This is a genomic window from Streptomyces sp. WZ-12, from assembly GCF_028898845.1.
Lineage (GTDB): Bacteria > Actinomycetota > Actinomycetes > Streptomycetales > Streptomycetaceae > Streptomyces.
This window is the reverse complement of the sequence record NZ_CP118574.1, coordinates 4,065,001-4,289,452: the sequence shown is the minus strand read 5'-3', so window position 1 is coordinate 4,289,452 and position 224,452 is coordinate 4,065,001. Positions and strand designations below refer to the sequence as shown.

215 protein-coding genes, 1 tRNA gene and 2 pseudogenes (1 of these 218 cut by a window edge) are annotated in these 224,452 nt (G+C 72.4%); 111 read left to right on the top strand and 107 right to left on the bottom strand.

Going from position 1 to position 224,452, the window contains the following annotated elements:
• Nucleotides 1–358, bottom strand: partial view of a Crp/Fnr family transcriptional regulator gene (locus PV796_RS18250; protein WP_003981529.1) — the 5' portion only. It extends 317 nt beyond the left edge of the window; 358 of the gene's 675 nt are visible here — the first part of the coding sequence; the start codon lies at nt 356–358; its stop codon lies beyond the left edge, outside the window.
• 379 nt (nt 359–737) lie between these two features.
• Here PV796_RS18250 and nth point away from each other — a divergent pair, with 379 nt between their 5' ends.
• The 3 genes from nth to PV796_RS18235 are packed head-to-tail and all read left to right on the top strand — an operon-like array spanning nt 738 to nt 3,671.
• Nucleotides 738–1,673 carry an endonuclease III gene (gene nth, locus PV796_RS18245; protein WP_342456918.1) on the top strand — a complete coding sequence of 312 codons (936 nt, stop codon included), beginning with the start codon at nt 738–740 and terminating at the stop codon, nt 1,671–1,673.
• Between the two features lie 59 nt (nt 1,674–1,732).
• Nucleotides 1,733–2,458 (top strand): NUDIX hydrolase, encoded by a 726-nt coding sequence (locus PV796_RS18240; RefSeq protein ID WP_274914376.1) that lies wholly within the window; start codon nt 1,733–1,735, stop codon nt 2,456–2,458.
• Nucleotides 2,459–2,471: 13 nt separating this feature from the next.
• The gene (locus tag PV796_RS18235) at nt 2,472–3,671 is read left to right on the top strand and encodes a MarP family serine protease (RefSeq protein ID WP_274914375.1); all 1,200 of its coding nucleotides are present in this window, start codon (nt 2,472–2,474) and stop codon (nt 3,669–3,671) included.
• Between the two features lie 72 nt (nt 3,672–3,743).
• Here PV796_RS18235 and PV796_RS18230 read toward each other — a convergent pair whose 3' ends face one another.
• From PV796_RS18230 to PV796_RS18205, 6 genes are all read right to left on the bottom strand, one after another.
• On the bottom strand, nt 3,744–3,941 hold the full coding sequence (locus tag PV796_RS18230; protein ID WP_274914374.1) for a hypothetical protein: 198 nt from the start codon (nt 3,939–3,941) through the stop codon (nt 3,744–3,746).
• A gap of 175 nt (nt 3,942–4,116) precedes the next feature.
• Nucleotides 4,117–5,046: an alpha/beta fold hydrolase gene (locus PV796_RS18225; RefSeq protein WP_274914373.1), complete on the bottom strand. Its 930-nt coding sequence runs from the start codon at nt 5,044–5,046 to the stop codon at nt 4,117–4,119.
• Entirely contained in the window at nt 5,043–5,498 is a 456-nt protein-coding gene (locus tag PV796_RS18220) for a phage holin family protein (protein WP_274914372.1), read from the bottom strand. Before PV796_RS18220 ends, PV796_RS18225 begins: the two co-directional genes overlap by 4 nt.
• A 44-nt stretch (nt 5,499–5,542) precedes the next feature.
• Nucleotides 5,543–6,895, bottom strand: a complete 1,353-nt coding sequence (gene nhaA, locus PV796_RS18215) for a Na+/H+ antiporter NhaA (protein WP_274919102.1) — start codon at nt 6,893–6,895, stop codon at nt 5,543–5,545.
• A gap of 361 nt (nt 6,896–7,256) precedes the next feature.
• Complete coding sequence (acs, locus tag PV796_RS18210) at nt 7,257–9,221, bottom strand: acetate--CoA ligase (RefSeq protein ID WP_274914371.1); 1,965 nt, start codon at nt 9,219–9,221, stop codon at nt 7,257–7,259.
• Nucleotides 9,222–9,371: 150 nt separating this feature from the next.
• Nucleotides 9,372–11,690, bottom strand: a complete 2,319-nt coding sequence (locus tag PV796_RS18205; protein ID WP_274914370.1) for a SulP family inorganic anion transporter — start codon at nt 11,688–11,690, stop codon at nt 9,372–9,374.
• A gap of 324 nt (nt 11,691–12,014) precedes the next feature.
• Here PV796_RS18205 and PV796_RS18200 point away from each other — a divergent pair, with 324 nt between their 5' ends.
• On the top strand, nt 12,015–13,289 hold the full coding sequence (locus PV796_RS18200) for a hypothetical protein (protein WP_274914369.1): 1,275 nt from the start codon (nt 12,015–12,017) through the stop codon (nt 13,287–13,289).
• Here PV796_RS18200 and PV796_RS18195 read toward each other — a convergent pair.
• The gene (locus PV796_RS18195; RefSeq protein ID WP_274914368.1) at nt 13,270–14,256 is read right to left on the bottom strand and encodes an ATP-binding protein; all 987 of its coding nucleotides are present in this window, start codon (nt 14,254–14,256) and stop codon (nt 13,270–13,272) included. The two genes, PV796_RS18200 and PV796_RS18195, sit on opposite strands and share 20 nt — an antisense overlap.
• Nucleotides 14,257–14,357: 101 nt before the next feature.
• Between PV796_RS18195 and PV796_RS18190 the strand changes: the two genes are divergently transcribed.
• Nucleotides 14,358–15,215 carry an oxidoreductase gene (locus PV796_RS18190; RefSeq protein WP_274914367.1) on the top strand — a complete coding sequence of 286 codons (858 nt, stop codon included), beginning with the start codon at nt 14,358–14,360 and terminating at the stop codon, nt 15,213–15,215.
• A gap of 266 nt (nt 15,216–15,481) precedes the next feature.
• Here the strand turns inward: PV796_RS18190 and PV796_RS18185 are convergent, their stop codons facing one another.
• Complete coding sequence (locus tag PV796_RS18185) at nt 15,482–16,402, bottom strand: HAD family hydrolase (RefSeq protein WP_274914366.1); 921 nt, start codon at nt 16,400–16,402, stop codon at nt 15,482–15,484.
• Between the two features lie 472 nt (nt 16,403–16,874).
• Between PV796_RS18185 and ssd the strand changes: the two genes are divergently transcribed.
• From ssd to PV796_RS18150, 7 genes and pseudogenes are all read left to right on the top strand, one after another.
• Entirely contained in the window at nt 16,875–18,041 is a 1,167-nt protein-coding gene (gene ssd, locus PV796_RS18180) for a septum site-determining protein Ssd (protein WP_274914365.1), read from the top strand.
• Nucleotides 18,042–18,231: 190 nt separating this feature from the next.
• The gene (locus PV796_RS18175; RefSeq protein WP_274914364.1) at nt 18,232–19,389 is read left to right on the top strand and encodes a TadA family conjugal transfer-associated ATPase; all 1,158 of its coding nucleotides are present in this window, start codon (nt 18,232–18,234) and stop codon (nt 19,387–19,389) included.
• Nucleotides 19,383–20,318 (top strand): type II secretion system F family protein, encoded by a 936-nt coding sequence (locus PV796_RS18170; protein WP_274914363.1) that lies wholly within the window; start codon nt 19,383–19,385, stop codon nt 20,316–20,318. The genes PV796_RS18175 and PV796_RS18170 overlap by 7 nt, the downstream gene beginning before the upstream one ends.
• A 14-nt stretch (nt 20,319–20,332) precedes the next feature.
• Nucleotides 20,333–21,193 (top strand): type II secretion system F family protein, encoded by an 861-nt coding sequence (locus PV796_RS18165; RefSeq protein ID WP_274914362.1) that lies wholly within the window; start codon nt 20,333–20,335, stop codon nt 21,191–21,193.
• A 142-nt stretch (nt 21,194–21,335) separates the two neighbouring features.
• Complete coding sequence (locus PV796_RS18160) at nt 21,336–21,524, top strand: DUF4244 domain-containing protein (RefSeq protein WP_274914361.1); 189 nt, start codon at nt 21,336–21,338, stop codon at nt 21,522–21,524.
• On the top strand, nt 21,511–21,912 hold the full coding sequence (locus PV796_RS18155; protein ID WP_274914360.1) for a TadE family type IV pilus minor pilin: 402 nt from the start codon (nt 21,511–21,513) through the stop codon (nt 21,910–21,912). The genes PV796_RS18160 and PV796_RS18155 overlap by 14 nt, the downstream gene beginning before the upstream one ends.
• 16 nt (nt 21,913–21,928) lie before the next feature.
• Nucleotides 21,929–22,162 (top strand): annotated as a pseudogene (locus PV796_RS18150) (Rv3654c family TadE-like protein); the annotation flags it as partial.
• Here the strand turns inward: PV796_RS18150 and PV796_RS18145 are convergent.
• Nucleotides 22,057–22,320: a hypothetical protein gene (locus PV796_RS18145; RefSeq protein ID WP_274914359.1), complete on the bottom strand. Its 264-nt coding sequence runs from the start codon at nt 22,318–22,320 to the stop codon at nt 22,057–22,059. The pseudogene PV796_RS18150 and the gene PV796_RS18145 sit on opposite strands and share 106 nt — an antisense overlap.
• 412 nt (nt 22,321–22,732) lie before the next feature.
• Nucleotides 22,733–25,102 (bottom strand): DEAD/DEAH box helicase, encoded by a 2,370-nt coding sequence (locus PV796_RS18140; RefSeq protein ID WP_274914358.1) that lies wholly within the window; start codon nt 25,100–25,102, stop codon nt 22,733–22,735.
• 160 nt (nt 25,103–25,262) lie between these two features.
• On the opposite strand from PV796_RS18140, the gene bldG reads away from it, so the two are divergent.
• The 7 genes from bldG (at nt 25,263) to PV796_RS18105 (ending at nt 32,689) form a co-directional block, all read left to right on the top strand.
• The gene (gene bldG / locus PV796_RS18135) at nt 25,263–25,604 is read left to right on the top strand and encodes an anti-sigma factor antagonist BldG (RefSeq protein ID WP_004571875.1); all 342 of its coding nucleotides are present in this window, start codon (nt 25,263–25,265) and stop codon (nt 25,602–25,604) included.
• Between the two features lie 109 nt (nt 25,605–25,713).
• A complete protein-coding gene (locus tag PV796_RS18130) occupies nt 25,714–26,157 on the top strand; it encodes an ATP-binding protein (RefSeq protein ID WP_274914357.1) in 444 nt (147 codons plus the stop codon).
• 829 nt (nt 26,158–26,986) lie between these two features.
• Complete coding sequence (locus PV796_RS18125; RefSeq protein ID WP_274914356.1) at nt 26,987–29,395, top strand: sodium-translocating pyrophosphatase; 2,409 nt, start codon at nt 26,987–26,989, stop codon at nt 29,393–29,395.
• A gap of 216 nt (nt 29,396–29,611) precedes the next feature.
• On the top strand, nt 29,612–30,196 hold the full coding sequence (locus PV796_RS18120; protein ID WP_274914355.1) for a small secreted protein: 585 nt from the start codon (nt 29,612–29,614) through the stop codon (nt 30,194–30,196).
• A gap of 133 nt (nt 30,197–30,329) precedes the next feature.
• Nucleotides 30,330–31,853 (top strand): N5-glutamine methyltransferase family protein, encoded by a 1,524-nt coding sequence (locus tag PV796_RS18115; protein WP_274919100.1) that lies wholly within the window; start codon nt 30,330–30,332, stop codon nt 31,851–31,853.
• A gap of 76 nt (nt 31,854–31,929) precedes the next feature.
• Nucleotides 31,930–32,127 (top strand): hypothetical protein, encoded by a 198-nt coding sequence (locus PV796_RS18110; protein ID WP_274914354.1) that lies wholly within the window; start codon nt 31,930–31,932, stop codon nt 32,125–32,127.
• 157 nt (nt 32,128–32,284) lie between these two features.
• A complete protein-coding gene (locus PV796_RS18105) occupies nt 32,285–32,689 on the top strand; it encodes a hypothetical protein (protein ID WP_274914353.1) in 405 nt (134 codons plus the stop codon).
• An 18-nt stretch (nt 32,690–32,707) separates the two neighbouring features.
• On the opposite strand, the gene PV796_RS18100 is transcribed toward PV796_RS18105, so the two are convergent.
• Complete coding sequence (locus PV796_RS18100) at nt 32,708–33,169, bottom strand: DUF2752 domain-containing protein (protein WP_446750603.1); 462 nt, start codon at nt 33,167–33,169, stop codon at nt 32,708–32,710.
• Nucleotides 33,166–33,726 (bottom strand): hypothetical protein, encoded by a 561-nt coding sequence (locus PV796_RS18095; protein ID WP_274914352.1) that lies wholly within the window; start codon nt 33,724–33,726, stop codon nt 33,166–33,168. The genes PV796_RS18100 and PV796_RS18095 overlap by 4 nt, the downstream gene beginning before the upstream one ends.
• Before the next feature lie 441 nt (nt 33,727–34,167).
• On the opposite strand from PV796_RS18095, the gene topA reads away from it, so the two are divergent.
• From topA to PV796_RS18070, 5 genes are all read left to right on the top strand, one after another.
• Nucleotides 34,168–37,005: a type I DNA topoisomerase gene (gene topA / locus PV796_RS18090; RefSeq protein WP_274914351.1), complete on the top strand. Its 2,838-nt coding sequence runs from the start codon at nt 34,168–34,170 to the stop codon at nt 37,003–37,005.
• A gap of 150 nt (nt 37,006–37,155) precedes the next feature.
• A complete protein-coding gene (gene tmk / locus PV796_RS18085) occupies nt 37,156–40,419 on the top strand; it encodes a dTMP kinase (RefSeq protein ID WP_274914350.1) in 3,264 nt (1,087 codons plus the stop codon).
• 285 nt (nt 40,420–40,704) lie between these two features.
• On the top strand, nt 40,705–41,925 hold the full coding sequence (locus tag PV796_RS18080) for a DNA polymerase III subunit delta' (RefSeq protein ID WP_274914349.1): 1,221 nt from the start codon (nt 40,705–40,707) through the stop codon (nt 41,923–41,925).
• A 209-nt stretch (nt 41,926–42,134) separates the two neighbouring features.
• Nucleotides 42,135–43,739, top strand: a complete 1,605-nt coding sequence (locus PV796_RS18075; RefSeq protein ID WP_274914348.1) for an alpha/beta hydrolase — start codon at nt 42,135–42,137, stop codon at nt 43,737–43,739.
• 89 nt (nt 43,740–43,828) lie between these two features.
• Nucleotides 43,829–43,902 (top strand) — tRNA-Thr (locus PV796_RS18070).
• A gap of 47 nt (nt 43,903–43,949) precedes the next feature.
• Here the strand turns inward: PV796_RS18070 and PV796_RS18065 are convergent.
• The 24 genes from PV796_RS18065 to PV796_RS17950 form a co-directional block, all read right to left on the bottom strand.
• Nucleotides 43,950–45,347, bottom strand: a complete 1,398-nt coding sequence (locus PV796_RS18065; protein ID WP_274914347.1) for a tyrosine-type recombinase/integrase — start codon at nt 45,345–45,347, stop codon at nt 43,950–43,952.
• A 63-nt stretch (nt 45,348–45,410) separates the two neighbouring features.
• Nucleotides 45,411–45,614 carry a helix-turn-helix domain-containing protein gene (locus PV796_RS18060; RefSeq protein ID WP_274914346.1) on the bottom strand — a complete coding sequence of 68 codons (204 nt, stop codon included), beginning with the start codon at nt 45,612–45,614 and terminating at the stop codon, nt 45,411–45,413.
• 477 nt (nt 45,615–46,091) lie between these two features.
• Nucleotides 46,092–47,567, bottom strand: coding sequence for an ATP-binding protein (locus PV796_RS18055; protein WP_274914345.1), 1,476 nt, complete (start codon nt 47,565–47,567; stop codon nt 46,092–46,094).
• Between the two features lie 2 nt (nt 47,568–47,569).
• A complete protein-coding gene (locus PV796_RS18050) occupies nt 47,570–48,418 on the bottom strand; it encodes a bifunctional DNA primase/polymerase (protein WP_274914344.1) in 849 nt (282 codons plus the stop codon).
• Between the two features lie 84 nt (nt 48,419–48,502).
• Complete coding sequence (locus tag PV796_RS18045) at nt 48,503–48,790, bottom strand: hypothetical protein (RefSeq protein ID WP_274914343.1); 288 nt, start codon at nt 48,788–48,790, stop codon at nt 48,503–48,505.
• A 17-nt stretch (nt 48,791–48,807) separates the two neighbouring features.
• Nucleotides 48,808–49,092 (bottom strand): hypothetical protein, encoded by a 285-nt coding sequence (locus PV796_RS18040; protein ID WP_274914342.1) that lies wholly within the window; start codon nt 49,090–49,092, stop codon nt 48,808–48,810.
• Between the two features lie 9 nt (nt 49,093–49,101).
• Entirely contained in the window at nt 49,102–49,515 is a 414-nt protein-coding gene (locus PV796_RS18035; protein WP_274914341.1) for an NUDIX hydrolase, read from the bottom strand.
• Between the two features lie 8 nt (nt 49,516–49,523).
• Nucleotides 49,524–49,712 carry a hypothetical protein gene (locus tag PV796_RS18030; RefSeq protein WP_274914340.1) on the bottom strand — a complete coding sequence of 63 codons (189 nt, stop codon included), beginning with the start codon at nt 49,710–49,712 and terminating at the stop codon, nt 49,524–49,526.
• The gene (locus tag PV796_RS18025) at nt 49,703–49,987 is read right to left on the bottom strand and encodes a hypothetical protein (protein ID WP_274914339.1); all 285 of its coding nucleotides are present in this window, start codon (nt 49,985–49,987) and stop codon (nt 49,703–49,705) included. The genes PV796_RS18030 and PV796_RS18025 overlap by 10 nt, the downstream gene beginning before the upstream one ends.
• Before the next feature lie 151 nt (nt 49,988–50,138).
• Nucleotides 50,139–52,220, bottom strand: a complete 2,082-nt coding sequence (locus tag PV796_RS18020; protein ID WP_274914338.1) for an FtsK/SpoIIIE domain-containing protein — start codon at nt 52,218–52,220, stop codon at nt 50,139–50,141.
• Nucleotides 52,221–52,306: 86 nt separating this feature from the next.
• Nucleotides 52,307–52,486 carry a DUF6257 family protein gene (locus tag PV796_RS18015; protein WP_274914337.1) on the bottom strand — a complete coding sequence of 60 codons (180 nt, stop codon included), beginning with the start codon at nt 52,484–52,486 and terminating at the stop codon, nt 52,307–52,309.
• Nucleotides 52,487–52,564: 78 nt separating this feature from the next.
• Nucleotides 52,565–52,960, bottom strand: a complete 396-nt coding sequence (locus tag PV796_RS18010; RefSeq protein ID WP_274914336.1) for a DUF6251 family protein — start codon at nt 52,958–52,960, stop codon at nt 52,565–52,567.
• A gap of 1 nt (nt 52,961) precedes the next feature.
• Complete coding sequence (locus PV796_RS18005; protein WP_274914335.1) at nt 52,962–53,165, bottom strand: hypothetical protein; 204 nt, start codon at nt 53,163–53,165, stop codon at nt 52,962–52,964.
• A gap of 12 nt (nt 53,166–53,177) precedes the next feature.
• On the bottom strand, nt 53,178–53,366 hold the full coding sequence (locus PV796_RS18000; protein WP_274914334.1) for a hypothetical protein: 189 nt from the start codon (nt 53,364–53,366) through the stop codon (nt 53,178–53,180).
• Between the two features lie 63 nt (nt 53,367–53,429).
• Nucleotides 53,430–53,762 (bottom strand): hypothetical protein, encoded by a 333-nt coding sequence (locus PV796_RS17995; RefSeq protein ID WP_274914333.1) that lies wholly within the window; start codon nt 53,760–53,762, stop codon nt 53,430–53,432.
• Nucleotides 53,759–54,850, bottom strand: coding sequence for a DNA cytosine methyltransferase (locus PV796_RS17990; RefSeq protein WP_274914332.1), 1,092 nt, complete (start codon nt 54,848–54,850; stop codon nt 53,759–53,761). The genes PV796_RS17995 and PV796_RS17990 overlap by 4 nt, the downstream gene beginning before the upstream one ends.
• Nucleotides 54,847–56,277 carry a DUF2637 domain-containing protein gene (locus tag PV796_RS17985; protein ID WP_274914331.1) on the bottom strand — a complete coding sequence of 477 codons (1,431 nt, stop codon included), beginning with the start codon at nt 56,275–56,277 and terminating at the stop codon, nt 54,847–54,849. Before PV796_RS17985 ends, PV796_RS17990 begins: the two co-directional genes overlap by 4 nt.
• A 98-nt stretch (nt 56,278–56,375) precedes the next feature.
• Complete coding sequence (locus tag PV796_RS17980; RefSeq protein WP_274914330.1) at nt 56,376–56,888, bottom strand: hypothetical protein; 513 nt, start codon at nt 56,886–56,888, stop codon at nt 56,376–56,378.
• Nucleotides 56,885–57,163, bottom strand: a complete 279-nt coding sequence (locus PV796_RS17975; RefSeq protein ID WP_274914329.1) for a DUF6303 family protein — start codon at nt 57,161–57,163, stop codon at nt 56,885–56,887. The genes PV796_RS17980 and PV796_RS17975 overlap by 4 nt, the downstream gene beginning before the upstream one ends.
• Nucleotides 57,163–57,420 (bottom strand): DUF6284 family protein, encoded by a 258-nt coding sequence (locus tag PV796_RS17970; RefSeq protein ID WP_274914328.1) that lies wholly within the window; start codon nt 57,418–57,420, stop codon nt 57,163–57,165. The genes PV796_RS17975 and PV796_RS17970 overlap by 1 nt, the downstream gene beginning before the upstream one ends.
• A gap of 181 nt (nt 57,421–57,601) precedes the next feature.
• Nucleotides 57,602–57,805: a hypothetical protein gene (locus tag PV796_RS17965; RefSeq protein WP_274914327.1), complete on the bottom strand. Its 204-nt coding sequence runs from the start codon at nt 57,803–57,805 to the stop codon at nt 57,602–57,604.
• A 91-nt stretch (nt 57,806–57,896) separates the two neighbouring features.
• Nucleotides 57,897–58,076, bottom strand: a complete 180-nt coding sequence (locus tag PV796_RS17960; RefSeq protein ID WP_274914326.1) for a hypothetical protein — start codon at nt 58,074–58,076, stop codon at nt 57,897–57,899.
• Between the two features lie 84 nt (nt 58,077–58,160).
• Nucleotides 58,161–58,541: a RapZ C-terminal domain-containing protein gene (locus tag PV796_RS17955; protein ID WP_274914325.1), complete on the bottom strand. Its 381-nt coding sequence runs from the start codon at nt 58,539–58,541 to the stop codon at nt 58,161–58,163.
• Between the two features lie 63 nt (nt 58,542–58,604).
• The gene (locus PV796_RS17950; RefSeq protein WP_274914324.1) at nt 58,605–58,784 is read right to left on the bottom strand and encodes a hypothetical protein; all 180 of its coding nucleotides are present in this window, start codon (nt 58,782–58,784) and stop codon (nt 58,605–58,607) included.
• Between the two features lie 1,211 nt (nt 58,785–59,995).
• Here PV796_RS17950 and PV796_RS17945 point away from each other — a divergent pair.
• Together PV796_RS17945 and PV796_RS17940 are read left to right on the top strand one after the other, a co-directional pair.
• A complete protein-coding gene (locus tag PV796_RS17945; protein WP_274914323.1) occupies nt 59,996–60,766 on the top strand; it encodes an XRE family transcriptional regulator in 771 nt (256 codons plus the stop codon).
• Nucleotides 60,763–61,236 carry an NUDIX hydrolase gene (locus PV796_RS17940; RefSeq protein WP_274914322.1) on the top strand — a complete coding sequence of 158 codons (474 nt, stop codon included), beginning with the start codon at nt 60,763–60,765 and terminating at the stop codon, nt 61,234–61,236. The genes PV796_RS17945 and PV796_RS17940 overlap by 4 nt, the downstream gene beginning before the upstream one ends.
• Here the strand turns inward: PV796_RS17940 and PV796_RS17935 are convergent.
• From PV796_RS17935 to PV796_RS17880, 12 genes are all read right to left on the bottom strand, one after another.
• On the bottom strand, nt 61,224–61,793 hold the full coding sequence (locus tag PV796_RS17935) for an HD domain-containing protein (protein WP_274914321.1): 570 nt from the start codon (nt 61,791–61,793) through the stop codon (nt 61,224–61,226). The genes PV796_RS17940 and PV796_RS17935 overlap by 13 nt on opposite strands.
• Nucleotides 61,794–61,804: 11 nt before the next feature.
• The gene (locus tag PV796_RS17930; protein ID WP_274914320.1) at nt 61,805–62,248 is read right to left on the bottom strand and encodes a GntR family transcriptional regulator; all 444 of its coding nucleotides are present in this window, start codon (nt 62,246–62,248) and stop codon (nt 61,805–61,807) included.
• Between the two features lie 347 nt (nt 62,249–62,595).
• Complete coding sequence (locus PV796_RS17925; protein WP_274914319.1) at nt 62,596–63,681, bottom strand: nucleotide disphospho-sugar-binding domain-containing protein; 1,086 nt, start codon at nt 63,679–63,681, stop codon at nt 62,596–62,598.
• 34 nt (nt 63,682–63,715) lie between these two features.
• Complete coding sequence (locus PV796_RS17920; RefSeq protein WP_274914318.1) at nt 63,716–64,282, bottom strand: dTDP-4-dehydrorhamnose 3,5-epimerase family protein; 567 nt, start codon at nt 64,280–64,282, stop codon at nt 63,716–63,718.
• Nucleotides 64,264–65,184: a dTDP-4-dehydrorhamnose reductase gene (gene rfbD / locus PV796_RS17915; RefSeq protein WP_274914317.1), complete on the bottom strand. Its 921-nt coding sequence runs from the start codon at nt 65,182–65,184 to the stop codon at nt 64,264–64,266. The genes PV796_RS17920 and rfbD overlap by 19 nt, the downstream gene beginning before the upstream one ends.
• On the bottom strand, nt 65,181–66,167 hold the full coding sequence (gene rfbB / locus PV796_RS17910) for a dTDP-glucose 4,6-dehydratase (RefSeq protein WP_274914316.1): 987 nt from the start codon (nt 66,165–66,167) through the stop codon (nt 65,181–65,183). Before rfbB ends, rfbD begins: the two co-directional genes overlap by 4 nt.
• A gap of 75 nt (nt 66,168–66,242) precedes the next feature.
• Entirely contained in the window at nt 66,243–66,908 is a 666-nt protein-coding gene (locus tag PV796_RS17905; protein ID WP_274914315.1) for a 4'-phosphopantetheinyl transferase family protein, read from the bottom strand.
• Between the two features lie 4 nt (nt 66,909–66,912).
• On the bottom strand, nt 66,913–67,872 hold the full coding sequence (locus PV796_RS17900) for an LLM class F420-dependent oxidoreductase (protein ID WP_274914314.1): 960 nt from the start codon (nt 67,870–67,872) through the stop codon (nt 66,913–66,915).
• 82 nt (nt 67,873–67,954) lie between these two features.
• Complete coding sequence (locus PV796_RS17895) at nt 67,955–69,487, bottom strand: aromatic amino acid ammonia-lyase (protein ID WP_274914313.1); 1,533 nt, start codon at nt 69,485–69,487, stop codon at nt 67,955–67,957.
• A 4-nt stretch (nt 69,488–69,491) separates the two neighbouring features.
• The gene (locus PV796_RS17890) at nt 69,492–70,649 is read right to left on the bottom strand and encodes an AMP-binding protein (protein ID WP_274914312.1); all 1,158 of its coding nucleotides are present in this window, start codon (nt 70,647–70,649) and stop codon (nt 69,492–69,494) included.
• A gap of 44 nt (nt 70,650–70,693) precedes the next feature.
• Complete coding sequence (rfbA, locus tag PV796_RS17885; protein WP_274914311.1) at nt 70,694–71,566, bottom strand: glucose-1-phosphate thymidylyltransferase RfbA; 873 nt, start codon at nt 71,564–71,566, stop codon at nt 70,694–70,696.
• Between the two features lie 53 nt (nt 71,567–71,619).
• Nucleotides 71,620–72,849: a class I SAM-dependent methyltransferase gene (locus PV796_RS17880; protein ID WP_274914310.1), complete on the bottom strand. Its 1,230-nt coding sequence runs from the start codon at nt 72,847–72,849 to the stop codon at nt 71,620–71,622.
• Between the two features lie 396 nt (nt 72,850–73,245).
• Here PV796_RS17880 and PV796_RS17875 point away from each other — a divergent pair, with 396 nt between their 5' ends.
• Nucleotides 73,246–74,232, top strand: coding sequence for a TauD/TfdA family dioxygenase (locus PV796_RS17875; RefSeq protein WP_274914309.1), 987 nt, complete (start codon nt 73,246–73,248; stop codon nt 74,230–74,232).
• Between the two features lie 126 nt (nt 74,233–74,358).
• On the opposite strand, the gene PV796_RS17870 is transcribed toward PV796_RS17875, so the two are convergent.
• The 5 genes from PV796_RS17870 to PV796_RS17850 form a co-directional block, all read right to left on the bottom strand.
• Nucleotides 74,359–75,306, bottom strand: coding sequence for an ornithine carbamoyltransferase (locus tag PV796_RS17870; RefSeq protein WP_274914308.1), 948 nt, complete (start codon nt 75,304–75,306; stop codon nt 74,359–74,361).
• Nucleotides 75,306–81,815, bottom strand: coding sequence for a non-ribosomal peptide synthetase (locus PV796_RS17865; protein WP_274914307.1), 6,510 nt, complete (start codon nt 81,813–81,815; stop codon nt 75,306–75,308). The genes PV796_RS17870 and PV796_RS17865 overlap by 1 nt, the downstream gene beginning before the upstream one ends.
• Complete coding sequence (locus PV796_RS17860; protein WP_274914306.1) at nt 81,812–86,866, bottom strand: non-ribosomal peptide synthetase; 5,055 nt, start codon at nt 86,864–86,866, stop codon at nt 81,812–81,814. Before PV796_RS17860 ends, PV796_RS17865 begins: the two co-directional genes overlap by 4 nt.
• Nucleotides 86,867–87,014: 148 nt before the next feature.
• Nucleotides 87,015–87,230, bottom strand: a complete 216-nt coding sequence (locus PV796_RS17855; protein WP_274914305.1) for an MbtH family protein — start codon at nt 87,228–87,230, stop codon at nt 87,015–87,017.
• A gap of 47 nt (nt 87,231–87,277) precedes the next feature.
• Nucleotides 87,278–87,604, bottom strand: a complete 327-nt coding sequence (locus PV796_RS17850) for a hypothetical protein (RefSeq protein ID WP_274914304.1) — start codon at nt 87,602–87,604, stop codon at nt 87,278–87,280.
• A 386-nt stretch (nt 87,605–87,990) separates the two neighbouring features.
• On the opposite strand from PV796_RS17850, the gene PV796_RS17845 reads away from it, so the two are divergent.
• From PV796_RS17845 to PV796_RS17825, 5 genes are all read left to right on the top strand, one after another.
• The gene (locus PV796_RS17845) at nt 87,991–88,524 is read left to right on the top strand and encodes a GNAT family N-acetyltransferase (protein WP_274914303.1); all 534 of its coding nucleotides are present in this window, start codon (nt 87,991–87,993) and stop codon (nt 88,522–88,524) included.
• 78 nt (nt 88,525–88,602) lie between these two features.
• Nucleotides 88,603–89,712 (top strand): DegT/DnrJ/EryC1/StrS family aminotransferase, encoded by a 1,110-nt coding sequence (locus tag PV796_RS17840; RefSeq protein WP_274914302.1) that lies wholly within the window; start codon nt 88,603–88,605, stop codon nt 89,710–89,712.
• A gap of 5 nt (nt 89,713–89,717) precedes the next feature.
• The gene (locus PV796_RS17835; protein ID WP_274914301.1) at nt 89,718–91,079 is read left to right on the top strand and encodes an NDP-hexose 2,3-dehydratase family protein; all 1,362 of its coding nucleotides are present in this window, start codon (nt 89,718–89,720) and stop codon (nt 91,077–91,079) included.
• A gap of 91 nt (nt 91,080–91,170) precedes the next feature.
• A complete protein-coding gene (locus PV796_RS17830; RefSeq protein ID WP_274914300.1) occupies nt 91,171–91,770 on the top strand; it encodes a dTDP-4-dehydrorhamnose 3,5-epimerase family protein in 600 nt (199 codons plus the stop codon).
• Nucleotides 91,771–91,843: 73 nt separating this feature from the next.
• Nucleotides 91,844–92,836 (top strand): Gfo/Idh/MocA family protein, encoded by a 993-nt coding sequence (locus tag PV796_RS17825; protein WP_274914299.1) that lies wholly within the window; start codon nt 91,844–91,846, stop codon nt 92,834–92,836.
• A gap of 92 nt (nt 92,837–92,928) precedes the next feature.
• On the opposite strand, the gene sbnB is transcribed toward PV796_RS17825, so the two are convergent.
• Genes sbnB through PV796_RS17810 form a run of 3 tightly spaced genes read right to left on the bottom strand, consistent with a single transcriptional unit; the run spans nt 92,929 to nt 96,456 of the window.
• On the bottom strand, nt 92,929–93,918 hold the full coding sequence (sbnB, locus tag PV796_RS17820) for a 2,3-diaminopropionate biosynthesis protein SbnB (protein WP_274914298.1): 990 nt from the start codon (nt 93,916–93,918) through the stop codon (nt 92,929–92,931).
• On the bottom strand, nt 93,912–94,940 hold the full coding sequence (gene sbnA / locus PV796_RS17815; protein WP_274914297.1) for a 2,3-diaminopropionate biosynthesis protein SbnA: 1,029 nt from the start codon (nt 94,938–94,940) through the stop codon (nt 93,912–93,914). The genes sbnB and sbnA overlap by 7 nt, the downstream gene beginning before the upstream one ends.
• 4 nt (nt 94,941–94,944) lie before the next feature.
• A complete protein-coding gene (locus PV796_RS17810; protein WP_274914296.1) occupies nt 94,945–96,456 on the bottom strand; it encodes a 4-hydroxyphenylacetate 3-hydroxylase N-terminal domain-containing protein in 1,512 nt (503 codons plus the stop codon).
• Between the two features lie 420 nt (nt 96,457–96,876).
• On the opposite strand from PV796_RS17810, the gene PV796_RS17805 reads away from it, so the two are divergent.
• Both PV796_RS17805 and PV796_RS17800 read left to right on the top strand, forming a co-directional pair.
• The gene (locus tag PV796_RS17805) at nt 96,877–98,025 is read left to right on the top strand and encodes a sensor histidine kinase (protein WP_274914295.1); all 1,149 of its coding nucleotides are present in this window, start codon (nt 96,877–96,879) and stop codon (nt 98,023–98,025) included.
• A gap of 143 nt (nt 98,026–98,168) precedes the next feature.
• The gene (locus PV796_RS17800) at nt 98,169–98,873 is read left to right on the top strand and encodes a YqeB family protein (protein ID WP_274914294.1); all 705 of its coding nucleotides are present in this window, start codon (nt 98,169–98,171) and stop codon (nt 98,871–98,873) included.
• Between the two features lie 45 nt (nt 98,874–98,918).
• Here PV796_RS17800 and PV796_RS17795 read toward each other — a convergent pair whose 3' ends face one another.
• From PV796_RS17795 to PV796_RS17735, 13 genes are all read right to left on the bottom strand, one after another.
• Entirely contained in the window at nt 98,919–100,190 is a 1,272-nt protein-coding gene (locus PV796_RS17795) for an activator-dependent family glycosyltransferase (protein ID WP_274914293.1), read from the bottom strand.
• 41 nt (nt 100,191–100,231) lie between these two features.
• A complete protein-coding gene (locus tag PV796_RS17790; protein WP_274914291.1) occupies nt 100,232–101,521 on the bottom strand; it encodes an activator-dependent family glycosyltransferase in 1,290 nt (429 codons plus the stop codon).
• A gap of 20 nt (nt 101,522–101,541) precedes the next feature.
• Nucleotides 101,542–102,819, bottom strand: a complete 1,278-nt coding sequence (locus PV796_RS17785; RefSeq protein ID WP_274914289.1) for an activator-dependent family glycosyltransferase — start codon at nt 102,817–102,819, stop codon at nt 101,542–101,544.
• Nucleotides 102,820–102,829: 10 nt separating this feature from the next.
• Nucleotides 102,830–104,125 carry an activator-dependent family glycosyltransferase gene (locus PV796_RS17780; RefSeq protein WP_274914288.1) on the bottom strand — a complete coding sequence of 432 codons (1,296 nt, stop codon included), beginning with the start codon at nt 104,123–104,125 and terminating at the stop codon, nt 102,830–102,832.
• 4 nt (nt 104,126–104,129) lie between these two features.
• A complete protein-coding gene (locus PV796_RS17775) occupies nt 104,130–105,434 on the bottom strand; it encodes an activator-dependent family glycosyltransferase (protein ID WP_274914287.1) in 1,305 nt (434 codons plus the stop codon).
• 52 nt (nt 105,435–105,486) lie between these two features.
• Complete coding sequence (locus PV796_RS17770) at nt 105,487–106,764, bottom strand: activator-dependent family glycosyltransferase (RefSeq protein ID WP_274914285.1); 1,278 nt, start codon at nt 106,762–106,764, stop codon at nt 105,487–105,489.
• Nucleotides 106,765–106,774: 10 nt separating this feature from the next.
• Nucleotides 106,775–108,064: an activator-dependent family glycosyltransferase gene (locus PV796_RS17765; protein ID WP_274914283.1), complete on the bottom strand. Its 1,290-nt coding sequence runs from the start codon at nt 108,062–108,064 to the stop codon at nt 106,775–106,777.
• 21 nt (nt 108,065–108,085) lie between these two features.
• Entirely contained in the window at nt 108,086–109,093 is a 1,008-nt protein-coding gene (locus tag PV796_RS17760) for an NAD-dependent epimerase/dehydratase family protein (RefSeq protein ID WP_274914281.1), read from the bottom strand.
• Between the two features lie 74 nt (nt 109,094–109,167).
• On the bottom strand, nt 109,168–109,746 hold the full coding sequence (locus PV796_RS17755) for a GNAT family N-acetyltransferase (RefSeq protein WP_274914279.1): 579 nt from the start codon (nt 109,744–109,746) through the stop codon (nt 109,168–109,170).
• 30 nt (nt 109,747–109,776) lie between these two features.
• Nucleotides 109,777–110,796, bottom strand: a complete 1,020-nt coding sequence (locus PV796_RS17750) for an aldo/keto reductase (protein WP_274914277.1) — start codon at nt 110,794–110,796, stop codon at nt 109,777–109,779.
• Nucleotides 110,797–110,978: 182 nt separating this feature from the next.
• A complete protein-coding gene (locus PV796_RS17745) occupies nt 110,979–112,547 on the bottom strand; it encodes a PH domain-containing protein (RefSeq protein WP_274914275.1) in 1,569 nt (522 codons plus the stop codon).
• Nucleotides 112,544–113,077 carry a PH domain-containing protein gene (locus PV796_RS17740; protein WP_274914273.1) on the bottom strand — a complete coding sequence of 178 codons (534 nt, stop codon included), beginning with the start codon at nt 113,075–113,077 and terminating at the stop codon, nt 112,544–112,546. The genes PV796_RS17745 and PV796_RS17740 overlap by 4 nt, the downstream gene beginning before the upstream one ends.
• Before the next feature lie 61 nt (nt 113,078–113,138).
• Nucleotides 113,139–113,681 (bottom strand): LmbU family transcriptional regulator, encoded by a 543-nt coding sequence (locus PV796_RS17735; protein ID WP_274919096.1) that lies wholly within the window; start codon nt 113,679–113,681, stop codon nt 113,139–113,141.
• A gap of 409 nt (nt 113,682–114,090) precedes the next feature.
• Between PV796_RS17735 and PV796_RS17730 the strand changes: the two genes are divergently transcribed.
• Entirely contained in the window at nt 114,091–115,998 is a 1,908-nt protein-coding gene (locus tag PV796_RS17730) for an AfsR/SARP family transcriptional regulator (protein WP_274914271.1), read from the top strand.
• Here PV796_RS17730 and PV796_RS17725 read toward each other — a convergent pair.
• Entirely contained in the window at nt 115,911–116,147 is a 237-nt protein-coding gene (locus PV796_RS17725) for a hypothetical protein (protein WP_274914269.1), read from the bottom strand. The two genes, PV796_RS17730 and PV796_RS17725, sit on opposite strands and share 88 nt — an antisense overlap.
• Nucleotides 116,148–116,310: 163 nt before the next feature.
• Between PV796_RS17725 and PV796_RS17720 the strand changes: the two genes are divergently transcribed.
• From PV796_RS17720 to PV796_RS17700, 5 genes are all read left to right on the top strand, one after another.
• Nucleotides 116,311–117,012 (top strand): response regulator, encoded by a 702-nt coding sequence (locus PV796_RS17720; protein WP_274914268.1) that lies wholly within the window; start codon nt 116,311–116,313, stop codon nt 117,010–117,012.
• Nucleotides 117,013–117,213: 201 nt separating this feature from the next.
• Nucleotides 117,214–117,825, top strand: coding sequence for an LmbU family transcriptional regulator (locus tag PV796_RS17715; RefSeq protein WP_376564512.1), 612 nt, complete (start codon nt 117,214–117,216; stop codon nt 117,823–117,825).
• A 223-nt stretch (nt 117,826–118,048) separates the two neighbouring features.
• Entirely contained in the window at nt 118,049–118,954 is a 906-nt protein-coding gene (locus tag PV796_RS17710) for a glycerophosphodiester phosphodiesterase (RefSeq protein WP_376564522.1), read from the top strand.
• A 340-nt stretch (nt 118,955–119,294) separates the two neighbouring features.
• Nucleotides 119,295–120,542: an acyltransferase family protein gene (locus PV796_RS17705; RefSeq protein WP_274914266.1), complete on the top strand. Its 1,248-nt coding sequence runs from the start codon at nt 119,295–119,297 to the stop codon at nt 120,540–120,542.
• 169 nt (nt 120,543–120,711) lie between these two features.
• Nucleotides 120,712–121,539, top strand: coding sequence for an arylamine N-acetyltransferase family protein (locus PV796_RS17700; protein WP_274914265.1), 828 nt, complete (start codon nt 120,712–120,714; stop codon nt 121,537–121,539).
• Nucleotides 121,540–121,571: 32 nt separating this feature from the next.
• On the opposite strand, the gene PV796_RS17695 is transcribed toward PV796_RS17700, so the two are convergent.
• The 3 genes from PV796_RS17695 to PV796_RS17685 all read right to left on the bottom strand — a co-directional run bounded on the left by PV796_RS17695 (nt 121,572) and on the right by PV796_RS17685 (nt 125,216).
• On the bottom strand, nt 121,572–122,027 hold the full coding sequence (locus PV796_RS17695) for a RidA family protein (protein WP_274914264.1): 456 nt from the start codon (nt 122,025–122,027) through the stop codon (nt 121,572–121,574).
• Complete coding sequence (locus PV796_RS17690; RefSeq protein ID WP_274914262.1) at nt 122,024–122,860, bottom strand: DeoR/GlpR family DNA-binding transcription regulator; 837 nt, start codon at nt 122,858–122,860, stop codon at nt 122,024–122,026. Before PV796_RS17690 ends, PV796_RS17695 begins: the two co-directional genes overlap by 4 nt.
• 676 nt (nt 122,861–123,536) lie before the next feature.
• Nucleotides 123,537–125,216 (bottom strand): bifunctional 3'-5' exonuclease/DNA polymerase, encoded by a 1,680-nt coding sequence (locus PV796_RS17685; protein ID WP_274914259.1) that lies wholly within the window; start codon nt 125,214–125,216, stop codon nt 123,537–123,539.
• A gap of 209 nt (nt 125,217–125,425) precedes the next feature.
• On the opposite strand from PV796_RS17685, the gene PV796_RS17680 reads away from it, so the two are divergent.
• The 8 genes from PV796_RS17680 to PV796_RS17645 all read left to right on the top strand — a co-directional run bounded on the left by PV796_RS17680 (nt 125,426) and on the right by PV796_RS17645 (nt 130,916).
• Entirely contained in the window at nt 125,426–125,677 is a 252-nt protein-coding gene (locus tag PV796_RS17680; protein ID WP_274914258.1) for a chaplin, read from the top strand.
• Nucleotides 125,678–125,928: 251 nt separating this feature from the next.
• Nucleotides 125,929–126,342 (top strand): rodlin, encoded by a 414-nt coding sequence (locus PV796_RS17675; RefSeq protein ID WP_274914256.1) that lies wholly within the window; start codon nt 125,929–125,931, stop codon nt 126,340–126,342.
• A gap of 358 nt (nt 126,343–126,700) precedes the next feature.
• A complete protein-coding gene (locus PV796_RS17670) occupies nt 126,701–126,934 on the top strand; it encodes a chaplin (RefSeq protein ID WP_274914255.1) in 234 nt (77 codons plus the stop codon).
• Between the two features lie 382 nt (nt 126,935–127,316).
• Nucleotides 127,317–127,505, top strand: coding sequence for a hypothetical protein (locus PV796_RS17665; protein ID WP_274914253.1), 189 nt, complete (start codon nt 127,317–127,319; stop codon nt 127,503–127,505).
• Between the two features lie 290 nt (nt 127,506–127,795).
• Entirely contained in the window at nt 127,796–128,209 is a 414-nt protein-coding gene (locus PV796_RS17660) for a rodlin (RefSeq protein ID WP_274914251.1), read from the top strand.
• A 387-nt stretch (nt 128,210–128,596) separates the two neighbouring features.
• Nucleotides 128,597–129,004 carry a rodlin gene (locus PV796_RS17655; RefSeq protein ID WP_274914249.1) on the top strand — a complete coding sequence of 136 codons (408 nt, stop codon included), beginning with the start codon at nt 128,597–128,599 and terminating at the stop codon, nt 129,002–129,004.
• A 139-nt stretch (nt 129,005–129,143) separates the two neighbouring features.
• Nucleotides 129,144–129,698 carry a chaplin gene (locus PV796_RS17650; RefSeq protein WP_274914248.1) on the top strand — a complete coding sequence of 185 codons (555 nt, stop codon included), beginning with the start codon at nt 129,144–129,146 and terminating at the stop codon, nt 129,696–129,698.
• 372 nt (nt 129,699–130,070) lie between these two features.
• On the top strand, nt 130,071–130,916 hold the full coding sequence (locus PV796_RS17645; RefSeq protein WP_274914247.1) for a nitrilase-related carbon-nitrogen hydrolase: 846 nt from the start codon (nt 130,071–130,073) through the stop codon (nt 130,914–130,916).
• A 19-nt stretch (nt 130,917–130,935) separates the two neighbouring features.
• Here PV796_RS17645 and tatA read toward each other — a convergent pair whose 3' ends face one another.
• The 3 genes from tatA to rpmB form a co-directional block, all read right to left on the bottom strand.
• Nucleotides 130,936–131,148 (bottom strand): Sec-independent protein translocase subunit TatA, encoded by a 213-nt coding sequence (gene tatA / locus PV796_RS17640; RefSeq protein ID WP_274914246.1) that lies wholly within the window; start codon nt 131,146–131,148, stop codon nt 130,936–130,938.
• 111 nt (nt 131,149–131,259) lie between these two features.
• The gene (rpsN, locus tag PV796_RS17635) at nt 131,260–131,565 is read right to left on the bottom strand and encodes a 30S ribosomal protein S14 (protein ID WP_274914245.1); all 306 of its coding nucleotides are present in this window, start codon (nt 131,563–131,565) and stop codon (nt 131,260–131,262) included.
• Entirely contained in the window at nt 131,565–131,801 is a 237-nt protein-coding gene (rpmB, locus tag PV796_RS17630) for a 50S ribosomal protein L28 (protein WP_274914244.1), read from the bottom strand. The genes rpsN and rpmB overlap by 1 nt, the downstream gene beginning before the upstream one ends.
• Nucleotides 131,802–131,875: 74 nt before the next feature.
• Between rpmB and rpmG the strand changes: the two genes are divergently transcribed.
• The 7 genes from rpmG (at nt 131,876) to PV796_RS17595 (ending at nt 135,123) form a co-directional block, all read left to right on the top strand.
• Nucleotides 131,876–132,040, top strand: coding sequence for a 50S ribosomal protein L33 (gene rpmG / locus PV796_RS17625; RefSeq protein WP_274914243.1), 165 nt, complete (start codon nt 131,876–131,878; stop codon nt 132,038–132,040).
• Nucleotides 132,041–132,046: 6 nt separating this feature from the next.
• The gene (locus PV796_RS17620) at nt 132,047–132,301 is read left to right on the top strand and encodes a type B 50S ribosomal protein L31 (protein WP_274914241.1); all 255 of its coding nucleotides are present in this window, start codon (nt 132,047–132,049) and stop codon (nt 132,299–132,301) included.
• Entirely contained in the window at nt 132,301–133,449 is a 1,149-nt protein-coding gene (locus tag PV796_RS17615; RefSeq protein ID WP_274914239.1) for a GTP-binding protein, read from the top strand. The genes PV796_RS17620 and PV796_RS17615 overlap by 1 nt, the downstream gene beginning before the upstream one ends.
• A gap of 121 nt (nt 133,450–133,570) precedes the next feature.
• Entirely contained in the window at nt 133,571–133,807 is a 237-nt protein-coding gene (rpsR, locus tag PV796_RS17610) for a 30S ribosomal protein S18 (protein ID WP_274914237.1), read from the top strand.
• A 109-nt stretch (nt 133,808–133,916) separates the two neighbouring features.
• Nucleotides 133,917–134,288, top strand: coding sequence for a metalloregulator ArsR/SmtB family transcription factor (locus PV796_RS17605; RefSeq protein ID WP_274914236.1), 372 nt, complete (start codon nt 133,917–133,919; stop codon nt 134,286–134,288).
• A complete protein-coding gene (locus tag PV796_RS17600) occupies nt 134,285–134,767 on the top strand; it encodes an SRPBCC family protein (RefSeq protein ID WP_274914234.1) in 483 nt (160 codons plus the stop codon). The genes PV796_RS17605 and PV796_RS17600 overlap by 4 nt, the downstream gene beginning before the upstream one ends.
• 116 nt (nt 134,768–134,883) lie before the next feature.
• Nucleotides 134,884–135,123, top strand: a complete 240-nt coding sequence (locus tag PV796_RS17595) for a DUF397 domain-containing protein (RefSeq protein WP_274914233.1) — start codon at nt 134,884–134,886, stop codon at nt 135,121–135,123.
• 78 nt (nt 135,124–135,201) lie between these two features.
• Here the strand turns inward: PV796_RS17595 and PV796_RS17590 are convergent, their stop codons facing one another.
• A complete protein-coding gene (locus PV796_RS17590; RefSeq protein WP_274914232.1) occupies nt 135,202–135,711 on the bottom strand; it encodes an ATP-binding protein in 510 nt (169 codons plus the stop codon).
• Nucleotides 135,712–136,027: 316 nt separating this feature from the next.
• On the opposite strand from PV796_RS17590, the gene PV796_RS17585 reads away from it, so the two are divergent.
• From PV796_RS17585 to PV796_RS17570, 4 genes are all read left to right on the top strand, one after another.
• Nucleotides 136,028–136,891, top strand: a complete 864-nt coding sequence (locus tag PV796_RS17585; RefSeq protein ID WP_274914231.1) for a helix-turn-helix domain-containing protein — start codon at nt 136,028–136,030, stop codon at nt 136,889–136,891.
• A gap of 65 nt (nt 136,892–136,956) precedes the next feature.
• A complete protein-coding gene (locus tag PV796_RS17580; RefSeq protein ID WP_274914230.1) occupies nt 136,957–138,414 on the top strand; it encodes an aldehyde dehydrogenase family protein in 1,458 nt (485 codons plus the stop codon).
• A gap of 144 nt (nt 138,415–138,558) precedes the next feature.
• Nucleotides 138,559–139,107: a DinB family protein gene (locus tag PV796_RS17575; RefSeq protein WP_274914228.1), complete on the top strand. Its 549-nt coding sequence runs from the start codon at nt 138,559–138,561 to the stop codon at nt 139,105–139,107.
• A 75-nt stretch (nt 139,108–139,182) separates the two neighbouring features.
• Nucleotides 139,183–139,824: a PadR family transcriptional regulator gene (locus tag PV796_RS17570; protein WP_274914227.1), complete on the top strand. Its 642-nt coding sequence runs from the start codon at nt 139,183–139,185 to the stop codon at nt 139,822–139,824.
• Nucleotides 139,825–139,839: 15 nt separating this feature from the next.
• On the opposite strand, the gene PV796_RS17565 is transcribed toward PV796_RS17570, so the two are convergent.
• Nucleotides 139,840–141,252, bottom strand: coding sequence for a glutamate decarboxylase (locus PV796_RS17565; protein ID WP_274914226.1), 1,413 nt, complete (start codon nt 141,250–141,252; stop codon nt 139,840–139,842).
• Between the two features lie 16 nt (nt 141,253–141,268).
• Nucleotides 141,269–141,892, bottom strand: coding sequence for an NAD(P)H:quinone oxidoreductase (wrbA, locus tag PV796_RS17560; RefSeq protein WP_274914225.1), 624 nt, complete (start codon nt 141,890–141,892; stop codon nt 141,269–141,271).
• 365 nt (nt 141,893–142,257) lie between these two features.
• Between wrbA and PV796_RS17555 the strand changes: the two genes are divergently transcribed.
• Nucleotides 142,258–143,016, top strand: a complete 759-nt coding sequence (locus PV796_RS17555; protein WP_274914224.1) for a MerR family transcriptional regulator — start codon at nt 142,258–142,260, stop codon at nt 143,014–143,016.
• A 49-nt stretch (nt 143,017–143,065) separates the two neighbouring features.
• Here the strand turns inward: PV796_RS17555 and PV796_RS17550 are convergent, their stop codons facing one another.
• Entirely contained in the window at nt 143,066–143,434 is a 369-nt protein-coding gene (locus PV796_RS17550; RefSeq protein ID WP_274914223.1) for a YbjQ family protein, read from the bottom strand.
• 245 nt (nt 143,435–143,679) lie between these two features.
• Between PV796_RS17550 and PV796_RS17545 the strand changes: the two genes are divergently transcribed.
• Nucleotides 143,680–144,381: a DedA family protein gene (locus tag PV796_RS17545; RefSeq protein ID WP_274914222.1), complete on the top strand. Its 702-nt coding sequence runs from the start codon at nt 143,680–143,682 to the stop codon at nt 144,379–144,381.
• Nucleotides 144,382–144,908: 527 nt separating this feature from the next.
• Complete coding sequence (locus tag PV796_RS17540; protein ID WP_274914221.1) at nt 144,909–146,594, top strand: threonine/serine ThrE exporter family protein; 1,686 nt, start codon at nt 144,909–144,911, stop codon at nt 146,592–146,594.
• Between the two features lie 134 nt (nt 146,595–146,728).
• Here the strand turns inward: PV796_RS17540 and PV796_RS17535 are convergent, their stop codons facing one another.
• A complete protein-coding gene (locus PV796_RS17535) occupies nt 146,729–147,220 on the bottom strand; it encodes an inorganic diphosphatase (RefSeq protein ID WP_016570635.1) in 492 nt (163 codons plus the stop codon).
• A 101-nt stretch (nt 147,221–147,321) separates the two neighbouring features.
• Between PV796_RS17535 and dacB the strand changes: the two genes are divergently transcribed.
• The 6 genes from dacB (at nt 147,322) to folE (ending at nt 155,149) form a co-directional block, all read left to right on the top strand.
• Nucleotides 147,322–148,920, top strand: a complete 1,599-nt coding sequence (dacB, locus tag PV796_RS17530; protein ID WP_274919088.1) for a D-alanyl-D-alanine carboxypeptidase/D-alanyl-D-alanine endopeptidase — start codon at nt 147,322–147,324, stop codon at nt 148,918–148,920.
• Between the two features lie 181 nt (nt 148,921–149,101).
• Nucleotides 149,102–150,274 carry a zinc-dependent metalloprotease gene (locus PV796_RS17525; protein WP_274914220.1) on the top strand — a complete coding sequence of 391 codons (1,173 nt, stop codon included), beginning with the start codon at nt 149,102–149,104 and terminating at the stop codon, nt 150,272–150,274.
• A 196-nt stretch (nt 150,275–150,470) separates the two neighbouring features.
• A complete protein-coding gene (tilS, locus tag PV796_RS17520; RefSeq protein WP_274914219.1) occupies nt 150,471–151,478 on the top strand; it encodes a tRNA lysidine(34) synthetase TilS in 1,008 nt (335 codons plus the stop codon).
• 116 nt (nt 151,479–151,594) lie between these two features.
• A complete protein-coding gene (gene hpt / locus PV796_RS17515; RefSeq protein ID WP_274919086.1) occupies nt 151,595–152,134 on the top strand; it encodes a hypoxanthine phosphoribosyltransferase in 540 nt (179 codons plus the stop codon).
• 283 nt (nt 152,135–152,417) lie between these two features.
• Nucleotides 152,418–154,436, top strand: coding sequence for an ATP-dependent zinc metalloprotease FtsH (ftsH, locus tag PV796_RS17510; protein WP_274914218.1), 2,019 nt, complete (start codon nt 152,418–152,420; stop codon nt 154,434–154,436).
• A 107-nt stretch (nt 154,437–154,543) separates the two neighbouring features.
• A complete protein-coding gene (gene folE, locus PV796_RS17505) occupies nt 154,544–155,149 on the top strand; it encodes a GTP cyclohydrolase I FolE (RefSeq protein ID WP_274914217.1) in 606 nt (201 codons plus the stop codon).
• 123 nt (nt 155,150–155,272) lie between these two features.
• Here folE and PV796_RS17500 read toward each other — a convergent pair whose 3' ends face one another.
• A complete protein-coding gene (locus PV796_RS17500; RefSeq protein WP_274914216.1) occupies nt 155,273–156,388 on the bottom strand; it encodes an alpha/beta hydrolase in 1,116 nt (371 codons plus the stop codon).
• Nucleotides 156,389–156,529: 141 nt separating this feature from the next.
• Here PV796_RS17500 and PV796_RS17495 point away from each other — a divergent pair, with 141 nt between their 5' ends.
• The 6 genes from PV796_RS17495 (at nt 156,530) to PV796_RS17470 (ending at nt 162,004) form a co-directional block, all read left to right on the top strand.
• A complete protein-coding gene (locus tag PV796_RS17495; protein ID WP_376565406.1) occupies nt 156,530–158,371 on the top strand; it encodes a phosphatidylglycerol lysyltransferase domain-containing protein in 1,842 nt (613 codons plus the stop codon).
• 134 nt (nt 158,372–158,505) lie between these two features.
• The gene (gene folP, locus PV796_RS17490; RefSeq protein WP_274914214.1) at nt 158,506–159,402 is read left to right on the top strand and encodes a dihydropteroate synthase; all 897 of its coding nucleotides are present in this window, start codon (nt 158,506–158,508) and stop codon (nt 159,400–159,402) included.
• Between the two features lie 5 nt (nt 159,403–159,407).
• Complete coding sequence (locus PV796_RS17485; RefSeq protein WP_274919085.1) at nt 159,408–159,887, top strand: nuclear transport factor 2 family protein; 480 nt, start codon at nt 159,408–159,410, stop codon at nt 159,885–159,887.
• A gap of 415 nt (nt 159,888–160,302) precedes the next feature.
• On the top strand, nt 160,303–160,662 hold the full coding sequence (gene folB / locus PV796_RS17480) for a dihydroneopterin aldolase (RefSeq protein WP_016574864.1): 360 nt from the start codon (nt 160,303–160,305) through the stop codon (nt 160,660–160,662).
• Complete coding sequence (folK, locus tag PV796_RS17475; protein ID WP_274914211.1) at nt 160,659–161,300, top strand: 2-amino-4-hydroxy-6-hydroxymethyldihydropteridine diphosphokinase; 642 nt, start codon at nt 160,659–160,661, stop codon at nt 161,298–161,300. The genes folB and folK overlap by 4 nt, the downstream gene beginning before the upstream one ends.
• 215 nt (nt 161,301–161,515) lie before the next feature.
• Nucleotides 161,516–162,004: a DUF3180 domain-containing protein gene (locus PV796_RS17470; RefSeq protein WP_274914209.1), complete on the top strand. Its 489-nt coding sequence runs from the start codon at nt 161,516–161,518 to the stop codon at nt 162,002–162,004.
• Nucleotides 162,005–162,047: 43 nt separating this feature from the next.
• On the opposite strand, the gene PV796_RS17465 is transcribed toward PV796_RS17470, so the two are convergent.
• Nucleotides 162,048–163,226: an ABC transporter ATP-binding protein gene (locus PV796_RS17465; protein WP_274914207.1), complete on the bottom strand. Its 1,179-nt coding sequence runs from the start codon at nt 163,224–163,226 to the stop codon at nt 162,048–162,050.
• Between the two features lie 222 nt (nt 163,227–163,448).
• Here PV796_RS17465 and PV796_RS17460 point away from each other — a divergent pair, with 222 nt between their 5' ends.
• The 4 genes from PV796_RS17460 to PV796_RS17445 all read left to right on the top strand — a co-directional run bounded on the left by PV796_RS17460 (nt 163,449) and on the right by PV796_RS17445 (nt 167,219).
• Complete coding sequence (locus PV796_RS17460; protein WP_274919084.1) at nt 163,449–164,177, top strand: ABC transporter permease; 729 nt, start codon at nt 163,449–163,451, stop codon at nt 164,175–164,177.
• A 2-nt stretch (nt 164,178–164,179) separates the two neighbouring features.
• Complete coding sequence (locus tag PV796_RS17455) at nt 164,180–164,911, top strand: ABC transporter permease (protein WP_274919083.1); 732 nt, start codon at nt 164,180–164,182, stop codon at nt 164,909–164,911.
• Between the two features lie 24 nt (nt 164,912–164,935).
• Nucleotides 164,936–165,913: an ABC transporter substrate-binding protein gene (locus PV796_RS17450; RefSeq protein ID WP_274914206.1), complete on the top strand. Its 978-nt coding sequence runs from the start codon at nt 164,936–164,938 to the stop codon at nt 165,911–165,913.
• 64 nt (nt 165,914–165,977) lie between these two features.
• Nucleotides 165,978–167,219: a hypothetical protein gene (locus tag PV796_RS17445; RefSeq protein WP_274914204.1), complete on the top strand. Its 1,242-nt coding sequence runs from the start codon at nt 165,978–165,980 to the stop codon at nt 167,217–167,219.
• A 149-nt stretch (nt 167,220–167,368) separates the two neighbouring features.
• Here the strand turns inward: PV796_RS17445 and PV796_RS17440 are convergent, their stop codons facing one another.
• Entirely contained in the window at nt 167,369–168,511 is a 1,143-nt protein-coding gene (locus PV796_RS17440) for an NADH-quinone oxidoreductase subunit D (RefSeq protein WP_274914202.1), read from the bottom strand.
• A 125-nt stretch (nt 168,512–168,636) separates the two neighbouring features.
• Entirely contained in the window at nt 168,637–169,905 is a 1,269-nt protein-coding gene (locus PV796_RS17435; RefSeq protein WP_274914201.1) for an SAM-dependent methyltransferase, read from the bottom strand.
• A 288-nt stretch (nt 169,906–170,193) separates the two neighbouring features.
• Between PV796_RS17435 and PV796_RS17430 the strand changes: the two genes are divergently transcribed.
• The 3 genes from PV796_RS17430 to PV796_RS17420 all read left to right on the top strand — a co-directional run bounded on the left by PV796_RS17430 (nt 170,194) and on the right by PV796_RS17420 (nt 173,200).
• The gene (locus tag PV796_RS17430; RefSeq protein WP_274914200.1) at nt 170,194–171,399 is read left to right on the top strand and encodes a sensor histidine kinase; all 1,206 of its coding nucleotides are present in this window, start codon (nt 170,194–170,196) and stop codon (nt 171,397–171,399) included.
• Between the two features lie 313 nt (nt 171,400–171,712).
• The gene (locus PV796_RS17425) at nt 171,713–172,396 is read left to right on the top strand and encodes a response regulator (protein ID WP_274914199.1); all 684 of its coding nucleotides are present in this window, start codon (nt 171,713–171,715) and stop codon (nt 172,394–172,396) included.
• A gap of 93 nt (nt 172,397–172,489) precedes the next feature.
• The gene (locus PV796_RS17420; protein ID WP_274914197.1) at nt 172,490–173,200 is read left to right on the top strand and encodes a glycoside hydrolase family 75 protein; all 711 of its coding nucleotides are present in this window, start codon (nt 172,490–172,492) and stop codon (nt 173,198–173,200) included.
• Between the two features lie 59 nt (nt 173,201–173,259).
• On the opposite strand, the gene PV796_RS17415 is transcribed toward PV796_RS17420, so the two are convergent.
• On the bottom strand, nt 173,260–174,363 hold the full coding sequence (locus tag PV796_RS17415; RefSeq protein ID WP_274914196.1) for a DUF5937 family protein: 1,104 nt from the start codon (nt 174,361–174,363) through the stop codon (nt 173,260–173,262).
• Between the two features lie 99 nt (nt 174,364–174,462).
• On the opposite strand from PV796_RS17415, the gene PV796_RS17410 reads away from it, so the two are divergent.
• Nucleotides 174,463–174,990, top strand: a complete 528-nt coding sequence (locus PV796_RS17410) for a hypothetical protein (RefSeq protein ID WP_274914195.1) — start codon at nt 174,463–174,465, stop codon at nt 174,988–174,990.
• Between the two features lie 263 nt (nt 174,991–175,253).
• Here the strand turns inward: PV796_RS17410 and PV796_RS17405 are convergent, their stop codons facing one another.
• On the bottom strand, nt 175,254–176,492 hold the full coding sequence (locus PV796_RS17405) for a threonine aldolase family protein (RefSeq protein WP_274914193.1): 1,239 nt from the start codon (nt 176,490–176,492) through the stop codon (nt 175,254–175,256).
• A 294-nt stretch (nt 176,493–176,786) separates the two neighbouring features.
• On the opposite strand from PV796_RS17405, the pseudogene PV796_RS17400 reads away from it, so the two are divergent.
• The 10 genes and pseudogenes from PV796_RS17400 to PV796_RS17355 form a co-directional block, all read left to right on the top strand.
• Nucleotides 176,787–177,746: pseudogene (locus PV796_RS17400) on the top strand (Rossmann-like and DUF2520 domain-containing protein); the annotation flags it as partial.
• A 311-nt stretch (nt 177,747–178,057) separates the two neighbouring features.
• Complete coding sequence (gene panC, locus PV796_RS17395) at nt 178,058–179,224, top strand: pantoate--beta-alanine ligase (protein WP_274914189.1); 1,167 nt, start codon at nt 178,058–178,060, stop codon at nt 179,222–179,224.
• The gene (locus PV796_RS17390) at nt 179,221–180,987 is read left to right on the top strand and encodes an L-aspartate oxidase (RefSeq protein WP_274914188.1); all 1,767 of its coding nucleotides are present in this window, start codon (nt 179,221–179,223) and stop codon (nt 180,985–180,987) included. Before panC ends, PV796_RS17390 begins: the two co-directional genes overlap by 4 nt.
• 46 nt (nt 180,988–181,033) lie before the next feature.
• Nucleotides 181,034–182,101 carry a carboxylating nicotinate-nucleotide diphosphorylase gene (gene nadC, locus PV796_RS17385; RefSeq protein WP_274914187.1) on the top strand — a complete coding sequence of 356 codons (1,068 nt, stop codon included), beginning with the start codon at nt 181,034–181,036 and terminating at the stop codon, nt 182,099–182,101.
• Between the two features lie 5 nt (nt 182,102–182,106).
• Nucleotides 182,107–182,904 (top strand): type III pantothenate kinase, encoded by a 798-nt coding sequence (locus PV796_RS17380; RefSeq protein WP_274914186.1) that lies wholly within the window; start codon nt 182,107–182,109, stop codon nt 182,902–182,904.
• A gap of 156 nt (nt 182,905–183,060) precedes the next feature.
• Nucleotides 183,061–183,762: a hypothetical protein gene (locus PV796_RS17375; RefSeq protein WP_274919080.1), complete on the top strand. Its 702-nt coding sequence runs from the start codon at nt 183,061–183,063 to the stop codon at nt 183,760–183,762.
• A gap of 60 nt (nt 183,763–183,822) precedes the next feature.
• Nucleotides 183,823–184,002, top strand: a complete 180-nt coding sequence (locus tag PV796_RS17370) for a hypothetical protein (RefSeq protein WP_274914185.1) — start codon at nt 183,823–183,825, stop codon at nt 184,000–184,002.
• A gap of 145 nt (nt 184,003–184,147) precedes the next feature.
• A complete protein-coding gene (locus tag PV796_RS17365) occupies nt 184,148–184,642 on the top strand; it encodes a BlaI/MecI/CopY family transcriptional regulator (protein ID WP_274914183.1) in 495 nt (164 codons plus the stop codon).
• Nucleotides 184,643–184,651: 9 nt separating this feature from the next.
• Nucleotides 184,652–185,170, top strand: a complete 519-nt coding sequence (locus PV796_RS17360; protein WP_274914182.1) for an amino-acid N-acetyltransferase — start codon at nt 184,652–184,654, stop codon at nt 185,168–185,170.
• A 157-nt stretch (nt 185,171–185,327) separates the two neighbouring features.
• Entirely contained in the window at nt 185,328–185,660 is a 333-nt protein-coding gene (locus tag PV796_RS17355) for a histone-like nucleoid-structuring protein Lsr2 (RefSeq protein WP_067348362.1), read from the top strand.
• Here the strand turns inward: PV796_RS17355 and PV796_RS17350 are convergent.
• Nucleotides 185,591–186,271 (bottom strand): SCO3374 family protein, encoded by a 681-nt coding sequence (locus PV796_RS17350; RefSeq protein WP_274914180.1) that lies wholly within the window; start codon nt 186,269–186,271, stop codon nt 185,591–185,593. The genes PV796_RS17355 and PV796_RS17350 overlap by 70 nt on opposite strands.
• Before the next feature lie 497 nt (nt 186,272–186,768).
• Here PV796_RS17350 and PV796_RS17345 point away from each other — a divergent pair, with 497 nt between their 5' ends.
• Complete coding sequence (locus PV796_RS17345) at nt 186,769–189,294, top strand: ATP-dependent Clp protease ATP-binding subunit (RefSeq protein WP_016576565.1); 2,526 nt, start codon at nt 186,769–186,771, stop codon at nt 189,292–189,294.
• Nucleotides 189,295–189,372: 78 nt separating this feature from the next.
• Here PV796_RS17345 and PV796_RS17340 read toward each other — a convergent pair whose 3' ends face one another.
• Nucleotides 189,373–189,909 (bottom strand): hypothetical protein, encoded by a 537-nt coding sequence (locus tag PV796_RS17340; protein WP_274914178.1) that lies wholly within the window; start codon nt 189,907–189,909, stop codon nt 189,373–189,375.
• A 119-nt stretch (nt 189,910–190,028) separates the two neighbouring features.
• On the opposite strand from PV796_RS17340, the gene PV796_RS17335 reads away from it, so the two are divergent.
• Entirely contained in the window at nt 190,029–190,370 is a 342-nt protein-coding gene (locus tag PV796_RS17335; protein WP_274914177.1) for a hypothetical protein, read from the top strand.
• A 216-nt stretch (nt 190,371–190,586) separates the two neighbouring features.
• Here the strand turns inward: PV796_RS17335 and PV796_RS17330 are convergent, their stop codons facing one another.
• Nucleotides 190,587–190,766 (bottom strand): hypothetical protein, encoded by a 180-nt coding sequence (locus tag PV796_RS17330; RefSeq protein WP_274914175.1) that lies wholly within the window; start codon nt 190,764–190,766, stop codon nt 190,587–190,589.
• Nucleotides 190,767–191,119: 353 nt separating this feature from the next.
• On the opposite strand from PV796_RS17330, the gene PV796_RS17325 reads away from it, so the two are divergent.
• Nucleotides 191,120–191,800, top strand: coding sequence for a M23 family metallopeptidase (locus tag PV796_RS17325; protein WP_274914174.1), 681 nt, complete (start codon nt 191,120–191,122; stop codon nt 191,798–191,800).
• An 11-nt stretch (nt 191,801–191,811) separates the two neighbouring features.
• Here the strand turns inward: PV796_RS17325 and PV796_RS17320 are convergent, their stop codons facing one another.
• Complete coding sequence (locus PV796_RS17320) at nt 191,812–192,399, bottom strand: TetR/AcrR family transcriptional regulator (protein ID WP_274914173.1); 588 nt, start codon at nt 192,397–192,399, stop codon at nt 191,812–191,814.
• A gap of 206 nt (nt 192,400–192,605) precedes the next feature.
• Here PV796_RS17320 and PV796_RS17315 point away from each other — a divergent pair, with 206 nt between their 5' ends.
• The gene (locus PV796_RS17315; RefSeq protein WP_446750602.1) at nt 192,606–194,201 is read left to right on the top strand and encodes an MDR family MFS transporter; all 1,596 of its coding nucleotides are present in this window, start codon (nt 192,606–192,608) and stop codon (nt 194,199–194,201) included.
• A 66-nt stretch (nt 194,202–194,267) separates the two neighbouring features.
• Here the strand turns inward: PV796_RS17315 and PV796_RS17310 are convergent, their stop codons facing one another.
• Together PV796_RS17310 and PV796_RS17305 are read right to left on the bottom strand one after the other, a co-directional pair.
• Nucleotides 194,268–194,489, bottom strand: coding sequence for a DUF397 domain-containing protein (locus PV796_RS17310; protein ID WP_274914171.1), 222 nt, complete (start codon nt 194,487–194,489; stop codon nt 194,268–194,270).
• Nucleotides 194,467–195,324, bottom strand: coding sequence for a helix-turn-helix domain-containing protein (locus PV796_RS17305; RefSeq protein WP_274914168.1), 858 nt, complete (start codon nt 195,322–195,324; stop codon nt 194,467–194,469). The genes PV796_RS17310 and PV796_RS17305 overlap by 23 nt, the downstream gene beginning before the upstream one ends.
• Nucleotides 195,325–195,441: 117 nt before the next feature.
• Between PV796_RS17305 and PV796_RS17300 the strand changes: the two genes are divergently transcribed.
• Nucleotides 195,442–195,636: a hypothetical protein gene (locus PV796_RS17300; RefSeq protein ID WP_274914167.1), complete on the top strand. Its 195-nt coding sequence runs from the start codon at nt 195,442–195,444 to the stop codon at nt 195,634–195,636.
• Nucleotides 195,636–196,100, top strand: a complete 465-nt coding sequence (locus PV796_RS17295) for an ATP-binding protein (RefSeq protein ID WP_274914166.1) — start codon at nt 195,636–195,638, stop codon at nt 196,098–196,100. The genes PV796_RS17300 and PV796_RS17295 overlap by 1 nt, the downstream gene beginning before the upstream one ends.
• Here the strand turns inward: PV796_RS17295 and cseC are convergent.
• The 5 genes from cseC to PV796_RS17270 all read right to left on the bottom strand — a co-directional run bounded on the left by cseC (nt 196,060) and on the right by PV796_RS17270 (nt 201,105).
• Complete coding sequence (gene cseC, locus PV796_RS17290; protein ID WP_274914164.1) at nt 196,060–197,364, bottom strand: two-component system sensor histidine kinase CseC; 1,305 nt, start codon at nt 197,362–197,364, stop codon at nt 196,060–196,062. The genes PV796_RS17295 and cseC overlap by 41 nt on opposite strands.
• Nucleotides 197,365–197,372: 8 nt before the next feature.
• Nucleotides 197,373–198,083: a two-component system response regulator CseB gene (gene cseB / locus PV796_RS17285; protein ID WP_274914163.1), complete on the bottom strand. Its 711-nt coding sequence runs from the start codon at nt 198,081–198,083 to the stop codon at nt 197,373–197,375.
• A gap of 10 nt (nt 198,084–198,093) precedes the next feature.
• The gene (locus PV796_RS17280; protein WP_274914162.1) at nt 198,094–198,753 is read right to left on the bottom strand and encodes a hypothetical protein; all 660 of its coding nucleotides are present in this window, start codon (nt 198,751–198,753) and stop codon (nt 198,094–198,096) included.
• Between the two features lie 262 nt (nt 198,754–199,015).
• A complete protein-coding gene (locus PV796_RS17275) occupies nt 199,016–199,621 on the bottom strand; it encodes a SigE family RNA polymerase sigma factor (protein WP_376565411.1) in 606 nt (201 codons plus the stop codon).
• Between the two features lie 524 nt (nt 199,622–200,145).
• Nucleotides 200,146–201,105: an A/G-specific adenine glycosylase gene (locus tag PV796_RS17270; protein WP_274914161.1), complete on the bottom strand. Its 960-nt coding sequence runs from the start codon at nt 201,103–201,105 to the stop codon at nt 200,146–200,148.
• Nucleotides 201,106–201,246: 141 nt separating this feature from the next.
• Between PV796_RS17270 and PV796_RS17265 the strand changes: the two genes are divergently transcribed.
• The 3 genes from PV796_RS17265 to PV796_RS17255 all read left to right on the top strand — a co-directional run bounded on the left by PV796_RS17265 (nt 201,247) and on the right by PV796_RS17255 (nt 203,964).
• Nucleotides 201,247–201,789 (top strand): pyridoxamine 5'-phosphate oxidase family protein, encoded by a 543-nt coding sequence (locus tag PV796_RS17265; protein ID WP_274919076.1) that lies wholly within the window; start codon nt 201,247–201,249, stop codon nt 201,787–201,789.
• Between the two features lie 195 nt (nt 201,790–201,984).
• The gene (locus tag PV796_RS17260) at nt 201,985–202,812 is read left to right on the top strand and encodes a hypothetical protein (protein WP_274914160.1); all 828 of its coding nucleotides are present in this window, start codon (nt 201,985–201,987) and stop codon (nt 202,810–202,812) included.
• 165 nt (nt 202,813–202,977) lie between these two features.
• Nucleotides 202,978–203,964 carry an NAD-dependent epimerase/dehydratase family protein gene (locus PV796_RS17255; protein ID WP_274914159.1) on the top strand — a complete coding sequence of 329 codons (987 nt, stop codon included), beginning with the start codon at nt 202,978–202,980 and terminating at the stop codon, nt 203,962–203,964.
• A 210-nt stretch (nt 203,965–204,174) separates the two neighbouring features.
• Here the strand turns inward: PV796_RS17255 and disA are convergent, their stop codons facing one another.
• Both disA and radA read right to left on the bottom strand, forming a co-directional pair.
• A complete protein-coding gene (gene disA / locus PV796_RS17250; RefSeq protein ID WP_067348330.1) occupies nt 204,175–205,296 on the bottom strand; it encodes a DNA integrity scanning diadenylate cyclase DisA in 1,122 nt (373 codons plus the stop codon).
• Nucleotides 205,297–205,428: 132 nt separating this feature from the next.
• On the bottom strand, nt 205,429–206,841 hold the full coding sequence (gene radA / locus PV796_RS17245; RefSeq protein ID WP_274914158.1) for a DNA repair protein RadA: 1,413 nt from the start codon (nt 206,839–206,841) through the stop codon (nt 205,429–205,431).
• 198 nt (nt 206,842–207,039) lie between these two features.
• Here radA and PV796_RS17240 point away from each other — a divergent pair, with 198 nt between their 5' ends.
• Nucleotides 207,040–208,842, top strand: a complete 1,803-nt coding sequence (locus tag PV796_RS17240) for a BACON domain-containing protein (RefSeq protein WP_274914157.1) — start codon at nt 207,040–207,042, stop codon at nt 208,840–208,842.
• A gap of 99 nt (nt 208,843–208,941) precedes the next feature.
• Here the strand turns inward: PV796_RS17240 and PV796_RS17235 are convergent, their stop codons facing one another.
• Nucleotides 208,942–209,835, bottom strand: coding sequence for a hypothetical protein (locus PV796_RS17235; protein ID WP_274914155.1), 894 nt, complete (start codon nt 209,833–209,835; stop codon nt 208,942–208,944).
• A gap of 57 nt (nt 209,836–209,892) precedes the next feature.
• Between PV796_RS17235 and PV796_RS17230 the strand changes: the two genes are divergently transcribed.
• The 3 genes from PV796_RS17230 (at nt 209,893) to ilvD (ending at nt 214,026) form a co-directional block, all read left to right on the top strand.
• Nucleotides 209,893–210,819: a Ppx/GppA phosphatase family protein gene (locus PV796_RS17230; protein ID WP_274914154.1), complete on the top strand. Its 927-nt coding sequence runs from the start codon at nt 209,893–209,895 to the stop codon at nt 210,817–210,819.
• Between the two features lie 348 nt (nt 210,820–211,167).
• On the top strand, nt 211,168–211,992 hold the full coding sequence (locus PV796_RS17225; RefSeq protein ID WP_274914153.1) for a sugar phosphate isomerase/epimerase family protein: 825 nt from the start codon (nt 211,168–211,170) through the stop codon (nt 211,990–211,992).
• A gap of 183 nt (nt 211,993–212,175) precedes the next feature.
• Nucleotides 212,176–214,026 (top strand): dihydroxy-acid dehydratase, encoded by a 1,851-nt coding sequence (gene ilvD, locus PV796_RS17220; RefSeq protein WP_274914152.1) that lies wholly within the window; start codon nt 212,176–212,178, stop codon nt 214,024–214,026.
• 76 nt (nt 214,027–214,102) lie between these two features.
• On the opposite strand, the gene PV796_RS17215 is transcribed toward ilvD, so the two are convergent.
• Nucleotides 214,103–214,393 carry a DUF397 domain-containing protein gene (locus PV796_RS17215; RefSeq protein ID WP_274914151.1) on the bottom strand — a complete coding sequence of 97 codons (291 nt, stop codon included), beginning with the start codon at nt 214,391–214,393 and terminating at the stop codon, nt 214,103–214,105.
• Complete coding sequence (locus tag PV796_RS17210; protein ID WP_274914150.1) at nt 214,375–215,217, bottom strand: helix-turn-helix domain-containing protein; 843 nt, start codon at nt 215,215–215,217, stop codon at nt 214,375–214,377. Before PV796_RS17210 ends, PV796_RS17215 begins: the two co-directional genes overlap by 19 nt.
• Nucleotides 215,218–215,385: 168 nt before the next feature.
• On the opposite strand from PV796_RS17210, the gene PV796_RS17205 reads away from it, so the two are divergent.
• Both PV796_RS17205 and PV796_RS17200 read left to right on the top strand, forming a co-directional pair.
• Nucleotides 215,386–215,604 (top strand): hypothetical protein, encoded by a 219-nt coding sequence (locus PV796_RS17205; RefSeq protein ID WP_274914149.1) that lies wholly within the window; start codon nt 215,386–215,388, stop codon nt 215,602–215,604.
• Entirely contained in the window at nt 215,601–215,822 is a 222-nt protein-coding gene (locus tag PV796_RS17200; RefSeq protein ID WP_274914147.1) for a hypothetical protein, read from the top strand. Before PV796_RS17205 ends, PV796_RS17200 begins: the two co-directional genes overlap by 4 nt.
• A gap of 18 nt (nt 215,823–215,840) precedes the next feature.
• Here the strand turns inward: PV796_RS17200 and PV796_RS17195 are convergent, their stop codons facing one another.
• Entirely contained in the window at nt 215,841–218,138 is a 2,298-nt protein-coding gene (locus tag PV796_RS17195) for a protein kinase domain-containing protein (protein WP_274914145.1), read from the bottom strand.
• Between the two features lie 194 nt (nt 218,139–218,332).
• Here PV796_RS17195 and PV796_RS17190 point away from each other — a divergent pair, with 194 nt between their 5' ends.
• From PV796_RS17190 to sigJ, 3 genes are all read left to right on the top strand, one after another.
• Complete coding sequence (locus PV796_RS17190; protein ID WP_376565344.1) at nt 218,333–218,665, top strand: SH3 domain-containing protein; 333 nt, start codon at nt 218,333–218,335, stop codon at nt 218,663–218,665.
• A 100-nt stretch (nt 218,666–218,765) separates the two neighbouring features.
• On the top strand, nt 218,766–219,275 hold the full coding sequence (locus tag PV796_RS17185) for a hypothetical protein (RefSeq protein ID WP_274914144.1): 510 nt from the start codon (nt 218,766–218,768) through the stop codon (nt 219,273–219,275).
• A 144-nt stretch (nt 219,276–219,419) separates the two neighbouring features.
• Nucleotides 219,420–220,373, top strand: a complete 954-nt coding sequence (sigJ, locus tag PV796_RS17180) for an RNA polymerase sigma factor SigJ (protein WP_274914143.1) — start codon at nt 219,420–219,422, stop codon at nt 220,371–220,373.
• A gap of 79 nt (nt 220,374–220,452) precedes the next feature.
• On the opposite strand, the gene PV796_RS17175 is transcribed toward sigJ, so the two are convergent.
• Complete coding sequence (locus PV796_RS17175; protein WP_274914141.1) at nt 220,453–221,874, bottom strand: M1 family metallopeptidase; 1,422 nt, start codon at nt 221,872–221,874, stop codon at nt 220,453–220,455.
• Between the two features lie 240 nt (nt 221,875–222,114).
• Here PV796_RS17175 and proC point away from each other — a divergent pair, with 240 nt between their 5' ends.
• A complete protein-coding gene (gene proC, locus PV796_RS17170; RefSeq protein WP_274914139.1) occupies nt 222,115–222,927 on the top strand; it encodes a pyrroline-5-carboxylate reductase in 813 nt (270 codons plus the stop codon).
• Nucleotides 222,928–223,319: 392 nt separating this feature from the next.
• Here proC and trpS read toward each other — a convergent pair whose 3' ends face one another.
• Entirely contained in the window at nt 223,320–224,369 is a 1,050-nt protein-coding gene (gene trpS, locus PV796_RS17165) for a tryptophan--tRNA ligase (protein WP_274914137.1), read from the bottom strand.
• Between the last annotated feature and the right edge of the window lie 83 nt (nt 224,370–224,452).

The window sequence follows — 224,452 nt, the reverse complement described above, 5'->3', positions numbered from 1 at the left end:
CCACCTCCGGGCGGGCGTTCAGCCAGGGCTGAAGGTCACCGTGGCCCAGTCCCAGCAGCTTGACCTCGGTGAGCGCGGTGGCGGTGGCCGTGCGCGGTCCCGGGTCGAAGAGGGACAGCTCGCCGATGAGCTCGCCGGGCCCGAGGACGGCCAGCATGTTCTCGCGGCCGTCGGGTGAGGTGCGGTGGAGCTTCACTTTGCCCTCGGTGACCACGTACAGGCGGTCGCCTGGGTCCCCTTCGTGGAACAGGGCGTCGCCGCGTGCGAGCGTGACCTCTCCCATCGAGGCGCGAAGCTCGGCCGCCTGCTCGTCGTCGAGCGCCGCGAAGAGCGGGGCGCGCCGCAGAACGTCGTCCACGAGTTCTCTCCTTGTCGACATGCTCCGAGGGACTGTGGTCCCCATCATGCCGGAATGCAAAACAGTGCGATCAATCACAAGTTTGCCGGACCCGTGGCCCAAGCCATACGGCAGGGGGCCGATTGGGGTCACGAATCCCGGTGATCGGGTCGGATGTCAGTGGGTGGCCTTAGTCTGGCCGAGTGTCCAATACGCCGGTGAGAGCAGAGGACTGGGGGCCGACAGAGTGAGCGCCGGGCGCGATTCCGCTGTGGGCGAACAGCCGCTCGCGGGCGCCTCAAATACCGACAAAAGTAACAAATCGCTCTTCGGGGCGATGACCGGGCGGAATGCGACGGATGGGGCCGGCGCGTCGCCCACCGAGGCGAAGGAGGCGGCCGTGTCCGAGACCCCCGCGAAGCCGGCGGCGAAGAAGACCACGACCAAGAAGGCCCCGGCCGCGAAGAAGACGACCACCGCGAAGAAGGCCACCGCGGCGAAGAAGACGACGACCAAGAAGACGGCCGCCAAGGCGACGGCGCCCGCGAAGAAGGCCGTTCCCGCGCGCAAGCGCGAGTCCCGGGCCGCCATGGTGCGCCGGGCCCACGAGATCAACCGCGAGCTGGGCGAGCTCTACCCGTACGCCCACCCGGAGTTGGACTTCACCAACCCCTTCGAGCTGCTGGTCGCCACGGTCCTGTCCGCCCAGACCACCGACCTCCGGGTCAACCAGACCACCCCCCGGCTCTTCGCCGCCTGCCCCACGCCCGAGGACATGGCCGCGATCCCCCCGGAGCAGTTGGAGGAGCTGATCCGCCCCACCGGCTTCTTCCGCGCCAAGGCGAGGTCCCTGATCGGGCTGTCCACCGCGCTGCGCGACCGCTTCGACGGCGAGGTGCCCGGCCGCCTGGAGGACCTCGTCACGCTCCCCGGTGTCGGCCGCAAGACCGCCAATGTGGTGCTCGGCAACGCCTTCGGAGTCCCTGGCATCACCGTCGACACCCACTTCGGCCGGCTGGCACGCCGCTTCGGCTGGACGACCGAGCAGGACGCCGTGAAGGTCGAGGCCGACGTCGCCGCGATCTTCCCCGAGAGCGAGTGGACGATGCTCTCGCACCGCGTGGTCTTCCACGGCCGGCGCGTCTGCCACTCCCGCAAGCCCGCCTGCGGGGCCTGCCCGATCGCCGCGCTGTGCCCGTCGTACGGCGAGGGCGAGACCGACCCGGAGAAGGCGAAGAAGCTGCTCAAGTACGAGCTCGGCGGCCAGCCCGGGCAGCGGCTGAAGCCGCCGGCCGACTATCCGGGGCGGCCCGCGCCCCCGTTGGCCGTCTCGTAGGGCGACGACCACGACTCCACTGGGGGACCGATCAGCCACGTATGCCTGAGGGGGCGCGGATGACGAGTGCACGGGAGCAGTACGGCGAGACGAGGGACCCGGGCCCGGTGGCGGCCGGGCCGGAGGTGACGGTGACGACCGAGGACTTGCCCGAGTGGCTGGCCCCGGTGGCCCGCGCGGCCGCCAGCGTGGAGCCGCGCCAGCTCAGCCGCTTCCTGCCGCCGGAGCGCGGCGGGCGGCAGTCGGCGGTGCTGATCCTCTTCGGGCACGGCGTCCGAGGGCCCGAGCTGCTCCTGATGGAGCGCGCCGGCACCCTGCGCTCGCACGCCGGACAGCCCTCCTTCCCCGGGGGGTCGCTCGACCCGGAGGACGGCGATCCGGAGGGCGCCGGTCCGATCCGCGCGGCGCTGCGCGAGGCCCAGGAGGAGACCGGGCTCGACCCGTCGGGCGTCCAGGTCTTCGGCGTGCTGCCGCGGCTCTACATCCCCGTCAGCGGCTTCGTGGTGACGCCCGTGCTGGGCTGGTGGCGGGTGCCGAGCCCGGTGGCCGCGGTGGATCGCGCGGAGACCGCCCGGGTCTTCACGGTTCCCGTGGCGGATCTCACGAACCCCGCACATCGGGTCACCTCCCGTCACCCCAGCGGCCACATCGGCCCCGCCTTCCTCGTCAAGGACGCCCTGGTCTGGGGTTTTACCGCCGGGGTGATCGACCGGATCCTGCATTACGCGGGCTGGGAGATCCCATGGGACCGCGACAAGCAGGTCCCGCTCGACTGGCGCTCGTGAGACGGTGTCCGGCGTGAACGTCCTGGACATCCTGCTGCTGGTCGCGGCCGTATGGTTCGCGATCGTCGGTTACCGGCAAGGCTTCCTCGTCGGCATCCTGTCCGTGATCGGCTTCCTCGGGGGAGGTCTGATCGCGGTCTACGTGCTGCCGGTGATCTGGAACGAGATCACCGACGACGCCAAACCGGGCACCTTCGCGGTCATCGCGGCGGTCGCCATCGTGATCGTCTGTGCGTCGGTGGGCCAGGCGCTCACCACCCACCTCGGCAACAAGCTCCGCCGGCACATCACTTGGACACCCGCGCGGGCGCTGGACGCCACCGGCGGCGCGCTGGTCAACGTCCTGGCGATGCTGTTGGTCGCCTGGCTGATCGGCTCCGCGCTGGCCGGCACGTCCCTGCCGACGCTCAGCAAGGAGGTCCGCAACTCCAAGGTGCTGCTCGGGGTTTCCCAGGTCATGCCGCCGCAGGCCAGCACCTGGTTCGCCGACTTCTCCTCGGCGCTGGCGCAGAACGGCTTCCCGCAGGTCTTCACGCCGTTCGCCAACGAGCCGATCCGGCCGGTCCGGCCGCCGGACCCGGCGCTGGCCAACGGCCCCGTGGCGGCGGACGCCCGGCGCAGCATCGTCAAGATCGTCGGCCGGGCGCCCGGCTGCGGCAAGATCCTGGAGGGCACCGGCTTCGTCTTCGCCCCGCACCGCGTGATGACCAACGCGCACGTCGTCGGCGGCGTCAACGACCCGACGGTCCAGGTGGGCGGCGAGGGGCTCCCGGTCAACGCCAAGGTGGTGCTCTACGACTGGGAGCGCGACATCGCGGTGCTGGACGTCCCGCAACTGCGCGCCCCGGAACTGAAGTTCGCCGACAAGGACGCGGGCAGCGGCAAGAGCGCCATCGTCGCCGGCTTCCCGGAGAACGGCGGTTACGACGTCCGCCCGGCCCGCATCCGCGGCCGCATCCAGGCCAACGGCGCGGACATCTACCACCGGGGCACCGTCGGCCGGGACGTCTACTCGCTCTACGCGACGGTCCGGGAGGGCAACTCCGGCGGCCCGCTGCTCACGCCCCAGGGCGAGGTCTACGGCGTGGTCTTCGCCAAGTCGCGGGACGACGCGCACACCGGCTACGCGCTGACGGCCGACGAGGTCCGGCAGGACGCCGTCCGCGGACGGGTCGCCTCCCAGCAGGTCGACACCCAGGGTTGCGCGATCTGAGGCCGGGTGGGGCCGCGTACCGATCCTGCGGGACGGGGCGCGGCCCGGTGGCCGTTGGGGAGCGCGCCGGGGTCAGCTACGGGGATGGCGCAGGCGCGCGCTCATCCAGCGCGCTCTGCGGCGCAGGATGCGGGGGATGCCCATCGGGTGCGCCGCGTCCGGGGACCTGGAGGATTCGAGATCCGGGGTGCCCCTGTCCTGTGTGCCCACCGCAGCGGCGCTGCTGCGGCGGTTGCGTGCCACGTCACGGTAGTCGTGCGTCCAGCCCATACCCTCGACTCTGCCCGTGGCCCAAGGTCCGTAACCGCCTCGGGGAGGGCCAATTGGCCTATGCGGGAGGCAATTGGCTGTTCGTCAGACGAGCGTTCGTGCGAACGCGACGGGGCGGACCGGGCGCCGTGGGGAGACGCCGGGCGACGGGTGGTGCGCGCGGGACCGCGGACCGTCAGCGGTCCGGTTCCGGGTCCTTCAGCCAGTTGATCAGCTCGGTGGAGAAGGCCGCGGGGTCCTCCTCGTGCGGCCAGTGCCCCAGGCCGTCGAAGAGCCGCCAGCGGTAGGGGGCCTCGACGTACTCGCCGGAGCCGGCGGCGCTGCGGGTGCGCATGACCGGGTCCAGGGAGCCGTGCAGATGCAGGGTCGGGACCCGCACCGGCAGCTTCATCCGGCGGTTGAACTGGATGCCGTCGGGGCGCGCCATCGAGCGCACCATCCAGCGGTAGGGCTCGATCGAGCAGTGCGCCGTCGACGGGATGGCCATGGCCCGTTGGTAGACCTCGATGGTCTCGTCCTCCGGGAGCCGGGGGCCGGACCAGTCGCGGATCATCCGGCCCACCAGCGCCGCGTCGTCCGCGGTCAGCCGGCGCTCCGGCAGCCAGGGCCGCTGGAAGCTCCAGATGTGCGAGCTGCGCCGGACGTCGGCGAGCATCGCGGCCCGCCAGCGCCGCGGGTGCGGCATCGACGACACCACGAGCCGGCGGACCAGCTTGGGCCGCATCACCGCCGCCGTCCACGCGAGGTAGCCGCCCAGGTCGTGCCCGACCAGCGCGGCGTCCGGCTCGCCCAGGGAGCGGATGACGCCCGTGATGTCCAGGGCGAGGTTGGCCGGGTCGTAGCCGCGCGGGGTGCGGTCGCTGCCGCCGACGCCGCGCAGGTCCATGGCGACCGCGCGGAAGCCCGCGTCGGCCAGCGCCGGGAGTTGGTACCGCCAGGTCCACCAGAACTGCGGGAAGCCGTGCAGCAGCAGCACGAGGGGGCCGTCGCCCATCTCGGCGGTGTGGAAGCGCGCACCGTTGGCCGAGACGTCCCGGTGCGTCACCTCGTGGCCACCGGGGATGTCGAGCCGCACGACGGCGGCGGTGCTGTCGGGGGCCGTCATACCGAGGAGCGGGGCACAGAGGCGAGGGCCGGGTGCTCCTCGTCAACGCGCGGGTGCGGCTTGGCCTTCTGCAGCACGGCCGCGGTCTCCTTGGCGGAGGCGATCGACTTCTCCGGCTTCTTGATTTTCTTGATCTTGGCCATCGCGACCAGGATCAGCAGCGCGGCGATGATCAGGAAGGCGCCGCCCACGATCAGGAAGGACCAGGCGAGCCCGAGGCCGAGGTTGTGGATGCCGTAGGCCGCCGCAAAACTCAGCACCGGCAGCGCGAACAGCGCCAGCACCCCCGCCACGACGAACGCGGCACTGCCGATGCCCGCCCGCTTGGCGTCCTGCCGCAGTTCCGCCTTGGCCAGCGCGATCTCGTCGTGCACCAACGCGGACATCTCGGCGGTCGCCGTGGCCACCAGTTGCCCGAGGCTGCGGTCCGCACCGTCGTCGGCTGCGCTCATCGACGTCTCCCTCTTCTCTTCGCCTGGATGCAAAGCCTCTCAGATCATGCCGGACCATCGTCCCCGGACCGGGCGCCGGCGGCCATTTCGGCAAGCCTGCGATGCTCGGCGGCCTTCGCTTCGAGGATCGCGGCCATCCTCAGGTGGTACGCGGGCTGGTCCTTCTCGTAGACGTCGGGGATGCCGTCCTGGTCCTCGTCCCGCTCCTCCTCGTCGCAGAGCTGCCGGTACTTGTTGTTGCGGATCTTGAGGAGGATGCCCGCGAAGACAGCCGCGAGCAGCGAGCCGATCAGCACCGCCGCCTTGATCTCGTCGGTCAGGACCGGGTCGCCGGCGAAGGCCAGCTCGCCGATGAGCAGGGAGACGGTGAAGCCGATGCCGGCCAGGGCGGCGACGCCGAAGACGTCCGGCCACTTCAGATCGGGGTTGAGCTCGGCTCTGGTGAAGCGGGCGGTGCACCAGGTGCCGCCGAATATCCCCAGCGCCTTGCCCACTATCAGGCCGAGGACCACGCCGAGCGTCTCGGGCCGGGTGAAGACGTCGTGGACCGCGCCGCCCGAGATCGACACCCCCGCGGAGAACAGGGCGAACAGCGGCACCGCCAGCCCCGCCGACAACGGGCGGACCAGGTGCTCGATGTGCTCACCGGGGGACTGCCGCTCGCCCTCGTGGCGGTGGCAGCGCAGCATCAGGCCCATGGCGACGCCGGCGATGGTGGCGTGCACGCCGCTGTTCTCCATCAGCGCCCAGATCACCGCGGCGAGCGGGACGTAGACGTACCAGCCGCGGACGCCCTTGCGCAGCAGGACGTAGAAGAGCACCAGGCCGGCGACGGACAGGCCGAGGGCGACGAAGTTCAGCTTCGAGGTGAAGAAGATCGCGATGATCAGGATCGCGAAGAGGTCGTCGACGACGGCGAGGGTGAGCAGGAAGGCGCGCAGCGCGGACGGCAGGGAGGTGCCGATCACCGCGAGGACGGCGAGCGCGAAGGCGATGTCGGTGGCGGTGGGGACCGCCCAGCCCCGGAAGGAACCGCCGCCGGCGACGTTGACCAGGAAGTACACCACGGCGGGGGTCGCCATGCCGCAGATCGCGGCGATCACCGGGAGGGCGGCGGCCTTGGGGTCGCGCAGCTCGCCGGCGACCAGTTCGCGCTTGAGCTCGATACCGGCGACGAAGAAGAAGACCGCGAGCAGGCCGTTGGCGGCCCAGTGCTGGAGCGAGAGGTCCAGGCCCAGCGACGCCGGGCCGAGGTGCAGTCCGCGGAGCGCCTCGTAGCTGCCGCCGAAGGTATTGGCCCAGATCAGTGCGGCGATGGCGGCCACGAGGAGGAGAACGCCGCCGACGGTCTCGGTACGCAGTGCGTCGGCGATGAAGTTCCGCTCGGGCAACGGCATCCGGCCGAGGAATATGGAGCGGCGGTTGCTGGATGCAGTCACGCGTTGACCTCCGGCAGCTGAGAACGGCTGTAGCAGTTGCCGACCAGACTTCCCGGCGCACCCAGAGTTTCTTAGCGTCTCGTTGACGCCCCCTAACCCTAACGGGTGGGTGCAAGGGGTTAATGCGTGGGGTTAACTTTACGGGCAATTCGGGCTTCGGGCCGCCGGGCGCCGAGCCGGCCCGGGCCGGCGACGGTGTGGGAACGCCGGAGGCCCGAGAACGCAGCAGGGGACACCGGCCGCAGTGGCCCGGTGCCCCCTCCTGGAGCGCGTCGGCGCGGAGCGCCGCGGTCGCGGCGTCAGCCCTCGCCCGGCGCCGTCAGTCCTCGCTCGGTGCGCTCGGCAGCTTCGACTGGATCAGGTCCATGACGGAGGAGTCGGTGAGCGTGGTGACGTCGCCCAGGGCGCGGTTCTCGGCGACGTCGCGCAGCAGGCGGCGCATGATCTTGCCCGAGCGGGTCTTCGGCAGCTCCGCGACCGGCAGGATCCGCTTGGGCTTGGCGATCGGGCCGAGCTGCTGGGCCACGTGGGCGCGCAGCTCGTCGACCAACCCCTCGTCCTCTGCGGTGGCGCCGCCGCGCAGGATCACGAAGGCGCAGATGGCCTGGGTGGTCTGCGGGTCGGTGGCGCCGACCACCGCGGCCTCGGCCACCTTCGGGTGCGAGACCAGCGCGGACTCCACCTCGGTGGTGGCGATGTTGTGCCCGGAGACCAGCATCACGTCGTCGACCCGGCCGAGCAGCCAGATGTCGCCGTCCTCGTCCTTCTTGGCGCCGTCGCCGGCGAAGTACTTGCCAGCGAAGCGGGACCAGTAGGTGTCGAGGTAGCGCTGGTCGTCGCCCCAGATGGTGCGCAGCATCGACGGCCAGGGCTCGGTCAGCACCAGATAGCCGCCGGCGCCGTCGGGCACCTCGTGGCCGTCGTCGTCGACCACCGTGGCGGCGATGCCGGGCAGCGGCACCTGCGCCGAGCCGGGCTTGGTCTCCGTCACGCCCGGCAGCGGGCTGAGCATCATCGCGCCGGTCTCGGTCTGCCACCAGGTGTCGACGATCGGCGCCCGCTCGGCCCCGATGTGCTTGCGGTACCAGATCCACGCCTCGGGGTTGATCGGCTCGCCCACCGAGCCCAGCACCCGCAGCGACGACAGGTCGAACTTCGCCGGGATGTCGTCGCCCCACTTCATGCAGGCGCGGATCGCGGTCGGCGCGGTGTAGAGGATCGTCACGCCGTACTTCTGGACGATCTCCCACCAGCGGCCCTGGTGCGGGGTGTCCGGAGTGCCCTCGTAGAGCACCTGGGTCGCCCCGTTGGAGAGCGGGCCGTAGGTGATGTACGAGTGGCCCGTCACCCAGCCGACGTCGGCGGTGCACCAGTAGACGTCGGTCTCGGGCTTGAGGTCGAAGACCGCGTGGTGGGTGTACGAGACCTGGGTGAGGTACCCGCCGGTGGTGTGCAGGATGCCCTTGGGCTTACCCGTCGTCCCGGAGGTGTACAGGATGAACAGCGGGTGCTCGGCGTCGAACGCCTCGGGGGTGTGCTCCGGGCTCTGCCGCTCGACGAGGTCGTGCCACCACACGTCGCGGCCCTCGGTCCAGCCGACCTCCTGGTCGGTGCGGCGGACGACCAGCACGCTGCGGACGTGCTCGGTGCCGGGCTTGGTCAGGGCCTCGTCCACGGCGGGCTTGAGGGCGGACGGCTTGCCGCGGCGGTAACCGCCGTCGGCGGTGATCACCAGGCGGGCGTCGGCGTCGTTGATCCGCGTCGCCAGGGCGTCCGCGGAGAAGCCGCCGAAGACCAGGGAGTGCGGGGCGCCCAGCCGGGCGCAGGCCAGCATGGCGATGACCGCTTCCGGGATCATCGGCAGATAGATGGCCACCCGGTCGCCGGCGCCAACTCCCAGCTCGGTCAGGGCGTTGGCCGCCTTGGCGACCTCGCGCTGGAGCTCGGCGTAGGTGATCGCCCGGCTGTCGCCCGGCTCGCCCTCGAAGTGGATCGCGACCCGGTCGCCGAGGCCGTTCTCCACGTGGCGGTCCACGCAGTTGTAGGCGACGTTGAGTTTGCCGTCGGTGAACCACTTGGCGAACGGCGGGTTGGACCAGTCGAGGATCTCGGTGGGCTCGGTCTCCCACGTCAGGCGTTTGGCCTGCTCGGCCCAGAAGCCCAGCCGGTCCGCCGCGGCCTCTTCGTACGCGGCGGCCGTCACGTTGGCGTCCGCGGCCAGCTCGGCGGGCGGTGCGAACCGCCGCTCCTCCTTCAGGAGGTTGGCCAGGCTTTCGTTGCTCACGACATCTCCCATATTCCCGGGGCGTGCGATGTGTCCCAGGCCATAGCTCATCAGCCCGCGAGGGACCCTGACAAGGGCTGTGGACAACTGATGGTGTAGACCTGTCGCAATTCTTTCCCTCGCACCGCCGTTCGGGGGTTGCCGTGCAGGTCAGGCGCCCACTGCCGGGGCGTCGGCGCGCACCGCCCGGAACCGCCCGGTGGGCTCGTCCAGCAGATACGCCTGGGCCTCGGCGACGTGGAAGTACATGCCGTGGAGGGAGAGGGAGCCCTCGGCCATCCGACGGGCCACGCAGGGGTGCGCCCGCAGGTGGTCGAGCTGCTGCCGGACGTTGACCAGCGCCAGTCGCTCCTGGTCATCGGCCACCGGCCGCTCGGCGAAGGCGACTTCACCCCGGCCCAGCCGCCCGATGCGCGCCATACGGGCCAGGCTCGGACGGCCGTGCCGCAGCCAACGGGCGAGCGGGGTGGCCTCGTTGGCCGGTGGCGGGGCGGCGGTCGAACCGAGCAGCGCCGCCATGGCCCCGCAGCCGGAGTGCCCGCACACGGTGATCGACTCCACCCGCAGCACCTCGACCGCGTACTCGACCGCGGCGCTCACCGAATCGCAGGAGGTGTCCGAGCCGGGCGGCGGCATCAGATTGCCGACGTTGCGCACGGTGAACAGGTCGCCCGGCCCGCTCGACGTGATCATGCTCGTCACCAGCCGGGAGTCGGCGCAGGTCAGGAAGAGCTGAGTCGGGCGCTGACCCTCCCGCGCCAGCCGGGCCAGCTCCTCGCGCACCAGTGGCGCGGTGTGCCGCTGGAACGCGCTGACGCCGCCCAGGAGTTGGCCGGCGCCCTCGTGGGCCGCGGTGTGGTCCGGTGCGGGGCGGGTGCAGTGGTGGTTGCGCCAGGGCGTCCACGGCCGGCAGGAGTGGGCGTCGGTCGGCTCGGCGATCGGGCGGCCCGAGCGGCCCACGAGGGTCACCTGGCCACCGTCCGCCCGATGGGCGGCCGTCCAGGACTGCAGCGCCTCGTAGGCGGCGTGGTCCATGAAGGACCCGCACAGCTCGACGACGGCGTCGGCGGCCGGCGGCACCTGTGCCAGCGCCCAGGTCATCCGCGGCACCGCCAGGAACGTCAACTGGCCGCTGACGCGCACCCGGTGGCGGCCGGACTCCTCCGTCACCTGGACGCGGGTGTGGGTCAGCCGCCGCAGCGCCAGGAAGACCCCGACCGCGATGCCCACCAGGACGCCCCGCAGTACGCCGAAGAGCACCACCGCGCCCAATGTGGCCGCGTACACCGGGAATTCGCGGTGCCGCTGCACGTGCCGGAGGTGCGCGAAGCTCACCATCCGTACGCCGACGACCAGCACCAGGGCGGCCAGCGCGGCCAACGGGATCAGCTCCAACACCCCGGCCAACAGGCCCGCGCAGAGCACCACCCAGACGCCGTGCAGCACGGTCGCCCGACGGGTGGTCGCACCGGCGCGCACATTGGCCGAACCGCGGATCGCGCCACCGGAGACCGGCAGACCGCCCAGCAGGCCGGAGACGACGTTGGCCAGGCCCTGGCCGGCCAATTCGCGGTTCAGCCGCGGCCGTTGCGGCGAAGCTCCCGGGCGCTCGGCGGCCAGCCGGTCCACGGCCACCGCGGACAGCAGCGACTCCATACTGGCCACGAGGGTGACCGTCAGCACCGCGGTGACGAGGGCGGCGAGCGAACCGCCGGGCAATACGGGCGACTCGGGCAGCCGCCAGGACGGCAGCGCGACCCGCGGAACCGTCGCGCCCGCGCTGACCGCCGTGGCGGCGAGCACCGCGGCCAGCGGCGCCGGCACCAGCCGCGCCCGGCGCCCGGCGCGGCCCGGCAGCCGCGGCCAGCCGACCAGCACGGCGACCGCGACGGCTCCGGTCAGCAGCGCGGTGGTGTGCGGCTGCGCCAACTGGGCGGGCAGCGCCGCGACGTTGTCGACGGCCGAGCCGTCGGGGCTGCCGCCGAGCACCACGTGGAGCTGCCCGACGGCGATGGTGACGCCGATGCCGGCGAGCATGCCGTGCACGATCGCCGGGCTGACGGCGAGCGCGGCACGGGCCACCCGCAGCGCCCCGAGGGCGAGTTGGGCCAGCCCGGCCAGGACCGTGATCGCGCACGTGGCGCGCCAGCCGTAGCGCTGGACGAGGTCGGCGGTGACCACCAGGAGGCCGGTGGCGGCGCCGGTCACCTGGAGCGGCGCGCCGCCCAGTAGCCCGGCGACGATCCCGCCGACGGCCGCGGCGACCAGGCCGGCCTGGAGCGGGGCGCCGGTGGCCAGGGCGACGCCCAGCGAGAGCGGGACGGCGAGCAGGAAGACCACGACCGAGGCGGAGAGGTCTCCCCGCCAGCCCGGGCTCGCCCCCTTTCCCGGGTGTGCGGCCCTGGAGGGCGTACTGGGCTCGGGCAAGAGCTCGGACAGCGGCTGCGGCGACTTCTGGAGCTGCGTCATTCCCGTCTCCTCCGGGGCGGCGCGGTCGGCCCTTCGGGCGCGACCGCGGGGCGGCGGTGTGCTGCGGCGGGAGCGGATCAGGCCGGCGGGCGTCGCGGTGGGTGACGGGCCGGTGACCCTCAAGCATCGGTAAATGAATCGTAATGACGCGTAAAGACCCTGAGAAGGCTTTCCGGGCGTATGGCGCAGTCATTCCGTCTATCGAGTGAATAAAACGACTTTTGCTCCAGCTCTTTTCGTCATCTGTCAATGGATATGTGCGTTTCTTCAGGTCTGCCCTGATTAATCCGCATGGTGCCTCGCGCACCAGGAATGAGGTGGCTGATGGCGGTCATATCGAAGGCGACGGTGCGCATCGCGGTGGCGGTGGCGCTGGCGGCGATAGCCGGCTGCTCCGCGGCGACCCAGGACGGACCGCCGCAGAGCGCGAGCAAGGGGCGCATGGCGCCCGCCAAGGTTCCGGCCACCCGCCCGGTCCGCCTGATAGGCGACGGCTCCACCGCGTACACCGGGGCGCAGCCCCACCAACCCAGGCCCGCCCGCCTCAAGCCGGGCCGGAAACCACCCCAGTTCGTGGTGTTCTCCTGGGACGGCGCCGGCGAGGACAGCCAGAAGCTGTTCTCCCACTTCCGTGCCGTCGGCAAGAAGTACGGCGCGACGATGACGTACTTCCTCAGCGGCGTCTACATGCTCCCCGCCGACAAGGCGGAGCTCTACGAACCTCCCGGCCACGAGCCCGGCGCCTCGGCGATCGGCTTCAACGACGTCCGCGGGATCAAGGACACCGTGGCCCAGATGCGCGGCGCCTGGGAGGACGGCAACGAGATAGGCACCCACTTCAACGGCCACTTCTGCGGCCGTAACGGGGTGGGCAGTTGGACGCCGGAGGAGTGGCGCAGCGAGATCGAGCAGGCCGTCTCCTTCGTCCGGAACTGGAAGACCAACTCCGGCCTCAAGGGCGAGCCGCCGCTCCCGTTCGACTACGCCAAGGAGTTGGTAGGCGGCCGCGCGCCCTGTCTGGAGGGGCAGCGCAATCTGATACCCGCGGCCAAGGAGATGGGCTTCCGCTACGACGCCAGCTCATCGGGCGGCCTGCAGACCTGGCCGCGGAAGATCGACGGCATCTGGGACTTCCCGCTCCAGGAAATACCCTTCCCCGGCCGGGACTTCGAGACCCTCTCGATGGACTACAACTTCCTGGCCAACCAGTCCGGCTCCACCCATGGCGACCGCGCGATGCACACCGCCTGGGGCCAGCAGATGCGCGACGGCATCCTGGACGCCTTCGACCGCGCCTACCAGGGCAACCGCGCCCCCCTGTTCGTCGGCGACCACTTCGAGTCCTGGAACGGCGGCACGTACATGAAGGCCGTCGAGGAGGCGATCAAGGAGATCTGCCCGCGTAAGGGCGTGCACTGCGTCAGTTTCAAGCAGTTGAGCGACTGGCTGGACGCGCAGGACCCGGAGACGCTGGGCAGGCTCCAGGACCTGCCGGTGGGCCGGGCGCCGGAGGACGGCTGGTCGGCGTACCTCTCGGATACCCCGGGAGCCGCCTCCGGCCCGACGCCAGCGGCCCGGATCATGCCGGTTGCGGGGTAGCCGTCCCCTCGAAGAGCACAAAGGCGGGGTCGACCTGGGCAGCCAGGTCGGCCCCCGTCTTCGCGTTGCCCCAACTCTCCGCGTTCTTCAGGTGGAAGTGCACCATCTGGCGCGTGTAGCGCTCCCAGTCGCGGTCCTCGTAGGAGGCGTCGGCGGCGTCGTGCAACGCCTCCAGGGCGCGGCGGTTGGTCTCCTCCAGGAGGGCGAAGGGGGCCGGGCGGCCCTTCTCCACGGTCCGCACCCAGTCGGAGTGGCCCACGCACACCAGGAGGTCCGCGCCGACCTCGGAGCGGAGGAACGCCAGATCGTCGGCCCCCTGGACCTTGTTGCCGACGACCTTCAACGGGACGCCGAAGTCCTGGGTGTACTCCTTGTACTGGCGGTAGACCGCGACGCCCTTACGGGTCGGCTCGGCGACCAGGAAGGTCATGTCGAAGCGGGTGAACATCCCGGAGGCGAAGGAGTCCGACCCCGCGGTCATGTCGACGACGACGTACTCTCCGCGGCCGTCGACGAGATGGTTCAGACACAACTCGACCGCCCCGACCTTGGAGTGATAACAGGCCACGCCCAAGTCGGCCTCGGTGAACGGGCCGGTGGCCATCAATCGCACCGTCCCGTCGTCGAGCGGCACGGTCCGGGCGCAGGCGTCGTAGATCGGGTTGCCCTCGCCGATGCGCAGCAACCGGGAGCCCTCGCCGGGCGGGGTCGTCTTGATCATCGTCGCGGTGGACGGGATGCGGGGGTTGCTGCCGCGCAAGTAGTCCTTGATCAAGGGGAGATGGGCGCCCATCGCGGGCAGCGCGGCGGCCTGGGCCTCGGCCATGCCGAGCGCGACGCCCAGGTGTTGGTTGATGTCGGCGTCCACCGCGACGACGGGGACCTGGGTCGCGGCGAGGTGCCGGATGAACAAGGAGGACAGCGTGGTCTTGCCGCTGCCGCCCTTGCCTACGAAAGCGATCTTCATGTTCGGGGAGCGTAGGTGTGGCCAACCTCTCGACGGGTGGTTTACGTGAAGAAGACCACTCCTTCGAGGGGTTCGGGCTGGCGGTGCGTAGGGTCGTTCCCATGGCTGGAATCTCCCGGGGGACGCCCCCCGAACCACCCCAGGCGAGCACCGACCCGCTCGCGGCCCTGGCGTCGCTCCCGGGGGTCGCCGACTCCGTGGACTCCGTCCGCAAGGCCGTCGACCGGGTCTACGGGCACCGGATCATGCGGCGCCGCAGCACCGAGATCACCGCCGAGGCGGCGCTGCGCGGCGCCCGGGCCTCCGCGGCGCTGTCCGGGGCCGATTGGGCGCTCGAAGAGGTCCGCCGGCGCACCGACTTCGGCACCGGCGACGAGCCGCGCACGGTCGGCGCCGCGCTGCGGTTGACCGCCGAGGCGGGCCAACTGCTCAGCGTCTGGCGGCAGTCGCCGCTGCGGGTGCTGGCCCGGCTGCATCTCGTTGCGGCCGGCGGTGGAGTGGACGATGACACCGTGGGCCGGCCCCGGCGGAACGACGAGCCGGTGGACGAGCCGTTGGTCGAACTGCCGCTGCCGGACGCCGATGAGGTCGCCGGCCGGCTGGACGGGCTTTCGCGGCTCCTCCTGGCGGGCACCGAGGCGCCGGCCCTGGTGACGGCCGCCGTGGTGCACGGGGAACTCCTGGCGCTGCGGCCCTTCGGCACGTACAACGGGTTGGTCGCGCGGGCGGCGGAGCGGATCGTGCTGGTCGGCAGCGGGCTGGACCCGAAGTCGATCTGCCCGGCCGAGGTGGGGCACGCGGAACTGGGGAGCGCGGACTACGCGCGGGCCCTACAGGACTACGTCTCGGGCACGCTGGACGGCATGGCGCGGTGGATCGCCCACTGTGGACGCGCGGTCGAGCTGGGCGTACGGGAGAGCACGGCGGTCTGCGAGGCGTTGCAGCGCGGAGCGGCGTAACGGCGTGGTGCCCGGCCCCTGACACGGGTTGCGGCGGTACCAACCCTTCGGTACCGCCGCTGGCACGTCCGCCGAGTTACCAGGCGTGCTCGGTATTTGCCCATCAGGTCGGATTCCTTGTCCGCTTACCTGGTGCGGCTGGCCCGTAATCGACGGGTCGGCGTCGCGTGGGTGCTCGGCATTCATGCGTCGGTCCGTGGGCCTTGATGCGGTAAAGGCGTTCCTCTCGGATGTCCTTGGTCTCGCGGGCCGTTACGTCCTTTGTACTACTCATATGGGGTGAACGGAACCCCGGCCCGTAGATCTTTACGTTTGCGCGCAAATGCGGGCATTACGGCGAGTCGATTCTTTCCGGTACTGCGACGGGTGGCGTACCAGACCAGCGTCGCGGTGGCGGCGGCCGCGCCGATCGCGGCGACGGCGGTGAGCACCGGGCGGGAGGGCAGGGTCAGCGTCGGCAGCCGCTTCTTGAGCGGGACCGGCCGGTTGAAGGTGACCACCGGCCAGCCCCGGGCGACCGCTTCACGGCGCAGCGCCCGGTCCGGATTGACCGCGCAGGGGTTGCCGACCGTCTCCAGCATGGGCACGTCGGTGATCGAGTCGCTGTACGCGTAACAGCGCTGGAGGTCGTACCCCTCGGACGCGGCCAGTTCCCGGACGGCCTCCGCCTTCGTCGGGCCGTAGGCGTAGTACTCCACCTCTCCGGTGAAGCGGCCGTCGTCGCCGACCACCATCCTGGTGGCCACCACCCGGTCCGCGCCCAGGAGTTCGCCGATCGGCTCGACGACCTCGGCGCCGGAGGTGGAGACGATCACCACGTCCCGGCCGGCCGCGTGGTGTTCCTCGATGAGCGAAGCCGCCTCGTCATAAATGATCGGGTCGATGAGATCGTGCAGCGTTTCGGCGACGATCTCCCGGACCTGGGCCACGTCCCAGCCGCGGCAGAGCGACGAGAGATATTCGCGCATCCGCTCCATCTGGTCGTGATCGGCGCCGCCCGCGAGGAACACGAACTGGGCGTACGCGGTGCGCAGTACGGCCCGCCGATTGATCAGGCCGCCTTGGTAGAAGGACTTGCTGAAGGTCAGCGTGCTCGACTTTGCAATGACGGTCTTGTCCAAGTCGAAGAACGCGGCAGTACGGGGAGTCGAGTGAGGCACGGAGTGGTTTTCCACGGGGGCGAGCATAGGCGCCCACCATTCGGCGTAAGGTGTGGCGCGTGGGTTTGCCTGAGAAGGCTCTCGGGTACACCATGGAAGTCACGGATCGTTCGCGACCGTGCTAACCCGGTCCGGCTCCTCCCCCCCCCCGAGTCGGCCGTGGGGACGACCCCCGCTCTCCCCCCCGGCGGGGGTCGTCGCATGTCCGGGCGCGTTTTTCGCCGTGGGCCCTTGATTCACTTGGATTCCGCGCGTTGTTGGCGTGCGCTTCTGTCATGCATATGCCATCACTCAGGGTAGTCGTTGCACTGCTCTGTGGAGCCTTCACGTGCGCCTCAGAAGCCCTCCCGCGTCGCTGGAATAGGTGACGGGGATATTCACAACCGCTGAGTTGTCCACAGTTTTGGGTCAAGATCCACGCGGATTTCCCGATCGCTGCACCGTAAAAGTCCGCGAAGTTCGCGGAAGCGCGAGTTGCGTAGCGATAGGGGGACAGAACGTGTCCGGATCATCTACTTCCGACCAGCCGGTGCGAAGCGGTGAAGAGCGGGACGGGCCGCTGCTGATCACCGAGGACGAAGAGCTCCTCGACGACCTTCTGCGGCTCTGTGCGGCGGCCGGTGCGCTGCCCGAAGTGGCACACCGTCCTCCTCTTTGCACAACGGAGTGGGAATCGGCGCCGTTGGTGATCGTCGGCGCGGATTGTGCCGCCCGACTGTCCGGCACCGGGCGGCGGCCCGGCGTGGTCATCGTCGGGCGGAGCGCGGACGACGTCGCGGTGCTGCGGCAGGCGGTGGCGGTCGGGGCGGAGCGGGTGCTGGCCCTTCCCGAGGGCGAGTGCTGGCTGGTGGATCGGATCGCCGACGCGGTCGAGGGGGCGGGCGCGCCGGCCTTAACGGTGGGGGTCATCGGCGGGCGGGGCGGTGCCGGGGCGAGCACCCTCGCGGCGGCGCTGGCCGTCACCGCCGCCCGCGCGGGGGAGCGGACCCTGCTGGTGGACGGCGATCCCCTGGGCGGCGGTCTGGATGTCCTGCTCGGCGGCGAGCAGGAGAAGGGGCTGCGGTGGCCGGCGTTCGCCGAGTCGCGCGGCCGGGTGGCGGGTGGTGCGCTCGCCGAGTCGCTGCCCAGGCTGCACTCCTTACGGGTCCTGAGCTGGGACCGGGGCGCGGAGGTGGCCATTCCGCCGCCGGCGATGCGGGCGGTCCTGGCCGCGGCGCGGCGGCGCGGCGGCGTGGTGGTCGTCGACCTGCCGCGCCGGGTGGACGAGACCGCAGCCGAAGCGCTGGCGCAGGTGGACGTGGGGCTGCTGCTCGTGCCGGCGGAGCTGCGGGCGGTGGCGGCGGCGCGGCGGGTGGCCGATGCGGTGCGGGCGGTGCTCCGTGACGTGCGGGTGGTGGCCTGCGGGCAGCCCGGGGTGGGGCACGGCGGCGGGCCGGGTGCGGAGGAGACCGCGCGCCTGGTGGGGCTGCCGCTGGCGGGCGAGTTGGCGTGGGATGCGGGGCTGCCGGAGGACCTCGCGCGGGGGACGGTGCCCGGGGCGCGGGCGCGGGGGCCGTTGGCGCGGTTCTGCGCGGGCTTCTGGGAGCGGGCGCGGGGCGGGGGCGCGGCGCCTGTTGGGGGCGTCGGGCGCGCAGGGGAGCGGGAGTTGGGGGGTGCGTCGGAATGAGGCGGCGGATCGCGAGGGCGCTGTGGGGCCGGGGCCGGGCGGTCACGGGGCGGTGCGGTCCTCGGTTCGGGGACCCGTGGCGGGACGGACTGCGGTGCGGGGCCGGGTGGTGGTCCCGGGAGAGCCGGTGCGCCGTCGGTCCCTTCGGGGGCGCGAGGGTCGGGGCGGCCGTCCTGGGGGGTGGTGCGGGATGAGCCGGGAGCTGTTGGACGGGGTGCGGCGGCGGCTCGCCGAGGCCGGGGCGGAGCCGACGCCGGCCCGGGTGGCGGTGGCGCTGCGCGCGGAGGGGCGGCTCCTCGGGGACGCCGAAGTGCTCGGCGTGGTGGGCGCGTTGCGCTCGGAGATGGTGGGCAGCGGGCCGTTGGAGCCGCTGCTCGCCGCGCCCGACGTGACGGACGTCCTGGTGACGGCGCCGGACGCGGTGTGGGTGGACCGGGGCGGCGGGTTGGAGCGCACCGACGTCCGGTTCCGGGACGCGGCCGAGGTGCGCAGACTGGCGCAGCGGCTGGCGGCGGTCGCCGGGCGGCGGCTGGACGACGCCCGTCCCTGGGTGGACGCCCGGCTCCCCGACGGCACCCGGCTGCACGCCGTGCTGCCCCCGGTGGCGGTCGCCGGGACGTGCCTGTCCCTGCGGGTGCTGCGGCCCCGGGCCTTCGCGCTGCCGGAGCTGGTGGCGGCGGGGACGGTGCCGCCGGGCGGCGACCGGCTGCTTCGGGCGCTGCTGGCCGCCCGGCTGTCGTTCCTGGTCAGCGGCGGTACGGGGTCCGGCAAGACGACGTTGCTCAGCACCCTGCTCGGCCTGGTCGGTCCGGCCGAACGGATCGTGCTGGCCGAGGACTCCGCGGAGCTGCGGCCGGATCACCCCCATGTGGTGCGGCTGGAGGCCCGGCCCGCCAATCAGGAGGGCGCCGGCCGGGTGACCCTTCGGGACCTCGTGCGGCAGGCGCTGCGGATGCGGCCGGACCGGTTGGTGGCCGGGGAGGTCCGCGGAGCCGAGGTCACGGACCTGTTGGCGGCGCTCAATACGGGCCATGAGGGGGGCTCGGGGACCGTTCATGCCAACGCCGCGTGCGACGTGCCGGTCCGGCTGGAGGCGCTCGGCTGCACCGCCGGACTGGACCGGGCGGCCCTGCACAGCCAGTTGGCGGCCGCGCTGTCCGTCGTGCTGCACCTGGTCCGCGACCGGGCGGGGCGGCGGCGCATCGCCGAGATCCACGTCCTGGAACGGGACCGGGACGGCTTCGTGGTGACGGTGCCGGCCGCGGTGTGGAGCCCGGAGGGGTTCCGGGAGGCGCGCGGCTGGGGGCGGTTGGCCCGGTTGTGCGAGAGGGGTGGGGAGGCGTGCTGAGCGAGCGGGCGGGGGCGCTGGTGGTGCCGGCCGTTGTGGCGGGGTGCGTGGTGCTGCTGGCGTGGCGGTTGCGGCGCGATCGGGCCCTGCGGCGACGGGCGGTGGCGGTCCTGGGGGACGTCGGGGCCGCGCACGCCACGGTCGGGGGGCCGGGGCGGGGGCGTGCGGCGGCGCTGCGGGAGTGGGGGGCCGGGCGGGCGGCCGGCGGCGAAGGGGCGCGGCGGTGGCGGCTCGGGAGCTGGATCGAGGCCGGCGCGGAGGTCTGGTGCCTGCCGGCCGGGATCGCACTGGGGGTCCTGGGGCGGTCGGTGCTGCCCGTCGTGGGCGCGGTGGCGGCCCTGGTTGCCGTACGGCGGTGGCTGGCCGGGCGGGCGCGGCAGCGGGCGGCGGACCGGCGGGCGGCGGCGGTGATCCGGTTCTGCGGGGCGGTGGCGGGGGAGCTGCGGGCCGGCCGGCAGCCGGACCGGGCCCTGGTCGCGGCCGGAGTGGCGGGGCTGGGGGAGGCCGGGCCCGCGGTGCTGGCGGCCGCGCGGTACGGCGGGGACGTCCCCGGGGCGCTGCGGGCGGCGGCGCGGCGGCCCGGCGCCGAGGGGCTCATCGGGGCGGCGGCGTGCTGGCGGGTCGCGGTGGAGGGCGGGGCGGGGCTGGCCCGCGGGCTGGAACGGATCGCGGCCGGCCTGGCCGCGCAACGGGACCAACGGGAGGAGCTCCAGGCCCAGTTGGCCGGGCCGCGGGCCACCGCCCTGATGCTCGCGCTGCTCCCGGTGGGCGGGTTGCTGATGGGTGGTGCGCTCGGCGCCGACCCCCTGGGGGTGCTGCTGCACACCCCGGCCGGGTGGGGCTGCCTGCTCGTCGGCGGGCTCCTGGAGTGGGGCGGAGTGGCCTGGACGGGCCGGATCGTGGCCGATGCGTCGGCGGTACGGAAGTGAAGGGGGCGGGTGTGGTGAGTCCGGAAGTTGTCCACAGGGTGGGGATGGTGGCGTTGGCCGCTGCGGTCCTGCTGTGTACGGGGGCGCTGGTGCGGGCGGTGCGCGTGGAGCGTGCGGTGCGGCGGCGGGTGCTGAGCGTGCTGGTGGGGGCGGTAGGCGGCCTGGACGGCGGCGAGGGGGGCCTGCGCGAACGGGTGCGGCGGGTCGTCCGGGGCCGGCGGTGGAGGCGCGGAGCGACCCGGGAAGGCGGTCTGCCGGAGACGTGGCTGCGGGAGTGGGGCGGGCCCCTGGGGGCGGGCGGCGGTGCGGCCGTCCTCCTGGGTGGCGTGACCGGTGCCCTGGTGGGGATCGCTGTCGGCTGGGGCGCCCACCACTGGCTGCGGTGGCAGCGGGACGCGGCGGCTGATCGGGCCGCGGAAGCGCGGGTGGCCGCCGAACTCGCTCCGGCCGGCGAGCTGTTGGCGGCCTGCCTGGCGGCCGGCGCCGGCCCCCGGGAGGCGGCCGAGGCGGTGGGGCGATCGCTGGACGGAACGGTCGCCGAGCGGCTGGGGCACATCGCGGCGGAACTGCGCCTGGGCGGCGAACCCGCCACCGTATGGGCGCGGTTGGCGGAGCTCCCGGGAGCCGAGGCGCTGGCGCGCTGCATGGAGCGCGCGGGGATATCGGGAGCCCCGGCCGTGGAGCCGGCCCTGCGGGTCGCGGCCGAACTGCGCGCCGAGTGGGGCCGGGCCGCGGCCGCACGGGCCCGACGGGCGGGGGTGCTGGTCACCCTCCCGCTGTCGGGGTGCTTCCTGCCGGCCTTCCTCGTCCTCGGGGTGGCACCGGTGTTGATCGGGCTGGCGGGCGGGCTGTTGGGGGGTGACGGCATGAGGTGAGGCAGTGGTGCGCGGCCCGGTGGCAGGGGCACGCGCGTGGCCGGTCCCGGCCACGCCCGGGGCTCCCGGACCCACAAGTTCGCGGCTGCACAAGCAGATTCACAGATCCAGGCAGGTTCAGGAGATTTCCAGGAGGCAGGACATGTTCCGTCGATGGTGGTCGCGGGTGCGCGCGGTGGGGGTGGACCGCGGGATGAGCACCGCGGAGTACGCGGTGGGGACGCTCGCGGCGTGTGCGTTCGCGGCGGTGCTCTACAAGGTGGTGACGAGCGGGCCGGTGGTCGCGGCGCTGCGGTCGGTGCTCCAGAGGGCGCTCGATGTGCCGTTCTGAGGGCCGCGGGCGGGCTCGCACCGGTGCGAGCCCGCCCGGCGGGCCGGGAGCGCGCGACGCCGGGTTCGTGACGGCGGAGGCGGCGGTGGTGCTGCCGGTGCTGGTGGTCGTCGCGGTGGCGCTGGTCTGGGGGCTGTTGGCCGCCTGCGCCCGGATCGCCTGCGTGGACGCCGCGCGGGCCGGGGCGCGCGCAGCGGCGCGACAGGAGCCCTCGGGCCAGGTGCTCGCGGCCGCTCGGGCGGCGGCTCCCCGGGGCGCGCGGATCGCGGTGACCCGGGAAGGCGACCTGGTGCGCGTACGGGTCGAGGCCGGGCTCCCGGGAGTGGGTCGGTTGCCGGTGCGGGTCGGGGGAGAGGCGGTGGCCCTTGCGGAGGAAACGGTGCGCTGACGAGGGTTCCGCCACGGTGTGGACGGTCTGCGTGGCGGCGGCACTGTGTGCGGTCTTCGCCGCGTTGATGGCCGTCGGCCAGGCGGTCACCGCCCGGCACCGGGCGGGCGGTGCGGCCGACTTGGCGGCGCTGGCGGCCGCCGATCAGGCGCTCCGGGGCCCGGCGACGGCCTGCGCCACGGCGCGCCGGGTGGCCGCCGGGCAGCACGCCCGGCTGGTGCGCTGCGCGGTGGCCGGGCCGATCGCCGACGTCACGGCGGAGGCGGACGGCGGCCCGTTCACCGCGCGGGTGCGGGCCCGCGCGGGTCCGACGACGGTCTCGCCGGCCGCGGGGACGGTGGTGAACGCGGGGACGGTTCCGGTGGGTTGGGGCGGGTGGTTGCCGCCGACACGGGGGTCGTTCGGCAAGCCCGACGCCGTGCAGGCGCGGGGCCGCCCGGGCGCCGCGTGGCTTTGGGCGGCGCGGCGACCCGCCCTCCGGGCAACGCCTCAGTGGCGCAGGCCGGGAGCGAGGCACGCCCGTGAAGTCCCGCTCGACGAATGGCACTTGGTGCGCACCGCCGCCGTACGGCGCGATGTTCCCAGCATGCCCCGCGCAGCGTTAGTGCCAGTGCCAGTGCCAGTGCCAGTGCCAGTGCCAGTGCCAGTGCCAGTGCCAGTGCCAGTGCCAGTGCCAGTGCCAGTGCCAGAGCCAGTGCCAGAGCCAGAGCCAGAGCCAGAGCCAGAGCCAGAGCCACAGTCAATGCCGCGGTCGGAGCCGCGGCCAGGGGCACCACCCGGCGCGCCCGGCGCAGTTGGCGCGTGGCGCGGGCAGCGGACGTCAGTCGGGCGGATCACCAGGGGCGCCGCGGAGGAGTTCGGTCAGGAGGCGGAGGGCGCCGCGCTTGTGGAGCGGGTCGTTGCCGTTGCCGCACTTGGGGGACTGGATGCAGGACGGGCAGCCGGCGTCGCATTCGCAGGCGGCGATGGCGCTGCGGGTGGCGGCGAGCCAGTCGGCGGCCGTGTGGAAGGCGCGCTCGGCGAAGCCCGCGCCGCCGGGGTGGCCGTCGTAGACGAAGACCGTCGGCAGCAGCGTGTCCGGGTGCAGGGGGACGGAGACGCCGCCGATGTCCCAGCGGTCGCAGGTGGCGAAGAGCGGCAGCATCCCGATGGAGGCGTGCTCGGCGGCGTGCAGGGCGCCGCCCAACTGCTCGGGGTTGACCCGGGCGGCGTCGAGCTGGTCCTCGGTGACCGTCCACCACACCGCGCGGGTGCGCAGCGTACGGGGCGGCAGGTCCAGCTTGGTCTCGCCGAGGACCTCCCCGGTGATCAGTTTGCGGCGGAGGAAGGAGACGACCTGGTTGGTGACCTCAACGGAGCCGAAGCACAGTCGGGCATCGCCCCAGGGGACCTCGGTGTCGGTCTCCAGGACGGAGATCGCGGTGGTGTCGCGGGCGGTCGTGGAATACGGCGGATTGGCCTCCTCCACGAGGGCGACGTCGTCCGCCAGGTCCAGGTGCCGGACGAGATAGCTGCGGCCCTGGTGGAGGTGGACCGCCCCCTCGTGGACGGTGGTGTGCGCCGCCGCGGCGTCCACGGTGCCCAACAGTCGCCCGGTGCCGGCCTCCACGACCTGGACGGGGGAGCCGCCCTGGCCGCGGATGTCGGTGAGGTCGGCGGCCCGCTCGCGGCGCGTCCAGTACCAGGCGGCGGTGCGCCGCCGCAGGAGGTTGGCCGCTTCCAACTGCGGCAGCAGCCCGGCGGTCTCCGGGCCGAAGAGCGGGAAGTCGGCCTCGGTGAGCGGCAGTTCGGCGGCGGCCGCGCAGAGGTGCGGGGCGAGGACGTACGGGTTGTCCGGGTCGAGCACGGTCGACTCGACGGGGCGGTCGAAGAGCGCCTCGGGGTGGTGGACGAGATAGGTGTCCAGCGGGTCGTCGCGGGCCACCAGGACGGCCAGCGCGCCCTGTCCGGCGCGCCCGGCCCGGCCGGCCTGCTGCCACAGAGAGGCCCGGGTGCCGGGGTAGCCGGCGATGACCACGGCGTCCAGGCCGGAGACGTCCACGCCCAGTTCCAGTGCGGTGGTCGCGGCCAGGCCGAGCAGATCCCCGTTGTGCAGGGCGCGTTCGAGGGCCCGGCGCTCCTCGGGCAGATAGCCGCCCCGGTACGCGGCGACCCGCGCGGGCAGCGAGCGGTCCACCTCGGCGAGCCGTTCTTGGGCGATCAGGGCGATGAGTTCGGCGCCGCGCCGCGAGCGGACGAAGGCGACCGTGCGGACCCCTTGGACGGCGAGGTCGGTGAGCAGGTCGGCGGTCTCCGCGGTCGCCGTGCGGCGGACCGGGGCGCCCTGCTCGCCGTGGAGCTCGGTCAGCGGCGGTTCCCACAGGGCGAACACCAACTCGCCGCGGGGCGAGGTGTCCTGCGTGATCTCCGCCACGGGCAGGCCGGTGAGTCGGGACGCCGCCTGCGCCGGCTCCGCGGCGGTGGCGGACGCCAGCAGGAAGACCGGTTCGGAGCCGTAGCGGGCGCACACCCGGCGCAGCCGGCGGATGACCTGGGCGACGTGGGAGCCGAAGACGCCGCGGTAGGTGTGGCATTCGTCGATGACGACGTAGCGCAGCGCGCGCAGGAACGAGGACCACCGGGAGTGGGCCGGGAGGATGCCGCGGTGCAGCATGTCCGGGTTGGTCAGGACGTAGTTGGCGTACTGGCGGACCCACTCGCGCTCCTCGACCGGGGTGTCGCCGTCGTAGACGGCGGGCCGGACCGCGGTGCCGAGCGGGGCGGCCAGTTCGCGCACCGCCCGCCGCTGGTCGGCCGCCAGGGCCTTGGTGGGCGCCAGGTACAGGGCCGTGGCCCCCCGCCCGTTGGGTGCCTCGGAGCCGTCCAACAGCGTGGAGAGGACCGGCGCCAGGTATGCCAGGGACTTGCCCGAGGCGGTGCCGGTGGCGACCACGACGGATTCGCCGCGCAGCGCGTGTTCGGACGTCCGTGCCTGGTGGGCCCAGGGGCGATCGATTCCGGCCGAACGGATGGCATCGATCACTTCCGGTCGGATCCGTGCCGGCCAGTCGGCATGGGTGCCGATGCGCGGGGGCAAGTGCTCCGTATGAGTGATGCGTGCAGCACGGGTCGCGCCCCGGGCGAGACCGTCGAGAATCATGCCTGGGGACGTGCGCGCGTCACGCTCGGGCGGACGTGGATTGGAGGCCATCGGCACCGAGTGTGTCACCGGTGTGACGGACAATGCTCACAAGGCGTCGTGCACGCCTGCTGGTAAGTGATTGAATGCCATGGCGGCTGCCGATCCGCCCCTACCTCGGTGGGGAGGCCCCAGGGGGGCGACCGCTCGATAGCAAGGTGCTGGAGGATCCGTGGACCTGTCCCTGTCGACCCGGACCGTTGGCGACCGTACGGTCGTCGAGGTCGGTGGCGAGATTGATGTATACACCGCGCCCAAGCTGCGCGAGCAGCTGGTCGAGCTTGTGAACGACGGAAGCTACCACCTCGTGGTGGACATGGAACGTGTCGACTTCCTGGACTCCACAGGGCTCGGCGTCCTGGTCGGCGGGCTCAAGCGGGTGCGTGCCCACGAGGGCTCGCTGCGCCTGGTCTGCAACCAGGAGCGCATTCTCAAGATCTTCCGAATCACCGGTCTGACCAAGGTGTTCCCGATCCACACCTCGGTCGACGAAGCCGTCGCAGCCACTGACTGACGGTTCGCCGGTCCCCCGCGCCAAGGGTGCGGGGGTGGAAGGAGTGGGGGGTACCGGGCGCGCTCGTCCGGCCCCCCGCGTTGCACGTCCGCATCATGAGGGGGATGGCATGGCCACCGTCGAACTTCGCTTCAGCGCCCTTCCCGAGCACGTCCGGACCGCGCGTCTGGTCGCGGCTGCCGTGGCGCGGCGCGCAGGGGTGGACGAGGCGGTGCTGGACGAAGTGCGGCTCGCCGTCGGCGAGGCGTGCAGTCGCGCCGTGGGGATGCACGAGAGCCACGGCATCTCGGCGCCGGTGCGGGTGGTGCTGGTCGAGGACGAGACCGAGAAGAAGTTCTCGATCGAGGTGGGCGACGAGGTCCCCGGCTCCGGCGGGGCCGCCGCGGGCGGCGCTCCGGCCGAGGGCGGCGGGGAGAGCGACGCCGAGGGCGAGGACGAGATGGGCCTCGCGGTGATCAGCGGGTTGGTCGACGACGTCGAGGTGTCCTCCGGCGAGAACGGCGGGTGGATCCGGATGAGCTGGCCCGCGCATCCCACGCCGGTGCTGCCGTAGCGGGTGCGGCCGTCAGGCGCGGGGCGGTTGGCGCCTCGTCGCGCGGGCGGATTCGTTCGTCGGTCGGGCGTCGGTGGTGGCGCTCTTGCTCCGGGGTGTTTGTTCCCCCGACTCCGGGGTTGTTTGAGTGGGGCGTTGCCGGGTCGTAGGGCTCGGCGTTTTCGCGTGGGCGTTCCCGCGTGGGGTGTTCCTGACTGGCTGTCGGTCCCGCCCGGGCTGTTGCCTGTTGCTGCCTGTTGGCGTTTGCCGCAGCCCGTTTCTGTCTGCTGGGGCGCCGAGTTGGGGCGGTGCAGCCTGCTCCTGCGTGAGCCCGGGTGGGAGCGGTGTCGCCTGCGATGCGGCCGTCCCTCTGTCCGGCCAGCCGTTCAGGCCCGCTACCCCGATGCGTTCGGTCGTAGCCCGGGTGCTCCGTCGTGGCCGGTGTGTTCCGTTGTGGGCGATGCGATCCGGACGTGATCTGACGAGGCGTCATCGCGTGGTGCGGGGTCGCTGGAGAGGGCGGGTGAGGGTTTCGGAGGGGGCTGGGCGGCTCAATTCCCTCCCGTTTCACGGCGGTCACAGGGGGATCGGGGCGTGGTGAAAGGTCTTTGAGCAGCGGGGATCGTGGGAAATGCTGATCATCGGTCAGGGGTCAGCGAATTCATCGACGTACTTCGTACGGGCGAATTCGGCGAACCCCCGGCCTTTTGATCTTCGCCGGGAACAGGCGAATTCCCTTTGAGGCGCCCTGTTTTGATCAACCGCGGCTCCCTACAATCCGTCCACATCTTGCTCAGGACGCCTGAGCGTGCTTCCGCGCGCCCATGTGCCATAACGTCAAGGAGGACGAATGGCGGGGCCTTACACCCCTCAGTTGATGGACACCCCCACCGTGCTGGCCGAACCGTCACTCACCGCGGACAACCGCGGGATCGTGCTGGTGATCGCCGTCGTCGCCCTGGCCGCCCTGGCGGTCGCGGCGGTGCTGGTCCGGCAAGTGCTCGCGGCCGGTGAGGGCACCGAGAGTATGAAGAAGATCGCGGCGGCGGTGCAGGAAGGCGCAAATGCTTACCTGGCACGGCAGTTGCGGACCCTCGGCGCATTCGCCGTGGTCGTGTTCTTCCTGCTCATGTTGCTGCCCGCGGACAATTGGTCGCAGCGCGCCGGACGCAGCGCCTTCTTCTTGATCGGCGCGGCTTTCTCGGCGGCCACCGGCTATATCGGCATGTGGCTTGCGGTGCGTAGCAATGTGCGTGTGGCGGCAGCGGCCCGTGAGGCGACTCCGGGAGAGGACGCGGCGCAGCAAACGGATCTTACGGCGGTCGCGCACAAAGCGATGAAGATCGCTTTCCGTACCGGTGGCGTCGTCGGCATGTTCACCGTGGGACTCGGCCTGCTCGGCGCGTCCTGCGTGGTGCTGGTGTACGCGGTGGACGCGCCCAAGGTGCTGGAGGGCTTCGGCCTCGGCGCCGCGCTGATCGCGATGTTCATGCGGGTCGGCGGTGGCATCTTCACCAAGGCCGCGGACGTCGGCGCCGACCTCGTCGGCAAGGTCGAGCAGGGCATCCCGGAGGACGACCCGCGCAACGCCGCCACCATCGCGGACAACGTCGGCGACAACGTGGGCGACTGCGCCGGCATGGCGGCCGACCTCTTCGAGTCGTACGCGGTGACCCTGGTCGCCGCGCTCATCCTGGGCACCGCGGCCTTCGGCGACGCCGGGCTGGCCTTCCCGCTGCTGGTGCCCGCGATCGGCGTGCTCACCGCGATGGTCGGCATCTTCGTCGTGGCGCCCCGGCGCCGGGACCGCAGCGGGATGACCGCGATCAACCGCGGCTTCTTCATCTCCGCGGGCATCTCGGTGGTGTTGGTGGCCGTCGCGGTCTTCACCTACCTGCCGTCGAGCTACAAGGACCTCAGCGGCGTCAACGACCCGGAGATCCTGGGCCGTAACGGCGACCCGCGGATGCTGGCACTGGTCGCGGTGGCCATCGGCATCGTGTTGGCCGGGCTGATCCAGCAGTTGACCGGCTACTTCACCGAGACCAACCGGCGGCCCGTACGGGACATCGGCAAGACCTCGCTGACCGGGCCGGCCACCGTCGTGCTCTCCGGCATCTCGATCGGCCTCGAATCGGCGGTCTACTCCGCCGTGTTGATCGCGCTGGCGGTCTACGGGGCGTTCCTGTTGGGCGGCGCCTCGATCACGCTGGCGCTGTTCGCGGTGGCGCTGGCCGGCACCGGCCTGCTGACCACCGTCGGGGTCATCGTCGCGATGGACACCTTCGGCCCGGTCTCCGACAACGCGCAGGGCATCGCCGAGATGTCCGGCGACGTGACCGGGGACGGCGCGCAGGTGCTGACCGACCTGGACGCGGTGGGCAACACCACAAAGGCCATCACCAAGGGCATCGCCATCGCCACCGCGGTGCTCGCGGCCTCCGCGCTGTTCGGCTCGTACCGGGACGCGATTGCCAACGCCGTACGGGAGATCGGCCAGGCGGCCGGCGGGATGAGCCTGAGCCTGGACATCTCGCAGCCCAACAACCTGGTGGGGTTGATCCTGGGCGCGTCGGTGGTCTTCCTGTTCTCCGGGCTGGCGATCAGCGCGGTGTCGCGGTCGGCCGGGGCGGTGGTCTTCGAGGTGCGCCGGCAGTTCCGGGAGAAGCCCGGGATCATGGACTACACCGAGAAGCCCGAGTACGGGCGGGTGGTCGACATCTGCACCAAGGACGCGCTGCGCGAACTGGCCACGCCGGGGCTGCTGGCGGTGCTCACGCCCATCGTGGTGGGCTTCGCGCTCGGCGTCGGCGCGCTCGGCTCGTTCCTGGCCGGGGCGATCGGCTCCGGCACGTTGATGGCGGTCTTCCTCGCCAACTCCGGTGGCGCGTGGGACAACGCCAAGAAGCTGGTCGAGGACGGCCATCACGGCGGCAAGGGCAGCGAGGCGCACGCCGCGACGGTCATCGGCGACACCGTCGGCGACCCGTTCAAGGACACCGCGGGCCCGGCGATCAACCCGCTGCTGAAGGTGATGAACCTGGTCGCGCTGCTCATCGCGCCGGCCGTGGTGAAGTTCTCGTACGGCCACGACAAGAGCCTCGGCATCCGGATCGCGGCCGCCGCGTTGGCGCTCGTGGTCATCGTCGGCGCGGTCTACCTCTCCAAGCGGCGCGGGATCGCCGTGGGTGACGAAGGCAACACCGCGGAGGACCCCGAGAACGTCGCCAAGTCGACCGAGACCGCCGTGGCGTCCTGAAGGCCCGGGCCGCAGGTACGGCCCGCCGACCGCTCAACGGGCGGGTGTACGGCGCTTTTTGTGCGCGCCGCACACCCGCCCGCGACGTGTCCGGGACCGCCCGCGGCCCTTGGTGCAAATGGCTGCAATGCGGGCCGGGCCCGGAGCCCGACCAGGGGGCGAGGCCGGTCGGACGTGTATGTTCCGGGGCCGAGAGCCATGGAAGGGACCAATCCGGTGAACAAGAAGCTCGTGGCTGCCCTGACCGGCGGTGCCGCACTCCTGCTCGCGCTGACCGGTTGCAGCAGCGACAACTCGAAGAAGCTCGACGACTGGGCGAAGACGTTCTGCGACCCCGCGCAGGTTCCGTTCAAGCAGATCCAGGACGCCAACGCGGCCATGCAGACGGCCGACAGCGGCAACACGGACTCCAAGAAGGTCCAGCAGACCGACTCGGCGGCCTTCCAGAAGATCTCGGCGGCCTACGCCCAACTGGCCAAGTCCCTGGACAAGGCGGGGGCGCCGCCGAACGAGGGCGGCGAGGACGCGCAGAAGAACGCGGTCAAGGAGCTCAACTCCCTGTCCGCGGGATACGCCGACCTCAAGAAGCAGGTGGACGGCCTGGACACCGGCGACAAGCTGAAGTTCGCCGACGGGCTGCGCAACCTCTCCAACGGGATCAACAAGCTCAACGCCAAGAGCGAACAGGCCTTCAAGAAGCTGGAGGCCGGCGACGTGGGCAAGGCGATGGCGCGGCAGAAGGGCTGCCAGAACCAGGGCACCTCCAACGGGCCGTCGGCGGCGCCGTCCAAGAGCGCCTAGCGGACCGGTCCGTGGGGTTCCCGCGGACCGGTTGGAACAGTCCGCGGCGACGGCCCGGCGACGCGCCCGAGAGGGGCGGGGCGCCGGGCCGTCGCCGATTGTCGGTGGCAGGGCCGACAATGGTGGGGTGACGATGCACCTCCCCACCGCAGATGCCCAGGACCCCGAGAGCAGCGCGCGGACCAGCCGGCTGCGCGAGGCGCTGTTGGCCGCCGCCTTCACCGCCGACGGCCTGCTGGAGCTGTTGGGCGCGCCCGCGTACGCGGCGTTGGCCCGCAGCGAGACCGTGCCCGCGCTGCGCGCGACCCGGGGCGAGGCCCCCCTGGAGACGCTGGTGCGGCTGTTCCTGTTGCAGCGTCCGATGGGGCAGGCGCGGGCGGCCGCGGTGCTGCCGCTGGCGGACTGCCTCGCCGACGGCTGGCTGGTGCGGGACGGCGACGAGGTGCGCGCCACGGTGGACGTGCGGCCGTACGGCGGCCCCGACGGGCAGGACTGGTGGATCGTCTCCGACCTCGGCTGTGCGGTCGGTGGCGCGGGCGGCATCCGGGGCGGGGCGGGGACGGACCGCTCCGGGCTGGTGCTCGGCGTCGGCGGGGCGTCCACGACCCTCGCCGGGATCACCGCGCGCCGCCCGGTCGCCAAGGCGCTCGACCTCGGCACGGGTTCCGGCATCCAGGCGCTGCACGCCGCCCAGCACGCCACCCGCGTCACCGCCACCGACCTCAACCCCCGCGCGCTGCGCATCGCGGCGCTGACGCTGGCGCTCTCCGGGGCCGGTTCGGCGGACCTGCGCGAGGGCTCGCTCTTCGAGCCGGTGGGCGAGGAGCGCTACGACCTGATCGTCTCCAACCCGCCGTTCGTGATCTCGCCGGGCGCGCGACTCACCTACCGGGACGGCGGGATGGGCGGCGACGACCTGTGCCGCACCCTCGTCCAGCAGGCCGCCGCGCACCTCAACGACGGCGGGTACTGCCAACTGCTCGCCAACTGGCAGCACGTGGCGGGCGAGGAGTGGCAGGACCGGCTGCGCTCCTGGGTGCCGCGCGGCTGCGACGCCTGGATCGTGCAGCGCGAGGTGCAGGACGTCACCCAGTACGCCGAGCTGTGGCTGCGCGACGCCGGCGACCACCACGCCGGCCAGGAGGAGTACGCGGCGCGCTACGACGCCTGGCTGGACGAGTTCGAGGCGCGCAAGACCAAGGCCGTCGGCTTCGGCTGGATCACGCTGCGCAAGTCCGGCGCCGAGGACCCGTCCCTCACCATCGAGGAATGGCCGCACCCGGTCGAACAGCCCCTGGGGGACGCGGTGTTGCGCCACTTCGACCGGCAGGACTACCTGCGGGCGACCGACGACGCGGCGCTGCTGGCCGGGCACTTCCGGCTGGTCGACGAGGTGGTGCAGGAGCAGGTCGGGCTGCCCGGCGCGGAGGACCCGGAGCATGTGGTGCTCCGTCAGAACCGCGGCATGCGGCGGGCCACGAAGGTGGACACGGTCGGCGCCGGTTTCGCGGGCGTCTGCGACGGCTCGCTGCCCGCCGGTCGGATTCTGGACGCTATCGCCCAACTCGTCGGCGAGGACCCGGTGTTGCTCCGGGACCGCACCCCGGCCGCCATCCGGATGCTGGTCGAGCAGGGCTTCCTGGAGCCGGTCGCGTAGTGCCGGGGCGGCGGGGCGGCGTTGTCGTTCACACGGCGTTCGTCCCGTCGCCGTACGGGCCTGCCAGGCTGGGGGCATGGACAGTGGACCGGCAGGCTTCGCGGGCGCGGCGTTCGCGCTGTTCGGGAGCGGATTGCTGCTGTGGGCGGGCGTCTGCGCCCGGACCGGGCAGCCGGTGGCGGTGGGGTACGGCCGGGTGGCCGGGGCGGTGACGGCGCTGCTGGCCGGGGCGGGGTTCCTGGCCCTGGGGTGCCGGCTGCTGGGCGCGTTCTGAGGGGGCAACTGCCGGCCTGGTGGCGGGCGTTCAGTTCCGGCCAGTTTCGGGGAATTCGATGGATCTGGGGCGGAGGGGGAACCTCCGGTAGTCGATCCCCGTATTCCTGAGCGAAGGTCACCAACCAGCTCATTGGCCCATCAGTGAGGAATCCGACATGAACCGTGCACTTCGTTACGCCGCCGTCGGGATGGCCGCCGTCGCCCTGCTCGCCGGGGGTACGGCCGCCGCGGTCGCCGCGCCGACGCACGTCCACACGCCCGCCCCGATCGTGGCCACCGCGCCCGCGAAGGCGACGCTGACCGCCAAGGCCAGCGCGACGACGGTCAGCGCCTGGCAGGAGTTCCGGATCACCGGCGTCGCCAAGGGCATCAAGGCGGGCAGCAAGGTGACGGTCCAGCAGAAGCAGGCCGCGAAGTGGGTGTCGCTGCCGGCCCAGGCGCCGGTCAACCACAACGGCAGCTACGCGATACGCGTCAAGTTGGGCGTCAAGGGCGTCAACCAGCTCCGGATCGCCTCCGGCAGCACCCTCTCGCCGGTGGTGAAGGTCACCGTGCGCTGACGCCGGGACGGTCGCCCGTCAGCCCATGAGGTTGCGGGCGACCAGCCACACCGCGGCGGTGCCGAGGACCACGGCATTGCCGCGGGCGGTCAGCTTCATCGGGCGGCGCCGCCCGCGCAGCCCGTCGGCCAACCACCGCGTCAGGGCGTAGGCGAGGGCGGGGACGCCGAGGACGAGCAGCACGGCGTTGTCGTGGAAGGCGGTCGCCACGTCGCCGTGCATCAGGTCGTACGCCATCCGCGTCCCGCCGCAGAACGGGCAGAGCAGCCCGGTCAGCAGGCGGAAGGGGCAGGGGAGGAGGAGCTGCCCCGGTTGGTGCGGGTTGGTGTGCCAGAGGTAGCCGGCGGCCAGCGCGCCGGCGCCCAGCGCCACGGCCGCGGTGCGCAGGGTGCGCCGGCGGACGGCCGCGGCGTCGGTTCCGTCGGTGCCGCCCGTCGGGGTCCCGGGGCCGGTGCTTCCGGTGGGCCCGTGCGGGGTCACACGCTCAGCGACCTGGCGTAGTTGACCTGGTTCAGCACGAACATGACCTGCTCGGGGGATTGCACCGGGATCATCGTGGCGTGGTGCCGCCCGCCGCTGTTCACCGTCACCTGGACGAAGCCGGTCGTCACGCGCTCCTTCATCAACAGGAAGAGCAGCCCGAGCAGGCAGAAGAGGAAGAAGACGACGGCGAGGACGATGGCGTGCGTGGGGATCTTCTCCTCCGTGCGCGACATGTCGGTGGCCGTCCAGACCGCGCCCCTGAGGGGCATCGGGCCGACCGGCGTCATGATCGTGTCGCCGCTGACCGCGATGTCGCCCAGCGAGAGCACCGTGGGGCCGGGCTGCGGCGGCTGGCCCGGGAAGCCGCCGGGCGGGGGCGGCGGCGGGGTGCCGAAACCGGGGCCGGGCGGCGGAGCGGCCTGCGGGTAGCCGTAGCCGGGCTCTCCGGGTCGGCCGCCCTGGGGGTAGCCGTAGCCGCCCTCCGGGGAGTAAGGGTGCTGGCCGGGTTGGCCGGGCGGCTGTTCCGGGGGCGGGCCGGGGTACTGGTGCGCCATGGGTGGGTTCCCCCCGAGAGTGCGTGACGACGGCGGCTGACGGGCTCATGCGGTGAGTCGTGCCGCGTCCATCCTGCCAGTCCGGTCACCTGCCGTATCAGGGTGATGACGGCAACGGGGCCGCCTTGTGACCGTTTCCGCACCCGGGGTGTGACCGGGGAAGCGACGGGCCGGGGCGTGGACGGTCACGCTGTGAGATCGGCGGCGGGCCGGGGAGGCGGTCGGCGGGGCCGGCGCGGGGTGGTCGGAGGGCGGCCGGAGCGGTCGGGGCGGCGCGAAGGCATGTAGTCGGGTTACCGTTCGAGTGGCGTTGCGGGGTTTTTCCGTTTGACACGGGGGCGGGAGGTACCGTCACACTCCGCAGCGTCAAGCGTCACCGCAGTGATCTCGGGCGTCCGGCCCGGGAGCATCCCCAGCGTCGACCGGAGAGAAGAGCCAAAGTTGTCCCCGACCAGCGAGACCGCAGACGGCGGCGGCCGTCGACTCGTCATCGTCGAGTCGCCTGCCAAGGCGAAGACGATCAAGGGCTACCTCGGCCCCGGCTATGTGGTCGAGGCCAGCGTCGGGCACATCCGCGACCTCCCCAACGGCGCGGCCGAGGTCCCGGCGAAGTACAAGGGCGAGTCCTGGGCCCGCCTGGGCGTGAACGTCGACGCCGACTTCCAGCCCATCTACGTCGTCAACAGCGACAAGAAGGACCAGGTCAAGAAGCTCAAGTCGCTGCTGGCCGAGTCCGACGAACTCTTCCTCGCCACCGATGAGGACCGCGAGGGCGAGGCCATCGCGTGGCACCTCCAGGAGATCCTCAAGCCGAAGGTCCCGGTCCACCGGATGGTCTTCCACGAGATCACCAAGGACGCCATCCGCGAGGCCGTCGCCAACCCCCGCGACCTCAACAAGAAGCTGGTCGACGCCCAGGAGACCCGCCGGATCCTCGACCGCCTCTACGGCTACGAGGTCTCCCCGGTGCTGTGGAAGAAGGTCATGCCCCGGCTGTCCGCGGGCCGGGTGCAGTCGGTCGCGACCCGGCTCGTGGTCGAGCGGGAGCGCGAGCGCATCGCCTTCCGCTCCGCCGAGTACTGGGACCTGACCGGCACCTTCGCCACCGGGCGGGCCGGCGACACCAGCGACCCGTCGACGCTGACCGCGCGGCTGAACACCGTCGACGGCCGCCGCGTCGCGCAGGGCCGCGACTTCGGCTCCAACGGGCAGCTCAAGAACAGCGACGTGCTGCACCTGGACGAGGCGAACGCTCGGGCGCTGGCCGCCGCCCTGGCCGACACCCAGTTCTCGGTGCGGTCGGTCGAGTCCAAGCCGTACCGCCGCTCGCCGTACGCGCCGTTCCGGACGACCACGCTCCAGCAGGAGGCCAGCCGGAAGCTGGGCTTCGGCGCCAAGTCGACGATGCAGGTCGCGCAGAAGCTGTACGAGAACGGCTTCATCACCTATATGCGTACGGACTCCACCACGCTCTCGGACACCGCGGTCGCCGCGGCCCGGGCGCAGGTGACGCAGTTGTACGGCGCCGGGTACCTGCCCGACAAGCCGCGCACGTACGCCGGCAAGGTCAAGAACGCGCAGGAGGCGCACGAGGCGATCCGGCCCTCCGGCGACCGCTTCCGCACGCCGGCGGAGACCGGGCTGACCGGCGACCAGTTCCGGCTCTACGAGCTGATCTGGAAGCGGACCGTCGCCTCCCAGATGAAGGACGCGACCGGCAACTCCGTCACCGTCAAGATCGGCGGCCGGGCCGCGGACGGGCGGGACACCGAGTTCAACGCGTCCGGCAAGACCATCACCTTCCACGGCTTCCTCAAGGCGTACGTGGAGGGGGCCGACGACCCCAACGCCGAGCTGGACGACCGCGAGCGGCGGCTGCCGCAGGTGGCCGAGGGCGACGCGCTGGCCGCGCAGGAGATCACCGCCGACGGCCACGCCACCAAGCCGCCCGCCCGCTACACCGAGGCCACGCTGGTCAAGGAGTTGGAGGAGCGGGAGATCGGCCGCCCGTCGACGTACGCGTCGATCATCGGCACGATCCTGGACCGCGGCTACGTCTTCAAGAAGGGCACCGCGCTCGTCCCGTCGTTCCTCTCCTTCGCGGTGGTCAACCTCCTGGAGAAGCACTTCGGCCGGCTCGTCGACTACGACTTCACCGCCAAGATGGAGGACGACCTCGACCGCATCGCCCGCGGCGAGGCGCAGGCCGTGCCGTGGCTGCGGCGCTTCTACTTCGGCGAGGGCCAGGGTGAGGGCGGTGCGGCGGACGCCGGCAACGGCGACGGCGACCACCTCGGCGGCCTGAAGGAGCTGGTCACGGACCTGGGTGCGATCGACGCCCGGGAGATCTCGTCGTTCCCGGTGGGCAACGGCATCAAGCTGCGGGTCGGCCGCTACGGCCCGTACGTCGAGCGCGGGGAGAAGGACGAGGAGGGCCACCAGCGGGCCGACGTCCCCGACGACCTGGCGCCCGACGAGCTGACGGTGGAGTACGCCGAGGAGCTGCTGGCCAAGCCCAGCGGCGACTACGAGTTGGGCATGGACCCGGTCTCCGGTCACCAGATCGTGGCGAAGGACGGCCGCTACGGCCCGTACGTCACCGAGGTGCTGCCCGAGGGCACGCCGAAGACCGGCAAGAACGCGATCAAGCCGCGCACCGCCTCGCTGTTCAAGTCGATGTCCCTGGACACCGTGACGCTGGCGGACGCGCTCAAGCTGATGTCGCTGCCGCGGGTCGTCGGCGCCGACGCCGAGGGCACGGAGATCACCGCGCAGAACGGCCGCTACGGGCCGTACCTCAAGAAGGGCACCGACTCGCGTTCCCTGGAGCGCGAGGAGCAGCTCTTCACGATCACGCTCGACGAGGCGCTGGCGATCTACGCGCAGCCCAAGCAGCGCGGCCGGGCCGCGGCCAAGCCGCCGCTGAAGGAGCTGGGCACCGACCCGGTCAGCGGCAAGCCGGTGGTGGTCAAGGACGGCCGGTTCGGCGCGTACGTCACCGACGGCGAGACCAACGCGACGCTGCGGCGGGACGACGACGTCGAGACGATCACGCCCGAGCGCGGTTACGAGCTGCTGGCGGAGAAGCGCGCCAAGGGGCCGGCGAAGAAGACCGCCAAGAAGGCGCCGGCGAAGAAGACGGCGGCCAAGAAGACGACGGCGAAGAAGACCGCCGCCAAGAAGACCGCGACGAAGAAGACGGCGGCCAAGAAGACCACCGCCAAGAAGACCGCGGCCAAGACGGCGGCGAAGAAGACGGCCGCGTCGGCCGAGGACTGAAGGAAGCGGCTCCGGCCGGCGTGATCCGGCGCGGGACGAGGGCGGGCCGGCGGACATCCTCCGCCGGCCCGCCTTCGTACGCCCCGGCGCATCCGTCCGTTTGTTCGGGCGGGCGCCCGGGGGAGTGCCGCATCCCGATAGGCTGGCGAGATGACGCGTGCCGAGCAGCCAACGGTCGTGACCCCCACTTCAGACGCCCTCGCAACCGACTCCCGCGAGCGCGCGGTACGAGCCCTGCTCCGCTTCCCCCCACTGAAGCGGTTGTGGAGCGCCCAGCTCGTCGGGGGTATCGGCGATGCCCTGTCCTTGCTTGTCCTGGTACTCCTCGCCCTCCAGGCGGCGCTCTACGTGCCGTTGGGCGGTCAGGCCGTGTTCGGCGGCGGCTACCGCGGCGCCGCCTTCGCGGTCACCGCCGTCTTCGGCGTGCGGATGCTGGCGACGCTGCTCTTCGGAGCCGTCCTCCTGGGCCCGCTGTCCGCGCTCACCGCGCCGGACGGGCCGCTGGACCGCCGCTGGACGATGATGACCGTGGACGGGCTGCGGATCGCGCTGCTGGTCATCGCCCCCTTGTGGATCGACTGGACGCCCACCAGCGCGCTGGCCTGGCTGCTGGTGACGGTCTTCGTCACCGGCGTCGGCGAGCGCTTCTGGACCGTCGCCCGGGAGAGCGCCGCGCCCGCCCTGTTGCCCGCGCCGCCCCCGGAGGGCGCCGCGATCCGGCCGCTGCCGGACAACATGGACGCGCTGCGCCGCCTGTCGCTGCGCACCGCCTTCGTCGCCGTGCCGATCGCGGCCGCCGCGCTGCTGGTCTGCGCGCTGATCGGGAGGCTGCTGGGCACCGGCGTCGCGTGGTTCGACGTCCACCAGGCGGCGCTCGGTTCGTATCTCGCGGCCGGGTTGTTCGCCGCCTCCGTCTCGATCCTCTACTTCATCGAGCTGCCCGGTGGGCAGACGCCGCGGCCGCGCTCTCCCCTGGAGGGCCTGCGCCGCCCGAAGACCACCTCGGCCACGGCCAAGGCGGGCAGCGCCCCCGACAAGGGCCGCACCGGCGCCCTTCCGCTGCTGGTGCTGGCCTGCGCCGCGGTGGCCGCCGCGATCGCCGCGGCCGCCTCGCTCGCCGTCCTGCACGCCGTCGACCTGGGTGGCGGGCCGGCCAGTTACGCGCTGCTGGTGGTCGCGCTGACCGGCGGCACGGCCCTGGGCATCCGCGGCGCCCGCAAGGTGCTGCCCGGGTTCTCCCGGCGCCGGCTGCTCGCCCTGGCGGTCGCCGTCACCGGGCTGCTCCTTCTGACCATGGGGCTGGTCCCGGACACCACGACGGTGCTGCTGCTCGCCCTGCTGGCCGGGCTCAGCGCCGGCGTCGCCGCCAATACGGGCCACGCCCTGCTGGACCAGGAGACCGAGGCGTCCCGTACCGCCCGGACGACCGAGCACCTCCAGGCCGTCGTCCGGCTCGCGATAGCGCTCGCCGCGATCGTCGCGCCGCTGCTGGCCGCCGTGATCGGCCCGCACCACCTCGGCAGCGGCGCCTTCGTCCTCGCGCACGGCGGCGCCGCGTACACCCTGATGCTGGTCGGCGCGCTGCTGCTGCCGGTCGCCGCCTGGGTGTTGGGCAAGACCGACGACCGTCAGGGCGTCCCGTTCCGGCGCGACCTGACGGAGGCGGTGCGCGGCGGGGACCCGGCGCAGACCACCGCGGCCACCGGGTTCTTCATCGCCCTGGAGGGCGGCGACGGGGCCGGGAAGTCCACCCAGGTCGAGGCGCTGGCGGAGTGGATCCGCGGCAAGGGCCACGAGGTCGTGGTGACCCGGGAGCCGGGCGCCACCGCGATCGGCAAGCGGCTGCGCTCGATCATCCTGGACGTGTCCACGTCCGGGCTGTCCGACCGCGCCGAGGCGCTGATGTTCGCCGCCGACCGGGCCGAGCACATCGACAGCGTCGTCCGGCCCGCGCTGGAGCGCGGCGCGGTGGTGATCACCGACCGCTACATCGACTCCTCCGTGGCCTACCAGGGCGCGGGCCGCAACCTCGCGCCCACGGAGATCGCCCGGATCAACCGCTGGGCGACGGGCGGGCTGGTCCCGCACCTGACCGTGCTGCTGGACATCGCCCCGGAGGCCGCCCGCGAGCGGTTCACCGAGGCGCCGGACCGCATGGAGTCCGAGCCCGCCGAGTTCCACCAGCGGGTCCGGGCCGGCTTCCTGACCCTGGCCGCCGCCGACCCCGCGCGCTATCTGGTCGTCGACGCGGGCCAGGAGCCGGAGGCCATCACCACCGCCGTCCGCCACCGGCTGGACCAGGTGCTCCCGCTGTCCGAGGCCGAGATCAAGGCCCGCGACGAGGCCCGTAAGGCGGCCGAGGAGGAGGCCCGCCGCAAGGCCGAGGAAGAGGCCGCACGCAAGGCCGAGGAGGAGCGCCGGGAGCGCGAGCGCCAGGAGCAGCTCGCCAAGCTGCGCGCCGAGGAAGAGGAGCGCAAGCGCCGGGAGGCCGAGGAGGCCAAGGCCCGGGAGGCCGCCCGGCAGGCCGAGGAGGCCCGCAAGCGCGCCGAGGAGGCCCGTCGGGCCGCGGAGGAGGAGCGCGAGCGGCGGGAGGCCGAGGAGCAGGCCCGCAAGGAGGAGCGGGAGCGACTCCGCAAGACGCACGAGGAGCAGGCGCGGCTGCGCCAGGAGGCCGAGGAGCGGCGCCGGGAGAAGCAGCGCAAGGCCGAGGAGGCGCTGCTCCGCGCCGAGCAGGCCCGGATCGCGGCGGCCCAGGAGGCGGCCGCGGCCGAGGCGGAGGCGCGGGCGGAGACGGCCGCATCGGCCGAGGCGCCGACCGCGGAGACGGACGTGACGCAGCTGCGGAAGCGGATGGCGACGGAGGAGGTGCCCGGGAAGGGGGCTGGTTCCGGCGCCGCGGGTTCCGGCAAGGGCTCCGGTGGCGGTGCGCGTTCCGGTGGCGCGGCCGGTTCCGACGGCGAGCGGACGGCGGCGCTGCCGCGGCCCGAGCCGCAGGAGGCGCACGGCCCGGCGGACGAGACGACGATCCTGCCGCCCGTACGGGACGACGCCGCCCGGGGCGGCCACCAGGGAGGCGGCGCGGACTCCGAGGAGACCGCGGTCCTGCCGCCGGTCCAGGGCGACCCGGCGGACCGGGTGCCGCCGTGGATGTTCGCCCAGGAGAACGGCACGGGCCAGGGCGCCGGTGCGGCCGAGCGCGGCGCCGAGCGGACCAGGGAACTGCCGCAGCTCGACCCGGAGACCGGCCGCCCCGCTGAGCCGCCGCGGCGCGGCCGGCCGCGCCCGGAATGGGCGGAGGAGACCCCGCTGGACGACCTGCCGACGCTCGCCGACGAGCTCCTCGGTCCGCGCGCGGACGAGGACACCGACCAGGGCACGGGCGGGAACGGCCGCCGCCGGGGCCGGCGCGGCTGACGGGGCGGTCCCTGACCGGCCGAACGGCCGTGGCGGCAGCGCGTGAACGCTGCCGCCACGGCCGTTCGCCGTTCCGGGGGCCGGGTGGCGCGGCCGGCGGCGCTGGTTGTCAGTGGGGTGCACCACAATGGGTGGGGCGCGGGTCAGGACGGCTGGGTCGGGAGGGCCGGACCGCCGCCGCACGGCCCGCCGGGGCTCGTGCGACGGGCCCGGGCAGCACACGCGGGGCGCGCCCCAGGGCGCCCACCCCGCACCACACGCGGAACGGACGGGACGGCAGCAGCGATGGCGGTATGGGACGACGTGGTCGGCCAGGAGCGGGTGACGGAGCAGCTCGCCGCGGCCGCGCGCGATGCGGACGCCATCGTGACCGCTGAGGCCGCCGGAAAGGGGCCGGCGGAGCGCAGCGGCGCCTCCCAGATGACCCACGCCTGGCTGTTCACCGGCCCGCCCGGGTCCGGCCGGGCCACCGCCGCCCGCGCGTTTGCCGCCGCCTTGCAGTGCGTGAGTCCGGACCGCGGGCTCGGCGGTGCCTCCGGCTGCGGCTTCTGCGACGGCTGCCACACCACCCTGGTCGGCACCCACGCCGACGTCGAGATCGTCCGCACCGACCTGCTCTCGATCGGCGTGAAGGAGACGCGTGACCTGGTCCGCCGGGCCTCGCTCTCCCCGGCCGGCGGCCGCTGGCAGGTGATCGTCCTGGAGGACGCCGACCGCCTCACCGAAGGCGCGGGCAACGTCCTGCTGAAGGCCGTCGAGGAGCCCGCGCCCCGTACGGTCTGGCTGCTGTGCGCCCCCTCCATCGAGGACGTGCTGCCCACCATCCGCTCCCGCTGCCGCCACCTGTCGCTGCGCACGCCCCCGGTCAGCGCGGTCGCCGACATCCTCGTCCGGCGCGACGGCATCGACCCGACGGCCGCCGACCTCGCCGCCCGCGCCACCCAGGGGCACATCGACCGGGCCCGCCGGCTCGCCACCGACGAGCGGGCCCGGGCCCGCCGCGCGGCCGTCCTGAAGCTCCCCCTGCGCGTCGACGACATCGGCGGCTGCCTCAAGGCCGCCCAGGAGCTGATCGACGCCGCCGGCGAGGACGCCAAGCAGGTCGCCGAGGAGGTCGACGCCAAGGAGACCGAGGAGTTGCGGGCCGCCCTCGGCGCCGCGGCCGGCACCGGCGGCCGGCTGCCCCGCGGCACCGCGGGCGCCATGAAGGAGCTCCAGGACAAGCAGAAGCGCCGCGCCACCCGCACCCAGCGCGACAGCCTCGACCTCGCCCTGGTCGACCTCACCGGCTTCTACCGCGACGTCCTCGCCGTCCAGATGGGTGCCTCCGTCCCGCTCGCCAACGACGAGGTCCGCGACAGCGTCCAGCGGATCGCCACCGGTTCCACCCCCGAGCGCACCCTGCGCCGGATAGAAGCGGTGATCGCCTGCCGGGAGGCCCTGGAGCGCAACGTCGCCCCGCTGCTCGCGGTCGAGGCCATGACGGTCGCGCTCCGGGCGGGCTGACCCACCGGGCCGTCCCCGCCCGGCGCCGCCGATCCCGCCGGCCTCTCGATCATCGCGCACGGATCGTGTGTCTCTGGATACGCTCCGTTCGTAGCCCCGGGACCGGGACGTCGGGACCGGGAGCCTCGATCGCCGAGGAGCCGCCACCAGGAGCCACGCCGGCCACCACCGGGAAGACCGCCGCCCGGGACCGACACCGAGGGACCGTCATGCCGCCCAGCCGCCCGTTCCGCTCGACCACCGCCGCCGCGGCCGCTGCCGCCGCGGCCCTCGCCCTGCTGATCTCCGGCTGCTCGTCGGGGACTTCGTCCCCCGGCGGCGCCGCGTCCCCGGGCCGCTCGACGGAGGCCGGCGCCGATCGCCCGGCGTCCGACACCTCACCCCTGAAGCCGCTCCCCGCCGCCGTCCCGGCCGACCTCCGCCCGTACTACGACCAGAAGCTGAGCTGGCACGACTGCGGTGTGGCCGGTTTCCAGTGCGCGACGATGAAGGCGCCCCTGGACTACGCCAAGCCCAGCCCGGCCACCGACCTGAAGCTGGCGGTGGCCCGCCGGAAGGCCACCGGCCCCGGCCCGCGGATCGGCTCCCTCCTGGTCAACCCCGGCGGCCCCGGCGGCTCGGCGATCGACTACCTCCAGCAGTACGCGCCCCAGCCGGCCGCGGTCCGCGCCCGCTACGACATGATCGCCACGGACCCGCGCGGGGTCGCCCGCAGCGAACCGATCGAGTGCCTCACCGATCGTCAGATGGACCGCTTCACCCAGACCGACACCACCCCCGACACCCCCGCTGAGGTCAACCAGCTCGTCACCGCCGACCGCGATTTCGCCGAGGGCTGCGAGAGCCACTCCGGCAAGCTCCTGCCGCACGTCTCCACCATCGAGGCGGCCCGCGACATGGACGTGCTGCGCGCCATCCTGGGCGACAAGAAGCTGAACTACGTCGGTGCCTCCTACGGCACCTTCCTCGGCGCGACCTACGCCGGCCTCTTCCCGTCCCGCTCGGGCCGTCTGGTCCTCGACGGCGCGACCGACCCGACGCTGGACTCCCGCGCCGTCAACCTCGAACAGACCGCCGGCTTCAACACCGCCTTCACCGCGTTCGCCAAGGACTGCGTGAAGAAGAAGGACTGCCCGCTCGGCACCGAGAACGCCACGGACGCCGGCCGACGGCTCTCCGCCCTCTTCAAGAAGCTCGACGCCCACCCCCTCGACACCGGCCAGGACCGCAAGCTCACCGAGTCCCTGGCCACCACGGGCGTGATCGCCGCGATGTACGACCAGGGTGCCTGGCCGATGCTCCGCGAGGCCATCGCCCAGGCCGAGTCCGGCAACGGCAGCGGCCTGCTCGCGCTGTCCGACAGCTACTACGAGCGCGACGCCTCGGGCCACTACGCCAACCAGATGTTCGCCAACCCGGCCGTCAACTGCCTCGACCTCCCACCGGCCTTCACCAGCCCCGACCAGGTCCGCGCCGCCCTCCCCGCCTTCCGCAGGGCGTCCCCGGTCTTCGGCGACAACTTCGCCTGGTCCGCCCTGAGCTGCGCGTACTGGCCGGTCAAGGCCACCGGCACGGTCCACCGCATCCCGGCCAAGGGCGCCGACCCGATCGTCGTCGTCGGCACCACCCGCGACCCGGCCACCCCGTACGTCTGGGCCAAGGGCCTGGCCGCCCAGCTCTCCAGCGGCACCCTGCTGACGTACGTCGGCGACGGCCACACCGCCTACGGCCGCGGCAGCGACTGCATCGACACCGCCATCAACACCTTCCTCCTGGATGGCACCCCACCAGCGAAGAACAAGCGCTGCACCTGACCCACCCCCTCCGCCCACACCCCCACGGACCCCTCCGGAACCGAGTACAGAGCACCCCCCGCTCCTGTGTAGACTGGGCCGCGCACCACGCCGCCTTAGCTCAGTTGGCCAGAGCAACGCACTCGTAATGCGTAGGTCTCGGGTTCGAATCCCGAAGGCGGCTCATTTGAGGCCCCAGGTCGGAGCATGCTCCGACCTGGGGTTTTTCGTTCAGCGGATGCGGCGACGTCGACGGGCGCGGTCGGCGCGGCTGTCAGGGGTCTCAGTTTTGGTCTCAGTGAGGCCCGAATCGGTGTCCGGGGGAGCGGGTGCGAAGAACTCACCCATGCGGCGCATCGCGTCCTTCGACAGGTGAGACCTGCCCTTCACGTAGCGGCGGGTCTGGCTGATCTGGGTATGCCGAAGAATCTCCATGATCGTGGTCATGTCGACTCCCAGTTCGTTCAGGATGGTGCCTGCTGTGTGCCGACTCCCGTCGTACAGCCGGCGGTCGTCGATCCCGGCTTCGGCGAGTAGCTCCTTGAATTCCTCGTAGTCGGCGCGAGGATCGAGCGGGCGCCCGTCTGGGCGCGAGAACACGACGTGGTGTTCCTGCCACAGCTCACCGGCCGCAGTTCGCATCGCTTCCTGTCGGGCCTTGTGGTCGGCCAGGAACGGAATGAAGACGGGCGGGATTGGGACGGGGTTCTGGCTCTTCTTGGTCTTGGGGCGAGTGAAGGCGAGACCGCCACCCGTGCGTTCCGGGCAGACGCTTGCATGCCTCCTGCACGTCTTGGCGCAGGGCTTCGGGCAACCGCGCTTGTAGCCCTTGTGCGTGGTGCAGTCCGGTGGGCACGGCTCGAAGCGATGGAGGCGTGCGCCGCAAGCGTGGGGGTCTTCACAGCCGTGCCGCCAAGTAAGCCTCTGTAGCTGCCACTTGGGGTGGAACAGCTCGGCTTTCAGGTCGACGTACGGCCACCGCAGTCCGAGCGTTTCCCCCTGCCGGAAGCCCATGCCGACGCCGACGATCCACCGCATGAAGGTGGGCCGCTTGGCGGCGGCTTCTAGGAACGCCTTGGCCTCCTCCTGCGTGAACGGGTTCGCCTCGGTCTCGTCGACGCTCGGCGGTTCCACGAGTGTGGCTACGTTCTCGCTGACCATGCGGCGACGGTGAGCAATCTTGAGCGCGCGAGACAAGATGCGGTGCACCTTCACGACGTGCGAGGGGGCGTGGCCGGCGTCGAGCAGGGCGCGGTACATCCGTTCAAGGTGCTCCGGCTGCAGCTTGTCGATTCGGTGCTGGCCGACGCCGGGGATGATGTCGTTGCGCGTCTTCGACCAGTAGTCATCGAGCGAGCGCGGCTTGAGCTTCAGGCTCGCAATGTCGGTGAGGTAGGTCTCCATCCACTTGGCGACGGTCGGTGCGCGACCAGCCTTGGTTGCGCGGCCTTCATCGCGCTGCCGCTCCAACTCCTTGACCTTGCGCTTGATCTCGGGTTCGGTCTTGGCACGGCGGTGACGACGGTCGGGGCTGCCGTCGTTCTTCACGCCCATCGTGACGCGGCCGTGCCACCAGCCGTCGGTGCCGAAGTAGATGGACGACTCGTTGTTGGACTTGCGGGGGCTCATGGGCTCCTCCATACGGGAGACGCCCCGAGCGGGATGCTCGGGGCGTCTCGGGGCATACGTGGGTCAGTTGTGTTGGGGCGGAAGGGCCGCTACGAAGGCTTCGAGGTCAGAGCGTCGTATCCGGCGGGTGCGGCCCAACTTGATGTACTTCAGGGCGCCTTCGGCCATCAGCTCGTAGACGGTGGAACGACCAAGCGACAGTGCCTTTGCTGCCTCCTCGGGCTTGTACAGAAGTCGGTCGACGGGGGTGGCAATCGCCGTGCTCATCTGGGGTGCCTCCTGGGCAGTTCGTCCTTGTCTTCGGGGAGTTGGGATTTGGACCTTCGCGCGAGTGTGTCCGAGGTGTGGATTTCTGCGTCACCGCGTCATCTGCGTCATTTGGGCTTCTGGCCTGCGGTTTTGCGTGTCGCAGTGGCGCGGGGGTGCGTCACCGGTGCGTCATGGGCTGCGTCATCGGGTGACGCAGGTGACGCAGGATGACGCAGAGGCTGCCGTCTGCGTCACGGCTGTAGCCGCAGGCCAGGGGCCGTTTTTCGGCCCGCGTGACGCAGGTGACGCAGCGCTTCCCTTCTTAGGACAAAGGAGGGGGTGGTTCTTGTAGTTGGGTGCGCCTCACAGCGTGAAGAAGGAGCCGCTGCGCGGCGCGACCCTTGGGCGGCGCGTGGCGCCGAACCGCAAGAGGAGCACCCGCCGCGTGGTGCGGGGCGGTGCTCTTCTTGCTTGTTCCGGCGGCTGGTTCGCCGGTCAGAGCATCGACTCTTGCTGGTGCAGCGGCGGGGCCGGGCGTCGAATCATCTCGATGTAGCGGCCCTCCCTGGTGCGGCCCCAGTCGATCAGGACGTTCCGGGCGGCGAGGGTGGGCTGGAGGCGCTTGAGGCGGTCGGAGAGGACCTTGCCGGTGGTCGGCCAACCCTTGGGCAGCGGACGGCAGTCCTCCCCCGCGTACAGGCCGGTGAGGCAGTGCAGCCACTCGGACGACGTCATCCGTGCCTCCGCGCCCGGGGTGAGGGTGGCGGCGTGCTTGAGGACGGTCTGCGAGAGGAGGTCACCCTCGATGACGTCGTCGTTGAGGTCGTCCAGGCTGGCCCGGTAGGCGCGCAGCGCTCCCAGGCTGGTTGCCGCGTCGAGCTGCGCGCACACGTGCGCGAAATCCGCCATCCGCAGGTCGGTCGGCGTCTCCGCCTCAGCGGCGCGGACTTGGACCGTGAGGTCCAGGAGAGACCCGAGCACGACCGGGAGCACCTCTTCGTACTCGGCCCACAGTTCCGCCTCGGTGCGCCGGACGCGGGGGCGTTCCAGCCGCAGGGGCAGGAGGCGTTCGGCGAGGTCGGGCCGGATGACGCCGACGTCGATACCGGTCAGGAGCAAGGGGCGGCGGTAGCCGACGCGGAACACGTCGCCGTCGGTGAACAGGGCGCGCTTGACGTTCTCGGCGCCGGTGACGATGCAGCACATGGCGTCGGACAGGTCCGGGGTCATGTGGGAGAGGTTGTCCAGGGCGGTGACCCAGCCGGCGGCCACGGCCGCAAGGAGGTTCTCCTCGTCCTTCGGGGCACGGCGCAGGTCCCCGCTCATGCCCTCGATGATCCGCACGAGCATCCGCCCACCGGTCGACTTGCCGGCGCCCTGGGGACCGGTGAGGAAGGGGGCGGGGACGGGCACGGACGGCCCGAGGCAGCCGATCAACCAGGCGATGGCCAGGCACTCGGTCTCGGCGTTGGCGAAGTTGCACAGGCGCATGAGGAGGTCGATGCCCTTGCCGTCGGTGTCCTTGGCCGGGAGGGGGAGTTCGCCGGTGAGCTGGGTGCGCCGCCAGCAGACCTCGCGCGGGTCGGGAGTGGTGATGTCCCAACCGGTGGGGTGGATGCGGACGGACCGCCCGTCGCCGCGGCCCAGGTCCAGCCACGTCGCCCCGTCGACGCCGGGGGCGACGCGGATGTGGACGGGCTGCACGTCCTCGGTCAGCGCGAGCGCCTCGATCAGGTCGAGCGCCTCCTTCAGTGCCGTCCCGTTGAACACGCCACACCCGTCCTTGAACAGGCCGACCATGAGTTCCTGCCGGTGGCTGCCGGTCGTGCCCTGGGAGCGGATAGGCCGGGCCACGGGATGGCCGTTGCGCTGCGCGTACACGGTGCCGTCGACGGTGCGGAAGTACCTGAAGTGCGCCTGCGCGTAGTCGGTGATGATCGCGCGGGCCGGAGTCTTGTCCTCTTCGGCCATGGCTACAGTCCCAGCGCGGCTTGGGCGTTGGCCCAGGCGTCGGTGCAGTGCCGCAGAGACTCGCCCTTGGCCTGCGCGGCGGTGAACAGCCGCTCCACGTGCGCGTCCGCGAGGCAGCCGCACCGGCCGTGAGCGGACAGCACGGCGAGGAAGGTCCGGTACACGGTGGTGTGGATTGCGCTTTGGGCGGCGGTGATGCGCTGCTCGGCCATGGCGATGCCGCGCTCCAGGTAGACGGGCGTGCGGTGCCGGCACTCCCCGCCCCCGGCGAGCGCGGCCACGGCGACGCCAGGCCGTGCAGGCCGGGCCGGAGTGGGCTTCTTCACGACGAGTGCGCGGACGGCGTCGGGCAGGTCGGTCATGGTGCCGGTGCCGGGGCCGAGCCAACGGGCGTAGGACGCCAGGGACTTGATGTCGATGCCGGGCCGCACGGCGTTCGCGCCCTGCATCGCGCCCCGGTAGATCCAGTGCTGGCCCCGTGTCGTCGCTACCGTACGGGTGGCGGGCAGCTTCTCACGGGCCCATGCGACGGCTGCCGCGTCGTCCAGGTCGACGACCGTCAGTCCCGCGCCGCCGGGGTGGTAGGCGACGGCCGCGGCCTCACGCCACGCGGGCGCCCATGCCGCCGAGGTGAGGACGCGGGGGTCGGTGGTGGCGGCGGCCCAGGCGTGGCACGGCCGCGGGCACTGGCAGGGACCGGGGTTCTTCATGTTCGGCCGGCCGCCGCACGTGTTGCCCTTGCACGCAGGGCAGTTGCCGAACGGGACCTTGCCGGCCCGCAGGGGTAGAGCCGGCACGTCGGCGGTGACCAGGGCGAGGGCTACTCGCCGAATGTCGGTGGGTTGGGTCATGCTGGAGTCCTCCGGTTCTTGATGGGCTGGTGGATGAGGGCGGCCCCGCTTCATTGGCGTGAGAGGGGGCCGCCCTCGCTGTGTCTAGGCGGTCGTGGTGGCCCAGGTGACGGTCATGGCGTCGCGGCTCATGCGCTTGCCGGCGGCGGCGTGGGCGTCCTCGTGCGCGGTGTCGCGGACCGCGTCGCAGACCAGCAGGCCGTCGAGGGTGAGGGTCCACCCCTCGTCGCCGGCGGTTGCGTACTCGATGGCCTCGCGCGGGGTGTCGAGGTGAGGGGCGAACCCGTCGGCATCCCCGTTGCCACCGCACAGGGAACACACGGGGACGTAGCAGGAGACACGGCGAGTGTGTGCGGCGTAGTTCTCGATCACGGGTGTCCTCTCCGGTCTTAGAAGGGCGGTTCGTCGCTGTAGCCGCCGGTGCCCCACGGGTCACGGCCGGGGCCGCGGCGGCGCCAGGGCGGACGCGGCAGGGGCATCAGGAGCCAACGGCGGTCTTGGTCCCAGCAGTGGCAGGGCTCCCAGTCGGTGCCGGCGTACTCGCCGTTGTGGTCGCCGTAGTCGTGAGCGATGCCGCCGTCACCCTCGCAGTCGCGGCAGTTGGGGCGCGGGGTGTCGGTGAGGATCAGGGCCGGTCGGGGCCAGGTGGCGCGTTGGATGCGCAGTCGGGGCATGCGAGTCTCCTAGTTGCTGGTGATGGCGTGGAGGATGTCGGCGTGGTCGAACGCGAGCGGCGGCAGGTCGTCCAGGGGCCACCAGCGGGCGGAGCGGGCGTCGTCTCCAGCAGCGAGGACGGTGCCGGCGGGGACGACGGCGAGGTAGGCGACGGTGATGTACCGGCCGCGCGGGTCGCGGTCGGGGCAGTCGAAGACGCCGATCTGGCTCAGGTCGTCGGCGGCCACGTGGACGCCGGTCTCCTCGGCCAGTTCTCGCGCGGCCGCCGCGCGGCTGGTCTCCCCGGCGTCGACGTGGCCGCCGGGCAGTGCCCAGTGGCCTTCGTAGGGGTCCCAGCCTCGCTCGATGAGCAGTACGCGGCCGTCGCTGATGGCGACCACGTCGGCGGTGTAGCGGATGGTCTCGAAGTTCTCGGTCGGCATGGGGCTCCTTAGTGATTGGTGATGGCGTGGGTGACGGCGGTGGTGAGTTCGTTGATGGTGTGGCGGGCGTCGGTGCTGGCGAGGTAGAAGCCGAAGAGGACGGCCACGGCGGCGGCGCCGAGACCGAGGGACTTGTAGCGGATGAGCAGGGCCAGCAGCAGGCCGAGGATGAGGACGAGGGAGAGGGTTATTGCCACGGCAGGGCCTCCTTGGAGTCGGTGTGGTGGGTGCGGGTGCCGTCGGCGTGGATGCGGCGGGCGTGGTGGTGGAGTCGGCGGCCGATGCGGATGCGTTTGCCGGTGCCGTTGCAGCGGCGGCAGAACTTGCCGGGCTTGGCGGTGCCGTCGCGGTGGTAGCGGACGCGTTGGCCGAAGCCGCGGCAGCGTCGGCAGCGACCGAACGGCGCGGCGATGCACAACAGTGTGTAACCGGCGAGTGCCGCGGTCAGCGCGAAGAAGCTAGCGGGGAACATGGGGGTCAACTCCCGTTCCAGAGGCGGTTTTCGGGGGTTGGGCCTGATCGGCTGCTAGGCGCTAGGTGCCTGATCACAGGCCCTTTTGGGTGCTAGCGAGGGTGCTAGACCTAGCAGCGGAGGCTGCTAGGTCTAGCAGGGGTGCCGGGGGCTATGCGGCGGCCCGGTCGGCGTCACGGCGGGTGATGGCGGCGGTGATGTCGGCGCGTTCGATGCCGCGCCGGTTGCGGCCTTCGCCGTCGTCGGTCTGCCCCCAGACCTGGCCGGGCTTGATGCCCCAGGGCTTCATCGCGGCGGTGACGTTCTCGCCCTTCCAGCCGGTGTAGGCCTCCGGCCGCAGCTCGGCAAGGCGGGTGGCGATGCGCTCGCACCACACGGCCTTCTCCAGCGCCGGAATGACCGCGAGGACGTCGGCGAGGATGTCGGATCCTGCGGTGGCGTTGGGGGTTTGGCCGATGGCGTGGCCGGTGACGTTGCCGTACTCCTCACGCATGGCGCGGGCCCGGGCCACGACGGTTTCCGCGCCGACGGCGTCGACGAAGGCGGAGGCGACGATGCGGGGGTCGTCGCCTTCGCCGGCCATCCAGCAGATGCCGCGGTCGGAGCGGGAGAACATCGTGGCGCGGTAGCCGGCCTTGTACATGCTGGTGCCCAGCACCATGTCGTTGGCGGGCTGGCCCATCACCTTCAGGCAAAACCGCAGGACGGCGTTGGCGGAGATGCCGGTGGGCAGGGACTTGGCGTCCGGGCGTTGGGTGCCGAACATCGCCACCATGCCGAGCGCGGGCCCGCGCTTGACCAGGTCGGTGCAGATGGCTTCGATCTCCGCGCCGTACTTCTCGTGCTCGAAGGGGACTTGGCACTCGTCGAAGCCGAGGACGATCGGGTGCAGGCCCAGCTTCTTGTCGCCGGCCAGCTCCGGGGTCACCTTGGACTCCGGGCACCGCGAGCGCGGCAGGGACTTAATCACCTTCGCCCGCCGCCGTAGTTCCTCCTTCAACTCCCGCAGGGCCTGGACGACGTATTCGATGTCCTCGTCCTCTTCGCCGGCCCGGTAGCGGTGGCACACGGGCTCCAGGGCGCCGAAGTCGCCGGTGCCCTTGAAGTCGAACGCGTGCAGTTCGGCGCGGGGGTCGAGGGCGGCGATCAGGAGCAGCAGGCGGATCAGGAACGTCTTGCCCATGCGGGGGATGGAGCCGACGACGACGGAGGCGAACATCAGCGTGACCTGCACGTCGCGCATGCGTTGGTCGTTGCCGAACACCACGGGCTTGAACAGGTCCACCTGCCCGGACTTGAGCAGTGGCCAGGCGGGTTTGGTGGTCTCGTTCATCGGCTTGTCCCCGACCCACAGGATGAGCCGGCCTTCGTGCTCGGTGGGGTCGGGGGAGGGCCACACGCAGCCGACCTTGCGACGCAGCCCGGAGGCGAGTGGTTCGCGTTCCTTCATCACGTCGTCGGGGGTGACGCCGTAGGGGAGGTCGAGTTCGGCGCGGTAGCCGGGGCCGTCGCGGACGATTTCGCTGGTGAAGCGCATCCCGTTCATGTCGCCGCCCTTCTTGATGGCGGCGGTGATCCTCGTGTTGCCGATGCTCTCCAGCCCGCGCAGCACGATGGTGCCGGTGAGCTTTTGCACCTCGGTCTTGAGTACCGCGGGGCCGATGACGGGGGCGTCGGGTTGCTGCCCGGCCCGTCCCAGCAGCAGTACCCCGCCGGCGGCGAACGCGTAGAGCAGGCCGGGGGCCATGACGTAGAGCCACAGGGCGAAGCCGGTGCCGAACACGGCGGCGATCAGGGCCACCAGGCCCCGCAGGCGGACGCGTCCGGCGCGCAGGCGGGCCAGCCGCATGTACTCCTCGACGTCCTCGTTGGCGACGGCGTGGGCTCGCAGCGGGGCCGCCTCACGGTCCCAGACCCACCGGTTGGTGGAGGAGACGAACCGGCACGCGCCGCGGGGGGCCATGAACGTCAACCGCGCGCTGTATACCGGCAGTCGGGCGCCGTGGTAGAGGGAGGCGTAGCCGAGGTTGGCGCTGGCGTGGCGGGCGGTGGCTAGGAAGTCGCGGCGGTTGGTCATCCAGCCGGCCAGGATCGGCTTGCGCTTTTCGTTGACCAGGCCGGGCTTGGGCAGGGCGGGGTTGTCGACGGCCGGCGGTACGGCCGGGGCGTCGTCCTCGTCGGGGGTGTCCGGTACGGGGCGCAGGTGCGCGGGAGGGGTGACGGTATCGGTCATGCTGGTGCCCTGTCTGCTGTGAAGGGTGGGCAGGACCCGGGGCGGCCGGACTGCTGCCAGGCGAATACGGCCGTCCCGGGGCGAAATCAGCGGGGGTTGGTCTCGGCGCGCTTGGCGGCGTCGTCGAGGATGCGATCGACCTTGCGCTGAAGGTCGTTGAGGTCGACGTGCTCGCCTGCCAGGGAGCGCTTGCACATCCGGGCGGTGAGAACGGTGAGCTTGGCTTTCTCGGCCGCCGTGAGCGGCGGCTGGTTGTGCTGGGCCATCTCGGCTCCCGTCTGGCCGGGGCTGTCCCGGCTCCCCACCGCGCCCGACCAGTTCGGCCGGGCGCGTCTGGGCAACCGTCAGCCGCGCCGGCGGGCTTTGGCGACGTTCTTCGCGGCCGACTCGCCCTCGGGGCCGCCGACGGCCTTCACGACCGTGCCGATGCCCCACGCGGCGGAGACCAGGGCCAGGGCGATGAAGGCGATCGGGACGGCGGCGGAGGCCAGCAGAGTTGCGAGCATCGGGCCAAGGAAGACACCAGCAGCCACCGCACCGCCGCCCACGCCGGCCCCGAGGGCGACGCGTTGGACGGTGCGGTCGGGCGGGGCGTGGTGGATGTGCTGGACGACGATCGGCCGCCCGTCCTCGTACACGGCCGGGCCGGGCATCGGCGTGGGCTGGTAGACGGGCAGGCGCGTCTCCTGCCGCGGGGTGGGCAGGGGGTTGTCGAACTGGTAGCGGCGCGGGGTCGTCATGTCAGCCCTTCCTGCGGCCGGTGGCGCGGAGTTCGTGGGTGTGGCACAGGACGGGGCCGATGAACAGGCCCACGCCGTGGACGGTCCACCGCCCTTCGGTGAGGGGGCCGGGCGGGACCTCGTCGATGATTCGGCCGGTCCACCCGGTGGCGCGGGGGTCGTCGGCGCAGTTGAGGATCTGCACTTCGTCGCCTGCGTGGAACATCGGTGTCTCCTCTCAGCCCCTCTTGGGGTAGTTGTGACCCGCGGGCGGGTCGTGGGAATCGCTGCTGGCCAGGCCCGATACGACCGCCCGGAAGAACGGGTCCTGGTGGCTCTCGGCGCTGGTCATGGCTCGTCCGGCCTGTGCGAGGAGACCCTCGGTGCGCAGGTCGTCGTCCTCGGCGGTTTCGCGGCGGATGCTCATCCCGCTCCTCATGACGTCGTTGAGTGGGCCGCTCCCGGGCGGGCCGGGAGCGGCGTGGTGCGACTACAGGTCGAAAAGCCCGTCGCCCTGCCGCAGGCCGTAGGCGCGGGTCTTGCGGGCCGCGCGGGTAGCGGCGGTGTGGCAGGCGGGGCACCAGGCCCTCAGGTCCGCCGACCCGAGCTGGGCGGCGGCCAGGGGCGTGGTGGTGGGGTCGGCGGGGGCGGCGATGAGGCGGACCCAGCCACCGCGGGGGTTGGTGTAGCCGTCGTGGGTGCGGGGGCAGCGGCCGTCGTCCTTGCTGTGTGGGGTGCCGCACTGGCCGGTGCACCAGCACCGCCACCCGGCCGCCTCCATCACCGGTCGCCACAGGTCGGCGCCGGCGATCGGCTCGCTCACGCCGCCACCTCCCACCGCCTGGCGCCGACCGCGGTCGGTGCCAGGAAACGCAAGGCGGCCTCGATCTGCTGCGGCACGACGCCGTTGCCCAGCGCCTTGAGTCGCTGGGTGCGGGTCAGGCCGGGGACGTCGGTGACGTGACCGACGGGCAGGCCCATCATCCATTCGACGAACGGCGGGTTCAGGCGCCCCAGAGCGTCAGTTGGCCCGGGGGCGGGCCGTCCGGTGACGTGCTCCCAGCGTCGGACGGCGGGGAGGAAACGGCCCCAGACAGCGTCGGGTTGCCCCTGCCGTACGTCGCGCTCCGGCGCTCCCCGTCCGACGCCGTGGGCGTCGGCAGGAGTCGCCGGCTGGCGTCGGTCAGCGTCATGCCGTACCCGCTGCCGTACGGCGTCCCGTCCGCTCTCCGGTTCGCCGTGGTCCGTGAATCCGCCACGGTCGGTGTCGGCAGTAGCGACACTGCGGTCCACAGGTCCGGGCCTCCGTCCCCGTGTGCTCCGGCCCCGTTGGTGTCCGAGGTCCGCGGCATCGGCAGCAGGGCCACGGCGTTCGGCAACTGCCCGTCGTAGCCCGCACCCTTCCAGTCCCGAGCCGTCGGTGTCGGCAGCGACCGCAAGGACGACCAGCCGGCGCCGCTGGTGGGGGGCGCCCACGTCGGATGCGCGTACAACGCACCACCACGCATCGAACCCGAGGGCGGCAAGGTCGGCGAGGACGTCGGGAAATCCGATTCGAAGGTGGTTTGCGACGTTCTCAAAGACCGCGACGCGGGGTCGTAGAACGCGAAGGGCGCCCGCGATGTGCGGCCAGATGTGCCGGTCATCGGCGACTCCTTTTCGGTGGCCGGCGGTGCTGAACGGCTGGCACGGGTAGCCGGCCGTCAGCACGTCGACCGGTTCGACGCCGGCCCAGTCCACGGCCGTCAGGTCGCCGAGGTTGGGCACCTGCGGGTGGTGGTGGGTGAGGATCAGGGAGGCGCCGGGGTCGGGGTCCGCGACCCATGCCACCGTGCCCCCGAAGACGGCTTGGGCGGCCATGTCCAGGCCGCCGTAGCCGGTGCACAGCGAACCGATCCGAAGGCCGCTCACGCCGGCACCCGCGTATCCACTGTCGGGAGGGTGTAGCCGCCGGAGAGGAGGGCGGCGGCTTCCTTGCGGCGGTCTGACGCGGTGGTCACGGAGATTCCGAGGGCGTCCGCGATGACCTTCAGGTCGAGGCTCTCGGGGATGCCGGCGGCGTCGGTGAGGATCATCCGGGCGACACGGCGGGCGTCGCGTTCCGAGGGCTTGAGCCGGGCCCGGTCCTCCCTTTCGAGGGCGGCCAACTCGATTTCGGCGACACGGGCCCGCGTTTCGGCAGCACGCTGCTTCGCCGCCTCCGCGGCCTCGACATCGGCCGCGCGGGACTTCTCCTTGGCCGCCTCTGCCGCTTCCGCGGCCTTGATCCGGGCACGCGCTTCGGCGGCCGCGGCTTCCGTTTCGAGGGCAGCCTTCTGCGTTTCGGCGTTGCGGGCCCGCGTTTCGAGAGCGGCCTTCTCGTCCTCGGCGGCCTTCCTCAAAGCGGCCGCGGCGGTGGCGGATTGGAGGGCGTCGGATTCGGCGGCTGCGGTGCGTTCCGCCGCTGTGGCGGCTCGCTGGGCGGCCTGGGTGCGGGCCTGGGCTTCGATGTGGGCCTGGGCCGTGCGGCCTTCCGCAGTGGCCTTGGCGGCGCCTGCCAGGGCCGCCGCCTCCGCTCGGGCCTCCTCGACTTCCGCGGCGGTGCGAAGCTGCTGCACTTCGGCCTGGGCCTGTCGCTTCGCCGCCCGCGCCTGCGCCTCCATCTCGGCTTCCTCGGCCCGTTCGCGGCGTTGCGCGGCGGCTTGTTCGGCCTGCGCGGGCAGGGCCAGGGCCTCGTCCACGCTCAGCCCGTACTGGGCCATCTTCAGCGGCAGTCGGGCCTCTTGCGGCGCCTTGTCGACGTCGCCGTACTCGCGGATGAGCATGACGCGGTAGACGGTCCGTTCCTGCTCCCGTGTCACCGCGGCGGTGTAGGAGGGAAGGCCCCACAGCCGCATCCGCCGATACAGCAGCCAGGTCGGCCAAGGGGCCAGGATCCAGCGGTGCAGCGGGATCCGGTCCACGGCTTTGCCGTCGGCGAGTTGCGCGGCCCGCACGACCAGGCGGCGGCCGGCTTCGACGGAGGCGACGAACATCAGCGGGACCACCGCGTGCATCGCCGCCCCGACCGGATCCGTGCGGATCGGGCCGGCCGCGGCAGCGTTGAACACGATCGTCGCCACGGTGAAGGTGTGGGCCAGCAGTCGCAGCACCGGCCACGGCGCACGGCGATGGATCAGGAACAGGTCCAAGGTGAGCAGGACCACGATGCCGACGTCCACCCCGATCGGGAAGACGTCGGCGAACCAGCCGAAGCCGTGCTCGGAACCGAGCCGGGCGAGTGCGGAATACGAGCCGGTGAACCCGATCCCGGCCAGCGCCGAACCACCGCCGATGGCCACCAGGCCAAGCAGTCGCATCGCATCCGGACGCCGCCACCACCGCGCCCCCGAAACGCCGGGGGCTGCCGTCGGAATGCTGCGGGATGCCGTCGAAACGACGGGGTGTGTCGCCGTAGTCATGCCGCACCCGCTTCCGAAACCTCGGCCTGAATCACGAAGTTCCCGAGTGGGCAGACGCGCCAGGACAGCTCGGATGCGGGCTTCCCGGTGGGCGGGCACCACCCGTCGGCGGGCGCGCCAAGCGATCGGGCATGGCGCTTGGCGGCCGCTACGTCGGGGTGGACACTGTCCAACCGGCCGTAGCGCAGCAACACCACCGCACAGCTCATGGTGGCGAGGTCAGCGCGCAGGGTCTTGATCCGCTCCGCCTGCTCCTCCACCATCGCCCGGGCCGTGCCCAGTTGAGCCTTCATGTGCGCCAGGCCCACCCGAAGAATCTCCGCGTCGCCCTGGTACTCGTCCGCGGCGGCGCGAGCCGCAGCCAACGCCACGCTCAGACGCTGCGCCGACCGCGTGTGGCAGGACGCCGCCTCGGCCGCGGCGTCCTGTACCTCTTCGGTACGGGCTTGTGCGCCCTCAGCCGCCTGCTCAAGGGCGGCAAGACGAGCGCGGGTCACGATGCGAATCACGGCGCCTCCTTCAGACGAACCGGGATGGTGGCAAGCAGGCACACCGGGCTCGACGAGTCCTCGGCCAGCTCGCTGTACTCGAACCACTCCCACTCGGCGCCGGCCGTCACCTCGTAGCCGAGAGCAGTCAGCGCTTCGGCGCGCTCGACCGGCGTGGGAATCGAAGCGGTGCAGCCCCAGTTGTGCTCGGGCCAGTTCGATACGTCGAGCCGCACCACGTACACGCACCAGCCGCCATGCGCGCTCGACATCTGGGCAGTGAAGGTGTCCGCCATCACGCCGCCTCCCCACCGGTGTTGAGGCGGTTAGCCAGCGCCCGCCGCGCGGCCAGCACCCGACGGCGAGCCCGACGGATGCGCCGCTCGTCCAACTCCGTGACGGGGCGGTCGAAGACGGGGAGATAGGCGTCCAACAGGTCCATCTGGGCCGTGATGAGCGGCATCTCGGCGTCGATGGCGTCCAGTTCGGCGGCCGTTGACTCTAGCCACGGTGCGAACGCCAACGCGGCGTCGGCGACAGTAATCTGGGTCATGGGTCGTGGTTCCTCTCAAGCGGAACGGCCTGTCAGCGGCTCTCGGGGTGCCTCCCGGGGGCCGCGTGCCGTTGGTGGTGAAGCCGCATGCGTGCGGTGCGGCGGGGCGCGCGGAGGCGCCGGTGCCCCGGGCCGGATTCGATCCGGCGCCCTTCACGGCTGGATGCCGGGGCGGTGTGCGTCAGAAGGACCGGGAGATGGTGCCGTGGTTGTCACCCTCGATGACCGTCATCCCCGTGCCGGAGAAGGACCGGTTGCCGGTGTCCTTGCTCGGGCCGGTGTCGCCCTGGTGGATGTCGCCGTTGAGGGCGACCGTGCCGGTGGTACCGGAGATGACCGTTGCGCCGACGTCGCCGTTGACGATGATCGTGGTCTTGCGGGCCATGTCTGCTCCTTGGGTGAGAGCGGCCGGTGGCGGCCGCCGTGCACGCAGAAGGCCCGCACCGTGGTGCGGGCCTTCTCTGCGGACTCGGTGTTCAGCGGCCCCAGCGGGAGAAGCCGCGACGCTCGGACTCGTCGAGCATTCCATTCAGGTCCTCGTGGAACGCGGCCTCTCGTTCCTTGTCACCGTTCTGACGCGCCTCTTCCGCAGCGGAAGAAGCCAGTTCCATGCCCTGCACGAGGTCTGCGTCCGAAGCCTTGTTGAACCATGCCATGACGTTGTCTCCTACTCAGGTTGCGGCGGAACACTGAACGGTTCCCCTCACCGCCCGTGCGAGACAGGCGGATCGGGCAGCCGTTCAGCGCTGAACGACCGGCTTGTCCAGGTCGCGGTGGCGGACGCTCACGCGGTGTCCAGCGGCCGTCAGACGCTCGGCCAGGACGAGCGCGAAGGTCGGGGCCCGGTGCCGACCGCCGGCACATCCGTCGGCGACGGTCACGACCCCGGCACTCGGGCCGGCAGCGAACGCCGCGACCGCCGTCGCCGTGGCCTCCACCAGTGCCGTGATGCCCGGGGTGTTGAGCACTGCGGCGCGTACCGGCTCGTCGGCCGCGGTCATGTACCGCAGCTCCGGCGACACGTGCGGGTCACGGAAGTGCTCGCGCAGGTCGATGGTCAGGTGCGCTGGGGGCGGGGCGTTGTGCAGGTAGCCGAACGAAACGATCTCGACAGCAGCCATGAGAACTCCTATCGGCGGGGCGGGATGTGGATGTCTTAGGCGGCCAGTGCGGCGGCGATCAGGTCAGCGGCGCCGCGCCCAGCCGATGAGCCCGATCACCGCGTCCGTGCGGTCGGTGACCCGCCCGGACTCCAGCTCGTCGGCGCGGGCCTCCAGGCGCCGCGCCGTGTCCTCACGGCCGTGGGCCCGCTGGACGGCGGCGGCTTCGCGGTTGTCGGCGGCGGCCTTCTTCAGGCGGTTCATGAGCAGTCCTCCCAGTGGTGGTGAAGCCCTCGCGGCTCCCTGCAACCCCGTCCGTACGGCCGTGGGCCGGACGGACGGAGGAGGCAACCGCCCGCCACGCACGGCGGGTCCGGGGCTGGGCCTCTACAGGGAGCCGCCGGGCTCACGTTGAGGAAGCGGCGGCAGCTCGTCGCAGGGCTCAGATGCGCGGTCGTGCTGCGGGTCGGGCTCGCTCACCGGCCGCCCCCGTTGCTGGAGCGCCGGTTGGCCTCACGGACCTTGTCCGACAGCTCACGGCGCTCGTCCTCGGTCAGGTGCGTGACGGCAGCGTGAGGTGTCATGCTGTGGGCGTTCACAGGTAGTTCCTCTCTACAGGTGCCTGTGGCGCGCGCCGTCCGGGTTGCCTCCCGGACGGCGCACCTTTTTGCGTGGAGCGCATCGCGACTCCCCACACCCCGCCCGTACGGCAAAAAGGCCGGACGGGCGGGGGAGGCAACCGGCCGCGGATAGCCCGCGGTTGCTCCGGATGAATCGCGCACCGCCGGCACCCGGATGACTCCGATGCCGGCAGTGGGCGGGACGCAAAGGGCTCGATGCTGCCGCGTTGGTCCAACGGCGGTCAGCGCCCTAGGTACTTCGGCGACCCATGAGCGGGTCCCCTTCCGGTAGCTCGGACTCGGGTGGTCCGTAGCCGCCGGACACCGCCGACCAAAAGGCCGGGGTAGCGGCGACTCGTCACCTACTCCCGAAGGTCAGTGGGCGACGCTCCTTTTTTCACCCCGGGGAGGTGAGTAGCCCCGGGCCGCCCACGACAGGGGACGGCGTCCTGTTGCCCGGATCGCTCCGAGCTACCTCCCGAGCCTTGCGAGGGCTGGAGGTGACCTCCCGGGCCCAGCACTGCTGGGCTGGAGGCGGCCCCATCGACCACCCGTGTGCAGGTGGCTGGGACGGCACGCTGTGAAGTTCTCAACGAACGGACGCTTCCATCGAGCTGATCCGCCAGTGCGGAGCCCTCCGGGCGTGAGGTACATGTAGTACCTGTTCCTTATGGTGGGGTGGATAGTTCGCGGAGTCAAGTCCTTTGGTTTCTTTGACTTCGCGAGTCCGCCCCGCCGAGTTGCCTCAAGCGTGGCTTGACCAGACGCGACGATGAACTCCGTGCTTGCCCAACTCCGGGACGCCTTCGCTACGGTGGAGTCGTCCCAAGTCGTCCCTCGGGGGGAGTGCACGGCATGGCCAATGAGCGGTTGCGCGGCGCGATCGTCGAAAGCGGCATGACGCTTGATCAGGTTGCTGATCGCCTAGGGGTGTCGGCGAAGACAGTGGAGCGCTGGGTCAATGAGCCCAAGCGTCAGCCGTACCGCCGGTACAAGTACGCGACAGCATCCCTTTTGCGGCGGGAAGTGTCCTACCTCTGGCCAGAAGAGCGGACGTCGGCGGAGGTGACTGAGGCAGGTAACGCTGAGCTTGTCCAGCTCTACCCGCACCGCTCTGTCGTACCGAATCGGCTTTGGCCGCAGCTCTACGCCGGAGCCACGCGGCACTTCGACGTGCTCGTCTACTCGGGCTTTTGGCTCACTGAGGACGCCGAGTTCCACCAAGTGGTGAAGGAAAAGTCGGCCGATGGCCTACGGATCCGGTTCATGCTCGGCGACCCCGACTCGGCCGCCGTCGCCGTGCGCGGCGAGGACGAGGGCATCGATGGCGCGATGGCAAGCAAGATTCGCAATGCGCTGGTGAACTACTCGTCGTTGTTCAGGCTTCCAGGGGTGGAGTTCCGGCTGCACTCCACCACGCTCTACAACTCGATCTACCGTGCCGATGACGCGATGCTGGCGAACGGGCACCTTTACGGCGTCGGCGCCTACATGGCCCCTGTCCTGCATCTGCAGCGTGTCCCCGGAGGGGAGCTCTTCGACGCCTACGCGGAGAGCGTCGAACGTATCTGGGAGGGCGCCCGCCCCATCTCCTCGCCCACTAACCTGCGAGGATCGGGCGCATGAGCCGGATCGACTACTTCCGCGACCCGAAGGCGCCCAAGGCCAACTCGGTGGTGCCCTCCGTGACAGTCGTGGTCCGCAATGGCCAGGGGCAGCTTCTCCTGATCCACAAGACGGACAACAACCTGTGGGCGCTCCCCGGTGGAGGCCACGACATCGGCGAGAGGATCGGAGCTACGGCCGTCCGTGAGGTGGAGGAAGAGACCGGGATCCGCGTCGAGGTCGACAACATCGTCGGGCTCTACACCGACCCCGATCACGTCCTCGCCTACGACGACGGTGAAGTGCGACAGCAGTTCTCTATCTGCTTCCGGGCCCATCCAGTTGGGGGTTCTCTCCGGACCAGCAGTGAATCGAAGGAGGTCCGCTGGGTGGCCCCGGCGGATCTCGATGGGCTGGACATCCATCCGTCCATGCGACTGCGCATCGCGCACGGCCTGGACGAGACCCGGCCGCAGCCCTACATCGGCTGAGCGTCGGCTGCGGTGGAAGCCATCCGGAGCTCCACACGCTCGTTCGCGGCGTAGATCTCCGGCGCCGCTCGCTGGATGAAACGGCCAACGATCGTGTCCGGGCCGTACCGTTGCACGATCTCCTCCAGCCGTGCGGCTGGCGTGGTGTGCTCGCCGTCAGGCGTCGTCGTCATGTCGGAGACGATGAGTGCGTCCACCAGCTCCGGCCTCTCCAGCTCGAACTCGGACTCCAGCTCATGCCGGAGCCCCCGCTCCTCCGCCTCCAAGAGTGCGCAGGAGTGATGAGCCACGAGCCGCACGACTCGGTCGTCGGCCCCCTCCTGGTCGCGGAGGAAGCGACCACCGTCGAGCGGGTGGAAGCCGGTCGTGGCGATGGAGGGGGAGTACCCGATGTCGTGAAGGACGGCCGCGGCCTCCAATAGTTCGGCGTCTACACCGAGGATCGGGCTCAGGGAACGAGCCCGCTTGGCGACACCAAGGGAGTGTGCCCAGCGGCGCGGCAACGGGTCGGCCAACATCGATTCAGAGAGCGAGTACGCCCACTCGGTAAGCCCCATGGGTGCCAAGGCTACGTATCCTCCAGATTCGTCGGGAGAGCGCGAACGGTGCGGCCCTTGCCGTGGACCGTCGCGAGCAGGCCGGTTCCCTCCATCTGAGCGAGGGCATGCCGGATCGCTGTTCGGGAGGCACCGAAGCGCTCGCACAGCTTCGACTCCGACGGGTAGTTGTCGCCTACCGTCAGCGAATCCTCCGCGATCAGATCGGTCATGCGGTCGATGAGCGGCCTTATGGGTTTGCTGGACACCCGCCAGCCGGCGCCGGGAACGGAGGTGACGAGCCTCTCCGCCTCCAGAGTCTTGAGCGCGCGCCGGATGGTGTTACGCGAGACGTCATGCGTCCGCATAAGAGCGGTTTCGGACGGGAGCGCGTCCCCTTCCAATCCCTTCTCGATGTCCTTTCGCAGCGCATCGGCGATGAGTAGATAGGTTCCGCGCGGGCTGGACTCCGCCACGGCACCTCCTTCCGGGAGCGACGACTGCTGCCAGGGTCGCACGTAGCGGCCGAAGGGTGGGCAGGCGGCGTCGGAGTCGTCCCGTACGACATTGAGAGCATGCGCTTGCAGTCTCAGTTGCGGTCTCACTTCCCCGTCGTTCCGAGCCCGTCCACGAACGTCCGCCAGTGACCTATCAGGCATCCGACCAGGCGCTCGACCCTGCTCGCGGACTCCGGCGGATACTGACGGAACAAGAACGGACAACTCGTAATGCGTAGGTCTCGGGTTCGAATCCCGAAGGCGGCTCTGTTGGGGAGCCCGGGTCAGACAGTTGATGTCTGGCCCGGGCTTTTTTGTGTTGGGGGTCAGGGGAGTTCGGACTCTATGAGGGTGGTGGCTTGGGGGGTGCCGGGTTCGGTGGAGAGGTGGTTGAGGATGCGGGTGGTGTGGTGGGGGAGGGCGGGGTCGTTGAGGAGGGTGAGGACGGCGTTGCGGAGGGTTTCGGGGGTGGCGGAGGCTTTGGGGACGTGGCGGGCTATGCCGAGGTTGGTGAGGAGGGCGGCGTTGCCGAATTGGTCGGCGGCCTGGGGGACGGTGACCATCGGGACGCCGCGGGCGAGGGCCTCGTGGGCGCTGCTGGCGCCGGCGTGGGTGAGGAAGGCGTCGGCGTGGTCGAGGACGGAGCGTTGGGGGACCCAGGGGTGGGCCTCGATGTTGGCGGGGAGGGCGTCGGGGAGGGGTGGGGTGGTGTTGCGGCCGGTGTGGAGGACGACGTGCCAGTCGGGGTGGTCGCCGAAGGCGGCGATGCAGGCGCGGTAGAAGTCGGGGGCGTGGGTGTTCCAGCAGGGGCCGGTGAAGGTGTAGACGGTGGGGTCGACGCGGTCGGGGTGGGGCTGGAGGAGGGTGGAGATGAGCGCCAGGCAGCGGTCGGGGCGGCGGGCGGCGCGGCTGGGGCCGAGGCCGGTCTGGGCGAGCCAGGCGTGGGCGGGGGGTGTGGTGTCGCCGGGGGGCCGGGCGGCGAGTTCGGCGGCGATGTCCTCTTCGTAGCCGTTCCAGGGGACGGCGTGCGGGGAGAGTTGGACGGCGGGGATGCGCCAGCGGTCGGCGAGGGCGCGGGCCGCGTAGGCCATCGGGTCGTAGAGGATCAGGTCGGGGCGGTCGTCCCGGTAGGCGGCGAGGAGTTGGGGGAGGGCGCGGCCGGCGTCGGCGAGGAACAGCCTGAGGTGGTCCAGGAGTTGGCCGTCCCAGGCGTCCGGGTCGTCGGGGGCGGGGAGCGTGGTGGTGTACGTCCGGGGCTCGGCGCCGGTGGCGGCGACGGTGGCGGCGAAGGACGGGGGGATGGCGTAGGTGACGCGGTGGCCGCGGGCGACGAGCGCGCGGATGACGTCGAGGCTGGGGTTGACGTGCCCGTGGGCCCCCACGCTGAACATGGCGATGTGGGATTGCTTCATGGCGGGTTCTGCTTCATGGGTGGGTGAGGGCGCTTCAACGGGTGGGGTAGGTGGGGAGGAGGCCGCGGTGGTGGAGGGTGGTGAGGGAGGGGGCGTTGGCGTCCTTGGGGGAGAGGATCGGGGGGATGTCGGGGGGCCAGGCGATGGCGAGTTCGGGGTCCAGCGGGTGGATGCCGTGTTCGCGTTCGGGGGCGTAGCCCTCGGAGCAGAGGTAGACGACGGTGGCGTCGTCGGTGAGGGCCAGGAAGGCGTGGCCCAGGCCCGCGGAGAGGTAGACGGCGCGGTGGTTGGTGTCGTCGAGCCGGGCCATCTCCCACTGGCGGAAGGTGGGGGAGCCGGTGCGGACGTCGACGATGACGTCCAGGACGGCACCGCGGACGCAGGTGAGGTACTTGGCCTGGCCCGGGGGGACGTCCGCGAAGTGGATGCCGCGGCAGGCGCCGCGGCGGGACACCGAGAGATTGGCCTGGGCGAGCGGGAGTTGCTGGCCGGTGGCCGCGCGGAAGGCGTCGCTGCGGAACCACTCGTGGAAACTGCCGCGCGCGTCGGCGAAGACCTCCGGCTCGTGGATCCAGGCGCCTTCTATGGACAGGGGTCGCATGCGGGCTTCTCGGCTTTCTGGCGGAGGAGGGTGGGGAACGCCTCGGTGAGGGCGGTGCGCCAGTGGGGGAGCGGGGACATGCCGGCGGCGTGCCAGCGGTCGTGGGCGAGGGCGCTGTAGGCGGGGCGGGGCGCGGGGCGGGGGAAGCGGTCGCCGGTGGTGGGGCGGACCCGTTCCGGGTCGGCGCCGAGCAGGCGGAAGACCTCCCGGCAGAGGGCGAACCAGGTGGTCGCGCCGGTGCTGGTGCCGTGGTAGACGCCGGCGGGGGCGGCGCCGGCCAGGGCGCGCCCGCCCAACTCGACCAGGTGGGTGGCGAGATCGGCCGACCAAGTGGGTTGGCCCCACTGGTCGTTGACGACGTCGAGGGTGGGGCGGGTGCGTTCCAGTTCGGTGACGGTGCGGATGAAGTTGCGGCCGCCCGCGCCGTAGAGCCAGGCGGTGCGCACGACGTAGCCGGTGTCCGGGAGGAGGGTGCGGACCGCGCGTTCGCCGGCGAGTTTGGTGCGGCCGTAGGCGCTGCGCGGGGCGGTGGGGGCGTCCTCCGGGTACGGGGTCCGGGCGCGGCCGTCGAAGACGTAGTCCGTCGAGACCTGGAGCAGGACGCTGCCCGCGGTGCGGCAGGCGTCGGCCAGCAGGCGGGGGCCGGTGGCGTTGACCGCGCGGGCCCGGTGCTCGTGGTCCTCGGCGGCGTCAACCGCCGTCCAGGCGGCGCAGTTGACCACGACGGAGGGGCGGTGGGCGGCCAGCGCCGCGCGCACCGCCTCCGGGTCGGTGACGTCCAGGTCGGCGCGGGTGGCGGCCACCGCGGGGCGGCCGGCGGTGGCGAGGCGGTCGAGGACGTCCCGGGCGAGCATGCCCCCGGCGCCGGTCACCAGCCAGGGGCGCTCCTGTGGGGCGGTCACAGCGCCGCTCGCGCCTTCAAGGGCTCCCACCAGGCCCGGTTCTCGCGGTACCAGCGCACGGTGTCGGCGAGTCCCTGGGCGAAGGGCACGCGCGGGGCGTAGCCCAACTCCTCGCGGATCTTGGTGCAGTCGACGGAGTAGCGGCGGTCGTGGCCCTTGCGGTCGGCGACGGGCAGCACGCTGGTGTCCCAGTCCGCGCCGAACTCCGCGAGCAGCAGCGCGGTGAGTTCGCGGTTGGACAGCTCGGTGCCGCCGCCGATGTTGTAGACCTCGCCGGCGCGGCCGCGGGTGCGGACGAGCTCGATGCCCTGGACGTGGTCGTCGATGTGGAGCCAGTCGCGGACGTTGCCGCCGTCCCCGTACAGCGGGATCTGCCGGCCGTCCATGAGGTGGGTGATGAACAGCGGGATGGCCTTCTCGGGGAAGTGGTGGTGGCCGTAGTTGTTCGAGCACCGGGTGACGCGGACGTCCAGGCCGTGGGTGTGGTGGTAGGAGAGGGCCACCAGGTCGCCGGACGCCTTGGCCGACGAGTAGGGGGAGCTGGGGCGCAGCGGGTGGGTCTCGGGCCAGGAGCCCTCGTCGATCGAGCCGTAGACCTCGTCGGTGGAGATCTGCACGAAGGTGTCGATGCCGGCCTGGTGGGCGGCGGCGACGAGGGTGTGGGTGCCCAGGACGTTGGTGTAGACGAAGGTGTCGCCGCCGTCGATGGACCGGTCCACGTGCGACTCCGCGGCGAAGTGCACCACCTGGTCGTGCTCGGCCATGAGGGCGCGCACGGTCGCGGGGTCGCAGATGTCGCCCTGGACGAAGCGGAAGCCCGGGTGGGCGCGGACCGCGTCGAGGTTGGCGGGGTTGCCGGCGTAGGTGAGCTTGTCGAGCACGGTGAGCGCCACGTCGCCGGGGCCGTCCGGGCCGAGCAGCGTGCGGACGTAGTGGGAGCCGATGAAGCCGGCTCCGCCGGTCACGAGTATCCGGGTCGTCATGAGGAGTTGCGCACCTTGTCGTGAGCACCGGAACGGGCCGGTGGGCTTGGGTGGTTGGCGGCGGGGGTCAGCAGGCTACGGCGCGGCGGGCGGGACGACGATCGCCGCGAGCAGCAGGCGGGGCGCGGCCAGCCAGGTGCCGTCGAGGACGGCGGGGACGTCGGTCGCGGTGCCGTCCGGCGGGGTGCGGAGCACGCGCGCGCGGAAGGTGCCGGCCGGGTGGAGGGCGATGGTGGCCTCGTGGAAGCCGAGCCAGGCCCGGGTCAGGGGCGACCACACCTTGTAGACCGCCTCCTTGGCGCAGAACAGCAGCCGGTCCCAGCACACCGCGGCGTCGGTCTCCCGTAGGGCGCGCTGGTCCGCGCGTTCCTCCGGGAGCGCGATGCGGGCCAACATGCCGGGCGGCAGCGGCCGGTGGGGTTCGGCGTCGATGCCGACGGCGCGGGCACCGGAGCGGTGGGCCAGCGCGGCGGCGCGGTAGCCGCGGCAGTGCGTGAGGCTGCCGACGATCCCGGCCGGCCAGTGCGGGGCGCCGCCGGGGCCGGGGAGCAGGGGGCCGGGGGGAACGCCGAGGCGCAGGGCCGCGCGGCGGGCGCAGTGCCGCGCGGTGGCGAACTCCCGGCGGCGCTCCGGCCGCATGGCGGCGGCCAGTTGCTGCTCCTCGGGGAAGAGCGCGGCGGCCGGGTCGTCGCCGTAGGACTCCGCCGCCGCGACGTGGTCCGGCAGGAGGGTGGCGAGCACGTCGTCAGTCCCGGGCCGGGGCGAGCGCCTCGACCTGTGCGACGGGGTCGCCGTCGTCGGTGGGGAGCAGCGCGAGCACGGGGGTGTCCAGGCCGGCGGCGGCGTACTGCCGGATGCGGGCGCGGCAGGCGTCCGGACCGCCGTGCACGATCAGTTCGTCGACCACCTCGTCCGGGACGGCCAGCAGGGCGCGCCAGCGGTCGCCGGCGTCCCAGGCCCGGTGCATCGCGGCGAGCGGTTCGGTGCGGCCGAGCCAGTCCTGGAAGGCCCGGTAGGCGGGCGCGGTGAGATAGCTGCCGATCATCATCCGGCCCAACCGGCGGGCCGCCCGGGCGTCTTCGGTGACGCACACGAAGACCGGGGCGATGAGTTCGGGTCCGGGGCCGAGCGCGGCCCGGACCGTCGGCACGTCGTGGGGGGCCAGCCAGTTGGTGATCGCGCCGTCCGCCTCCTCGGCGGCCAGGCGCAGCATCCGGGGGCGCAGCGCGGCCAGCAGGATCGGCGGGGGCGTGGCCGGCGGCCGCTCCAGCCGGAAGCCGCGCACCCCGAACGTGGGGTACCGCTCGGTCACCGGCTTGCCGGCCAGGGCGGTGCGCAGGAAGCGCAGGGTGTCCCGGGTCCGGGCGAACGGGCGGGTGTGCGCGAGGCCGTTCCAGTCCTGGACGACGCCGGGGGAGGAGGCGCCGATGCCGAGGGCGAACCGGCCGGGCGCGCAGTCGGCGACGGCCGCCGCGGACATCGCCAGCAGGGCCGGACCCCGGGTGAACACCGGGGCCACCGCGGTGCCCAGCCGCAGCCGGGACGACCACTGGGAGGCGAGCACCAGGGGGGAGAAGGCGTCGGCGCCGGCGGTCTCGGCCGTCCAGACGCCGGTGTAGCCCAGGTCGGGGAGGCGCTCGACGAGTGCGCGGTGGGCCGGCAGGGGCACGCCGGTCAGCGGGAGGGTGATCCCCCAACCAGTCATCGCGGGGTGGTCTCCTTCTCTCGTGGGCGGCGGGGCCGGGGGCGGGCGCCCGGCGGGGGACGGGCGCCCGCGGTCCGTGGGATCAGTCGCCGGCGGTCAGCAGGGCCCGGGCGTGGTCCTGGAACAGCTCGGCGGCGGCGCGGACTTCGGCGGCCATCGGGCGGTCGGCCTCCAACGCCGGGGAGATTCGGGCGAGTTCGGCCCAGACGCCGGTGGCGTCCGCCTCCGCGCCGGTCATCACGGCCAGTTGGGCGGCGGCCAGGGCGAGCGAGCCGACGGCGAGCCAGCCCAGCTCCAGGGCCTCGGTGACGCCGTTCGCGCCGTTGAGCGCCATCGGGACGTGGTCCTGGTTCCAGCCGTTGGTCGGCAGCGTCGTCAGCGAGGCGGGGGTGACGAGCTGGCGGATCCGGGAGATGAACGAGGTCGCGCTGATCTGCACGCCGGCCAGCCCGCAGCCGCGGCCGGCCCGGGGGGTGAGCATGATCGGGAGGTCGCCGTTGGTGGTGGGGTTGACCACCAGTCCGAGCTGACGCTCCGCCAGGTAGGCGGCCATGTGCATGGCCAGGCCGGTCTGTTCGGAGGCGAAGCCGACGGGCATGGCGTGGAAGTTCCCGGCATGCAGCACCCGGTCCCCGTAGGTGAGGGGGTTGTCGGTGCAGCCGTTGGCTTCGCGGAGCAGGAACTCGCCGGCGACGGTCAGTTGGTCCAGGACGGCGCCGAGCACCTGCGGGGCGCAGCGCAGGCTGTAGGGCTCCTGGAGCGGGCGGCGCTCGTCGCGGCGGTGGTCGGCGGGCAGGTCGCGGCGGATCCAGCGGGCCACCGTGAGCTGGCCGAGCTGGTTGCGGGCCTGGCCGACGCCCTCGTCGTAGTGCTCCGCGTTGCCGCCGAGCAGGGCCGTCAGGCGGGTGGTGAGGGCGGCGACGGCGCGGACGAGGAGGACGGCCGAGCGCTGGTTGCGGATGGCGACGGCCAGGCCGACGCCGGTGCCGTTGACGAAGGCGAGCGCCTCGCGCACCGGCCAGACGAGCGGCTCGGCGCCCAGCTCGGCGAGGGCCTCGACGGCCGGCCGCTGGGCCCACCGCCCCTGCGCGTCGCGCACCCACGCCTCGCCCTGGCCGGCGCAGGCCAGCGCCACGTGCGCCAGCGGCTGGAGGTCGCCGCTCGCGCTGACCGTGCCGTCCCGCGGGATCACCGGGGTGAAGCCGGCGTTCCACAGGTCGGCCAGCCGCTGCCAGAAGTCGGTGGAGACGGCGGAGAAGCCCTTGCGCATGCTGTTCAGCCGCAGCCAGAACACCAGGCGGGAGGTGTCCGGGTCGAGCGGGCGGCCCTGCGCGGTGCCCAGGTGGGAGATGAGCGAACTGCCCTGCTCCAGCTCGGAGGTGGCGGAGTAGGTCACCAGCGGGCCGAAGCCCTGGGTCAGTCCGTAGACGGGCTTGCCCTCGGCCAGGTACGCGTCGACGGTGGCGCCGGAGCGGTCCATCCGGGCCACGTCCGCGTCGGTGAGCGGGCCCAGCTTGGCGGTCCAGGCGGCGGCCTCGACGATGCTGTCCAGACTGGGCAGGTCACTGCGGTCGCCGTCGGCCGGTGCCGGGGCCGACGTGGGGGTCAAAGTCACGTTGCTATCCCTGGGTTCGGTGGGTTGAGGAGGTCGTGAGGTGCTGCAACTTGCCCATTGCGGACCGCTTGAGGTCGGGCACCGTGTGCACCTTCCGCGGGCGGGCGCCGAGGACGGCGCGGGCCACGGAGAGATCGAGGGCGTCCGGGCCGGCACCGGGCCGGGGGACGACGTGGAGGTCGAAGTGCTCGCCGATCATGGGGTCGTTGACCGGGACGAGCGCCAGGTCCGCGCAGTCGAGCCGGGCGCGCAGCGCCTGCTCGGCCTCGTCGAGGTTGATCCGCTGACCGTTCACCTTGACCAGGCGGCCGACGCGGCCGAGGAGCCGGAACGTGCGGGCGTCCAACGGCTCGACGAGGTCGCCGGTGCGCCACTGCTGCGGGCGCGGTTCGCCGGGGCGGTTGGCCAGGCGGGGGCTGCGGATCACCAGCGGGACGCCGGCCTCGCGGGGCGCGTGCGCCGTCCCGCCGTGCGCCGTCCCGGTGGGCGCGGTGCCGTCCTGGTCGGGGGCGAAGGTGACGTCCGGGAAGAGCGTCCAGGCGGGCGGGGCGCCCTGGCTCCAGCGGCGGGTGGCGATGCCGCCGGTCTCCGTGGAGCCGAGCAGCTCCACGATGGCCGCCCGCCCGGGGCCGGCCTCCGCGAGGAAGGTGCCGGCCTCGGCGGGCAGCATCGCGCTGCTGTAGAGGACGGTGACGTGCTCGAAGGAGCGGACCCAGTCCAGGTGCCGCAGCAGCAGGGAGAAGATCCACGGCGTGGCGACGACGGCGATCCGGCGGCAGCCGGGGTCCGGCAGGGCGCCGAGGTAGCCCGGTCGGTACCACGCCGGGACGCCGAGCCTGGCCGGCAGCAACAGCGTGGCCAGCGCGCCGTAGACGTGCACCGGCGGGGCGAAGGAGACCACCGCGCCCGGCGCGTCCGGCCGGAGGAAGTCGGCGAGCGTGCCGGCCTCGGACCAGGCGTGCGCGCGGGTGCGCTGCCAGCACCGGCTCGGTCCGGTGCTGCCGGAGGTGTGGAAGTCGAGCACCGGCGGCAGCGCGCCGGCGACCAGCTCCGCCGCGTCCGGCGCCTCGTCCCAGCGCACGCACCAGGCGCGCTCGGCGACGTCCGGCGCGCCGATCCCCGACGACAGCAGTTGTGTCGGGGTCAGCTTCTGATATGCCACGCAAACTCCCTGTGATGGCGCCCAGTTGGCGGGCGGCTTCGCGATCAGGCGGCGAACTGGGCGACCTGCATGAGGTATTGGCCGTAGCCCGAGTTGCCCATCCGCTCACCGAGGCGGTGGCAGTGCTCCGCGTCGATGTAGCCCATGCGCAGGGCGATCTCCTCGATGCAGGCCACCCGGACGCCCTGCCGGCTCTCCATGACGTGCACGTACTGGCTGGCCGCCAGCAGCGAGTCGTGGGTGCCCGCGTCCAGCCAGGTGAAGCCGCGGCCGAGGCGGATGAGCCGGGCCCGGCCCTCCTTGAGGTAGGCCAGGTTGACGTCGGTGATCTCCAGTTCGCCGCGGGCCGAGGGGGTCAGCCCGCGGGCGATCTCCACCGCGTCCGGGGAGTAGAAGTACAGGCCGGTGATCGCGTTGTGGGAGCGCGGGTTGAGCGGCTTCTCCTCCAGGGCGACGAGGTTGCCGTCGGCGTCGGTCTCGCCGATGCCGTAGCGCTCGGGGTCGGAGACCGGGTAGCCGAACAGCGTGCAGCCGTCCAGGTCGTTGCGGGCGTTGCGCAGGATCCGGGGGAATCCGGCGCCGTGGAAGATGTTGTCGCCGAGGATCAGCGCGAAGGGGTCGTCGCCGATGTGGTCCGCGCCGATGATGAGTGCTTCCGCGATGCCCCGCGGTGCGGTCTGCTCGGCGTAGGTGATGGTCAGCCCGAGGTGTGAGCCGTCGCCCAGCAGCGCCTGCAGCGGGGGAATGCTCGTCGGCGTCGAGATCACCAGGATCTCCCGGATTCCGGCCAGCATCAGCACCGAAAGCGGGTGGTAAACCAGAGGCTTGTCGTAGACCGCGTGAAGCTGCTTGGACGTCGCCAGGGCCGAGGGGTACAGCCGAGTGCCGCTGCCCCCGGCCAGCAGAATTCCCTTCATCGCTCTCCCTGTTGGTCTTGGATATTCCTGTGGTGCGGGGTGGATCGCACCCCTCACACCACGTGCACGGTCGGGACGTAGAGAATCCACTTGCCGCCGGCGTCGCGGAATTCCTTTTCCTTCGCCATGATTTCCTCGGCGTGGTTCCACGCGAAGAGCAGGGCGTAGTCGGGGTACGCGGAGGAGAACGCCTCCGGGGTCCGGACCGGAATGTGGGTGCCCGGGCTGAGCCGGCCCTGCTTGGCGGGCGTGGTGTCGCAGACGAACGGGACGAGGTCCGGGCCGATGCCGCAGAGGTTGGTCACCGTGGCGCTCTTGGCGGTCGCGCCGTAGCCGACCACGGACTTGCCCTCGTCGTGCAGCCTGGTCAGGAGCGCCACGAGGTCCTCGCGGATCGTGTGCACGTTGGCGCCGAACGCCTCCAGGGTGGCGAGGTCGGACAGCTTGCGCCGCTCCTCCTCGGCGATGAGCGCGGCCACCGCCGGCGACGGGGTGCGCTGCCCGGCGGGCGCGAGGAAGTAGCGGACCTCGCCGCCGTGCACCGTCAGCCGCTCGACGTCCACCAGCTCCAGGCCGTTGAGGCGGGCCATCTCCCGCACGGAGCGGGCGGTGAAGAAGTAGAAGTGCTCGTCGTAGATCTGGTCGAACGAGGTGCGCTCGACGATGTCGCCGAGGTAGGGGTCCTCGAAGACGAAGACGCCGGTGGGCTTCAGCAGCGCCCGGACGCCGGCCAGGATCGAGTCCATGTACGGGATGTGGCACAGGGTGTTGGCGGCGTAGATGACGTCGGCCGGGCCGTCCTCGGCGCGCACCTGCTGCGCCGTGGCCTCCTCGAAGAACGCCTTGCGGACCCGGATGCCCTTGGCCGCGGCGACGTCGGCCACGCTGGCGGACGGCTCGACGCCCAGGTGGCGCACGCCGTGGTCGGCGATGGCCTTGAGCATCACGCCGTCGTTGCAGCCCAGTTCGACGATGAACGGGTCGTCCGCGGTGAGCTCGTCGGCCAGCAACTGCTTGGCCAGGTTCTCGAAGTGCTCCCGCATGAAGGACGAACCGGAGGAGAAGTACGGGTACTCCTCGTGGAACATCCGGTCCCGCGGGACCTCCTCCATCAACTGCACCATGGTGCAGGAGCCGCAGACGCCGACGGCCAGCCGGTAGAAGAACTCCTCGGTGAGGTCCGCGTCCGGGGCCAGGAAGGCGTCGGACAGGGGCTGGCGGCCGAAGTCAAAGAATTCCTGTACCGGAGCGGCACAGATACGGCATGGGAACTTGCTCGACATACATGCTCCTGGAAGGCCGACCGACGGCGAGGGAACGGAAATACCCGAACTTCGGCGGCGGACTGGCGCGTTGGGCCGAAGCGGTTCTCGGTGAGTGTGCCCCAGAAAGCGGCCGGGGCGGAAGTGCGTGCATTGTTCGGCGTCCCGCTGGCGGGACAGGAATCCGCCGGCGTGCACTCGATTCTGACGGGTCGCCGGGCACTCGGGAACGGTTCGGGAATTCCCCTGTGCCGGCCCGCTCGGGGACATTTATCCTGACGCCGTCCCAGTGCGCCCGTGCGATCCGCAAGAGGGGCCCGTGGAAATCGCGGGGACGGCCCGGAAAACCCTTTGAATGGTAGGCCGTCGGCCGCCGGCGGGGTGCTCGCACGGCTTCCGTGAGAAGGCATGTGATCCATGATCAAGACCAGCTCTTTCCCCGCCCTGACCGAGGCGGCGGTGGTGCTCACCGACTCCCAGCGCGAGGAGGTCGCCCTGCTGGCCGAGGAGCTCGGTCGGGCCGCGTCCGGGGTGCTGGACAGCCCCGCGTGGCTCGCCGCGGCCCGCGCCGCCGCCGTCCGGCTTCCGAGTCAACTCCTGGCGGCCATACGGGACTTCAGGTATGACGCGGGTCCTGAGGGCGTCCTGTTGGTGCGCAACCTGCCCATTCACGCGGAGCTGCCGGCGACCCCCACCGCGCTCGGGTCGGTGCAGCGGGCCGCGACCACGGCCGCCGGCGCGATCGCCATGGTCCTGCTCCAGCTCGGCGAGGTGGTGGCCTACCGCAGCGAGAAGTCCGGCGCGCTGGTGCAGAACGTGGTGCCGGTGGCGGGCCAGGAGCGGCAGCAGAGCAACGCGGGCTCGGTGCGCCTCCAGATGCACACCGAGAACGCCTTCCACCGCAACCGCCCTGACTACCTGGGCCTGTTGTGCCTGCGCACCGACCCGACCGGGGACGCCCGGCTGTGCACCGCCTCGGTCCGCCGGGCGCTGCCGATGCTGTCGGGGGAGGCACGCCGGACGCTGTTCGAGGAGCGCTTCATGACCGAGGCGCCGCCGTCGTTCGGCGGCTCCGGAAGCGTTCCGCCGCCGGTCCACGCGCTCCTGCGGGGCGCGCCCGAAGACCCGGACGTGCTGGTCGACTTCAACGCCACGCACGCCCTCGACGACGGCGCCCGGCGCGCCATGGCGGAGCTGAACGCCGCCTTCGAGCGGGCCACCCACGCGCTCGACCTCACCGCGGGCGACCTGGCCGTGGTCGACAACCGGCTGGTCGTGCACGGGCGGACCTCCTACGCGCCCCGCTACGACGGCACCGACCGCTGGCTGCACCGGGTCTACGCGGTCGCGGACTACCGCCGCTCCCGGGGCGACCGGCAGGACGCGGGCAGCGTCCTGGACTGACCCACCGGGTCCACCGGGCCCAAGGGGGCTACCGGACCCGCCGCTGGCCCCGCCGTCGAGAACCGTACGGCGGGGCCGGCGGCCGTTGCGCGGCACGCGGTGAACGGGGGCCGGGGGAGCGGAGGTTCAGCCCGCGCCGCCCCCGCGGCACCATTCCAGGACCGCCATCGCGGAGTGCATCTTGTTCTCGGCCTGCTCGAAGGCCAGGCTCATGGGCCCGTCCAGGACCTCGGCGGTGACCTCCTCGCCCCGGTGGGCGGGCAGGTCGTGCAGGAACACCGCCTTCGGGCTGTCGGCCCACAGCTCCGCGCGGACCTGGAACGGGGCGAACGCGGTGCGCCAGTCGGGGTCGGCCTTGGCGGTGCCGGTGGTCTGCCAGCGCGCGGTGTAGACGGCGTCGAGGTCGGTCGGCAGCCCCTCCATGGTGTGGCGTTCGCGCAGCACCGCCCCACTGGCCGCGGCCTGCTGCGCCGCCTTCCGGGCGATCGCGGCGGGGAGCCCGTAGCCGGGCGGGGTGCGCAGCTCCAACTCCACGTCCGGGTAACGGGTCAGGGCCAGTGCCAGGGCGGTCGCGGTGTTGTTGCCCTCGCCCAGGTAGAGCACGCGCAGCCCGTCGATGCGGCCGAAGTGCTGGTACAGCGTGGTCAGGTCGGTCAGGGCCTGGGTGGGGTGCTCCTCGGCGCTCATCGCGTTGACCACCGCCATCCGGCGCTGGCGCGCCCAGGCCCGCATCTCCTGGGGGTCCCCTGCGGTGCGGGCCACCAGCACGTCCAGCATCCGGGAGAGCACCCGGCCGGTGTCCTCGCTCGTCTCGCCGGTGTTGGTCTGCAGGTCGCCCGGGCCGTAGGAGAGCAGGGAGCCGCCCAGCCGCAGCGCCCCGGCGGAGAACGCGGTCCGGGTGCGGGTGGAGGTCTTGGCGAAGTAGACGCCGGTGACCAGGCCGTCGAGCGGCCGGCCGGCGTCGGCGGTGCCGGCGGCGAACGCGGCCCCCCGGCCGACCAGATGGCGCAGGTCGGCGTCGGTGAGGTCGTCGAGGGATATCAGGTGGCGCACGGTGCGGGCGTCCTTGGGCATCAGCGGTCTCCCGGAGGGGTGGTGTCGAGGGCGTCGGCCAGCTCGGCGAGGGTGGGGTGGGCCAGCGCGGTGGCCGGGTCGAGGGGGAGCCCGGCCGCGCGGGCGCCGGCCAGTACGCGCAGCACCAGGAGCGAGTCGCCGCCCAGGTCGCCGAAGGCGTCGTGGACGCCGACCCGGTCGAGGCCGAGGGCCGCCCGCCACACCTCGGCGAGCCGCCGCTCGGTGGCGGTCCGGGGCGCCACGTAGGGGGCCCGGACCGCGGTGTCCTCCCGGTGCGCGTCGGCCGCGGGGGCGCCGGTCCGGTCGTACTTGCCGTGCGCGGTCAGCGGCAGCGCCCCGACGATCCGGTAGGCGGCGGGGACGAGCGGGGCCGGCAGGAGCGTCCGCAGCCGGGAGGCGAGCTCCGCGGGGCGCGGTGCGCGGCCGGGAGCGGGCACCACCCAGGCGGTGAGGCGGGGTGTGCCGGCGGCGTCCGGGAGCGCGGCCACGCGGGCCTCCCGGACCCGCGGGTCGGCGGCGAGCGCTGCCTCGATCTCGGCGGGCTCGACGCGGTGGCCGCGCACCTTGAGCTGGCGGCCGGCCCGCCCGGTGAACTCCAGCGTCCCGTCGGGCAGCACGCGGGCCAGGTCGCCGGTGCGGTAGAGCCGGGAACCTGGCGGCCCGTAGGGGTCGGGCACGAAGTGGCCGGCGGTCAGGCCGGGTTGGCCGGCATAGCCGCGGGCGAGCCCCGGGCCGCCGATGTGCACCTCGCCGACGGTGCCGTCGGGCACCGGCGCGAGGCGGTCGTCCAGGACGCGCAGCGTGGTGCCCGGCAGCGCCCGGCCCAGCGGCACCAGCGGGCGCCGCTCCCGGCCGGTCGTGCGGTGCGCGGCCGCGGCCACCGTCGCCTCGGTCGGCCCGTACTCCGCGGCCAGGCGCATCCGGCCGCCGCCGGCGGCGATCCGCTCCGCGACCCGGGCGGCCTGCCCGGCCGGGTAGGCGTCGCCGGCGCACACCAACAGGGCTGCCAGGCGGCCGAGTTCGTCGTCGGAGAGCTGCTGCTCGACCAGCGCGAGATGGCCGGGGGTCAGGCCGACGAAGGTGTGCGGGGCGCCGTCGGCCAGCAGCCGCCCGAGCTCCTCCGGCGCCCACCGCTGCGGCAACAGCCGCACCGTGCCGCCGGTCAGCAGCGGGACGAAGAGCGCGGGGACGCCGAGGTCGGCGCCGACGGAGGTGAAGAACGGGGCGTCGGCCGGCCCGCCCTGGGCGTAGGCGTGGACCGCCCAGCCCAGATAGTGGGCCAGCGCCCGGTGTTCGACCGCGACGCCCTTGGGGGCGCCGGTGGAGCCGGAGGTGTGCAGCACGTAGGCGAGGCGGTCCGGTGCTCGGTCGGGCGCCGGCGGGTGGTCGTCCCCGGGATGCCCGGGCGCGTCCGGTGCGGTCACGCGCAGCTCCGGGAGGCCGCCGGCCCGGCCCGCGTGCGCGTCCTCGGTGACGACCAGGCGGCAGCCGGCGCCGGTGAACAGGGCCGACAGCCGGGCGTCCGGCGTGTCCGGGTCGCCCGGCACGTAGGCGGCGCCGGCCTTCCAGACGGCGAGCAGGGCGACGAGGAGGGCCGGGCCGCGGTCCAGGAGCACCCCGATGCGGTCCTCCGGGCCGGCGCCGTGCCGCCGCAGCCGCCGGGCCAACGCGGCCGCCCTGGCGTCCAGTTCGGCGTAGCTCAGGCGGGCGTCGGCGGCGGTGACGGCGAGCGCGTGGGGGGTGCGGGCGACCTGCGCCTCGAAGGCGGTCAGGACGTCGTCGAACGGCGCGGGGGTGGCCGGCAGGGCGGCGAGCGCGCGGCCCGACTCCCCGTCCTCGGGGTAACCGCGGCGCGCGTCGCCGTCCGGGCCGTCGGCGGCCATGTCGGTGAGGACCGCGAGGTAGAGCCGGGCCAGCCGGTCGGCGCGGTCCCGGCGCAGGGTGCGGGTGTCGGAGGCGAGGGTGAGGTGGTCGCGCAGCGGGGTGCCGACGACCACCGGGAACTCGTTGGGGCTGTCGTCGCGGGTGGCGAACGGGTCGACGAGGTCGGTGTCCACCTGGTGGAAGTCCAGGTAGTGGAAGAGCACGTCGATCGGGTGCGGGTCGCCGGGGCGGCGCATCGCCGGCATCGGGAACCGCCGGTGCGGCCAGAGCTCCACCTCGGCGGCGAAGACCTGTTGGGCCAGCTCGCCCCAGGTCCGGGCGGTGCGCCGGTAGGGGAACGGCACGGAGTTGAGGTACATGCCGGAGACCCGCTCGGCGCCGCGCACCTCGGGCCGGGCGTCGGCCACCAGGCCGCCGCGGAAGGCGCCTTGGCGGGTGAGCAGGCCCAGCACCTTGCTGTGCGCCGCGTGCAGCACGCTCTTGTACGGCACCCCGGCCGCCGACGCCAGCGCCCGCAGTCCGGGCGCCAGGTCGGCGAGCGGCAGGTCGATGCGGTACCGCTCGGCGGGCCCCTGGGGGGCGCCGGCCCAGCCGGTCGGTATCTCGAACTTCTCGTGGGAGTCCAGGAGTTGCCGCCAGTAGGTGCGGTCTCCCTCGTCGTCGAGGGCGCGCAGTTCGGCGGCGATGAAGTCGGCGTAGCGGACCGCGGGCGTCGGCGGGGCCGGGTCGGGGGCGCGGCCCGCGCGCAGCCGGCGGTAGGCGCCGAGCAGCTCCATCAACTGGTTGTGGTAGCTCCAGCCCTCGATGGCCGGGTGGCCCTCGGTGATCGACAGCCACCAGCCGTCGTCGTCCAGGAGGTGGGTGGCCATCCGCATCAGCGGCGCCCGGGCGGGGTCGAGCAGGCGGTGCCGGTCGGCGTCGGCGAACTCCGCCAGCGCCGGCCACCGTTCGCCCTCGGGCAGGTGCCGCAGGTCCTGGTGGGCGTGGGGCATCGTGGCGCGCTCGTGCACGAGCTGGAGCGGCCGGCGGTACCCGGTGAGCGCGAACGAGGTCCGCATCGCCTCGTGGCGGGCCACGACCAGGTCGGCGGCGGCGCGGAAGGCCGCCGGGTCGAAGGGGTGCGGGTCGCGGATCCGGAACGAGGTGATGTTGTGGTACCGGTGCACGTCGCCGTCCCGGAACATCTCGACGAACATCCCGGCCTGGGTGCGGGAGAGCGGATAGGCGTCGACGGCGTCGGCGGGCAGCGCGGCCCGCTCCTCGGCGTCGAGCAGCGCGAAGCGGGCGACCGGTTGGAAGCCGGGACCACCGGCCAGCGCGCCGTCCCGGACCGCCCGGCACAGCCGGGCCACGGTGCGGTGCTCGAACAGGTCGCGCACCGCCACCGCCAGGCCGGCCTCGCGCAGCGCGCCGGCCAGCGCGACCGCGCGCAGCGAATCGCCGCCCAGGTCGAAGAAGTTGTCGTGCACGCCGATCTGGGTCAGGCCCAGGACCTCGGACCAGAGCGCGGCCATCGCGCGCTCGTCGTCCTCGCGCGGGGCGACGTGCGCGCCGACCGCGGTGGCGGCCCGGTCCGGGGCGGGCAGCGCGGTGCGGTCCAGCTTGCCGTTGGCGGTCAGCGGCAGCGCGTCGAGGGTGACGAACGCGGCCGGCACCATGTAGTCGGGCAGGTGGGCGCCGAGCAGGCTGCGCAGCCGGGCCGGGGCGAGCGCCGCGGCGTCCGCGCCGGCGGCCGGCACGAGGTAGGCGACCAGCCGCTTCTCGCCCGGCGCGTCCTGGCGCACCAGCGCGACGGCCTCGGCGACCGCGGCGTCCGCGGTCAACACGGTCTCGATCTCGCCCGGCTCGATCCGGTAGCCGCGCAGCTTGACCTGGTGGTCGATGCGGGAGACGAAGTCGAGGTTGCCGTCGGGCAGGACGCGGGCCAGGTCGCCGGTGCGGTACAGCCGGGACCCGGGCGGCCCGTAGGGGTCGGGCAGGAAGCGCTCCGCGGTCAGGCCGGGGCGGCCGGCGTAGCCGCGGGCCAGGCCGACCCCGCCGATGCACACCTCGCCCACGGCGCCCAGCGGCACCGGCCGCAACCGCGGGTCCAGCACCCGCATGGTGGTGTTGGGCAGCGCCCGACCGATGGAGACCAGCTCGACGTCCTGGGGGCCGTCGATGAAGTAGGCGGAGTTGCCCACGGTGATCTCGGTGGGGCCGTACTCGGCGGCGAGCCGGGTGCCGCCGGCCTCCGCGGCGCTCAGCCAGCGGTCGGCGAGCCGCCCGGTGAAGGCGTCACCCGCCGCGATCACCAGCCCGGCCAGGCCCGCCCGCTCCTCCTCGGTCAACTGCTGGGTGAGCAGGTCCAGATGGCCGGGGGTGAGCTTGACGAACGCGTACGGGGCGTGCGCCATCAGCAGTCGGCCCAGCTCGGTGATCTCGAAGTCCTGGTCGAGCAGGTGGACCGGTTGGCCGGTCATCAGCGGGGTGAACAGGTCGGGCACGCCGAGGTCGAAGGCGACCGAGGAGAACAGCGGGGCACCGCCGGTGCCGGCGCTCGCGTACGCGTCGACGGTCCAGCCGAGGTAGTTGGCGAGCCCCCGGTGGGTGATCAGCACGCCCTTGGGACGGCCGGTGGAGCCGGAGGTGTAGATGACGTAGGCGAGGTGGTCGGGGTCGTGGCCGCCGGCGGGCGGGGCGAGCGGGGTGGCCGGGCAGCGCCGCAGCGCCGCGCGCTCGGCGTCCTCGTCGAGCACCACCCGCCGGGCCGCGGTGCCGGCCAGCCGCGCGGCGTGCCGACGCTCGGTGACGACGAGGCGGGAGTCGGTGTCGGCGAGCATGAACGCCAGCCGGTCGTCCGGGTATCCGGGGTCCAGCGGGACGTAGGCGGCGCCGGTGCGCCAGATGGCCAGCAGCGCGGCCACCAGCTCCGGGCCGCGGTCCAGCAGCACGCCGACGGTGTCCTCGGGGCCGGCGCCCAGGTCGCGCAGCCGGTGGCCCATCCGGTCGGCGAGCGCGTCGAGTTCGCGGTAGGTCGTCCGGCGACCGCCGTGCAGCACCGCGGTCGCCTCCGGGGCCGCCGCGGCCCGGCGGGCGATGACTTCGTGGACGGGGCGCAGCGCTTCGGGGTCGAGCGGCGTGCTGGTGCCGACGGGCTCGGCGGGGCCGTCCACCAGCAGGGCGCGCTCCGGCTCGTCGAAGAGGTCCAGCTCGGAGACGGGGGTGTCCGGGGCCGCGGTGGCGGCGGTCAGCAGCCGGGTGTAGTGGCCGGCGAACCGGCGGGCGGTGGCGGCGTCGAACAGGGCGGTGGCGTACTCCAGCGCGCCCGCGAACGAACCGTCGGGGCGCTCCTGGAGGTGCATGGTGAGGTCGAAGCGGGCGGTGCGGGTCGGCACCTCGACCTCGGTCGCCGTCAGGTCCGGCAGGTCCAGGGGCTCACTCGCGTCGGCCCGGGTCAGGTCGAACATGACCTGGAAGACCGGGGTGGTGGACAGGTCGCGCTCCGGCTCCAGCGCGTCGGCGAGCCGGTCGAAGGGCACCGACGGGTGGTCGAAGGCGGCCAGTACCGCCTCCCGGCCCCGCTGGAGCAGCGCGCCGAACGGCTCCTCGGCCGCCCAAGTGGCCCGCAGCACCAGGCTGTTGTAGGCGTAGCCGGCCATCGTGGCCAGCTCCGGCCGGTTGCGCGCCGAGACGGCGGTGCCGACGGCCACGTCCGGGGTACCGGTGTGCCGGGCCAGCAGCGCCTGGAAGGCGGTGAGCAGCACCATGAACGGGGTGGCGCCGTGCGCGGCGGCCAGCGCCCGCAACCGCTCGGCGACCGGCGCCGGAACGGTGAAGTGCTCCTGCGCGCCGCGCCAGGACCGCACCGCGGGGCGCGGTCGGTCGGTGGGCAGGTCCAGCGAGCTCAGGCCGGCCAACGCGTGCCGCCACCAGTCGAGTTCGGCGCGCACCTCGGGGCCGTCCTGGTGCGCGGTGAGCCAGGCGGCGTAGTCGGCGTACTGCACCGGCTCCGGGGCGAGCGCCGGCTCCTCGCCGCGCACCTGCGCGCGGTAGAGCGCGGAGAGCTCGCGCAGCAGCAGCGGGCGGGTGGCGGCGTCGCAGGCGATGTGGTGCAGCACGAGCACCAGCAGGTGGTCGTCGGCGGCGAAGCGGACCAGGCGGACCCGCAGCGGGGCCCGCCCGGCGAGGTCGAACGGCGTCAGCGCCGCCTCCTCGGCGCACTGGGACGCGGCGGACTCCCGGGCGCTCGCGGGCAGCCCCGCGCGCTCGGACACGGCGAAGTCCACCGGGCCCGGCGGGTCGATGACCTGCCGGGGCTCGGTGCCGACCAGGACGTAGCGGGTGCGCAGGATCTCGTGGCGCTCGGCGAGCCGGTCCAGGGCCCGGCGCAGGGCGGTCTCGTCCAGCGGGCCGCGCAGCCGGTAGGCCACCGGCAGCAGGTACTCCGGTGCGGCCGGGTCGAGCTGGTGCAGGAACCACAGTTGGCGCTGGCCCGCGGAGAGCGCCAGCGGCTCGCCGCGCGGGACGCGCGCGAGGTCCCGGCGGGCCGGGGGAGCGGCCCCGGACAGGCGCCGGCGCAGCAGCTCCGCGCGCAGCGCCGCGGCCGACGTGGCGTCCGCGGGGGTGGCGGCGGGTTCGGTCATTCGTCGTACTCCCTGTGTGCGGCGGCCAGTTCGGCATCGCTCAGTGACGCGATCTCGGCGCGTACGGCGTCCTCGACGGCCGCGGCGAGCCCGGCGACGGTGGGCCGGTCGAAGAGGGTGCGCAGCGGTAGCGCGACGTCGTAGGCGTCCCGGAGCAGGGCCATGACCCGGGACGCCCGGATCGAGTCGCCGCCGAGCCGGAAGAAGTCGTGCCGGGCGCCGATCCGCGGGGCCCGGCCGTCGGGCCCGGTCAGCACCGCCCGCCAGATGGCGGCGACGGCCTCCTCCAACGGGCCCTCGGGCGCGGTGTGTGGGACGTCGTCGGCCACCGCGGCCAGGTCCGGGGCCGGCAGCGCGGCCAGGTCGACCTTGTGGTGACGGGTCAGCGGCAGGGCGTCGAGCGGCACCACGAGGGTGGGCAGCATGTAGCTGGGCAACTGCCGGGCGCAGTGGTCCAACAGCGCCTCCCGGCCCGGGAGTCGGTCGCCGGCCGGGACGCAGTAGCCGACCAACCGGGCCTCCTCGCCGCTCCCGTGGGCGACCACCACCGCCTCGGCCACCGCCGGATGGTCGGCCAGCACCGCCGCCACCTCGCCGGTCTCCACCCGCCGCCCGCGGATCTTGACCTGGCCGTCGGCGCGCCCGGCGAAGACCAGGGTGCCGTCGGGGAGCATCCGGGCCAGGTCGCCGGTGCGGTACAGCCGGGCGCCCGGCGGCCCGTACGGGTCGGGTACGAAGCGCTCGGCGGTGAGCGCCGGCCGGCCCGCGTAGCCGCGGGCCAACCCCCGCCCGCCCAGGCACAGTTCCCCGACGGTGCCCGGTGGGACGGGGCGCAGCCGGGCGTCCAGGACGCGGGCGGCGACGTGCGGGTAGGGCCGTCCGATGGCCAGCTCGGCGGCGGTTTCGGGCACGGTCCAGCGGGTCGCGGCGATGGTGGCCTCGGTCGGCCCGTACTCGTTGACGAACCGCTTGAGGCCGCGGGCCAGCTCGCGGGCGAGGTCGGGCGGGCAGGGCTCGCCGCCGGTCTGGCCGACCAGCGGGCGGTCGCCGAGGCCGCCGTCGCGGAGCAGCCGCCACTGCGGGTGGACGGCCTGGAGGTGGGTGACGCCGGCCCGGTCGATCAGCGCCACCAGCGCCGGGTAGTCGGCGGTCTCGTGATCTTGGGCGAGCACCACCCGGCCGCCCGCGAGCAGCGGCATCACCAGCTCGGTGAGGGAGATGTCGAAGGAGGCCGGGGCGAGCGCGAGCCAGGCGTTGTCCGGGCCGAACTCCAGGTGGTCCCGGGAGGCTCCCAACAGCCGCAGCAGCGACCGGTGTTCGACGCCGACGCCCTTGGGGCGGCCGGTGGAGCCGGAGGTGTAGAGGACGTACGCGAGCCGGGCGGGGTCGCGCCGGGCGGCCCCGGGCGCGGTCGCCGCGGTCGGTGCGTCGTCGGGGGTGGCGTCGGTGGCGCCGACGGTGAGGCGGGCGCCCCGGTGGTGCGGGGCCAGCCGGGCGCCGCCCGCCGGGTCCGAGACCAGCACCACGGCCCGGGAGTCGGCGAGGACATGGGCCAGCCGGGCGTCGGGCGAGGCCGGGTCCAGCGGCACGTACGCGGCGCCCGCCCGCCAGCAGCCGAGCAGGCAGGCCAGCAGGTCGGGGGAGCGGGGCAGCAGCACGGCGACGGTGGTCTCCGGGCCGGCCCCCAGGGCGCGCAGCCGGTCGCCGAACCAGGCGGCGCGGGCGAGCAGTTCGGCGTAGCTCCACTGTTCGTCGCCGCAGACGACGGCGACGGCGTCGGGGGTGCGGCGCGCGGCGGCGGCGAAGGCGGTGGCCACGCAGCCGTCGGGGGCGTCGTCGGCGGCCGGGACGGCGGCGCCGAGGGCGAGCAGGCGGGCCCGCTCGGCGTCGGGCAGCAGCTCGGCGTCGCCCAGCCGCCCGGCGGGGTCGGCGGCGAAGGACTCCAGCAGGCGCACCCAGCAGGCGGCCAGCCGTTCCACGGTGGCCGGGTCGAAGAGCGCGGTGGCGTACTCGACCTGGCCCGACAGGGAGCCGTCGGACTGCCGTTGGACGACGAAGGTGAGGTCGGTGCGGGCGGACTGCCAGGCGGCCCGGAACGCCGCCAGGTCGTCCTCGCGGAGCGCGGTGCCGGTCCGGCCCTCCTCGTGGAAGTCGAACATCACCTGGTAGAGCGGGGTGCGCGACGGGTCCCGCTCCGGGTGCAGCGCGCGGACCAGGTGCGCGAACGGCAGGTCCTGGTGGGCCAGGGCGTCCAGCACGGTGTCGCGCACCGCGGCGACGGCGTCCGCCACGGTGTCCTCGTCGTCCGGGCGGCACCGCACCACCAGGGTGTTGAGGAAGTAGCCGACGGTCTGCGCCACTTCGGGGCGGTGCCGGCCCGCGACGGGCATGCCGAGGGTGAAGTCCGCGCGGCCGGAGAGCCGCCCGAGCAGCGCGGCGAACGCGGTCAGCAGCGTCTGCTGGAGGGTGGCGCCGGCCTCCCGGCCCAGCGCGGCGAGCCGTTCGGTCAGGGCGGCGGGCACCGCGAAGGTGTGCAGCGCCCCGTGGCCGTCGCGCTCGGCGGGGCGGGGGCGGTCCGCGGGCAGCTCCAGCGGGGTTGCTCCGGCCAACGTCCGCTGCCAGTAGTGCAGTTGGTCGTTCAGCGCGGCATCGTCGGCCGCGGCGCGGCGGCGCTGCCAGGCGGCGTGGTCGGCGTACTGCACCGCGACCTCGGGCAGGGTGGGCCGGCCGCCGGTGTGCGCCGCCGCACCCAGGGCCAGCAGGTCGCGCTCCAGGAGGACCGAGGACCAGCCGTCGCAGGCGAGGTGGTGGATGCCCAGCAGCAGGGCCTGACCGCCGTCGGCGGTGCGCAGCAACAGGGCCCGCCACACCGGACCGCGCGCCAGGTCGAAGCCGCGGCCCAGCTCCGCGCGGGCCGCCGCGCGCACCGCGTCGGCGTCGGCGGCCGCGGCGATGCGCAACTCCACCGGGCCGCCCGGCGCGTCCACGACCTGGACGGGGTCGGCGTCGCGCACCTCGTAGCGGGTGCGCAGGATCTCGTGGCGGTCGGCCAGGCGCCCGAGGGCGGTGCGGACGGTGTCCTCGGTCCACGCGCCGGGCAGCCGGATCCACACCAGGTCGGCCCATTCGGGGCTGCCCGGCCGCAACTGTTCCAGCAGCCAGAGCCCGCGCTGCCCGTGCGACAGCGGCAGCCCGCCGGTACGGGGCGTGGCAACTACCGGGTCATCACGGCCAGTTGACGCCTCGCGGGCCTCGTCCGTCCCGTCCGCGGCGCCCAGGAGCGCCGCCTGGTCGGCGACGGTGAGGGCGGAGAACAGTGCGCGCAGCTCGATCCGGCGGCCGGCCGCGGCGGAGAGCCGGCCGGCGAGCTGGCCCAAGTGGAGGGACGAGCCGCCGCGGTGGAAGAAGTCGTCGTGCGCGCCGACCGTCCCGGCGGGCAGCTCCAGGGTCACCTCCCAGGCCCGGGCGGCGGCCCGTTCGGCGGCGTCGCGCGGCGGGACGTGCCCGGCGCCGCCGTCGTCGCCCGAGTCGGGGTCGGGCAGCGCGGCCCGGTCGGTCTTGCCGCTGGCGGTCCGGGGGAAGCCGGCGACGGTCACGAAGACGGCCGGGACCAGCGGGTCCGGGAGGGTGCGGCGGGCGAACGCGCGCAGCTCCGCCGGCGTCGGGGCGGCGCCGCGCGGCTGCACCCAGGCGACCAGCCGCTGCCCGCCCGCGCGGTCCGGGGCTGCGCCGACGACCACGCCGTCCACGCCCGGGTGGGCGACCAGCGCGGCCTCCACCTCGCCGGGCTCGATCCGCACGCCGTTGACCTTGAGCTGCTGGTCCAGGCGGCCCAGGTACTCCAAGGTGCCGTCGGCGCCCGGGCGGACGCGGTCGCCGGTGCGGTACATCCGCGCGCCGGGCGGCCCGGAGGGGTCCGGGAGGAACCGGTCGGCGGTCAGCGCGGGCCGGCCGAGGTACCCGGTGGCGACCCCGGCCCCGGCGGCGTACAGCTCGCCGGTGCCGCCGGCCGGCACCGGGCGCCCCCGCGGGTCCAGGACCAGGGCACGCACGCCCCCGAGGGGCCGGCCGATCGGTACCGGGCCGGTGGTCTGGGCCGGGTCGAAGCGGTGCTCGGTGAGGTCCACGGAGCACTCGGTGGGCCCGTAGGTGTTCCAGATCTGCGCCTGGGGCACCCGGGCGAGCAGCCGGTGGCACAGCTCCGCGTGCAGCGGCTCGCCGGCGCTGAACAGCAGCCGCAGCGCGTCGCAGCCCTCCCAGCCCGGCGCGTTCGCCAGCGCGCGCAGCACCGAGGGGACGGCCTGGAGGACGGTGATGCGGCCGGCGGCCACCGCGTCGAGCAGCGCCGCCGGGTCCCGCTCGACGCCGTGCGGGGCGAGCACCACCGTGCCGCCGCCGAGCAGCGGCGCGAACAGCTCCAGCCCGGCCGCGTCGAAGCCGATCGTGGTCTTCTGCAACACCCGGTCCGCCGGGCCGAGTCCGTGCCGGGACGCCAGCCAGCGGACCCGGTTGGCGATCCCCCCGTGCGGGACGACGACGCCCTTGGGGCGCCCGGTGGAGCCGGAGGTGTAGAGCACATAGGCGGCCCGCGTGGCGGCCTCCGCGGGCCCGCCGGGAAGCCGGGGTGCGGTGTCCGGGAACGGCGAACTGGCCCTGCTGGCCGCCTCGTTGGCCTCGTCGAGCACCAGCAGGACGGTGCCGTCGTGGGCCGGGAGGGCGGCCCGGGCGGCGCGGTCGGTCAGGACCAGCGGGGCCCGGGTGTCGGCCAGCGTCCAGGCGAGGCGCTCGGCCGGGTGGTCCGGGTCCATCGGCACGTACGCGGCACCCGCCCGCCACACCGCCAGCAGGGCCACCACCAGGTCGGGGCCGCGGCGCAGGGCCACGCCGACCAGGCTCCCCGGGCCGATGCCCAGCGACCCCAGCCGGTGCGCGAGTTGGTTGGCCCGCCGGTCCAGCGCGCCGTAGGTGAGGGCGGTCCGGCCGGCGGGGAGCGCCTCGACCGCGACCGCGTCGGGCGTGGCCGCGGCCTGCGCCGCGATCAGCGCGGGCAACAGGGGGAGCGGTCCCGCCGCGCCCGGCGCACCACAGTCCCCGGATGCCCACCCGGGGGGCGAAGCGGCCGACGGCGTCCAGTCGTTCAAAGATGCTCCTAAGGCAGCGTCGCCGCGCGGGCGGGAAAGGGGGCGCCCCGTGGGCGGTTCAGTCGGCGGCGGACCGTTCCATCCGGCGGCGCAGGCTCAGCGGGCGCATGTCGGTCCACACCGTGTCGATGTGGCGCAGGCACTCCTCACGGCTGCCTTCGGTCCCCTCGGCGTACCAGCCGGCCGGCAGCGGCCGGTCGGCCCACCAGATCGAGTGCTGTTCCTCGTCGTTGCGGACCACGCGGTAGATGGGGTCGCTGCTGTGGTCGTCCATGCGGGTTCCCAGGGTCGGGGGCGGGCGGGACGGTCGAGCGGGTGCGGTCAGTCCGCGATGATGCGCTTGACCGTCGCCTGGAACTCGGCGTAGGTGCCGTTGCGTTCGGCGATGCCGGCGATGTGCTCGGCGATCTCGCGGAACGTGCGGCCCTCGAAGCCCTCCAGCTCTTCGAGGACCTTCAGCTCCAGCTCGTTCTCCAGGTCGAGCAGGACCTGGACCATGGAGAACGAATCCAGGTCGCGCAGTTCTTCCGGCTCCGGCACATCGGGCTGCTCGGCGCAGATCGTGGCGGCGGTCCGGCGAATCAACTCGGTGAATTCGTCGAGGAAGGTCGGGGCGCTGCTGTCGGTGGCGATGGCGTTTTCCAACATGGTTTTCGTCTACGCTCCTTGGCCGCTCGCGCGGTCGAAATTCATCCGCCGTGGGGCGGGCCGGGGCCGAACGGAATGAAAGTCCTAAGGCCGATCGGGGCGACCGTAGCCCGCGCCGCATCCGGTGGGCAATGCGGTGCGGGCGGCATTTACCGCCGGCCGTCCCGCCGGCGAGACAACCGCCGCCTCCTCGCTGGTCGCTGCTTGACCGCCGGCTGTGCGGCGGCCTAGCGTCCGGTGCTTCCAGGGCCTTGGCCGACCGGATTCAAAGCCGGCCCACGCATTGCCCCGCGCATTCCCCGCCGTATACAAATCGGTGCAGAAATCAAGGGATTTACGGCGGGCCGGCGGTCCGGGTCAACCACGGCGAAAGAGGTAGCTGGCCAATGTTGTTTCCGCACACCGAGACCGACCGGGTCTCCTTGCGTCCGGCCGGTCCGCAGGACGCCCCCGAGGCATACCGGATCCTCTTCGCATTGGGGGCCGCGGGACTTCCCGTGCTGGATACCTTCGTCAAGAATTTCGGCGAGGGGCTCTCGGCGTGCTTCCTGGTCCACGACAAGGGCACCGACGAGGTCGTCGGGCTCAGCACGGTGTCCACCGCCACGTCCGCCGGGCACGCCCGGATCGAGGTCCACCTCGCCGGGCCGGCGGCCGCCGAACTCGCCGGCGACGTCCACGCGTTGACGGTCAACTTCGCCTTCGCCATGTGGCGGCTGCGCAAGGTCTACGTCCACCGGACGTCACCGGACGCCGCCGGGCTCGGCCTCGGGGCGGCCACCGCCGACCTGGTGCGCGCCGAGGCGGTGCTGCCCGACCACACGTATTTCCACGGCAGGTTGTGGGACGTCCACCTCCTCGCCGTCCACCGTGAGGACTGGAACACCCACGGTGTGCCCCTGCTCAAGCAGATCGGCTGACGGGGCCGGGCGGCGTCCGCTCCCCCACGGCCAACTCTTCAAACCTGACGGCAACCCTGTTGGAGGTGACGTGCCGCGATGACCCAGCATGTGTGGGGTTACCTGCCGGAGTACGACAAGGAACGCGCGGACATTCTCGACGCGGTGGACACGGTGTTCGGCTCCGGGCAGTTGGTGCTGGGGAGGAGCGTCAAGGGCTTCGAGCGGGAGTTCGCCGACTACCACGGCCTCGGCCACTGCGTCGGCGTCGACAACGGCACCAACGCCATCGTCCTGGGCCTGCGCGCCCTGGGCGTCGGCCCCGGCGACGAGGTGATCACGGTCTCCAACACCGCGGCGCCCACCGTCATCGCGATCGACGCCGTCGGCGCCACCCCGGTCTTCGTCGACGTGGACCCCGACACCTACCTGATGGAGGTCGACCAGGTCGCCGCGGCCCTCACCCCGCGCACCCGCTGCCTGCTCCCGGTGCACCTGTACGGCCAGTGCGTCGACATGGCGCCGCTCAAGGAGCTGGCCGCCAAGCACGGCCTGGTCGTCCTGGAGGACTGCGCGCAGGCGCACGGCGCCCGCCACCACGGCCGGCTCGCCGGAACGATGGGCGACGCCGCGGCGTTCTCCTTCTACCCGACCAAGGTGCTCGGCGCGTACGGCGACGCCGGCGCCACGGTGACCGACGACGCGGCCCTCGACGCCCGGCTGCGGCGGCTGCGCTTCTACGGCATGGAGGACCGCTACTACGTCGTCGAGACGCCCGGCCACAACGCCCGCCTCGACGAGGTGCAGGCGGAGATCCTGCGCCGCAAGCTCACCCGCCTCGACGACTACGTCGCCCGCCGCCGGTCCATCGCCGACCGGTACGCGGCGGCGTTCGCCGGCACCGACCTGGTCACCCCGGTGACCGCGCCGGGCAACGACCACGTCTACTACGTCTACGTCTGCCGCCACCCGCGCCGGGACCAGCTCCTGGAGGGCCTCAAGGCCCACGACATCGCGCTGAACATCAGCTACCCGTGGCCGGTGCACACCCAGTCCGGCTTCGCCCACCTCGGCTACGCCAAGGACGCGCTGCCGGTCACCAGCCGGGTCGCCGAGGAGATCTTCTCGCTGCCGATGTACCCGTCGCTGACCGACGCGGAGCAGGAGCGGGTCATCGACGCGGTGTTCGACGTCATGGGAAGGCTCTGACCGAGGTGAGCCTTCTGTCCACCGCCGAGTTCCACGCCTGGTGGGCCGAGCGCCGCCGGGCGGGCGGGTTCTCGGTGGAGCGCATCCCCTTCCACGACCTGGACGCCTGGGAGTTCGACCCGGGGACCGGCAATCTCGGCCACGCCAGCGGGCGGTTCTTCACCGTCGAGGGGCTCCAGGTCCGCGCCGGCGGCAACGCCGGCCCGGAGCTGTGGTCCCAACCGGTCATCAACCAGCCGGAGATCGGCATCCTCGGCATCCTGGTCAAGGAGTTCGACGGCGTCCTGCACTGCCTGATGCAGGCCAAGATGGAGCCGGGGAACGCCAACACCATCCAGCTCTCGCCCACCGTGCAGGCGACCCGCAGCAACTACATGAAGGTCCACCAGGGCGCCGGCACGCGGTACTTGGAGCACTTCACCGGGCCGCAGCGCGGCCAGGTGCTGGTGGACGTCCTCCAGTCCGAGCAGGGCGCCTGGTTCTGGCGCAAGCGCAACCGGAACATGGTGGTGCTGGCGACCGGGGACGTGCCGCTGCACGAGGACTTCTGCTGGCTCACCATGGACCAGCTCCGTGGGCTGATGACGGTGGACAACCTCGTCAACATGGACGCCCGCACGGTGCTGTCGTGCCTGCCGTTCATGCTCCCGGACGAGACCGAGGGGCGAAGCGGCGATGCGTTCCGGGACGCCCTGGTGCGCTCGTACCAGTACCGGGGCGCGGCGCGGAGCCCGTTCGTGCCGGACAGCGCGGGCTCCATCCTGAGCTGGTTCACCGAGGCGAAGACCCGCTGCGACTGGAGCGCCCGGCTGGTGCCGCTGGCGGACGTCGCCGGGTGGAAGCGCGACGACTGGGAGATCACCGACGAGGGCGCGGAGAACTTCCGCATCATCGCGGTGCGGGTCGCGGCCGGCACCCGGGAGGTCACCCGCTGGACGCAGCCGCTGCTGTACCCGCGGGGCGAGGGCCGGGCGGTGTTCCTGGCCCGCGCCATCGACGGGGTGGTTCACCTGCTGGTGCGGGCCCGGCCCGAGTACGGGCTGATGGACCAGGTGGAGATGGCGCCGACGGTGCATCTGCACCCCGGCCAGGGCCTGGACGCCGTCCAGGAGGACATCCTGCGGGACGCCCTGCGGCCCGGCGGCGGCGCCATCCGCTACGACCAGGTCCTCTCGGAGGAGGGCGGGCGGTTCCACCACGCGCTGACCCGCTATCAGATCGTCGAGGTCGGCGAGGACTTCCCGCTCGACGTGGACCCGCACCTGTGCTGGATGACGGCGCGGCAGCTCACCGACCTCCTGCGCCACGGCCACTACCTCAACATCGAGGCCCGCTCGCTGCTCACCTGCCTGCTGAGCCTCGCGTGAGCGGGCGGCGGCCGGGCGATGCGTAGCGTTTCGACACCTAGCGACCCCTTCAGAGCGGTGGGCCATGTTTGATGCGGCACGAGTTACCGAAATGTCAATCAAGGGGGCGTATCGCATCGTCCCCAACAGGATCCCGGACCTGCGCGGTTCGTTCTTCGAGGCGTTCCGGGCCGAGACGCTCACGGAGATCATCGGCTATCCCTTCACCGTCGGGCAGGCGAACTACTCCGTCAGCCGCCGGAACACCATGCGCGGCATCCACAGCACCTTCCTGCCGCCCGGCCAGGCCAAGTTGGTCACCTGCGTGCGCGGCGCGGTGCTGGACGTCGCGGTGGACCTGCGGGTCGGCTCGCCCACCTTCGGCGCCTACGACGTGACGCCGCAGGACGAGGAGTCGGGCACCGCGGTGTACCTGGCCGACGGCATCGGCCACGCCTTCCTGACCCTCACCGACAACGCCTGCATGAACTACCTGTGCTCAACGGCGTACGTCCCCGGCACGATGATCGAAGTCAACCCCCTGGACCCGGACATCGGCATCCCCTGGGGCCTCACCGAACCGCCGGTCATGTCGGAGAAGGACGCCTCGGCGCCCACCCTGGCCGAGGCGGTCGCACAGGGGCTGCTTCCCACCTATGAGGAGTGCCTGGCCCACTACGCGGCGCTGGGAAAGCGCTCGGCCGACGCCTGACGCCCCGCGGCGCGGGCGATGCGCTCCCCTTCTTCCCATCCCACGCTTCCCACGCTGAGCGGAGTTCTCCCACATGTTTAAGAGCACGAGCGATCGACTGCGCATCGGGGTCATGGGGTGTGCGGACATCGCCTGGCGGCGGACCCTCCCGGCGATGGAGGGCAACCGCGCGGTGCGGATCACGGCGGTCGCCAGCCGGGAGCGGCGGTCCGCTGCGCGGTTCACCGACCGGTTCGGCGGCGCGCCGCTGGAAGGCTACGACGCCCTGTTGGACCGGGACGACGTCGACGCCGTCTACATCCCGCTGCCCGGCCTGCTGCACGCCGCATGGGTCGAACGGGCCCTGGACGCGGGCAAGCACGTCCTGGTCGAGAAGCCGCTGACGGCCGGCCACGAGGACACCCGGCGGCTGCTGGCCCGGGCCCGCGAGCGGGGCCTGGTGCTGCTGGAGAACTACATGTTCCTCTACCACTCCCAGCACACCGCCGTGCACAAGGCCCTGGCCGAGGACGCCATCGGCGAACTGCGCGGCTTCTCCAGCGCGTTCACCATCCCGCCGAAGCCGGTGGGCGACATCCGCTACCAGCGCGACGTCGGCGGCGGCGCCTTCCTGGACTTCGGTGGCTACCCGGTGCGCGCGGCGCAGTTCTTCCTCGGCAGCGAACTGCGGGTCGCCGGCGCGGTGTTCCGGCACGACCGGGAGCGCGGCGTGGTGATGTCCGGCAGCGTGCTGCTCTGCACGCCCCAGGGCGTTCCGGCCCACCTGACGTTCGGCATGGAGCACTCCTACCGCAACACCTACAGCCTCTCCGGCAGCACCGGACGCCTCACCCTGGACCGGGCGTTCACCCCGCCGGAGACCTACCAGCCCGTGATGCGGATCGAACGGCAGGACCACGCCGAGCAGTTCGTGCTGCCCGCCGACCACCAGTTCGCCAACGTGATCGACGCCTTCGTCGGTGCGGTGCTCGGCGAGCGGGACGTCACCGAGCAGCAGGAGGGCTCGCTGCGGCAGGCCGCGCTGATCGAGGAGATCCGCCGGAACGCGCTGCTGGTGGAGATCTGACCGCCGCGGCCGGGACGCACCGGCCCGAACGCCGACTGCCGTGCCCCCCATGACGTGGACGGGGGCACGGCAGTCGGCGTTGCGGTGGGCGGCTACGGCAGGAAGCCCTCGATGCGGGTGCCCAGGCCGTCCGCCCGGGCCCGGTCGCGGACCCAGCGGGCCAGGGCGAGGTCGAGGACGCCGAGGCCGAAGGGGGAGAAGACCGCGGTCCGCTGCGGGTCCCGGCGGAACGCGGCGGTGCCGCGCAGCAGGGCGCCCAGCGGCGCGTCGATGAAGTCCCGGTTCCCGGTGGCCAGTTCGGCCAGGTGGAGGCTGGTGCGCTCGCGGCACACGTGGTCCGCGTCGTCGACCACGTTCTGGGCGCCGAGGACCGCCTCGACGGTCAGGTCGCGGAGCGAGACGTGCAGCACGGTCGCGCCCGGCTGGCAGGCGGCCAGGTCCAGGTGGGGTTCGCCCGCGGAGGTCGCCAGGGAGACCAACGGGTGGGCGCCGAGGGCCTGTTCCGCCCGGTCGGCGACGGTGACGGTGACGTCGGGCGCCAGCTCCCCGGCCCGGTCGGCGAAGACCGCGGCCCGCGCCGGGTCCAGGTCGAAGACCACCGCCTCGCGCAGGGAGGGGAGTTGGGCCTTGGTGAAGCGCAGCACCTCGTGGTTGATCGGGCCGGTGCCGATCAGGGCCAGGCCGCGCGGCGCCGGGTCGGTGACGAGGCGGGCGGCGGCCAACGCGGCGGAGGCCGCGGTGCGTTGGGCCGAGATCAGTGACGCCTCGACGAGCGCCTCGGGGGTCCCGTCCGCCATGGAGTTCAGCAGCATGGCGGCGCTGGCGCGGGCCCGGCCGTCGGCGACGTTGCCGGGGAAGCTGGCGATCCACTTCATCCCGGCGGCGGCGTCGGTGCCGCCCACGTAGGCGGGCAGGCCGATGATCCGGTCCCGAGGGCGGTCAGGGAAGCGCAGGAACACCGAGTGCGGCAGGGCGGTGCGGCCCTCGTCGTGCAGGCGGTAGGTCTCGCCCACCAGGGACAGCACGTGCTGCTCCTGGCCCCGCAGGAGGTCGGCGACCTCGGCATGGCGGATGATCAGCAAGGGACGGTCTCCTTCGCGTCGGGCGAGGCCGGTTCCGCCCACAGGTGCGCGACCTCGCCGAAGTGGTGACGCACCCAGGCGTCGGAGTAGATGGTGTCGAGATAGCGGTCGCCGCCGTCCGGCAGCACCAGCACGCAGGAGGCCCCGGGCGGGATGTCCGGCGCGCTCTTGGTCAGCGCGGCGACCAGGGCGCCGGAGGAGCCGCCGGCGAGCAGCGCCTCGTGCCGCACCAGCCGCCGGCAGCCGACCACCGCCTCCAGGTCGCCGACGTGCACCACGCGGTCGGCGGCCGTGGGGTCGAAGAGCGCCGGCACCACGGCGGCGCCGTGCCCGGGGATGAGCCGGGGGCAGGCCACCGGCGAGCCGAAGATCCGGCTGCCCACCGCGTCCACCGCGACCACCGTCGTCGGCAGGGCGTGCTGCCGTACGTACGCGGCGCAGCCGTTCAGCGTGCCCGTGGTGCCGGCCGCGCAGAACAGGTAGTCCACCGCGCCGTCCAGGGCCCGGTCGATCTCGCCCATGGTCTCCAGGTGCGCCCGGGGGTTGAACGGGTTGCCGTACTGGCCCGGCACGTAGGAGTCGGGCAGCGCCGCGGCCAACTGCGCCACCCGGCGCAGCCGTTGCGGCAGGTACTCGCCGGACGCCGGGTCGGGCTCGGTGACCACCTCGACCTCGGCGCGGTAGGCGCGCAGGATCGCCAGGTTCTGCTCGGTGGTGCGGGCGTCCACGACGCAGACGAACCGCAGCCCGTAGTAGCAGCAGATCTGGGCGATGCCGATGGCGAGGTTGCCGGAGCTGGACTCGATCACCGTGGTCCGGCCGGGGACCACCTCGCCGGTGCGCAGGGCCTCGCGCAGCATGCTGAGCGCCGAGCGGTCCTTGATGCTGCCGCCGGGGTTGAAGCGCTCGACCTTGGCGAACACCCGGAAGGGGAGGTCGTACGCCGCGGTGAACTGGGTGAGTTCCACCAGCGGGGTGCTGCCCACCGTGGCGAGGATGCCCTGGAGCGGTTGCGCGGTCACCGCGTCAGCCCCCGGTGGCCAGGCGCGGCAGGTCCTCCGGGCCGAACAGGTCCGGCCGGGTCCAGCCGTCGAGGTCGTACTCGGACAGGCACTGGTCCGCGAACCCCTTGAGGGAGTCGGCCTGGCCGCGCGCCTGGTAGCTCAGCAGGGTCTGCACCCGGATGCCCTCGTGGTCGCCGCCGTAGTTCCGCTCGTACAGCTCGTGCCGGCCGGCGAACTCGGTGCCGACCGCGTCCCACAGCAGCTTCAGGAGCTTGACCCGGTCCACCGCCTCGACGCCGCGCGAGCCGCGCAGATAGCGGTCCAGGTACGGGCGGATCTGCGGGTTCTGCCAGTCGCTGGAGTGCGAGTTGAGGTAGATCAGGCCGCTGCCGACGGTCTGCTGGATGATCTCCTTGATCCGCGGATAGCCGATGCCCATGAACGTCCGGTACGCCAGGCCGTAGTTGAGGTTGGGCTGGACGGCGCCGCCCAGCCACGGGGTGGGCGACTTCGCCATCGCGTCGGACATGCCCCAGAACATGTCGCGCCAGTTGAGCACCTCGCCGATCTGCGCCTGGACGCCGCGGAAGCCGGAGGTGCCGGTGACCTCGACGGCCTTCAGCAGGCACCCGGCGATGAAGTCCAGCTTCACCGCGAGCCGGGTGCAGCCGTGGAAGGTGAAGCGCTCCAGGAAGCCGGAGCGGGTAGCGAACGCGTTGGCCGACACCGCGTCGTAGGCGAACACGTTCTCCCAGGGGACCAGCACCCGGTCCAGGACCATGATCGAGTCGTTCTCGTCCAGCCGGCTGGAGAGCGGGTAGTCGAAGGGGCTGCCCAGCAGGGCGGCGTGCATCTCGTAGGAGGTGCGGCAGAACAGCTTCAGGCCGGGGGCGTTCATCGGGACCGTGAACATCGCGCCGAACCGCTTGTCCCGCAGCGGCAGGCCCATGTGCGCGATGAGGTTGGCGTTGGTCAGCGCCGAGGACGTCGCCACGACCTTGGCGCCGGACACCACCAGCCCGGCGTCGGTCTCCTCCTCCACGTGCACGCAGACGTCGGCGGTCCGGTCGGCGGGCCGGTCGCGGTCCACCGGCGGGTGGACGATCGCGTGGTTGAAGAAGAGCACCTGCTCCTGGGCCCGGCGGTACCACTGAAGTGCGTTGTCCTTGAACGGCCCGTAGAAGTCCGCGTTGGCCTGCAACGTCCCGAAGAACGCGGCCTTGTAGTCCGGGGTGCGGCCCATCCAGCCGTACACCAGGCGCTGCCAGGCGACGATCGCGTCGCGGGCGGCGAGGAGGTCCTCGGAGCTCCTGGCGGTCTTGAAGAACGGGTGGGTGAAGCCGCCGTTGCCGGTGTCGGTGGGGACGGCCAGCACGCCGCGGGACTCCGGCGCGTGCAGCACGTCGTAGAGCTGCGCGAGCGAGCGGGCGCTGTTGCGGAACCCGGGGTGCGTGGTGACGTCCGCGACCCGTTCGCCGTGGAGGTAGACCTCGCGCCCGTCCCGCAGGGACTCCAGGTAGCTGGCACCGGTCATTGGACGGGAACCGTTGTGTACGTCCTTGTTCGGACCTGGCGCTGTGGTCAACTCGGCCTTCTCTCGCGGAAAAGGGCAGCCGGCCTGCGGCGGCTGCCTCGGCGGCGGGGCATGGGGGAGCATCCGGGCGGTGGACACCCGTGGCGGGCGGCTGGCGCACAACGGCCGGCCGCCGCACCGGACATGGGGTCCTGGTGGGGCGCGCCACGGGTCGGGAACCGGGAGCGGAACGAGAGCGGAAACCCTCCGCCGGGCCGCTCCGGCAAGAGGCCGGCCCGTCCCGCCGGCGAGACGGGGCCGGGCGTCGGCGAGGCCGCCCCGGAGAGCTGCCCGAGACTAAAGTCTCCGACGGTCCGACCAAGGTATCGTCCACCGCCCGACCCGTCCTCGGGAAGGGATCACGCCGGTAAAGTCCGAAGCGTGCCCGACTCCGTGACCGCTTCCGTGCCCGTCCGGCGGAGTCCACGGGACTGGACCGTGGACACCGCGCTGTTCCTGCTTGCGGTGGCCTACGGCGTCCTCTCCGCGAAGGGCCGGGGGCAGGCCGATCCCGGGCTCGGCGTCAACTGGTGGTACGTCGAGCAACTGGCCGGGGTGTTCGGCTGCGTCCTGCTGTGGCTGCGCCGGCGCAAGCCGGTCGAGGTCGCCTTCGTGCTGATCGGCCTCTCGGTGCTGTTCGAGATGGTCGCCGGCGCGATGCTGGTCGCGCTGTTCTCGGTCGCCGTCCACCGCTCGCCGCGGACCACCGCGGTGGTCTACACGGCCAGCCTGCTGCCGGTCGTCTCCGATGTCTTCATCCGACCCGACGCGGGCCTGCCGGCCTTCCACTTCTTCCTCTTCGGCACCATCGTCCAGGCCGGCGCGGTCGGTTGGGGGCTCTTCATCCACCACCGGCGGAAGCTGCTGGTGCAGGTCGCGGCGGAGGCCGCGCTGCGCGCCGAACAGGTCCAGTTGCGGGCCCGGGAGGAGGTGGCCCGGGAGATGCACGACGTGCTGGGCCACCGGCTCTCGCTGCTGGCGCTGCACGCCGGCGCCCTGGAGTACCGCCCCGACGCCCCCAGCGCGGACGTCGCCCGGGCCGCGGGGGTGATCCGGGAGAGCGCGCACCAGGCGCTCCAGGACCTGCGCCAGGTGCTGGGCGTGCTGCGGGCCCCGGCCGGTGAACTGCCCCAGCCGACCCTGGCCGACGTGCACCGGCTTGTCGCAGAGTCGTGTGCGGCGGGAATGCGGGTACGGCTGCTCAAGGAGATCCCGGAGGCCGCCCCCGACCTGATCGGCCGCACGGCCTACCGGGTCGTGCAGGAAGCGCTCACCAACGTCCGCAAGCACGCCCCCGGGGCGGCGGCGCGGGTCGGGGTGACCGGCAGGGCGGGGGAGGGGCTCAGGGTCGAGGTGGTCAACGCCGCGGCCGGCGGCCGGCCGGGCGGCCAGGCGGCGGGCGACGCCGGGCAGGGGCTGGCGGGGCTGGCCGAGCGGGTGGCGCTGGCCGGCGGGCGACTGGAGTACGGCCCGGCCGCGGACGGCGGTTGGGAGGTCACGGCGGCGCTGCCGTGGCCGCGGGAGGCGTAGCGCCGGCCGGGAGCCGCCGCCGGGCCGGACCCGGCCGGACGGTGCGGACGGTGCGGCCGTGCGCCGTTCACGCACGGACTTTTCTGATGTCAAGGGGCGCCCCCGCGCGGGGTATCCGAGCAACGAGTGGGAGTGATCTAGCTGTGCCGAAAGAGCTGAACCCGAAGACCGACCAGCCGACGGTGGTCGCCGAGCCGATCCTGGGCCAAGTGCTCGTCTGCGTGGTGTTCGGGCTGATCGGGGCCGGGCTCGGCTGGCTGCTCAAGGTCGTCGCGAAGTGGCTGGTGACGCTGCCCTGGGCGCCCATGCAGGGGCCGGCGAAGCTGCTGTCCTCGATCCCCGAACCCGGGCTCACCATCGGGGTGGTGGCCGCGGGCGGCCTCATCGGGCTGATCGGCGGGGCGATCATCAAGTTCAGTGAGCTGTCGGTCAGCGTCGACGGCGACCGCGTCGTCCTCACACGCAAGGGCGAGCCCCGGGAGTACGCCGGCGCCGACGTCGCCATGGCCTTCCTCGACGGCAAGCAGCTGGTGCTGCTCGGCCACCGCACCGAGGAACTCGCCCGGGAGGACTGCGACCAGGACCGCCGCCGGCTGGCGGTGGCGTTCGCCGCGCACGGCTACAAGTGGGCCGAGGAGGACCCGTACAAGAAGGAGTTCCAGCTCTGGGTGCCGGAGAGCGGGAAGCTGCCCGCGCAGGCCCACGTGCTGTTCCGGGCCCGCGAGGAGCTGCTGAAGAAGCCCGGGTCCTTGGACCAACTCCGGGAGCTGCGCGGGGAACTCGCGGACGCCGGCGTGGTCGTGCGCGACAAGGACAAGCGGCAGTACTGGCGCGCGACGCAGCGCTGAGGCCGGCGGGGCGGCGCCGACACCGCCCCGCGGCCCTGACCCTCCTCAGCCGCGCGCCGCGGCCACCCGCTCCGTCAACTCCCGGGCCACCGCGTTGGCGTGCGGCACGTCCAGCATCTCGTCCCGCAGCTCCCGGGCCCGCTGCGGGAAGGCGGCGTCCTCCAACAGCCGGAGCACACCGGCCCGGACGCTCTCCCCGGTGGCCCGGGTGGCGTGCGTGGTGAGGCCGGCGCCGTGCGCGGCCAGCCGCGCCGACAGCAGCGGCTGGTCCACGTCCCAGGGCAGCGCAAGCTGGGGCACGCCGTAGAACGCCGCCGTGGTGAGGGTGCCGACCCCGGCGTGGTGGATGACCGCCGAGCAGGTCGGCAGCAGCGCCTGCATCGGCACGTACGGCACCAGGCGGGCGTTGTCCGGGACCCGCGCCAGGCGCTGCCGGGCCGCGTCGCTGACGGTGGCCACCAGCTCGATGTCCAGGTCGGCGACGGAGTCCAGGACGTCCTGGATGTCGACCGGGTAGGGCAGGCCGTGGTCGCTGACGGTGAGCCCCAACGTCAGGGCCACCCGGGGGCGTTGCGGCGGCTCCCACAGCCAGCGGGGGACGACGGCCGGCCCGCCGTAGGGGGTGAACCGCAGCGAGCGGTAGTCGAGCCCGGGCGCATGGACCTGGAGCGACGGCGGCAGCAGGTCGATGCTGAACTGGCCGGTGACCAGGGACTCGCTGAACTCCCCGCCGTTTCGGCGGGCGTAGCCGGCCAGCCAGGCGCCCAGCGGGTCGTCGGCGTCCCCGCCCGGCCGCCGCGCGGACAGCCGCAGGAAGTGCTGCCGGGCGATCCCGTACACGTCCGCGCCGATCAGCATCCGGGCGTGCGCGGCGCCGGTCGCCTCGGCCGCGATCGCGCCGGCGAAGGTCAGCGGCTCCCAGACCACCAGGTCGGGCTTCCAGTGCCGGGCGTACTCGGTGAGCGCACCGGCCAGCGGCGCATTGGTCATCTTGTGCGCGGCCGCGACCCGGATGCGGTAGGCGTCCCGCAGCCAGTCCAGGGTGATGTCCTCGGGCGCGCGCTCCGCGGCGTCGTAGGGCTCGGCCAGGCCCGGCGCCAGCCGCGCGCCGGCGCCGTTGAGCCGGCCGGCGACCTGCCACAGGTCGCGGTCGCTGCCGACCGGCACCGCGGTGAGCCCGGCCTGGGTGACGGCCCCGGCCAGCTTCGGTTGGCAGGCCACCCGCACGTCGTGTCCGGCGGTGCGCAGCGCCCAGGCGAGCGGTGCCATCAGCAGGAAGTGGGTGCGCTCGGGATAGCAGGTGAACAGAATGCGCATGGTGGGTCGGATCCGTCTCCTCGTCGGCGCCGCGGGCGCCGTCAGCGGTGGTCGTGCGGGGCGCCGGTGCGGTGCCGTGCGGTGAGCTCTTCCAGGCGGGGGACGAGCTGGTTGGGGGTGGGCAGGGCGAGGGTCTCGTCGCGCAGCGCGGTGGCGCGGGCGGTGAACCGCGGTTCGTTCAGCAGGCGTTGGACGGCGTCGCGGATGGCCGCTCCGGTCGCCCCGGTGTGCCCGAGCTCCAGGCCGGCGCCGTGCGCGGCCAACTTCCGGGCCAGCAACGGCTCGTCGAAGCTGTACGGGATCGACAGTTGCGGAACGCCGTACCGGGCGACGGTGCCCAGCGTGCCGGGCCCGGCGTGGTGGATGACGGCCGCGCAGGTCGGCGCCAGCGCGTGCAGCGGCACGAACGGGAGCAGCCGGGCGTTGTCCGGAACGCGGTGCAGCTTGGCCCGCTCGGCGTCGGCGAGGGTGGCGACGACCTCGATGTCCAGCTCGCCCAGGGCGTCGAGGACGTCCTGGGCGCCGATGGTGTAGCCGTCGAAGAGGTCGGTGGCGGTGAGCCCCATCGTCAGCGCCACCCGCGGCCGGGCGGGCCGGGACCACAGCCACCCCGGGACCGTCGCCGGCCCGTTGTACGGGACGAACTGCATCCGCAGGTAGGCGAGTTCGGGCGCCTCGATCTGGAGGCTGCGGGGGAACTGGTCGATGGTGAAGTGGCCGGTGGTCATGGATTCGGTGAACTCGGCGCCGTACTTGCGGGCGTAGCCGCCCAGCCAGTCGGCGAGGTGGTCGGCCCGTTCGCCGGCCGGCCGCCCGGCCTTCAGCCGCAGGAAGTGCGCGCGGGCGACGCCGAACACGTCGGCGCCGAAGAGGAGTCGGGCGTGCGCGGCGCCGGTGGCGGTGGCCGCGATCGGGCCGGCGTAGGTGAGCGGGTCCCACAGGACCAGGTCCGGCCGCCAGTGCCGGGCGAACTCCACCAGGCCGGCGATCATCGGGAAGTTCTCCGGCTTGTGGCCCTTCTCGACCGCGTCGTAGTAGCCGTTGAGCATCGGCTCCCAGCGCGCCTTCGACGGGTCCTCGGCCGTGTCCCAGGGGGCGTGCAGCCCGACCCGGGCCGCTTCGAGCCCGTCGGGGTCCCGCCGCGCCATCCGGAACACGTCGCTGTCCCGGCCCACCGGCACGGCGGTGAGCCCGGCCTGCGTGACGACCGGGGCGAACGAGGGCTGGCAGGCGAAGCGGACCTCGTGGCCCGCGGTGCGCAGCGCCCAGGCCAGCGGCACCATGCTCAGGAAGATCGTCTTTTCCGGGATGACGGTGAACAGGACGCGCATCGAGGTGCCCTCCAGGGTCTTCAGGCGGGGGTGGTGCGGTGGCGGGCGGTGAGCTCTTCGAGGTGGGGGACGAGCTGGTTGGGGGTGGGCAGGGCGAGGGTCTCGTCCCGGAGTGCGGCGGCCCGGGTGGTGAACCGCGGTTCGTTCAGCAGGCGTTGGACGGCGTCGCGGACGGCTTGGCCGCTGGCCCGGCTGGTGTGCAGGTCGAGGCCGGCGCCGTGGGCGGTGAGCTTGTCGGCCAGGATCGGCTGGTCCCAGTGGTAGTGCAGGGAGAGGTGGGGGACTGGGTGGCGGGCGACGGTGGCGAGGGTGGCGGCGCCGGCGTGGTGGATGAAGGCGGCGCAGGTGGGGGCGAGGTGGTGGATGGGGACGTAGGGGACCAGGCGGGCGTTGTCCGGCACCCGGCGCAGCTTGGCCTTCTCGGCGTCGGCGAGGGTGGCGACGAGTTCGATGTCGAGGTCGGCCAGGGAGTCCAGCACCTCCTGGGTGCGGACGGTGTAGCTGTCGTAGACGTCGGTGGCGGTCAGCCCCATGGTGAGGGCCACCCGGGGGCGCTCCGGTCGCTTCCAGAGCCACCTGGGGACGGTGGCGGGGCCGCCGTAGGGGATGAACTGGGTGCGGACGTAGTCCAGTTGGGGTGCCTCGATCTGGAGGCTGCGGGGGAACTGGTCGATGGTGAAGTGGCCGGTGGTCATGGACTCGGTGAACTCCGCGCCGTACTTGCGGGCGTAGCCGCCCAGCCAGTCGGCCAGCGGGTCGGTGCGCTCGCCGGCCGGTTGCTCGGCCCGCCGGCGCAGGAAGTGGTCCCGGGCCACGCCGAACACGTCGATGCCGAAGAGGAGTCGGGCGTGCGCGGCGCCGGTGGCGGTGGCCGCGATCGCGCCGGCGTAGGCGAACGGCTCCCAGACCACCAGGTCCGGCCGCCAGTGCCGGGCGAACTCCACCAGGTCCGCGATCATCGGGAAGTTGTCCTCCCGCAGGGAGCTCACGGCCAGCTCGTAGCCCGCCCGCAGGTGGTCCCAGGTCGCCCGCGCCGGATCCGCCGCGACGTCCCAGGGGGCCGGCAGGCCGACCCGGGCCGCGGCGATCGCCTCGGGGTCGACGAAGTCCAGCATCCGGAACGGGTTCTGGCGCCGCCCGACGGGGACGGCGGTCAGGCCGGCCTGGGTGAGGGTCGGGCAGAAGGCGGGCTGGCTGGCGAAGCGGACCTCGTGGCCGGCGGTGCGCAGCGCCCAGGCCACGGGGGCCATGTACTGGAAGATGCTCTTGTGGGGACTGGTGGCGAACAGGACGCGCATGGCGTGGGCCTCACTGGGTTCGTCGGGCGGGGGAGCGGAACTCGGCGGTCAGGCGCTCCAGTTCGGGCACCAGCTCGTTCGGCGTCGGCAGCGCGGTCAGCTCGTCCCGCAGGGCCCTCGCCCGCTCCCGGAAGCCGGGCTCGCCCAGCAGCCGCAGCACCGCCTCGCGCACCGCCGCGGGGGTCGCCCGGTCGGCCCCGATCACCAGCGAGCCCCCTTGGGCCGCGGCCTGGCGGGCCAGCGTGGGCCCGTCGAAGTCCCAGGGCAACAGCAGTTGCGGCACGGGGTGTTGGGCCATCGTCAGCAGCGTGCCGAAGCCGGCGTGGTGGATGGCCAGGCTGCACGTCGGGGCGAGGGCGTGCAGCGGCACGTAGGGCACCAGGCGGGCGTTGTCCGGGACCCGCGTCAGCGTGCGCTGCTCGGCCTCGGGGACGGTGGCGACCACCTCGATGTCGAGGTCGGCCAGCGAGGCGAGGACGTCCTGGACGCTGAACTCGTAGCCGGCGCCGTGGTCGGTGGCGCTCACGCCCATGGTGAGCGCCACCCTGGGCCGCTCGGGCGGGGTCCACAGCCACCGGGGCACCGTCGCCGGCCCGCCATAGGGGACGAACCGCATCGGCAGGGTGCGCAGCGAGCTCGCCAGCCGCAGCGAGGCCGGCAGTTGGTCGACGGTGAAGTGGCCGGTGGTCATGGACTCGGTGAACTCCCCGCCGTGCAGGCGGGCGTAGCCGCCCAGCCAGTCGGCGAGCGGGTCGATGCGCTCGGCCGGCGGCTGCTCCGCGCGCAGCCGCAGGAAGTGGTCGCGGGTGACGCCGAAGGCGTCCACGCTCCACAACAGCCGGCCGTGCGCGGCCCCGCACGCCGCCGCGGCGATCGGGGCGGCCATCGCCAGCGGCTCCCACAGGACGAGGTCGGGCCGCCACGCGCGGGCGAAGCGGACCAGGTCGGCGATCATCGGGAAGCTGGCCGGCCTGTGCCACAGGCGCACGATCTCCTCGTAGCCGGCGGTCAGATGGGACCAGGTGGCCCGCCCGGGGTCGTGCGCGGCGTCGTACGGCGCGGGCAGGCCGAACCCCGGGCGGTAGGACCAGTCCGGGAGGGTGTGCATCTGGCGGCGCAGCAGCTCCCACAGGTCGTAGTCCCGGCCGACCGGTACGGCGGTCAGCCCGGCCTGGGTGATCACGTCGGTGAACCACGGGGTGCCGGCGACCCGCACCTCGTGGCCCGCGGTGCGCAGCGCCCACGCCAGCGGCAGCAGCGGCAGCACGTGCGCCTTCTCGGGGTTGGCGACGAACAGGACCCGCACGGCGTCAGCCCCCGCTCACGGTGGCGGCCGCGGCGCGCTCCCGCCGCTCGGCGACGAACCGCTCCAGCGTGGGCACCATGGCGTTGGGGGTGGGCTGGGCGAGCATGGCGCCCCGCAGCCCGGCCGCGCCCCGAGAAAGGCCCGGGTCGGACAGCAGCCTGAGCACCGCGTCCCGGACGTCCGCGCCGGTGGCCTCCTTGGGGTTGAGCCGCAGCCCGGCGCCGACCCGGGTGACGCCCTCGGCGAGCGCCGGGCCGTCGTTGTCCCAGGGCAGGGTCAGTTGGGGCAGGCCGCGCAGCGCGGTGGTGGCGAGGGTGCCGAAGCCGGCGTGGTGGATGACCGCGTCGCAGGTCGCGGCGAGCGCGTCCAGCGGCAGGAAGGACGCCACCGTGGTGTTGTCCGGGATCCGCTTCAGCTTGCGCTGCTCGGCCTCGGCGAGGGTGGCGACCACCTCGATGTCCAGGTCGCCGAGCGCGTCCAGGACGTCCTGCACGCCCACCGCGTACTCCCCGCCGTGACCGGTGGTGCTCAGCCCCAGGGTGAGCGCCACCCGCGGCCGCTTGGGCGGGCGCCGCAGCCAGGCGGGGACGGTGGCGGGGCCGCCGTAGGGCACGTACCGCAGCGGCAGGTAGGTCAGGCCGCCGGCGCGGCGCTGGAGGCACTGCGGGACCAGGTCCACGGTGGCCTGGCCGGTGATCAGCTCCTCGCCGAACTCCCCGCCGTACTTGCGGGCGTAGCCGCCCAGCCAGTCGGCCATCGGGTCGGTGCGCTCACCCGCCGGCCGCTCGGCCGCCAGCCGCAGGAAGTGCTCGCGGGCCACGCCGTACATGTCGATGCCGAAGAGGAGCCGGGCGTGGGCGGCGCCGACGGCCTGGGCGGCGAGCGCGCCGGCGTAGGTGAGCGGTTCCCACAGGACCAGGTCCGGCTGCCAGTGCCGGGCGAACTCCACCAGGTCGCCGATCATCGGCACGTTGCTGGTCTTGTGCCAGCGCTCGACCTGCGCCGCGTAGCCCTGGCTGAGGTACTCCCAGGTGATCTCCTCGGCCGGCCGGTCGGCCACGTCGTACGGCAGCGGCATGCCGCCCTTGTCGGACTGGCCCAGCCAACTCGGGTCGCGGGCCAGGAGCTGCCACAGGTCCCGGTCCCGGCCCACGGGGACGGCGGTGAGCCCGGCCTGGGTGATCTCCCCGGTGAACTTCGGCTGGCTGGCGAAGCGGACCTCGTGGCCGGCGGTGCGCAGCGCCCAGGCCAGGGGCGCCATGAGCAGGAAGTGCGTGCGCTCCGGATAGGCGGTGAACAGGACTCGCATGGGTGGCCTTCCAGGGGTCTTCCGGTGGGTTCCGGCGGGTTCAGGCAGGTGTTCAGGCGGGGGTGGTGCGGTGGCGGGCGGTGAGCTCTTCGAGGTGGGGGACGAGCTGGTTGGGGGTGGGCAGGGCGAGGGTCTCGTCGCGCAGTGCGGCGGCCCGGGTGGTGAACCGCGGTTCGTTCAGCAGGCGTTGGACGGCGTCGCGGACGGCCTGGCCGCTGGCCCGGCTGGTGTGCAGGTCGAGGCCGGCGCCGTGCGCGGTGAGCCTGCGGGCCAGGATCGGCTGGTCGTAGTGGTAGTGCAGGGAGAGGTGGGGGACTGGGTGGCGGGCGACGGTGGCGAGGGTGGCGGCGCCGGCGTGGTGGATGAAGGCGGCGCAGGTGGGGGCGAGGTGGTGGATGGGGACGTAGGGGACCAGGCGGGCGTTGTCCGGCACCCGGCGCAGCTTGGCCTTCTCGGCGTCGGCGAGGGTGGCGACGAGTTCGATGTCGAGGTCGGCCAGGGAGTCCAGCACCTCCTGGGTGCGGACGGTGTAGCCGTCGTAGATGTCGGTGGCGCTCAGGCCCATGGTGAGGGCGACGCGCGGTTTCTCCGGTCGCTTCCAGAGCCACTTGGGGACGGTGGCGGGGCCGCCGTAGGGGATGAACTGGGTGCGGACGTAGTCGAGTTCGGGTGCCTCGATCTGGAGGCTGCGGGGGAACTGGTCGATGGTGAAGTGGCCGGTGGTCATGGATTCGGTGAACTCGGCGCCGTACTTGCGGGCGTAGCCGCCCAGCCAGTCGGCGAGCGGGTCGACCTGCTCGGCCGCGGGCCGCTCGGCCTTCAGCCGCAGGAACTGCCGGCGGACGCCGCCGTGCACGTCGATGCCGAAGAGCAGCCGGGCGTGGGCGGCGCCGACGGCGGTGGCCGCGATCGGGCCGGCGAAGGTCAGCGGGTCCCAGATCACCAGGTCCGGCTTCCAGTGCCGGGCGAACTCCACCAGGCCGGCGATCATCGGGAAGGCGGTCTGGCGGTGCCGGTCGGCCACCGCGCGGGCCATACCGGGCGCCAGGTACTCCCAGGTGTCCTTCCCCGGGTCGGTGAACGCGTCGTAGGGCTCCTCGATGCCCGCGCGGCCCGCGTCGAACCCGTTCTTGGTCGCGCGGGCCGCCCACAGCTTGGCGTGGTCGCGGCCGACGGGGACGGCGGTCAGGCCGGCCTGGGTGATGGTCGGGCAGAAGGCGGGCTGGCTGGCGAAGCGGACCTCGTGGCCGGCGGTGCGCAGCGCCCAGGCCAGGGGCGCCATGTACTGGAAGATGCTCTTGTGGGGACTGGTGGCGAACAGGACGCGCATGGCGTGGGCCTCACTGGGTTCGTCGGGCGGGGGAGCGGAACTCGGCGGTCAGGCGCTCCAGTTCGGGCACCAGCTCGTTCGGCGTCGGCAGCGCGCGGAACTGGTCGCGCAGCTCCGTGGCCGCTTGGCGGAAGCCCGGCTCGCCCAGCACCCGCAGCAGGCTGTCCCGCACCGCCTGGCCGGTGGCCCGGTCGGCACGGACGGTCAACACCGCGCCCTGGGCGGCCGCCCGCCGGGCCAGCTCCGGCTCGTCGAAGTCCCAGGGCACGGCGACCTGGGGGACCGGATTGAGGGTCGTGGTCAGGAAGGTCCCCGGGCCGGCGTGGTTGATCACCGCGCTACAGGTGGGCAGCAGGGCGTGCAGCGGCACGTACGACACCACCCGGGCGTTGTCCGGAATCCGCCGCAACTTGCGCTGCTCGGACTCGGCGAGGGTGGCGACCACCTCGATGTCCAGGCCGTCCAACGCCTCCAGGATGTCCCCGACGTCGGCGATGTGACCGGCGAAGCGGCTGGTGGCGGCGATGCCCAGGGTGAGCGCCACCCGGGGCCGCTCGGGCGCTCGCCACAGCCACGTGGGGACCACCGCGGGCCCGCCGTAGGGCACGTACCGCATCGGCACGTAGCGCACGCCGTCCGCGGCCATCCGCAGCGAGGGCGGGAACTGGTCCAGGGAGAAGTGGCCGGTGGCCAGCTCCTCGGTGAACTCGCCGCCGTACTTGCGGGCGTAGGCCCCCAACCAGTCGGCGAGCGGGTCGGCCTGCTCGGCCGCCGGCTGCTGCGCCTTCAGGGCCAGGAAGCGGCTGCGGGTCAGGCCCAGCACGTCGATGCTCCACAACAGCCGGGCGTGGGCGGCGCCGACGGCCCGGGCGGCGAGCGCGCCGGCGTAGGCGAGCGGTTCCCACAGGACCAGGTCCGGCTGCCAGTGGCGGGCGAACTCCACCAGGTCGGCGGTCATGGGGAAGTTGTCGGTCTTGTGCCAGTGGCCGACGACCCGCTCGTAACCGGCCCGCAGCGTCGGCCAGTCGAGCGCCTCCAGCGGTGTCTCGGCGGCGCTGTAGGGGGCGGGCAGGCCCTTGCGCTCGGCCTCCATCCGCTCCGGGTCGAGCTGCGGCAGCCGCCAGATCGGACGGTCGCTACCTACGGGGACGGCGGTGAGCCCGGCCTGGGTGATGACCGACGCGAACTTCGGCGGGGCCGCGACGCGGACCTCGTGGCCGGCGGTGCGCAGCGCCCACGCCAGCGGCACCATCTGTTGGAACAGGCTCTTGTCGGGGGTGGTGGTGAACAGTACTCGCATGGTGTCCCTCGTCAGTGGCGATCAGGCGGGGGTGCGCTGCGCTTGCGCGACGGCGGCGGCGATCCGGTCCAGCCCCTCGTGGAGCGGTACCCGCGGGGCCCAGCCGGTGACGTCCCGGAACGCGGGGGAGCGCAGGACGAAGTCGATCCGGTCCGTCGGCATGGCGTACGCGGCCGGGGCGCTCTCCACGACGGGCACCGGCGGCCGGCCGGTCTGCCGGGACACCGCGTGCGCGATCGCCGCGAACAGCTCGGCGACGCTGGTCTGTTCACCGGTGCCGATCTCCCAGGCCCGGCCCGCGACCCCGTCCAGCGCGTCCAGGGCCGCGGTGAACGCCCGGGCCGCGTCGTCGATGCCGAGCAGGTCGCGCTTGGCGGTGCCGCCGTGCCAGACGGTGAGCGGCTGGCCCTCGACGGCGCGCCGGGTCATGCTGGCGACCACCCCGCGGTCGAGGTCGGCCGGGTCGGTGCCGAGGCTGTAGAGGGTGGACAGCCGCAGGGTGCTGCCGCGGACCAGGCCCTCGGCCGTGGCGTCCGCGATGGCCCGCTCCGCGGCCAACTTGTGCCGGTCGTAGGCGGTCAGCAGCTCCTCGGGCCGGACGCCGGCGGCGGCCAGCTCCGCGGGCACCTGGGCGGACTGGGAGAGCGAACCGGAGAACAGCAGGGCCGGCGGCCGCGCCGGGCGCCGGGCCCGGACGGCGTCGAGCACGTCGTGCACCAGGCCGAGGTTGACGCGCTCGGCCAGCGTGTCGCCGTCGGCCACCCGCCAGGTGCCGGAGCCGGAGATGTGCGCGACGAGGTGCACGACGACGTCCGAGCCGGCGATCGCGTCGGCGACCGCGCCGGGCCCGGTGAGGTCGACCCGGCGCTGCTCGATCCGGGCGGCGGGGTGCGGCGGCAGGGTCACCGGGCGGCGGCCGACCAGCCGGAGACGGACCGGTCGGCTCGCCAACTCCCGGCTGACGGCCGTACCGAGCAGGCCCGAGGCCCCGAGGACGGTGATCAGCGGTCCCGTTCCGTGACCTGGCACTGGTTCTCCTTGAAGTCCTGTTGCGGTGGGTGGCGGCGCCGCGCGGCGGGCGCCGGACGGGGGGTCGGTCGGGCTCACGCGGCGGCGGGCGGGCGGTTCGGGTCGGTGCGCCAACTCCGGCCCGGCCCCAGGACGTCGTCGAGGTGGCCGTCGACGTGCCGTTCCCACTCGGCCCGTTCGAGCTGGAAGGTGTGCAGGTCCCAATGGCGCCCGCGGAAATAGAGGAAGTCGCCCAGCACCGCGGTGACGGTGTCGTCGTCCGGCGTGATGCCGACCGAGCCGAACGTGGCCGCGGTGGTCTGGGCGATCACCGTGGCGATGTCGAACATCGCGAAGGCGTAGTTGATCGTCAGGTAGATCGCCTCGGAACCGACGCCCAGCCGGGCGCGCGCGGGATCCAGGTAGACCCCGGCCTTGACGTGCCCGGCCTGGTCGAGCCCGTGCAGCGTGCTGAAGCCCAACAGGTCGCCGCTGCCCCGGCGGGTGACGAGGAAGGCCGCGTCGCACGCGGACAGGTCGCGGTCGCCCGCGCGCCCGCTGGGGCTGACGCTCTCGATTCCGGTGCGCAGCATGGTGCGGATCAGGTCCGCGTGGTCCGCGGCGGAGGCCGGGCGGAAGGCGAGGCGGCGGGACGTGGTGTGCGGGAAGAGCACGGTGGTCGTCCAATCTTCTCCGGTGGTGGCCTAGTTGGCCGGCCGGGCGTCGGCGGCGTCCGGGGCGTCGGCGGGGCCCGCGCGGTCCTCCCGGAGCCGGTCCCAGTGCATCTCGCCGACGGCCGTCGGCAGGGTGTCGAGCCGGCGCAACTCCTCGGCAGTGAGCCGCAGTTGGGCCGCGGCCACGTTCTCCTCCAGCCAGCGCAGGTGCCGGGTGCCGGGGATCGGCACGACGTCCGGGCCCTGCGCGAGCGCCCAGGCGATGGCCACCTGGGAGGGCGTGGCGCCGTCGTGGCGGGCGGCGATCTCGCGCAGGCCGTCCAGGATCGCCTCGTTGGCGCGCATCGCCCCGGCCTCGAACCGCGGGTCCCGGACCCGGGAGTCGCCCGCGTCCAACCGCTCGGGGGAGACCCGGCCGGAGAGAAAACCGCGCCCTATGGGCGCGAAGGCGAGGAAGCCCACGCCGTTGCGCCGGCACCACGGCAGGATCTCCCGCTTGCTCCCCGGCGCCCACACCGACAGCTCGTACTGCACCGTGGTGAGCGGGAACACCGCGTGGATCTCGTCGAGTTCGGCGCGGGTGGCGTGCGAGATGCCCAGCGCGCGGACCTTGCCCGCGGTGACCAGTTCGCCCAGCGCGCCCCAGGTCTCGGCGAGCGGCACCGCCGGGTCCACGCGGTGCAGTTGGTACAGGTCGATGGTGTCGGTGCGCAGCCGCCGCAGCGAGGCGTCGCAGGCCCGCCGCAGGTGCTCCGGCCGGCCGTCGCGCAGGAACCGGCCGTCGGGCCGGGTGATCATCCCGCACTTGGTCGCGACCACCGCCCGGTCCCGGCGCCCGTGCAGCGCCCGACCGATCAACTCCTCGTTGGTGAACGGCCCGTAGACATCGGCGGTGTCGAAGAGGGTGACGCCCAGATCCAGCGCCCGGTGGATGACCCGGACGGATTCGTCGTCGTCCCGCGGACCGGTCTCATAGCCGTAGGACATCGAACTGCAGCCGAGGCCGAGGGCGCTCACGGAAAACCCGTCCGCCAGTTTGATCTCCCACATCTTTTGCGTACTCCAAATATCCGGTGTCGACGATTCGGGCGGCCGGGAATCCGAGGGATTTCCGCGGCGCACATCGAGAGGGCGCGCATCGATAAGGCGCACATCGCTTTAGGTCCGGGATTGCCACGCCGTCGGCAATCCTTCCGTATCCCGCTGGCGATACGGGAGTTGTCGCCGGCGAATTACTCGACGGGCGCCACGGAATTGCGCTCCGGCGCCGGCTGGAGAAACTCGGCGAGCAGCTCCGGGGCGGTCTCGTCGGCGAGCGTCATGAACTGTTCCACCGTCATGTCCGGCGCCTGGTAGAAGCGCAGCCCGGCCGCGGTCGGCACGCCCAGGCTCACCAGCCCCCACCAACGCTGCACCAGCGACTGGCGGACCTTCAGGCCCAGTACGGTCTCCCGCGACAGCGCCGCGGTCTCCCGCCGCATGAGGCCGTGCCGCAGCACGAGGTACCGACCGGCGCAGGTGTGCCCCAGCGTCCGGTACGCGACCACCGCCAGCACGGCCGCCAGCGGCGTGGCCCACAGCGGGAGGGTCCAGAGCCACCCGGGCACCACGTGCGTGGCGCCGAGCCAGGCCAACAGGCCGCCGAGCGCGGCGCAGCAGACCGCCGCCCACAGCAGCCGCCGGTACAGCGCGGCGCGCGGATGGCGGCGCAGCGGCTCCTCCAACGGCCGTACCGGGCCCGGCAGTACGAGGGAGGCCACCCGCCGGGCCTCGGCGATCGGGCCGCGCGGCAGGATGCTGCTGGCCGGCTCGCTGGTGAGCGACCAGCTCGCCAGGCCGGTGGCGATCACGGCCGTCTCGGTGAGCCCGATCCAGCGCCAGAACAGCGGTTCGCTCAGGTGGATGCCGCGCAACCGCCGGTCGTCGCGGTGCACCTCCCGGGTCGACAGCAGGCCCTGCCGGGTGACCAGCGAGGTGCCCTCCTCCGTTGCCCGGCGGACGAGTTGGAAGTGCCAGTTGTCCTTGATGAAGCCGCTGGTCAGGGCGGTGAAGCCGAGCACGGCGACCACCGCGGCCCACAGCGCCCAGCGGCCGGCGCGGCCCGTGGCGAGGCGGTCGATGAGGTCCCCGAGGGCACCGGTGAGGTCGACGTTGACCAGCTCCAGCAGCCCGTCCAGGCTCCACAACAGCAGCCCGCCGACGAGCATCCCCCAGATGTTGATGACGTTGTAGAAGATCCAGTACCAGCGCGCCCGCGCGAGGACGGTCTCCCGCGCCGCGCCCTCCTGGGACCCGGCCTCGTCCGGCGCGCCGCCGGGCATCAGCTCGCGGCGCAGCGCGCCCGCCATGTCCGTGGAGACGGCGTCGAGTCGGAGCGCGGGCCGGGTGCGGCCCGAACTGATGACGACCACCCGCAGCCCGGCGAGCCGGTGCCGCAGCTTCGCCTTGTGGTCCACCGCCCGGATCCGCTCGCGCGGGACCTGGCGGTAGACCCGCATCAGCCGGCCCGTCTTGATCTCCACCAGCTCGTCGGTGATGCGGTAACGGGTGCGCAGCCACCGCACCACGTCGGCGACGCTGAGGAACATGCCGATGCCGGTCGCCACCATCGCCGGCCACAGGTCCGACAGGTGCCGCCCGGTGCCGAAGAAGACCATCGAGAGCACGGTCGGCAGCGTGGAGAGCACCAGCCGCGCCAGATTGACCCAGATCAGCCGGCCGTTGAGGCGCTGCCAGGGCACGTCGGAGTGGGGCGGCCCGGGCGCGGGGGCGGCGTGCTCCGGGGCGTCCACGGTCGTCATGTCGCGTCCCCCGGGGTGGCCTGGGTGAGCGCGGTGAGCTCCGCGGCGGCGGCCGCCACCACGTCGGCGTCCAGGCCGACGATCTTGACGTGGCCCTCGTGCGACGCGGTGACGACCCGGAGGGTGGCCAGGCCCAGCCACTGCTGGACGGGTCCGCGCGCCACGTCGACGCTCTGGATGCGGGAGATCGGGACGATCCGCCACTCCCGCACCAGCCAGCCCTTGAGTTCGTAGACGGCGAGGTCGGTGCACTCCCAGCGGTGCACGCGGTAACGCCAACTCGGCATCACCGCACCGGTCACCACGTGCGCGGCGGCCACCGCGACGAGCACCGGACCGACCCAGGTCCGGGACGCCTCCCACAGCCAGTAGGTGAGCCCCAGGGCACCGACCACCACGACCATCGACAGGGCCACCCGGATCGTCCACCACCACACCGCCCGGCGCTCCACGCGGTGGCGGGGCGGGCGGAGTTGGGGGTCGCCGGCGCCGGCCGAAAGCGCCAGGGGCGGCACCTTGAGTCCAGTCATGCCGCCATGGTGCCCCGGCTTTCTCGGGAAACGCGATGATGTCGGGCGAATTACCGCGGAATCAGCCGCTGTTGATGGCAGGGGCGGATTTCGAGGCGTCGTCGAGAACCGCGGTGATCCAGGTCAACAGGTCTTTTCCGGTGTGCAGGGCGGCGGCCTGCCAGAGTTCGCGCTGACCGTCGTCCGGCTTCATTTTCAACTGCGCCGCGCGCGAGGTGCCGGTGATGTCCTTCTGGGCCCGTACCTGGCGCCGCAGTTCGTTCCGGGACCAGCCGTGTTCGGCGGCCCGGGACAGCCACTGCCCGCGCTCCTCCTGGGGCAGTCCGGCGACCTCGGCGTGGTGTTGGAAACTCAACCGCTCGTGCCGTTCGTGCGGTTCGAAACGGCGGGCGACCCAGGCGTAGTTGCGCAGCGTCTGATAGTCGAGCGAGGTCTGCGCGATGGCGTGTTTGTAGCGGTTGGGGAATTCGGCCTGACCGTAGAGCAGCCAGTCGCCGAGCCACCAGGCGGAGGAGCTGGAAATCTCCTGGAGCTGCCGGCCCAGGCTCCGCCAGGAATCGATGGACATCCCCCGTGGGATGCAGAGGGCGGTCCGCCTCCGCATCGCCCGTCCCGGCGCCGCCGTCAGGTGGGTTCGCGAGTCGTCCCCCTTGGTCGCGACGACCGGGCTCACCGATTTACGAAGAGCACCATCGAGCACTCCCCTCACCGCCTCTCGCTGCGTGGCATTTCGTTAATAGAACACGGCGGGCACCGCTCCCTCCTTGATGGGATCTGGACGCCCTCCAAACGCCCAGGTTGAGTCCGCTGTGCCCGGCGGTGGGTAGGGGCGGGGCGGGGCGTTCGGCGTCCCGCCGGCGGGACGGAAACCGGATCGCGGGCCGGATCCGGGAACCGAACCCGCACCATTCGCGCGGCTTGTGCCAAGTCCTGCCGGTAGATAAGGGCGTGCACCGGAGCGCGTCTATTGCTGGGCTATGATCACGCCGGAGGGGAGTAGGAGGGGGAAACGCATGCCTGCCTCTCTGACCGCAACACTTCTCGGCCCCGTATTGGCGATACGGGACGGAAGCCGCCTGGAGCTCGGGTCACCGACCCAGCGAACGATCTTCGCCGTGCTCGCCACGCACGCCAACCGCACGGTCAGCCGTGACGAGTTGGTGGACGCGATCTGGGGCGACAACGCCCCGGCGACGGCCGTCAACAGCGTCTACACCTATGTCTCGCGACTGCGGAACTCCCTGCGGCCCAACGGCCGCGGCGACCAGCCGGAGTTACTGGTCTCGGACCGCTCCGGCTACACGCTGCGCGTCGCACCCGAGGGGGTGGACGTCCAGCGGTTCGGCGCCGCCCTCGCCACCGCACGGGCGCTGCGCGCCGAACAGGCCGCGCCCCGGGCGGTCCGGGAGCTCCAGGGGGCGTTGGCCCTGTGGCGCGGCACCCCGTACGAGGGCGCGATCGGCCCCTTCGTGCACGCCGAGCGCGCCCGGCTGGCCGAGGCCCGCCTGTTGGCGCTGGAGGACCGCGCCGAGCTGTTGATGGAGCTGGGCCGCCCGGCCGCCCTGGTCGGCGAGCTCTCCGCCCTGGTCCACCACCACCCCCTACGGGAGCGCCTGCGCTACCTGTTGATGCGCGCCTACGTCGAACTCGGTTGGCACGCCGATGCGATCAGGGAGTACCACGCCCTGCGCAAGCTGCTGGTCGAGGAGCAGGGCATGGAACCGGGCGCCCAGTTGCGGACGTTGTACGAGCGGGTGCTGCGCGGCGAGGCCGAGACCGCGCCTGCGGCCGCGCCGCTGGCACCGGTGCCCGTCGCGGACCGCCGGCCACCGGGAGCGCTCTCCCAACTCGTCCGGGACGTCCCGGGTTTCACCGGTCGGACCGCCGAGCTGGCGCGGCTCAACCGGCTGGCGGCGGAGGCGGCCGCCGAGCCCACGCTGCTGTTGGTCACCGGCGGCCCCGGAGTGGGCAAGACCGCGCTGGCCACCCGCTTCGCCCACGCCAGTGCCCACCGCTACCCGGACGGCCAACTCCACGTCGATCTGCACGCGGTCGGCACCCGGGAGCGGAAGACGCCCGAGGCCGCCATCCGCCACCTGGTCGCGGCCATGGGCCAGCCCCCGCCGCCCGAGAGCGTCGACGCCCGGGCGGCCTACCGCAGCCTGGTCGCCGACCGCCGGCTGCTGATCGTCCTGGACAACGCGGCCAGCGCCGAGCAGGTCCGCGCGCTGCTCCCGGGCACGCCGTCCTCCCTGGTGGTCGTCACCAGCCGGAACGGCCTCGCGGGGCTGATCGCCAGGGACGGCGCGCGCCGGATCGTCCTGCGGGGGATCGGCGAGGAGGACGGCCTGAGGCTGTTCAGCCGGATCGTGGGCGAGCCGTTCACCGCCCGCCACCGCCCCGCCGTGCAACGGCTCGTGGCCGCGTGCGGCGGCATGCCGCTGGCGCTGCGCATCGCCGCGACGCGGATCAAGGTCGCGCCCTCGCCCGACGAGGCGCTCGCGTGCTTCGAGGACGGCGACCCGGTCGACTTCCTGGAGCTGCCCGGCGACCGCGAGTCCTCGCTGAGCACCGTCATCGGCTGGTCCTACGCCGCGCTCCCGCCCGAGGCCGCGCACGTCCTGATCGCGCTCGGCATGCAGGACGCGCATGTCGTCACGGTGCCGCTGGCCACCGCGCTCAGCGGCCTGGACCGGGCGGAGTGCCACTACGCGCTGCACGCCCTCGTCGACGCCGGCCTGTTGCACGAAGTGGCCGCCGACCGCTTCCGTTTGGACAACCTGATTCTCGCCTACGCGCAGTGGCTGGGGAAGCTGAAGGGTCTGGTTCCCCGTCAACGCACCGCCGTCTGCGCGCGATTAGCCACGATCACCAGGATCGCCCCGAGCACCGAGAGTGAGAGGTTGCAGATGATCTCGTAGCCCTGGAGCGGCGCGATGTGCGGGATGACGTAGCGGTTGACGAAGTTGAGCACCGGACTCAGGAAGGGTTGGGTGGCCAACTGGTCGACGGTGCCGCTGATTCCGGCGACGACCAGGAAGAGCCCGAGGAGCTGCACCAGCTTTGCCATGCGGCCACGCTAGGCGGCCGCGGCCGGCGGGCGGATCGGCCATCGGTATCCCGGGCGGCGACCGAAGTGCCGCCGTCCGGGCGCCGCGGCCGACCAAAGTACCCACCTGCCGCCGACTTCGGTCCCGACCGGCCGCCCAGGAGGCACCCGTTACCCTGACCGCATGACCCCAGCCGAGTCCGCCACGGTGGCTTCCTCCACGGTCGACGTGCTGATCGTCGATGACGATCCGCTGGTCCGCGCGGGCCTGTCGGTGATGCTGGGCGGCGCCCCGGACCTCCGCGTCGTCGCCGAGGCCGGCGACGGTGCCGAGGCGATCGGACTGGTCCGGCAGCACCGTCCGCACGTGGTCCTGATGGACGTGCGGATGCCGGTCATGGACGGGCTGGCCGCCACGGAGGCGCTGCGGGCCCTGGACGACGCCCCCGAGGTCCTCGTCCTGACGACGTTCGACGCCGACGCGTACGTGCTGCGCGCGCTGCGCGCCGGCGCCGCGGGGTTCGCGCTGAAGGACACCCCGCCGCCGGAGATCGTCGCCGCCATCCGGCGGGTGGCCCAGGGCCAGCCGGTGCTCTCGCCGGCGGTCACCCAGCGGCTGATCGACCAGGTGGTGTCCGCGCCGGACCACTCGCGGCGCCGCCAGGCGGCCGCCGAGCGGCTGGCGCTGCTCAACGACCGCGAGCGCGCGGTGGCGCTCGGCGTCGGCCAGGGAAAGTCCAACGCGGAGATCGGGGCCGCGCTCTACCTCGGCGTTTCCACGGTCAAAACGCATGTCTCCGCCATCCTCACCAAACTCGGCCTCAACAACCGTGTCCAGGTGGCGTTGTTGGTGCAGGACGCCGGCGAGCTGGACGACCACCGCTGAGCGGAATGGGGCCTTCGGCACGGAAGCCGGGAAGGCGCCCTACAGAACGCGTCAAGGAACCCTGGAAGTTAAAGAACGGGTATAGACAGGGCCTGGCAGTGGCTGGATAGTGGTGCCTGCGATCAGTCGTTAACTGACCAAGCACGACAGAGGCAGTTCATCATGGGGGAAATGCATGTACGGGCCCGTTCCCGTGCAACGATGCCGGCCGCGCCGAAAGGTGCGGGCAAGCTGTCAAGGGCCGCGGAGAAGGCCACCGCGCGCCGCACGACGCTTGAATTGCCGTCCGGTATTTCGTTGGACGATTGGCAAAGGATAGGCAAACAGCTCTATGTGGCCGCGGATTCCTCGGCCTGGTGGCTCGGTGATTGGCTCATCTACGGCCGGTCCGCCTATCCGGACCGCTATCAGCGGGCCGTGGAGGAAACCCAACTCGATTACCAGACGCTGCGCAACTACGCCTGGGTGGCCCGGCGCTTTTCGCCGCTGCGTCGCCGTTCCGGGCTGAGTTTCCAGCACCACGCCGAACTGGCCAGCCTGCCGGAGAGCGAGCAGGACTACTGGCTGGACCGTGCGGAGCGGCTCAGTTGGTCCAGGAATTTCCTGCGCGCCCGCGTCAAGGCGGCCCGCGAGGGCCGGCCCGACGACCTGGTCGCCCAGGACGCCGAGCGCATCACCCTGCGGATCCAGGTGAACGTCTCGCGGGACCGCCGCCTGCGCTGGGCCCAGGCCGCGGCCGACGCCGACCAGGACCTCCAGGGCTGGGCGATGTCGATCCTCGACTACGCCGCCGCCGCGGTCCTGAAGGAGTAACGCCGCCAAGGGCCCGATCGACCTCCACGGCACCGTCCCTGAACTGCCCGTACGGCGGAACGGGGGCGGTGCCGTGCGGCGTCGGGGGCCGATTCCGCCTGGCGGGGGCGCCCGGATGGGGGCACGGTCGGTGGGCGGGGCCGTTCCGGGCGGCCCGAGGGGGCATAGCTGACGCAGCGGGCAGTGGCGGCGTCTGTGGCCGAGCGACAGGAGGCTCCCGGTGGTGCGGAGAGCGTTGCGTATCCGGCGGCGGTGGCAGCTCGCCTCGGGCGGGTTGGCGTTCCTGGTGACGGCGACGCTCGCGTCGTCCGCGCTGGCGTCGGGGCCGGAGGGCCGTCAGCAACTGGCCACCCGGGGCGGATCGGTGGTGAGCATCTGGGCCGGGCACCGCACCCCGTTCGTGATCGCCCACCGGGGCGCCTCCCGGTACGCGCCGGAGAACACCCTCGCCGCCGTCGACGCGGCGCACCGCCGGGGGCTGGTCTGGGTCGAGAACGACGTGCAGCGGACCAAGGACGGCCGCCTGATCGTGATGCACGACACCACGCTGAACCGCACCACCAACGCCGCCGAGGTCTTCCCGCACCGGGCGCCGTGGCGGGTGCGGGACTTCACCGCGGCCGAGATCGCGCGGCTGGACGCCGGGAGGTGGTTCGGGAAGCGGTTCGCCGGCGTGCGGGTGCCCACGCTGACCGACTATCTGCGCCGGCTCGACCGCAACCACCAGGGGCTGTTGCTGGAACTCAAGGTGCCCGAGCAGTATCCGGGAATCGAGGCGCAGACCCTGGGCGAACTGCGCGCGCGGGGCTGGCTGGACCGCACCCACCTCCGTCAGCGGCTGGTGATCCAGAGCTTCTGCGTGCGCTGCGTGAAGCGGGTGCACAAGCTGATGCCACAGGTGCGGACGGGGATTCTGGGGCGGCCGTCGCTCGGCAAGCTGCGGCGCTATGCGCGCTTCGCCGACGAGATCAACCCCCGGATGTCCCAGGTCAGTTCGCGATGGGCGCGCGCCGTGCACCGGCTGCGCGGGCCGCACGGCCAGCGGTTGGAGATCTACGCGTGGGACGTGGGCGCGGACGCCAGCGTGCGGACGGTCCGGACCCGGGCCGTGGAAGGCGTCATCGACTGACCGCCGCGCGCGGCGCACACGGCCGGCGGCTTGCCGGATCCACTCCTCCGTACCGGAGTTGGGCCTGCTCGTCCCTGTTGCCCGCGTGTCATCTCCCGCCCGTATTTTGCGGCATTTTGCCCGGGTCGACGGCGGAGTGATGCGGTATTTCGGCGCGAAGTGCGGGCGCGGCGGGGCGGGATTTACGGGATTCCGTCGCCGCGGCTATGGTGCCTGGGATGTTCGACGCCACAACTCCCGTGAATCAACTAAGACGCCGGATGCGGCTTTTGGGTTCCGTTGCGGGGCCCGGCGCGTCTCGACGTCCGGCTCCTCCGGCAGGCGCGTTCCGGGAGGACCGTTGACCGACGAGACTCCGGCGCACGGCGAGCGGCGGGTCCCGCTGCCCCGACAACTGCCCAAGGACGCGGACCGCGCACCGGGCGCGGAGGGCGCGGGCACCTCGACGGCCACGCTCTCCGCGATGACCGCACCGCCCGCCGGGGCGTCCCCGGAGGCGACGGACGGGAGCGGTCGCGAACGGGCCGAGCGGCGTGCGGACGAGGCGGCGACCGGCGGCGGGTCCGCGTCCCGCGACGCCTTCTTCGACAACGCCAAGTACCTGGCCATCGTGCTGGTGGCGATGGGCCACTCCTGGGAGCCGCTGCGCCACGGCAGCCGGTCCGCGGCGGCGCTCTACCTCACCGTCTACGCCTTCCACATGCCGGCGTTCATCATCATCTCCGGCTACTTCTCGCGCAGTTTCGACCTGCGCAGGGACCGGTTGCAGCGGCTGATCACCGGCGTCGCGGTCCCGTACGTGCTCTTCGAGGTGGCCTACGCCTTCTTCAAGCGCTGGGCGGACGACGATCCGGGGCACCCGATCAGCCTGCTGTCGCCCTGGTACCTGACGTGGTTCCTGGTCGCGCTGTTCATCTGGCGGCTGACCACCCCGCTGTGGCGGATCGTGCGCTGGCCGCTGCCGCTCGCACTGACCATCGCGGTCCTGGCGTCCTTCTCGCCGGAGATCGGCGACGACCTCAACCTCCAACGGGTGCTCCAGTTCCTGCCGTTCTTCGTGCTGGGGCTCAACCTGCGGCCGGAGCACTTCGCCTGGGTCCGCCGCCGCCCGGTACGGATCGCCGCGCTGCCGATCGCCGCCGGCGCGCTGGCCTTCGCCTACTGGGCCGCACCGCGGATGAACGCCGCCTGGTTCTACCACCGGGACAGCGCACAGGAGTTGGGTGCCCCCTGGTGGAGCGGCCCGGTGATGACGTTCGCCATGTTCGGCAGCTCGCTGCTGCTGGTGGTCTGCTTCTTCGCCTGGGTGCCGGGCCGCCGGACGTGGTTCACGGTGCTGGGCGCCGGCACCCTCTACGGCTATCTGCTGCACGGCTTCCTGGCCAAGGGGTCGCGGTTCTGGGGCTGGTACCACCACCACTGGATCCACACGCCGTGGGGCCAGGCTCTGGTGACGCTGCTCGCCGGCACGATCGTCACGCTGCTGTGCACCCCACCGGTGCGGCGGATCTTCCGGTTCGCCATGGAGCCCAAGATGAGCTGGGCCTTCAAACCCGATCCGGCGGACGGGGCGCGCGGGCGACGGTGACGGGCGCCGGGGCCGTCCCGCGGCGCGTCACCGGCCCCCGGGTCGGTCGCGGGGCCTAGGCCCCCCGCCGCCGGGCCTGGTCCCGACAGCCGATCCGCCCTGTCGCGGCCGCCTCCTATGCTCCTTGACGGCCCTGCACCGGCAGGCCACGACGAACGGGGAGCGCACCATGACCGCGACCACCTGGGGCGGCGAACAGCTCGATCTGGACGCCTACCTGGCGCGCATCGGCTACGACGGCGACCGCCGGCCGAGCCTGACGACGCTGCGGCAGTTGCACGCCGCGCACAGCGCCGCCATCGGCTTCGAGAACCTGGAGATCGTGCTGGGCCGCCCGATCCCGCTCGACCTGGATTCCCTCCAGGCCAAGATGGTCCGGCAGCGGCGCGGCGGCTACTGCTACGAGCAGAACCTCCTCTACGCGGCCGCGCTGGAGCGGCTCGGCTTCCGGGTGTCCGGGCTCGGCGCCCGGATCCGGATGGGCGAGGACAAGGTGCGGGCGGTCACCCACGCCCTGCTGCGGGTGGAGCTGGACGGCGAGGACTGGATCACCGACGTCGGCTTCGGCGGCGAGGCGCTGCTCGCGCCGCTCCCGTTGCGGGACGGCGTCGAGGAACGGCAGGGCGCCTGGACCTTCGGCCTGGTCCACGAGAAGGAGACCGCGTCCTGGGTGCTGCGCTCGCGCCACGAGGACGGCTGGTTCGACCTGTACTCCTTCGGGACCGAACGGCGCTTCGCGGCCGACTACGCCGTCTTCAACCACTACATCTCCACCCACCCGCGGTCCCCGTTCACCGGCAAGATCGTGGTGCAGAAGCCGGGGCTCGCGGAGCGCTTGACGCTGGTCGGCCGGGAGCTGGCCCGGGTCGGTGCTGACGGGTCGCGCGAGGCGCGCGAGGTCACCCCCGAGGAGATCCCGTCCCTGCTGGCCAGCGACTTCGGCATCACGCTCTCCCCGGCGGACGCCGAGGCCCTGGTGGCGACGTACCAGGAGTGAGCGGGGCCGGGGCCTGATCCGCCCGCCAGGCCCTAGCGCACCACCGCGATGCCCTCGATCTCCACCAGGGCCGGCTCGTCCCACAGCCGGTCGGCGCCGATCACGGCCATGGCCGGGAAGTCCGTGCCGACCAGGCGCTTCCACACCCGGCCGAGCTCCTTGGCGTGCCGGCGGTAGTCGGCCACGTCCACCGCGAAGACGGTGAGCTTGACCAGGTCGGACGGGCCGGCGCCGGCGGCGGCCGCCACGTCGAGGAGGTTGCCCAGCGCCCGCTCGAACTGCTCGACGATGCCGTCCCCGGCGATCCGGCCGGCGCCGTCGAGGGCGGTCTGCCCGGCGAGGAAGACCAGGGTGCCGGGGGCGGCGACGCGGACGGCGTGGCTGAATCCGGTCGGTGGCGCGAGGTGCGGCGGATTGATCCGCTCCAGGCCGCCGCTCCCCGCGCCCCCGGGCCCCTCGGCACCGCCCCGTCCGTCGTCCGCGCTCATCCCCGCCGACTCCCCTCGGTCGCCAACTCGTACCGCACCCCCAGGGATTGAAGCGCGTCCCGCTCCTCCTGGGGAAGGTGTTCATCGGAGATGACGAGATCGAAGTCGGCCAGCGGTGCCAGCTCGTAGAGCGCCTGCCGGCCGAACTTGGAGTGGTCCACGAGCAGCACCTTGCGCCGGGCGGCGGCCATCAGCGCGCGCTTGACCAGGACGTTCTCCTGCGCCTGGTGGTAACAGTGGCCGTTGTCGACCGCCGAGGTGGACAGGAAGGCGATGTCCGCGCGGAAGCTGCGGGCGATGTCGGCGGTGGACATGCCCAGGAAGGCGTTGAACGCCGCGTGGTACTCGCCGCCCAGCGCGATGACCCGGATGTCCGGCTCCTCCGCCAGCTCGTTGATGACCTGGAGGGAGTTGGTGATCACGGTGAACGCGCCGCGCGCGGAGAGCGAACGGGCCAGCGGCAGCGCCGTACTGGAGTCGTCGATGATCACCGCCTGGCCCGGCTCGGCCATCGCCAGCGCGGCCGCGCAGATCGCCTCCTTCGCCGCCACCTGCTCGTTGCCGCGCCAGCGCGCGGTGGACTCGAAGAGCGCGCTGGGGGTGGCCGTGGCCCCGCCGCGCACCTTGCGCAGCCAGCCCTGGTGCTCCAGCGCGTCCAGGTCGCGGTGCACCGTCATCTGGCTGACGCCGAGCTCCTGGACCAGGTCCTCGATGGCCACCTGGCCCTCGGCCAGCACCCGGTCGGTGATCCGCTTGCGGCGGTCCTTGGGGCTCAACTTGGTGACCGGCGCCTCGCCCGCGACCGGGGCGTCGGCCCCTTCGGTGTCGGTCAACGCTGTCCCTTCGCGACTCGGATGGCGGCCGTCCACCCGCGGACGGCTCCCTACTCGGCGAGTTTAGGGCGTCACCGCCCCGTGGCGACCGCGGTCTCCGGCCCCCGGGACCGGCGCCCGCGCCCGGGACGAGCCGCTCGAAGCCGTGCCGGGCACCGGGCGCATTGCGGACCGTGACCGGCGCCCCGGCGCCCGTCAGGCGCCGCGCGTACGCCTCCGGCGCGGCCCGCCCGGCGGCCCCCTCCTCGGGAACGCGCCCTCGGGAAGGCAGTGCCGCCACACCAGACGGACCGAACGCAGGCTGTCCAGCCGGGGGTTGGGCGGAACGCCCGCCGCCGCGGGGCCCGTGCCCGACTCGGCGCCCGCCGGGTCCGGCCCATCGGCCGCCCGGTACTCGACGGGAACGGTCCGCGGGCACCGCGAACAGCGGCGCGCGGCACCGCTCCCGGGTGGCCGCGAGGTCCCGATGCGGAGCGGCGAACGACTCCAACGCGCCCGCGCACGGCGCCCGTTCGGGATGCACCCCCGTTCCGGGCGGGACCGGCACGGTGGCCACCTCCCCTCTACGGACCCGCTGACGCGACGCGGCCCCGGACCGCGCCGGTACACCGTCCGCCGCCCCCTGCGCACCGCGCACCCCACCACGCAACACGCGGCAACAGGCGCCACATGGACCTCACTTGGCATCCGCGTAGCACTCCACCACCGCCGTGGTGAACGGGAACCGCACCGGCGTCGGGCCGAAGGCGATCCGGCCCGCGGTGGCGGCCGCCGTCGCGATGGCCTCGGCGACCGTGGCGGCCTCGTCCGCGGGGCAGTGCACGATCACCTCGTCGTGCTGGAAGAACACCAGTTCGGCGCGGAGGCCCGCGCGGGCCATCGCATGGCGCAGCGCGCCCAGCACCAGCAGCGCCCAGTCGGCGGCGCTGCCCTGCACCACGAAGTTGCGGGTGAAGCGGCCACGGGCGCGGGTCGCCGAGGTGCCGCCGTGGCCGCCGGGCCGCTCCTCCTCCTGGGGCAGGCCGGCCTCGTCGGGCGGCGCCATCGAGACGGGCGGGCAGGTGCGGCCCAACCAGGTGCGCACCAGGCGGCCCTCCTCGCCGGCCCGGGCCGCGTCGTCGACGTAGGCCACCGCGGCCGGGTAGCGGCGGCGCAGATCGGCCAGGTGCTGGAGGGCGTCGCCGGACGTCTGGCCGTAAATGGCGCCCAGCAACGCCAACTTGGCCTGCTCGCGGTCGCCGCCGAAGGCACGGGCGGCCAGATCCGCGTAGAGGTCCGCGCCGGTGCCGGCCACCTCCATCAGGCCCCGGTCGCGGGAGACCGCGGCCAGCACTCGCGGCTCCATCTGGTCCACGTCGGCGACCACCAGGCGCCACCCCGGGGCGGCGCGCACCGCCCGCCGGATTACCTTGGGGATCTGGAGGGCGCCGCCGCCGTTGGCCGTCCAGCGCCCGGAGACCGTGCCGCCGGGGAGGTACTCGGGGCGGAACCGGCCGTCGTGCACCCACTGTTGGAGCCAGGACCAGCCGTGGGCGGTGTGGAGGCGGTAGAGCGATTTGTACGCCAGCAACGGGGCCACGGCCGGGTGGTCGATCCGCTTCAGCTCCCACTTCCGGGTCGACGAAAGCGGGATCCCGGCGCCGGCGAAGGCGCGGATGATGTCGCCCGCCAGGTCGGGCCGGACCCGCACGCCGTCCCCGAAGGCCCGCGACACCTCGTCGGCCAGCTCCGCCATGCGGCGCGGCTCCAGCCCACCGGGAAACCGCTCGCCGAGCAGCTCGTCCAGCAGCGCGCGGTGCACGTCGGCCCGCCAGGGAATCCCGGTCCGGGACATCTCGGTGGCGACCAGCATGCCCGCCGACTCGGAGGCCAGCAGCAGCCGCATCCGGTCCGGGTGCTCGGCCCGCGCCGTACGGGCCAACTGGCCGGCGTAGACCTCCAGCAGCGCGCTGAACTCGTCGGTGCCGGACGGCAACGGCACCGGACCCGGCTCGAACAGGGACGGCTGGGTCTGCGCGGCCCGCGCGGGCGCGTCCGCCGGCACCGGCAGGCCGTGCAGCCGCGCCCAGGCGGCCGCCAGCGAGCGGGGCTGGCCCGACTGCCCCTCCTCATGGCCGATCAGCAGCGCCTCGGCGGCCTCCACGTCGTAGCACCGCTCGACCCGGACGCCGGCCGCCAGCAGCCGCCGGTAGATCTCGCCCGTCGACCGCCACACCCACCGCTCGACCTCGGGCCGCGACCGCACCGCCTCGGCCAGCGAGGGCTCCCGCACCACCGACCCCGCCGGCCGCCCGTCCTGGGCGAGCGGGCAGAGACGCGCACCCCCGTCGCCCGTCTCCGCTACCGCCCATCTCATGCTCCCGAGTCTCCCAGGAGGGTCTGACAACGCCCCCGCCCCGCGCCCCACGGATCCCGCCGCGGCCACCACGGGCGCCCCGTACGGCAGTTGTGATCAACCATCACCCGTTTGGCCCGCTACTTTTGCCCGGTTTGTGGCGTTGAACTGCTTGTCGCTCCAGGCGGCGCGCACAGAAACCTGAATGCTGCTCAGTAAAGAGGTTCACCGTGAAGTTTGTCTCCAAGGCCGTCGTCCTGTCCGCCGCCGCGGGCATCGCCGTCGTGGGAGGTGCCGCCATGGCCAGCGCCCATGACCACGGGGGTGCCAAGGCCGCTGGTGGTGCCGTGGGTTCGCCCGGTGTGATCTCCGGCAACCTGACCCAGGTGCCGATCAGCGTCCCGATCAACGTGTGCGGCAACACCGTCGACGTCGTCGGCCTGCTCAACCCGGCCTTCGGCAACATCTGCGTCAACAAGTAAGCGCCGAAAGGCGCTTGAGGCCCGCCTCCGACAGGGGCGGGCCTTTCCTCTGTCTCATTCCCGTACTGCACAGGGACGTTACGAAATCCCGTGCGCCGCGTTTCCCGTCGCGCACGGACGCTGCCGTCCTGATGCAGTGATATGTGTCTATGGTTGCGCGGCATTAGGGTGAATCCGCGAAACCGCACCCCCAGAAGCGAGTTGACCAGTGCGCTCCGGATACGGGCACTCCGCTTCCAGAAGGGTCAACAGTGTTCAAGAAGGTCCTGGCCACGACAACAGTGGCCGCTTCCATGGTGGGCATCTCCGCGATGGTCGCCCCTCAGGCGATGGCGGTCGACAACCACCACCACGGCACCTCCACGGTCAACGGCAACGGTTCCAAGGCCGCGTTCGGCAACTCCACCACGCACGGCAAGATGAGCCCGCAGCTGGAGCTCATCTCCGGGTCGCTGAACAAGCTCTGCGTCGGGCTTCCGGCGAAGGCTGACGTTCAGTCCTTGGTCGCCCTGCTCAACGTTGGTGTCCAGGACATTCCGATCCTGTCCTCGCCGCAGAACCAGCAGTGCACCGAGAACTCCACCCAGGCCAAGGGTGATGAGGCGCTGTCGCACATCCTGGACGACATCCCGATCCTCTCGGCCAACGGCATCGGCAACCGCTGAGCCGGCCGCCTGCCGCAGGCCCGGACCGCCGGACGTCGCGCCCGGACGGCCCCGGGCCTGCGGCGCCGCGTCACGAATCGCAGGGCCGGTAATTCTCGTTTCCCCGGCCGGCGGGAATTCGTATTCGACGGGTGTCTCGCGTTCGAACGACGGTGTTGTTTCCCCCTTATATGTGCGGTAGGTCTCCAGGAATGCGTCTGCGGCATTCGGGCGATTCCTCCGAAAACTTCTCCGTGAGAGTTTCGCCGGCGAGGAGAAATCGTTACCAATATCGACGGCGGAGTTACGGGCGGCAGATCCGCGCCCGTGCGACACGACGGTCGTGTGCGCTTCGGACCCCGCTGCAGGAAGGGCTGAAATGAAGTACGCAAAGGTCGCAGCCGTCACTGCAGGCACGCTCATGGCGGTGGGTGTCGCTGCGCCGGCATTCGCCGACGCGGGCGCCAAGGGCGGGGCCAAGGGCTCCCCGGGTGTCATCTCGGGCAACGTCGTTCAGGTCCCGATCCACGTACCGATCAACCTGTGCGGCAACTCCGTCAACGTTATCGGTCTGCTGAACCCGGCGTTCGGCAACCACTGCCTCAACCGCTGACCGGAGAAATTCGAGCCGCGTCGTTGTGGCCGGCCCCGGCTCGCCTTTCGTCGCGCGTCGGGGCCGACGGCTTCCGGCCCTTTGCGGCCGCGCCTCCGACGGTCCGGCCCTTTTCTGGCGGCGTGCCCGAAGAATCGGAACGCATGAGTTTCTCCGGGCGGTGGAGCTCGTTAGACAGAGGGAAAGCGGTGATCCGAGCAGCGAAGTGATTGCTCGCGCGGCACTGGTGCCGCGATCTCATCGAGCACCGCACCAGAAGGGACAGTTGGAAGTGAAGTACGCGAAGTCTGCCGCGGCTGTTGCCGGTTCTGTCATGGCGCTGGGCGCGGCGGTGCCCGCTTTCGCTGTCGAAGCCGGTTCGCACCACACGACCTCTCCGAACATGAGCCTCAACGGCGGGCTGATGGACGCGTTGAACAACAAGCAGTTGGACAGCCGCCAGGTCACGCCGCTGGTCAACACCGTCCGGGGTGCGGAGAAGACCGTCGGGCACCCCAAGCAGCTTCTTCGTGGCGCCACGGGGGCCACTAAGGAGGTCCCGCTGCTGGGCGGTCGGCCGCTCCGCAAGTAGCGGGTCAGGGCGGCGTCTTCTTCTGTCCCACGGGATCGCCCGCGGAGGTCGGCACGGCCGTGTGAAGCCTCAGCCGCCGGATCGCAAACGTGCCAACTAACGGTTTTCGGCGTTCAGTTGGGCGGTCCGGATGGTGGATCACGGCCGTGCGTCTTCCGGACGGGATACCTGATCGGAGCAAGAAAGATCAGGGTGCCGGCTCATTCAAGTGAATGAGCACAACCGAATGCGCCCTTGTGGGTTGGTCAGACTGCCGACCCAGGGGCATCCCGAAACACGAAGGATCGACAATGATCAAGAAGGCTCTGGCAACCGCAGCCGCGGCTGCGTCCATTGTCGGGGTGGCCGCAGCCGCCGCTCCCCAGGCGATGGCCACGGCTAACCACCACCACGGCACGTCGTCCGTCAACGGAAACGGTTCCAAGCAGATCTACGGGAACTCCACGACCTACGGGTACATGAGCCCGCAGATCGGCCTGATCCAGGGCTCGCTCAACAAGCCCTGTGTCGCTCTTCCGCTGAAGGGTGACGTCCAGTCCCTGGTCGCTCTGGTCAACGTTGGTGTCCAGGACATTCCGATCCTGTCCTCGCCGCAGAACCAGCAGTGCACCGAGAACTCCACCCAGGCCAAGGGTGATGAGGCGCTGTCGCACATCCTGGACGACATCCCGATCTTCTCCGGGAACGGGAAGCACAACCGCTGACCCGACCAGTGGCGCCCCGGGCCGCCCGGAATTCCCTTCCGGGCGGCCCGGTTTTTCGTTTTCGCCATCCATCCGGGCCCGGGAATTGTTATTCGCCCGTGACCGTTGTTGGCTCCCGGTAATCGTTAGGAATGGTGTGTGGAGGGACGCATGTCAATGCCCTTGCGAGATTGATGGGGTTGCCAGGGCATTGACATGGCGGCCGGAAATGAGCACAGGCCCGGGAAGCCTTTTCGCGGTTTCCCGGGCCACGTGGTGTGCTGTGGGCTCCTTCGGGATCTGATCGCCATCTATTTGGGTGATGGTGCGGAACTCGGGCGCCTGTGGCCTGTTGTTCAAACAGGGCTCCCTTGTCCGGGAGTTCCTTCTCCTGAAGGGTTTAGCGCGATGAAGAAGATGATGGCGGCTGCGACGCTCGCGGTTTCGCTCGTCGGGATTTCGGCCGCGGCGGCTCCAGAGGCCCTGGCGACCGGCAACACGGACGGCACCAGCACCGTCAACGGCAACGGTTCGAAGTCCGTGTACGGCAACTCCACCACGCACGGCAAGCTCAGCACCCAGCTCGGGCTGGCCAGCGGCACCCTGAACGACTTCTGCGTCGGGCTTCCGGCCAAGGGCGAGGTCCAGTCCGTGCTCGCCGCGATCAACGTCGGCGTCGAGGACATTCCGATCCTGTCCTCGCCGCAGAACCAGCAGTGCGCCAAGAACTCGACGCAGGCCAAGGGTGATGAGGCGCTGTCGCACATCCTGTCCGACATCCCGGTCTTCTCGGCCAACGGCGTCAAGAACCGCTGACGGCCATCGGCCTCGGTCGATATACCGCTTGCAGTACCGGGCGGCCGGCGGGCGCTTGCGCTGCCGGCCGCCCGGTCGTGTGAGCGCCACGGGGGTGCGGGCGTTGCGCCCGCCGCTGAGGACTGCGGAGTGAGGAGACATGCGACAGAGCCTGAAGACATGCGTGCTCGTTGCGGCGACGTCAACCGTGTTGGGGGCGGGCACCGGTCCGGTGTTCGCGGACGCCGGCGCGGCGGGGGGCGCCGCGGGCTCGGCCGGGGTGCTGTCCGGGAACACCGTCAAGGTGGGGCTGAACGCTCCGGTGAACGCGTGCGGCAACTCGGTTGACGGAGTGGCGCTGTTGAACCCCGCCATGGGCAACGGGTGCGGCAACGGTGCGGCGCCCCGACCGCCGTTGGTCGCCCCGCCGCCGGTCGCGGAGCACGGGGCCGCTGCGGCGTCGCACGGGGCCGCTCCGGAGCCGCGCCGGAAGCCGCGGTCGGCCCCGCCCGCGCAGGGCGCCCAGCAGGGCGCGCAGGCGCGTCCCGGGCACGATCCGCGGATGCGGGAGGTGGCGCGGGCCGGAAAGTCGGCGGGGGAGGCGCTGCTGGCGTCCAGCGGGGCGGAGCGGCTGGGGTTGGCGGCCGGTGTGGGCGGTGGGCTGTTGCTCGGTGGAGCGGTGCTGTTGCGCCGGGCCCACAAGCGTCGGGTGTGACCGCTGGCCCCAAGGGCCGGCGATGTCCTTAAGGGCCTGTCCGACCCTGACCCGTCGGACAGGCCCTAAGGGGTCGGTGGCCGGCCGAGCGGATGCGGTGGGCCGCTCGGCCGGCCTCCCGGTCGGGGCGGCGCCGTGCGCGCCGGCGGCCCGACCGTGGCCGTCGTGCGGCACGGCCGGGAGGCGCTGCGGCTGGGAGCCGCCCGGGGGCACGACGGATCGTGCGGATCAACGCGTGGTGACGGCGCTCGGCACGGGAAGGATCGTTCTTTCGCTCGTTGGTGGGATGCGTCTTAACGGGATCTTTGGGGAAGAATCCGGAGAAAGGCCGTAAAGCCTATGAGGCGTAATTAACCTAGGGGGAGTGGGGCCATGCTCATCGCGCTGGCGCAGACGGACTGCGTGCTGGGGGACGTGCCGGAGAACCTCCGGATCGCTCGGGAGCAGATCGAACAGGCGGTGGCGCACGGCGCGGATCTCGTGGTGTTCCCCGAACTCAGCCTGCACGGCTACCACTTGGGGGCGTTGAAGCGGGACGAGTCCATCGAGGTGAGCGATCCCCGGTTGCGGGAGTTGAGCACCTTGGGGCCGGACGTGCTGGTCGGCTTCCACGAGCACACCAGTCTGCGCGCGTACAACACGTCCGCGTACTACGGGGACGGTGCGCTGCTGCATGCGCACCGCAAGCTCTACCTGCCCAACTACCTGGCCTGGGAGGAGCGCAAGCACGTCAGCCCGGGGCAGTCGCTGCGCGCGTACGACCTGTCGAAGTCGCCCAACAGGGGGCGGGGGGCGACGCTGGTGTGCAACGACGCCTGGCAGCCGGTGCTGCCGTGGCTGGCGGTGCAGGACGGGGCCGAGGTGCTGTTCGTGCCGACCAACAGCGCGGCGAGCCTGGACCCGGAGGCGATGGACACCGGGTTGTACTGGGACACCCTGCTGTCCTATACGGCGCGGATGCTGCAGTGCTGGGTGGTCTTCGTCAACCGGGTCGGCAACGAGCACGGGGCCGCGTTCTGGGGCGGTTCACGGGTGGTGGACCCGCGGGGCGCGGTGGTGGCGCAGGCGCCCAAGTGGGAGCCGGCGCTGGTCACCGTGGAGATCGACCCGTCCGAGGCGCGCCGGCAGCGGCGCGCGGTGCCGCTGGTCGCGGAGGCCCGGCTGGGGCTGGTCGACCGCGAGGTGCGGCGGCTGATCGACGAGGGCGGCGACAGCTGAGCGGCCGGGGCCGGTCGGGTCAGCGGCCGGCGGGCTGCTCGTTGGGGGCGGCGGCCGGGGCGGTGGCCTCGGTGGTGCGCTCGTCCTTGAGGGCCTTGGCCTCCGACTTGAGGATGCGCATCGAGCGGCCGAGGCCGCGCGCCATGTCGGGGAGCTTCTTGGATCCGAAGACCAGGACGAGGGCGACCACGATCAGGATGAGGTGCCAAGGCTCCAGGGCGTTGCGCAGCATGGGCGCTCTCGCTTTCGTCGGGGTGCCTGCGGAGGTTCTGTCCAGTATGACCCGAGCCTCCCGGCCGCCCGCCCCAGGGGTCAAGCCCTGGGACGGGCGGCCGGGCGGGGGCTACCAGCTCGACTTGGTGACGCCCGGCAGATAGCCCTTGTGGGCCTGGTCGCGCAGGTTGACCCGGGAGAGGCCGAAGGCGCGGAAGTAGCCGCGCGGGCGGCCGTCGACGCTGTCGCGGTTGCGGACCCGGGTGGCGCTGGCGTCCCGCGGCTGGCGGGCGAGCTCCTGTTGGGCCGCGACGCGCTCCCCGTTGGAGGCGCGCGGGTCGCGGATGACGGCCTTGAGGGCGGCCCGGCGGGCGGCGTAGCGGGCGACCGTGGCGCGGCGCCGCTCGTTCTTCGCGATCTTGCTCTTCTTGGCCATCAGACCTTCTCCCCTCGGGCGCGGATGCGGGCGACGGCGGCCTCGATGCCGATCGTGTCGACGGTCTTGATCGCCTTGGTGCTCAGGGTCAGCCGGACGTGGCGGCCCTCGCTCGGGAGCCAGTAGCGCTTGCGGTGGACGTTGGGGTCGAAGCGGCGCGGGGTGCGCCGGTGCGAGTGGGAGACGGTCTTGCCGAAGCCCGGCTTGCGGCCGGTCAGTTGGCAGTGGGCGGACACGGTGCGGTGCCTCCTACGGTCGGGGCCTCTGGGGCCTTATTGAAAATGGAAACCATTTGCGTATACTACCCTGCATGGCCCGCAACGAACTACGCCCGGTCGTCAAGCTCCGGTCCACCGCCGGCACCGGCTACACCTACGTGACCCGCAAGAACCGCCGTAACGACCCCGACCGCCTGCAACTGCGCAAGTACGACCCGGTCGTCGGTCGGCACGTCACCTTCCGAGAGGAGCGCTGAGGTCCGATGCAGCACGGAATCCACCCCCCGTACGGGCCCGTCGTCTTCCGCGACCGGGCCGGGGACTTCGCCTTCCTGACCCGCTCGACGATGACGAGCGACAAGACGATCGAGTGGGAGGACGGCCGCACCTATCCCGTCGTCGACGTCGAGATCTCCTCGGCGAGCCACCCCTTCTACACGGGCACCGCCCGGGTGCTGGACACCGCCGGCCGGGTCGAGCGGTTCGAGCGCCGGTACGGCAAGCGCGGGGCCCGCTGATGGAGCGGCTGAGCGTCGTGCTGGTGGGCGGGTTGCACGCGGACGCCCGGCGGGCCGTCGTCGAGCGGCTGCTGCGGACCGTCCCCGGCAGCGTCGCCCTCCACCACGACCTGGCCTCGGCGGCCGACGGCACGGTGCGCCGCACCGTCCGGGACGCCGGCGGCATGCTGGACACCGGCGAGGCGCCGCTGGTCAACGACTGCGCCTGCTGTGCGCTGCGCGAGGACCTCGTCCCCGAGCTGGAGCGGCTGGCCGCGGGCCGGACCTGCCGGCTGGCGATCGTCGAGCTGTGGGACTCGGTCGAGCCGAAGGCGATGGCCGAGGTGGTCACGGCGTGCGGGAGCGAGCGGCTGGCGCTGACCGGGGTGCTGACGGCGGTCGATCCGGCGCTGCTGCTGCCCTACCTCGCCAACGGCGACGACCTGGCCGAGGCCGGCCTGGCGGCCGCCGCCTCCGACCAGCGCACGGTCGCCGACACCTGGGCGCGCCAGCTGGAGTACCCCTCGGTGCTGGCGCTGGCCGCGGGGGAGGAGGCCGCGGACGAGGCGGACCGCGCGCTGCTGGCGCAGCTCCACCCGATGGCCCGTCAAGTGGACGTGGACTCCCCGGAGTTGGCCGCCGTCGCGAGGGCCGGCTTCGACGTGGAGGCGGCCGCGCTGCGGCAGCACCCGGCCTGCGCGCTGCTGCCGCAGGAGGCCGACGCGGCCGGTGTGGCCACCTACGTCTGGCGCGGCGGCCGGCCCTTCCACCCCGGGCGGCTCTACGCGGCCCTGGAGGACCTGACCTGTGCGGCGGCGCGCAGCCGGGGCCGCTTCTGGTTGGCCGACCGGCCGGACACGCTGCTGTCCTGGGACGCCGCGGGCGGGGCGCTGTGCGTGGAGAACGCCGGGCCGTGGCTGGCCGCGCTGCCGGACGCGGCCTGGGAGCTGGTGCCGCCGATGCGCCGGGCCGCCGCGGCGCTGGACTGGCACCCCGAGCACGGGGACCGCGGCCAGCACCTGGTCTTCACCTCGCCCGGACTGGACCGCGACGGGCTGCGCGACCTGTTGGAGTCCTGTCTGCTCACCGACGCCGAGTACGCCGGCGGGCCGGTGGCCTGGAAGAGCCTGCCGGCCGCCTTCGACGAGCTGCTCGACCCCGTGCCCTGACGCCCCCGCCCCTCGTGCTGGCGCCCGCCCGGCGCCCCGCACCAACTCCCCCGGGAACCGGCCGACTTCCCGCCCGGAACCGGCCCCTCCGCCCGTAGTACCCGTAGAAGGAAGCCCCGTCATGCCCCGTCGCCACGACCCGCGCCGCAAGGCCGGGCCGCGTCCCAACCCGCTGGACGCGGCCGGCATCACTTATATCGACTACAAGGACACCGACCTGCTGCGGAAGTTCATCTCGGACCGCGGCAAGATCCGCAGCCGCCGGGTGACCCGGGTGACCTCGCAGCAGCAGCGGCAGTTGGCCCGCGCGATCAAGAACGCCCGGGAGATGGCGCTGCTGCCGTACTCCTCGCGGTGAGTTGAAGCCTCGCGAGGGGGCGCCCCCGGCAGCCGGCGTCACCCCTCGCGACCGGTAGGAGTTTCCCTACGTTTGACACGTAGGGAAACTCCTACCTATTTTTGCGGGTGTGAACGCCACTCCCGTACCGCCGCGCGCCGTCCTGTCCGAACCGGACCAGGACCGGGTCTTCGCGGCGCTCGCCAACGCCACCCGGCGCGAGGTGCTCCGCCTGCTGCGTGACGACGGACCGCAACCCGTCCAGCGGCTGGCCGAGCACTTCGCGATGAGCCGGCCGAGCCTGTCCGAGCACCTGAAGGTGTTGCGGCAGGCCGGCCTGGTGAGCGAGCAGCGGGCCGGCCGGCAGCGGATCTACCGCCTGGAGGCGGCGCCGCTGAGCGAGGTGCAGGACTGGCTCGGACCCTATGAGCGGTTCTGGCGCGCGAAGTTGGCGGGCCTGGCCGAGCTGCTCGACCGCATCCCCCACGAAGAGGCGCAATGACCACGCACGGCTTCCCGGCCCCCGACGACGATCCGGCGGACGCGACGACGCTCCGCGTCGACCACTTCCTGCCGCACCCGCCCGCCAAGGTCTGGCGGGCGCTGACCGAGCCGGAGTTGCTGGCCCAGTGGATGATGCCCGGCGATTTCCGGCTGACGATCGGCCACCGCTACGAGATGCGGACGCTGCCCCGGCCGAACAGCAACTTCTCCGGCACGGTCGTCGCCGAGGTCGTCGACTTCGAGGCCGAGCGGATGCTGCGGCTGCGTTGGCGGGACGCCGACGAGGGGCAGGGCAACCGCGCCGACTGGACGCTCACCTGGACCTTGGAACCCGAAGGGCGCGGCACGCGTCTCTTCCTCGTCCACGAGGGCTTCGACCCCGACGACCCGTATCAGGTGCAGGCGCACCGCATCATGGGCGGCGGCTGGCGGTCGATTGTCACGGATGCTCTGGGGAAGGTGCTCAACAAAATGTGACCGACCCGGCACCGGCTGTCGTGCACGTGCATCTGCGCATGCATCGGCATGTGAACGCAGCTATGATCCCGGGCAGTTGACACCGTTACCGCCGCGTACACCACCGGGAGAGCCCTGTGCCCCACGCATACAACGGCATGGCCGCAACGGATCTCCGGGACGTGCGCTGGCAGAAGAGCCAGCACAGCAACTCCCAGGGGTCCTGCGTGGAGTTCGCGAAGTTGCCCGGCGGCGACATCGCGGTCCGCAATTCCCGCTTCCCGGACGGCCCGGCGCTGGTCTACACGCCGGCCGAGGTCGAGGCGATGCTGTTGGGCGTGAAGGACGGGGAGTTCGACCACCTGGTGCGCGACTGAACGCACGGGAACGGGCGCCCGCCTTGAGGCGGGCGCCCGTTGTGTCGGGAGCGGGGTCCGGCGCGGTCCGCGCCGGCGTCACGGCAGCCGGAAGAGGGCCCACACGATCTTGCCGGGGCGGCCTCCGGGGAGCCGGTGCCACCCCCAACTGTCGCTGAAGGAGTCCACCAGGTAGAGCCCGCGGCCCGATTCGTCGGCGGAGTCCGCCTCGCCGGCCTCCGGCGAGGCGTCGCTGGGGTCCCGCACCGCACAGACGAGCCGGGAGGACCAGCGCATCAGGTGGAGCCGGGCGGGCAGGCCGGCCTCGGCGAAGCCGGTGCCGAACCCCGGGTGTTCTCCGGCGGCGAGGACCGCGTGCCGCAGGGCGTTGGTGACGAGCTCGGAGACCACCAGGCCGACGCCGTCGAAGAGCCCCTCCAGGCCCCAGCCGTTGAGCGTCTCGCGGGTGAACTTCCGAGCGCCGCCGACGGATTCGTAGCGGGGCGGGAGCGGGCAGGAAGCGGAACCGGAGGCGGCCAAGGGGTCGACGGGAGGGAAGCCCTGCCATAACGGCTCGAAATCGAGCATGGTCGAAACCTTGGTCCCCATGCGAGGCACTCCTGGCGTTCGCGGACGTCATGACCCAGGCCGGTCAGCCGGGGGATCTGGCGGATCTTTCACGAGCGTGCATGCGTGCGACGCCCATGGTTCCCAATGCGTAGGTCAGATGCAAGGGCAGATGCACGTGCAGCTGACGTGATTGTGTAGGGCTGGCCGCATAAGCGCCGTATTCTTCCTGTGCTTTCTTGTGGAGGGCTTGCGGGAGCCGCACATATCAGTAACCACATGAGCACTGAATGAAGCCTGAACATGGCAGACTGCGCCCCACTGTTGGACGGGGTGGGGTCACAGGAGGGTCAGAGAGGTGTCCGCAAGTGAGTCGGGCGGGTCGGTGGTGCGGCGGATCCTGCTCGGATCCCAGCTCCGTCGGCTGCGTGAGTCGCGCGGGATAACCCGTGAAGCGGCCGGCTACTCGATCCGTGCGTCCGAATCGAAGATCAGCCGCATGGAGTTGGGCAGGGTGAGCTTCAAGGCACGCGATGTCGCAGATCTCCTCACGCTCTACGGCGTGAACGACGAGCGGGAGCGGGAGGCACTGCTCGCACTGGCCAAGGAGGCGAACGTCGCTGGCTGGTGGCACAGTTACAGCGATGTGCTCCCCGGATGGTTCCAGACGTATGTGGGACTGGAGGGGGCCGCGTCCCAAATCCGCGTCTACGAGGTGCAGTTCGTCCACGGGCTGTTGCAGACCGAGGAGTACGCGCACGCGGTGGTCTCGCGCGGCATGCAGGGCGCGTCGGCGGCGGACGTCCAGCGCCGGGTGGCGCTGCGCCAGGAGCGGCAGAAGCTGCTGATATCGGAGCGGGCGCCCCAGTTGCACTGCGTCCTCGACGAGGCCGCGCTGCGCCGCCCGTACGGCGGACGCGCCGTGATGCGGGGGCAGTTGAAGCATCTGATCGACGTCTCGGAGCAGCCCAATGTGCGGCTCCAGGTGATGCCGTTCAACTTCGGCGGGCACGCGGGGGAGAGCGGGTCGTTCACCATGCTGCGCTTCCCGGAGTCCGACCTGTCCGACGTGGTCTATCTGGAGCAGCTCACCAGTGCCCTCTATGTGGACAAGGCGGAGGAGGTCGCCCAGTACGAGCGGGCGATGGAGCAGCTTCAACAGGACAGTCCGAACCCCTCGGAGACCCGGGATCTCCTGCGGGGACTGCTCCAACTCACGTGACCCAGCAGTAGGATGACGCTGGATCAGCCCCCCCGCAGAGCAGTGCCGCACAGAGTAGGGATGCCATGTCCTTCTTCGCAGACCTGGCCTACCAGTTCATCGACGGTGAGTGGCGGGCCGGCAGTGGCTCGTGGGACATCATCGATTTCAACCCCTACGACCAGGAGAAGCTGGCGTCGATCACGGTCGCCGGCGTGGACCAGGTCGATGCGGCCTACCGCGCTGCCGAACGGGCGCAGCGGGACTGGGCGTTGCGGAACCCCTACGACCGGCGGCAGGTCACCGAGCGGCTGCTGTGCCTGATCGAGGAGCACGAGGACGAGATCGTCGAGGCGCTCGTCCTGGAGCTGGGTGGCACCCGGATCAAGGCCCAGTACGAGGTCCGGCTCGCCAAGGAGTTCGTCCGCGAGGCGATCCAGCTCGCGCTGCGGCCGCAGGGCCGGATCCTCCCCTCGCCGGTGGACGGCAAGGAGAACCGCGTCTACACCCGGCCGGTCGGGGTGATCGGGGTGGTCAGCCCGTTCAACTTCCCGTTCCTGATCTCGATGAAGTCCGTGGCGCCGGCGCTGGCGCTGGGCAACGCCGTGGTCATCAAGCCCAACCAGAACACCCCCATCACCGGCGGCGGGTTGATCGCCAAGCTGTTCCAGGACGCGGGGCTGCCGGCCGGGCTGCTCAACGTTCTGGTCACCGACATCGCGGAGATCGGGGACGCGCTGATCGAGCACCCGGTGCCCCGGGTGATCTCGTTCGCCGGGTCGGACAAGGTCGGCCGGCACGTCGCGGCGGTCAGCGCCGGGCACTTCAAGCGGGTGATCCTCGAACTCAGCGGCAACAGCGCGCTGATCGTGATGGACGACGCCGACGTCGACTACGCGGTGGACGCCGCGGTCTTCAGCCGCTTCGTCTACCAGGGCCAGGTCTGCATGGCCGCCAACAAGGTGCTGCTGGACCGCGCGGTGGAGGCCGAGTTCACCGAGAAGTTCGTGGCCAAGGTGGCGGCGCTGCGGACCGGCGATCCGCGCGATCCGCGCACCCAGATCGGCCCGCTCATCAACACCTTCCAGGCGGAGTCGCTGACCTCGCTGGTCGACCGGGCCGTCGCCGAGGGGGCCACCGCGCTGCTGCGCGGCCGTACGGAGGGCAATCTCGTCGAGCCGACCGTGCTGGCCGGGCTGCCGACGGACTCCGCCCTGCACGGCCAGGAGCTGTTCGGGCCGGTGGTGCTGCTCGTGCCGTTCGACGGCGAGGAGGAGGCGGTGCGGATAGCCAACGACACCCCCTACGGGCTCAGCGGGGCGGTGCACACCGCCGATGTGGAGCGCGGGGCGCGGATCGCCCAGCGGATAGAGACCGGGATGATCCACGTCAACGACGGGACGGTGCACGACGAGCCGCAAGTGGCCTTCGGCGGCGAGAAGTTCTCCGGGATCGGGCGGCTGAACGGCGAGTCCACGGTCGAGGCGTTCACGACCCAGAAGTGGCTGTCGATCCAGCACGGGCGGTCGGTCTTCCCGCTGTAGCCGGCCCGGGATCGGGGACCTGTGGATCTAGGACGCCTCCTGTCCTAGACGGTCCCTAGCGTGCGGGGTGTCGGAAGGCGGCCGGGTGCTTCGGTACCGGTCCACCGCGACGTCCGAGCGGCCGACGCTACGAAAGGTGATCCCATGCCCACTTTTGTCCCTGCCGAGGCCCACGGCGACGAGCGGGGCGCGCTGCTGGCCTTCCTGGAGGCGCAGCGCGGCGGGGTGCGGCGGGCGGCCCTCGGGCTGACCGACGAGCAGTCCCGACAGCGGCCCAGCGCCAGCGAGTTGTCGGTGGGCGGGCTGATCAAGCACGTCGCGGAGGTCGAGCAGCGCTGGGTGGGGATGGCGCAGGGGCGGGAACCCGCCATCCCGCGCGATCAGGACACCTGGCACCTGAGCTTCCAGCTCCAGGACGGCGAGACCGTCGCGGGGATGCTGGCGTTCTGGGACGAGGTCGCGGTCGCCACGGAGGAGTTCGTCCGCTCCGTGCCGAGCCTCGACGACACCTTCGCGCTGCCCGAGGCCCCGTGGTACCCCAAGGACGCCCGGCAGTCGATGCGTTGGCTGCTGCTGCACCTGATCGAGGAGACCGCCCGGCACGCGGGCCACGCCGACGTCGTCCGGGAATCCCTGGACGGCGCGACCGCCTTCGAGCTGGTGGACCGGGAGCGGGCGGCCCGGGAGGGGTGACCGGCGGCTCCGGTGCCCGGCAGCCTAGGCTGGCGGCAGGGCGCGTGCGCGAGGCGCTCCCGGATTGGGGTGACGATGTCGGCGATCCGGCTGCTGGTGCTGGGGGCCGTGCGGCAGCACGGTCGGGCGCACGGCTATCAGATCCGCAACGACCTGGAGTTCTGGGGCGCGCACGAGTGGTCCAACGCCAAGCCCGGGTCGATCTACCACGCGCTGAAGCACCTGGCGAAGCAGGGACTGCTGCACGCCCACGACGTGGCGCCCAGCACCGCCGGCGGCCCGCCGCGCACCGAGTACGAGCTGACGCCCGAGGGCGAGGCGGAGTACTTCGCGCTGCTGCGCGCGGCGCTGTCCCAGCGCGACCCGAGGACCGACCTGATGAGCGCCGGGATCGGCTTCATGGTCGATCTGCCGCGGGACGAGGCGGTGGCGCTGCTCAAGGAGCGGGTGCGGGCCCTCACGGAGTGGCGGGCCACCGTCACCTCGTCCTACCTGCCCGAGGAGGGGCCCGGACAGCTCGGCCACATCGGCGAGATCATGCGGATGTGGGTGCACGGCTCGGACAGCGGCGCGGCCTGGACGCGCGGGCTGATCGAGCGGATCGAGGGCGGGGCGTACGTCTTCGCGGGCGAGGGGGAGCCGTTCGTCGGCGTGCTCGCGCAGGGGCAGCGCAACCCGTACGCGACGGGGGACGCGGACGGGGGCCTCAGGGGCTGAGGGGGCCCGGGGGCGTCAGTGGTGGAAGGCGGTGGCGATGTTCGCGGGGCGGCCCAACGGGCCGCTCTGGCGGCGGAGTTCGGTGAGCAGTTGCTCCAGGTCGGCCATGAAGAGGTCGGCGAGGTCCATGGAGAAGCCGTTGCGGCAGACCACCCGCAGTACCGAGAGGTCCTGGCGGTCGGGCGGGAAGGCGTAGGCGGGGATCAGCCAGCCGTGCTCCTTCATCCGCCGGGACACGTCGAAGACGTCGAAGGCGGTGACGCCGTCGGCGGTGGTGAAGGCGAAGACCGGCAACTGGTCGCCGCGGGTCAGCAGCCGGAAGTCGCCCAGCGCCGCGATCCGTTCGGCCAGTGAGCGGGCCACGTCGCGGGTGGCCTGCTGGACGGCGCGGTAGCCCTCCCGGCCCAGCCGCAGGAAGGTGTAGTACTGGGCGGCGACCTGGGCGCCGGGGCGGGAGAAGTTGAGGGCGAAGGTGGGCATCTCGCCGCCCAGATAGTTGACCCGGAAGATCAACTCCTCGGGGAGCGCGTCCTGATCGCGCCACAGGGCCCAGCCGACGCCGGGGTAGACCAGCCCGTACTTGTGGCCGGAGGTGTTGATCGAGGCCACCCGGGGCAGGCGGAAGTCCCACACCAGGTCGGGGTCGAGGAACGGGGCGATCATGGCGCCGGACGCGCCGTCCACGTGGACCGGGATGTCCAGGCCGGTGCGCTCCTGAAGCGCGTCGAGCGCCCCGCAGATGTCCGCCACCGGCTCGTAGGAGCCGTCGAAGGTGGACCCGAGGATGGCGACGACGCCGATGGTGTTCTCGTCGCAGAGCGCGACGGCCCGCTCCGCGTCGAGGTGGAACCGCTCGCCCGCCATGGGGACTTGGCGCGCCTGGACCTCCCAGAAGTTGCAGAACTTCTCCCAGCAGACCTGGACGTTGGCGCCCATGACGAGGTTGGGGCGGGCGGCGGCGGGATAGCGGTCCCGATTGCGGGCGGCCCAACGGCGCTTGAGGGCCAGGCCGGCCAGCATGCACGCCTCGCTGGAGCCGGTGGTGGAGCAGCCGATGGCGGCGCCCGGGTCGGGCGCGTGCCACAGGTCGGCGAGCATCGCCACGCAGCGCCGCTCCAGTTCGGCGGTGCGCGGGTACTCGTCCTTGTCGATCATGTTCTTGTCCCGGCACTCCGCCAGCAGGACGTCGGCCTGCGGCTCCATCCACGTGGTGACGAAGGTCGCGAGGTTGAGCCGGGCGTTGCCGTCCAGCATCAGCTCGTCGTGGACGAACTGGTAGGCGGCGCGCGGCGAGAGCGGGCCGTCGGGGAGGGTGCGCCGCGGCGGCTCGGTGTCCATCCCGGCGACCGGGTCGGCCTCCCCGTAGAAGGGGTTGACGGGGTGGGTGCGCCGGCGGTCGCGGTCCAAGGCGCCTTTGTGGAGCGTCATCTGCTGCGGCCCTCTCTCAACTCGCGGCGTGCAGACCGGCCTTGATGGCCTTGGCGAACTTCACCACGCGCTCGGCCTGGACGCGGGCGGCGGTGCGGGCGGGGGCGTCGACGGCGGTGTCCGGGCCGCCGACGTGCGAAGTGCCGTACGGATTGCCGTCGGTGAACTTCGCCGGGTCCGTGTAACCGGGGGCGATGAGGATGCCGCCGAAGTGGTGGACGGTGTGGTAGAGCGCCAGGAGGGTGGACTCCTGGCCGCCGTGCTGGGTGGCGGAGGCGGTGAAGCCGCTGTAGACCTTGTCGGCCAGCCGGCCCTGCTGCCAGAGGCCGCCCAGGGTGTCCAGGAACTGCTTGAGCTGGGAGGCCACGTTGCCGAAGCGGGTGGGGGAGCCCAGCAGCACCGCGTCGGCCCAGAGCACGTCGTCGTGGGTCGCCTCCAGGATGTCCGCGGTGGCGGTGACGTTGGCCGCCCAGGCGGGGTTGGCGTCGATGGCGGACTGCGGGGCGAGTTCGGCGACCCGGCGCAGCCGCACGTCGGCGCCCGCGTGCTCGGCGGCGTCGGCGAGCAGTCGGGCCAACTCGGCGACGGTGCCGGTCGACGAGTAGTAGATGACGGTGACGTTGACGTCGTGCACGGGCATGGAAGCACCTCCTGGAACCCGACAATAGGTGCATAAGGGGTGGCCGGCCTCCAGGGTTCGTCCAGTGGAAGCGCGCGCGGGCCGGGCCCCTCGGCCGCGGACAGCCCGGCCGGCAGCCGCTTGCGGGACCCCCGGCCGCCGCGCCGGGCGGCCACCGAGGCGACGTACAGCGAATGTGGTCCCGACAGCAGGATGATCAGGGCGAGGCCCGCCAGACACGTGAGCAGATCCATCAATCCGGGCATGCGCGGAGGGCCTCACCCGCCGATCGACCGCCTCATCGGTTTTCACCGTCCGGACTTGCACCTCACGCGGCGTGAGGACCCATCGTGAAGCGCGTACCGACGACCGACGAGGGAGCGGAAGTGAGTTATTTGGTGGGTCAGGTCGCCGATGTCGCCGGAGTCACGGTGCGCACCCTGCACCACTACGACGAGATCGGGCTGTTGGTCCCCGGCGAACGCAGCCGCGCCGGTCACCGGCGCTATGCCGACGCCGACCTGGACCGGCTCCAACAGATCCTGTTCTACCGGGAACTGGGCTTTCCGCTCGACGAGGTGGCGGCCCTCCTGGACGACCCGGGCGCGGACCCGCAGGAACACCTGCGGCGCCAGCACGAGTTGCTGAGCACGCGGATCGAGAAGCTCCGGAGGATGGCCGCCGCCGTCGAACACGCAATGGAGGCACGCAGGATGAACGTACGGCTCACCCCGGAGGAGAAGTTCGAGGTCTTCGGCGACTTCGACCCCGACGCGCACGCCGCGGAGGCGGAGCGGCGCTGGGGCGGCACCGACCCCTACAAGGAGTCGCAGCGCCGGACCGCCGCGTACACCAAGGAGGACTGGCAGCGGCTGAAGGAGGAGTTCGACGCCCTCCACCAGAAGATGGCGGGGCTGCTCGCGCGGGGCGTCCCGGCGGAGTCCGAGGCGGCGATGGACGTCGCCGAGGAACACCGGCGGTTCATCGGCCGCGGCTACTACGAGTGCAGCTACGAGATGCACACCGGGCTCGGCGAGATGTACGTCGCGGACGAGCGGTTCACCGCCACCTACGAGGCGATCCGGCCGGGGCTGGCGGTCTACCTGCGGGACGCGATGCTGGCGAACGCGGTGCGGAACGCGTGACGGCGCGCGGTGTGGCGGCGGGAGCGTGTGACGGCCGGAACGTTCGGGGTCAGCCCTGCGGTTCCAGGACCACGGCCGTGCCGTAGGCGCAGACCTCCGTGCCGACGTCCGCGGCCTCGGTGACGTCGAAGCGGAACATCAGGACCGCGTTGGCGCCGCGGGAGCGGGCCTGTTCCACCAGCCGCTCCATGGCCTGGTTGCGGGTCTGGACGAGGGTCTTGGTGAGCCCGCGCAGCTCACCGCCGATCATCGACTTCAGGCCCGCGCCGATCTGGCTGCCGAGGTGCCGGGAGCGGACGGTGAGGCCGAAGACCTCGCCGATCACCTGCTTCACGTGAAAACCCGGTACGTCGTTGGTCGTCACGACCAGGACGTCCGACTGCGCCAGTTGTCCGCCGCCGTACTCCTCGATGCCCATGGCCCGTACCTTCCTGTCGTTGCGGCCAGGATCACCCGGGGCGGCGGGGGCGGCCAGCGGCCGGGGGCGGTCGGGTGGGACGCCGGTGCGGGGCGGTCGGGGGCGGTGCGGGGCCCGGGCTCCCGGCTGGAACCACGACGCGTCATAGTGCGTTGATAGCTTTGGGCCGCACACTGCGCCTGCCCCTTGCTTCCGCTCGTCGCGCCGCGCGAGCCGGGCGCCCTCGACCCAGGAGCCTTCACCCCGTGGATACTCTCGCGCTCGGTCCCCAGTGGCTGAACTCGGACTTCTTGATCGCGAATTTCGGCCTGATCGGCGTCCTGCTCATCGTCTTCGCGGAGTCCGGGCTGCTGATCGGCTTCTTCCTGCCGGGCGACTCGCTGCTGTTCACCACCGGGCTGATGGTGACGGCGAACAAGCTGGACAAGCCGCTGTGGCTGGTGTGCGTGCTGGTGGTGCTGGCGGCCGTGCTGGGTGACCAGGCCGGCTACCTCTTCGGGCGGAAGGTCGGGCCGTCGCTCTTCAAGCGGCCCGACTCCCGGCTGTTCAAGCAGGAGAACGTCGAGAAGGCGCACGCCTTCTTCGAGAAGCACGGCCCCAAGTCCTTGATCCTGGCCCGTTTCGTGCCGATCGTGCGGACGTTCACGCCGATCATCGCGGGCGTGAGTGGCATGAACTACCGCTCCTTCATCACCTTCAACATCATCGGGGGGACGTTGTGGGGGGCCGGGGTGACGCTGCTGGGCGCCGCGCTGGGCAACGTCGAGTTCGTGCACAAGAACATCGAGCTGATCCTCGTGGCGATCGTGCTGATCTCCGTGGTGCCGGTGGTCATCGAGTTCCTGCGGGCGCGGAGCAAGGCGAAGAAGGCGCCGGCGGGCACGGCGGCCGAGTCGCCGGCGGTCGCGGGACGGTCGCAGGGCCGGGGGCGGCACGCCAAGCGGTGACGCCGCGCCGGGCCCGTGAGTGAGCGGGCCCGGCCTTCTTTCCTTTTCGGCTTTCCCGCCGCCGGGTCGTGGGCGGGTTGTCTGGCTTGGTCGTCCGCCTGCGGCCCGGTGGGTGCGGGCGCTTCGCGGGCCCCCTCCGGCCCGCGCCGCCGCCGACTCTCCACCGCTGGGCCCGCTCGGTCTGCCGGCTGCCGGCCCGCGCCGCCGCCGGCTCCCGGCCGCGGGCCCGACCGGTTTGCTGACCGTCGGCGTGTGCCGCCGCCCACTTCCCGCCCGCGGGCCGTCCGTTGAGTTCGTACGCGCTCCGGCCACATGTCCCGTACGTCTGGGGGTACGCGGAGGCCGTTCGGCGAGTGTCCATCGATAGAAGGACTTTGGGCGGGGCGATGGCTGCGGGGGCCTGGGTGGGCGGTTCTGCGGGGGAGCCGGAAAGGGGGGAGGGGCCCCGGGGGAGCGCGGTGTCCCGGGATACGGCATCGTGTGCATGACCCGTCGGCAGGAGGCGTAGGAACGAGGAGCGGAGAGACGTGGCGTCGGACTCACCACGCAGCAACGGCAACGGCACCTCGGAGGAGGAGCGCAAGCCGCAACCGGACGAGGTGCGCAGCGCGTTCACCCCGCCGCTGGGCGTTCCGTTGCCACCGCCGCCGGAGGAGGAGCACCCCACTTCGGAGTTCGCGCTGCCGGAGGGGCTGCTGCCGGAGGCGCCGGCCGAACCCGAGGGGTCGGCGTTCGCGCGGCCGGGGAGCACCACCGGGCAGACGCTGTTGCCGGCGTTCACGCCGCCGCACGGCATCCCGGTGCTCAGCCTCACCAAGGAAGCGCCGTGGCAGGACCGGATGCGCACCATGCTGCGGATGCCGATCCACGAGCGGCCGGTCCCCGAGCGCGTCGAACGCGTCGAGGAGGAGGACGGCGGCCCCGCCGTCCCCCGCGTCCTGGACCTGACGCTGCGTATCGGGGAGATCCTGCTGGCCGGCGGCGAGGGCGCGGAGGACGTCGAGGCGGCGATGTTCGGCGTCGCGCACGCCTACGGGCTGGAGCGGGTCGAGCCGACCGTCACCTTCACCCTGCTGTCGATCTCGTACCAGCCGTCGCTGATCGACGATCCGCTCACCGCCAGCCGGACGGTGCGGCGGCGCGGGGTGGACTACACCCGGCTCTCGGCGGTCTTCCGACTGGTCGACGAGATCACGTCGGAAGGGATCAGCCTGGAGGAGGCGTACCGCGGGCTGGCCGAGATACGCCGCAATCGGCACCCGTATCCGAGCTGGGCGCTGACGGTGGCCTCGGGGCTGCTGTCCGGCGCGGCATCCATGCTGGTCGGCGGTGGGCTGCTGGTGTTCGTCGCGGCGGCGATCGGCTCGATGCTCGGCGACCGGCTGGCCTGGTTGGCGTCGGCGCGCGGGCTGCCGGAGTTCTACCAGTTCGTGGTCGCGGCGATGCCGCCGGCCGCGATCGGGCTGGCCTTCGGGCTGGCCCACTCCAACGTGCAGTTCTCCGCGGTGATCACCGGTGGACTGTTCGCGCTGATCCCGGGACGGGCGCTGGTCGCCAGCGTCCAGGACGGGCTGACCGGCTACTACATCACCGCCTCCGCGCGACTGTTGGAGGTCGGCTACCTGATCGTCGGCATCGTCGTCGGCGTGCTGTCCGTGCTCTACGTAGGGCTCCAGGCCGACCCCGGCCTTCAACGGCTCCACCCGCAGCAGGCGTTGCAGGTCTACAACGAGCCGGTGGTGCAGATCATGGCGTCGATGCTGCTGGCGCTGGCGTTCTGCGTGCTGCTCCAACAGGAGCGCCACACCGTGGCGTTCGCGACCATAAACGGCGGGGTCGCATGGGTGGTGTACGGGGTGCTGACCTTCCGGGCCGGCTTCAACGCGGTGCCCTCCACCGCCATCGCCGCCGGACTCGTCGGCCTCTTCGGCCAGTTGCTCTCCCGATACCGCTACGCCTCGGCGCTGCCCTACGTGACCGCGGCGATCGGGCCGCTGCTCCCCGGTAGCGCGACCTACTTCGGGCTGCTCAATTTCGCCCAGGGCAACCTGCTGGAGGGCTTCTCGTCGCTGATCAAGGCCGCCTCGCTGGCGCTGGCGATCGCCGTCGGGGTCAACCTCGGTGGCGAGGTCGCCCGGCTGTTCCTGCGGGCGCCCGGGATCACCGAGGCGGCCGGCGGGCGCCGCGCGGCCAAACGGACCCGAGGGTTCTGACCCGACCCGCGACACGCACGACGGGCGGCCCCCAGATGGGGGCCGCCCGTTCGCGTACGAAAATCAGAGCGCGCCCGCGGGCGCGCGGGGCTTTCGGAGAACCCCGCACACCCGCCGGATCGGCTCCGGTCGGGTCAGTGCCCGCCCTGCGCCTCGAAGCGCTTGTAGGAGCGCTCGATCTCGGCCTCGGCGTCGGTCCGGCCGACCCAGTTGGCGCCCTCGACGGACTTGCCGGGCTCCAGGTCCTTGTAGACCTCGAAGAAGTGCTGGATCTCCAGGCGGTCGAACTCCGAGACGTGGTGGATGTCGCGGAGGTGCTCGACGCGCGGGTCCGAGGCGGGGACGCACAGCAACTTGTCGTCGCCGCCGGCCTCGTCCGTCATGCGGAACATGCCGATGGCGCGGCACTTGATGAGGCAGCCGGGGAAGGTCGGCTCGTCCAGGATGACCAGCGCGTCCAACGGGTCGCCGTCCTCGCCGAGGGTGTCCTCGACGAAGCCGTAGTCGGCCGGGTAGCTGGTCGAGGTGAAGAGTCGACGGTCCAGGCGGATCCGACCGGTCTCGTGGTCCACCTCGTACTTGTTCCGCGAACCCTTCGGGATCTCGATGGTGACGTCGAACTCCACGGGTGGCTCCTCCATGATCAACACATACGTCTGATGATTAAGTGTCCCCCACGCAGGTGCGTGGTGGCGAAAGGGGCTGGTCCGAAGTGCCCGAGACCCGAATGTGGCAGGTCAGATGGCAATCGGCGCAGCGTTCCGCGCGGCTGGCGGCACGCCGGGCCGGGGGCCGCACGCGCAGCGCGGCGCGGTCCGCACAGCGCACCGCGCACGCGACGTCGAACGCCGCCCGGCGGGCGTGGCTGGCCGCACCGCGGCACACGCGGCAGACCTGGCAGTTGACCGCGGTGTCCGCTGCCACCGGTCTGGCGGTCGCGGTCGTCGCGGTGGCGGCGGCCGGGCCGTGGGACTCCGGTCAGCGTACGGCCGAGCGGGCGGCCGCGGCCCTCGGTCCGGCAACAGGTGGCGAGCATCACGATGACGGCCGGGCGCCCGGGCCGGCGCCCAGCGCGCCGGCCGTGCTGACCGCGCTCGGCGGGCCGGCGCGGGGCGCGGTGGGCCGCGGCGCGGCGCCGGTGCCCACCGACGGCGGGCTGGCCGACGCGCTGGCGCCGTTGCTGACGGACCCGGCGCTGGGCCCGCTGCGGAGCGCGTCCGTCGTGGACGTCGCGGCCGGCCGGCAGGTCTTCGGCGAGCAGCCGGACGCCCTGGCCACCCCCGCCTCGACGGTCAAGCTGGCCACCGCGGTGGCCGCGCTCTCGCTGCGCGGCGCCGAGCACCGCATCGACACCGGCGTGGTGTTGGCCGACAAGGACCGGATCGTCCTGGTCGGCGGCGGCGACCCGACCCTCACCGCCCGGCCGTCCCGCCCCGGCCCCGGCGAGCGGCCGGCCAGCCTGCGCGACCTCGCCGACGCCACCGCCCGCGCCCTCAAGCAGCGCAAGCTCACCACCGTCGGCCTCGGCTACGACGCCGGCGCCTACGCGGGCCCCGTCCAGCACCCCATCGGCCCCAACGAGAACATCGCCCCGGTCACCGCCCTGATGACCGACGAGGCCCGCCTCGACGACAGCGACCACGGCCCCGCGCCGCGCTCCACCGACCCGGCCGCCGACGCCGCCCACGCCTTCGCTGGCCTCCTCAAGGAGCGCGGCATCACCGTCAGCGGCGACCCCGAGGAGGCCCGCGCCCCCAAGAACGCCGGCCGGATCGCCACCGTCCACTCCCTCCCGCTCTCCGCCCTCGTCGAGCGGATGCTGACCTACAGCGACAACGACATCGCCGAGGCGCTGGCCCGCCAGGCCGCGCTCGGCGCGCACCAGCCGGCCAGCTTCGACGGCGCGGCCAGGGCGGTGCGCAACGCGCTGGCCGCCCAGCACCTCCCGCTCGCCGGCGCGGTCTTCGAGGACGGCAGCGGCCTGAACCGCGACGACAAGGTCTCCGCGAACCTCCTCTCCCACCTCCTGCTGCTCGCCGCCGCCCCCGCCAAGCCCGAGCTCCGCTCCGTCGCCACCGGCCTCCCGGTGGCCGCCTTCACCGGCACGCTCAGCGGCCGCTACGTCGGCGACACCGCCGGCGCCGGCACCGTACGCGCCAAGACCGGCACCCTCACCGGCGTCAACACCCTCGCCGGCACCGTCGTCGACGCCGACGGCCGCCTCCTGGCCTTCGCCTTCATGACCACCGGCACCACCGACCCCCCATCCGCCCAGAAGGCCCTGGACCGCATGGCCTCCACCCTCGCCAACTGCGGCTGCCGCTAACCCAGTTCCACCCGTCACCGCCCCCGACAGCCCCGCGCAGCGGCTCCGCGCCGCAGGCGCAATGACAGCAACCACCACGGCGGGACGGCCGACAACGTGGGAAGCACTCCACAACGTGGAGACGCCGCCCGCCGCAGGCGACCGGCTACCCCGCAGCCCCCCACCCCCGTACGGTGAACCCATGACGAGCATCGGTGGAACCGAGATGGTCGACTGGAACCTCGCGGTGGCGACCGCGACCCGCTTCGTGCGGCCGGGGCCGGACGTCAGCCGGGACGAGGCGCGGGCGATCGTCGCCGAGCTACGCCAGCACGCCAAGTCGTCCGAGGCGCACGTCCGCGGCTTCACCCGGATGGCCCCGCCGGGGGTGGAGGCGGCGCCGGACGGCGATGCGGCCACGGCCGAGCCGTCCCCGCACGACACCCCGGTCCTGGTGGTGGACCGGCCCGGCTGGATCCGGGCCAACGTCGCCGGGTTCCGGGCGGTGCTGAAGCCACTGCTCGCCAAGATGGAGGACCGGCGGTCCTCGACGCCCGGTGGCGCGGTGCTCGGCGCGGTCGGCGGCAAGGTCACCGGCGTCGAGCTGGGCATGCTGCTGTCGTTCCTGGCCTCGCGGGTGCTGGGGCAGTACGAGACGTTCGCCCCGGCCTCGCGCAGTCTGCCGGCCGGGACGCAGGGCGGCCGGCTGCTGCTGGTGGCGCCGAACATCGTCCACGTGGAGCGCGAACTCGACGTGGCGCCGCACGACTTCCGGCTGTGGGTCTGCCTGCACGAGGAGACCCACCGGACCCAGTTCAGCGCCGTGCCGTGGCTGCGGGACCACATCGAGGGGGAGATCCAGTCCTTCCTCGCGGAGACCGACATCGACCCGGGGACGCTGCTGGAGCGGCTGCGGGAGGCCGCCCAGTCGCTGGCCGGCGCCAAGCCGGAGGGCGAGGAGGGCGACGAGAGCAGGTCGCTGGTGGACCTGGTGCAGACGCCCGCGCAGCGGGAGATCCTCGGCCGGCTGACGGCCGTGATGTCGCTGCTGGAGGGGCACGCCGACTTCGTCATGGACGGGGTGGGGCCGGAGGTGGTGCCCTCGGTGGCGGAGATCCGGGAGAAGTTCCAGAAGCGGCGGGCCAGCGGCGCGGGCCGGCTGGACCAGGCGCTGCGGAGGCTGCTGGGACTGGATGCCAAGCTGCGGCAGTACCGTGACGGCGAGCGTTTCGTGCGCTCGGTCGTGGAGGAGGTCGGCATGGACGGCTTCAACCGCATCTGGACGTCGCCGAACACCCTCCCCACCAAACAGGAGATCGCCAAACCGGCGGACTGGGTCGCGCGGGTGCACCGGAAGGCGGACGGGGCACCGTAAGCGCACGGCGCGAGCTGGGCACGCCGTGCGGCAGAAGAGCGCCCCTTCAATCACCCGTCTGAGGGACCGTGACCGATGGATAGGCGTGCAATGCTCGGGGAACTGCTCGCCTCTGTCACCATCTAGGCACTCTGTGTGACGAAGTGCCGTCCACGGCCCGAGGCTCGTCCCCCAGCCTGAATGATTGGAAACGGACATGGGTCCCCATCCAGCGGTCGCCGCGATACGCCTGGCGGTCCGCCGCGTACTCCACGACGTGCTCAACCACCACTGCGCGCAGGACCGGCCCGAGGCGCCGCTCGTGCTCGTCGCCTGCTCCGGCGGCGCCGATTCCATGGCGCTGGCCTCCGCCCTCGCCTTCGAAGCCCCGAAACTGGCCGTCCGCGCCGGGGGCGTGACGATCGATCACGGCCTCCAGGAGGGCTCCGACCTCCGTGCCGCCGAGGTCGCCCTGCGACTGCGTGCCCTCAAGCTGGACCCCGTCGACGTCGTCGGCGTCCAGGTGGGCCGGACGGGCGGCCCCGAGGCGGCCGCCCGGGACGCCCGCTACGCCGCCCTGGACGCCGCCGCCGACCGCCACGGCGCCAGCGCGGTCCTCCTCGGCCACACCCGCGACGACCAGGCGGAGACCGTCCTGTTGGGGCTGGCCCGCGGCTCCGGGATCCGCTCGCTCTCCGGGATGGCCGCGACCACCGGGACCGATGGCCGCTACCGCCGCCCGTTCCTGGACGTCGACCGGCAGACCGCCCGTACGGCATGCCTCATCCAGGCGCTGCCCGTCTGGGACGACCCCCACAACACCGACCCCGCCTACACCCGTTCACGACTGCGGCACGAGGGGCTGCCCGCCCTGGAGAAGTGCCTCGGCAAGGGGGTCGTCGAGGCCCTGGCGCGGACCGCCCAGCTCTCCCGCGACGACGCCGACGCGCTGGACGGCTGGGCCGCCGAGGCCGAGGCCGCGGTGCTCGACGAGGCCGGCGCCCTCGACGTCGCCGGGCTCTTCGCGCTGCCCGCCGCGGTGCGCCGCCGGGTGCTGCGCCGGGCGGTCATCGCGGCCGGTTCGCCGGCCGGTTCGCTCTTCGCCCGGCACATCGAGGAAGTCGACCGGCTGATCACGGCTTGGCGGGGGCAGGGCGCCATCCACCTCCCCGGGCGGGTGGGTGTGCGACGGCAGGGTGGCAGACTGGTCATTCGGCAGGGCTGAGCCGCAGGAGATCGAGCCCTGCCTTGTGATCTCGCGACCGGTTCCCGCCGCGTGAGCTCACGCGGCAGATCTGCATACCGAACCGAGCGAGAGTGGCACGGGTGGACGACAAGGACATGGGCGCCGACCTTCAGTCGGTGCTCATCACTAAGGAAGAGATCGACGCCAAGCTGGCCGAGCTGGCTGCGAAGATCGACGCGGAGTACGCGGGCAAGGACCTGCTCATCGTCGGCGTCCTCAAGGGCGCGGTGATGGTGATGGCGGACCTGGCGCGTGCGCTGTCCACCCCCGTCACGATGGACTGGATGGCCGTGTCCTCCTACGGCGCGGGCACCCAGTCCTCCGGCGTGGTCCGCATTCTGAAGGACCTGGACACCGACATCAAGGGCAGGCACGTCCTGATCGTCGAGGACATCATCGACTCGGGGCTGACGCTGTCCTGGCTGCTGTCCAACCTCGGCTCGCGCGAGCCCGCCTCGCTGGAGGTGTGCACGCTGCTGCGCAAGCCCGACGCGGCCAAGGTCGCCATCGACGTGAAGTGGATCGGCTTCGACATCCCGAACGAGTTCGTCGTGGGCTATGGCCTGGACTTTGCGGAGAAGTACCGCAATCTGCCGTTCGTCGGTACCCTCTCGCCCCACGTGTACGGCGGCTGAGAGCGTCCCGCGCTCGCCGGTCACCGTGCCGGACGAGCGCTCGGATGGCCCCTGTCGTCCGGCGGGAACCCTTCGGGGTTCCCCGCCGTTGGAGCAGGGAGAGGGGAATCCCCGGCTTCGTTGTTCACTGTCGGCGCAGGCGCCGGGTGACAATGCTGGGGTACCGTCCGAAGGCAATCTGTTTTCGGGCGAGTAATACGACACCGTACGCACGACCAGCCCTCCCGAGGGCGTTGTGCCTCACTGTGGCAGGAGGGACGGGGCCTTAGGCGGCTCCGTGTGGATGGACGTGAAGCGATACTTCCGTGGGCCAGTCATGTGGATCGTGCTGGCCGTCCTCGCCGTGGTCGTGTTGATGCAGGTCGTCGGCTCGTCCGGCGGCTACAAAACGGTGGACACCGGTCAGGTCGTCAAGGCGATCGCTGACAACAAGGTGAAGTCCGCCGAGCTGACGACCGGCGACGAGAACAAGATCAAGATCGAGCTGACCGGCGACTACAAGATCTCCGGTTCCAACAAGATCCAGGCCAGCTACATCGGCGACCAGGGCGTTGACCTGGCGAAGAACCTGCAGGCCAAGTACCAGACCGGCGAGATCAAGGACGGCTACACCGTCTCGCCGTCGAAGCAGAACCCGTTCGTCGGCGTGCTGCTGTCACTGCTGCCTTTCGTGCTCATCGTGGTCGTCTTCCTGTTCCTGATGAATCAGATGCAGGGCGGCGGCTCCCGGGTGATGAACTTCGGCAAGTCGAAGGCGAAGCTGATCACCAAGGACACTCCGAAGACGACCTTCGTGGACGTCGCGGGTGCCGATGAGGCCGTCGAGGAGCTCCACGAGATCAAGGAGTTCCTCCAGGAGCCGGCGAAGTTCCAGGCCGTCGGCGCCAAGATTCCCAAGGGTGTGCTGCTCTACGGCCCGCCCGGTACGGGTAAGACGCTGCTCGCGCGTGCCGTCGCGGGCGAGGCGGGCGTGCCGTTCTACTCGATCTCCGGCTCCGACTTCGTCGAGATGTTCGTCGGTGTCGGTGCCTCCCGGGTCCGCGACCTCTTCGAGCAGGCCAAGGCGAACGCCCCGGCGATCGTCTTCGTCGACGAGATCGACGCCGTCGGCCGGCACCGCGGTGCGGGCCTCGGCGGTGGTCACGACGAGCGCGAGCAGACGCTGAACCAGCTCCTCGTCGAGATGGACGGCTTCGACGTGAAGGGCGGCGTGATCCTGATCGCCGCCACGAACCGCCCGGACATCCTCGACCCGGCGCTGCTGCGCCCCGGCCGTTTCGACCGGCAGATCGCCGTCGACCGTCCGGACCTGCAGGGCCGGCTGGAGATCCTCAAGGTCCACCAGAAGGGCAAGCCGGTCGCGCCGGACGTCGACCTCTCGGCCGTCGCCAAGCGCACCCCCGGCTTCACCGGTGCCGATCTGTCCAACGTCCTCAACGAGGCCGCGCTGTTGACGGCCCGGAGCGACGAGAAGCTGATCAACAACCACTTCCTGGACGAGGCGATCGACCGCGTCGTGGCCGGACCGCAGAAGCGGACCCGGATCATGTCCGAGAAGGAGAAGAAGATCACCGCGTACCACGAGGGCGGACACGCCCTGGTCGCGGCGGCTTCGCCGAACTCCGACCCGGTGCACAAGATCACGATCCTGTCCCGCGGCCGGGCTCTGGGCTACACCATGGTCCTGCCCGACGAGGACAAGTACTCCACCACCCGCAACGAGATGCTCGACCAGCTCGCGTACATGCTGGGCGGCCGCGCCGCGGAGGAGTTGGTCTTCCACGACCCGACCACGGGCGCCGCGAACGACATCGAGAAGGCGACCGCGACGGCCCGCGCGATGGTCACGCAGTACGGCATGACCGAGCGGCTCGGCGCGATCAAGTTCGGCACGGACAACTCCGAGCCGTTCCTGGGACGTGAGATGGGTCACCAGCGCGACTACTCGGAAGAGGTCGCCGCGCTGGTCGACGAGGAAGTCAAGAAGCTGATCGAGACCGCGCACAACGAGGCGTGGGAGATCCTGGTCGAGAACCGCGATGTGCTCGACAACCTCGTGTTGACGCTCCTGGAGAAGGAGACGCTCAACAAGGAGGAGATCGCCGAACTCTTCAAGCACGTGGTCAAGCGCCCGGCCCGCCCGGCGTGGACCGGCTCCTCGCGTCGTACGCCCTCGACCCGCCCGCCGGTGCTCTCGCCGCGCGAGCTGGCCCCGGCCAACGGCTCCGTGACGGCGGCGCCCGGCACCGTCTCCACGGAGAAGAAGCCGGACACCTCCGAGGATCCGCGCACCGAGAGCTGACCGGGCGCCACTTCGGCCCCGGAATACCTGCCGCGCCCCCCGGGTTCTAGCCTGGGGGGCGCGGCTTTTCCGCGTTTCCGAGCGGGCCCGGAAGGAACGAGGCACCAATGACGGACCCTGTGACGCTGGACGTCGAGGGCGTGATCGGCACGTTTGACGAGAAGCGTGCCGAGAACGCCGTGCGCGAGCTGCTCATCGCGGTGGGTGAGGACCCCGACCGCGAGGGGCTGTTGGAGACGCCGGCGCGGGTGGCACGGGCGTACAAGGAGCTCTTCGCCGGCCTGTGGCAGAAGCCCGAGGACGTGCTGACCACCACCTTCGACCTCGGCCACGACGAGATGGTGCTGGTCAAGGACATCGAGGTGGTCTCGAACTGCGAGCACCACCTGGTGCCGTTCGTCGGCGTGGCCCACGTCGGCTACATCCCGTCCACCGACGGGAAGATCACCGGGCTGTCCAAGCTGGCCCGGCTGGTCGACGTGTTCGCCCGGCGCCCGCAGGTCCAGGAGCGGATGACCACCCAGATCGCGGACTCGCTGATGCAGATCCTGGAGCCGCGCGGGGTCATCGTGGTCGTCGAGTGCGAGCACATGTGCATGACGATGCGCGGGGTGCGCAAGCCGGGGGCGAAGACGACGACCTCCGCGGTGCGCGGGCAGCTCCGCGACCCCGCGACGCGGGCCGAGGCGATGAGCCTGATACTGGCGCGCTAGCCAAGGCGCGCGCCGGCTCGGGGCACCGTGGTGCGCCCGGGCTCCTGAACGAGGAGAGCGGCCCGGGGCCCCGGCAACATCTGCCGGGGCCCCGGGCCGCTCTCCCGAGAGGTGCGGGGCGGGTCAGGCCCGGAGGTGGCCGCCCATCCACTCCATCGCGGCCGGGATCTCCCGGCTCCAGGTGTTGAAGTTGTGGCCACCGCTGTCGAGGATGATCGACGCGACGGTGGACGGCGACTTGGTCCCCTCGATGAACTTCAGGGTGTTCTTGTAGTTGCCCTCGCCGTGCCGGCTGCTGGTGACCAGCAGGTTCACCTTGGGGGCGGGCAGGTGCTTCTGCCGCCACAGCAGGTCGTTCTCGCGCTTGAGCTGGGCGCTGCCGCCGAAGAGGTCGCCGGTGGTGGCGTCGATCGGCGCCTTGTAGTCGCCGGAGAGCGAGACGGCGGTGGAGTACGACTCCGGGTTGCGCATGGTCAGCTTCAGGGCGCAGTAGCCGCCGGTGGAGTCGCCCATGATCCCCCAGCTCTCGGCGTCCCGGCCCACGCGGTACTGGCCGCTGATGTCGTGGCGCAGGTCATGGGCGAAGAACGTCTCGGTCTGCGGGCCGCGGGGTATGTCCACGCACTCGGTGTCGCGGGGCGGCGCGACCGTCGGGCGCATCATCACCAGGACGGTCGGCTGGATGCGGCCCTCCTCCAGCAGGCGGAACTGCGTCTGCGGGTAGTGCAGCTTCTTGAAGAGCGCCTCGGCGGTGCCCGGGTAGCCGGTGAGCACCACTGCCGCGGGGAACTTCTTGTGCGCGTACTTCTTCTGGAAGTACTGCGGCGGCAGGTAGACGTACGCCGGGCTGGCGATGTCGGACTTCGCGCCGCGGATCAGGACCTTGTCCAGTCGGCCGGCCGTCGTCGGGACCGAGGCGCCCTGGATGCTCAGGCGCTCGGTGCCCAGCATCTTGAGGTTGGTGCCGTTCGGGCCGGACTTGTACGTCGTGACCACACCCGGCTGCTGCTCCTGACCGAAGAGGTCGGCCCAGGAGGCGTAGAAGCCGAAGGTGTTGTTGGCGAACAGACCGATGGCGGCGAAGAGCGATACCTGGGTGGCGAAGAGCAGTCCGATCCGGCCGAGGACCGCGCGCCAGTTGCCCTTCGACAGGCGCGGCCAGAGCCAGATGGTGAGGACGAACAGTGCCACCGCGACGAGCACGGTAAGAAGCAGCACTTTCTTGCTGGTGAGACCCATGTGGTGCTTTCTTCCGGGCGGCCGGGCCATCCGGACCGCAAGTGGAACCCCGAGCCCTGAGACGCCGTCATACAGGGCGCAAAAGTCCAGATGCTGCGACTAAGGCTCGCACGTTCTCTCGACCGGGGCGACGGGAAAGTGATGTCTGACAGGCTAGATGGGGAAAAGTCGGGGATGGTTGCGTGGTCTGCGCCACGCTGGCTCCGCGGCCCGCGGCCGACGGCGGTCCCGGGGCTGGTGGGCACGGCAGGAGTCGTCGTCGGCCTGCTGAATCTGATCTCCGGGATCTTTCCGCGCTTCCGGCACAGCCGGGTGCACGCGGTGGCCGAGGTGCTGCCGGGGGCGGTCAGCCCGCTGGCGGCGTCCGCCTCGCTCATCGTCGGCATCCTGCTGCTGCTCCTGGCCCACGGCCTCAAGCGGCGCAAGCGGCGGGCCTGGGTCGCGGCGGTGGCGCTGCTGCCGGTGGGGATCGCCGCCCAACTCGTCTACCGGCACTCGATCTTCGGGGCCGTGTTGTCGTTGGCGCTGCTGGGGTGCCTGTTGCGGTACCGGCGGGAGTTCGCGGCGCTGCCCGATCCGCGCAGCCGCTGGAAGGCGGTGGCCAACCTCGTCGTCCTGGGCGGGGTCAGCTTCGGGATCGGGATGGTGATCGTCAGCTCCCATCCGCACAAGACCGTCGGCTCGCCGTCGTTCGGGGCGCGCGCGGAGCACGTGTTGTGGGGGCTCTTCGGCTTCGAGGGGCCGGTGGCCTACACGCACGGCGTGGACTACACCGTGGGCTACTCGCTCGGGGCGCTGGGCCTGCTGACCGTGGCCACCACCGCGTACCTCGCCTTCCGCCCGGAGCACCCCGCGGCCCGGCTGACGGACGAGGACGAGCAGCGGCTGCGGGAGTTGTTGGACAAGCACGGCAGCCGGGACTCACTGGGCTACTTCGCGCTGCGTCGGGACAAGGGCGCGGTGTTCTCGCCGTCCGGCAAGGCCGCGGTCTGCTACCGGGTGGTCTCCGGGGTGATGCTGGCCAGCGGCGACCCGATAGGGGACGTCGAGGCGTGGCCGGGCGCCATCGAGCGCTTCATGGAGGAGGCGCGGGCGCACTCGTGGACCCCGGCGGTGACCGGGTGCAGCGAGACCGGCGGCCAGGTCTGGACCCGGGAGACCGGGATGGACGCGCTGGAGCTGGGCGACGAGGCGATCGTGGACGTCGCCGACTTCACGCTGACCGGGCGGGCGATGCGCAACGTGCGGCAGATGGTCAAGCGGATCGAGCGCAACGGCTACAGCACCCGGGTCCGGCGGGTGCGCGACCTGGAGCCGGAGGAGCTGGCGCGGATCCAGAAGGCGGCGGACGCCTGGCGGGACACCGACACCGAGCGCGGCTTCTCCATGGCGCTGGGCCGGATCGACGCGGTGGCCGACGGCGACGCGGTGATCGCCACCGCGCACCAGGCGCCGGCCGAGGGCGAGGAGCCCGGGCCGTTCGGGGACCTCAAGGCGATGCAGCACTTCGTCCCCTGGGGGCGCGACGGGATCTCGTTGGAGCTGATGCGGCGGGACCGGGGCGCCGACCCGGGGATGAACGAGCTGCTGATCGTCGCGGCGCTGCAGGCGGCGCCGGAGCTGGCGATCAAGCAGGTGTCGCTGAACTTCGCGGTGTTCCGCTCGTCCCTGGAGCGCGGCGAGAAGCTGGGCGCGGGGCCGGTGCTGCGGGGCTGGCGGGGGACGTTGATCTTCCTGTCGCGCTGGTACCAGATCGAGTCGCTCTACAAGTTCAACGACAAGTTCCGGCCACGCTGGGAGCCGCGGTTCGTGGTCTTCCGCAACAGCCGGGACATCCCGCGGATCGGGCTGGCGACGCTGCAGGCCGAGGGGTATCTGGAGCTGCCGCGGGTGCTGCGGCGCCGGCGGGCGGCGCCGCCGCGGCCGTGCGAGCACCTGGAGGAGTCGGTGCTGGCGGCCGGGGCGCTGGAGAAGGTGGCCTAGTACTGCGAGTACTGGGGGCTGTCCGACGGGTGGACCGGGTGCTTTCCGGGGCGGCTGCGGACGGCCCGTCGGCGGGCGTCGTGCGCCGCCGACGGGGCGATTCGAGCGGCCGGTGCACGGCCTACGCTGGTGCCATGAGTACCTTGCGCGGCCGGGTGGCCGGACTGCCGGACTGGGACCGCTGCGCGGTGATGGGCGTCGTGAACGTGACGCCCGATTCGTTCTCCGACGGCGGCGAGTGGTTCGACCCCGAACTCGCCGTCAAACACGGTCTGGACCTGGTGGCCCAGGGCGCCGACATGGTGGACGTCGGCGGCGAGTCCACCCGCCCCGGCGCGGCCCGGGTCGACGAGGCCGAGGAGCTGCGCCGGGTCGTCCCGGTGGTCCGGGAGCTGGCCTCGGCGGGGGTCGCGGTGTCCGTCGACACCATGCGCGCCGCGGTGGCCGAGCAGGCCGTGGAGGCCGGGGCGCGGCTGGTCAACGACGTGAGCGGGGGCCTGGCCGACCCGGCGATGGTGTCGGTGGTCGCCGAGTACCACGTCCCGTTCGTGGTGATGCACTGGCGCGGCCAGTCCATCGACATGAACAACCGGGCGGTCTACGCGGACGTCGTCGGCGAGGTGGTCGACGAGCTGCGGCTGAGCATGGAGCGGGCGGTGGCCGGCGGGGTGGATCCGGAGCGGATCGTGATCGACCCGGGGCTGGGCTTCGCCAAGGACGCCGGGCACGATCTGGAGCTGGTCGCCCACCTGTCCCGGTTGCGGGCGCTTGGCCGGCCGCTGCTCGTGGCGGCTTCGAGGAAACGGTTCCTGGGCAGGGTGCTGGCAGGCGGCGAGGGCGCTGCCCCACCGCCGGCCCGGGAGCGGGACGCGGCGACGGCGGCGGTATCGGCGATCGTGGCGCGAGAGGGGGCCTGGGCGGTGCGGGTGCATGAGGTCAGGGCGAGCGCGGACGCGGTGCGGGTGGCCCGCGCCGTGGAGAGCGCGGCGCGGGCGAGCGGTGCGAGCGCGAAGACGACGGGGACGACGTGAGCGGCTTGGGCCCGCGGACGGACATCGAGCTGGTCGAGCAGGCGAACACGGCGCTGTACGAGACCATCGAGCGCGGCGACCACGAGGCGCTGTCCGAGCTGTGGTTGGACGGTCAGGTGAGCGTGGTCCACCCGGGGTGGCCGGTGCTGCGCGGGCGGGGGGAGGTGCTCCGCTCGTACGCGTTGATCATGGCCAACACCGAGTACATCCAGTTCTTCCTCACCGACGTGGAGATCGACGTCATCGGCGACACGGCGCTGGTGACGTGCACGGAGAACATCCTCAGCGGGGGACCGGCCGAGGACGACGGCTCCGTGGGGCCGTTGATCGGCCAGTTGGTCGTGGCGACCAATGTCTTCAAGCGGACCGAGGACGGCTGGCGGGTCTGGTCGCACCACGGCTCGCCGGTCCTCGCGGACCGCGAGGACGACGAGGGCGACGACGCCGACGAGGACGAGGAGGACGGGCCGGCCGGCCGGGCGTGAACCCCGGTGTGCGGCCCGGTCGGTGTCCCGGTGCGGGTTCCCCCGCATCCCAGTCCGCGGACGTGTGAGTGGCTTCACAAGCCGCCCGGGGAGCAGGGGGCGCGGGCCGGCGCGCCCGGTGTCAGCCTTCCGAGCGGGGCGCACCCGTTCGAGCCAAGTGCGGCCTGGGTAGGGGTGGGTGAGGCGTGCGGGGGTAAGAGGCCGCGCGGACGATCTCCCGCGCTCTGCGAGGCTGCCCGCGCGACACGGCCTAGCAGCAGAACGGGGCCTTGTCCATAGCCCCCATGGGCGAGCGCTGTCGGTGCTCGCAGGTAGATTCGAGTGGGGCAGTGTCGCCGGCCGACGTCAGGCGCCTGCCCGAATCCGACGAACAGTGGCGCCCCGAGGCGCCGCCGGACCAGTGGGAGTGATTCGCGTGGATCGTGTCGCGCTGCGTGGGCTGAAGGCCCGAGGACACCACGGGGTGTTCCCCCGGGAACGCGAGGAAGGCCAGACCTTCATCGTCGACCTGGTCCTCGGCCTGGACACCCGCCCGGCGGCGGCTTCCGACGATCTGGCGAAGACCGTCCACTACGGCATCGTCGCCGAGGAGGTGGTGGCCGTCGTCGAAGGCGAGCCCGTCGACCTCATCGAGACCCTGGCGGAGCGGATCGCCGACCAGTGCCTGAAGCACGAGGGGGTGCAGGAGGTGGAAGTGGTGGTCCACAAGCCGGACGCACCGATCACCGTCCCCTTCGATGACGTGACCATCACCATCACCCGGAGCCGAGTATGAAAACCACCCAGCAGCCGGCCCCCGCCCCCCGCACCTCCTACGCCAACCCCGTCAACGACCCGACCGTCCAGCCGGTGCCCGTCTCCGTGGTGGAGCAGGTGGACGCGGCGGACATCACGCTCTCCAACCCCAAGCGCGCGGTGATCTCGCTGGGCAGCAATCTCGGCAACCGCCTGGAGACGCTCCAGGGCGCCATCGACGCGCTGGAGGACACCCCGGGCGTCCGCGTCAAGGCGGTCTCCCCGGTGTACGAGACCGAGCCGTGGGGCGTCGAACCGGGCTCCCAGCCCTCGTACTTCAACGCCGTGGTGCTGATCAAGACGACGCTGCCGCCGGAGTCCCTGCTGGAGCGCGGGCACGCCATCGAGGAGGCGTTCGAGCGGGTGCGGGACGAGCGCTGGGGCCCGCGCACCATCGACGTCGACATCCTCACCTACCAGAACGTGGTCTCCGACGACCCGCGGCTGACGCTGCCGCACCCGCGCGCCCATGAGCGGGCGTTCGTCCTGGTGCCGTGGCACGACGTGGACCCGGAGGCGGAGGTTCCGGGACGGGGTGAGGTGGCCTCCTTGTTGACCGAGGTCGGCACCGAGGGCGTGACTCTCCGGACGGACCTGGAACTGCGGCTGCCCGAGTAGTCGTTAGGGTTGCGGGCCGGTCGTGCACGGCGACGATGCGCGGTGGACGCCGCGCGCGCTGATGTACTGGCGCGTGGACGTCGTCGGCCGCGCGGCCACGGGTGCGCGGGCGGACCGGACGAACACACGGCGACCGCACCACACGGTGCGGTCGAAAGAGCAGATGCGGTCATCGCGGCAGGGGTGACCGGGACGGTGCGAGGGGCGATCGCTCGGTGAAGCAGCTACGGGTCAAGGTCCTGGTCGGGCTGTTCGTGGTGGCCGGGATCCTGGCCTGGGCGGGCGCCCGGTTGTGGGACTCGATCGGCACCCTCCCCAGCGTGCCGGTGGCGGCGCCGATCGTGCTGGCGCTGATCGCCGCGGTGCTGGGCGCCACCGCCCTCTCCCTGCGGTCCCGGTTGAGGGCGCAGCGCGAGCGGCTCGCCGAGGCCAAGGGCGTCGATCCGCTGGTGGCCGCCCGTGCGGTGGTCTTCGGGCAGGCGAGCGCCCTGGTGGCGGCGCTGGTCGCCGGGCTCTACGGCGGCGTCGGGGTGTTCCTGCTGACGTCGGGGGTGGACGGGGCGCGCCGCGCGCAGGCGGTGTACGCCGGGTTCTCGGTGCTGGCCGGTGCGGCCGTGGTCGCCGCGGCGATCTTCCTGGAGCGGGTCTGCAAGCTGCCCGAGGGCGACGACGGGGAAGACGGGCCCGGGGCGACGCGGGCGTGACGGCGCCCGGCCGGAGCGGTCCGGCCGGGCCTGGTGGATCCCTTCAGACGCTCGGGACGGTGTCCAGGGCGACCTCGTCGCGGGGCAGGTTGGTCGCGTCGGCGGTGGTCGCCCGGCGCAGCGCGCCGTGCAGCGCGGCGGGCGTGAGGACGCCCCGGTAGCGGTCGCCGTCGAGGACCGCGAGCCAGCCGGCGTCGTGCTGGAGCAGCGTGCTGAGCGCCTGCCGGAGCGGGTCGCCGAGCGAGACGGTGGCGGGCATCGGGCGGGCCAGGTCGCGGACGGTGCGCGGGGCGTCGGCGGCGGGGCCGCCGGGGTCCCCGAGCGCGTCGGCCGCCACCCAGCCGTACGGCGCGCCGTCGGCGTCCAGGACGACGGCCCAGGGGGCGTCGGCGGCGGCGAGGGCCTCGGTGGCCCGGGCGGCCGGGTCGTCCAGCCGGACCACGGGCGGCTCTTCGAGGTCGGCGGAGTCGACGGGGGTGACCGCGAGCCGCTTCAGGCCGCGGTCGGCGCCGACGAACTCCGCGGTGTACGGGGTGGCCGGGGCGCCCAAGACCGTTGCGGGGGTGTCGAGTTGCTCGATCCGGCCGTGGCCGTAGACGGCGATGCGGTCGCCGAGCCGGACCGCCTCCTCGATGTCGTGGGTGACGAAGAGCACCGTCTTGTGGAGCGTGGACTGGAGCCGCAGGAACTCGTTTTGGAGGTGCTCGCGGACGACCGGGTCGACCGCGCCGAAGGGCTCGTCCATCAGCAGCACCGGCGGGTCGGCGGCGAGCGCGCGGGCCACGCCGACGCGTTGGCGCTGGCCGCCGGAGAGCTGGTCGGGGTAGCGGTCGCCGTAGACGGACGGGTCCAGGCCGACCAGGTCGAGGAGTTCGGCGGCGCGGGCCCGGGCCTGCTTGCGCGGGCGGCCGAGTAGGTGCGGGACGGTGGCGGTGTTGTCCAGGATGGTCTTGTGGGGGAAGAGGCCGACCTGCTGGATGACGTAGCCGATGTGGCGGCGGAGTTCGACCGGGTCGGCGTCGGCGATGTCCTCGCCGTCGAGGAGGATGCGGCCGCCGGTGGGCTCGATGAGCCGGTTCACCATCTTCATCGTCGTCGTCTTGCCGCAGCCCGACGGGCCGACGAGGGTGATGAGTTCGCCCTTGGCGACCTCGAAGGAGAGGTCGTCGACGGCCGTGGTGCCGTCGGCGTAGCGCTTGGTGACGTGCTCGAAGCGGATCATGGAATCCCCCTGTGTGGACGGCCCCCATTGTGTACGCGTCCTGCACGGGTGCCGTGAACGCGGTGTTGCGAGTGGATGCCGGGTCGAACGATTGTCAGTGGTGGGGGTTAGGGTCGCAGACAGTCACCACGGTATCGGCGAGCGGGGGAGGTGACGGCGGTGGAGGCACCGGTGCGCGCGGCGGAGCTGCTGACGAGCGCGCAGTTGACCGGCGTCCAGACCATGGCGCAGGGGGGCGGCCGCGGCTGCCTGGAGCGCAACGACTGGATCTGTGGGGAGTATCTCCACACCCGGAGCCAGGAGTTGATCGACGCCACGCTCCAGCACATCGGCATCACGGTGGTGTCGGTGCTCCTGGGTGTGCTGATCGCCTTTCCGCTGGCGCTGTTGGCCCGGCGCCGGCGGAGCGTGGCCGGCCCCGTCCTGGGGCTGACGACGGTGCTCTACACGGTGCCCTCGCTGGCGATGTTCGCCCTGCTGACGCCGGTCTTCGGGGTCTCGCCCTCGGTGGTCGTCACGGGCCTGGTGCTGTATTCGCTGACGATCCTGGTGCGGAACATCCTCGCGGGTCTGGACGCGGTGCCCACCGAGGTGCGGGAGGCCGCCCGCGGGATGGGGTACGGGCCGGCCCGGCTGCTGTTCGAGGTGGAACTCCCGCTCGCGGTACCGGCGTTGGTGGCCGGCGTGCGGATCGCCACGGTCTCCACGGTGGCGATGACGACGATCGGCTCGGTGGTCGGATACGGCGGGCTGGGCAATCTGATAGCCAGCGGCATGGAGGGCTTCTTCAAGGCGGAGGTGCTGACCGCGTCGGTGCTGTGCGTGCTGCTGGCGCTGGTGGCGGATCTGCTTCTGCTGGGCCTACAGCGGCTGTTGACGCCGTGGACGCGGGCGCGGTCCGGGGGCCGCCGGGTGCGGCGCTCGGCGGCCGTGGCGAAGGCGGTGGGGTGAGCGTGGACGCGATCACGGGGGCCTGGCAGTGGCTGGCCACGGCGGCCAACTGGGCCGGGGAGAGGGGGGTGTGGCACCGTCTCGGTGAGCACCTCTGGCTGAGCGGGCTCTGCCTGCTGCTGTCCTGTCTGATAGCGCTGCCGGTGGCGCTGTGGCTGGGCCACCTCGGCAAGGGCGGGGCGTTGGCGATCAACGTCTCCAACGTGGGGCGCGCGGTACCGACGTTCGCGGTCCTGGTGCTGCTGACGCTCAGCCCGTTGGGGAAGCACGGCGACTGGCCGACGGTCATCGCGCTGGTGCTGTTCGCGGTGCCGCCGCTGTTGACCAATGTCTACCTGGGCATACGGGAGGCGGACCGCGATGTGGTCGAGGCCGCCCGGGGGATGGGGATGTCCGGGCCGCAGTTGCTGCGGCGGGTGGAGATACCCCTCGCCTACCCGCTGATCATGACGGGCCTGCGCTCGGCCGCGGTCCAGGTGGTGTCCACCACGACGCTGGCCGCGCTGGCCGGCGGTGGGGGCCTGGGACGGATCATCACCGCCGGCTTCGGCAACTACGACACCGCGCAGGTGGTCGCCGGGGCGGTGTTGGTCGCGCTGTTGGCCTTGGCGGTCGAGGGGGTACTGGTGCTGCTGGACCGGGCCTTCGATCCGATGCGGGGGCGGCGGCGCGGGCCGGGCAAGAAGGGCCCGGCACCGGTTCGACCCCGCCCCGAGACCTCTCAACCGACCTGATCCGAACGGACGGAGTGGATTTCCATGAGCAGCACAGCACGCACGATACGCACGGCGCGCACGATACGCACCGCGTTCGCCGCCGGGACGGTGGTGGCGCTGGCGGCCGGGCTGGCCGCGTGCGGGGGACAGAGCCTGGAGGAGAAGGGCGGCAAGGGCGGCGGGAAGGGCGAGGTCGTCATCGGCTCGGCGGGCTTCACCGAGTCGAAGGTGCTGGCCGAGATGTATGCGCGGGTGCTCGCCGATGCCGGTTACCACCCGCGGGTCCAGACGCTGACCAATCGCGAGCTGTATGAACCGGCCCTGGAGAAGGGCCAGATCGATGTCGTTCCGGAATACGCCTCCACGCTCGCGGAATTCCTCAACGCGAAGAAGAACGGCACCAAGGCGAAGCCGGTGGCGTCCAGCGACATCGACAAGACGGTGACGGCGCTGAAGAAGCTGGCCGAACCGCGCGGGCTGACGGTGCTGCCGGCGGGCGCGGCCACGGACCAGAACGCTTTCGCGGTCACCAAGGAATTCGCCGCCCAGCACAAGCTGAAGACCCTCTCGGACCTGGGGCGTTCGCAGCAGAAGATCAAAATTGCGGCGGGCGAGGAGTGCGAGACACGGGTGTTCTGCAAGCCCGGTCTGGAGCAGACCTACGGCATCTCCGTCGCCAGCATCGACCCCAAGGGCGTGGGCACCCCGCAGGCCAAGCAGGCGGTCAAGGACGGCACCGACCAACTGGTGCTCACCACGACCACGGACGCCACTCTCGACAACTTCGGTCTGGTGCTTCTCGGCGACGACAAGAAGCTCCAGAACGCCGACAATGTGCTGCCGGTGCTGAATGCCAAGAAGGCCGGCGACAAGGAGATCGAGACCGCCCTCAACAAGATCACGAAGGTGCTCACCACCGAGGACTTGATCAACTTGAACCGCAAGGTCGATGCCGAACGGTTGAAGCCCGCCGATGTGGCACAGGCGTATCTGGAGTCCAAGGGGCTGGTCAAGAAGTAACCAGCCTGAAACGGATGCGTATGCGGGGCCCCATAGATCTCGCACGCACGGTAAGTTTCTGGCCATGCCACGAGGACGCCACCGCCATTCCCCACCCCTCCACCGGCTGCTTCCTCCTTCGACGGTCGCCGGTGCGTCAATTGCCTGTGCCGCGGGCGCCTGGTTCGTCGGCGACGACCTCGTGCAACGGGTGCTCGCCGCCGGTGCCGCGGCCGCCGCGGTCACCGGCGCCGTCCTGCTGCGCGTCTGGGACCGCAAGGCCGGCAAGCGGGTCGCCGAGCTGACCCGGGCCCGGGCGCGCGACGAGTGGCGCACCGAGGAGCGGATCGCGGAGCTGGAGACGGACGTCGAGGAGGCGCGGGAGATCCGCGCCGCCCTGGACACCAAGCTCCGCGCCAAGCGCGCCGAACTCGCCCGGCTGCGCAGCGAGCACGCCGCTCTGCTGCGCCGCTACGCCACCGCCGAGACCGAGCGGGCCAGTGCCCTGGAGGGCCGCCGGCTGCTCGCCATCGAGGCCGGAGCGCCGTCGGGCGGCGGCGAACTCGTCCCGGTCCAGCGCGAGTCGGCGGCCGACGGCGACCGCCCCGCGGCGGCCGGCCGGGGTAAGAGCGGCGCGGCGCCGGCCGGTTCGGCCACCACGTTCGCGCAGGCGGACCGGGCGCTGTGCGAGCTGGCCCGCAATGCCGCCCGGCAGCGCGCGGCCGCCGAGAACGGCGGCGCGGACCGCAGCGCCGGCAAGAACGGCAGCGGCGCCCAGGAACACGCGGGCGCCGCCCCTCAGGAGAAGACTGAGGCCGACGACCAGGGGAAGTCCGGGGCGGCTGCCACACAGGGGATGGGCGGGCCAGCGCTCCGCCCGGTGCCGGCCGCCGCCGCGATTGCCCCAACCCGCCCCGCCGTGCCCCGAACCCTGGGCGGATTCGACTTCTTCGGCAACGCCGCGGTCCCCCGCCGCGAACTGGCCGCCCCGTTGGAGGAGGATCTCGCGGACGTCGTCGGCGACGAGGCGGTCGCCGAACAGTCGGCGCGCGCGGAGGCCCGCGCGGAGGCCCGCGTGGAGGCCCTCACGGAGGTCCCCGCGGAGGGGCGTTCGCCGCGTCCGCGGGTGGCCGACGCGGCGGTCGAGGGCGCGGGCAAGGGCGCCGGCGAGGCGGAGCGTACGGACGCCGACGCGGCGGACGCCGGTGACGGTGCCGCGGCCGCCGACGGGGAGACCACGCACGGCGCCGGCGCGGTCATCGACCTGACCGCGCACGACGAGACCGAGCAGCTCGACCTCGCCGAACTCCGCACCGCTCTTTCCTGAAGGGGCGGACTGACGGGAGAACCGGCGGGGAGCGTCACAAGGCGGCGGGGTCTGGTGTCCACAACCTGTGGACGCCAGACCCCGCCGTTGCGCTGCGGGCGGACGGCCCCGCCCGCCGGCTCACTTCACCAACTCGTCGACGTCCCCGCCTACTTGTCGATGTCCCCGACCACGAAGAACATCGACCCCAGGATGGCGACCATGTCGGCCACCAGCGTCCCCGGCAACAGCTCCGTCAGCGCCTGGATGTTGTTGTACGACGCGGAGCGCAGCTTGAGGCGGTAGGGCGTCTTCTCGCCCTTGGAGACCAGGTAGTAGCCGTTGATGCCGAGCGGGTTCTCGGTCCAGGCGTACGTCGTGCCCTCGGGGGCCTTGAGGACCTTCGGCAGCCGCTGGTTGATCGGGCCGGGCGGCAGCTCCGCGATGCGGTCCAGGCAGGCGTCGGCGAGGGCGAGCGCGTGGTGGGTCTGTTCCAAGAGGCACTCGAAGCGGGCCAGGCAGTCGCCCTCCTGCCTGGTGACGACCTTGAGCGTGTCCTGTAGGTCGCCGTACGCGAGGTACGGCTCGTCGCGCCGCAGGTCGAAGTCGACGCCGGACGCGCGGGCGATCGGCCCGGAGACGCCGTAGGCGTGCACCGCCTCGGGGGACAGCACGCCGACCCCACGGGTGCGGCCGCGGAAGATCTCGTTCCCCAGGACCAGGTCGTCGAAGACGCCCATACGGGAGCGGACGTCGGCGACCGCCTGGCGGGCCCGGTCGAGCCAGCCGGCCGGCAGGTCCTCCTTGAGGCCGCCGACCCGGTTGAACATGTAGTGCATCCGGCCGCCGGAGATCTCCTCCATGACGGTCTGGAGCTCCTCGCGCTCCCGGAAGGCGTAGAAGACGGGGGTGATGCCGCCCAGCTCCAGCGGGTACGAGCCGAGGAACATCAGGTGGTTCAGGACGCGGTTCAGCTCGGCGAGCAGCGTGCGGGTCCACACCGCGCGCTCGGGGACCTCCATGCCGAGCATCCGCTCGACGCCGAGCACCACGCCCAACTCGTTGGAGAACGCCGACAGCCAGTCGTGGCGGTTGGCGAGCATGATGATCTGGCGGTAGTCGCGGGCCTCGAAGAGCTTCTCGGCGCCGCGGTGCATGTAGCCGATCACCGGCTCGGCGTGCCGGATGCGCTCGCCGTCCAGGACGAGGCGCAGCCGCAGCACGCCGTGCGTGGAGGGGTGCTGCGGGCCGATGTTCAGCACCATGTCGGTGCTCTCCGCCGCGCCGCCGATGCCGACCGTCGTCTCCGTCATGGGGACAGTCTCGCAGGGCGGGACGGGGCGGAACGGGCCGGTCCGTGGTGTGGACCGGGGCGGCCCAAGGGGTGGGCCGCGGCGTCGGGGCGTGCGCGCGGCGCCGTCCCGACTGAGGTGTCCGGTCAGGCCGGGGCGGGGGGTGGGTCCGTGGTGTCGGTGGTGAGCAGGCCGGCGCAGGCGGCGCCGCCGACCGGTTGCAGCAGCCAGCCGAAGCCGCCCAGGCCGGCCGGGTCGGTCAGCTCCGCGGCGTCCCCGGCCGCGCCGAGCGCCCGTACGTAGCCGGCCGGGTCGGTGGTGGCCAGGGACAGCGGGGGGCGGCGGCCGGTCACGCCGAGCGCGTGCAGCGCGGCGCGCTGGGTCAGTTGCTCGGCGTCGGGGCCGGCGCAGGCGTCCAGCGCGACGTGCGCGGTCAGGTCGCAACTGCCGTCCGGGACGGGGGGCACCTCGCGGCCCTCGCGGAAGCCGGTGAGGGTGCCGAACGGCGGCCGGTCGGCGCGCCGGTGGGCGTAGTCGACGGCGACCGCGAGCCCGGCGCCGAGGGTGTCGACGGCGCGCGCCCAGGCGGTGTCCCGGGGGCGGCCGATCTCGGCGCGCAGTCCGGGAACGGGCTCGGGGGCGCCCGGCGCGGATCGGGGCCACCAACGGGCGAGCCACTCCGCGTCCGGCCCGTCGACCGGCGCGCCCAGCCGTTCCGTGCCGTCGGCCCGCACCAGAATCCGGCGCGGTACCCCGTCGGCGTCCGTCTCGACGACGTCCAACGGGACGTTGTCCAGCCACTCGTTGGCGAAGAGCAGCCCGGTGAGCGAGCCCGGTGCGGGCAGTTCGGCGCACCAGGTGATGCGGGGGTCCAGTCCCTGGGGGCGCGCGGCGCGCTCGACGGCGTACGGGCGGAGCCGAGCGGCCACCTCCCCGGGCAGCGCGGCCAGCACGCCGCACAGCAACTCACCGCGGCCCGCGCCGACATCGATCAGGGCCAGCTCGTCCGGGTGCCCGAGCGCGGCGTCGACGCGGCGGAGGAGAGTGGCGACGGCGCTGGCGTACTGCGGGGAGACGTGGACGGAGGTGCGGAAGTGGCCGGCGGGGCCGGGGCCTTCGGGCCGGGTGTAGAAGCCGCCGGGACCGTAGAGCGCCTGCTCCGCGGCGGCTCGCCAGGTGCGCCAGGTGGGGGTGGGAGTGAGGGGGGCGGTGGGGCGGTGGTCTTCGGCGGGGTGGGGGGCGTGGGCGGTGCCTGGCCCGGCGCTCGGCTCGGCAGGCCGTCCGTCGCTCCGCCCGTCGCTTCGCCGGGCGCCCTGCGCGTCGCTGTGCGCGGCGTTCCGCTTCGCGTTCCGCGCGGCGTTCTGCTGTGCGTTCCGCTGCTCGTGCGCCGCGTCCGCGCGTCCGTCTCTCGTCACGCGGACCACCGTACGGGGGCACGGTACGGGGTCGGCGTCGCGGCGTCGGGCGTCGACCCGTGGTGGGACGGTAGACCCTCGGCGTGAGGTCGAGCCGGGGCGAAACCACTGGTCGTGGCCGATTCTCGGGGGATGGCACGGGCCGGTGCCCATTGTGCGCTCATGCATCGACCTCAGCGGCGACACAATTGGCGCATCCGGCCTCCACCTAGGGGAGTAGACCCCAGGGAAGAGGATCGCTCCTCCGGTTGACTCCGGAGGCGGTCGACGCTGCCTACGCTGGGTTACGTGCAGCGCCTCTATGACTTCTTCCGCAGGCACCCGACGGGAGTGGACAGCTTCTGGGCTTTCCTCCTCTTCGGGTTCAGCGGGTTGTGGGTCATTTCCCAGTCCGGCATCAAGGGCAAGGCCCTCGCCCTGCTCTTCAGCATCGGCCTGTGCCTGGTCATCGCCCTGCGCCGGAAGTACCCGGTCAAGATGCTGCTGCTGACCGGCGCCCTCGGCGTCGGTCAATTGATCTTGAGCGTCTCGCCCAACGTCGCCGACTTCGCGATGTTGGTGATCATCTACACCGTCGCCTCCGAGACCAACGCGCGCCGTTGGGCCTCACGCTTCGCACTGGGCGCCGCCCTGATCGGCCCCGCCTTGTCCCAACTCCGCTTTCGGGAGAGCCCCGCCCACATACCGGTGTGGGTGGCGCTGTTCTTCATGGTGCTGCTCACCGTCCCGTTCGTGCTGGCCTGGGTGCTCGGCGACTCGGTGCGCACCCGCCGGGCCTACTGGGCGCAACTGGAGGAGAAGGCCACCCGCCTGGAGAAGGAGCGCGAGGCCCAGGCGCGGATCGCGGTCGCGGCCGAGCGCGCCCGGATCGCCCGGGAGCTGCACGACGTCGTCGCGCACAACGTCTCGGTGATGGTCGTCCAGGCCGACGGCGCCGCCTACGTCCTCGATGCCACGCCCGATCAGGCCCGGCAGGCGCTGGAGACGATCTCCGGCACGGGCCGGCAGGCGCTCGCCGAGATGCGGCGGCTGCTGGGCGTGCTGCGCACCGGCGAACAGGCCGAGGGCGGGGAGTACGTGCCCCAGCCCGGCGTCGAGCAGCTCGCCGACCTCATAGACCAGGTACGGGGCGCCGGGCTGCCGGTCGACTTCCGGGTGGTCGGCGAGCCGCGCCCGCTGCCGAGCAGCGTCGAGCTGACCGCCTACCGCATCGTCCAGGAGGCGCTGACCAACACCCGCAAGCACGGCGGTCCCGACGTCAGCGCCACCGTCCGCCTCACCTACGGGAACGACGACCTCGACCTGCTCATCGAGGACGACGGCCGGGGCGCGCGGCACGAGCTCTACGAGGCGGGCGGTGCGGACGGGCTCGGCCACGGGCTGATCGGCATGCGCGAGCGGGTCGGCATGGTCGGCGGCATCCTCGACGCCGGCCCGCGGCCGGGCGGCGGCTTCAAGGTGAACGCGGTACTCCCGCTCAAGGCCGAGCGGTGAGCGGCAGGGGCTCGCGGGTGTGGTCCGGGAGCGGGAGCTCGGCTCGGTTGCTCGGGGAGCGGGCCGGGCCGCCCGGGGGGAGGGTCCGGTTTCCCGGTCGGTGGTCCCAACTGGCCACGAGCCGGCGGGGCCGGGCCCGTGGCCGCCCGTCGTCCGGGGCGCGGCTCGGGCCACTTTCCCCGTCGGGCGGCGGTGCGGCTAGATTCCGTGCGGTGGGGTCTGCCATGGCGTCCCTGCGTCCGTTCCCGCTGCCACCCCGCCGGCCTCGTCCGTCCCACCCGCCTCTCCCGACCCGCGAAGGGATCTCCCTGCCGTGACCATCAACGTGATGCTCGTCGACGACCAGGCGCTGTTGCGCACCGGTTTCCGGATGGTGCTCGCCGCGCAGCCCGACATGGAGGTCGTCGCCGAGGCGGGCGACGGGGCGCAGGCCCTCGAAGTGCTGCGCTCCACGCAGGTCGACGTGATCCTGATGGACGTCCGGATGCCCACTCTCGACGGGGTCGAGGCCACCCGCCGGATCTGCGGCGGCGGGCAGCCGGAGGGGGCCCCGAAGGTCCTCATCCTGACCACCTTCGACCTGGACGAGTACGCCTTCTCCGCGCTGAAGGCCGGCGCCAGCGGCTTCATGCTCAAGGACGTGCCGCCGAACGAGCTCCTCGCCGCGATCCGCGCGGTGCACAGCGGTGACGCGGTCGTCGCGCCGTCCACCACGCGCCGCCTCCTGGACCGTTTCACGCCCATGCTGCCCGCCACCTCCGGCGAGCCGGCGCGGCCCGAGTTGAAGCGGCTGACCGATCGCGAGCGGGAGGTGCTGCTGCTCGTTGCGCAGGGCCTGTCGAACGGCGAGATCGCGGCGCGGCTGGTGCTGTCCGAGGCCACGGTGAAGACGCATGTGGGCCGGATCCTGACGAAGTTGAGCCTGCGGGACCGGGTCCAGGCGGTGGTGCTCGCGTACGAGACGGGGCTGGTGCGGGCCGGGGGCGCGGGGGCGTAGCGGAGCGCTGGCCGATACGCACCTTGACGGGGGCACGTAAACAAGAGCAGATTGACGCGCCGTAAGGAAACTTTCCTAACAGAAGGGTTCCCCGTGCGCAGAAGAACGCTTGCCCTCGCCACCGCTTCCGGCGCCGCCCTCCTCGCCGCCGCGGCCCTTCCCGCCACCGCTCAGCCAGCCGCCCACCGGGCCGCCGCGCCGCACGCCGCCCTTCAGGAGGGCTCGGTCTCCGCGTCCCAACTGCTCGCCAAACTCAAGGACTGCAAGCAGATATCCAACGGCAAATACAGCACCGACGAGGGGACCCCGGCCACCGTCCCGGTCTGCGGCAAGAACGGCGCCGTCTTCTGGAAGGCCGACATGGACATCGACTGCGACGGGCAGATCACCTCGCAGTGCAACGCCGACACCGACCCCTGGTTCCAGGACGACACCAGGTTCCACCAGTCCGACGACAAGCCGCTGAGCGCCGCGAAGCTGCCGTACGTCGTGGTGCCGAGCACCAGCAAGATCTGGAACTACGAGTCCGCCGGGATCAAGGGCGGCGGAGTGGTGGCCGTCATCTACAACAACCAGGTCGAGTACGCCGTGGTCGGGGACACCGGGCCCGACAAGATCATTGGTGAGGCGTCCTACGCGGCCGCCAAGGCGCTGGGCATCGACCCCAACCCGGAGACCGGCGGCGCGGATTCCGGCGTCACCTATGTGCTGTTCAAGAACTCCCAGGCGTCGCCGATCGAGAGCCACGCCGACGCGGTGAGCCGGGGCGACGCCCTGGCGAAGAAGTTCCTCCAGGCGAACTGACCGCCGGCGGGCGGGAAGAGGGGCGGGAGGCCAACGCCTCCCTTCCCTCCCCCCTCTGCTCAGCGCAGCACGCCCTCAAGGAAGTCGCTCCCCAGCCGGGCCACCACCTGGAGGTCCAACTGGTGCAGCACATAACGTCCGCGGCGCCGGGTCTGGAGCAGCCCCGCCTTCTTCAACACCGCGATGTGCCGCGACACTTCCGGTGCCGTGATGCCGAACGTGGTCGCCAGCTCGCCCGTGGTGTGCGGTCCGCGCGACAGGGTGCGGCACAACTGCATGCGCATGGGGTGGCCGAGCGCCTCCAGCCGTTGCTGGACGAGTTCCAGCGTGGTCGGGGCCGGCAACTCCGGGCTGGCGACCGGGTACTGAAGCACCGGGCGCCAGCCGGGCGCATGGCTGAACAGCAGGTGCGGCCAGCCGAACGACGTCGGGAGGAAGGTGACGCCGGGGTCGGCGGGGTCGGAGAACGCCGTGGTGCGGCCGCTGGCCAGCTTGTCGACCAGGATCCGGGCGCTGCCGTCCTGGGCCTCCTCCAAGGTCAGCGCCCGCGAGGTCGCGGACAGCGTCTCGGCCAGGCCCTTGCGGCGCAACAGCTCGGTCTTGTGCCGGGCGTCGGCGGCCAGTTGGATGCTCACCCGCCGCCAGATGTCGCCGAAGAACGCGTCCTCGCAGTTCTCGAACAGGCGGCGCAGCCACACCCGCAGGCCGTCGGGGTCGGTCAGCATCCGGTCCGTGAACGCCGCCTGCCGCGGGCCGCGGGCCGCCGCCATCTCCCGTACGCGGGCCCGCTCCTCCGCGTCGACCAGCGGCGACGGCGTGCGGCGGGTGTACCGCGGCGAGCAACTGATCTCGAAGGCGGCGGCCACGAACCGCTCGTCGTCGATCTTGTCCAGCTCGTCCAGTTCCTCGGCGAGCGTCGCGCCGGGGCGGGCGGGCAGCAGGATGTCCGAGCGGGCCGACCGCCACAGGAAGTCCGCCTCGCACAGCCGGTCGGCCAGGTCGGTCTTCAGGCCGGCGTTGGTCGCGGTGACCCAGCCGTGCAACCCGGGGTGGTGCCCCGGCTCAGACAGCGCGTGCAGCGCCGCGCCCAGCTCCGCCAGCGGAGAGGGCGCGAAGACCACGCGCTCCAGAGGCAGTCCGGTGATGTCGATGACATTGGCCATGGTGCCATCATGCGTGACCCCGTGACCTGCGGTGTCGTCGATTGACGGCTCTCGTCAATCGACGAGCCAGGGTCGACCCGGCCGTCTCACAGTGAGGCCATGGACGCCATGCAGCAGCACCTCCTCGACAGTTACCGCGCCGCTCAGCGGGGCGAGGCCGCCCCGCCCGCACCGGATGCGGCCGCCGTCCGCACCGCCCGGGAAATCCGGCTGTGGCGCCGCTTCCAGGCCGTGGTCACCGATCCCGCGGAACGCTGGTGGGGTCGCAACGGCCGCCTCGTGCGCCGCGTCACCGCACTCTTGGCCCGCCCCTCCCGCCCCTTGAACGCCCTTGGCTCCGCCCCGACTTGGCCCGACCTCGTGCCGACCTCACCTGCCCCCGTGCCGGACTCACGTGGCCTCGTGCCGAACTCGCCGGACCTCGTACCGCGGCCGCCGGTCACGAGAGCGCGCACCGCGCAGGAGGCGGACGCGGAGCAGGCGGCTGCGAGGGCGGGCACCGTGCGGGAATCCGTCGGGCAGCGGCCGGCCGTACAGCAGCCGGGCACGCTGGGGCGAACCACCGGGGAGCCGGGGACGCGGGAGCCTGCGGCGCGGGAGCGAGCCGTGCGGGGGCGGTGCGGTTAGGCGGAGTCCGCCCACCGTCCAGCCACCGTGCCGCAGCCCGCAGCCCGCAGCCCGCAGCCCGCAGCCCGCAGCCCGCAGCCCGCAGCCCGCAGCCCGCAGCCCGCAGCCCGCAGCCCGCAGCCCGCAGCCCGCAGTCGCAGCCGGCCGAAGCGCCCGGTGCCACAACGCCCTTGCCTCACCCCCTTCCTGAGCCGTAGCGCCCTCGCGTCCTCACTGCGCGCGGCCGTCACTGTCACCCGGCCGTCGCGGTCACCTAGCCGCAGTCACCCGTCGATGCGCCGGACGAACTCGCCCACCGCCGTGCGTATTTCCTCCGCCGTCCACTCCAGGGCGGGGGAGGCGACCGTCACCTCCGTCATCGCCATACCCGGCGGGGCGGTCGGGCCCGGCTCGAACCACTTGCGGAACAGGGCGGTCCGGGTTTCCTCCGCCTGCCGGGTGGCGGCCTCGTCCAGGGCCTCCGCTGGATGGGGCAGCCACACCTGGAACTCATGGGTGTGCGGCTCCTCCGGGTGCACGCGGAACCACGGCACGCCGGCCTCCGCCAGCCCCTCCCGCAGTGCCCGGGCGACCAGCTTGGCGTGGGCCACGTACGTGGGCAGCCGGGGCAGTTCGTGGTCCAGCCCGGCCAGGGCGGCGAGCACGGTCGGCCACTGCTGGAACAACTGGCCGCCGTAGCGGTGCCGCCAGGCGCGGGCCTCCTCGACGAACTCCTCGGTGCCCGCCAGGGCGGCGCCCGCTATGCCGCCCAGCGACTTGTAGAAGGAGACATAGACGCTGTCCGCGAGGGCGGCGATCTCCGGGAGCGATCTGCCGAGGTGCGGGCCGCACTCCCACAGGCGGGCGCCGTCGAAGTGCACCACCGCATCCCGGTCCCGGGCGGCGGACACCGTCGACGTCAGCTCCTCCCAGCCGGGGAGGACGTATCCGGCGTCGCGCAGCGGGAGTTCGAGGGCGAGGGTGCCGAACGGCTCCTGGATGTCGTAGATCTCGGCGGCCGTCGGCAGGCGCGGGGCGTTCGTCGGATGCACCATGCGCAACCCGCTGACCTGGGCGTACGCATCGCGCTCGTGCACCTCCATGTGGGACAGCGGATGGCCGGCGACCGTCGCGTTGCCCGTGCGGCCCGCCCAGCAGCGCAGCGCCACCTGCTGCGCCATGGTGCCGGTCGGGAAGAACGCGGCGGCCTCGGTGCCCAGGGCGTCGGCGGTGCGGCGCTCCAGTTCACCCACGATGCCGTCGTCGTTGCCGTAGAAGTCGGTCCAGTCGTCGAGGTCGTAGACGGAAGGGGCGTCGGCCGTCAGGCGGGCCAGGCGCTCGGCGAGCGTCTCCGGTGGGCGGACGCCGGACAGCGTCCGCGCCGAGCCGCGGTATGCGGCGAACCGCCGCTCCCGGCCGTCCGTCACGTCCCCCGAGCGGCCGCCGCCCGCGGTGGCCTCCGGCCCGCCTCCCTCGGTCGTGTGCTTCCCGTCCTCAGTCCCGCGCTTGCCGCTCTCGCTCATGGCCCCCGCCTCCGCTTCGCCCCGCGCCCTTCGCGCGGGGTCTGGAACCGATCATTGCGCAGCCGCCCGCGCCGCCGCGAGGGCTGTGGATAACTCTGCGAACCGGCGCGGAGCGGAACGCGAACCGGCGCGGTGCAGGGGGTTCCGGTTCTGCGTCGAGGCCCGCGCGGTCACGCCCTCCGAGGCCCTCGTCTCACCCTCCGTACGACTCTCAGGGCGGGGGGAGGCACTCGCGTAGCATGGCGACGAATCGTCCGGTACCCCTCGCGGACTGGAACGGAAGGCCATCGCCGCGTGAACCCAAACCCGTCCCTAGAGGCCCAGGACCGGCCCGCTCGGCTCACCGTCGGAGTCGTCGGAGCAGGCCGAGTCGGGCCCGCGCTCGCCGCGTCGCTCCAACTCGCCGGGCACCGTCCGGTGGCCGTCTCGGGGGTCTCCGACGCCTCCGTGCGGCGCGCCGCCGAGCTGCTGCCCGATGTCCCGTTGGTCGCCCCGGCCGAGGTGCTCGCCCGTGCGGACCTCGTGTTGTTGACCGTCCCCGATGACGCCCTGGCCGACCTGGTGAGAGGTCTCGCCGAGACCGGTGCCGTGCGGCCGGGCCAGTTGCTGGTGCACACCTCCGGGCGTTACGGGACGGCGGTGTTGGACCCGGCGACCCGGGCCGGGGCGCTGCCCTTGGCGCTGCACCCGGCCATGACGTTCACCGGGACGTCCGTGGACGTGCAGCGGCTGGCCGGCTGCCCGTTCGGGGTGACCGCCCCCGAGGAACTGCGAATGGCCGCCGAGGCACTGGTCATCGAGATGGGCGGGGAGCCCGAGTGGATTGCGGAATCCGCCCGTCCGCTGTATCACGCGGCGCTCGCCATCGGCGCGAACTACCTGGTCACGCTGGTGACGCAGGCTATGGAGCTGCTGACGAAGGCCGGCGTGCGGGCCCCGGACCGGATGCTCGGCCCGCTGCTCGGCGCGGCCCTGGACAACGCGCTGCGGTCCGGTGACGCGGCCCTGACGGGCCCGGTCGCCCGTGGGGACGCCGGGACCGTGGCGGCCCATGTGGCGGAGCTGCGGCGGCACGCCCCACAGGCCGTCGCCGGTTATCTGGCCATGGCCCGTATGACGGCCGATCGGGCGCTGTCGCACGGACTGCTCAAGCCGGAGCTGGCCGCGGAGCTGTTGGACGCGCTCGCGGGCCCCGCCCCGGACGGGGCCGCCGCACCGGACGCGTCCCCGGGGGCGCGAGCGTCCTCAAAGGAGGAGCGGTCTCCCTCGGAGGGTGAGCGAACATCGTCGGCCGGCCCCGATGGCGACCGCGGTGAGGGCTCCGACGACGACCGGGCCGAGGAACGTCACGGCAACCGGGACGACGACCGGCCCGCACCCTCCGACCGGCCGGCAGACGCCAACAACGGGCCCACCGTTGCCGACGACCACAGGCCCACCACCCCCGGCGACCGTCCCGAGGGCGACCACCCCCGCCCCAACGGGCCCACCAGTGACCCCAGTTCGGCCCGCCCGGCTCCTCCCGATTCCGAGACCACCGACCCCGGTTCCCACAGAGGCGACTCATGACCTCCTCGCCCGTCAGCCCGACGCCGGGCCCCCAACTCGTGTGCACCGCCGCGGAACTGCGCGCGCTGCCCCGCCACGACGGTGCGCGGGCCGTCGTCATGACCATGGGCGCGCTGCACGACGGGCACGCCGCCCTGGTCCGGGCGGCCCGTGAGCGGGTCGGCCCGCAGGGCCAGGTCGTGGTCACGGTGTTCGTCAACCCGCTCCAGTTCGGGGCGGGCGAGGACCTCGACCGCTACCCGCGGACCCTGGACGAGGACGTGGTGCTGGCCTCCCGGGCGGGCGCGGACGCCGTCTTCGCACCGTCCACCGACGAGGTCTATCCGGGCGGCGAGCCGCAGGTCCGTATTTCCGCCGGCCCCATGGGCACCGTCCTGGAGGGCGCCAGCCGCCCCGGGCACTTCGACGGGGTGCTCACCGTCGTCGCCAAGCTGCTCCATCTGACCGCTCCGGACCTGGCGTTCTTCGGCGAGAAGGACGCCCAACAGCTCGCCGTGATCAGACGGATGGCCGCCGACCTGAATTTCCCCGTCGAGATCGTCGGCGTCCCCACGGTCCGGGAGGCCGACGGGCTGGCCCGTTCCAGCCGCAACCGCTATCTGTCCGGGCCGGAGCGGCGCACCGCGCTCGCGCTGTCCGCGGCGCTCTTCGCGGCCCGCGACCGGCTCACCGCGGAAGAGGCGCTGCGTGCCCGCGCCGCCTCCGCCGGGCACCCCGTCCAGGACCGCTCCGCGGCGCTGGCGGCCCTCGGCGAGGACCGGGCGGCCGCCGACGCGCACGCCGTCGCCTACGCCGCCGCGGGGCCGCCGCACGGCCCGTCCGTGGCCCGCACCGCGGCCCATGCGGTCCTGGAGGACGCCGCCCAACTGGACCCGCCGCTCGGCCTGGACTACCTGGCGCTGGTCGACCCCCGGGACTTCACCGAGGTCCCGGACGGGTTCGAGGGCGAGGCGATCCTCGCGGTGGCCGCCAAGGTGGGCACCACCCGGCTCATCGACAACATCCGGCTCGTGTTCCCCGCGAGCGGGGCCCCGCATCCGGCCACCGCTCAGGGGCGGCACACCGGCTCCCAGGGGAAGCCCGCACCCGGGACGGCGCGGGAGCCCTCCCGGAACTCCAGGAAGTCCACCCCACCCCCAGGCCCCCTCGGAGCGACCCGATGACCGCTACCGGAACCGCCGCCGGCCCCACCGGCATACGCCTCACCGCCCCCGCCCCCGGGTGGTCCATCACGGCGGACGTCGTCGTCGTGGGCTCCGGGGTCGCCGGACTGACCGCCGCGCTGCGCTGCGCCGCCGCCGGCCGCCGGACCGTCGTCGTCACCAAGGCCCGGCTGGACGACGGCTCGACCCGTTGGGCGCAGGGCGGGATCGCCGCGGCCCTGGGGGACGGCGACAGCCCCGAGCAGCATCTGGCCGACACCCTCGTCGCGGGCGCCGGCCTGTGCGACGAGGAGGCCGTGCGGGCCCTGGTGACCGAGGGCCCGGACGCCGTCCACCGGCTGATCGCGGCGGGCGCCCGTTTCGACACCACCCCTGGGGGCGAGGAGATCGCGCTCACCAGGGAGGGCGGCCACCACCGCCGTCGGATCGCGCACGCCGGCGGCGACGCGACCGGCGCGGAGATCTCCCGCGCGCTGGTGTCCGCGGTGCGCGCCGAGGACACGGGCGAGCGCGAAGCGCTCTCGGCCGAGGGCGGCGGTGGGCGACGGGCGGGCCTGCGCACCATCGAGAACGCGCTGGTCCTGGACCTCCTCACGGACGCCGAGGGCCGCACGGCCGGCGTCACCCTGCACGTCATGGGGGAGGGCCAGCACGACGGCGTCGGTGCCGTGCACGCCCCGGCGGTGGTGCTCGCCACCGGGGGCATGGGCCAGGTGTTCTCCGCGACCACCAACCCGGCGGTCTCCACCGGGGACGGGGTGGCCCTGGCGCTGCGCGCCGGCGCCGAGGTGTCGGACCTGGAGTTCGTGCAGTTCCACCCGACCGTGCTCTACCTGGGGCCGGACGCGGAGGGCCAACAGCCGCTGATCTCCGAGGCCGTACGGGGTGAGGGCGCCCACCTGGTCGACGGGGACGGCACCCGCTTCATGGTCGGTCAGCACGAACTCGCCGAGCTGGCCCCGCGCGACATCGTGGCCAAGGCGATCATGCGCCGCTCCCAGGAGCAGGGCGTCGAGCACATGTACCTCGACGCGCGCCACTTCGGCGCGGACATGTGGGAGCACCGCTTCCCGACCATCCTGGCCGCCTGCCGAGGACACGGCATCGACCCGGTCACCACGCCGATCCCGGTCGCCCCCGCGGCCCATTACGCGTCCGGCGGCGTCCGCACCGACCTGCACGGCCGGACCACCGTCCCCGGCCTGTACGCGTGCGGTGAGGTGGCCTGCACGGGCGTGCACGGCGCGAACCGGCTGGCCTCCAACTCTCTTTTGGAGGGGCTGGTGTTCGCGGAGCGGATCGCCGCGGACATCGCCGCCAACGGGACGGCCGCCCCGGTGCCCGCCCCCGTGGAAACCCGCGCCCCGCTGCCCCTCCTGGTGCCCGAGGCCCGCCCCGCCATCCAACGGATCATGACCACCGGCGCCAGTGTGCTGCGCAGTGCCACCAGCCTCGCCACGGCGGCCGACGGTCTGGACCGCCTCAGCCGGGAGGCCGCCGAGGCCGCCGCTTCCCCCGCGCCCGCCGCCAAGGCCCCCGAGCCGGGCGTGGAGGCGTGGGAGGCCACCAACCTGCTGTGCGTCGCCCGCGTCCTGGTCGCCGCCGCGCGGCTCCGGGAGGAGACCCGTGGCTGCCATTGGCGCGAGGACCACCCGGACCGCGACGATGCCTCCTGGCGCCGGCACTTCCGCATCGTCCTCGGTACCGACCGCACCCTCAGCCTCCGGACGACCGAGACCGCCGGTTTCCCGCCGACCGTTTGACCCGTCCCTTCAAGCCCGAACCCCTCCCCGATACGGAGCGCACCCCGTGAGCAGCACCCCCGACGACCTCCCCCTCCTCCAGATCGGCCGGCCCGGTGCCGCCCCCACCGGGGGCTGCGGCGACGCCTGTGGGTGCGCCGCCGGCGACGACGACGCCTACGAGCTGGACCCGCTGACCTGTGGGCTCGACCCCGACCTGGCCGCGCTCCTGGTGGCCGGCGGCCTCGACCCCGTTCAGGTGGAGGACATCGCGCACCTGGCCATCGAGGAGGACCTCGACCAGGGCGTGGACGTCACCACCGTGGCGACCGTCCCCGAAGACGCCGTCGCCACCGGGGACTTCACGGCCCGGCAGGACGGTACCGTCGCCGGCCTGCGGGTCGCCGAGGCGGTGCTGTCCATCGTCTGCACCGAGGAGTTCGCGGTCGAGCGGCACGTCGAGGACGGCGAGCGGGTCGTGGCCGGGCAGAAGCTGCTGTCCGTCACCACCCGGACCCGCGACCTGCTCACCGCCGAGCGCAGCGCGCTCAACCTCCTGGGCCGGCTGTCCGGCATCGCCACCCTGACCCGCTCCTGGGCGGACGCCCTCGAAGGCACCGAGGCCAAGGTCCGCGACACCCGTAAGACGACGCCGGGCCTGCGCGCCCTGGAGAAGTACGCGGTGCGCTGCGGCGGGGGCGTCAACCACCGGATGTCGCTGTCGGACGCGGCGCTCATCAAGGACAACCACGTGGTGGCGGCCGGCGGCGTCGCGAGGGCGTTCACGGCCGTGCGGAACGAGTTCCCCGGGGTGCCCATCGAGGTGGAGGTCGACCGGCTCGACCAGATTCCGCCGATCCTGGCCGAGGGCGCCGACCTGATCCTGCTGGACAACTTCACCCCGGAACAGACCCGTCAGGCCGTGGAGTTGGTCGCCGGCCGCGCGGTCCTGGAGTCCTCCGGCCGCCTCACCCTGGACAAGGCCCGCTCCTATGCGGAGACCGGCATCGACTACCTGGCCGTGGGGGCGCTCACCCACTCCGCCAAGGTCCTCGACATCGGCCTGGACCTGCGCGAGGGCGACGACCTCACCGGTGCCCTGGACGCCGGCTCGCACGACGACGAAAGCCGCTGATCGCCATGCTGCTGACCATCGACGTGGGCAACACCCATACCGTTCTCGGCCTGTTCGACGGCGACGAGATCGTCGAGCACTGGCGGATCTCCACCGACGCCCGCCGCACCGCCGACGAACTGGCCGTGCTCCTCCAGGGGTTGATGGGCATGCACCCGTTGCTCGGGGAGGACCTGGGCGACAACATCGAGGGCATCTCCATCTGCTCCACGGTCCCCTCGGTGCTCCATGAGCTGCGCGAGGTGACCCGCCGCTATTACGGGGACGTGCCGGCCGTCCTGGTGGAGCCCGGCGTCAAGACGGGCGTGCCGATCCTCATGGACAACCCCAAGGAGGTTGGCGCGGACCGGATCATCAACGCGCTGGCCGCCGTCGAGCTGTACGGCGGCCCGGCCGTCGTCGTCGACTTCGGCACCGCGACCACCTTCGACGCGGTGAGCGCCCGCGGGGAGTACGTGGGCGGGGTGATCGCCCCGGGCATCGAGATCTCCGTGGACGCGCTGGGCGTCAAGGGCGCCCAGCTCCGCAAGATCGAACTGGCCCGCCCCCGCAGCGTCATCGGCAAGAACACCGTCGAGGCGATGCAGTCCGGCATCCTCTACGGCTTCGCCGGCCAGGTGGACGGCGTGGTCCAGCGGATGGCCCGGGAACTGGCCGAGGACCCCGACGACGTGACGGTGATCGCCACCGGCGGCCTGGCCCCGATGGTGCTCGGCGAGTCCTCGGTGATCGACGAGCACGAACCCTGGCTGACCCTCATCGGCCTGCGGCTGGTCTACGAGCGCAACGTCGGGCGGCTGTAACCGGGCGGCGGGGAGAAGGGGCAGCGCCGGTTCCGTACTGGCGCGCCCGTGTGACGCGCGCCCCGCGACCGCGCCACCGCACGTGAATTAAGCGGCTTTTGTCCGATTCAGTCGTAAAGTCGCCCCATGCCAATGCCATACGGATCCCGCGGCGGCATGGCCTTCGGCGCCGATGAGCTGCGTGTGCTCCGTCGCGCCCTCGCCCATGCCCTCCAGACGAGCTCCCCCGCCGTGCCCCTGGACCTCCTCGGCGCGGACCGCTCGCAGGACGTCCAGGAATACCTCCGGCTGGCCGAGGCGGTGGACGAGGCGGTCCGCGAAGGCGCCCGCCTGCGCGCCTTCCTGCTCGCCGACCTCGCCCGCTACCGCGACGCCCTGCCCGGTGCCGCCGCCGGCTACCTCACGCGGCTCCGGGAGGCGCTCGGGGCCGGCCACGTCCCCGGCCCCGACGACCTCGCCGCGCTGCGCTCGCTGCTCGCCCGGCCCGCCGTCGAGTCCGAGCGCAAGCGCCGCAGCGCCCTGCTGCGGCACTGCGAGCGGCTGGCCGAACAATCCGTACGGACGCGCCTGCGCGCGCTGCCAGGCGGGCGCTCAGGCGCTTCCCCGGACGCCCTGTCGGGCGGTCGAACCGGCGGGCGTCCGCGCCCCGCCGGCGCCGCACCGGCCAGCGGATCGGACGCCGGATCGGACGCCGGGGCGGACCCCAAGCGGGACCCTCAACGGGAGCCCCGCAGGGAACCGCCGAAGCCGGCTCCGCGCCCCAAGGCGCCGCGTCCCGACCGGCCCATCCCGACGCCCGGTGAGGTGTTCCCGCCCCGTCGGAAGCCAGCGCCGCCCCCGGAGACCCGCACCGCCTGAGCGCTGCGTACCCTGGCTGGGTACTGTCGCGGGCTTACGCCTTATAAGGAGGCCCATGCCATGGATTACGTCGCCGCGTTGCTCCCGCCCGTAGTGATGGCAGTCGCCTTCACGTGCCTGATCGTCACGATCGTCAAGAGTCAGGGTGGTCAGAACAAGTCGAAGGAGGACGCGGCCGTCGATGCGGCGTACGCCCGCGCCGAGGCCGCCGGGCAGGAGCCCAAGGCGTTCGGCGCCTGAACCGCCGCCTTTTCGGGCGGCCCGCCCGCTCAGTACGGCCCGGGATTGAGCGTCCCGGGCCGTACTTCCTTTTTCCGGACCAAACGCAACGAGATCAACCGGCATTCGCGACATCTCCCACTATTCTTCTTGTGTGCCGAGACGCTTGGGTGATCTGGAAGACGCGGTCATGACGCGGGTCTGGGAGTGGAACCGACCGGTCACCGTTCGAGAAGTTCTGGAGGATCTCCAGAAGGAACGGTCGATCGCCTACACGACGGTCATGACCGTATTGGACAACCTCCATCAGAAGGGTTGGGTCCGCCGCGAAGCGGAAGGTCGCGCCTATCGATATGAGGCGGTCTCCACTCGTGCCGCGTACTCGGCCGCACTGATGAACGAAGCGTGGTCCGCCAGTGACAACCCCGCGGCCGCACTAGTGGCCTTCTTCGGCATGATGTCGCCGGAACAACGGCAAGCCCTCCGCGATGCCGTACGGATGGTGCAGGTCGACGATCCGGCCGAAGCGGCGGAAGAACAGGCGACGGCCCGGGAAGAGGCCGGGGAACAGGCCGGGGAAGAACAGTCGCGAGCCGCGGATGAAGCGCCGGCCGGCGAAGGAGATGAACCCGGAGCAGGTGCCGGCGGCAAGGGGCGATAGCGTCCGGGCATGTCAGCGCATTCAAATGGGCTCACCGTCCGTCGTGCCCGGACCAGCGATGTACCCACCGTGCGTCGCCTCATCGATGCCTACTCGTGCGACGGGATCCTGCTCGACAAAGCCACCGTCACGCTTTACGAGGACATCCAGGAGTTCTGGGTGGCCGAGCGGGACGAAGACGCCGAAGTGGTCGGCTGCGGCGCACTGCACGTCATGTGGGAAGACCTCGCGGAGGTCCGGACCCTGGCGGTGGATCCGGCGCTGCGCGGATCCGGGGTCGGACACCAGGTCCTGGCCAAGTTGGTGGCCACGGCGCGGTGGCTCGGAGTGCGGCGAATTTTTTGCCTCACCTTCGAAGTCGACTTCTTCGCCAAGCACGGCTTCGTGGAGATCGGCGAGACTCCCGTAGACAGGGACGTGTACAGCGAACTGCTGCGTTCCTATGACGAGGGCGTAGCGGAGTTCCTGGGCCTCGAACGAGTGAAGCCCAACACCCTGGGCAACAGTCGCATGCTTCTGCACCTGTGATCAGTGTTCTATGTCCGAATCGCTCCCCTATCTCATGCCTACGGAAGCATGCGTTCCCCGCTCTGTGGGCAAGTGAACCCTACCCAAGGGTTTGTGTTTTTCCCGGAAAAGCGGTTTGCTTTCCGTCGTAATCCGCATTCGATGAAAGGGAAACCTGGTGGCACAGAAGGTTCAGGTTCTTCTTGTCGACGACCTCGACGGTGGCGAGGCCAACGAGACCGTGACGTTCGCTCTCGACGGTAAGTCCTACGAGATCGACCTCTCCGACGCCAACGCGGACAAGCTGCGCGAGTCGCTGGCCGACTTCGTGAAGGCCGGCCGCAAGACCGGTGGCCGTTCCGCCGGCCGCGGCAAGGCCCGGGCGGCTTCCGCCGGCTCCCCGGACACCGCGAAGATCCGCGCCTGGGCGAAGGAGAACGGCTACAACGTCAATGACCGTGGCCGTGTCCCCGCCGACATTCGCGAGGCATTCGAGAAGGCCAACGGCTGAGCGCCGCACGCGCGATCCGATTGGCCATTACGAGCACGCACCAACCGGGCCCGGTGGCACTCCGTTGCTGCCGCGCTCACGAGCCGTACGAGGTCGGGGGCGCCCCCACCGTCCCCGATTCCTGTCCCCATCCCCGTGGTGGGCAGGGAATTCTCCGCCTCGTATCCAGGCTGGGGAGGCCGCACCCATCCCGCGGCCTCCCGAGTGCCGCAGCCACCTGACGCGCGGCCCTTGGAGGGGATCGCCGGCGCGGGCATCCGCCCCCCGGCCCCGTGTGCCGTGAGGTCCGCCGCGAGCGTGCCCCACTCCAGCCACTCCAGGATTCCCGGGAGTTCCTCCGCGCCGCCGGCCGCGATGAGCATGAGCAGTTTCGGCCGATCCTCCGCCTGCTTCCCGCCCCGTTCGGGCCGCCGCAGTGCGACCGGGCCGGTGTGCGGCATCCGTCGCAGCACGGCGTGCCCCGCGTCGGCGGGCATCTCCAGGACGTCGAAGCGCACCCCCGTGAGCAGCTCCACCGGCTCGGTTCCGGTGGTCGGCCAGCCCAGTTCTTCCTCGTACCACCGGCGGACGGCGGAGAGGGGGGAGCGGGGTCGCGGGAGCGTGCGGGCCATGTCCGGTGCAACTCCCGACCGTGCGGAAGGTTACGTTCGGTGTGCGGAGCGATGCATTCCGTGTATTGCCGGCGGGAGTGCGGGCGCGTTCCGGGGTGTGGAGGTGTTCGCCCGTAGCGGAGGGAAAAGGCCCGCGCCGCATGGAGTGTCAGTGCCGGCGGGTAAGAAAGTCTCGGTGGGTAGAGACGCTGTGACCGGCACTGCGAGCAGTTCGACGCCGTCTTTGGGTGGCGGTGGGTGGTGCGTCGGCAAGGGGCGCGTTCGCCACGGGCGTAGTGGCGGCATGCGTATATGCCTGGCCTGCGGGAACATCGTCTCGCACCATCGAGTTGGAGCAGGTGTCAGCTGTTCGGCAGTAAATTTCCCCGTCGGAGCGGGGTGATCCGGACGGGTGTCGGCAGTTGGAATGAGCTGTCCCGCCCTGCGGGACTAGCATGCGGAAGGACAGGGAGGGGACCGACCCCTAACTGCCTGACCGCTCTGAGGAGCGATTAACGATGTTCGAGAGGTTCACCGACCGTGCGCGGCGGGTTGTCGTCCTGGCTCAGGAAGAAGCCCGGATGCTCAACCACAACTACATCGGCACCGAACACATCCTCCTGGGTCTGATCCACGAGGGTGAGGGTGTCGCCGCTAAGGCCCTGGAGAGCCTCGGCATTTCGCTCGAGGCGGTCCGCCAGCAGGTGGAGGAGATCATCGGCCAGGGCCAGCAGGCCCCGTCCGGCCACATCCCCTTCACTCCCCGTGCCAAGAAGGTCCTGGAGCTGTCGCTCCGCGAGGCCCTCCAGCTCGGCCACAACTACATCGGCACCGAGCACATCCTGCTCGGCCTGATCCGCGAGGGCGAGGGCGTCGCCGCCCAGGTCCTCGTGAAGCTGGGCGCCGACCTGAACCGGGTGCGGCAGCAGGTCATCCAGCTGCTCTCCGGCTACCAGGGCAAGGAGGCCGCCACCGCGGGCGGTCCCGCCGAGGGCACGCCCTCGACCTCCCTCGTCCTGGACCAGTTCGGCCGCAACCTCACGCAGGCCGCCCGGGAGACCAAGCTCGACCCGGTCATCGGGCGCGAGAAGGAAATCGAGCGGGTCATGCAGGTGCTGTCCCGCCGCACCAAGAACAACCCGGTCCTCATCGGCGAGCCCGGCGTCGGCAAGACGGCGGTCGTCGAGGGCCTGGCGCAGGCCATCGTCAAGGGCGAGGTGCCCGAGACCCTCAAGGACAAGCACCTCTACACCCTCGACCTGGGCGCGCTGGTCGCCGGCTCCCGGTACCGCGGTGACTTCGAGGAGCGCCTGAAGAAGGTGCTCAAGGAGATCCGCACCCGCGGCGACATCATCCTGTTCATCGACGAGCTGCACACCCTGGTCGGCGCGGGCGCCGCCGAGGGCGCGATCGACGCGGCCAGCATCCTCAAGCCCATGCTGGCGCGCGGCGAGCTGCAGACCATCGGCGCGACGACGCTGGACGAGTACCGCAAGCACCTGGAGAAGGACGCGGCCCTGGAGCGCCGTTTCCAGCCGATCCAGGTCGCCGAGCCGTCGCTGCCGCACACCATCGAGATCCTCAAGGGCCTGCGGGACCGCTACGAGGCGCACCACCGCGTGTCCATCACGGACGCCGCCCTGGTCGCCGCGGCCACCCTGGCCGACCGCTACATCTCCGACCGCTTCCTGCCGGACAAGGCGATCGACCTGATCGACGAGGCCGGCTCCCGGATGCGGATCCGCCGGATGACCGCGCCGCCGGACCTGCGCGAGTTCGACGAGAAGATCGCCGACGTGCGTCGCGAGAAGGAGTCCGCGATCGACTCGCAGGACTTCGAGATGGCCGCCGGCCTGCGCGACAAGGAGAAGCAGCTCCTGGCCGCGAAGGCGAAGCGGGAGAAGGAGTGGAAGGCCGGCGACATGGACGTCGTCGCCGAGGTCGACGAGGAGCTGATCGCCGAGGTCCTGGCCACAGCGACGGGCATCCCGGTCTTCAAGCTCACCGAGGAGGAGTCCAGCCGGCTCCTGCGGATGGAAGACGAGCTGCACAAGCGCGTCATCGGCCAGAAGGACGCCATTAAGGCGCTCTCGCAGGCGATCCGTCGTACGCGTGCCGGCCTGAAGGACCCGAAGCGCCCCGGTGGTTCGTTCATCTTCGCCGGCCCGTCCGGTGTCGGTAAGACCGAACTCTCCAAGACGCTGGCGGAGTTCCTGTTCGGCGACGAGGACGCGCTGATCTCCCTCGACATGTCGGAGTTCAGCGAGAAGCACACCGTCTCGCGGCTGTTCGGTTCGCCCCCCGGCTACGTCGGTTACGAGGAGGGTGGCCAGCTCACCGAGAAGGTGCGCCGCAAGCCGTTCTCGGTCGTCCTCTTCGACGAGGTCGAGAAGGCCCACCCGGACATCTTCAACTCGCTGCTGCAGATCCTGGAGGACGGTCGACTGACCGACTCCCAGGGCCGGGTCGTGGACTTCAAGAACACGGTCATCATCATGACCACCAACCTCGGTACCCGGGACATCTCCAAGGGCTTCAACCTGGGCTTCGCCGCCCAGGGCGACGTCAAGACCGGCTACGAGCGGATGAAGGCCAAGGTCAACGAGGAGCTCAAGCAGCACTTCCGGCCCGAGTTCCTCAACCGTGTCGACGACACGGTGGTCTTCCACCAGCTCACAGAGGAAGACATCATCCAGATCGTCGACCTCATGATCAACAAGGTGGACGAGCGGCTCAAGGACCGCGACATGGGCATCGAGCTCAGCAGCGAGGCCAAGTCGCTGCTGGCCAAGCGGGGTTACGACCCGGTGCTCGGCGCGCGTCCGCTGCGTCGCACGATCCAGCGCGAGATCGAGGACGCCCTCTCGGAGAAGATCCTCTTCAGCGAGCTGCGTCCCGGCCACATCGTGGTCGTCGACGTGGAGGGCGAGGGCGAGTCCGCCAAGTTCACCTTCCGCGGCGAGGAGAAGTCGGCCGTGCCGAGCGCTCCTCCGGTGGAGTCGGCGACGGGTGGGTCCGGGCCCAACCTGAGCAAGGACGCCTAAGCGAGCTAGCTCGCCGATACGTCGGCCGCCCCGGGACCGTTCAACGGTCCCGGGGCGGTTTTGCGTTGCCCCCGGGCGTCAGGTGCGGGGGCGGGGGTGGAGGGTGAGGTTGATGGGCGCTGAGTCGCCGTTGGTGCCGTAGAGGCGAAGGGCGCGGAGGTGGGGGAACACCGGGAAGAGCGTGCGCAGTTGCTCCGTGATCTCGGCGGCGGTACTCGTCCGTGAACTCTGGTGCCAGAGCTCGATCACCTGGGGGAGCCGTAGGTCGGAGGGGACCCGCAGGGTTGTGGTGTCTTCCGCGGCGTGAAGGGTGAGGCGGGTCAGCTTCGGCAGGTGGGACAGCGCGTACCACTGGTCCTCGTGGAGGGCGTTGGTCAGGCACTGGAGGTGCAGGGTGTCCAGGAGTGGCCACGAGGCGAGAGGCGTCAGGTTGATGGCGTCGGGGTGGCTGAGGGTGAGGGAGCGCAAGGGCGCGTCTGCGGGGAGGGTGCCGAGGTCCTCTGGAGGCAGCAGAGCGTAGAGCTGAAGGGATTCCAGCTGGCGCAGGTGGTGCAGCCCGTGGGGCGCCTGTGCGTTCTCGTCCCAATCGGTGATGCTGATGCTACGCAGCGGCACCCGGCGAGCGATGCGAGTGATTCGACCGCTGGGCATTCCCCGAGTCCCAGTGATTCCAGTGCAGGGAAATCTCGCAGGAAGGTGAGATCGGCGAGCCCTCGGGTGTTGTGGAACGGGAGATGGGTGACCTGTTCGGGATGCGGGTGGCGGACCGGGTCCTCGGCGCTGAACTCGCCGTGGAGGGAGATGCGACGGCGGCCGTCAAGCCTTTCGAGGGTGCGCAGTTCGGCGGGCTTGGCTATGGCGATGTGTGCATCGCCGCCGAGGTGGCGAATGACTTCGTCGGCGTATTCCTCGGTGTCGAACTCGGACCAGAAACCAGCGAGCTGTGCGCGAACGCTGGGCGAATGATGGTCGCGGAAGCGTTTGTTGACCTCTTGGCGAGCAACTCGCGTAATAGTTCGGCCCGTTCGCGGGGACGCGCGTGCGCTGCCGCCATGCGGATCACGTCCTCCCACTGAGAGTCGTCCGCGTGGGGCGTCGGCGAGGACCTGTTCGGCGCGGCCGAGGTCGGGCTTGGTGCGGACGGACGCGAGGAGCGGCTGCTCGTAGGCGGAGAGGGGATCGGGGTCCTCGGTGTCGGAGCGGGCCGCGGTGCGCCAGCGGGTGATGAAGGCGGCGACCTCGTCGCGGCTCATGGGGGAGAGGGTCCGTTCGGCGAAGCCGTCCGGGGCGAACTAGTCGTCGCGGACCGCGGAGGGGCGGGTGGTGACCAGCCAGCGGTCGTCGGTGGGGAAGGCGTCGAGGAGGTCCCGCTCGGTGAGCGTGCGGCGCTCCCCCTTGGAGGAGACGAGGACGGTCAGGCGTTTTCGCTTTTCGTGGCGGTGGGTGATGTGGAATTGGGTAACGCAGGTCACAGTAATTCCCGTAACGCGGGTCACATTGGCCTTGGAAGGCGTGTAACCCGGGTCACTTAAAAGCGGTCGAATCCCGTGACATGAGGCACAGGAATTCGCCCCCTACTAGCGGGAGTAGGGGAATTGTGGGGTGGTGGTGGACGGGCTTCTCGTCCTGTAAAAGTGCAGGTGAGGGTGGGTTTGTGGGGCGTTAGGTGTCAGGGGTGCGACCCCCGAGGGGTGTGCCGATCACCGCTGTCGGCGGTAGTAGGAAGCGGGCCTTGGCGGCAGGGCGGAGGCGGGTTACCAAGGAATGGCGATCCCGGTCCGCAGCCGGGAAAACCCATTCGCTTCTCGCTGGAGGAAAAACCCGCATGTCGAAGTTTTCCGTGATACGCAATTCCAAGAAGACCGCCAAGTCCGTGCTGCGTAACCGGGTGGCCGTCGTGGCCGCGGGTGCCGGTCTGACCGCCGCGCTGGGCGCCGGTGTCGCCGTCGCCGCCGATGGTGGGCTGCTGAACCTGTCCGCCGGCACCAGCAAGGCCGTCGCCGCGCAGGCCGAGGCGCAGGGCAAGGCCGCCACGGACGCCAAGGCCGCCGCGACGAAGGCCAAGGAAGAGGCCGCGAAGAAGGTCAACGGCTGGGTGAAGCCGGTCGAGAACTACACCATCGGCCAGCCGTTCGGCATCGCCGGCAGCCACTGGGCGCACAAGCACAGCGGTCAGGACTTCGTCGTGCCGACCGGCACCAAGGTCCACGCCGTCCACAAGGGCACGGTCGTCAAGGCCGGTCCGAACGGCGGCGGCGACGGTCCCGCCTACGGCAACGCGATCGTGATCAAGCACCCCAACGGGATGTACACCCAGTACGCGCACCTGTCGCAGATCCAGGTCCATGTCGGCCAGCAGGTGTCGACGGGCCAGCAGATCGGCCTGTCCGGCAGCACCGGCAACTCCACCGGCCCGCACCTGCACTTCGAGGTCCGCACCGGCCCCAACTACGGGTCGGGCATCGAGCCGACCGGATTCCTGCGGGCTCACGGCGACGCCGTCTGAGCTGAGTCCGGTCAGGCTGGCCGGCGGCCCGGCGGGTTTGCCGCCGTGACCAGTTCCGTGGCGACCCTGAGGATGGCCTCGCGCTTCTCCTCGGGGTCGCCCACGACGTTCTGCATCGCGAACATCCCCGCGTGCATGGTGAACAGCGCCGTGAGGCAGCGCACCTGGTCGACCAGCTCCGCGTCGTTCTCCTTGAGCAGGTCGTAGAGGGTCAGCATCCGCTCCTTGAAGCGCAGGCCGATCGTCAACTCCCGCACCGTGGCCTGGTTTTCCTGCATGAAACGGAAAAGGTCCTCGGCGGACCGCAGCGACTCGTGGTAGCGCCGGATGACCTCCTGCTTGGTCTCCAGCGTGCGCGGCTGCTCCTGCGCCCAGACGATCAGCTCGTCGATGGGCCGGCACAGGTCCTCGAAGAGGCTGATGACGATGTCTTCCTTGGTCTTGAAGTGGTAGTAGAGCGCCGCCTTGGTGACGTCGAGCCGCTCGGCGATCTCCCGCAACGAGGTCTTCTCATAGCCGTGTTCGGAGAACAGCTCCAGGGCGACGTCCTGGATGCGCTGGCGGGTGTTCCCCCTGCGCGATGGCGATGCGCTGCTCATGCTGATCTCCTGCGTGACGGCGTTGTCGGTGCGGGCCGGGCCGGGACGCGGCCCGCTTCCCCCGCAATCATCTGCTGCCCTGCTGGTCAGGGACCTACCCACCCCCGGCGCAAGAAACTTACTTGACGCCCGGCTAGTGACTCTTCTACCTTCTCACTGTACAAAACTAGCCGGGCGGCAAGTAAGTAAGAAATGATGGGGAAGTGATGGGGATGTCGCGCACAGCGACCCCGACGGGGGAAATACCGGACCAGGCGGCGGGCAAAAAGCCGGCCAGTGTCCGGATGGTGCTCTTTGCGCTCATGATCGCGATGTTGCTCGCGATGCTGGACAACATGATCGTCGGCACCGCGATGCCGACGATCGTCGGTGAACTGGGCGGCCTGTCCCACCTCTCGTGGGTCGTCACCGCCTACACCCTGGCCACCGCCGCCTCGACCCCGATCTGGGGCAAGTTGGGCGACATGTACGGCCGGAAGGGCGTCTTCCTGACGTCCATCGTGATCTTCCTGATCGGCTCGGCGTTGTCCGGCATGGCGCAGGACATGGGCCAGTTGATCGGCTTCCGCGCCGTGCAGGGCCTGGGCGCGGGCGGTCTGATGGTCGGCGTCATGGCGATCATCGGCGACCTGATCCCGCCGCGGGAGCGCGGCAAGTACCAGGGCATGATGGCCGGCGTCATGGCCGTCGCGATGATCGGCGGCCCGCTGGTCGGCGGCACCATCACCGACCACCTCGGCTGGCGCTGGAGCTTCTACATCAACCTCCCGCTCGGCGCGATCGCCCTGGTCATGATCACCGCCGTGCTGCACCTGCCGAAGAAGCGCTCGCAGACCCGCATCGACTACGCGGGCGCGGCCCTGCTGACCGTCGGCATCACCTCGCTGGTGCTGCTGACCACTTGGGGCGGCACCCAGTACGAGTGGCTGTCGAAGCAGATCGTGGGCCTGGGTGTCCTGGCCGTCGTCGCCCTGGTCGCCTTCGTCCTCGTCGAGCGCAAGGTCAGCGACCCGGTCCTGCCGCTGCGGATCTTCCGCAACGGCAACTTCTCGCTCGTCACCGTGATCGGCTTCCTGGTCGGCTTCGTGATGTTCGGGTCGATGACCTTCCTGCCGCTGTACCAGCAGTCCGTCCAGGGCGCCTCGGCGACCAACTCGGGCCTCCTGCTGCTGCCGATGCTGCTGTCGATGATGGCGGTCTCGCTCTTCGCGGGCCGGATCACCACCACGACCGGCAAGTACAAGATCTTCGTGACGGTCGGCGGCGGCCTGATCACCGCGGGCCTGGTGCTGCTGTCCCTGATGGACACCACCACCACGCGCTTCACGTCCGGCCTCTACATGGCGGTGCTCGGCGCCGGCATGGGCTTCCTGATGCAGACCACGATGCTGATCGCCCAGAACAGCGTCGAGATGCGGGACATGGGCGTCGGCTCCTCGTCGGCCACCCTGTTCCGGACCATCGGCGGCTCGTTCGGCGTCGCGATCATGGGCGCGGTCTTCTCCAACCAGGTGAAGACCACGATGATCGAGAAGCTCGGCCCCGTCGCCGGCGAGAAGATGACCACCGGCGGCGCCCAGATGGACCCGAAGACGCTGCCCAGCCTGCCGGCCGCCGTGAAGGACGCGTACGCCCACGCGGTGTCCTCCGGCACCCACCAGGTCTTCTTCTGGGGCGCGTTGATCAGCGTCATCGGCTTCGCCGCGGCGTGGTTCCTCAAGGAGGTCCCGCTGCGCGGCGGCCCGGCCGCGGACACCGCGAAGGCGGCGGAGGCGGCGGAGGCCGAGCCGGTCGCCGTCTGACGCCTGTCGGTACGTGAACGGCCCCTGGGGCGCGCGTGGTTACGCGCCCCAGGGGCCGTTCGGCGTTCAGGCGCCGGCCAGTTGACCGCCCTTAACGGCCGCGACGAACGCGGACCAGCGGTCGGCGGGAAACACGAGTGCGGGCCCCTGGGGGTCCTTGCTGTCCCGGACGGGGACGAGGTTGGAGAGAGCGTCCGACATCTCGATGCAGTTGGCGCCGTCGCCGTTGCTGTAGCTGCTCTTGCGCCAGGTGGCTGTGCTCAGGTCAATCCTGTTGCTGCGCTTCATCGTTGTAGCCCCTTGCCGCTTCCTCGATCATGGCCAGGGACGCCTCTGGTGGCAGTGCGGCGGCCCTCAGCAGATCGTACGACCTCCGATAGTCCGTCACGAGCGGCGGAAAGTCGATTGACTGGCCGCTGAATTCGCTCTCGGTCCATACGAGTGGTGGCGCGTCGGCGAACGTCATGACGCTGGCCATGCCGCCGTGCATCAGGGGGTGGAAGGCGGTTGATGCGGGGATGATTTGCAGGACGCTCCGTGTCGAGCGGATCCGGTCGAGGATGTGTTCCAGTTGTGCGGCTTGCTCAGCTGGTGGGAGGACAAGCCTGCGGATCAAGTCCTCGCGGAGGATCGCCCAGTAGTAGGGGCGTTCCTTGCGCTTCCAGATTTCAGCGCGCTCAAGCCGTGCCCGGACCTTCTCCTCGACGTCTTGGGGGTCTCCCCACGGCTTTGCCGTCTTGAAGAGCTTCCGCATGTACGCCTCGGTCTGAAGCAGGCCAGGGATAACGAACGGCGACCACTCCTCGATCGTCGTCGCCTGCTTCTCCAGATCAGGGATCTCCGCGAAGTAAGCCGGATGCCCCGACCGCCGTGCCTTGGCGGCATCTTCGCAACGCCGCTCGAAGAAGCCGTCCGTGTTGAGCTTCTTGTCGACATGGATCGCCAGATCCATCGGCATGCCGCGCTCGCCGCGTTCGATCTGGCTCAGCAGCGAGATGCCGCGGAACGCGCCTTCCGCTAGCTGTTCGAGGGTGAGGCCCGCTTTCTCCCTGCGGTAGCGCAACTCGGCGCCGTAGAAGCTCTGGACGTTCGCCGACGGGTCAGGGTCTTTCCGAGGAGGCATAACTCACCGTCACTACTTCGGGGTTGCGTGGGTGCAACGCGATTCCCTTCCAAAGTACGGGCGTCGACGCCAGGCTGTGAGCAGTTCGTCACGATGCGCACAGAAAGGTGAACACCCATGGATGACGTGCACGAATGCACCGAGGGGCTCAAGGCGGCGTTGCGGGAAAACGGGATCACGTTGCCGTCGTTGGGCGTCGATCTGCCGTCGTTCGCGGGGCGGTACCCACCCCCGCTCGTCACGCTCGGCAACTGCAACGTCGCGACGGCTCGCCAGCTCACCGAGGCGCTGCACAAGGCGGCCGGGCAGTGATGACCGTCCACCTGCTCGCCGTACCGAAGGAGGTCCCGTTGCTGCGGCGGGCCGTGCGGGCGTACCTCGGTACGGCGGCATCGTGCGAAGTCGAGCTCTGCGTCAGCGAGTTGGTGGGGAACGTGATCCGGCACGTGGGGGAGGGCACGCCCGTCAGCGTCCACGTAACGCAGACCGTCGACGGGCGGACGCGGATCGAGGTGACCGACCCGGACCCGCGCGCCCTGCCCGTCCTCCTCCAAGCGGCCGTGGACGACGAAAGCGGGCGCGGGATAGCGCTGTTGGACGCCGTAGCGCTGCGGTGGGGCGTACGGCAGGAGGAGGCGAGCAAGACGGTCTGGTGCGAAGTGGCGGGACAGCCCCTCCGGCCCCACCCACGGAGAGAAGCCGAGGCCACCCCAACCCCCACCAGGCGAAAAGCCGTCAGCGATCCGGCAGTTGGATCACCGGGAAGCTCCCGGTAGCCGTAGGCGCGTTCTCCGGCAGCCACAGCACCGACACCGCTCCCGTGGACCCGTCCGTCAACTCGTCCGCGTTGCGGAACGTCAGCCGCGCCCCCAACACCCGGGCCTGCCCCACCGCGATCGTCAGCCCCAGCCCGTGCCCGACCCCGGCCCGATCGCTGCTCCCGGTACGGAACCGGCTCGGCCCCTCCCGCAGCAACGCCTCCGGGAACCCGACCCCGTGGTCACGGACGCGGATGACCCGCCCCTCCACCGTGACCTCGATCGGCGGCTTCCCGTGCCGCGTCGCATTGGCGATCAGGTTCCCCAGGATGCGCTCCAGCCGCCGGGGATCCGTCGTCACCTCGGCATCCCGCAGGATGTCGACCACGACCTCCGGATTCAACGCCCGCACCCGCCGCGACACGAACTCGCCCAACGCCACGTCCTGCAGCTCGGCCCGCTCGGCGTGCCCGTCGAGCCGCGCCACCTCCAACACGTCCTCGACCAACGTCCGCATCGCCTGCGCCCGATCCCGCACCAGCTCCGACGGCCGTCCCGGCGGCAGCAGTTCGGCCGCCGTCAGCAGCCCCGTCACCGGCGTCCGCAACTCGTGCGCGATGTCCGCGGTCACCCGCCGCTCCGCCTCGATGCGCTGCTGGAGCGCGTCGGACATGGCGTCCACCGCCCACGCCAGATCGTCCGTCTCGTCGCGGACCCGACCCCCGCCCACCTCGTCGCGAATCCGCACCGAGGTGTCCCCGTCCGCCAGCTTCCCGGCCGCCGCCGCGGCCTTCCGCAGCCGCTTCGACAGCCGCCCGCCGACCAGCACGCCCAGCGCGCAGCCGCCGACGACCACCGCCGTGGAGCCGATCAACAGCGCCTGGTCCAGGTCGTCCAGCACCTGAAAACGATCGGGGAAGCGGTCGTGGATCGACAGCACCCGCCCGTTGCCGAGCGGCGAGGCGGCCCACACCTCGGGCGCGGTCTGCCCGGTGTCCTCCAGGAACGTGGCCCGGTCGCCCTCCGCGACCTCCTTGCGGAGCGCCTTCGGCAGCGCCGGGTCGTCGATCTTCGCGCCGAACTGGAGGCGGTTGGTGGACTCGTAGATCTTCTGCGTGAAGTTGAGCCGCTCGATCTGCACATCGCGGCTGTTGTCGAGCATGGAGACCCGCGCGGCGTTGTGCACGACAAGGCTCAACGCCACCGCGACCAGCGCCCCCACGAGCGCGATCGCGGCGCTGAGTTTCCATCTCAGGCCCGTTCGCAGGGCCAGCCTGACCACCTGCGGATTCAGCCTCTCAGCTTGTATCCGAAGCCGCGGACCGTCTCGATCCGGTCCTGGCCGATCTTGCCGCGCAGCCGCTGGACGTGGACGTCCACGACCCGGGTGTCGCCGCCCCAGCCGTAGTCCCAGACCCGCTCCAGCAGCCGGTCGCGGGAGAGGACGGTGTTGGGCGCGGTGGAGAACTCCAGCAGCAGCCGCATCTCGGTGGGCGTCAGCGCCACCGTCTCGCCGCCCTTGCGGACCTCCATGCCCTCGGTGTCGACCTCCAGGTCGCCGAAGCGCAGCACGGTCTCGGTGAGGCCGGCGTCCTCCGCGGCCGCCGCGCCCGCGCGGTCCGGCCCGCTGGCGTGGCCGAAGCGGCGGAGCACCGCGCGGATCCGGGCGACCAGCACCGCGCCGTCGAACGGCTTGGTGACGTAGTCGTCGGCGCCGGCCTCCAGGCCGAGCACCACGTCGATGGAGTCGGCGCGCGCCGACAGCATGATCACGGGGACGGTGGACTCGTCGCGGATCCGCCGGCAGAGGCTGACGCCGTCGAGCCCGGGGACCATCACATCAAGCAGGGCGATATCGGGACGATTTGCGCGGAACGCCTCCAGACCCGAGAGTCCGTCGGGCATGGCGGTGACCACGAACCCGTCGCGTTCCAGCGCGAGTTGAGTGGCCTCGCGGATGACGTCGTCGTCCTCGACGAAGAGGACATGGGTGTCAGCCATGGCGGTGTCTCTAGCCCTCCGTTCCCGTGGAGCCGTTGCCGGTGCCGCCGTCGCCGTCGTCGGGGGTCTCGTCGACGGCGGTCTTGCTGTAGTCGGTGTGGTACCGGTCGTACTCGGTGAAGTGGTCGTTCGCCCAGCGATACGTCATCACATCTTCCCCCGAGGGGCAGCACACCTTGTCGCCGGTTTCGTAGGTCTGCTTGGAGACCTCCAGCTCGCCCTTGCTCACCCCGGCGTAGACCGACGGCTGTTCGTTCGCGTACACGTTGTCATACCCGTCGGTGGTGCCGGCCTTCGCGCGGTAGACGTACGTGCCGATGCCGACGGAATCCGCGCAGGTCATCACGTTGACGATGACGTCCGGGGTCTTGCCGCCGGTCAGTGAGGCGTAGGTCACCTCTATCGGGTACTCGTGCGCGGCACAGGGCTTGGCGACGGCCCGCTTCACGTCCGGGCCGACCTTGGGGTCGTCGGCGAGCAACTGGACGGCGTTGACCTTCTTGTAGTGCGCGCTCGGGCTGGGCGCCGGGGTCGCGCTCATCGCGCCCCGGGGCGCGGGGGTGTGGCTGGCGGCGCCTTCCTTGCGTATGCCCTCGCCACCGGGGTTGCACCCGGCCAGCAAAAGGCCGACGGCGGCCACGCCCGCCGTGGCCGCGCCGCCCTTGGTCAAACCGCTTCTGGTCAGGCTCCTGGTCGGCCTGTATCTGGACAATCCGCTCCTGCTCACCGTGCCGCTCGCTCAGCCGCCGATCCCGTTGCCGCCGTGCGCCCGGCCGCTGCTCCTGTGGAGATTGTCCCGCGCCAAGCTGTGTGCCGGGCTGTGGGCTTGGTTACGCCACCGGTCGTGCTGGTCGTGCCGGGGTTGCCGGCCGTACCGGGCGTGACGCTCGGGCCGCGCGTGCCGGGCACGTCGGTCGTTCCGTCGGCGCCGGTCAGGCCGCGCACTGCTCCCGCTCCTGCTGCCCGCGCTCCAGTACCCGGGCGTCTATGTCGCGGCTCTCCAGCTCCTGCCGGAGGCGGGCCAGGGCGCGGTGCAGGGTGCTCTTGACGGTGCCGGTGGACATGCCGAGCGCGGCCGCGGTCTCCTCGGTGCTCATCTGCTCCCAGTGCCGCAGCACGACGACGCTGCGCTGCTTCGGGGCGAGCACGCCGAGGATGTCCATCAACAGGGCCCGGTCGGCGCGCTGTTCGGTGCCGTCGTCGACGCTGGCGTCGGGGAGCTGCTCGGTGGGCACTTCTTCCAGCTTGCGGGCGCGCCACCACTCGGTGCGGGTGTTGATCATGACGCGGCGGAGGTAGGCGTCCGCCAGCGACTTGTCCGCGATGCCGTCCCAGCGGCCGTAGGTGCGGACCAGTGCCGTCTGGAGCAGGTCCTGGGCGTCGACCGGATCCGGGACCAGGCGCCGGGCGCTGCGCAGCAGGGCATCCTGCCGGGTCCGCACGTACTCTTCGAAGTCCAGTACCTTGCCGCCGCTGGTCGCCATTCCGACGCCTCCGATCCGCTTACGTTTCCCCGCGTTGTCCGTGCCGGCGGTCATCTCCAGCACGGGAATGACGCTACGGAGGGGGTGTTGCGACGTAATGTGCGTCGGACCCTCAGGGAGTGCACGGAAGACCGTCGGTTGTGTAACAGCGCGCCGGGGGTCATACCTGGGGCCGACGGGGCCCGTGACGACGTCATCCTCCCGACGGAGGTCGGGCCCCCACCTGGGGGGACAAAGGTCCTGCGGGGCGCGGCGGGGGGTGCCCGGGGCGGTCGACGAGCGAGGGAACGCGCCGTATTCGGGCGCGATCCGGCCAGTTCGGCGGGGGTTCGGTTTCCGTTGGGGCGGCCGTCCCGGTTCTCTTCCGTGTTCTTTTGGCGCGGTCTCTTCGTGCGGTTTCCGTTGCGGGGGCGGGCGCGCCGCCCCCGTCCCGGTGGGGACGAGCGACGGGCGCGGCCCCTGGGGAGGGACCGCGCCCGAGAAGACGAGGAGAACGACGGGGACGTCACATGACGGGACCGTGACATACGCGACTCTGACGCCGCGTTTCGGGGGCCACGGCGATGGCCGATGTCAGGTCAGGAGTGCGGCAGCCGATAGCGGCCGCCACCCAACGGCTCCACCAGGCCGTCCGAAACCAGCCCGTCCAGAGCCCGGGCCCGCTGCACCGGCTCGTCCCACACCTGGTCCAGCACGCCCTGCGGCACCGGCGCGAGCGCCTCGCGCAGCACGGCCAGCAGCTTGCCGCGCACCTGCCGGTCGGTCCCGGCGTACGCCTGGGTGCGGCGCGGCGGGCCCTCGTGGGCCGGTGACCCGGCCAGCCGCCAGCCGCACTGCGCGGCGATCGGGCAGCGGTGGCACTCCGGGGAGCGGGCGGTGCACACCAGCGCGCCCAGTTCCATCGTGGCCGCCGCCCAACGGGCCGCGAGGCCCTCGTCCTCGGGGAGCAGGGCGCGGGCCAGCTTGCGCTCGGCGGCGGTGGTGGCGTTCGGCGGGTACTGGCGGCCGGTGACCGCGCGGGCGAAGACCCGCCGCACATTGGTGTCCAGCACCGCGTGCCGCTGCCCGTAGGCGAAGGAGGCGACGGCCGCCGCGGTGTACTCGCCGACGCCGGGCAGCGCCAGCAGTTGGGCGTGCTCACGGGGGACGTCGCCGCCGTGGCGCTCCTGTATGGCGGAGGCCGCGGCGTGCAGCCGCAGCGCGCGCCGCGGGTAGCCGAGCCGGCCCCAGGCGCGCACCGCCTCGCCGGGTGGCTCCGCGGCGAGGTCGGCGGGCCGCGGCCAGCGGGTCAGCCACTGTTCGTACACCGGCAGCACGCGGCTGACCGGCGTCTGCTGGAGCATGAACTCGCTCACCATCACGCCCCACGCGCCCGCCTCGGGGCGGCGCCAGGGCAGGTCGCGTGCGTGCTCGGCGAACCAGTCGGTGACGGGGCGGTGCAGCCCGGTCCCGTCCGCGGCCTCCGCGGCCGATGCGGCGGCGGAGGCGTTCTCGGCGGCGGCGGTCATGGCACTGGGAATGGCAGGCGTGGAAGTCATGGCAGTGCCGATCCTGGCACGCCCGCCCGCCCCCGGGAAACGCACCCGCCCCGCCCCGCCGCGCGCCCACCCACACGCAGGAAGGGGGCGGGCGATGCGCATGGGGTGGCAGGGGCGTACGAGGATGGGTGCGTGAGCGACATGGGCGGCACGGGCGGCAGCGTGGAGAAGCGGACGAGCGACGGGCAGCGGGGCGACGACCGGGACGCCGGGGATATCGGGGGCGCGGCGTGTCCGGCCGGTATCCGGCGGGCGTTGGACGCGCACACCACCGTGACACTGGCGTACGCGGACGCGGACGGGCCGCAGGCGTGCGCGGTGCTCTACGCGGCCGGGGAGGCCGCCGACGGGACGCCGGCGCTGTACTTCGTCACCGCTACGAGCACCCGGCACGGCCGGGCCCTGGGGGAGCCCGGTGCGCGGGTGGCGTTCACGGTGCAGCGGGACGGCCAGGAGTGGAGCGGACTGACCGGGATTCAGGGGCGCGGTGGTTGCCGTCCGTTGAACGGGGACGAGCGGGACGCCGGGTGGCGCGTCTACGCGGCCCGATTCCCCTTCGTCGCGGCCGACGAGCGGCTGCGCGCGGCCCTGGAGCGGACCGCGCTGTGGGAACTGCGCCCGGACTGGCTGCGGTTGATCGACAACACGCAGGGTTTCGGCCACAAGGAAGAGTGGCGGGCATAGGCGCAACGGCGCGCCGGCGGGCGGGCGGCCGCGGCTCTTGCGCCCCCGTTTCGTCGTGCCGTTGTCCCGTTGGGCGGCGCACGGGCGTTGGGGAGGGCCGCCGCGGACCGTCACCGGGCCGATGATGGGAAAAGTTGCAGCCTGATGCGGCGGGTACTGGCCGGTGCCGGTCCGGATCTCTCGTAGAGTTTTCGCGTGGGATCACTGCGCAATCCGATCGGGCCGCTTCCGTCCTCCATCTACTGGCGGCGGAGGGCCGTTGCGCTGGCCGTCGCCGTCCTCCTGATCGCCCTGGTGGTGTGGATCCTCACGCTGGGCGGGGGCGACGAGAAGACGGCCAACGAGGGCAAGGGCGCGCAGGGATCCGGACCCGCCGCCTCCATCACGCCGGGGCCCGTGCCGAGCGGACCGGCGATCAGTCAAAAGCCCGGCGGCCGCGATGAGTCGGGCGCCGGCGGGGCGTCGGGGTCGGGCGGTGGTTCCGGTGGCGGGACCGCGGGTGGCGCGGGCGCGGTCGGCGGCGGGAGCGGTGGTTCGGCGGCCGGCGGGGCCGGTTCCGGCGGCATCCCGATCGGTCAGCCGGCGGGCGGCGACGCCCCCGTCGCGGCGGGCGCGGCCCTCCCCAACTGCGCATCCGGAACGGTGGAATTGGCGCTGCGCAGCCTCAAGGACTCCTACGCGCCGGACGAGAAGCCCAAGTTCGAGCTGAAGGTGACCAACTCCGGGGGCGCGGCCTGCAAGGTGGACCTCGGGCGCAAGGCGACGGTGCTCACCATCGACGACGCCACGGCCGACGACCGGGTGTGGGCCTCCGACGACTGCCCGTCGAACAGCTCCCCGGCGCTGCTCCAGGTGCCCGCCAAGGGCACCGTGACCCGCACCGTCGAGTGGGACCGCCGGGCCAGCGGCCCCCAGTGCGCGACGCCGAGCGCGGCGGCGGTGCCGGCCGGGAAGTACCTGGTCGAGGCGAAGGTGCCGGGACTGACGGCGGCGAAGACGTCGTTCGCGCTGGCGAAGGGCTGACGGCCGCGGGTCGGCGGTCGGCGGTCCGGGCTGCCGGTCGGGGACGGCCGACGGCAGTTGTCATGACGTCCCGGAGCAGGGGCCTCCGGAAGTTCCGCCCGTAGGGGATTCGCTGAGAGCGTGCGCGGCTGGTGACGTCCGGGCCGCTGCGGCACAGTCGCCGTCATGAAGCTACTGATTCTGGGCGGTACGGAGTTCGTGGGGCGGGCCGTCGCCGAGGCGGCGCTGGCCCGGGGTTGGGACGTGACGGTCTTCAACCGGGGGCGGCACGCGGCGCCCGAAGGGGTCACCGTGCGGCACGGCGACCGGTTGGCGGCGGGCGGGTTGGCCGCCCTGGAGGACGGCGAGTGGGACGCCGTCGTGGACACCTGGAGCGCCGCGCCGGTCGCGGTCCGGGACGCCGCCCGACTGCTCGCCGGCCGGGTCCGGCACTACGCCTACGTCTCCAGCGCCTCGGTCTACGCCTTTCCGCCGACCCAACGGATCAGCGAGACGGCCGCGTTGGTCGAGGGCTCCCCGGACGACGCCGACGCCGACGACTACCCGCGGGCCAAGCGGGGCGGCGAACTCGCCGCGGTCGAGGCGTTCTCGGACCGGGCGCTGCTGGTCCGCGCCGGGCTGATCCTCGGCCCGTACGAGAACATCGGGCGGCTGCCGTGGTGGTTGACCCGGATCGCCCGCGGCGGGCCGGTCCTTGCACCGGGCCCGCGCGACCTGGCGCTCCAGTACATCGACGCCCGCGACCTGGCGGAGTGGATCCTCGACGCCGTACGGGACGGGCGGTCCGGCGGCTACAACCTGGTGAGCGAGCCGGGGCACGCCACGATGGGCGAGCTGCTGGAGAGTTGCGTGCGGGTCACCGGGGCGTCGGCCGAACTCCGTTGGACGGCACCCGAGGACGTCCTCGCGGCGGGCATCGCGCCGTGGACGGAGCTGCCGATCTGGCTGCCGCAGGGCGGACCGGAATGCGAGGCGCTCTACGGGGGCGATGTCGGCAAGGCGTTGGCGGCCGGGCTGCGGTGCCGGCCGGTCGCCGAGACGGTGGCGGACACCTGGGAGTGGCTGCGGAGCATCGGCGGGGTGGCACCGCTGCGGCCGGACCGGCCGGCGGTGGGGCTGCCGGAGGAGAAGGAGGCGGCGGCGTTGGGGTAGGCGGCGGCTTGCGGTGGGGCGGGACGGGCCGCCGGGCCTTAGGGGGGTGCCGAACGCATCCCGTAGGGGACGTGAGCGCCCCCTGTGGGGCCCTCAACGCGCGGATGGGGGGCGGGTATTCCCGCTTCGCGGGCGTGGCGCCCGGCGCACCGTGAAGCGATGCGTGGCGGGGCGTTGTGGGCCGGACGGCCCACAACGCCGCATGCCCCGTTACACGTACCGTTCCAGGATGGACGACTCCGCCAGGCGGGAGAGGCCCTCGCGGACCGAGCGGGCGCGGGTTTCGCCGACGCCCTCGACGGCCTGGAGGTCGTCGACGGAGGCCGCGAGGAGCTTCTGGAGGCCGCCGAAGTGGTCCACCAGGCGGTCGATGACCGCGCCGGGGAGGCGAGGGACCTTCGCCAGCAGCCGGAAGCCGCGCGGCGAGACCGCCGAGTCCAGCGTCTCCGGGGAGCCGCTGTAGCCCAACGCGCGGGCCACGATGGGGAGTTCGAGCAGCTCGGTGTGGGTGAGCGCGTCCAGCTCGGCCAGTGCCTCGGCGACCGTGCGGGAGCGCTTGGCGGTGGGCTCGGGGACGTAGTCCCGGGCGACCAGCTCGCGCTCCGGCTCCACGCCGGCGATCAACTCTTCGAGCTGGAGGGCCAGCAGGCGGCCGTCGGTGCCCAGTTCGACGACGTACTCGGCGATCTCGGTGGCGATCCGGCGGACCATCTCCAGCCGCTGGGCGACCGCGGAGACGTCCCGGACGGTGACCAGGTCCTCGATCTCCAGGGCGGAGAGGGTGCCGGCGACCTCGTCGAGGCGGAGCTTGTAGCGCTCCAGGGTGGCCAGCGCCTGGTTGGCGCGGGAGAGGATCGCGGCGGACTCCTCCAGTACGCGGCGCTCGCCGTCCACGTAGAGCGCGATCAGGCGCATGGACTGGCTGACCGAGACCACCGGGAAGTTGGTCTGGATGGAGACCCGCTGGGCGGTGCGGTGGCGGGTGCCGGTCTCCTCGGTGGGGATGGAGGCGTCCGGCACCAACTGGACACCGGCGCGCAGGATCTTGGTGATGTCCTTGTCGAGGACCAGGGCGCCGTCCAGCTTGCACAGCTCGCGCAGGCGGGTGGCGGTGAACTCCACGTCGAGGACGAAGCCGCCGCTGCACATCGACTCGACGGTCTTGTCGAAGCCGAGGACGATCAGGCCGCCCGTATTGCCGCGGAGGATGCGCTCCAGGCCGTCGCGCAGCGCCGTACCGGGCGCGACGGCGCTCAGCGAGGCGCGCATCAGGCTCTCGGTGCCGGTCCCCGCGGACCTGCCGGGAGACGACGCCCGGTCGTTCGCTGCCACTGCACTCCTCCGTCGCATGGTCTGTCGGTCCGGGCCGCCCGGCCGGTGCCGCGGTGCGTACCACGAGGAGAGTACCCAGGAGCTACGCAGCCGGCGGTGGGACGGCGGTGACGGGCGAGACCGGGGCAAAGTCTACCGGCGCGTCTCCTCCTCCCGCGGGGCCTCCCGGCGGACCCGCTTGGGCAGCACGGACAGCGCCTCGCCGACGTCGGCGACCTCCAGGACCCGCATCCCGGCGGGGATCTTGCCGGGGTCGCTGGGGACCAGGGCGTGGGTGAAGCCGAGCCGGGCGGCCTCGGCCAGGCGGCGCTGGACGCCGGTGACCCGACGGACCTCGCCGGCCAGGCCGACCTCGCCGATGGCGACCAGATTCTTCGGCAGCGGGGTGTCGCTGGCGGCGCTGGCCAGGGCGAGGGCGACGGCGAGGTCCGCGGCCGGCTCGCTGAGCTTCACGCCGCCGACGGTGGCGCTGTAGATGTCGCGCTTGCCGAGGGCGCTGATCCGGCCGCGCTGCTCCAGGACGGCGAGCATCATCGAGACCCGGGAGGTCTCCAGGCCGGACGTGGTGCGGCGGGGGGAGGGGATCTGGGAGTCGACGGTGAGCGCCTGGACCTCGGCGACCAGGGGGCGGCGGCCCTCCAGGGTGACCGTCAGGCACGTCCCCGGAACCGGCTCGGCGCGGCGGGTGAGGAAGAGGCCGGAGGGGTCGGCGAGGCCGGTGATGCCCTCGTCGTGCAGCTCGAAGCAGCCGACCTCGTCGGTGGTGCCGTAGCGGTTCTTCACGCCGCGGACGAGGCGGAGCCGGGCGTGCCGGTCGCCCTCGAAGTGCAGCACGACGTCGACCAGGTGCTCCAGGAGACGGGGGCCGGCGATGGCGCCGTCCTTGGTGACGTGGCCGACCAGGAGGGTGGACATGCCGCGCTCCTTGGAGGCCCGGATCAGCGCGCCGGCGACCTCGCGGACCTGGGCCATACCGCCGGGGGCGCCGTCGATCTCGGGGGAGGCGACGGTCTGCACGGAGTCCAGGATCAGCAGCGAGGGCTTGACGCTGTCCAAGTGGCCGAGGACGGCGGAGAGATCGGTCTCGGCGGCCAGATAGAGGTCGTCGTCGAGGGCGCGGATGCGGTCGGCGCGCAGCCGGACCTGGCTGGCGGACTCCTCGCCGGTGACGTAGAGGGTGCGGTGCTCGGCGGAGGCGGCCTTGGCGGCGACGTCCAGCAGGAGGGTGGACTTGCCGACGCCGGGCTCGCCGGCCAGCAGCACCACCGCGCCGGGGACCAGCCCGCCGCCCAGCACGCGGTCCAGCTCCGGCACGCCCGTGGAGCGGGCGGTGGCCTGCCTGCCGTCGACCTGGCCGATGGGCAGCGCGGCGGTGGTGACCCGGCCGGGCGCGGTGGTGCGCACCGCCGGGGTGCCGCCGAACTCCTCGACCGTGCCCCACGCTTGGCATTCCGGACAGCGGCCGAGCCACTTGGCGGTGGTCCAGCCGCACTCCGTGCAGCGGTATGAGGGGCGCTCCTTGGCCGACGCTTTACGAGTTGCCATGACGCCAACCGTAGCGGCGGGGTGTGACAGCGGGGGTGCCGGCGGCAGTTGCGCCGGGCGGGTGGTGCGCGCCGAGCGCGCGCCGCGGCCGAATAGCAGATCTGTGTCCTCTTTTGAGGGAGATGGTCACCCGTAAGGGTTAAAAGTGACCCTGCCGCGCGGGCGTGGCTGCATCATCCGCCTACCGTCGCCGGGGTGATGAGCAGCAGGCCCGAGCACCCTACGCACACCACCGGCGCACTCCGGTCGCGCACCGCCGAGCCGCGTCGGCACCGGCCGCAGACAGACGGGCGGCCCCGCCACCCCGAGCACCAGGACCGCTACGAGCCCCATCTGGACGGGCTGTTCACCTACTGCCTGTCCGTGCTGTGCGAGCACGACGCGGCGGCCGCCGTACTCGGCGAGACGCTGGCGCTCGCCGAGCGCCAGCACGGTCGGCGCCCCGACGACACCACCCTCTTCCGCCCCTGGCTCTACGCGCTGGCCCGTTGGGCGTGCCTGCGCCGGCTCGCCGAACAGGCCGGCCCGCGCGGGACCGACCCCGCCGATCCCGGGCGGACCCCGGCGCGGCAGCGGGAACTGGCCGCGCTGGCCTGGCCGGAGGCGGCCGGCACCACCCCCGAGCAGCGCGAGGTACTGGAGCTGTCGGTGCGCCACCGGCTGGCGCCGGACGACATCGCCGCGGTGACCGGCGCCGACCCGACCGCCACCCGCACGCTGCTGGCCGCCGCCTCCTGCGAGGTGGAGCGGACCAGGGCGGCGCTGGCGGTGGTCGAGTTCGGGCGGTGCGTGGACGTCGCGCGGCTCGCCGGCGGCAGCCAGCTGCTGCTGGGCGCGACGCTCCGCCGGGAGCTGGTGCGGCACGTCGACGACTGCGCGGAGTGCCGGCGGACCGCCGAGCGGGCCACCGCCGCCGGGCCCTGGCCGGGCACCGCGCCGGCCGCGCACGGCGCGTTGCCGTTGGTCACCGCGGACCGCTCGGCGGTGTGCGCGGCACTGGTGGCGGCCCGGGCGGCGCGGTCGGGCCGGGCCGAGGGCGTGCCCGGGGCCGGCCCGGCCCCCGGCGGCCGGAACGGTGGAGCAAACGGTTCTCCACGCTATGACCGCCGGGGATTCCCGGTCGCCCCCACCGACCGCACCGCCCGCCGCCGGCGGCTGCGCCACCGCGCGTTGACCACCACCGTCGTGGCGACCGTGCTGGCCGCGCCGGTGCTCGCGCTGTGGGTGGCCTACCGCAGCGCCCCGGAGACCGGCGGGGTGGACGTGCTGCCGACGACGGTGGCGGCCAACGCGGTCGAGGGCGCGGTGACCGGCGACCGGCTGGACGGCCGCCCGTACGCGAACGCGGGCAACGCCCGGCCGACGTCGCCGCGGCCCCACACCCGGGCCGGCGAGGGGGCGTCGGACGTCTCCGTCGCGGTGCTGGGTGCGGGCGCCGGTCCGACGCCGCCCAGCGGACGGGAGGAGCACGGGCCGGGGCGGCTGACGGTCGCCGCGCAGCCGGACGCCGGCACCACCGCCATCACGATCAGGGCCTCCGGTGGCACCCCGGTGCATTGGCGCGCGTCGTCGGGCGCGCCCTGGATCCAAATGAGCCACACCGCGGGGGAGTTGAAACCGGGGCAGAAGGTGCGGATCACGGTCTACGTGGACCACGACCGGGAGCCCGAGGGCCGCTGGCAGTCCGCGATCGTCATCGAACCCGGCGGCACCGTCGTCACGATGAAGGGGCACGGGGCGACGGAGCCGGCGCCGGGCCCGGGGGAGCCGACGGGGGCGGCCGGTTCGGCGGCTACGCGGCCCGCACCCTCGCCGGCGCCGCCTTCGCCGTCGTTGCATCCGACGCCGCGGTCCACGGGGCCGGTTCCTTCGTCGTCCACGGGGGCGTCGCCGTCGGCCGCGCCCGGGAATCCGTCGGCGCGCACCACTGGGGGCACAGGGGCGGGCGGCCGGGCGACCGTGCCGGCCAGGCCGTGGCACACGACGCGGCCGGCGACCTGAGGCGAGGGGCGGCTGCGGGCGGCTACTCGCCGTCGGCAGGCGGGAGTTGGGCCGCGGCGCCGGGGTCGGCGGCCGCGGCCCAGGGGTGTGGCGCGGTGGCTACTGCGCGCCGGCGGCCCGCGGCGCGGGGTCGGCCGGGTGCGGGGCCATCGGCAGCTCGGACGCCAGCCGCTGCTCGCACAGCTCGACCAGCTTGGCGTAGCCGGCCTCGCCCATCAGCTCGGTCAGCTCCGGCCGGTACGTGACGTAGACCGGGTCACCGGCGCCGTGCGCGGAGGTCGCCGAGGTGCACCACCAGTGCAGGTCATGGCCGCCCGGGCCCCAGCCGCGGCGGTCGTACTCGCCGATGGTGACCTGGAGGATCTGGCTGTCGTCGGGCCGGTCGATCCAGTCGTAGGTGCGGCGGACCGGGAGCTGCCAGCAGACGTCCGGCTTGGTCTCCAGCGGCTCGCGGCCCTCGCGGAGCGCGAGGATGTGCAGCGAGCAGCCGGCGCCGCCCTTGAAGCCGGGGCGGTTCTGGAAGATGCAGGAGCCCTGCCAGCGGCGGGTCTGCCGCTCGCCGTCCTCGTCCACCTCGGTCCAGCCGGTGCCGGTGCCCACGTCGTGGAACTGCCACACGTCGGGCGTGAGCCGCGCCACGTGCTGGGCGACCCGCTCCTCGTCCTCCTCGTCGGAGAAGTGCGCGCCGAGCGTGCAGCAGCCGTCGTCCGCCCGGCCGGCCTGGATGCCCTGGCAGCCGCTGCCGAAGATGCAGGTCCAGCGGGAGGTCAGCCAGGTCAGGTCGCAGCGGAAGAGTTGCTCGTCGTCGCCCGGGTCGGGGAAGGTGACCCAGGCGCGGGCGAAGTCGAGGCCGACCTCGTCGGCCGTGGCCCCGTCGCCGGACTGCGCGGCCGCGGCGGCGTCGGCAGCCGCGGCGGCCTTGGCGCGCCGCTTTTCTTCCTTCTTCAGGGCCTTTTCGGCTTTTTGGTGCTTCGCCTGTTTCGTCTTTGCCACGGGTCCAGCGTACGGCCGGCACCGAGTGTCTCCCGCCGCGGCAGTAGGTTTCCCCGTATGAGACTCGGTGTCCTCGATGTGGGTTCGAACACGGTCCACCTTCTGGTGGTGGACGCACACCCCGGCGCGCGCCCGCTGCCCGCCTACTCGCACAAGGCGGAGCTGCGCCTGGCCGAACTCCTCGACGAGGACGGTGCCATAAGCGACGACGGCGTGCACCGCCTGGTGCTCACCATCCGGGAGGCGATGCAGGTCGCCGAGGACAAGGGCGTCGAGGACGTGCTCCCGTTCGCCACCTCCGCGATCCGCGAGGCCACCAACGGCGAGGCGGTGCTGCGCCGCCTCGCCGAGGAGACCGGGGTCGCGCTGCAGGTCCTCTCCGGCGAGGACGAGGCGCGGCTGACCTTCCTGGCCGCCCGCCGCTGGCTGGGCTGGTCGGCCGGGCGGCTGCTGGTGCTGGACATCGGCGGCGGCTCGCTGGAGGTCGCCTACGGGCTGGACGAGGACCCGGACGTGGCCGTCTCGCTGCCGTACGGGGCCGGGCGGTTGACCGGGGCGGACCTGCGGGAGGACCCGCCGGGCCCGGAGGACGTGCGGGCGCTGCGGCGTCGGGTGCGGGCCGGCATCGCCCGGGAGGTGAGCGACTTCGCCCGTTACGGGACGCCGGACCAGGTCGTCGGGACGTCCAAGACGTTCAAGGCGCTCGCGCGGATCGCGGGGGCGGCGCGGTCCTCGGAGGGGCTGTACGTCCAACGGGAGCTGCCCCGCAAGACGTTGGAGGAGTGGGTGCCGCGGCTGGCCCAGATGACCGCCCGGGAGCGGGCCGAGTTGCCCGGGGTCTCCGAGGGGCGGGCACGGCAGTTGCTGGCGGGGGCGCTGGTGGCGGAGGCGACGATGGACCTGTTCGGGGTGGAGACGTTGGAGATCTGTCCCTGGGCGTTGCGCGAGGGGGTCATTTTGCGGCGGTTGGATCATCTGTCGTAGGCGGTTGGTCGGGCGTCCCGCGTTGCGGTGGGGGCGGGTTGGGGATTCCACCGGGCCCGGTGGTGCCGGGATTGCTCGCCGTGGCGGCGGCCGGGGTCGTCTGGGGTCGCCCCGCGTGGTCGGCCGGTCCGTTTGTCGTGGCCGGTTCCGCTTCGCCTGCGGGCGGTGGGCGGCTTCCCGCGGCGGGCTGTGGCGTGCGTAATGCGGCGGAGATCACACCGGGGGCGGGGGAACGGTCGCGTCCCAGGCGTTGTGCGGGTTCTCGCCCGTCACAGGGGGTGCGGTGAGGGGGCGTGACGTGGCCGGTGTCCTGCCGCGTGGTTGGGGGCGGCCCTTACGCTGTCCCTCGTGACAGAGCCAGTGGTGCGGATTCCCGGGGCGAAGGTCGCGCTGTCCACGGCTTCGGTCTATCCGGAGTCGACGGCGACGGCCTTCGAGATCGCCGCGCGCCTTGGCTACGACGGCGTCGAGGTCATGGTCTGGACGGATCCGGTCAGCCAGGACATAGAGGCGCTGCGCCGGCTCTCGGACTACCACGGCGTGCCGGTGCTGGCCGTGCACGCGCCCTGTTTGTTGATCACCCAGCGGGTGTGGTCCACCGATCCGTGGATCAAACTCCAGCGGGCCCGTACGGCGGCGGAGAAGCTGGGGGCCTCGACGGTGGTGGTGCACCCGCCGTTCCGCTGGCAGCGCAGCTACGCGCGGGAGTTCGTCCGCGGGATCTGGCGGATGGAGGGCGAGACGGACGTCCGGTTCGCGGTGGAGAACATGTACCCGTGGCGGTACCGCGACCGCGAGATGCTCGCCTACGCGCCGGACTGGGACCCCACCAACGACGACTACCGGCACTTCACCGTCGACCTCTCGCACACCGCCACCGCGCGGCACGACGCCATGGCGATGGTGGAGCGGATGGGCGACCGGCTGGCGCACGTCCACCTCGCCGACGGCAACGGCTCCGCCAAGGACGAGCACCTGGTGCCCGGGCGTGGCAGCCAGCCCTGTGCGGAGCTGCTGGAGCGGCTGGCCGGCACCGGGTTCGACGGTCATGTGGTCGTGGAGGTCAACACCCGCCGGGCGATGTCCGCCGCCGAACGCGAGGCCGACCTGGCCGAGGCGCTGGCCTTCACCCGGCTTCACCTGGCGTCCCCGACCTGGGTTCCCGGCAAGTAGGCGGACGCCGGCGCCCGGTGGGGTGTCCGCAGTCCGGTCGGGCGTCTCATATTCCGGAGGCAGTGTCCAGATCTTGGATCGGCAGCGTAATCTCGGGATCAGTTGCTGTATGGCCCGCCGTACGGCGCTGACGCTGTACGTCCGCATCCCGGCTGTACGCCCGTTTCCGAGGGAGTGACCATCGTGCCCGAGCTGAGGTCCCGCACCGTTACCCACGGCCGCAACATGGCGGGCGCCCGCGCCCTTATGCGGGCCTCCGGCGTAGCGAGCGAGGACATCGGCAAGCCGATCGTCGCGGTCGCCAACTCCTTCACCGAGTTCGTGCCCGGACACACCCACCTCGCCCCGGTCGGCCGGATCGTCTCCGAGGCGATCAAGGCCGCGGGCGCGGTGCCGCGGGAGTTCAACACCATCGCCGTCGACGACGGCATCGCCATGGGCCACGGCGGCATGCTGTACTCGCTGCCCTCGCGCGACCTGATCGCGGACTCGGTCGAGTACATGGTCGAGGCACACTGCGCCGACGCGCTGATCTGCATCTCCAACTGCGACAAGATCACCCCCGGCATGCTGATGGCGGCGCTCCGCCTCAACATCCCCACGATCTTCGTCTCCGGCGGCCCCATGGAGGCCGGCCGCGCCACCCTCGTCAACGGCACCGTCCGCAAGCTGGACCTGATCGACGCGATGGTGGACGCCTCCAACGAGAATGTCTCCGACGAGGACATCCTCCGCATCGAGGAGAACGCCTGCCCCACCTGCGGCTCGTGTTCGGGCATGTTCACCGCCAACTCGATGAACTGCCTGACGGAGGCGATCGGGCTGTCGCTGCCCGGCAACGGCTCGGTGCTCGCCACCCACACCGCCCGCAAGGACCTCTACGAGCGGGCCGGCGCCACCGTCGTCGAGCTCGCCAAGCGCTACTACGAGCAGGACGACGACGCCGTCCTGCCGCGCAACATCGCCACCCATGCCGCGTTCGAGAACGCGATGGCGCTGGACATCGCGATGGGCGGCTCCACCAACACGATCCTGCACCTGCTGGCCGCCGCCCAAGAGGCCGGCGTCGGCTACGACTTGACCGACATCGACGCCGTCTCGCGCCGCGTCCCCTGCCTGGCCAAGGTCGCCCCGAACGTCGCCCCCGGCGGCACGTACTACATGGAGGACGTGCACCGCGCCGGCGGCATCCCCGCGATCCTCGGCGAGCTGTACCGCGGCGGGCTGCTCAACGAGGACGTGCACACCGTCCACGCCCGCTCCATCAAGGAGTGGCTGGACGCCTGGGACGTGCGCAGCGGCGCGGCGACGGCCGACGCGGTCGAGCTGTGGCACGCCGCCCCCGGCTGCCGGCGTTCGGCCACCGCGTTCTCCCAGTCCGAGCGGTGGGAGACCCTGGACACCGACGCGGCGGGCGGCTGCATCCGCGACGCCGCGCACGCCTACTCCAAGGACGGCGGCCTGGCCGTCCTGCGCGGCAACCTCGCCGAGGACGGCTGCGTGGTGAAGACCGCCGGCGTCGACGAGTCCATCTGGACCTTCGAGGGCCCGGCCGTGGTCTGCGAGTCGCAGGAGGAGGCCGTCGACAAGATCCTGACCAAGCAGGTCAAGGAGGGCGACGTCGTGGTCATCCGCTACGAGGGCCCCAAGGGCGGCCCCGGCATGCAGGAGATGCTCTACCCGACGTCGTTCCTGAAGGGCCGCGGCCTGGGCAAGGCGTGCGCCCTGGTCACCGACGGCCGCTTCTCCGGCGGCACTTCGGGCCTCTCCATCGGCCACGCCTCCCCCGAGGCGGCCTCCGGCGGCACCATCGCCCTCGTCAGGGACGGCGACCGCATCCGCATCGACATCCCGGGCCGGTCCATCGAACTCCTCGTCGACGAGGACGAGTTGGCCGCCCGCCGGGAGGCCCTGGGCGGCGTCTACGCCCCCAAGAACCGCGAGCGCAAGGTCTCCGCGGCCCTGCGCGCCTACGCGGCGATGGCGACGAGCGCGGATAAGGGCGCCATCCGCGACGTGAGCCGGCTGGGCTGACGCGCTCCTGTTGACTGCGAACTGGCCCCCGTCGTGCCCGAGCACGACGGGGGCCAGTGTCTTGCCCGAGCTCCGCTCAAACGCCGGCCAACCGCCCGCTTTTCACAGCGGTGATGAACGTGCCCCAGGCGTCCGCTTCGAAGGTGAGGGCGGGGCCGTGGGGACGCTTGCTGTCGCGGACGGGGATGAGGGTGGGGTGGGCGTCGCCGACCTCGATGCAGGCGCCACCTTCGGAGTTGCTGTAGCTACTCTTGCGCCAGGTGGTGTTGGCCAGGAGGTCGTCGGAGACCTCAAGGCACTCTCCCCCGTCCTGGTTGCTGTACGAGCTCTTGCGCCAGGTGATGGCGCTCAGATCGATGGGTCGCACGGCACTTCCTCCAACATCTGCATGACGAACTTCCGTGATTCGTCCGGGGACAGGGCCAGATCGCGCACCAGATCGTAGCCAAACTGAAGGCGCTCGACGGCTGCTGCTTCCTGGACAAGATCACCCGAGTATCCCGTCTCCACCCACGCCACGGTGCTGCCATCCGCTCCCCGCAGGAACATGGTGTTGGTGTTGGTCAGGGCGTGGAGCCCGGCGGTCTGCGGAAGCACCTGTACGGTCACGTTCTTGCGCTCGCTCATGCTGACCAGGTGCGCGAGTTGCTCCCGCCACTCGTTGGCGTCTTGTAGCGGGGTGCGCAGTACCGTCTCGGAGAGGATCGTGCGGAACCGCGGGGCGTCATCGCCCATCAGCACCTCGCGACGCCCTATGCGCGCTTCGACCTGCCGGGTCAGCTCCTCCCCGTCAAGACCGCCCGCAGCAAGCAACTCACGTGCGTAGCCCGCAGTCTGAAGCAAGCCTGGCAGGCTGGCGACGGCGTAGTGCCAGAGGCTCACCGCCTCCGCTTCCAAGGTCATGTACCGCCGGTACCGTTCCTTGAACTGCGTCGGGTCTCCCATCGCCAACTCCCAGAGCGTCAGCAGTAGATCACCGGTGCCGTAGTGCTGGGCCAGCGCCTCCACCACCTCCGGGCTCCCCAGCGTGTTCCCGCTCTCCAGCTTGCCGAACAGGGATGCGTCCCAGCCAAGCACCTCACTGAGCTGCCGCAGGCTTTCTCCACTCTGCTTGCGCAGTAAGCGCAGCTCCTCCGCGAACCGCCGGCGCGGCTCCTGGCTCCGTCCGGTAACGACTCGTCTCGGCGGCATGGCGACTCTCTCCGTGGAAGGCATGGAAGTTGCGGTTTGGGGCGCAGAAGTACGGCCCGCAGAGGGCATCGGCACCCGGCCCGCAGGCCATTCTTGTAATGGCCGGAATACACACGGTAGTTGCGTTCCGGGGCGTCAGGCGCGGAAACAGCAGAAGGAGCAGCCCTTATGACGAGTGACAAGATCGCCGAGGCCGAGGCGGCGCGTGACGCGTTGGCCGCCGCGCTCGAACGGAGCGGGATCGTGCTTCCGTCGCTGTCCGTCGACCCGTTGTCGTACAGCGGCCAACCGCCGCGTCCGCTCGTCGAGTTGGGGCGCTGCAACCCGCAGACCGCGCGGCGGCTGGCGGCCGTCATCGGGGGCGGGGACGGGGGCGCGCGGCCGTGACCGCGTACGTCCCGGCGAAGGGCGAGTTCGTGCGGGACCGGTCACGGGGGCGGGTGGGGCGGGTCATGGACCGGGCGGGGGCCCGCTTCCAACTCCGGCCGATCGGCGGCGGGGTGGAGTGGGAGGTGGACCCGGCGGACCTCGAACCGGTGCCGGTGTCCACCGTGTTGAGCGAGCACGTGGCGGAGCTCAACCGGAGGAGCGGGCGGCCCTTTTGACCGCCCGGTGCCGCGCTCTCACCACCGCCCCGGATCCCCGGTCGCGACGCCGAAGACCGTGCCGTCCGGGGAGGCGGCGTAGATGCGGTCGTGGGCGGTGTCGAGGGCGGGGGCGGGGACGGCCTGGAGGTAGCCGTTGTGGCGGGTGGCGGTGAGGCGGGGCGGGGTCTGGCCCAGGAGGGCGCCGGTGGTGGTGTCGACGGCGAGCAGCCGGCCGTCGGCGGCGGCGAAGTAGAGGCGGTCGCCGGCGACGACGGGGGCGGAGCCGCGGCTGACGGAGGTTTCGGTGTCCCAGGTGCGGGCGCCGACGGCCCGGAGGGTGCCGCCCTCGGCCAGGAGGTAGGCGGTGTCGCCCTGGACGGTGGCGGAGACGTTCTGCAGCCGGGCGTTCAGGGGGAACGTGCGGGTCCGGCGGGTGGCGGGGTCGTAGCGGAGGACGGCGGAGGTGACGCCGTCGTAGACCGGGTCGCCGACGGTGAGGTAGAGCGCGCCGGAGGAGCCGGGGCCGGCCAGGGCGAGGAGGCCGGGGAGCTGGCGGGACCAGCGGAGCGTGCCGTCGGTCGGGTCGATGGCGGTGAGTTGGGTGGTGGGGGTGGCGCTGGGCTGGGTCTCGGCGGCGTACGCGGTGCGCGGGTCGCCGTACGAGGTGAAGTGCGGGAAGCGGTGGTGGGGGAAGCGCTTGCGCCAGCGTTGGGCGTGGGTGGTGGTGTCCAGGGCGGTGACCGTGCCGTCGCCGGAGGTGAGGAGGATGCGGTCGGCGACGACGGCCGCGCCGCCCGCGTAGCCGGAGACGTCCAGGCTCCAGCGGACGGCGCCGTTGCCGGCGGCCGACGGGTCGAGGGCCAGCAGGCGCTTGCCGCCGTCGGCGAAGACGTAGAGGTGGCCGCCGGAGAGGACCGGGGCGGTGGGGGCGTTGGCCACCGGGCCAGCGGCGGGGGCCTTGTGACGCCACGTCACCTCGCCGGAGCCGGGGGCGAGACGGGCCGCGGCCAGTCCGGACTGGCCGCAGAAGACGGCGCCGGCGCCGGCCGCGCAGTACGGCATCTCGGCGGCGGAACCATCGGGGCGCTCGACGACCGTGGTGCGCCAGGGGTGGAAGGCGGCACGCGGGGCGGACGGAGCGTGGGTCTGGAGGGCGGAGTCCTCGGGGGAACCGGCGATGAGGGCCCAGGTGCCGGCGCCGGCGAGGACGGCCAGGGTGGTGGCGGCCACCCAGCGGAGGCGACGGCGTCGGGGGCGGCGCTTGCCGGACGCGGGCTTCTCCTCCCGCTCCGGGGCGGTGGGCGCGGCCGGGTCCGGGGTGCGGGCGCGGACGTGGGTGGCCTCGGCGCGCGACGGGGCGGGCTCGGCGCGGAACGGGGCGGGGGCGGTGCCGGGCGGCGCGGACTCGGCGGCGAGCGGCTGCCGTGGGGCCGGGACCCGGGTGTCGCCGGGGACCGTGTCCGGTATCGCGTCCCCGCCCGGCGTCAGATCGGCCGACACCGTCATCGGCGCGTCCGTGCACAGCAGTTGCATCAGCCGGTCCGGCGTCGGGCGACGGGCCGGGTCCTTGGCCAGGCAGCCCCCGATGAGCCCGACGAGCTCGTCCGGCACCCCGGAGAGGTCCGCCTCGTCGTGCACCACCTGGTACGCGACGAGGTACGGGCTGTCCGAGTCGAACGGCCCGCGCCCGGTGGCGGCGTGCACCAGCACCGACCCCAGGGCGAAGACGTCCGCCGCCGGGCCGACCTCGCGCGGCCGCTGGAACTGCTCGGGGGCCATGAACGGCGGGGTGCCGATCAACTTCCCGGTCTCGGTGCGCATTTCGCTGTCGGACGGGCGGGAGATGCCGAAGTCGATGACCTTCGGACCGTCGGCGGAGAGCAGGACGTTACCGGGCTTGAGGTCGCGGTGGACCACGCCCGCGCGGTGGATGTCGCGCAGCGCCTCGGCCAGGCCCGCGCCCAACTGCCGTACCTCGGTGGGGGTCAGCGGGCCGTTCCGCTTGACGTGTTCGGAGAGGGTCGGGCCGGCGATGTGGAGGGTCGCCATCCAGGGGCGCTCGGCGTCCGGGTCGGCGTCCACGACGGGGGCGGTGAAGGCGCCGCTGACCCGCCGGGCGGCCATCACCTCCTGCCGGAACCGGCCCCGGAACTCCGGGTCCTGGGCGAAATCGGCGTGGACGACCTTGACCGCGAGCAGCAGCCCGGAGGAGGACCGGGCCAGATGCACCACGCCCATGCCCCCGGATCCCAGCCGCGACTCCAGGCGGTAGTGCCCGGCGTATTCCGGACGCTCCGCTTCCGAACCGGGCCCGGAGTCGCGCAGCGGCGGCATCGTCCCACCCCCGTGTCTTTCCCCTGGACTTCCCGTGCCGAATCGGTCGCAAGTGCGACGCGCGGAGCCTAGTCGATGGCGCGTCCCAGGCGGCGTCGGCTTGCTAGCGTGCGCGACAACGGCGTCGAACAGGCGGCCGGAAACGTACCGTCCGGCACCGTCGGGCGGCCATCCAACAACGGGGGGCAACGCGCATGACCACTCAGGATGTGCAGCAGGACGGCGGGGCGGACGCGGCGGCGACTCCGGTCCCGCTCGCCATGGCGTTCGCCGGGGGCGGCGGCTACCCGCTCGCGGACGGCTACCGCGTCAACGTCCGCCAGGGGCCCGGCACCAACACCCCGGTCGTCCGCCAACTGCCGGCCGGCTCCCGGATCACCATCCGCTGCCAGCGGCGCGGCGAGTGGGTCTCCGGCCCGTGCGGCACCTCCAACCTCTGGGACAGCATCGGGCCCAACCAGTACGTCTCCGACACGTACGTGCGCACCGGCAGTAACGGGATGGTCGCGCCGGGCTGCATGAGCTGACCGCGGGGCGGGCGAGTCGGCCGCGGCGCGCGGGCCGGTGGCCGGGCGCGGCGGCCGGCCGCACGACCGGGTCGGCGGGCCCCCGGGGATAATCGACGTCATGAGCGATGCGCAGCGGACCGAGCCCCCGGTCGGCCCGGAACCGGAGGAGATCCGGTTCTTCGGCACCACCTGGGTCGAGCACGACGGCGGATACGGCCTGCGCCGGGCCGGGGTCGCGGTGGGCTCGCTGACGCTGGCCGCGGTCGGCGCGCTGGTGCTGCGGTTCGGCTTCCAGGGCCTGTCGACCGCCGACGTCGGCTCGTTCGTCAACGGCCTGGTGGTGGTCGGCTTCGCGATCTGCAGCGCGCTGGCCTTCCGCCGCACCTGGGACGGCTTCGTGCGCCGCCCGGACCCGGCCGCCGACAGCTCCGCCGAGCGGTCCCTACAGGGCCTGATGCTGATCGGCTTCATCGGCTCGCTGCTGGCCTACTTCTGCCGCAGCCTCGTCGAGGCGCCCGGTGAGAAGCTCCGCCGCGCCGAGTACGAGGCGGCACGGGAGCGCCACGCCCGCCGCCGCGGTAACCGCACGGGCAACCCGTCGGCCCGCAAGGGGAAGAAGCGGCGGTAGGGGCGGCCCGGCCCGCCCGGCGCATGACGCCCCGTCACCCCGGCCCCGGGGCGCGCCCGTCACACTCCGCCGCCTAGCGTCGTCCTCGTTCCGGGGCCGCCGGTGCACGACCGCGGCCCGCGAGCGGGGAGGCGGGAACAGACCATGGCGGAGCGGGAATACGGGACGGCGGACGGGCCGGTCCGGGCCGAGCGGCTGGTGCAGTTCGAGGAACAGCGAGGGCGGCTGTGGGGCGTGGCGTACCGGATCATGGGGACGGTCAGCGACGCCGATGACGCCGTCCAGGAGGCGTGGCTGCGCTGGCAGGCGCTCCCCGAGGACCCGCCGGTGGAGAGCCCGCGCGCCTTCCTCACCACCGTGGTGAGCCGGATCTGTTACGACCTGCTGGGCTCGGCCCGGGCCCGGCGCGAACTGTACGTGGGGCCGTGGCTGCCCGAGCCGGTGCTCGACGGGGCCGTCGGCGGCGCCCCGGCCGGGGGCCCGGACGGCCCGGAGGACCGGGTGACCCTCGACGAGTCGGTGGGCATGGCCCTGATGACCGTCCTGGAACGGCTCACCCCGGCCGAGCGCACCGCCTTCGTCCTGCACGACGTCTTCGCGGTGCCGTTCCCGGAGATCGCCGAGGCGGTCGGGCGCACTCCGGAAGCGGTGCGGCAGTTGGCCTCGCGGGCGCGCCGCCGGGTGCGGGCCGAGGCACCGCGCCGCACCGTCGACCGGGCCGAACACCGGCGCACCGTCGAGGCGTTCCTGTCGGCCGTCATGGGCGGGGACTTCGATGCGCTGCTGACCGTCCTCGACCCCGAGGTGGTGTGGCGCGCGGACGGCGGCGGCAAGGTGAGCGCCGCGCGCCGGCCGGTGCTGGGCCGGGAGAAGGTCGCCCGCTACGTCTGGGGCATCGTCACCCGCAAGTTCGCGCCCGGCAGCATGCGGCTGGCGGTCCGGGAGGTCAACGGCGCCCTGGGGGTGGTCTTCGCGGACACGTCGGGGGCGTACCCGTCCGGGGTCTTCGCCTTCACGGTCCACGACGGGCTGATCACGGAGGTGGACGCCGTCATCAACCCGGACAAGCTGGGGCACTTGGACTTCGACGAGGAGTGAGCGCGGGCGCGGGCGGGCGGCGACGCGCACCCGGCGCGCCCCGCCGCCCGCCCGTCGGCCTCACGCCGCCCCGCCGGCCTCACGCCGCCGCGTCGTACTCCCACTCCGGCTGCCCGTCCCCGAAGAGCCAGTCGTCGAACAGCTCGGTCAGGTCCTCGTCGGTGCGGTCCTGGCAGAACGCGATGAAGTCCGCGCTGTCGGCGCTGGCGTGCTGGTACTTCGCCGGCCACTCCTTGAGGATCGAGAAGAACGTCTCGTCGCCGACGGCGTTCCGCAGTTGCTGCAGGACCATTGCGCCGCGCTCGTAGACCGGCGTCCCGGTCACCTCCGCCGGGCCGTCCGGCGTGCCCGGCGGGAACTCCCAGCGCGGGTGGTCCTCATCGGAGTCGTAGAGCGCGTCGAACTGCTCCTGCGGGGTCCGGCCGCCCTCGCGCTCCTCCCACAGCCACTCGGCGTAGGTCGCGAACCCCTCGTTGAGCCAGGTGTCCCGCCAGGTCTTCGGCGTCACCGAGTCGCCGAACCACTGGTGGGCGGTCTCGTGCACCACCGTCTCGGTGTCCGGCGCGCCGGCGTAGACGGGCTTGGTCTGGGTCTCCAGCGCCACCCAGTCGATCCGGTCCGGGGTGTGGTCCACGATCGCGCCGGCCGACGAGAACGGGTACGGGCCGAACAGCTTCGTCGCCCACGCCAGGATCTCCGGCAACCGGGCCAGCGCCTTCCGGCTGGCCTTGGCCTCCTTGGGGTCCACCGCGACGTAGAGCGGCAGCCCCTGCGGGGTGCGGGACTCCTGGACGTCGAACGTGCCGATCGTCGCGGTGGCGAGGTAACTGGCCATCGGCTCCGGGTTGTGCCACTCGTAGGTGGTCCGCCCGTCGACCGTCCGCTTCGAGCGCAACTGCCCGTTGGCGACCGCGGTGTAGCCCTGCGGCACGCTGATCCTGAAGTCGTAGGCGGCCTTGTCGCTGGGGTGGTTGTTGCCGGGGAACCACGTCATCGAACCGGCCGGCTCCCCGGCGACGAACGCACCGTCGGCGGTCTTCACCCAGCCCTCGGACGCCCCGTCCTCGTCCCGCATCTCCTGCGGCGTCCCGCGGTAGCGGACGGTGGTCCGGAACTCCTCGCCCTTGCCGATGCCGGCGGTCGGCCGGACCACCAGCTTGTGCCCCTTGCGGCTGAACCCGGCGTCCGCGCCGTCGACCCGGACGCCCGTCACCGTCATCCCCTCCAGGTCGAGTTGGAAGGACCGCAGGTCCTTGCCCGCCTTCGCGGTGATCGTGGCGGTGCCGTCCAGGTGCTGCTTGGCCACGTCGTAGTCGAGGTCGAGCCCGTAGTGACTGACGCGGTAGCCGCCGTTGCCCAGCGCCGGGAAGAGCGGATCGCCCAGCCCGCCGCCGCCCGCCGCCCCTTTGACGGCCGTGCCCCCGGGCGCGCAGGAGGACAGCAGCAGGGCGACGGACAGCGCGGCTATGGCACCGCATCTGCGGTGGGGGCGGCGGTTCACGGCACTCCTCGGGCCGACGACGGACGGGCGAACGCAAGTTCCCCGACCTTACGGTCCTTTCCGCCCCACTGGTTTGACCCTGCTGGCTCCGGCTCGGGCGCCGGCCCCGAACCACGAGGCGGCCCACGCCCCGGGACCCCGGCGCCGGGCTGCCCGCTCCGTGGACGCCCACGGCGCACCGCCGCCCACCGGTGCGAGGATGGCCCCGTACCGATCACGCACCACCGGCGAGGTGAACGCATGGCCCAGAAGGTCGCCGTACTCGGCACCGGAAAAATCGGCGAAGCCCTGCTCAGCGGCATGATCCGCGGCGGCTGGGCGCCCTCCGACCTGCTGGTCACCGCCCGCCGCCAGGAGCGCGCCGACCAACTGCGGACCCGCTACGGCGTCGAGGCGGTCAGCAACGCCGAGGCCGCCAAGGCCGCCGACACCCTGATCCTGACCGTCAAGCCCCAGGACATGGGCACCCTGCTCGCCGAGCTGGCCCCGCACGTGCCCGCCGACCGCCTGGTCATCAGCGGCGCCGCCGGCATCCCGACCTCCTACTTCGAGGAGCGGCTGGCACCGGAGACCCCCGTCGTCCGGGTCATGACGAACACCCCCGCCCTCGTCGACGAGGCGATGTCGGTCATCTCCGCCGGCACCCACGCCAGCGCCGCCCACCTCACCCTCGCCGAGGAGATCTTCGCGACGGTCGGCAAGACCCTGCGCGTCCCGGAGTCCCAACAGGACGCCGCCACCGCCCTCTCCGGCTCCGGCCCGGCCTACTTCTACTTCCTCGTCGAGGCGATGACCGACGCCGGCATCCTGCTCGGCCTGCCCCGCGACAAGGCCCACGACCTGATCGTCCAGGCCGCCATCGGTGCCGCGGTGATGCTCCGCGACAGCGGCGAACACCCCGTCAAACTCCGCGAGAACGTCACCTCCCCCGCGGGCACCACCATCAACGCCATCCGCGAACTGGAGAACCACGGCGTCCGCGCCGCCCTGATCGCCGCCCTGGAAGCCGCCCGCGACCGCAGCCGCGAACTGGCCACGGGCAACGGGGGCTGAGCACGGGCAACGGGGGGAGCACCGCCGGCGGGCCCGGGCACGGGAGGCGGGACGACTGCCCCCGGGAGGCGTGGGCTGAGCGCCGGCGGCGCCGGCGGCCGCGAACCGGCCATCGCCGCCGGCCGCGAATCAGCCGCCGCCAGCCGCCAACTGCCCGCGAACCAGCCGTTAGCCGCGAAGCGGCCGCCGGCCGCCAACTGCCCGCGAACCGGCCGCCGTCGGCTACGAACCGGCCGCCGGCCGCGCCCAGTCCATCGGCCCGGCCACGCCCCGCCAATCGGCCCGGCCACGCCCGGCCCCCGCGGGAATACCGCCCCACCCCTCATCGTTGTGGCCCCGCAGGGGGCGCTCCCGTCCCCTACGGGATCTGTTCCCCTCCCCCTTACTGGCCGCTACACCCCCGCCGGCAGCAGCCCCACCGCCTCATACGCCGCATCCACCCGCGGCCGCGCCCTGTCCCGCGCCCGCCCGGCCCCGGCCCGCAACACCTTGTCGACGTACCCGGGATCGGCCGCCAACTCCGCGTGCCGCTCCCGCACCGGCCGCAACAGCTCCACCACCGCCTCCGCGACGTCCCGCTTCAACGCCCCGTACGAGCCGTACTCCGCCGCCAACCCGGCCGGATCCACCTCCCCCCGGCACGCCGCCAGCACATCCAGCAGGTTCGCCACCCCCGGCCGCGCCTCCCGGTCATACACCACGTCCGCCCCGGCGTCCGTCACGGCCCGCATCACCTTGCGCCGCACCACGTCCGGCTCGTCCAGCAGATGGATCACGCCGGCCCCGCCGTCCCGCACCACGGTCCCCTTGCCCATCTTCGACCGGGGATCCTGAAGGTCCATCACCCGCGCCGCGACCGGCGGCTGCGTCGCCCGCGGCACCACGAACACCGGCCCGTACCGCCGGTTGAACCGCATCGCCAGATCCCGCGTCAGCTCCACGTGCTGCGCCTGGTCCTCGCCAACGGGAACCTCGTCCGTCCCGTACGCCAGGATGTCCGCCGCCATCAGCGCCGGATACGTCAGCAGCGACAGCCGCACCCCGGCCGTCTCCTCCCGCGCGGCCTTCTCCTTGAACTGCACCATCCGCCGCATCTCGCCGACGCTGGCGGTGCACTCCATCAGATACGCCAGCCGCGTGTGCTCGTCCACATGGCTCTGCACGAACACCGTGCAGAGCTCCGGATCCAGCCCCGCCGCCAGCAACAACGTCGCCGCCTGCCGACTGAGCCGACGCACCCGCGCCGGATCGTGATCCACCGTCAGCGCATGCAGATCCACCACACAGAACAGCGCGTCCGCTTGGTGTTGGTCCACGGCGACCCACCGCCGCACCGCCCCGAGGTAGTTCCCCAACGTCAGGTGCCCCGTCGGCTTCACTCCGCTGAACACCCGCGCCGCGGCCCCGCCGGTCATCCCCGCCCGCTCGCCCATCTCGCTCATCCATCCCTCTTCTCAACGGGACCGTCGCCTGCACCGGCCGGTTACGAGGGGAGATACACAAACGGCCGCCGAGGCGGCGGCCG

Bases quoted from the DNA above. Each gene is read 5' to 3' on its own strand.
- PV796_RS18140 (WP_274914358.1), bottom strand. From the start codon at position 25,102: ATGGCCTCCAATCCACGTCCGCCCGAGCGTGACGCGCGCACGTCCCCA.
- PV796_RS17350 (WP_274914180.1), bottom strand. From the start codon at position 186,271: ATGGCCCGCACGCTCCCGCGACCCCGCTCCCCCCTCTCCGCCGTCCGC.
- PV796_RS17295 (WP_274914166.1), top strand. From the start codon at position 195,636: ATGACCGTCCACCTGCTCGCCGTACCGAAGGAGGTCCCGTTGCTGCGG.
- PV796_RS17855 (WP_274914305.1), bottom strand. From the start codon at position 87,230: ATGGACGACCACAGCAGCGACCCCATCTACCGCGTGGTCCGCAACGAC.
- PV796_RS17615 (WP_274914239.1), top strand. From the start codon at position 132,301: ATGGAGCGGCTGAGCGTCGTGCTGGTGGGCGGGTTGCACGCGGACGCC.
- PV796_RS17735 (WP_274919096.1), bottom strand. From the start codon at position 113,681: ATGCGGAGGCGGACCGCCCTCTGCATCCCACGGGGGATGTCCATCGAT.
- PV796_RS18025 (WP_274914339.1), bottom strand. From the start codon at position 49,987: ATGTTCCCCGCTAGCTTCTTCGCGCTGACCGCGGCACTCGCCGGTTAC.
- PV796_RS17880 (WP_274914310.1), bottom strand. From the start codon at position 72,849: ATGTCGAGCAAGTTCCCATGCCGTATCTGTGCCGCTCCGGTACAGGAA.
- PV796_RS18185 (WP_274914366.1), bottom strand. From the start codon at position 16,402: ATGCTCGCCCCCGTGGAAAACCACTCCGTGCCTCACTCGACTCCCCGT.
- PV796_RS17655 (WP_274914249.1), top strand. From the start codon at position 128,597: ATGAAGAAGATGATGGCGGCTGCGACGCTCGCGGTTTCGCTCGTCGGG.
- PV796_RS18175 (WP_274914364.1), top strand. From the start codon at position 18,232: ATGAGCCGGGAGCTGTTGGACGGGGTGCGGCGGCGGCTCGCCGAGGCC.
- PV796_RS17670 (WP_274914255.1), top strand. From the start codon at position 126,701: ATGAAGTACGCAAAGGTCGCAGCCGTCACTGCAGGCACGCTCATGGCG.
- PV796_RS18020 (WP_274914338.1), bottom strand. From the start codon at position 52,220: ATGACCGATACCGTCACCCCTCCCGCGCACCTGCGCCCCGTACCGGAC.
- PV796_RS17975 (WP_274914329.1), bottom strand. From the start codon at position 57,163: ATGGCGGACACCTTCACTGCCCAGATGTCGAGCGCGCATGGCGGCTGG.
- folK (WP_274914211.1), top strand. From the start codon at position 160,659: ATGAAAACCACCCAGCAGCCGGCCCCCGCCCCCCGCACCTCCTACGCC.
- PV796_RS17660 (WP_274914251.1), top strand. From the start codon at position 127,796: ATGATCAAGAAGGCTCTGGCAACCGCAGCCGCGGCTGCGTCCATTGTC.
- PV796_RS17310 (WP_274914171.1), bottom strand. From the start codon at position 194,489: ATGAAGCGCAGCAACAGGATTGACCTGAGCACAGCCACCTGGCGCAAG.
- PV796_RS17205 (WP_274914149.1), top strand. From the start codon at position 215,386: ATGACGAGTGACAAGATCGCCGAGGCCGAGGCGGCGCGTGACGCGTTG.
- PV796_RS18105 (WP_274914353.1), top strand. From the start codon at position 32,285: ATGAACCGTGCACTTCGTTACGCCGCCGTCGGGATGGCCGCCGTCGCC.
- PV796_RS17465 (WP_274914207.1), bottom strand. From the start codon at position 163,226: ATGATCCGCTTCGAGCACGTCACCAAGCGCTACGCCGACGGCACCACG.
- PV796_RS17850 (WP_274914304.1), bottom strand. From the start codon at position 87,604: ATGTTGGAAAACGCCATCGCCACCGACAGCAGCGCCCCGACCTTCCTC.
- PV796_RS17685 (WP_274914259.1), bottom strand. From the start codon at position 125,216: ATGAGATGGGCGGTAGCGGAGACGGGCGACGGGGGTGCGCGTCTCTGC.
- PV796_RS17270 (WP_274914161.1), bottom strand. From the start codon at position 201,105: ATGACTTCCACGCCTGCCATTCCCAGTGCCATGACCGCCGCCGCCGAG.
- PV796_RS17210 (WP_274914150.1), bottom strand. From the start codon at position 215,217: ATGCCGCCGAGACGAGTCGTTACCGGACGGAGCCAGGAGCCGCGCCGG.
- cseB (WP_274914163.1), bottom strand. From the start codon at position 198,083: ATGGCTGACACCCATGTCCTCTTCGTCGAGGACGACGACGTCATCCGC.
- PV796_RS18075 (WP_274914348.1), top strand. From the start codon at position 42,135: ATGCCGCCCAGCCGCCCGTTCCGCTCGACCACCGCCGCCGCGGCCGCT.
- PV796_RS18040 (WP_274914342.1), bottom strand. From the start codon at position 49,092: ATGCCCCGACTGCGCATCCAACGCGCCACCTGGCCCCGACCGGCCCTG.
- PV796_RS17935 (WP_274914321.1), bottom strand. From the start codon at position 61,793: ATGGGGCTTACCGAGTGGGCGTACTCGCTCTCTGAATCGATGTTGGCC.
- PV796_RS17255 (WP_274914159.1), top strand. From the start codon at position 202,978: ATGAAGCTACTGATTCTGGGCGGTACGGAGTTCGTGGGGCGGGCCGTC.
- PV796_RS17445 (WP_274914204.1), top strand. From the start codon at position 165,978: ATGCCACGAGGACGCCACCGCCATTCCCCACCCCTCCACCGGCTGCTT.
- PV796_RS17390 (WP_274914188.1), top strand. From the start codon at position 179,221: ATGACCGCTACCGGAACCGCCGCCGGCCCCACCGGCATACGCCTCACC.
- PV796_RS17360 (WP_274914182.1), top strand. From the start codon at position 184,652: ATGTCAGCGCATTCAAATGGGCTCACCGTCCGTCGTGCCCGGACCAGC.
- PV796_RS17460 (WP_274919084.1), top strand. From the start codon at position 163,449: ATGGCGCAGGGGGGCGGCCGCGGCTGCCTGGAGCGCAACGACTGGATC.
- PV796_RS17715 (WP_376564512.1), top strand. From the start codon at position 117,214: ATGCCGGCCGCGCCGAAAGGTGCGGGCAAGCTGTCAAGGGCCGCGGAG.
- PV796_RS18190 (WP_274914367.1), top strand. From the start codon at position 14,358: ATGGCTGGAATCTCCCGGGGGACGCCCCCCGAACCACCCCAGGCGAGC.
- PV796_RS17840 (WP_274914302.1), top strand. From the start codon at position 88,603: ATGACCCAGCATGTGTGGGGTTACCTGCCGGAGTACGACAAGGAACGC.
- ftsH (WP_274914218.1), top strand. From the start codon at position 152,418: ATGGACGTGAAGCGATACTTCCGTGGGCCAGTCATGTGGATCGTGCTG.
- PV796_RS17785 (WP_274914289.1), bottom strand. From the start codon at position 102,819: ATGCGCGTCCTGTTCGCCACCAGTCCCCACAAGAGCATCTTCCAGTAC.
- PV796_RS17825 (WP_274914299.1), top strand. From the start codon at position 91,844: ATGTTTAAGAGCACGAGCGATCGACTGCGCATCGGGGTCATGGGGTGT.
- PV796_RS17920 (WP_274914318.1), bottom strand. From the start codon at position 64,282: ATGCGACCCCTGTCCATAGAAGGCGCCTGGATCCACGAGCCGGAGGTC.
- PV796_RS18035 (WP_274914341.1), bottom strand. From the start codon at position 49,515: ATGCCGACCGAGAACTTCGAGACCATCCGCTACACCGCCGACGTGGTC.
- PV796_RS17730 (WP_274914271.1), top strand. From the start codon at position 114,091: ATGCCTGCCTCTCTGACCGCAACACTTCTCGGCCCCGTATTGGCGATA.
- PV796_RS17985 (WP_274914331.1), bottom strand. From the start codon at position 56,277: ATGCGACTGCTTGGCCTGGTGGCCATCGGCGGTGGTTCGGCGCTGGCC.
- PV796_RS17195 (WP_274914145.1), bottom strand. From the start codon at position 218,138: ATGCCGCCGCTGCGCGACTCCGGGCCCGGTTCGGAAGCGGAGCGTCCG.
- PV796_RS17695 (WP_274914264.1), bottom strand. From the start codon at position 122,027: ATGAGCGCGGACGACGGACGGGGCGGTGCCGAGGGGCCCGGGGGCGCG.
- trpS (WP_274914137.1), bottom strand. From the start codon at position 224,369: ATGAGCGAGATGGGCGAGCGGGCGGGGATGACCGGCGGGGCCGCGGCG.
- radA (WP_274914158.1), bottom strand. From the start codon at position 206,841: ATGGCAACTCGTAAAGCGTCGGCCAAGGAGCGCCCCTCATACCGCTGC.
- PV796_RS17765 (WP_274914283.1), bottom strand. From the start codon at position 108,064: ATGCGAGTACTGTTCACCACCACCCCCGACAAGAGCCTGTTCCAACAG.
- PV796_RS18240 (WP_274914376.1), top strand. From the start codon at position 1,733: ATGACGAGTGCACGGGAGCAGTACGGCGAGACGAGGGACCCGGGCCCG.
- PV796_RS17830 (WP_274914300.1), top strand. From the start codon at position 91,171: ATGTCAATCAAGGGGGCGTATCGCATCGTCCCCAACAGGATCCCGGAC.
- PV796_RS17265 (WP_274919076.1), top strand. From the start codon at position 201,247: ATGGGCGGCACGGGCGGCAGCGTGGAGAAGCGGACGAGCGACGGGCAG.
- PV796_RS18160 (WP_274914361.1), top strand. From the start codon at position 21,336: ATGTTCCGTCGATGGTGGTCGCGGGTGCGCGCGGTGGGGGTGGACCGC.
- nhaA (WP_274919102.1), bottom strand. From the start codon at position 6,895: ATGCCGTTGCCCGAGCGGAACTTCATCGCCGACGCACTGCGTACCGAG.
- tatA (WP_274914246.1), bottom strand. From the start codon at position 131,148: ATGCTGCGCAACGCCCTGGAGCCTTGGCACCTCATCCTGATCGTGGTC.
- PV796_RS17770 (WP_274914285.1), bottom strand. From the start codon at position 106,764: ATGCGCGTCCTGTTCGCCACCAGTCCCCACAAGAGCATCTTCCAGTAC.
- PV796_RS17315 (WP_446750602.1), top strand. From the start codon at position 192,606: ATGGGGATGTCGCGCACAGCGACCCCGACGGGGGAAATACCGGACCAG.
- PV796_RS17875 (WP_274914309.1), top strand. From the start codon at position 73,246: ATGATCAAGACCAGCTCTTTCCCCGCCCTGACCGAGGCGGCGGTGGTG.
- PV796_RS18005 (WP_274914335.1), bottom strand. From the start codon at position 53,165: ATGTTCCACGCAGGCGACGAAGTGCAGATCCTCAACTGCGCCGACGAC.
- PV796_RS18125 (WP_274914356.1), top strand. From the start codon at position 26,987: ATGGCGGGGCCTTACACCCCTCAGTTGATGGACACCCCCACCGTGCTG.
- PV796_RS17965 (WP_274914327.1), bottom strand. From the start codon at position 57,805: ATGGCCCGCAAGACCACGATCATCGTCAACGGCGACGTCGGCGCAACG.
- PV796_RS17575 (WP_274914228.1), top strand. From the start codon at position 138,559: ATGCCCACTTTTGTCCCTGCCGAGGCCCACGGCGACGAGCGGGGCGCG.
- PV796_RS18155 (WP_274914360.1), top strand. From the start codon at position 21,511: ATGTGCCGTTCTGAGGGCCGCGGGCGGGCTCGCACCGGTGCGAGCCCG.
- PV796_RS17550 (WP_274914223.1), bottom strand. From the start codon at position 143,434: ATGGGCATCGAGGAGTACGGCGGCGGACAACTGGCGCAGTCGGACGTC.
- PV796_RS17450 (WP_274914206.1), top strand. From the start codon at position 164,936: ATGAGCAGCACAGCACGCACGATACGCACGGCGCGCACGATACGCACC.
- folE (WP_274914217.1), top strand. From the start codon at position 154,544: ATGACGGACCCTGTGACGCTGGACGTCGAGGGCGTGATCGGCACGTTT.
- rfbB (WP_274914316.1), bottom strand. From the start codon at position 66,167: ATGACGACCCGGATACTCGTGACCGGCGGAGCCGGCTTCATCGGCTCC.
- PV796_RS17725 (WP_274914269.1), bottom strand. From the start codon at position 116,147: ATGGCAAAGCTGGTGCAGCTCCTCGGGCTCTTCCTGGTCGTCGCCGGA.
- PV796_RS17600 (WP_274914234.1), top strand. From the start codon at position 134,285: ATGACCACGCACGGCTTCCCGGCCCCCGACGACGATCCGGCGGACGCG.
- PV796_RS17345 (WP_016576565.1), top strand. From the start codon at position 186,769: ATGTTCGAGAGGTTCACCGACCGTGCGCGGCGGGTTGTCGTCCTGGCT.
- PV796_RS17500 (WP_274914216.1), bottom strand. From the start codon at position 156,388: ATGGGTCTCACCAGCAAGAAAGTGCTGCTTCTTACCGTGCTCGTCGCG.
- PV796_RS17375 (WP_274919080.1), top strand. From the start codon at position 183,061: ATGGCCTTCGGCGCCGATGAGCTGCGTGTGCTCCGTCGCGCCCTCGCC.
- PV796_RS17300 (WP_274914167.1), top strand. From the start codon at position 195,442: ATGGATGACGTGCACGAATGCACCGAGGGGCTCAAGGCGGCGTTGCGG.
- PV796_RS17495 (WP_376565406.1), top strand. From the start codon at position 156,530: ATGTCTGACAGGCTAGATGGGGAAAAGTCGGGGATGGTTGCGTGGTCT.
- PV796_RS17970 (WP_274914328.1), bottom strand. From the start codon at position 57,420: ATGACCCAGATTACTGTCGCCGACGCCGCGTTGGCGTTCGCACCGTGG.
- PV796_RS17795 (WP_274914293.1), bottom strand. From the start codon at position 100,190: ATGCGCATTCTGTTCACCTGCTATCCCGAGCGCACCCACTTCCTGCTG.
- PV796_RS17590 (WP_274914232.1), bottom strand. From the start codon at position 135,711: ATGGGGACCAAGGTTTCGACCATGCTCGATTTCGAGCCGTTATGGCAG.
- PV796_RS17320 (WP_274914173.1), bottom strand. From the start codon at position 192,399: ATGAGCAGCGCATCGCCATCGCGCAGGGGGAACACCCGCCAGCGCATC.
- PV796_RS17960 (WP_274914326.1), bottom strand. From the start codon at position 58,076: ATGGCATGGTTCAACAAGGCTTCGGACGCAGACCTCGTGCAGGGCATG.
- PV796_RS17845 (WP_274914303.1), top strand. From the start codon at position 87,991: ATGTTGTTTCCGCACACCGAGACCGACCGGGTCTCCTTGCGTCCGGCC.
- PV796_RS17380 (WP_274914186.1), top strand. From the start codon at position 182,107: ATGCTGCTGACCATCGACGTGGGCAACACCCATACCGTTCTCGGCCTG.
- PV796_RS17900 (WP_274914314.1), bottom strand. From the start codon at position 67,872: ATGACTGGTTGGGGGATCACCCTCCCGCTGACCGGCGTGCCCCTGCCG.
- PV796_RS17750 (WP_274914277.1), bottom strand. From the start codon at position 110,796: ATGTGGGAGATCAAACTGGCGGACGGGTTTTCCGTGAGCGCCCTCGGC.
- PV796_RS18010 (WP_274914336.1), bottom strand. From the start codon at position 52,960: ATGACGACCCCGCGCCGCTACCAGTTCGACAACCCCCTGCCCACCCCG.
- PV796_RS17870 (WP_274914308.1), bottom strand. From the start codon at position 75,306: ATGCCCAAGGACGCCCGCACCGTGCGCCACCTGATATCCCTCGACGAC.
- PV796_RS18080 (WP_274914349.1), top strand. From the start codon at position 40,705: ATGGCGGTATGGGACGACGTGGTCGGCCAGGAGCGGGTGACGGAGCAG.
- folP (WP_274914214.1), top strand. From the start codon at position 158,506: ATGAGTACCTTGCGCGGCCGGGTGGCCGGACTGCCGGACTGGGACCGC.
- PV796_RS17405 (WP_274914193.1), bottom strand. From the start codon at position 176,492: ATGAGCGAGAGCGGCAAGCGCGGGACTGAGGACGGGAAGCACACGACC.
- PV796_RS17240 (WP_274914157.1), top strand. From the start codon at position 207,040: ATGAGCAGCAGGCCCGAGCACCCTACGCACACCACCGGCGCACTCCGG.
- wrbA (WP_274914225.1), bottom strand. From the start codon at position 141,892: ATGCCCGTGCACGACGTCAACGTCACCGTCATCTACTACTCGTCGACC.
- PV796_RS18000 (WP_274914334.1), bottom strand. From the start codon at position 53,366: ATGAGCATCCGCCGCGAAACCGCCGAGGACGACGACCTGCGCACCGAG.
- PV796_RS18195 (WP_274914368.1), bottom strand. From the start codon at position 14,256: ATGAAGATCGCTTTCGTAGGCAAGGGCGGCAGCGGCAAGACCACGCTG.
- PV796_RS17230 (WP_274914154.1), top strand. From the start codon at position 209,893: ATGAGACTCGGTGTCCTCGATGTGGGTTCGAACACGGTCCACCTTCTG.
- PV796_RS17700 (WP_274914265.1), top strand. From the start codon at position 120,712: ATGACCGCGACCACCTGGGGCGGCGAACAGCTCGATCTGGACGCCTAC.
- PV796_RS17950 (WP_274914324.1), bottom strand. From the start codon at position 58,784: ATGAACCGCCTGAAGAAGGCCGCCGCCGACAACCGCGAAGCCGCCGCC.
- PV796_RS17570 (WP_274914227.1), top strand. From the start codon at position 139,183: ATGTCGGCGATCCGGCTGCTGGTGCTGGGGGCCGTGCGGCAGCACGGT.
- PV796_RS18225 (WP_274914373.1), bottom strand. From the start codon at position 5,046: ATGACGGCCCCCGACAGCACCGCCGCCGTCGTGCGGCTCGACATCCCC.
- PV796_RS17185 (WP_274914144.1), top strand. From the start codon at position 218,766: ATGAGCGATGCGCAGCGGACCGAGCCCCCGGTCGGCCCGGAACCGGAG.
- PV796_RS17190 (WP_376565344.1), top strand. From the start codon at position 218,333: ATGACCACTCAGGATGTGCAGCAGGACGGCGGGGCGGACGCGGCGGCG.
- PV796_RS18015 (WP_274914337.1), bottom strand. From the start codon at position 52,486: ATGGCCCAGCACAACCAGCCGCCGCTCACGGCGGCCGAGAAAGCCAAG.
- PV796_RS17940 (WP_274914322.1), top strand. From the start codon at position 60,763: ATGAGCCGGATCGACTACTTCCGCGACCCGAAGGCGCCCAAGGCCAAC.
- tmk (WP_274914350.1), top strand. From the start codon at position 37,156: ATGACGCGTGCCGAGCAGCCAACGGTCGTGACCCCCACTTCAGACGCC.
- rpmG (WP_274914243.1), top strand. From the start codon at position 131,876: ATGGCCCGCAACGAACTACGCCCGGTCGTCAAGCTCCGGTCCACCGCC.
- hpt (WP_274919086.1), top strand. From the start codon at position 151,595: ATGGGCGCCGACCTTCAGTCGGTGCTCATCACTAAGGAAGAGATCGAC.
- PV796_RS17440 (WP_274914202.1), bottom strand. From the start codon at position 168,511: ATGACGGAGACGACGGTCGGCATCGGCGGCGCGGCGGAGAGCACCGAC.
- proC (WP_274914139.1), top strand. From the start codon at position 222,115: ATGGCCCAGAAGGTCGCCGTACTCGGCACCGGAAAAATCGGCGAAGCC.
- PV796_RS18130 (WP_274914357.1), top strand. From the start codon at position 25,714: ATGGCCACCGTCGAACTTCGCTTCAGCGCCCTTCCCGAGCACGTCCGG.
- PV796_RS17955 (WP_274914325.1), bottom strand. From the start codon at position 58,541: ATGGCTGCTGTCGAGATCGTTTCGTTCGGCTACCTGCACAACGCCCCG.
- PV796_RS17415 (WP_274914196.1), bottom strand. From the start codon at position 174,363: ATGGCCAATGTCATCGACATCACCGGACTGCCTCTGGAGCGCGTGGTC.
- PV796_RS17650 (WP_274914248.1), top strand. From the start codon at position 129,144: ATGCGACAGAGCCTGAAGACATGCGTGCTCGTTGCGGCGACGTCAACC.
- rpsR (WP_274914237.1), top strand. From the start codon at position 133,571: ATGCCCCGTCGCCACGACCCGCGCCGCAAGGCCGGGCCGCGTCCCAAC.
- panC (WP_274914189.1), top strand. From the start codon at position 178,058: ATGACCTCCTCGCCCGTCAGCCCGACGCCGGGCCCCCAACTCGTGTGC.
- PV796_RS17945 (WP_274914323.1), top strand. From the start codon at position 59,996: ATGGCCAATGAGCGGTTGCGCGGCGCGATCGTCGAAAGCGGCATGACG.
- PV796_RS18200 (WP_274914369.1), top strand. From the start codon at position 12,015: ATGGCGGTCATATCGAAGGCGACGGTGCGCATCGCGGTGGCGGTGGCG.
- PV796_RS17790 (WP_274914291.1), bottom strand. From the start codon at position 101,521: ATGCGCGTCCTGTTCACCGTCATCCCGGAAAAGACGATCTTCCTGAGC.
- PV796_RS18220 (WP_274914372.1), bottom strand. From the start codon at position 5,498: ATGAGCGCAGCCGACGACGGTGCGGACCGCAGCCTCGGGCAACTGGTG.
- PV796_RS17810 (WP_274914296.1), bottom strand. From the start codon at position 96,456: ATGACCGGTGCCAGCTACCTGGAGTCCCTGCGGGACGGGCGCGAGGTC.
- PV796_RS18095 (WP_274914352.1), bottom strand. From the start codon at position 33,726: ATGGCGCACCAGTACCCCGGCCCGCCCCCGGAACAGCCGCCCGGCCAA.
- PV796_RS17925 (WP_274914319.1), bottom strand. From the start codon at position 63,681: ATGAAGCAATCCCACATCGCCATGTTCAGCGTGGGGGCCCACGGGCAC.
- PV796_RS17335 (WP_274914177.1), top strand. From the start codon at position 190,029: ATGGGTGACCTGTTCGGGATGCGGGTGGCGGACCGGGTCCTCGGCGCT.
- PV796_RS17665 (WP_274914253.1), top strand. From the start codon at position 127,317: ATGAGCCTCAACGGCGGGCTGATGGACGCGTTGAACAACAAGCAGTTG.
- PV796_RS17305 (WP_274914168.1), bottom strand. From the start codon at position 195,324: ATGCCTCCTCGGAAAGACCCTGACCCGTCGGCGAACGTCCAGAGCTTC.
- PV796_RS17865 (WP_274914307.1), bottom strand. From the start codon at position 81,815: ATGACCGAACCCGCCGCCACCCCCGCGGACGCCACGTCGGCCGCGGCG.
- PV796_RS17620 (WP_274914241.1), top strand. From the start codon at position 132,047: ATGCAGCACGGAATCCACCCCCCGTACGGGCCCGTCGTCTTCCGCGAC.
- PV796_RS18115 (WP_274919100.1), top strand. From the start codon at position 30,330: ATGCACCTCCCCACCGCAGATGCCCAGGACCCCGAGAGCAGCGCGCGG.
- PV796_RS17325 (WP_274914174.1), top strand. From the start codon at position 191,120: ATGTCGAAGTTTTCCGTGATACGCAATTCCAAGAAGACCGCCAAGTCC.
- PV796_RS18050 (WP_274914344.1), bottom strand. From the start codon at position 48,418: ATGACCCAACCCACCGACATTCGGCGAGTAGCCCTCGCCCTGGTCACC.
- sigJ (WP_274914143.1), top strand. From the start codon at position 219,420: ATGGCGGAGCGGGAATACGGGACGGCGGACGGGCCGGTCCGGGCCGAG.
- PV796_RS17580 (WP_274914230.1), top strand. From the start codon at position 136,957: ATGTCCTTCTTCGCAGACCTGGCCTACCAGTTCATCGACGGTGAGTGG.
- PV796_RS17720 (WP_274914268.1), top strand. From the start codon at position 116,311: ATGACCCCAGCCGAGTCCGCCACGGTGGCTTCCTCCACGGTCGACGTG.
- PV796_RS17775 (WP_274914287.1), bottom strand. From the start codon at position 105,434: ATGCGAGTCCTGTTCACCGCCTATCCGGAGCGCACGCACTTCCTGCTC.
- PV796_RS18065 (WP_274914347.1), bottom strand. From the start codon at position 45,347: ATGAGCCCCCGCAAGTCCAACAACGAGTCGTCCATCTACTTCGGCACC.
- rfbA (WP_274914311.1), bottom strand. From the start codon at position 71,566: ATGAAGGGAATTCTGCTGGCCGGGGGCAGCGGCACTCGGCTGTACCCC.
- PV796_RS18205 (WP_274914370.1), bottom strand. From the start codon at position 11,690: ATGACGCAGCTCCAGAAGTCGCCGCAGCCGCTGTCCGAGCTCTTGCCC.
- tilS (WP_274914219.1), top strand. From the start codon at position 150,471: ATGGGTCCCCATCCAGCGGTCGCCGCGATACGCCTGGCGGTCCGCCGC.
- PV796_RS17525 (WP_274914220.1), top strand. From the start codon at position 149,102: ATGACGAGCATCGGTGGAACCGAGATGGTCGACTGGAACCTCGCGGTG.
- PV796_RS18060 (WP_274914346.1), bottom strand. From the start codon at position 45,614: ATGAGCACGGCGATTGCCACCCCCGTCGACCGACTTCTGTACAAGCCC.
- rpsN (WP_274914245.1), bottom strand. From the start codon at position 131,565: ATGGCCAAGAAGAGCAAGATCGCGAAGAACGAGCGGCGCCGCGCCACG.
- PV796_RS17745 (WP_274914275.1), bottom strand. From the start codon at position 112,547: ATGACGACCGTGGACGCCCCGGAGCACGCCGCCCCCGCGCCCGGGCCG.
- PV796_RS18110 (WP_274914354.1), top strand. From the start codon at position 31,930: ATGGACAGTGGACCGGCAGGCTTCGCGGGCGCGGCGTTCGCGCTGTTC.
- PV796_RS17645 (WP_274914247.1), top strand. From the start codon at position 130,071: ATGCTCATCGCGCTGGCGCAGACGGACTGCGTGCTGGGGGACGTGCCG.
- PV796_RS18055 (WP_274914345.1), bottom strand. From the start codon at position 47,567: ATGGCCGAAGAGGACAAGACTCCGGCCCGCGCGATCATCACCGACTAC.
- PV796_RS17565 (WP_274914226.1), bottom strand. From the start codon at position 141,252: ATGACGCTCCACAAAGGCGCCTTGGACCGCGACCGCCGGCGCACCCAC.
- PV796_RS17370 (WP_274914185.1), top strand. From the start codon at position 183,823: ATGGATTACGTCGCCGCGTTGCTCCCGCCCGTAGTGATGGCAGTCGCC.
- dacB (WP_274919088.1), top strand. From the start codon at position 147,322: ATGTGGCAGGTCAGATGGCAATCGGCGCAGCGTTCCGCGCGGCTGGCG.
- PV796_RS17410 (WP_274914195.1), top strand. From the start codon at position 174,463: ATGGACGCCATGCAGCAGCACCTCCTCGACAGTTACCGCGCCGCTCAG.
- PV796_RS18230 (WP_274914374.1), bottom strand. From the start codon at position 3,941: ATGGGCTGGACGCACGACTACCGTGACGTGGCACGCAACCGCCGCAGC.
- PV796_RS17740 (WP_274914273.1), bottom strand. From the start codon at position 113,077: ATGACTGGACTCAAGGTGCCGCCCCTGGCGCTTTCGGCCGGCGCCGGC.
- PV796_RS17275 (WP_376565411.1), bottom strand. From the start codon at position 199,621: ATGACCGCCGGCACGGACAACGCGGGGAAACGTAAGCGGATCGGAGGC.